This is a genomic window from Allobosea sp. LjRoot9 (assembly GCF_964252745.1).
Taxonomy (GTDB): Bacteria; Pseudomonadota; Alphaproteobacteria; order Rhizobiales; family Beijerinckiaceae; genus Allobosea.
Genome location: NZ_CAXUPC020000001.1, coordinates 613,610 through 844,295, shown reverse-complemented (window position 1 = coordinate 844,295; position 230,686 = coordinate 613,610). Strand labels below are relative to the sequence as shown.

The 230,686-nt window shown below is 65.7% G+C and carries 190 protein-coding genes and 3 tRNA genes (1 of these 193 only partly in view); 105 read left to right on the top strand and 88 right to left on the bottom strand.

What is annotated here, in order from left to right; all coding sequences use genetic code 11:
- The 4 genes in view from ACSQ3P_RS04005 to ACSQ3P_RS03990 are tightly spaced (each overlapping or abutting the next) and all read left to right on the top strand, a layout consistent with a single transcriptional unit that may run on beyond the window.
- On the top strand, positions 1–1,425 hold the 3' portion of the coding sequence (locus ACSQ3P_RS04005) for a TonB-dependent siderophore receptor (RefSeq protein ID WP_436164336.1). 705 nt of this gene lie to the left of the window's left edge; the window shows 1,425 of its 2,130 coding nt (coding positions 706–2,130); its start codon lies beyond the left edge, outside the window; the stop codon is at positions 1,423–1,425.
- On the top strand, positions 1,425–2,501 hold the full coding sequence (locus tag ACSQ3P_RS04000) for an ABC transporter substrate-binding protein (protein WP_436164335.1): 1,077 nt from the start codon (positions 1,425–1,427) through the stop codon (positions 2,499–2,501). The genes ACSQ3P_RS04005 and ACSQ3P_RS04000 overlap by 1 nt, the downstream gene beginning before the upstream one ends.
- Positions 2,498–3,544 (top strand): FecCD family ABC transporter permease, encoded by a 1,047-nt coding sequence (locus ACSQ3P_RS03995; protein WP_436164334.1) that lies wholly within the window; start codon positions 2,498–2,500, stop codon positions 3,542–3,544. Before ACSQ3P_RS04000 ends, ACSQ3P_RS03995 begins: the two co-directional genes overlap by 4 nt.
- On the top strand, positions 3,541–4,278 hold the full coding sequence (locus ACSQ3P_RS03990) for an ABC transporter ATP-binding protein (RefSeq protein ID WP_436164333.1): 738 nt from the start codon (positions 3,541–3,543) through the stop codon (positions 4,276–4,278). The genes ACSQ3P_RS03995 and ACSQ3P_RS03990 overlap by 4 nt, the downstream gene beginning before the upstream one ends.
- A gap of 260 nt (positions 4,279–4,538) precedes the next feature.
- On the opposite strand, the gene ACSQ3P_RS03985 is transcribed toward ACSQ3P_RS03990, so the two are convergent.
- The 6 genes from ACSQ3P_RS03985 to ACSQ3P_RS03960 all read right to left on the bottom strand — a co-directional run bounded on the left by ACSQ3P_RS03985 (position 4,539) and on the right by ACSQ3P_RS03960 (position 11,025).
- On the bottom strand, positions 4,539–5,678 hold the full coding sequence (locus ACSQ3P_RS03985; protein WP_436164332.1) for a hypothetical protein: 1,140 nt from the start codon (positions 5,676–5,678) through the stop codon (positions 4,539–4,541).
- Positions 5,675–6,271, bottom strand: a complete 597-nt coding sequence (locus ACSQ3P_RS03980; protein WP_436164331.1) for a hypothetical protein — start codon at positions 6,269–6,271, stop codon at positions 5,675–5,677. The genes ACSQ3P_RS03985 and ACSQ3P_RS03980 overlap by 4 nt, the downstream gene beginning before the upstream one ends.
- Before the next feature lie 466 nt (positions 6,272–6,737).
- Positions 6,738–7,580: a sn-glycerol-3-phosphate ABC transporter permease UgpE gene (gene ugpE, locus ACSQ3P_RS03975; protein ID WP_436164330.1), complete on the bottom strand. Its 843-nt coding sequence runs from the start codon at positions 7,578–7,580 to the stop codon at positions 6,738–6,740.
- Positions 7,581–7,587: 7 nt separating this feature from the next.
- Positions 7,588–8,472 carry a sn-glycerol-3-phosphate ABC transporter permease UgpA gene (gene ugpA, locus ACSQ3P_RS03970; protein ID WP_436164329.1) on the bottom strand — a complete coding sequence of 295 codons (885 nt, stop codon included), beginning with the start codon at positions 8,470–8,472 and terminating at the stop codon, positions 7,588–7,590.
- Positions 8,473–8,526: 54 nt separating this feature from the next.
- Positions 8,527–9,837 (bottom strand): sn-glycerol-3-phosphate ABC transporter substrate-binding protein UgpB, encoded by a 1,311-nt coding sequence (ugpB, locus tag ACSQ3P_RS03965; protein WP_436164328.1) that lies wholly within the window; start codon positions 9,835–9,837, stop codon positions 8,527–8,529.
- 42 nt (positions 9,838–9,879) lie between these two features.
- Complete coding sequence (locus ACSQ3P_RS03960) at positions 9,880–11,025, bottom strand: mandelate racemase/muconate lactonizing enzyme family protein (protein WP_436164327.1); 1,146 nt, start codon at positions 11,023–11,025, stop codon at positions 9,880–9,882.
- A gap of 106 nt (positions 11,026–11,131) precedes the next feature.
- Between ACSQ3P_RS03960 and ACSQ3P_RS03955 the strand changes: the two genes are divergently transcribed.
- Positions 11,132–12,040 (top strand): LysR family transcriptional regulator, encoded by a 909-nt coding sequence (locus tag ACSQ3P_RS03955; RefSeq protein ID WP_436164326.1) that lies wholly within the window; start codon positions 11,132–11,134, stop codon positions 12,038–12,040.
- Positions 12,041–12,062: 22 nt separating this feature from the next.
- Here the strand turns inward: ACSQ3P_RS03955 and ACSQ3P_RS03950 are convergent, their stop codons facing one another.
- The gene (locus ACSQ3P_RS03950; protein WP_436164325.1) at positions 12,063–12,965 is read right to left on the bottom strand and encodes a LysR family transcriptional regulator; all 903 of its coding nucleotides are present in this window, start codon (positions 12,963–12,965) and stop codon (positions 12,063–12,065) included.
- 139 nt (positions 12,966–13,104) lie between these two features.
- Between ACSQ3P_RS03950 and ACSQ3P_RS03945 the strand changes: the two genes are divergently transcribed.
- Together ACSQ3P_RS03945 and ACSQ3P_RS03940 are read left to right on the top strand one after the other, a co-directional pair.
- On the top strand, positions 13,105–14,385 hold the full coding sequence (locus ACSQ3P_RS03945) for an MFS transporter (RefSeq protein WP_436164324.1): 1,281 nt from the start codon (positions 13,105–13,107) through the stop codon (positions 14,383–14,385).
- Between the two features lie 34 nt (positions 14,386–14,419).
- Entirely contained in the window at positions 14,420–15,079 is a 660-nt protein-coding gene (locus ACSQ3P_RS03940) for an HD domain-containing protein (RefSeq protein WP_436164323.1), read from the top strand.
- A gap of 127 nt (positions 15,080–15,206) precedes the next feature.
- Here ACSQ3P_RS03940 and ACSQ3P_RS03935 read toward each other — a convergent pair whose 3' ends face one another.
- Positions 15,207–16,133: a LysR substrate-binding domain-containing protein gene (locus ACSQ3P_RS03935; RefSeq protein ID WP_436164322.1), complete on the bottom strand. Its 927-nt coding sequence runs from the start codon at positions 16,131–16,133 to the stop codon at positions 15,207–15,209.
- Between the two features lie 179 nt (positions 16,134–16,312).
- Between ACSQ3P_RS03935 and ACSQ3P_RS03930 the strand changes: the two genes are divergently transcribed.
- From ACSQ3P_RS03930 to ACSQ3P_RS03910, 5 genes are all read left to right on the top strand, one after another.
- Entirely contained in the window at positions 16,313–18,346 is a 2,034-nt protein-coding gene (locus ACSQ3P_RS03930; protein ID WP_436164321.1) for a hydantoinase/oxoprolinase family protein, read from the top strand.
- A 2-nt stretch (positions 18,347–18,348) separates the two neighbouring features.
- The gene (locus tag ACSQ3P_RS03925) at positions 18,349–20,103 is read left to right on the top strand and encodes a hydantoinase B/oxoprolinase family protein (protein ID WP_436164320.1); all 1,755 of its coding nucleotides are present in this window, start codon (positions 18,349–18,351) and stop codon (positions 20,101–20,103) included.
- Between the two features lie 73 nt (positions 20,104–20,176).
- The gene (locus ACSQ3P_RS03920; RefSeq protein WP_436164319.1) at positions 20,177–21,718 is read left to right on the top strand and encodes an ABC transporter substrate-binding protein; all 1,542 of its coding nucleotides are present in this window, start codon (positions 20,177–20,179) and stop codon (positions 21,716–21,718) included.
- A 236-nt stretch (positions 21,719–21,954) separates the two neighbouring features.
- Complete coding sequence (locus ACSQ3P_RS03915) at positions 21,955–22,623, top strand: DUF1345 domain-containing protein (protein ID WP_436164318.1); 669 nt, start codon at positions 21,955–21,957, stop codon at positions 22,621–22,623.
- A gap of 119 nt (positions 22,624–22,742) precedes the next feature.
- Positions 22,743–24,287: a GMC family oxidoreductase gene (locus ACSQ3P_RS03910; RefSeq protein WP_436164317.1), complete on the top strand. Its 1,545-nt coding sequence runs from the start codon at positions 22,743–22,745 to the stop codon at positions 24,285–24,287.
- Between the two features lie 25 nt (positions 24,288–24,312).
- Here the strand turns inward: ACSQ3P_RS03910 and ACSQ3P_RS03905 are convergent, their stop codons facing one another.
- The gene (locus ACSQ3P_RS03905; RefSeq protein WP_436164316.1) at positions 24,313–25,689 is read right to left on the bottom strand and encodes a M20/M25/M40 family metallo-hydrolase; all 1,377 of its coding nucleotides are present in this window, start codon (positions 25,687–25,689) and stop codon (positions 24,313–24,315) included.
- Between the two features lie 363 nt (positions 25,690–26,052).
- Between ACSQ3P_RS03905 and ACSQ3P_RS03900 the strand changes: the two genes are divergently transcribed.
- From ACSQ3P_RS03900 to ACSQ3P_RS03860, 9 genes are all read left to right on the top strand, one after another.
- A complete protein-coding gene (locus tag ACSQ3P_RS03900; RefSeq protein WP_436164315.1) occupies positions 26,053–26,847 on the top strand; it encodes an IclR family transcriptional regulator in 795 nt (264 codons plus the stop codon).
- Between the two features lie 4 nt (positions 26,848–26,851).
- Complete coding sequence (locus ACSQ3P_RS03895; protein ID WP_436164314.1) at positions 26,852–28,915, top strand: hydantoinase/oxoprolinase family protein; 2,064 nt, start codon at positions 26,852–26,854, stop codon at positions 28,913–28,915.
- 5 nt (positions 28,916–28,920) lie between these two features.
- Positions 28,921–30,471 (top strand): hydantoinase B/oxoprolinase family protein, encoded by a 1,551-nt coding sequence (locus tag ACSQ3P_RS03890; RefSeq protein ID WP_436164313.1) that lies wholly within the window; start codon positions 28,921–28,923, stop codon positions 30,469–30,471.
- A gap of 90 nt (positions 30,472–30,561) precedes the next feature.
- Positions 30,562–31,701, top strand: a complete 1,140-nt coding sequence (locus ACSQ3P_RS03885; RefSeq protein WP_436164312.1) for an ABC transporter substrate-binding protein — start codon at positions 30,562–30,564, stop codon at positions 31,699–31,701.
- Positions 31,698–32,438, top strand: coding sequence for an ABC transporter ATP-binding protein (locus tag ACSQ3P_RS03880; protein WP_436164311.1), 741 nt, complete (start codon positions 31,698–31,700; stop codon positions 32,436–32,438). The genes ACSQ3P_RS03885 and ACSQ3P_RS03880 overlap by 4 nt, the downstream gene beginning before the upstream one ends.
- On the top strand, positions 32,407–33,372 hold the full coding sequence (locus ACSQ3P_RS03875) for a branched-chain amino acid ABC transporter permease (protein ID WP_436164310.1): 966 nt from the start codon (positions 32,407–32,409) through the stop codon (positions 33,370–33,372). Before ACSQ3P_RS03880 ends, ACSQ3P_RS03875 begins: the two co-directional genes overlap by 32 nt.
- Entirely contained in the window at positions 33,369–34,154 is a 786-nt protein-coding gene (locus tag ACSQ3P_RS03870) for an ABC transporter ATP-binding protein (RefSeq protein WP_436164309.1), read from the top strand. The genes ACSQ3P_RS03875 and ACSQ3P_RS03870 overlap by 4 nt, the downstream gene beginning before the upstream one ends.
- Positions 34,147–35,025, top strand: a complete 879-nt coding sequence (locus tag ACSQ3P_RS03865) for a branched-chain amino acid ABC transporter permease (protein ID WP_069691811.1) — start codon at positions 34,147–34,149, stop codon at positions 35,023–35,025. Before ACSQ3P_RS03870 ends, ACSQ3P_RS03865 begins: the two co-directional genes overlap by 8 nt.
- A gap of 28 nt (positions 35,026–35,053) precedes the next feature.
- Positions 35,054–35,386: a cupin domain-containing protein gene (locus ACSQ3P_RS03860; RefSeq protein WP_092166171.1), complete on the top strand. Its 333-nt coding sequence runs from the start codon at positions 35,054–35,056 to the stop codon at positions 35,384–35,386.
- Positions 35,387–35,613: 227 nt separating this feature from the next.
- Here the strand turns inward: ACSQ3P_RS03860 and ACSQ3P_RS03855 are convergent, their stop codons facing one another.
- The 8 genes from ACSQ3P_RS03855 to ACSQ3P_RS03820 all read right to left on the bottom strand — a co-directional run bounded on the left by ACSQ3P_RS03855 (position 35,614) and on the right by ACSQ3P_RS03820 (position 44,137).
- Complete coding sequence (locus ACSQ3P_RS03855) at positions 35,614–36,765, bottom strand: Gfo/Idh/MocA family protein (RefSeq protein WP_436164308.1); 1,152 nt, start codon at positions 36,763–36,765, stop codon at positions 35,614–35,616.
- A gap of 16 nt (positions 36,766–36,781) precedes the next feature.
- Entirely contained in the window at positions 36,782–37,840 is a 1,059-nt protein-coding gene (locus tag ACSQ3P_RS03850) for a sugar phosphate isomerase/epimerase family protein (RefSeq protein ID WP_436164307.1), read from the bottom strand.
- Between the two features lie 117 nt (positions 37,841–37,957).
- Entirely contained in the window at positions 37,958–39,118 is a 1,161-nt protein-coding gene (locus ACSQ3P_RS03845; protein ID WP_436164306.1) for a Gfo/Idh/MocA family protein, read from the bottom strand.
- Between the two features lie 10 nt (positions 39,119–39,128).
- Positions 39,129–39,887: a sugar phosphate isomerase/epimerase family protein gene (locus ACSQ3P_RS03840; RefSeq protein ID WP_436164305.1), complete on the bottom strand. Its 759-nt coding sequence runs from the start codon at positions 39,885–39,887 to the stop codon at positions 39,129–39,131.
- A gap of 27 nt (positions 39,888–39,914) precedes the next feature.
- On the bottom strand, positions 39,915–40,991 hold the full coding sequence (locus ACSQ3P_RS03835; protein WP_436164304.1) for an ABC transporter ATP-binding protein: 1,077 nt from the start codon (positions 40,989–40,991) through the stop codon (positions 39,915–39,917).
- Positions 40,992–40,993: 2 nt separating this feature from the next.
- A complete protein-coding gene (locus tag ACSQ3P_RS03830; protein ID WP_436164303.1) occupies positions 40,994–41,887 on the bottom strand; it encodes a carbohydrate ABC transporter permease in 894 nt (297 codons plus the stop codon).
- Positions 41,884–42,777 (bottom strand): carbohydrate ABC transporter permease, encoded by an 894-nt coding sequence (locus ACSQ3P_RS03825; RefSeq protein ID WP_310149784.1) that lies wholly within the window; start codon positions 42,775–42,777, stop codon positions 41,884–41,886. The genes ACSQ3P_RS03830 and ACSQ3P_RS03825 overlap by 4 nt, the downstream gene beginning before the upstream one ends.
- A gap of 118 nt (positions 42,778–42,895) precedes the next feature.
- Complete coding sequence (locus tag ACSQ3P_RS03820; protein ID WP_436164302.1) at positions 42,896–44,137, bottom strand: ABC transporter substrate-binding protein; 1,242 nt, start codon at positions 44,135–44,137, stop codon at positions 42,896–42,898.
- Between the two features lie 299 nt (positions 44,138–44,436).
- On the opposite strand from ACSQ3P_RS03820, the gene ACSQ3P_RS03815 reads away from it, so the two are divergent.
- Positions 44,437–45,453, top strand: coding sequence for a LacI family DNA-binding transcriptional regulator (locus ACSQ3P_RS03815; protein ID WP_436164301.1), 1,017 nt, complete (start codon positions 44,437–44,439; stop codon positions 45,451–45,453).
- Between the two features lie 227 nt (positions 45,454–45,680).
- On the opposite strand, the gene ACSQ3P_RS03810 is transcribed toward ACSQ3P_RS03815, so the two are convergent.
- Positions 45,681–46,427, bottom strand: a complete 747-nt coding sequence (locus ACSQ3P_RS03810) for a FadR/GntR family transcriptional regulator (RefSeq protein ID WP_436164300.1) — start codon at positions 46,425–46,427, stop codon at positions 45,681–45,683.
- Positions 46,428–46,661: 234 nt separating this feature from the next.
- Here ACSQ3P_RS03810 and ACSQ3P_RS03805 point away from each other — a divergent pair, with 234 nt between their 5' ends.
- The 12 genes from ACSQ3P_RS03805 to ACSQ3P_RS03750 all read left to right on the top strand — a co-directional run bounded on the left by ACSQ3P_RS03805 (position 46,662) and on the right by ACSQ3P_RS03750 (position 59,444).
- Entirely contained in the window at positions 46,662–47,429 is a 768-nt protein-coding gene (locus ACSQ3P_RS03805; RefSeq protein ID WP_210188211.1) for an HpcH/HpaI aldolase family protein, read from the top strand.
- Position 47,430: 1 nt separating this feature from the next.
- Positions 47,431–48,537, top strand: a complete 1,107-nt coding sequence (locus tag ACSQ3P_RS03800; RefSeq protein ID WP_436164299.1) for a four-carbon acid sugar kinase family protein — start codon at positions 47,431–47,433, stop codon at positions 48,535–48,537.
- Positions 48,534–49,574 carry a 4-hydroxythreonine-4-phosphate dehydrogenase PdxA gene (pdxA, locus tag ACSQ3P_RS03795; protein ID WP_436164298.1) on the top strand — a complete coding sequence of 347 codons (1,041 nt, stop codon included), beginning with the start codon at positions 48,534–48,536 and terminating at the stop codon, positions 49,572–49,574. Before ACSQ3P_RS03800 ends, pdxA begins: the two co-directional genes overlap by 4 nt.
- Positions 49,575–49,655: 81 nt before the next feature.
- Entirely contained in the window at positions 49,656–50,786 is a 1,131-nt protein-coding gene (locus tag ACSQ3P_RS03790; RefSeq protein ID WP_436165158.1) for an iron-containing alcohol dehydrogenase, read from the top strand.
- Positions 50,787–50,821: 35 nt separating this feature from the next.
- On the top strand, positions 50,822–52,255 hold the full coding sequence (locus ACSQ3P_RS03785) for an FAD-binding oxidoreductase (protein WP_436164297.1): 1,434 nt from the start codon (positions 50,822–50,824) through the stop codon (positions 52,253–52,255).
- A 72-nt stretch (positions 52,256–52,327) separates the two neighbouring features.
- Complete coding sequence (locus ACSQ3P_RS03780; RefSeq protein ID WP_436164296.1) at positions 52,328–53,302, top strand: Bug family tripartite tricarboxylate transporter substrate binding protein; 975 nt, start codon at positions 52,328–52,330, stop codon at positions 53,300–53,302.
- Between the two features lie 68 nt (positions 53,303–53,370).
- Positions 53,371–54,582 (top strand): sialidase family protein, encoded by a 1,212-nt coding sequence (locus ACSQ3P_RS03775; protein ID WP_436164295.1) that lies wholly within the window; start codon positions 53,371–53,373, stop codon positions 54,580–54,582.
- A 42-nt stretch (positions 54,583–54,624) separates the two neighbouring features.
- Positions 54,625–55,434, top strand: a complete 810-nt coding sequence (locus ACSQ3P_RS03770; protein WP_436164294.1) for an ABC transporter ATP-binding protein — start codon at positions 54,625–54,627, stop codon at positions 55,432–55,434.
- Positions 55,434–56,297: an ABC transporter permease gene (locus ACSQ3P_RS03765; RefSeq protein ID WP_436164293.1), complete on the top strand. Its 864-nt coding sequence runs from the start codon at positions 55,434–55,436 to the stop codon at positions 56,295–56,297. The genes ACSQ3P_RS03770 and ACSQ3P_RS03765 overlap by 1 nt, the downstream gene beginning before the upstream one ends.
- 36 nt (positions 56,298–56,333) lie before the next feature.
- Positions 56,334–57,404, top strand: coding sequence for an ABC transporter substrate-binding protein (locus ACSQ3P_RS03760; protein WP_436164292.1), 1,071 nt, complete (start codon positions 56,334–56,336; stop codon positions 57,402–57,404).
- Entirely contained in the window at positions 57,401–58,108 is a 708-nt protein-coding gene (locus tag ACSQ3P_RS03755) for an SDR family NAD(P)-dependent oxidoreductase (RefSeq protein ID WP_436164291.1), read from the top strand. Before ACSQ3P_RS03760 ends, ACSQ3P_RS03755 begins: the two co-directional genes overlap by 4 nt.
- Positions 58,109–58,211: 103 nt before the next feature.
- Positions 58,212–59,444 (top strand): MFS transporter, encoded by a 1,233-nt coding sequence (locus tag ACSQ3P_RS03750; protein WP_436164290.1) that lies wholly within the window; start codon positions 58,212–58,214, stop codon positions 59,442–59,444.
- Positions 59,445–59,614: 170 nt separating this feature from the next.
- Here the strand turns inward: ACSQ3P_RS03750 and ACSQ3P_RS03745 are convergent, their stop codons facing one another.
- From ACSQ3P_RS03745 to ACSQ3P_RS03695, 11 genes are all read right to left on the bottom strand, one after another.
- Positions 59,615–60,484, bottom strand: a complete 870-nt coding sequence (locus ACSQ3P_RS03745) for an amino acid ABC transporter substrate-binding protein (protein WP_436164289.1) — start codon at positions 60,482–60,484, stop codon at positions 59,615–59,617.
- Positions 60,485–60,560: 76 nt separating this feature from the next.
- A complete protein-coding gene (locus ACSQ3P_RS03740) occupies positions 60,561–61,631 on the bottom strand; it encodes an NAD/NADP octopine/nopaline dehydrogenase family protein (RefSeq protein WP_436164288.1) in 1,071 nt (356 codons plus the stop codon).
- Positions 61,632–61,755: 124 nt separating this feature from the next.
- On the bottom strand, positions 61,756–62,349 hold the full coding sequence (locus tag ACSQ3P_RS03735) for a helix-turn-helix domain-containing protein (protein ID WP_436164287.1): 594 nt from the start codon (positions 62,347–62,349) through the stop codon (positions 61,756–61,758).
- Between the two features lie 9 nt (positions 62,350–62,358).
- Complete coding sequence (locus ACSQ3P_RS03730; RefSeq protein WP_436164286.1) at positions 62,359–63,087, bottom strand: amino acid ABC transporter ATP-binding protein; 729 nt, start codon at positions 63,085–63,087, stop codon at positions 62,359–62,361.
- Positions 63,084–63,740, bottom strand: a complete 657-nt coding sequence (locus ACSQ3P_RS03725; RefSeq protein ID WP_436164285.1) for an amino acid ABC transporter permease — start codon at positions 63,738–63,740, stop codon at positions 63,084–63,086. The genes ACSQ3P_RS03730 and ACSQ3P_RS03725 overlap by 4 nt, the downstream gene beginning before the upstream one ends.
- Complete coding sequence (locus ACSQ3P_RS03720; RefSeq protein WP_436164284.1) at positions 63,737–64,456, bottom strand: amino acid ABC transporter permease; 720 nt, start codon at positions 64,454–64,456, stop codon at positions 63,737–63,739. The genes ACSQ3P_RS03725 and ACSQ3P_RS03720 overlap by 4 nt, the downstream gene beginning before the upstream one ends.
- A 183-nt stretch (positions 64,457–64,639) precedes the next feature.
- Positions 64,640–65,857: an MFS transporter gene (locus tag ACSQ3P_RS03715; protein ID WP_436164283.1), complete on the bottom strand. Its 1,218-nt coding sequence runs from the start codon at positions 65,855–65,857 to the stop codon at positions 64,640–64,642.
- A 190-nt stretch (positions 65,858–66,047) separates the two neighbouring features.
- The gene (locus ACSQ3P_RS03710; protein WP_436164282.1) at positions 66,048–66,407 is read right to left on the bottom strand and encodes a TfoX/Sxy family protein; all 360 of its coding nucleotides are present in this window, start codon (positions 66,405–66,407) and stop codon (positions 66,048–66,050) included.
- A gap of 80 nt (positions 66,408–66,487) precedes the next feature.
- Complete coding sequence (locus ACSQ3P_RS03705) at positions 66,488–67,351, bottom strand: sugar phosphate isomerase/epimerase family protein (protein WP_436164281.1); 864 nt, start codon at positions 67,349–67,351, stop codon at positions 66,488–66,490.
- Positions 67,352–67,603: 252 nt separating this feature from the next.
- Positions 67,604–68,389: an enoyl-CoA hydratase/isomerase family protein gene (locus ACSQ3P_RS03700; RefSeq protein ID WP_436164280.1), complete on the bottom strand. Its 786-nt coding sequence runs from the start codon at positions 68,387–68,389 to the stop codon at positions 67,604–67,606.
- Between the two features lie 10 nt (positions 68,390–68,399).
- Positions 68,400–70,022, bottom strand: a complete 1,623-nt coding sequence (locus ACSQ3P_RS03695; RefSeq protein ID WP_436165157.1) for an acyl CoA:acetate/3-ketoacid CoA transferase — start codon at positions 70,020–70,022, stop codon at positions 68,400–68,402.
- Between the two features lie 264 nt (positions 70,023–70,286).
- On the opposite strand from ACSQ3P_RS03695, the gene ACSQ3P_RS03690 reads away from it, so the two are divergent.
- From ACSQ3P_RS03690 to ACSQ3P_RS03675, 4 genes are all read left to right on the top strand, one after another.
- Positions 70,287–71,060, top strand: coding sequence for a 3-ketoacyl-ACP reductase (locus tag ACSQ3P_RS03690; RefSeq protein ID WP_436164279.1), 774 nt, complete (start codon positions 70,287–70,289; stop codon positions 71,058–71,060).
- Between the two features lie 5 nt (positions 71,061–71,065).
- Complete coding sequence (locus tag ACSQ3P_RS03685; protein ID WP_436164278.1) at positions 71,066–71,548, top strand: MaoC family dehydratase; 483 nt, start codon at positions 71,066–71,068, stop codon at positions 71,546–71,548.
- Positions 71,545–72,708, top strand: coding sequence for a dihydrodipicolinate synthase family protein (locus tag ACSQ3P_RS03680; RefSeq protein ID WP_436164277.1), 1,164 nt, complete (start codon positions 71,545–71,547; stop codon positions 72,706–72,708). Before ACSQ3P_RS03685 ends, ACSQ3P_RS03680 begins: the two co-directional genes overlap by 4 nt.
- Before the next feature lie 68 nt (positions 72,709–72,776).
- Entirely contained in the window at positions 72,777–73,838 is a 1,062-nt protein-coding gene (locus tag ACSQ3P_RS03675) for a LacI family DNA-binding transcriptional regulator (protein WP_436164276.1), read from the top strand.
- On the opposite strand, the gene ACSQ3P_RS03670 is transcribed toward ACSQ3P_RS03675, so the two are convergent.
- Positions 73,835–75,340, bottom strand: a complete 1,506-nt coding sequence (locus tag ACSQ3P_RS03670) for an FAD-dependent oxidoreductase (RefSeq protein ID WP_436164275.1) — start codon at positions 75,338–75,340, stop codon at positions 73,835–73,837. The two genes, ACSQ3P_RS03675 and ACSQ3P_RS03670, sit on opposite strands and share 4 nt — an antisense overlap.
- A 44-nt stretch (positions 75,341–75,384) precedes the next feature.
- On the opposite strand from ACSQ3P_RS03670, the gene ACSQ3P_RS03665 reads away from it, so the two are divergent.
- The 4 genes from ACSQ3P_RS03665 to ACSQ3P_RS03650 all read left to right on the top strand — a co-directional run bounded on the left by ACSQ3P_RS03665 (position 75,385) and on the right by ACSQ3P_RS03650 (position 78,674).
- Positions 75,385–75,894, top strand: coding sequence for a MarR family winged helix-turn-helix transcriptional regulator (locus ACSQ3P_RS03665; protein WP_436164274.1), 510 nt, complete (start codon positions 75,385–75,387; stop codon positions 75,892–75,894).
- Between the two features lie 62 nt (positions 75,895–75,956).
- Positions 75,957–76,928, top strand: a complete 972-nt coding sequence (locus tag ACSQ3P_RS03660) for a Gfo/Idh/MocA family protein (protein ID WP_436164273.1) — start codon at positions 75,957–75,959, stop codon at positions 76,926–76,928.
- A gap of 200 nt (positions 76,929–77,128) precedes the next feature.
- A complete protein-coding gene (locus ACSQ3P_RS03655; protein ID WP_436164272.1) occupies positions 77,129–78,166 on the top strand; it encodes an OmpA family protein in 1,038 nt (345 codons plus the stop codon).
- A gap of 205 nt (positions 78,167–78,371) precedes the next feature.
- Positions 78,372–78,674, top strand: a complete 303-nt coding sequence (locus ACSQ3P_RS03650) for a hypothetical protein (protein WP_436164271.1) — start codon at positions 78,372–78,374, stop codon at positions 78,672–78,674.
- 134 nt (positions 78,675–78,808) lie between these two features.
- On the opposite strand, the gene ACSQ3P_RS03645 is transcribed toward ACSQ3P_RS03650, so the two are convergent.
- Positions 78,809–79,450: a ceramidase domain-containing protein gene (locus tag ACSQ3P_RS03645; protein WP_436164270.1), complete on the bottom strand. Its 642-nt coding sequence runs from the start codon at positions 79,448–79,450 to the stop codon at positions 78,809–78,811.
- Positions 79,451–79,672: 222 nt separating this feature from the next.
- On the opposite strand from ACSQ3P_RS03645, the gene ACSQ3P_RS03640 reads away from it, so the two are divergent.
- The 4 genes from ACSQ3P_RS03640 to ACSQ3P_RS03625 all read left to right on the top strand — a co-directional run bounded on the left by ACSQ3P_RS03640 (position 79,673) and on the right by ACSQ3P_RS03625 (position 83,526).
- A complete protein-coding gene (locus tag ACSQ3P_RS03640) occupies positions 79,673–80,971 on the top strand; it encodes a diguanylate cyclase domain-containing protein (protein WP_436164269.1) in 1,299 nt (432 codons plus the stop codon).
- A gap of 16 nt (positions 80,972–80,987) precedes the next feature.
- Entirely contained in the window at positions 80,988–81,269 is a 282-nt protein-coding gene (locus ACSQ3P_RS03635) for a YARHG domain-containing protein (RefSeq protein WP_436164268.1), read from the top strand.
- A 114-nt stretch (positions 81,270–81,383) separates the two neighbouring features.
- Entirely contained in the window at positions 81,384–82,895 is a 1,512-nt protein-coding gene (locus ACSQ3P_RS03630) for a helicase HerA domain-containing protein (protein WP_436164267.1), read from the top strand.
- Positions 82,896–82,902: 7 nt separating this feature from the next.
- Positions 82,903–83,526 (top strand): HAD-IA family hydrolase, encoded by a 624-nt coding sequence (locus ACSQ3P_RS03625; protein WP_436164266.1) that lies wholly within the window; start codon positions 82,903–82,905, stop codon positions 83,524–83,526.
- 106 nt (positions 83,527–83,632) lie between these two features.
- Here ACSQ3P_RS03625 and ACSQ3P_RS03620 read toward each other — a convergent pair whose 3' ends face one another.
- Positions 83,633–84,199, bottom strand: coding sequence for a TIGR00645 family protein (locus ACSQ3P_RS03620; RefSeq protein WP_436164265.1), 567 nt, complete (start codon positions 84,197–84,199; stop codon positions 83,633–83,635).
- A 254-nt stretch (positions 84,200–84,453) separates the two neighbouring features.
- Between ACSQ3P_RS03620 and ACSQ3P_RS03615 the strand changes: the two genes are divergently transcribed.
- Together ACSQ3P_RS03615 and xth are read left to right on the top strand one after the other, a co-directional pair.
- Complete coding sequence (locus tag ACSQ3P_RS03615) at positions 84,454–84,912, top strand: BA14K family protein (RefSeq protein WP_436164264.1); 459 nt, start codon at positions 84,454–84,456, stop codon at positions 84,910–84,912.
- A 194-nt stretch (positions 84,913–85,106) separates the two neighbouring features.
- Positions 85,107–85,892 carry an exodeoxyribonuclease III gene (gene xth / locus ACSQ3P_RS03610; protein WP_436164263.1) on the top strand — a complete coding sequence of 262 codons (786 nt, stop codon included), beginning with the start codon at positions 85,107–85,109 and terminating at the stop codon, positions 85,890–85,892.
- 27 nt (positions 85,893–85,919) lie between these two features.
- On the opposite strand, the gene ACSQ3P_RS03605 is transcribed toward xth, so the two are convergent.
- The 7 genes from ACSQ3P_RS03605 to dps form a co-directional block, all read right to left on the bottom strand.
- A complete protein-coding gene (locus ACSQ3P_RS03605) occupies positions 85,920–86,282 on the bottom strand; it encodes a hypothetical protein (RefSeq protein WP_436164262.1) in 363 nt (120 codons plus the stop codon).
- 67 nt (positions 86,283–86,349) lie between these two features.
- Positions 86,350–87,219, bottom strand: coding sequence for a tetratricopeptide repeat protein (locus ACSQ3P_RS03600; protein WP_436164261.1), 870 nt, complete (start codon positions 87,217–87,219; stop codon positions 86,350–86,352).
- A gap of 70 nt (positions 87,220–87,289) precedes the next feature.
- On the bottom strand, positions 87,290–89,020 hold the full coding sequence (ilvD, locus tag ACSQ3P_RS03595) for a dihydroxy-acid dehydratase (protein WP_069691866.1): 1,731 nt from the start codon (positions 89,018–89,020) through the stop codon (positions 87,290–87,292).
- Between the two features lie 448 nt (positions 89,021–89,468).
- Positions 89,469–90,050: a YqaA family protein gene (locus ACSQ3P_RS03590; protein ID WP_436164260.1), complete on the bottom strand. Its 582-nt coding sequence runs from the start codon at positions 90,048–90,050 to the stop codon at positions 89,469–89,471.
- 161 nt (positions 90,051–90,211) lie between these two features.
- Complete coding sequence (locus tag ACSQ3P_RS03585) at positions 90,212–91,843, bottom strand: alkaline phosphatase D family protein (protein WP_436164259.1); 1,632 nt, start codon at positions 91,841–91,843, stop codon at positions 90,212–90,214.
- A gap of 51 nt (positions 91,844–91,894) precedes the next feature.
- Positions 91,895–94,714 (bottom strand): valine--tRNA ligase, encoded by a 2,820-nt coding sequence (locus tag ACSQ3P_RS03580; protein ID WP_436164258.1) that lies wholly within the window; start codon positions 94,712–94,714, stop codon positions 91,895–91,897.
- 148 nt (positions 94,715–94,862) lie between these two features.
- The gene (gene dps / locus ACSQ3P_RS03575; protein ID WP_436164257.1) at positions 94,863–95,345 is read right to left on the bottom strand and encodes a DNA starvation/stationary phase protection protein Dps; all 483 of its coding nucleotides are present in this window, start codon (positions 95,343–95,345) and stop codon (positions 94,863–94,865) included.
- Positions 95,346–95,584: 239 nt separating this feature from the next.
- On the opposite strand from dps, the gene ACSQ3P_RS03570 reads away from it, so the two are divergent.
- A complete protein-coding gene (locus ACSQ3P_RS03570) occupies positions 95,585–96,070 on the top strand; it encodes a pyridoxamine 5'-phosphate oxidase family protein (protein WP_436164256.1) in 486 nt (161 codons plus the stop codon).
- 25 nt (positions 96,071–96,095) lie between these two features.
- Positions 96,096–96,323, top strand: a complete 228-nt coding sequence (locus ACSQ3P_RS03565; RefSeq protein WP_436164255.1) for a hypothetical protein — start codon at positions 96,096–96,098, stop codon at positions 96,321–96,323.
- A 240-nt stretch (positions 96,324–96,563) separates the two neighbouring features.
- Here ACSQ3P_RS03565 and ACSQ3P_RS03560 read toward each other — a convergent pair whose 3' ends face one another.
- The 4 genes from ACSQ3P_RS03560 to ACSQ3P_RS03545 form a co-directional block, all read right to left on the bottom strand.
- Positions 96,564–96,785, bottom strand: coding sequence for a PopZ family protein (locus ACSQ3P_RS03560; RefSeq protein ID WP_436165156.1), 222 nt, complete (start codon positions 96,783–96,785; stop codon positions 96,564–96,566).
- Between the two features lie 543 nt (positions 96,786–97,328).
- The gene (locus ACSQ3P_RS03555; RefSeq protein ID WP_436164254.1) at positions 97,329–98,762 is read right to left on the bottom strand and encodes a TolC family outer membrane protein; all 1,434 of its coding nucleotides are present in this window, start codon (positions 98,760–98,762) and stop codon (positions 97,329–97,331) included.
- Positions 98,763–98,912: 150 nt separating this feature from the next.
- Positions 98,913–99,554 (bottom strand): protein-L-isoaspartate O-methyltransferase family protein, encoded by a 642-nt coding sequence (locus ACSQ3P_RS03550; protein WP_436164253.1) that lies wholly within the window; start codon positions 99,552–99,554, stop codon positions 98,913–98,915.
- Between the two features lie 242 nt (positions 99,555–99,796).
- Positions 99,797–99,870, bottom strand: a tRNA-Cys gene (locus tag ACSQ3P_RS03545).
- Between the two features lie 188 nt (positions 99,871–100,058).
- Between ACSQ3P_RS03545 and ACSQ3P_RS03540 the strand changes: the two genes are divergently transcribed.
- The 3 genes from ACSQ3P_RS03540 (at position 100,059) to ACSQ3P_RS03530 (ending at position 101,309) form a co-directional block, all read left to right on the top strand.
- Positions 100,059–100,133, top strand: a tRNA-Asn gene (locus tag ACSQ3P_RS03540).
- 206 nt (positions 100,134–100,339) lie between these two features.
- Entirely contained in the window at positions 100,340–100,714 is a 375-nt protein-coding gene (locus ACSQ3P_RS03535; protein ID WP_436164252.1) for a hypothetical protein, read from the top strand.
- Between the two features lie 313 nt (positions 100,715–101,027).
- Positions 101,028–101,309, top strand: coding sequence for a hypothetical protein (locus ACSQ3P_RS03530; protein WP_436164251.1), 282 nt, complete (start codon positions 101,028–101,030; stop codon positions 101,307–101,309).
- Positions 101,310–101,417: 108 nt separating this feature from the next.
- Here the strand turns inward: ACSQ3P_RS03530 and ACSQ3P_RS03525 are convergent, their stop codons facing one another.
- Positions 101,418–102,791, bottom strand: coding sequence for a methyl-accepting chemotaxis protein (locus tag ACSQ3P_RS03525; RefSeq protein WP_436164250.1), 1,374 nt, complete (start codon positions 102,789–102,791; stop codon positions 101,418–101,420).
- A 192-nt stretch (positions 102,792–102,983) separates the two neighbouring features.
- A complete protein-coding gene (locus tag ACSQ3P_RS03520) occupies positions 102,984–103,790 on the bottom strand; it encodes an SDR family NAD(P)-dependent oxidoreductase (RefSeq protein ID WP_436164249.1) in 807 nt (268 codons plus the stop codon).
- Positions 103,791–103,985: 195 nt separating this feature from the next.
- Here ACSQ3P_RS03520 and ACSQ3P_RS03515 point away from each other — a divergent pair, with 195 nt between their 5' ends.
- The 4 genes from ACSQ3P_RS03515 to ACSQ3P_RS03500 all read left to right on the top strand — a co-directional run bounded on the left by ACSQ3P_RS03515 (position 103,986) and on the right by ACSQ3P_RS03500 (position 107,773).
- A complete protein-coding gene (locus ACSQ3P_RS03515; protein ID WP_436164248.1) occupies positions 103,986–104,702 on the top strand; it encodes an alanyl-tRNA editing protein in 717 nt (238 codons plus the stop codon).
- Between the two features lie 135 nt (positions 104,703–104,837).
- Positions 104,838–105,695 carry a 3-mercaptopyruvate sulfurtransferase gene (gene sseA / locus ACSQ3P_RS03510; protein ID WP_436164247.1) on the top strand — a complete coding sequence of 286 codons (858 nt, stop codon included), beginning with the start codon at positions 104,838–104,840 and terminating at the stop codon, positions 105,693–105,695.
- Between the two features lie 4 nt (positions 105,696–105,699).
- On the top strand, positions 105,700–106,215 hold the full coding sequence (locus ACSQ3P_RS03505) for a cupin domain-containing protein (RefSeq protein WP_436164246.1): 516 nt from the start codon (positions 105,700–105,702) through the stop codon (positions 106,213–106,215).
- Positions 106,216–106,351: 136 nt separating this feature from the next.
- On the top strand, positions 106,352–107,773 hold the full coding sequence (locus ACSQ3P_RS03500; protein ID WP_436164245.1) for a M20 family metallopeptidase: 1,422 nt from the start codon (positions 106,352–106,354) through the stop codon (positions 107,771–107,773).
- A 108-nt stretch (positions 107,774–107,881) separates the two neighbouring features.
- Here the strand turns inward: ACSQ3P_RS03500 and ACSQ3P_RS03495 are convergent, their stop codons facing one another.
- Both ACSQ3P_RS03495 and ACSQ3P_RS03490 read right to left on the bottom strand, forming a co-directional pair.
- Entirely contained in the window at positions 107,882–108,076 is a 195-nt protein-coding gene (locus ACSQ3P_RS03495; protein WP_436164244.1) for a hypothetical protein, read from the bottom strand.
- Positions 108,077–108,101: 25 nt separating this feature from the next.
- Entirely contained in the window at positions 108,102–108,689 is a 588-nt protein-coding gene (locus tag ACSQ3P_RS03490; RefSeq protein ID WP_436164243.1) for a helix-turn-helix domain-containing protein, read from the bottom strand.
- A 154-nt stretch (positions 108,690–108,843) separates the two neighbouring features.
- On the opposite strand from ACSQ3P_RS03490, the gene ACSQ3P_RS03485 reads away from it, so the two are divergent.
- The 4 genes from ACSQ3P_RS03485 (at position 108,844) to ACSQ3P_RS03470 (ending at position 112,638) form a co-directional block, all read left to right on the top strand.
- A complete protein-coding gene (locus ACSQ3P_RS03485) occupies positions 108,844–109,596 on the top strand; it encodes an ABC transporter substrate-binding protein (RefSeq protein ID WP_436165155.1) in 753 nt (250 codons plus the stop codon).
- Between the two features lie 268 nt (positions 109,597–109,864).
- The gene (locus ACSQ3P_RS03480; RefSeq protein WP_436164242.1) at positions 109,865–110,527 is read left to right on the top strand and encodes an amino acid ABC transporter permease; all 663 of its coding nucleotides are present in this window, start codon (positions 109,865–109,867) and stop codon (positions 110,525–110,527) included.
- Positions 110,528–110,535: 8 nt separating this feature from the next.
- Positions 110,536–111,267: an amino acid ABC transporter ATP-binding protein gene (locus tag ACSQ3P_RS03475; protein ID WP_436165154.1), complete on the top strand. Its 732-nt coding sequence runs from the start codon at positions 110,536–110,538 to the stop codon at positions 111,265–111,267.
- A gap of 69 nt (positions 111,268–111,336) precedes the next feature.
- Positions 111,337–112,638: an NAD(P)/FAD-dependent oxidoreductase gene (locus ACSQ3P_RS03470; RefSeq protein ID WP_436164241.1), complete on the top strand. Its 1,302-nt coding sequence runs from the start codon at positions 111,337–111,339 to the stop codon at positions 112,636–112,638.
- Positions 112,639–112,892: 254 nt separating this feature from the next.
- Here ACSQ3P_RS03470 and ACSQ3P_RS03465 read toward each other — a convergent pair whose 3' ends face one another.
- The 3 genes from ACSQ3P_RS03465 to ACSQ3P_RS03455 all read right to left on the bottom strand — a co-directional run bounded on the left by ACSQ3P_RS03465 (position 112,893) and on the right by ACSQ3P_RS03455 (position 115,427).
- Entirely contained in the window at positions 112,893–113,477 is a 585-nt protein-coding gene (locus ACSQ3P_RS03465; RefSeq protein WP_436164240.1) for an amino acid synthesis family protein, read from the bottom strand.
- A 157-nt stretch (positions 113,478–113,634) separates the two neighbouring features.
- On the bottom strand, positions 113,635–114,222 hold the full coding sequence (locus tag ACSQ3P_RS03460) for an amino acid synthesis family protein (protein ID WP_436164239.1): 588 nt from the start codon (positions 114,220–114,222) through the stop codon (positions 113,635–113,637).
- 8 nt (positions 114,223–114,230) lie between these two features.
- Complete coding sequence (locus ACSQ3P_RS03455) at positions 114,231–115,427, bottom strand: amidohydrolase family protein (protein ID WP_436164238.1); 1,197 nt, start codon at positions 115,425–115,427, stop codon at positions 114,231–114,233.
- Between the two features lie 277 nt (positions 115,428–115,704).
- Here ACSQ3P_RS03455 and ACSQ3P_RS03450 point away from each other — a divergent pair, with 277 nt between their 5' ends.
- The 7 genes from ACSQ3P_RS03450 to ACSQ3P_RS03420 all read left to right on the top strand — a co-directional run bounded on the left by ACSQ3P_RS03450 (position 115,705) and on the right by ACSQ3P_RS03420 (position 124,041).
- Positions 115,705–116,205 carry a MarR family winged helix-turn-helix transcriptional regulator gene (locus tag ACSQ3P_RS03450; RefSeq protein ID WP_436164237.1) on the top strand — a complete coding sequence of 167 codons (501 nt, stop codon included), beginning with the start codon at positions 115,705–115,707 and terminating at the stop codon, positions 116,203–116,205.
- A 147-nt stretch (positions 116,206–116,352) separates the two neighbouring features.
- A complete protein-coding gene (locus ACSQ3P_RS03445) occupies positions 116,353–117,414 on the top strand; it encodes an NAD(P)/FAD-dependent oxidoreductase (protein ID WP_436165153.1) in 1,062 nt (353 codons plus the stop codon).
- Positions 117,414–117,728 carry a 2Fe-2S iron-sulfur cluster-binding protein gene (locus ACSQ3P_RS03440; protein WP_436164236.1) on the top strand — a complete coding sequence of 105 codons (315 nt, stop codon included), beginning with the start codon at positions 117,414–117,416 and terminating at the stop codon, positions 117,726–117,728. Before ACSQ3P_RS03445 ends, ACSQ3P_RS03440 begins: the two co-directional genes overlap by 1 nt.
- 29 nt (positions 117,729–117,757) lie before the next feature.
- Positions 117,758–118,633, top strand: coding sequence for an FAD binding domain-containing protein (locus ACSQ3P_RS03435; RefSeq protein ID WP_436164235.1), 876 nt, complete (start codon positions 117,758–117,760; stop codon positions 118,631–118,633).
- On the top strand, positions 118,630–121,461 hold the full coding sequence (locus tag ACSQ3P_RS03430; protein WP_436164234.1) for a molybdopterin-dependent oxidoreductase: 2,832 nt from the start codon (positions 118,630–118,632) through the stop codon (positions 121,459–121,461). The genes ACSQ3P_RS03435 and ACSQ3P_RS03430 overlap by 4 nt, the downstream gene beginning before the upstream one ends.
- On the top strand, positions 121,458–122,990 hold the full coding sequence (locus tag ACSQ3P_RS03425; RefSeq protein ID WP_436164233.1) for a 6-hydroxynicotinate reductase: 1,533 nt from the start codon (positions 121,458–121,460) through the stop codon (positions 122,988–122,990). The genes ACSQ3P_RS03430 and ACSQ3P_RS03425 overlap by 4 nt, the downstream gene beginning before the upstream one ends.
- Before the next feature lie 193 nt (positions 122,991–123,183).
- Positions 123,184–124,041: a UPF0280 family protein gene (locus tag ACSQ3P_RS03420; RefSeq protein WP_436164232.1), complete on the top strand. Its 858-nt coding sequence runs from the start codon at positions 123,184–123,186 to the stop codon at positions 124,039–124,041.
- A gap of 66 nt (positions 124,042–124,107) precedes the next feature.
- Here the strand turns inward: ACSQ3P_RS03420 and ACSQ3P_RS03415 are convergent, their stop codons facing one another.
- From ACSQ3P_RS03415 to ACSQ3P_RS03395, 5 genes are all read right to left on the bottom strand, one after another.
- The gene (locus tag ACSQ3P_RS03415; RefSeq protein WP_436164231.1) at positions 124,108–124,818 is read right to left on the bottom strand and encodes an ABC transporter ATP-binding protein; all 711 of its coding nucleotides are present in this window, start codon (positions 124,816–124,818) and stop codon (positions 124,108–124,110) included.
- Between the two features lies 1 nt (position 124,819).
- Complete coding sequence (locus ACSQ3P_RS03410; protein WP_436164230.1) at positions 124,820–125,626, bottom strand: ABC transporter ATP-binding protein; 807 nt, start codon at positions 125,624–125,626, stop codon at positions 124,820–124,822.
- The gene (locus tag ACSQ3P_RS03405) at positions 125,623–127,509 is read right to left on the bottom strand and encodes an ABC transporter permease (RefSeq protein ID WP_436165152.1); all 1,887 of its coding nucleotides are present in this window, start codon (positions 127,507–127,509) and stop codon (positions 125,623–125,625) included. The genes ACSQ3P_RS03410 and ACSQ3P_RS03405 overlap by 4 nt, the downstream gene beginning before the upstream one ends.
- A 171-nt stretch (positions 127,510–127,680) precedes the next feature.
- Positions 127,681–128,898 (bottom strand): ABC transporter substrate-binding protein, encoded by a 1,218-nt coding sequence (locus ACSQ3P_RS03400; protein WP_436164229.1) that lies wholly within the window; start codon positions 128,896–128,898, stop codon positions 127,681–127,683.
- A gap of 221 nt (positions 128,899–129,119) precedes the next feature.
- The gene (locus tag ACSQ3P_RS03395; RefSeq protein ID WP_436164228.1) at positions 129,120–130,862 is read right to left on the bottom strand and encodes an ABC transporter ATP-binding protein; all 1,743 of its coding nucleotides are present in this window, start codon (positions 130,860–130,862) and stop codon (positions 129,120–129,122) included.
- Positions 130,863–131,313: 451 nt separating this feature from the next.
- Here ACSQ3P_RS03395 and ACSQ3P_RS03390 point away from each other — a divergent pair.
- Positions 131,314–131,387: transfer RNA gene (locus ACSQ3P_RS03390), tRNA-Gln, on the top strand.
- A 57-nt stretch (positions 131,388–131,444) separates the two neighbouring features.
- Here the strand turns inward: ACSQ3P_RS03390 and ACSQ3P_RS03385 are convergent.
- From ACSQ3P_RS03385 to ACSQ3P_RS03375, 3 genes are read right to left on the bottom strand one after another with little or no spacing between them, the layout of a single operon-like run.
- Positions 131,445–132,950 (bottom strand): hypothetical protein, encoded by a 1,506-nt coding sequence (locus ACSQ3P_RS03385; RefSeq protein ID WP_436164227.1) that lies wholly within the window; start codon positions 132,948–132,950, stop codon positions 131,445–131,447.
- Entirely contained in the window at positions 132,947–136,966 is a 4,020-nt protein-coding gene (locus ACSQ3P_RS03380) for an Eco57I restriction-modification methylase domain-containing protein (protein ID WP_436164226.1), read from the bottom strand. The genes ACSQ3P_RS03385 and ACSQ3P_RS03380 overlap by 4 nt, the downstream gene beginning before the upstream one ends.
- Positions 136,963–140,205, bottom strand: coding sequence for an SNF2-related protein (locus ACSQ3P_RS03375; protein WP_436165151.1), 3,243 nt, complete (start codon positions 140,203–140,205; stop codon positions 136,963–136,965). Before ACSQ3P_RS03375 ends, ACSQ3P_RS03380 begins: the two co-directional genes overlap by 4 nt.
- Positions 140,206–140,563: 358 nt before the next feature.
- Between ACSQ3P_RS03375 and ACSQ3P_RS03370 the strand changes: the two genes are divergently transcribed.
- Positions 140,564–142,372, top strand: coding sequence for a DUF262 domain-containing protein (locus tag ACSQ3P_RS03370; RefSeq protein WP_436164225.1), 1,809 nt, complete (start codon positions 140,564–140,566; stop codon positions 142,370–142,372).
- 101 nt (positions 142,373–142,473) lie between these two features.
- Positions 142,474–142,725: a hypothetical protein gene (locus ACSQ3P_RS03365; protein WP_436164224.1), complete on the top strand. Its 252-nt coding sequence runs from the start codon at positions 142,474–142,476 to the stop codon at positions 142,723–142,725.
- Positions 142,726–142,918: 193 nt separating this feature from the next.
- Here the strand turns inward: ACSQ3P_RS03365 and ACSQ3P_RS03360 are convergent, their stop codons facing one another.
- The 13 genes from ACSQ3P_RS03360 to ACSQ3P_RS03300 all read right to left on the bottom strand — a co-directional run bounded on the left by ACSQ3P_RS03360 (position 142,919) and on the right by ACSQ3P_RS03300 (position 160,855).
- Positions 142,919–143,956, bottom strand: a complete 1,038-nt coding sequence (locus tag ACSQ3P_RS03360) for a GSCFA domain-containing protein (RefSeq protein ID WP_436164223.1) — start codon at positions 143,954–143,956, stop codon at positions 142,919–142,921.
- A 104-nt stretch (positions 143,957–144,060) separates the two neighbouring features.
- A complete protein-coding gene (locus tag ACSQ3P_RS03355) occupies positions 144,061–145,521 on the bottom strand; it encodes a polysaccharide pyruvyl transferase family protein (RefSeq protein WP_436164222.1) in 1,461 nt (486 codons plus the stop codon).
- Positions 145,518–146,702 carry a hypothetical protein gene (locus ACSQ3P_RS03350; protein WP_436164221.1) on the bottom strand — a complete coding sequence of 395 codons (1,185 nt, stop codon included), beginning with the start codon at positions 146,700–146,702 and terminating at the stop codon, positions 145,518–145,520. Before ACSQ3P_RS03350 ends, ACSQ3P_RS03355 begins: the two co-directional genes overlap by 4 nt.
- Positions 146,699–147,886 carry a polysaccharide pyruvyl transferase family protein gene (locus tag ACSQ3P_RS03345; protein WP_436164220.1) on the bottom strand — a complete coding sequence of 396 codons (1,188 nt, stop codon included), beginning with the start codon at positions 147,884–147,886 and terminating at the stop codon, positions 146,699–146,701. The genes ACSQ3P_RS03350 and ACSQ3P_RS03345 overlap by 4 nt, the downstream gene beginning before the upstream one ends.
- A gap of 32 nt (positions 147,887–147,918) precedes the next feature.
- Positions 147,919–149,229, bottom strand: a complete 1,311-nt coding sequence (locus tag ACSQ3P_RS03340) for a glycosyltransferase family 4 protein (RefSeq protein WP_436164219.1) — start codon at positions 149,227–149,229, stop codon at positions 147,919–147,921.
- Complete coding sequence (locus ACSQ3P_RS03335; RefSeq protein WP_436164218.1) at positions 149,226–151,409, bottom strand: glycosyltransferase family 2 protein; 2,184 nt, start codon at positions 151,407–151,409, stop codon at positions 149,226–149,228. Before ACSQ3P_RS03335 ends, ACSQ3P_RS03340 begins: the two co-directional genes overlap by 4 nt.
- Positions 151,410–151,414: 5 nt before the next feature.
- Positions 151,415–152,161, bottom strand: coding sequence for a hypothetical protein (locus ACSQ3P_RS03330; protein ID WP_436164217.1), 747 nt, complete (start codon positions 152,159–152,161; stop codon positions 151,415–151,417).
- 2 nt (positions 152,162–152,163) lie between these two features.
- Positions 152,164–153,417 carry a glycosyltransferase family 4 protein gene (locus tag ACSQ3P_RS03325; protein WP_436164216.1) on the bottom strand — a complete coding sequence of 418 codons (1,254 nt, stop codon included), beginning with the start codon at positions 153,415–153,417 and terminating at the stop codon, positions 152,164–152,166.
- Positions 153,414–154,259: a class I SAM-dependent methyltransferase gene (locus ACSQ3P_RS03320; RefSeq protein ID WP_436164215.1), complete on the bottom strand. Its 846-nt coding sequence runs from the start codon at positions 154,257–154,259 to the stop codon at positions 153,414–153,416. The genes ACSQ3P_RS03325 and ACSQ3P_RS03320 overlap by 4 nt, the downstream gene beginning before the upstream one ends.
- Positions 154,256–156,538 carry a glycosyltransferase gene (locus ACSQ3P_RS03315; RefSeq protein WP_436164214.1) on the bottom strand — a complete coding sequence of 761 codons (2,283 nt, stop codon included), beginning with the start codon at positions 156,536–156,538 and terminating at the stop codon, positions 154,256–154,258. The genes ACSQ3P_RS03320 and ACSQ3P_RS03315 overlap by 4 nt, the downstream gene beginning before the upstream one ends.
- A 61-nt stretch (positions 156,539–156,599) precedes the next feature.
- Positions 156,600–157,358, bottom strand: a complete 759-nt coding sequence (locus tag ACSQ3P_RS03310) for a calcium-binding protein (RefSeq protein WP_436165150.1) — start codon at positions 157,356–157,358, stop codon at positions 156,600–156,602.
- Between the two features lie 390 nt (positions 157,359–157,748).
- Complete coding sequence (locus tag ACSQ3P_RS03305; RefSeq protein WP_436164213.1) at positions 157,749–159,107, bottom strand: HlyD family type I secretion periplasmic adaptor subunit; 1,359 nt, start codon at positions 159,105–159,107, stop codon at positions 157,749–157,751.
- Positions 159,104–160,855: a type I secretion system permease/ATPase gene (locus tag ACSQ3P_RS03300; RefSeq protein ID WP_436164212.1), complete on the bottom strand. Its 1,752-nt coding sequence runs from the start codon at positions 160,853–160,855 to the stop codon at positions 159,104–159,106. Before ACSQ3P_RS03300 ends, ACSQ3P_RS03305 begins: the two co-directional genes overlap by 4 nt.
- A 426-nt stretch (positions 160,856–161,281) precedes the next feature.
- On the opposite strand from ACSQ3P_RS03300, the gene ACSQ3P_RS03295 reads away from it, so the two are divergent.
- Together ACSQ3P_RS03295 and ACSQ3P_RS03290 are read left to right on the top strand one after the other, a co-directional pair.
- On the top strand, positions 161,282–161,803 hold the full coding sequence (locus ACSQ3P_RS03295; protein ID WP_069691928.1) for a MarR family transcriptional regulator: 522 nt from the start codon (positions 161,282–161,284) through the stop codon (positions 161,801–161,803).
- Positions 161,752–162,966 (top strand): glycosyltransferase, encoded by a 1,215-nt coding sequence (locus tag ACSQ3P_RS03290; protein ID WP_436164211.1) that lies wholly within the window; start codon positions 161,752–161,754, stop codon positions 162,964–162,966. The genes ACSQ3P_RS03295 and ACSQ3P_RS03290 overlap by 52 nt, the downstream gene beginning before the upstream one ends.
- Before the next feature lie 26 nt (positions 162,967–162,992).
- Here ACSQ3P_RS03290 and ACSQ3P_RS03285 read toward each other — a convergent pair whose 3' ends face one another.
- Positions 162,993–163,235, bottom strand: a complete 243-nt coding sequence (locus ACSQ3P_RS03285) for a hypothetical protein (RefSeq protein WP_139221378.1) — start codon at positions 163,233–163,235, stop codon at positions 162,993–162,995.
- 506 nt (positions 163,236–163,741) lie between these two features.
- Between ACSQ3P_RS03285 and ACSQ3P_RS03280 the strand changes: the two genes are divergently transcribed.
- The 4 genes from ACSQ3P_RS03280 (at position 163,742) to ACSQ3P_RS03265 (ending at position 168,116) form a co-directional block, all read left to right on the top strand.
- On the top strand, positions 163,742–165,415 hold the full coding sequence (locus ACSQ3P_RS03280; protein ID WP_436164210.1) for an acyl-CoA dehydrogenase family protein: 1,674 nt from the start codon (positions 163,742–163,744) through the stop codon (positions 165,413–165,415).
- Positions 165,416–165,481: 66 nt separating this feature from the next.
- The gene (locus ACSQ3P_RS03275) at positions 165,482–166,312 is read left to right on the top strand and encodes a helix-turn-helix domain-containing protein (RefSeq protein WP_436164209.1); all 831 of its coding nucleotides are present in this window, start codon (positions 165,482–165,484) and stop codon (positions 166,310–166,312) included.
- 122 nt (positions 166,313–166,434) lie between these two features.
- Positions 166,435–167,160 carry an alanyl-tRNA editing protein gene (locus tag ACSQ3P_RS03270; protein WP_436164208.1) on the top strand — a complete coding sequence of 242 codons (726 nt, stop codon included), beginning with the start codon at positions 166,435–166,437 and terminating at the stop codon, positions 167,158–167,160.
- Positions 167,157–168,116, top strand: a complete 960-nt coding sequence (locus ACSQ3P_RS03265) for a DMT family transporter (RefSeq protein ID WP_436164207.1) — start codon at positions 167,157–167,159, stop codon at positions 168,114–168,116. Before ACSQ3P_RS03270 ends, ACSQ3P_RS03265 begins: the two co-directional genes overlap by 4 nt.
- Positions 168,117–168,128: 12 nt before the next feature.
- Here the strand turns inward: ACSQ3P_RS03265 and ACSQ3P_RS03260 are convergent, their stop codons facing one another.
- Positions 168,129–169,022 carry a TonB family protein gene (locus ACSQ3P_RS03260; RefSeq protein WP_436164206.1) on the bottom strand — a complete coding sequence of 298 codons (894 nt, stop codon included), beginning with the start codon at positions 169,020–169,022 and terminating at the stop codon, positions 168,129–168,131.
- An 833-nt stretch (positions 169,023–169,855) separates the two neighbouring features.
- On the opposite strand from ACSQ3P_RS03260, the gene ACSQ3P_RS03255 reads away from it, so the two are divergent.
- Positions 169,856–170,527: a helix-turn-helix domain-containing protein gene (locus ACSQ3P_RS03255; RefSeq protein ID WP_436164205.1), complete on the top strand. Its 672-nt coding sequence runs from the start codon at positions 169,856–169,858 to the stop codon at positions 170,525–170,527.
- Between the two features lie 9 nt (positions 170,528–170,536).
- On the opposite strand, the gene glpK is transcribed toward ACSQ3P_RS03255, so the two are convergent.
- Positions 170,537–172,039, bottom strand: coding sequence for a glycerol kinase GlpK (gene glpK, locus ACSQ3P_RS03250; RefSeq protein WP_436164204.1), 1,503 nt, complete (start codon positions 172,037–172,039; stop codon positions 170,537–170,539).
- Positions 172,040–172,375: 336 nt separating this feature from the next.
- Here glpK and ACSQ3P_RS03245 point away from each other — a divergent pair, with 336 nt between their 5' ends.
- From ACSQ3P_RS03245 to ACSQ3P_RS03235, 3 genes are read left to right on the top strand one after another with little or no spacing between them, the layout of a single operon-like run.
- A complete protein-coding gene (locus ACSQ3P_RS03245; protein WP_436165149.1) occupies positions 172,376–173,413 on the top strand; it encodes a Ppx/GppA phosphatase family protein in 1,038 nt (345 codons plus the stop codon).
- Between the two features lie 58 nt (positions 173,414–173,471).
- Positions 173,472–174,206 carry an RlmE family RNA methyltransferase gene (locus ACSQ3P_RS03240; RefSeq protein ID WP_092177913.1) on the top strand — a complete coding sequence of 245 codons (735 nt, stop codon included), beginning with the start codon at positions 173,472–173,474 and terminating at the stop codon, positions 174,204–174,206.
- A gap of 1 nt (position 174,207) precedes the next feature.
- A complete protein-coding gene (locus ACSQ3P_RS03235; RefSeq protein WP_436164203.1) occupies positions 174,208–175,167 on the top strand; it encodes an aminoglycoside phosphotransferase family protein in 960 nt (319 codons plus the stop codon).
- Positions 175,168–175,197: 30 nt separating this feature from the next.
- Here ACSQ3P_RS03235 and ACSQ3P_RS03230 read toward each other — a convergent pair whose 3' ends face one another.
- On the bottom strand, positions 175,198–176,610 hold the full coding sequence (locus ACSQ3P_RS03230) for a PLP-dependent aminotransferase family protein (protein WP_436164202.1): 1,413 nt from the start codon (positions 176,608–176,610) through the stop codon (positions 175,198–175,200).
- 70 nt (positions 176,611–176,680) lie between these two features.
- On the opposite strand from ACSQ3P_RS03230, the gene ACSQ3P_RS03225 reads away from it, so the two are divergent.
- Positions 176,681–177,412, top strand: a complete 732-nt coding sequence (locus ACSQ3P_RS03225; protein WP_436164201.1) for a pyridoxamine 5'-phosphate oxidase family protein — start codon at positions 176,681–176,683, stop codon at positions 177,410–177,412.
- Positions 177,413–177,590: 178 nt separating this feature from the next.
- Entirely contained in the window at positions 177,591–178,505 is a 915-nt protein-coding gene (locus ACSQ3P_RS03220; protein ID WP_436164200.1) for a DMT family transporter, read from the top strand.
- A 42-nt stretch (positions 178,506–178,547) separates the two neighbouring features.
- Here ACSQ3P_RS03220 and ACSQ3P_RS03215 read toward each other — a convergent pair whose 3' ends face one another.
- Positions 178,548–179,987: an MFS transporter gene (locus tag ACSQ3P_RS03215; RefSeq protein WP_436165148.1), complete on the bottom strand. Its 1,440-nt coding sequence runs from the start codon at positions 179,985–179,987 to the stop codon at positions 178,548–178,550.
- Positions 179,988–180,307: 320 nt separating this feature from the next.
- On the opposite strand from ACSQ3P_RS03215, the gene guaB reads away from it, so the two are divergent.
- The 9 genes from guaB (at position 180,308) to ACSQ3P_RS03170 (ending at position 194,392) form a co-directional block, all read left to right on the top strand.
- Positions 180,308–181,801, top strand: a complete 1,494-nt coding sequence (gene guaB, locus ACSQ3P_RS03210; protein WP_436164199.1) for an IMP dehydrogenase — start codon at positions 180,308–180,310, stop codon at positions 181,799–181,801.
- 179 nt (positions 181,802–181,980) lie between these two features.
- The gene (locus ACSQ3P_RS03205; protein WP_436164198.1) at positions 181,981–182,391 is read left to right on the top strand and encodes an MAPEG family protein; all 411 of its coding nucleotides are present in this window, start codon (positions 181,981–181,983) and stop codon (positions 182,389–182,391) included.
- A gap of 207 nt (positions 182,392–182,598) precedes the next feature.
- Complete coding sequence (locus tag ACSQ3P_RS03200) at positions 182,599–183,840, top strand: efflux RND transporter periplasmic adaptor subunit (RefSeq protein WP_436164197.1); 1,242 nt, start codon at positions 182,599–182,601, stop codon at positions 183,838–183,840.
- Positions 183,840–186,983: an efflux RND transporter permease subunit gene (locus ACSQ3P_RS03195; RefSeq protein ID WP_436164196.1), complete on the top strand. Its 3,144-nt coding sequence runs from the start codon at positions 183,840–183,842 to the stop codon at positions 186,981–186,983. Before ACSQ3P_RS03200 ends, ACSQ3P_RS03195 begins: the two co-directional genes overlap by 1 nt.
- 296 nt (positions 186,984–187,279) lie before the next feature.
- Positions 187,280–188,320 (top strand): DUF2865 domain-containing protein, encoded by a 1,041-nt coding sequence (locus ACSQ3P_RS03190; protein ID WP_436164195.1) that lies wholly within the window; start codon positions 187,280–187,282, stop codon positions 188,318–188,320.
- A gap of 194 nt (positions 188,321–188,514) precedes the next feature.
- The gene (locus tag ACSQ3P_RS03185; RefSeq protein ID WP_436164194.1) at positions 188,515–189,528 is read left to right on the top strand and encodes an extracellular solute-binding protein; all 1,014 of its coding nucleotides are present in this window, start codon (positions 188,515–188,517) and stop codon (positions 189,526–189,528) included.
- Positions 189,525–191,204: an ABC transporter permease gene (locus ACSQ3P_RS03180; RefSeq protein WP_436164193.1), complete on the top strand. Its 1,680-nt coding sequence runs from the start codon at positions 189,525–189,527 to the stop codon at positions 191,202–191,204. The genes ACSQ3P_RS03185 and ACSQ3P_RS03180 overlap by 4 nt, the downstream gene beginning before the upstream one ends.
- A 136-nt stretch (positions 191,205–191,340) precedes the next feature.
- A complete protein-coding gene (locus ACSQ3P_RS03175) occupies positions 191,341–193,095 on the top strand; it encodes an AsmA family protein (protein WP_436164192.1) in 1,755 nt (584 codons plus the stop codon).
- Between the two features lie 103 nt (positions 193,096–193,198).
- Positions 193,199–194,392 carry an E22 family MetX-like putative esterase gene (locus tag ACSQ3P_RS03170; RefSeq protein ID WP_436164191.1) on the top strand — a complete coding sequence of 398 codons (1,194 nt, stop codon included), beginning with the start codon at positions 193,199–193,201 and terminating at the stop codon, positions 194,390–194,392.
- Positions 194,393–194,725: 333 nt separating this feature from the next.
- Here the strand turns inward: ACSQ3P_RS03170 and ACSQ3P_RS03165 are convergent, their stop codons facing one another.
- On the bottom strand, positions 194,726–194,926 hold the full coding sequence (locus ACSQ3P_RS03165) for a hypothetical protein (RefSeq protein ID WP_436164190.1): 201 nt from the start codon (positions 194,924–194,926) through the stop codon (positions 194,726–194,728).
- Positions 194,927–195,218: 292 nt separating this feature from the next.
- Between ACSQ3P_RS03165 and ACSQ3P_RS03160 the strand changes: the two genes are divergently transcribed.
- Entirely contained in the window at positions 195,219–197,006 is a 1,788-nt protein-coding gene (locus ACSQ3P_RS03160) for a peptide ABC transporter substrate-binding protein (protein WP_436164189.1), read from the top strand.
- Between the two features lie 124 nt (positions 197,007–197,130).
- On the opposite strand, the gene ACSQ3P_RS03155 is transcribed toward ACSQ3P_RS03160, so the two are convergent.
- Complete coding sequence (locus ACSQ3P_RS03155; RefSeq protein ID WP_436164188.1) at positions 197,131–197,763, bottom strand: MarC family protein; 633 nt, start codon at positions 197,761–197,763, stop codon at positions 197,131–197,133.
- Between the two features lie 258 nt (positions 197,764–198,021).
- On the opposite strand from ACSQ3P_RS03155, the gene gyrA reads away from it, so the two are divergent.
- Entirely contained in the window at positions 198,022–200,787 is a 2,766-nt protein-coding gene (gene gyrA, locus ACSQ3P_RS03150; protein ID WP_436164187.1) for a DNA gyrase subunit A, read from the top strand.
- A gap of 183 nt (positions 200,788–200,970) precedes the next feature.
- On the opposite strand, the gene ACSQ3P_RS03145 is transcribed toward gyrA, so the two are convergent.
- Positions 200,971–202,086, bottom strand: coding sequence for a M20 family metallopeptidase (locus tag ACSQ3P_RS03145; protein ID WP_436164186.1), 1,116 nt, complete (start codon positions 202,084–202,086; stop codon positions 200,971–200,973).
- Between the two features lie 188 nt (positions 202,087–202,274).
- Between ACSQ3P_RS03145 and ACSQ3P_RS03140 the strand changes: the two genes are divergently transcribed.
- Positions 202,275–202,745 (top strand): VOC family protein, encoded by a 471-nt coding sequence (locus ACSQ3P_RS03140; RefSeq protein WP_436165147.1) that lies wholly within the window; start codon positions 202,275–202,277, stop codon positions 202,743–202,745.
- A gap of 180 nt (positions 202,746–202,925) precedes the next feature.
- Here ACSQ3P_RS03140 and ACSQ3P_RS03135 read toward each other — a convergent pair whose 3' ends face one another.
- Entirely contained in the window at positions 202,926–204,512 is a 1,587-nt protein-coding gene (locus ACSQ3P_RS03135; protein WP_436164185.1) for an ABC transporter substrate-binding protein, read from the bottom strand.
- Positions 204,513–204,875: 363 nt separating this feature from the next.
- Here ACSQ3P_RS03135 and motA point away from each other — a divergent pair, with 363 nt between their 5' ends.
- Together motA and ACSQ3P_RS03125 are read left to right on the top strand one after the other, a co-directional pair.
- The gene (motA, locus tag ACSQ3P_RS03130) at positions 204,876–205,733 is read left to right on the top strand and encodes a flagellar motor stator protein MotA (RefSeq protein ID WP_436164184.1); all 858 of its coding nucleotides are present in this window, start codon (positions 204,876–204,878) and stop codon (positions 205,731–205,733) included.
- Positions 205,734–205,761: 28 nt separating this feature from the next.
- A complete protein-coding gene (locus tag ACSQ3P_RS03125; protein ID WP_436164183.1) occupies positions 205,762–206,631 on the top strand; it encodes a flagellar motor protein MotB in 870 nt (289 codons plus the stop codon).
- 395 nt (positions 206,632–207,026) lie between these two features.
- Here ACSQ3P_RS03125 and ssb read toward each other — a convergent pair whose 3' ends face one another.
- Complete coding sequence (gene ssb, locus ACSQ3P_RS03120; protein ID WP_310150211.1) at positions 207,027–207,563, bottom strand: single-stranded DNA-binding protein; 537 nt, start codon at positions 207,561–207,563, stop codon at positions 207,027–207,029.
- 167 nt (positions 207,564–207,730) lie between these two features.
- Positions 207,731–209,212: an FAD-binding oxidoreductase gene (locus tag ACSQ3P_RS03115; protein ID WP_436164182.1), complete on the bottom strand. Its 1,482-nt coding sequence runs from the start codon at positions 209,210–209,212 to the stop codon at positions 207,731–207,733.
- Positions 209,213–209,355: 143 nt separating this feature from the next.
- Here ACSQ3P_RS03115 and ACSQ3P_RS03110 point away from each other — a divergent pair, with 143 nt between their 5' ends.
- The 3 genes from ACSQ3P_RS03110 to ACSQ3P_RS03100 all read left to right on the top strand — a co-directional run bounded on the left by ACSQ3P_RS03110 (position 209,356) and on the right by ACSQ3P_RS03100 (position 212,246).
- Positions 209,356–210,192, top strand: coding sequence for an isocitrate lyase/PEP mutase family protein (locus ACSQ3P_RS03110; protein ID WP_436164181.1), 837 nt, complete (start codon positions 209,356–209,358; stop codon positions 210,190–210,192).
- Positions 210,193–210,231: 39 nt separating this feature from the next.
- Positions 210,232–210,915, top strand: a complete 684-nt coding sequence (locus ACSQ3P_RS03105) for a GntR family transcriptional regulator (RefSeq protein WP_436165146.1) — start codon at positions 210,232–210,234, stop codon at positions 210,913–210,915.
- Between the two features lie 191 nt (positions 210,916–211,106).
- The gene (locus tag ACSQ3P_RS03100) at positions 211,107–212,246 is read left to right on the top strand and encodes an ABC transporter substrate-binding protein (protein WP_436164180.1); all 1,140 of its coding nucleotides are present in this window, start codon (positions 211,107–211,109) and stop codon (positions 212,244–212,246) included.
- 51 nt (positions 212,247–212,297) lie between these two features.
- On the opposite strand, the gene ACSQ3P_RS03095 is transcribed toward ACSQ3P_RS03100, so the two are convergent.
- The gene (locus tag ACSQ3P_RS03095; RefSeq protein WP_436164179.1) at positions 212,298–215,579 is read right to left on the bottom strand and encodes an autotransporter outer membrane beta-barrel domain-containing protein; all 3,282 of its coding nucleotides are present in this window, start codon (positions 215,577–215,579) and stop codon (positions 212,298–212,300) included.
- A 521-nt stretch (positions 215,580–216,100) separates the two neighbouring features.
- On the opposite strand from ACSQ3P_RS03095, the gene ACSQ3P_RS03090 reads away from it, so the two are divergent.
- On the top strand, positions 216,101–217,282 hold the full coding sequence (locus ACSQ3P_RS03090) for a pyridoxal-phosphate-dependent aminotransferase family protein (RefSeq protein WP_436164178.1): 1,182 nt from the start codon (positions 216,101–216,103) through the stop codon (positions 217,280–217,282).
- A gap of 202 nt (positions 217,283–217,484) precedes the next feature.
- Here ACSQ3P_RS03090 and ACSQ3P_RS03085 read toward each other — a convergent pair whose 3' ends face one another.
- The 4 genes from ACSQ3P_RS03085 to ACSQ3P_RS03070 form a co-directional block, all read right to left on the bottom strand.
- Entirely contained in the window at positions 217,485–218,405 is a 921-nt protein-coding gene (locus ACSQ3P_RS03085; protein WP_436165145.1) for an amidohydrolase family protein, read from the bottom strand.
- Entirely contained in the window at positions 218,398–219,684 is a 1,287-nt protein-coding gene (locus ACSQ3P_RS03080) for an MFS transporter (protein WP_436164177.1), read from the bottom strand. The genes ACSQ3P_RS03085 and ACSQ3P_RS03080 overlap by 8 nt, the downstream gene beginning before the upstream one ends.
- A gap of 126 nt (positions 219,685–219,810) precedes the next feature.
- On the bottom strand, positions 219,811–220,680 hold the full coding sequence (locus ACSQ3P_RS03075; protein WP_436164176.1) for a helix-turn-helix domain-containing protein: 870 nt from the start codon (positions 220,678–220,680) through the stop codon (positions 219,811–219,813).
- Positions 220,681–220,809: 129 nt separating this feature from the next.
- Complete coding sequence (locus ACSQ3P_RS03070) at positions 220,810–221,757, bottom strand: LysR family transcriptional regulator (protein WP_436164175.1); 948 nt, start codon at positions 221,755–221,757, stop codon at positions 220,810–220,812.
- A 463-nt stretch (positions 221,758–222,220) separates the two neighbouring features.
- Here ACSQ3P_RS03070 and ACSQ3P_RS03065 point away from each other — a divergent pair, with 463 nt between their 5' ends.
- Together ACSQ3P_RS03065 and ACSQ3P_RS03060 are read left to right on the top strand one after the other, a co-directional pair.
- Positions 222,221–222,811 carry an N-acetyltransferase family protein gene (locus tag ACSQ3P_RS03065; protein ID WP_436164174.1) on the top strand — a complete coding sequence of 197 codons (591 nt, stop codon included), beginning with the start codon at positions 222,221–222,223 and terminating at the stop codon, positions 222,809–222,811.
- Entirely contained in the window at positions 222,808–223,992 is a 1,185-nt protein-coding gene (locus ACSQ3P_RS03060; protein WP_436164173.1) for an MFS transporter, read from the top strand. The genes ACSQ3P_RS03065 and ACSQ3P_RS03060 overlap by 4 nt, the downstream gene beginning before the upstream one ends.
- Here the strand turns inward: ACSQ3P_RS03060 and ACSQ3P_RS03055 are convergent.
- On the bottom strand, positions 223,985–225,337 hold the full coding sequence (locus ACSQ3P_RS03055; RefSeq protein ID WP_436164172.1) for a methyl-accepting chemotaxis protein: 1,353 nt from the start codon (positions 225,335–225,337) through the stop codon (positions 223,985–223,987). The two genes, ACSQ3P_RS03060 and ACSQ3P_RS03055, sit on opposite strands and share 8 nt — an antisense overlap.
- A gap of 283 nt (positions 225,338–225,620) precedes the next feature.
- On the opposite strand from ACSQ3P_RS03055, the gene uvrA reads away from it, so the two are divergent.
- Together uvrA and ACSQ3P_RS03045 are read left to right on the top strand one after the other, a co-directional pair.
- Positions 225,621–228,575: an excinuclease ABC subunit UvrA gene (gene uvrA / locus ACSQ3P_RS03050; RefSeq protein ID WP_436164171.1), complete on the top strand. Its 2,955-nt coding sequence runs from the start codon at positions 225,621–225,623 to the stop codon at positions 228,573–228,575.
- A gap of 719 nt (positions 228,576–229,294) precedes the next feature.
- Entirely contained in the window at positions 229,295–230,428 is a 1,134-nt protein-coding gene (locus ACSQ3P_RS03045) for a reverse transcriptase domain-containing protein (RefSeq protein ID WP_436164170.1), read from the top strand.
- Positions 230,429–230,686 lie beyond the last annotated feature (258 nt).

Sequence of the window (230,686 nt, the reverse complement as noted above, 5' to 3'; positions counted from 1 at the left end):
CTGACCTATTTCGGGCCCGACACGACGATCCGCGTCTATGCGCAATACTCGCAGTACAAGGTGCCGTTCGACCGCGGCACGATCTTCGATCCCGCTACGGGGCGGGCGGTGCGCGTCTCGTCGCGGCACCGTTTCGACGAGCGCTACAACGTCACCGAGGGTGAGAACCAGCTCGCCGGAATCGAGATCGACCACCGCTTCAACGCGAACTGGTCGCTGAAGGCGCACTACGCCTACAGCCACAACTGGTACAACGACAATCAGGCGCGCGTGATCGCCTATAATTCCGCGACGGGCTCCGTGACCCGCCGCGCCGACGCGACCCAGGACTCCAATCTCGACGTCCACGCCCTGCGCGTCGATCTGACCGGGCGCGAGAAGCTGTTCGGCTTCACCAACGAGTTCCTGATCGGCGCCTCCTACGACTACAGCAAGGTCATTCGCACCGACCTGATCCGCAGCGCCAACGCGACCGGGTTCAACATCTACCGCCCGGTGCACGGGCGCCTGGCCGCAAGCCGGAGCGTCGTCGCCTCGGACAGCGACCAGACCGAGCGCCTGGAGACGGCCTCGGCCTATATCCAGGACACGCTCTGGCTGACCGATCAGCTCAGCCTCGTCGGCGGCGCGCGCATCCAGGCCTTCGACCAATATGCCGGGCGCGGCCGGCCGTTCTCGGTCAATACCGACATCAGCGGCAACAAGGTGATCCCGCGCGCCGGCATCCTCTACAAGCTCACCCCGGCGGTCTCGGTCTATGCGAGCTACACCGAATCCTTCAAGCCGAACTCCTCGATCGCACAGGCGATCGGCGCATTGCCGCCCGAGGAGGGCAAGTCCTACGAAGTCGGCGCCAAGGCGGAGCTGCCCTTCGGCCTGACCGCCACGGCGGCAATCTTCGACATCGACAAGCGCAACGTGCTCTACACTGAGACGGTGGGCGGCACGACGATCGCCCGCACCGCCGGGCGGGTGCGCTCGCGCGGCGCCGAGTTCGAGCTCGCCGGCAATCTGACCGAGCAGCTCTCGATCGCCGCCAACTACGCCTATACGGACCTCAAGGTCTCGGATGATCCGACGCTGGCGCCGGGCTCCAGCCTGCCCAACGTGGCGCGCAACAGCGGCGCCCTGTTCCTGACCTATGATTTCGGCCAGATCGGGCCAGGGCGGCTGCGCGCCGGCGCCGGCGCGCGCTATGTCGGCCGTCGCCCGGGCGACGCGGCAAACTCGTTCTACCTGCCGGAATACACCGTCGCCGATCTCTTCGTGTCCTATGAGACCAGGCTCAACGGCCACCCGCTCGACCTGCAGCTCAACGTCAAGAACCTGTTCGACAAGGTCTACTACCCCTCTGCGGTCAACAATCTCAATGTCGCGGTCGGCGAGCCCTTCCAGGCGGTATTGACGGCGCGGCTCGGCTTCTGATGCGCAGGTTCGTCCTCGGGGCGTTGCTCGCCGGATTAATGGCGGGGCTGGCCGAGGCCCAGCCCGTCGCTTTTGATGATCTCGCCGGCCGGTCGGTCTCGTTGAAGGCCCCGGCCTCGCGCATCATCGCGTTGCCGATCCCGGCCGCGCCGACCCTGATGGCGCTGGACCGTTCGCCCGCGCGGCTGCTCGGCATGCATCCGATCGTGCGCTCGATCGCGCGCGAGAGCCTGCTTGCGCGCATCTTCCCCGGCATCGCCAAGGTCGAGACCAACTTCGTCATGCCGGGCGCGACGGCCTTCATGCCGAATGTCGAGGCCATCGCGGCAACCCGGCCGGACCTCGTCCTGCAACGGGGCGAGCGCGGCACCGACATCATCGGCCCGCTGATCAATGCCGGCCTGACCACCGCATTGGTGATCTATGGCGATGAAGAGATCAGCCGCCGCAACATCGCGATGCTGGGCGCCGCAATCGGCGCCGATACCCGCGCCGAGGCCATTATCAACTGGCGCAAGGCGGTGGCGGAACGGCTCGCACCCTTGCGGACGCCCGAACTCCGCGCAAAGGCACCGCGCATCCTCTTCCTCTCCCGCTCGGCCGGGCGCTTCGTCGCCACGGGCGAGGAGAGCATCATGGGGTACGCGATCTCGCTCGCGGGCGGGCGCAATGCTGCCGATGGGCTGACAGGCTCCAAGACGGCTTCGGCCGAGCAGATGATGATCTGGGATCCCGACGTCATCCTGCTCAACAGCGCCATCCCTGACCTGACACCGCAGACCGTCCTCGACGATCCGATCCTGTCGGGCACACGGGCGGCCAAGGACAAGCGCGTCTACAAGATCCCGACCGGTGCGTATCGCTGGGAGCCGCCGACGCAGGAGAACCCCTTCCTCTGGCTCTGGCTGGCGGCCCTTTTGCACGAGACCGGCCCGGCCATCGATCTGCGCCACGAATTGCGCGAGGGACTGCGCGATCTCTATGGTTTCGCAGCCTCGGAAAGTGATCTCGACCAGGTCCTGCGGCTCGATGTGAACGGCTCGTCCCGGGCCTATTCGCGCTTCGCCCGGCCATGACCATCGCGGTGGGCGGATCGGTGTCGTATTACCGTGGCGCGACCTTGGTCATGGTGGCTCTCGCGGTCGGGCTCGGCCTGGTCATGGTCGCCGCCCTCTGCGCCGGCCGGCTTTCGCTTTCGCCCGGCACCGTGCTCGGCATCGTCCTGTCCCGCATTGTCCCCGTCGATCCAAGCTGGAGCGAATTGCAGGAGCGCATCGTGCTGCTGGTCCGGCTGCCGCGCGTCCTGCTCACCGCCATCTGCGGTGCCGCACTTGCAGCCGCCGGAGCCGCCATGCAGGGCGTGCTGCGCAACCCGCTGGTTTCCCCTCATATCCTTGGCGTCTCCTCCGGCGCCTCTTTCGGCGGCGCTGTCGCGATCCTGCTCGGCCTGTCCGGCTGGCTGCTGATCGGCTCGGCTTTTCTCGCAGGGGCCGCCGCCTTGCTGCTGGTCGGCGCCATCGCCCGCGTCGATGGTCGCTCGGGCACGGTCACCGTCGTGCTGACCGGCGTCATCGTCGCGGCGCTGTTCAGCGCGCTGGTCAGCCTGACGCAATTCGTCGCCGAGCCCGACAGCTCGCTGCCGGCGATCGTGTTCTGGCTGATGGGCAGCTTCGCCACGGCGAGCTGGCGCCAGCTCGCGGCTGCCGCTCCCGTGCTTGCGCTCGCCCTCATGCTCGTGCTCGGCCTGCGCTTCCGCATAAATGTGCTCTCCCTCGGCGAGGACGATGCGCGCGCACTCGGCCTGCCGGTCGAGCGCGACCGTTGGCTCGTCTTCCTGGCTGTCGCGCTGATGGAGGCGACCGTCGTCGCCTTCGCCGGCGTCATCGGCTGGGTCGGGCTCGTCGTACCGCATGCCGCGCGCATGGTGGCCGGCGAGGATCATCGCCTGCTGATCCCGGCATCAGCCCTGCTCGGCGCATCCTATCTGGTGCTGGTCGACACCATCGCCCGCACGGCGGTGGCCGCAGAGATCCCACTCGGCGTTCTGACCGCGATCGTCGGTGCTCCGGTTTTTGCCCTGCTGCTGCGCCAGCGTCAGCGCCGGGAGTTGGCGGCATGATCGCGTTGAAAGGCGCGGGCATCCGCCGCGGCGAGCGCTGGATCTTCCGCGGGCTCGATCTATCGCTGGCGCCGGGGTGCTGCGTCGCCGTACTCGGCCCGAACGGGCGCGGCAAGACCACGCTGATCAAGGCCGTCACGGGGCTCGACAAGCTCAATGAGGGCACGCGCGAGGCGCCGCCGCTCGTCGCCTATGTGCCGCAGGTGATCGCGCCCCTGCCCTATCGTGCGCTCGATGTCGTGGTGATGGCGCGCGCCCGGTCGCTCGGCCTGTTCGGCACGCCGCGCCGCGCCGACTACGACATCGCGCGCGCGGCACTGGTGCGCATCGGCGCCGAGGCTTTCGCCGAGCAGCGGCTCGACCGGCTCTCTGGCGGCGAGCGCCAGCTCGTGCTGCTGGCGCGCGCCTTGGCGACGCAATCGCCCGTCCTGGTACTCGACGAGCCGGCCTCGGCGCTCGATCTCGCCAATCAGAGCCGCCTCGTCGCCGTGCTGCGCGACCTGCGCACCGCCGGCGAGCACGCGATCCTGTTCAGCACGCATCTGCCGACCCATGCGCTTGAGGTCGCTGACGAAGCCCTGCTGCTGATGGGGCCGGAGGATCAGCGCCAGGGCCCCGTCGACACGGTGATGAGCGAGAGCAATCTGAGCGCCCTCTACGGCACGCCGCTGCGCCGCCGCCAGGTCGCGATCGAAGGCCATGGCCTGGTCGAGACGATCATCCCGCTGCATTGACGGGACCGGTCCGGCCCAGGGTCTCGACTGTCCATGTCATGGAGCGCCCAAGATCGTGCGAGCCAACCCGCGCAGGCGGAATTTATCAGGTTTATTATGGCATTATTGCTATAATTCTCAACCCGCCTAGCCGTCGAATGATCCCGGGCCCTGGGCGATCTGATAGCTAATCGCCGAATAGCCTGCGGCGCGCTTGGCCGCCATACGGCGAGCACCGGCACCTCTCGGTCGACTGGAGGCTCCGTCGTCGGCCCTACCGATCAGGCCACTTTTGCGTCATTGCCGCGTCCGATTCTGCTCAGGCGCTCGATGAATTTCGGCTTTCTCTCGTGCGTTGTCCGGATCGAGGCCAGGCGGCGGTTGAATTCGTCCTGTCTTCCCGCCTCCGTGGCCAGCGCCTGAAGGTCGAAGAGCAGACCTGCCGCCCGGTCATACCCAGAGGCGTTGCGGCGCTCGATTTCTTGGTCGATCTCCCGCCAGACATCGGCGCCGCGCTGCCTGAGGGCGTTGAGCCGCGTACGCCGCGTCTTTTCGGCCTCTTCGGCCTGCCGGCGCCGCTCCGCCTCGCGACGTTTGGCGTCCGCCCGCTCGCGCACCTCGGCTAGCTCCCGCGCCCGAATTCTCAGCTCGCCGGCGGTGCGGCATGTCGTGGAGGCCGAATGGACCTCGCGTGCCCTGCTCCTGAGCTCGGCGGCCACGTGGGGATCGCCATCGACGATACGCAGCAGCAACTCGGTCTTCTCATCATCGGAGATGGCTGCAAGGATTTCCCGCAGATCATCCTTCGAAGGGATCGCGACCTCGCCACCCTGCTCGGCCGCTGCCAGCATGAGGTCCGGGTCCACGCCGAAAAAGGCCGCGAAAGCTTCGAGCGGGCCGGTTACCGGAGCAATGCCTGGCAGCGGCTCGGCGTCGTCGTCCGCGACCAGTTCCTGCTGCACGGCCATCAGCCACAACAGGTAGAACAGCCTGAGATCGCCCGAGAGCACGTCACTGCGCAGCGGCGCAAGACCGGCGAGCCAACCGGACCCGTCGTCCCAGTCGTCCTGCGCCTCGGTCTCGTCTGGAAAAATATCGACTATGAGGCTGTCGCCGGACGCCCACACCTTGACCCAGTCCGTCTCGGACAGAAATGGCGCGAGCCTCGCACGTTTCAGAAGGCGCTTGGGCAGCCGCATCATCAGCCGTCGCGAGCCCCAATTCGTGAGATAGAGATGCAGGTCGAACCACTGTTCCACGAACTTGCGCGGATCGCCCCTGAGGTCGCCCCACTCGTAGTGATTGGTGAAGCTCGTCGCGGTGATCCGCGCCCGAGACGAAATCGATCGCAACGCCTTCTGGGCCGCGCGATCGAGGGGGCGATCGATCGCCTGAAATTCGTAATACAGATACTCGCTCATGGGAGGAGGCCTTCGTCGATCACGGGAAGGTCAAGGGCGGAGCGCAAGCGGCCGGCATCCCGTCGATACAGCATGGCATGGGCGGCTGGCGCCAGAAGGTCGGCGCGCGGTTTGAAGTCCGCGATGCGCTTGTTGAAGGGTGTTTCGCCACAGCCAGGGACAAGGCAGTCGCGCTTTCCCTTGGGGCACTGGTTGAAGGAGCAAAGCCGTCCGAGATAGCGGTCGCTTGCAGGCTCGATCAGGAACACGTCCAGCTCATGACCGACGACGCTCATGCCGGCACCGGCCTCGTACGCTTGCCGCAGCGCGCGGACACCAGCCTGTCGCAATTCACCGAGGCGGCCCTGCGACTCGATCCAAACAGCGAGATCAAGGTCGCCACATTCATGCCAGACCTCGACACTCTCACGGCGGAATTCCCTGAAGCGGGGAACCTCTTTCCATAGCGGCCGAGCCACCGAGCCGATCACCGCGATCGCCCAGACCTCCGGAAAAGCCGTCCAGGCGTCGGTAACGATGTCGGCCGCCAAGCGGAACTGGCGCTGGCGCTCCAGAAGGTAGCGGTTCTGTTTCTCGATCTCGGCGCGCCGCATGTCCTATCCTAGGCGCCTCGTCAGGTCGCGTTTGTGGGCGAAACGGGCGGGAAGATCTGCGTTGGTCAACCGGCAGCCAAGCACCGCCGCCTTCCCACCCCGCGAGTTCACCCAACTTTCGCGGCTCTGTCGAGCGCCTTGTCCCGCACTCTGATTGTCACGCTGTGCCGGTGGCAGAGGCCCTTCGGCGTCGACCTTGTCCTAGCTGGGCTTGGTGTCGGTTGTCGCTGGGTTGCGCGGAGGGGCAGGCTGCGATGTCACGTATGGCTCTGAGCCTTCTTCGCCCTTCGGTCTGAGAGCAGGATCAATGCGAAAAACCGGTTCCCACTTTTTCGCGTCCTGCTCTAGCGTCCGCGGCAAGACACCGGAGCGATATCGGCTTAGACAGTGATGTGACGAGCCATCAGGGGTGCTCCGCTTGCCTGGAAGCGTCGCCAGGCCCTGAATGCCGGAGCATGAAACCGCGCTATTTCTCGGTTTCGAACAAGCCCTTGACGAACTGCTTCTGCATCGCCGCCACCACGATCACCGGCGGCAGCAGGGCCAGGATCACAGCCGCCATGACGAGGTGCCATTGCGGCTGGAAGTCGGAGGCGCGGGCCATGCGCTGAATACCCATGATGACGGTGTAATAGGACACGTCCTTGGTCATCAGCAGCGGCCAGAGATACTGGTTCCAGCCATAGATGAAGGTGATCACGAAGAGCGCTGCGATGTTGGTGCGCGACATCGGGATCAGGATCCACCAGAGGAAACGCCAGGGTCCCGCCCCGTCGATGCGCGCAGCCTCCGTCAATTCGTCCGGCACGGTCATGAAGACCTGGCGGAACAGGAAGGTCGCGGTAGCGCTCGCGATCAGCGGCAGCGAGAGGCCGGTATAGCTGTCGAGCAAACCGAAACCGGCGACGACCTCGTAAGTCGGCAGGATGCGCACCTCGACCGGCAGCATCATCGTCGCGAAAATGATCCAGAATGCCAGCACCCGCAGCGGAAACTGGAAATAGGTGATAGCGAAGCCCGATAGGATCGAGACCGCGATCTTGCCGAAGGTGATGGCGAGCGCGACGACGAAGCTGTTGAACAGCATCGGGCCGATCGGCGGCAGGCCATAGGAGCGCATGCCTTCGCCCAGCACCTGCCCGTAATTCTCCAGCAGATGCGGTCCCGGCCAGAGCGGCAACCCGGTCAGGCTGCGCGACAGATCATGCGTCGAGGCGACGAACGCCATGTAGACCGGCAGGACCATCAAGGCCGTGCCGAGAATGAGCACGGCATGGCTGGCGATGATGCGGAAACGGGTGCTGCTCATCGCCGGCTCAGTAATGGATGTTCCGCTCGATATAGCGGAACTGGATGATGGTCAGCGTGCCGACCAGGAGCATGAGGATGACCGACTGCGCGGCCGAGCCGCCGAGGTCGAGCGACTCGAAGCCATCGCGGTAGATCTTGAAGATCAGGGTCGTCGTGGCCGTCCCCGGTCCGCCGCCTGTGGTCGCGTGGATGACCGCGAAGGTGTCGCAGAAGGCGTAGACGAGATTGGTCACGATCAGGAAGAAGGTCGTCGGCATCAGCAGCGGCAGCACGATCTTCCGGAAGCGTACGAAGCCATCCGCGCCATCGAGCGAGGCCGCCTCGAGCAGCGATTTCGGGATCGTCTGCAAGCCGGCAAGGAAGAACAGGAAATTATAGCTCAGCTGTTTCCAGGCCGAGGCGATGATCACCAATGTGAGCGCCTGCCCCGAATTGAGGTGGTGGTTCCAGTCAATGCCGATGGCGGCCAGGCCGCGCGCGAAGATGCCAATGGTGGGGTTGAACAGGAACCACCACAGCACGCCGGCAATGGCCGGGGCCACGGCATAGGGCCAGGTCAGCAGCGACTTGTAGATGGAAGCGCCCTTGACCACGCCGTCGGCGAGAACCGCGAAGAGCAGGGCAAGCCCCATCGAGAGGAGCGTTGTCGCCAGCGCGAAGAACAGCGTCAGGCCAAAGGCATGGGCATAGTCGGGCTCGGCGAAGAGCTTGATGAAGTTGTCGAAGGCGACGAACTCCTCCGATAGGCCGAAGGCATCCTGACGGAACAGCGCGCTGCGGAGCGACTGGATCGCGGGCCAGACGAAGAAGACGAAGGTGATCGCCAGCTGGGGGGCGAGCAGGATGGCCGGCACGACCATGCCGGGGAAGGTAACGCGCTTGCCGCGCATGGGCGTGAAACCTCGATGATGAAGGGCAGCCGCGATGCAGCTGCGCCTCGGCGATCAGGAATTGGACTTCTGGAACTGGCGCAGCAATTCGTTGCCGCGCGTGACGGCGGCGTCGAGCGCCTGCTGCGGCGTCTTCTTGCCTTGCAGCGCATTCTCGATCTCCTCCTCGATCACCGCGCGGATCTGGACGAAGTTGCCCAGCCGCAGGCCCTTGGAGTTGTCGGTCGGCGGGTTGAGGTTGATTTCTTTCACCGCGACATCGGTGCCGGGGTTCTTGTCGTAGAAACCCTGCTTGCGCGAGAGATCGTAGGCGGCGGTGGTGATCGGCAGATAGCCGGTCTCCTGGTGCCACCAGGCCTGCACCTCCGGCTTCGAGAGATAGGCAAAGAACTGCGCCACGCCCTTGTAGTCGGCCGGCTTCTGGCCGCGCAGCACCCACAGGCTCGCGCCACCGATGATCGAGTTCTGCGGCGCGCCCTTGACGTCGGCGTAATAGGGCAAGAGCGCCATGCCGACATCGGCCTTCATATTGGTGACGATGCCCAGCCGTGCGGCGGCCGACGAGACCGTCATCGCGCATTCGCCGGAGAAGAATTTCGGCTTCGAGCTGTCGCCGCGCCCGCCATAGTCGAAGACCTTGGTCTTCTGCCAGTCGACCAGGTTCTGCAGATGCTTGACCTGCACCGGGCCGTTCAGCTTCAGCTCGGCATCGAGGCCCGCCAGCCCGTTCTCTTTCGTCGAGATCGGCTGGTTGTGATAGGCGGAGAGGTTCTCGAACTGCATGTAGGACGGCCACTCGGTGGTGAACCCGCATGGCACGCCCGCAGCCTGGAGCTTCTTCGCGTAAGCCTCGACATCGGCGAAGGTTTTCGGCGGCGCTTCCGGGTCGAGCCCGGCCTTCTTGAACAGGTCCTTGTTGTAATACAGGATCGGCGTAGAGGAGTTGAAGGGGAAGGACAGCATGTTGCCCTTCGTGTCGGAATAGTAGCCGGAGACGGCCGGCAGATAGGCGCTGGCGTCGAATGGCGCGCCCTGCTCCTTCATCAATTCATGGACCGGATAGATCGCGCCCTTGGCCGCCATCATCGTCGCCGTGCCGACCTCGAAGACCTGCACGATATGCGGCGGTTGCTTGGCCCGGAAGGCGGCGATCGCGCCCGTCATCACCTCGGGATAGGTGCCCTTGTAGACGGCGACGATCTTGAAATCCTTCTGGGTGGCGTTGAAGTCGTTGGCGAGCTTCTCGACGCGCTGTCCCATCTCGCCGGCCATGGCGTGCCAGAACTGGACTTCCGTCTGGCCGAAGGCCGGCGACATCGCCAGGATGCCGGCGGCTATAACAGTATGTCTCAACAGGGCCTTCATTTTTCTCTCCCTTGGCTGTTGTTTTGTTGATTTTGGCCGCGCTTAGCGCAGCTCTTGCCTCGCACTCAGGAACGGAGCGAGTTGGTCTTCACGGATGTCGAGGCCGAGACCCGGCCTCGTCGGCACGCCCACAAGCCCGTCATCGCCGATCGGGCAATCGGCGAAGGCGCTGCGCAGCGGGTTGAACGACGCGTCGTATTCGAAGAACGGGAAACGGCTGCCTGGCCGCGTGCGATGGGGCAGCGTCGCGGCAAAGTGGAGCGACGCGTTGAAATTGACCGCGCCGCCCCAGACATGCGGCGCGACCGGCACATTGAAGGCTTCCGCCAGCGTGGCGATGCGCAGCCCTTCGGTCAGCCCGCCGCAGAGGGCGAGGTCCGGCTGGGCTATGGCGAAAAGGCCCGAGCACAGGAAATCCCGAAATCCGGCGAGCCCGTAGAGGGATTCACCTCCCGCGAGCGCCAGGCTCGTCCCGGCCGCAACGCGCTTCCAGCCCGGCATGTCGTCATGCAGGATAGGCTCTTCCAGCCAGATCAGATCGGCGTCCGCGACGCGCCGGGAGAAATCCAGCGCCTGAGCGACGTCGCCGGCCTCGTTCAGATCAACCATCAGCCCGATATCGTCGCCGATCCCGCCGCGGACATCGGCGACGAGCGCCGCATCCGCGGGCGCACCGATGCCCGCGCGGATCTTGATGTTGCGGAAGCCCTGAGCCAGGTAGCCGTCGATATCGTCGCGATAATGAGCGTAGGGCGCGGCGCCGGGCTTCAGAAATGGCCCGCTGACATAGCAGGAGAGCCTGTCTCGCATCGCGCCGCCCAGCCTGGCGGAGAGCGGAACGCCCTCGCTGCGGGCGCAGGCATCCCAGACCGCGATATCGAGCGCGCTGATCGCCATATGGGTGAGCCCACGGCGATCATTGACGATGAAGCGGGCGAGCTTGCGCCAGATCTTTTGCGGATAACGCACATCCTCGCCCAGCAGGGCAGGACCCAGCACAGTCTGGATCAGCGCCGCAGCCGGGGCCGGCATCGCCCAGGTCTCGCCCCAGCCGACGGCGCCTCCCCGTGTCGTCACTCGGACGAACAGCGTTTCGCGCCGATCGAAGGAGCGGACCGCATTGCCGATCGTCTCAGGCAGCTTGCAGGACAGGACGAAGAGTTCGATGCGATCGACGGCGGTTTCCAAGGCGCTTCCCAAATGACGGCTTCTTAGGAGTTGCCGGACGCTATTATCTTTTACAAACCAAATCTAATTTGTTTAATTGAGCCATATACATTTGGAAACCTGATCTATGCGCTTCACGATCGCTCAGCTCGAGGCATTTTTCTGGACTGCGCAGCTCGGCTCGCTGAACAAGGCGGCCGGCCATCTCCACATGGCGCAGCCGACGATTTCATTGCGCCTGCGTGATCTCGAAAGAGCCCTCGACGTCACGCTGTTCCAGAAGAATGGGCGCAGCCTTGCGCTGACGGCCGAGGGCTTCGCCCTGGTGCCGCGTGCTGCAGCCCTGCTGGAGGAAGCCGACAGGATCAGGCTTCAGACCGATCCCGCCGCCGTCAGCGGCAGCATCCGCGTGGGCTTTGCCGAAGGCTTCGCGATGACCTGCCTGCCGAAGCTGCTGGAGACGGTGCGCGAGGACTATCCGCTGCTGAAGCCGGAATATGTCGTCTCGATCAGCTACGAGCTCGAACGCGAACTGAACGACCGCCATCTCGACCTTGCGGTTCTGGTCAATCCGACCGGCCGGCACGGCATGAGATTGTTCCCGCTCGGGGTTCAGGACACCGCCTGGGTCGCCTCGGTCGATTGGGGGCTCGGCCCCGAGGTCAGGCCGGCAGATCTCTACCGCCTGCCGATCGTCAGCAACCAGCCGCGCTCGGCGATGTTTCGCCAGATCAAGGACTGGTTTGCGACCGCGGGCCTCGAACCGCAGCGCCTCGACCTGTGCAGCAGCGTCGCGGTCATCGGCCATCTCGTCTCGTCGGGAGCGGCGCTCGGTGTCCTGCCCGCCAAGATGATGGAGGCGGATGTGCTGGCTGGACGGGTTCAGGTCCTGCGACCGGTTCCCGACCTCAATCACGGCAGGGTCTATGCGAGCTATCCCGATGGCGGATTGACCGCGCCGGTAAGCGCCATGCTGAAATCGATCCAGAAGGCGCTCGCTTCCATGGACTATCTGCGCGTCGACAAATCCGGTTGATGGTCGCCGGGAATGGCTGTCCTCAGGGGTCCGAGAAGTAGTCCATCTCCCGCGTCACCGTCTCCAGGACCCGAATGACCGCCGCAGTCCGGGCGTGATCGGAATCCGCCCTGTCGGCCACATAGACGCGGCCGGCCTGAAGCGGTGGGTCGGACTGGAACGTCGTGATGGTTCCCCCCGACGGAAAGGCCTCCACCATTCTTGCGGGAAAGGCGCCGATCCCGATTCCGGCGGAGACCAGCTGAAGCGACGCATTCAGGCTCGAACAGATGCAAAGCGGGCCGGGCTGTTCCTGCCCATCGGCGAACCAGCTCGTGGTGAGCCTGTACATCGGCGTGGGCGGAGGCGTCGTTATGATGGTCAGCCGGGCAAGTTCGCCCGGCGTCTCCCCACCCCGCAGCCCCGAGCCGGCAGCGGCAGCCCAGACATTTCCCTGAATCCCGAGCGAGGACAGGCGAATGTCGCGCTGGCCGATGGGATCGACCAGAATGGCGATATCGAGCCGCCCGTCGATCAGGTTTTGCTCCAGCCCCGTGCTGGTTCCCACGGTCCATTCCGGCCTCAATAGCGGAAATGCCTCGCGCAGGGCCGGGATGATCCGCGGCAGGCACGCCACGGCAAATCCCTCCGCGACGCCAAAGCGAAGGGCGCCGCTGACCTCGGCGACCAGCGAGGAGGCCTGAAGCTCGCGATGGGCAGCCAGCACCAGCTGGGTATGCCTGAGAAATGTATGTCCCTCTCGCGTCAGCCGAATGCCACGCCCGGCACGCTCCAACACCGGCGACGACAAGTCCGACTCGAGCTGGCGCAGGCGCAGCGACAGCGTCGGCTGCGCGATGTTGAGCTTCTCCGCCGCTTTCTGCACGGAGCCGAGCTCAGCGGTCCAGTAGAACGCCTCGAGCTGCGCGATGGAGAAACGACTCATCAGAAAACCCTATGAATTACAGCTCAATTATCCAATTAGACCCGATCTCCCTATGAATATAGCCCTGAGGACCGGCGGGCCCAAAGACCCGCGCTCAATCCGTCGCCGGTCGACGGGGTTCGTTCGGGGGAGACATCTCATGACCTATCGCCGCGCCTGGATCGCGCTGCTGATCTTCACGGCCGTCATCATCAACTACATCGACCGCATCGCGCTGTCGGTCGCCTCCAAGCCGATCGCGGCCGAGTTCGGTCTGTCGCCGATTCAGATGGGCTATCTGTTCTCCGGATTTCTCTGGACCTATGTGATCTGCCTGATCCCGCTTGGCCTTCTCGTCGAACGCATCGGTGCCAAGCAGATGGTCGGCGGTGGCATCGCGATCTGGTCGGCAGCCACGGCGCTGACCGCTGCGACCACCGGCCTGTACTCGATCTTTGCTGCGCGCCTCGTGATGGGAGCGAGCGAAGCGACGACATTCCCGGCTTGCGGACGTGTGATCCGGGACTGGTTTCCCGAGAAGGAACGAGGCCTCGTCACGACGCTGTTCAATGGCGGCTCGTCCGCAGGGCCGGCGCTGGGGGCGATTCTCGTTGCAGCGCTCGTCAGCACCTTCGACTGGCGCACGGCCTTCGTGGTCCTCGGCGTGATCGGCTTCGTCTGGCTGGCGTTCTGGTGGACATGGTACGGGACGCCCGAAAAGGTTTCGTGGCTTCCCGATGCCGAGCGCCAGAAGATCCTTGCCGAACGCAATGGTGAGAGCGCGAGCGATGCGGCAAACGACCCTGCCCCTTCATCGCTGGGCTATCTCCTGTCGCAAGCCAGCGTCTGGGGCTTGATCATCACCCAGGCCTGCCTCGTCTACACCGCCTATCTCTTCCTGACCTGGCTACCGACCTATCTGCAGTCGACCCGCGAACTGTCGACGATGAACACGGGCTATCTCACCGCGATCCCCTATCTCGTCACGATGGTGCTCGGCCTGATCATCGCCCGCATCAGCGACCGCAGCCTGTCATCGGAGGGCATACGGGCCGGCCGGCGCCGCTACTTCATCGCCGCGATGGCTTTGCTGGCGACCACGATCCTGCTGGCTCCGGTCGTTGGCGAACTCTGGCAGCTGCTGGCCGTTTTGACCGTGGTTCTGACCGGTTGCACGACAGGGGCTGGCCTCAATTTCACGCTCGCCAGCGACCTTTTGCGCAATCCGCGCGACGTATCCCGCGTGATCGCGATCACGGCCTTCGGCGGCAACTCCTTTGGCCTGATCGCCCCGATCATCACGGGCTATGTCGTCTCGGGAACGGGCGGCTACAGCTGGGCCTTCCGCATCGCGGCAGCGCTGCTGGTTTGCGGAGCGATCGCAACGCTGACGCTGGCCCGCAAGCCGATCGTGCCGCAACACGCGCCGGTCGCAGCTTGAGGCCTCTCTCCAATCCCGCGAAAGCGAGACAGACATGATCCAGCACTATTCGCGGCCGCGCCGCCCCGTGACAGACCTGCTTCGTCAAAACATCATGGAGGATTTCCCGGAGATCGCCAGGATCCCCGACGAAGCGTTGCGGGAGAAGGTCGTCGATGCCTGGGCCTATTCGCTATGCTGCTCGGACTTCACGCGCATCACCGAAATCCCGCCCGACGGCAATCCGGGAGCCCCTGTGCTTCGGCAGGGGACGCAAGCCGATCATCTGCGCGGCGTGTTCCGCTACGCGAAGGTCATCGCGTTGGAATTCGAGCAGGCCTATCCGGAAACGCAGATCGACTGGAACATCCTCCTCGCGGGCGCCGCCTGTCACGACGTCGGCAAGCCCTATGAGTTCGACCCCAGCAATAGGCAGCGCTGGGCGGCGGCACCGGCCGATAGCGGCTTTCCGACCTTCCGGCACTCCGTCTTCGGCATGCATGTCTGCCTGACCGTAGGATTGCCCGATGAGGTCGCTCACATCGCCGTGGGGCATTCCTTCGAAGGGCAACATATGGGCGTCAGTGCGGAATGCACCATTGTGCGCCAGGCCGACCATGGCTGGTGGCATGTCGCCGGAGCGCTCGGGCTCATCAAACCGGAAACGATGACCGGCCTCGCAGCGAATCTGACCGCCAGGAAGCCCGCAGTCTGATGCCCCTAGAGCATTTCCGCGTTTCTCCGAATCGCGGAAATGCTCTACCTCTTTGTTTTATCGCATTTTCTTCACGCGAACCGGTGTCCACTTCGCTCGAAAATGCTCCAGACGCGCGGCCTCGGCTTTACGCCGTCAGCGCGTCCATCTCCTGATCGACATAGCGCGACATTTGTTCATCGCAGATCTCCATGAACAGCGCCTCGGCGCTCGTCACGGGAGCATCGAGCCGGCGCACCATGCCGAGCTCCAGCCTGACCAGTGGCTCGAAGCGGCGGGAGATGCCGCCAAGCCGCTCGTGATGCGCGGCCGTGATCGCATCGACGATCGCGACGCCTGCCCCTTCGAGCACGAGCAGCGAGGCCAGCGGCAGCAACGGCGTCTCGACCGGCATCGCAGGCGAGACGCCATGCCGGTCGAGCAGCGCCTGGACCTGTGTGTCCATCAGCGTGCGCCGCGAGGCGCTGACCAGGCTTTCGCCCTCCAGGTCAGCGGGGCCGAGAACCTCCCTCGCCGCCAATCGATGGCCAGGCGGCAGGATGCAGCGGCAGGGCAATGAATAGCGCCGCATCGTATGCAGATTGGCGAGCGGCACCGAGATGCTGATGAAGCCGATATCGTATTGGCCGGTCATGACCTGCTGGGTCACGGTCTGCGACCCCGCCGAGTCGAGCCGCACCGCGACGCCCGGCGCCCGCCGCAGGAATTCCCCGACCATCTTCGGCAAAAGCGAACTGGCCAATATGGGCAGCGAGGAAATCGACAGCGTGCCGCGCCGCCCCTTGCGGATTTCTGCCACCGCCGAGGAGATCCGGTCGAGCCCGACGAAGGAGCGCTGAACCTCGTCGAGCAGCAGTCCAGCCTCGGCGGTAGGCACCAGCCTGCCCTTGGTTCGGTCGAACAGGCGCAGGCTTGTATCGAGCTCCAGCTCCTTGAGGAGGCGGCTGACGGCCGGCTGGGACAGGTTCATCGTCGCCGCCGCCGCGGAAACGCTGCCGGTCAGCATCATCAGGCGGAAGGCCTGCAGGCCGCGATGGCTCAACTGGCGAGGCATGGCAGGACTATCAGCTTTTCGCATACGAGGTGACGAGAATTCTATTTGAGCGCATGCGGCGGGAGATGCAACCGTCGCATCTGCCCGCAAACAGCCTGCTGAATGCTCCAAGACCCATCGATGGAGCCATAAGGAAAGAGAATGCGGCAGCCGTTCACCAGCAAGGAACCGACGATCTCATGTACAGGGTTGGTTTTGACGTTGGCGGCACCTTCACCGATTTCACCATTCACGACGGAGCCAGCGGCGCGATACGCCACTTCAAGGTCGCCTCGACCCCGTCCGACCCGTCCGAGGCGATCGCGACCGGGTTGTCGGCGCTGATCGCAGAGCTCGGCATCGCCGCCAGCGACATCGGCTTCGTCGGCCATGGCACCACGGTCGCGACCAATATGGTGATCGAGCGACGCGGCGTGCGCACCGGGCTGATCACCACCAAGGGTTTCCGTGACGTGCTCGAGATCGGCCGCCAGGTCAGGCCGCATCTGTTCGACTACTCCGTCGGCAAGCCCGAGCCGCTGGTGCCGCGCCAGCACCGCATCGAGGTCGCCGGCCGGATCGATGTCGAGGGCAACACGCTGACAGAGCTCGACGAAGCCGCGATCCGCATTGCTGCCGAGGCGCTGCTCGCCGCGCGCGTCGAGGCGATCGCGATCTGCTTCCTGCACAGCTATCTCAGCGGCGAGCATGAGCGGCGCGCGGCTGAGATCGTGCGTCAGGTCGCACCCGACCTTTATGTCTCGACCTCCTCGGAGGTACTGCCCGAATTCCGCGAATATGAGCGCTTCTCGACGACGGCGATCAACAGCTATGTCGGCCCGAAGATGGACCGCTATCTCAACCGGTTCCTCGGCCGGCTGACGAATCTCGGCATCGTGGCACAGCCTTATACGATCCATTCCAATGGTGGGCTGATGTCGGTCGAGACGGTTCGCGCCTACCCGGTGCGTACCTGCCTTTCGGGACCGGCTGCAGGCGTCGTCGGCGCAGCCGAGGTCGGCAAGGAAGCAGGCTTTCCCGATCTCATCACCTTCGATGTCGGCGGCACCTCGACCGACGTTTCCCTTGTCGAGGCGGGCGCCCCAGCCTTCGCCGCGAGCCGCATGGTCGCCGACCACCCGGTGCGCACACCGATGGTCGACATCCATGTCATCGGTGCGGGCGGCGGCTCGATCGCCTGGATCGACGATGCCGGTGCGCTCAAGGTCGGCCCCCACAGCGCCGGCGCCGATCCAGGCCCTGTCGCCTATGGCCGCGGCGGCACCGAACCGACCCTGACCGACGCCAACATCATCCTGCACCGGCTCAACCCAGTGACGCTGCTCGGCGGCCGGATGAAGGTCGATGAGGAAGCGGCACGCCGGGCCGTCGAGGATCGCATAGCCAGGCCGCTGGGCCTCACCGTCGAGGAGGCAGCGCTCGGCATCATCCGTATCGCGGTTGCCAATATGAGCCGGGCAATCCGGGCGGTCTCGACCGAGAAGGGCCACGACCTCGCGAATTTCGCGCTCTTTCCCTATGGCGGGGCCGGGCCGCTCCATGCGGTCGCGGTGGCCGAGGAATGCGACATCAAGCGCGTTCTGGTGCCGCAGGAGCCGGGCACGATGTGCGCGCGCGGCATCCTGATGTCCGATCTCAGCCTCGATTTCGTGAAGAGCGAGATCATCATCGCGAATGACGCGAGCTGGCCGCGCATCGCCGCGCAGTTCGACGGCATGCAGGAGCGCGGTCTCGCCTGGCTCGACAATGAGGCCGTAGAGCCCGGGCGCCGCAGCTTTCTGCGGGTGATCGAGGCCCGCTACAAAGGCCAGAACCATGAGGTCCAGGTCCGCCTCGACAAGGTGCCGTCCAGGGTCGCCTTCGCCGAGCTCGTTGCCGGCTTCCGCGAGGCGCATCGCCGCGAATATGGCTATGATGTCGAGGATCTCGCGATCGAGGTGGTGAATTGCCGTCTCAAGGTCGTCGGCGCGATCGACCGCCCCAGGACGAAACCACCCGGCGCACAGGCTGCATCCCCGCTCGCGCGCGAAAATCGCCTCGTCCACTTCTCCGCTGGCTGGGTCGATACGCCGGTCCATGACCGCGCCAGCCTCGGCGCAGGCGCACGGCTCGAAGGTCCGGCCGTGATCGAGGAGATGAGCTCCACCACCGTCGTCGGGCCGGGCCAGCATGTCCGCATTGATGCCATCGGCAACCTGATCGTGGAGCTGTGACCATGACCGCCTCCCTCCAGACCAGTCTCGCCGCGCTGCGCAGCGATGACGAAGCCCGCCTCGCCGATCCGATCGCGATGGAAGTCTTCTCCAACCGGCTGCTCTCGATCACCGAGGACATGGGCAACACGCTCGTCCGCTCCTCCTTCTCGACCAATATCAAGGAGCGCAAGGACTGTTCGGTCGCGCTCTTCGACGGCGCCGGCCGGCTCGTCTGCCAGGCCTCGCATGTGCCGCTGCATCTGGGTTCGCTGATGGGCAGCGTCACCGCCGTGCTCAAGGCCTGCCCGGTGGCGCGCATGCGCGATGGCGACGCCTTCATCTGCAACGATCCCTACCTCGCCGGCGGCACCCATATGCCGGACATCTCGATCGTCACGCCGGTCTTCATCGACGGGGCGTTACGTTTCTTCGCGGCGAATATCGGCCACCATTCCGATGTCGGCGGCTCGGTGCCGGGCTCGATCTCGGGCACGGCGCGCTCGATCTTCGAGGAGGGCCTGCGCATCCCGGTGATCCGGATCGTGCGCGCCGGCGAGCTCGACGACGATCTGCTCAATCTCGTCTCGCAGAATTCGCGCGAAGCCGAGGAACGCTCGCTCGATCTCAAGGTCCAGATCGCGACGAACGAACGCGGCAAGCGCCTGTTGCTGGCTCTCTCGCTCCAGATGGGGTTAGCCGCGATGACGGGCGCGATCGACGACCTGCTCGCCTATACCGCGCGACGCCTGCGCAACCGCATCCGCGACATGCAGGACGGCCAGGCGAGCTGCATCGCCTGGCTCGACGATGACGGGCTCGGTGGCGATCCCGTGCCGATCCAGGCCAATGTCACCGTGCAAGGCGAGAGGCTGATCCTCGATTTCAGCGGCAGCGCTCCCCAGGCGCGCGGCGCGATGAATGTCGCCGAAAGCGCGCTGCTGGCGACCTGCTACTACGCGGTCAAGACGCTGCTCGACCCCGAGCTCCTGCCCAATAGCGGCATGTTCGCCTGCGTCGAGGTTTCCGCTCCGCCAGGCAGCATCGTCAACCCCGCCTACCCGGCTCCGGTCGGGGCGCGCTCGATCACCTGCAACAAGGTGGCGCGCGCCCTGTTCGGCGCCTTCGCCCAATTGCTCCCGCCCGAACGCGCGATGGCCTCTTCGCAGGACGTCGTGCCGGTCATCATCTTTTCCGGCCAGCGCCGGCGCGACGACGGCACCTTCGTCTACTTGGAATCGATGGGCGGTGGCGTCGGCGCGCGCCATGATGGCGACGGCATGGACGGCGTCCATGTCCATATCACCAACACCTCGAACTTGCCGGCCGAGGCGCTGGAGAACGAATACGCCCTGCTGGTCGATGAATATGCCCTGGTCGAGGATTCCGGCGGCGCGGGGCGCCATCGCGGCGGGCTCGGCATCGCTCGCCAGATCTCGGCGACGCGCGACGGCATCGTCTTCTCCGCCCGCTCCGACGGTCACCGCGCCGGCGCTCCTGCCTTGTTCGGCGGGTGCGACGGCCGCACCGCCCGGCTGCTGCGCAATCCGGGTACGGCGCATGAGGACGAGCTCTCCTCGAAGATCTCCAACCTCGTACTCAAGGCGGGGGATTCGGTGCGATTGGAGACGCCGGGCGGCGGCGGCTTCGGCTTGCCGGCCGAGCGCGAGCTCAAGGCCCTGGCCCAGGACATCCGTTCCGGCAAATGCTCGCGGAGCGCCGCCGAGCGCGACTATGGTGCTGAGCGCGTGACGCAGGCGCTCGCCCTGGCGGATTGATCATCAAGAACACGGTGCGCGTGGCTGGGCCTTGCGCCCTTCCCGGCTCCGAACACAACAAAGGAGCGGGATGATGAACGAGATCACGATGCGGCCAAGCCGCCGGGCTTTCCTGGCGGGCGCAGCGGCCTTCGCCGGCAACCTTGCCGGCCCCGGCGCGATCAGGGCGGCGCGCGCGCAGGGCAAGGACATGCTGCGCTTTGCCCTGTCGAGCTATCCGTCGAGCCTGCGGCCGTTCCAGCACGCCGGCACCAGCGCCGGCGCCGTCAAGCTGATGATCCATCGCGGGCTCGTCGGCTACGACGCCACCGGCAAGCTGCGCGGCGAGATCGCCGAAAGCTTCCGCGCCGATGGCGAGCGCGCCTATGTCTTCGAATTGCGCGAGAACGCCAGATTTCACAATGGCGATCCCGTTACCGGCGAGGATGTGAAGTTCACGATCGAGCAGATCGCCGGCGCGAAATCGACCGCCTATCTCAAGGCCGCCTACGAGATCGTCGAGCAGGTCGAGGTCGAGGGACGCAGCGTTCGCATCCTGCTGAAGGCCCCCTCCGCCACATTCCCCTTCCACCTCGCCAGCTTCAACGCGCCGATCATCTCGGCGAAATCGAGCGATGCGGAGGCGATCGGCTGCGGCCCCTATCGCATCACCGAGATCGAGCGCGGCACCCGGATGGATCTCGCCGCTTTCGACGGCTATTTCCGGCCGGGCTTTCCGAAGACGCCAAAGCTGCGCTGCATCGCCTATGCCGACGAGAACCTGCGCGTCGCGGCGCTCCAGGCCGGCGATGTCGACCTGATCGAATATGTGCCCTGGCAGAGCATGGCAGCGATCGGCGCCAATCCGGCCCTGAAGCTCGACGCGACGGACGGCCCCTTCATGGGCCTCGTCTTCAACACCAGGCAGGGCCCCTTCGCCAATCCCAAATTGCGCCAGGCCGTGGCCTATGCGGTCAACCGCGCCGATGTGGTCAGGGCCGCCTTCTTCGGCCATGGCACGCCGATGGAAGGGCTGCCGATCGTCCCGAATTCGCCCTTCTACGATGCGGCGCGCGAGGCGCATTGGAAACAGGACATCGCCAGGGCAAAGCAGCTTCTGGCCGAGGCCGGCATGCCCGACGGCTTCCAGACCACCCTGCTCTCCTCGGCGCAATACGGCATGCACAAGGACACCGCCGAGGTCGTGCAGCAAAGCCTCGCGGCGGTCGGCATCCGTGCCACCCTGCAATTGCCCGACTACTCGACGCGCCTCCAGCTCGGCAATCGCGGCCAGTACGAGCTCGCCGTCGTCGGCTATGCGCTCGACTATGAGGACCCCGACGCGATGTCGAGCTTCCTCGCCGGCAGCTCGCCCTCCTATCAGCGTTCCCATGGCTTCGAGAACAAGGCCATCACCGACCTTCTCGCCAAGGGCCGCGCCGAACTCGATCTCGCTGCGCGCAAGGCGACCTATGACGAGATGATCCGGCTTGCGCTCGCGGAGGCGCCCATGGTCGGGCTCGCCTGGCGCTCGCAGGGCTACGCCTTCCGCCGCGAGGTCTCAGGCTTTCGCAGCCTGCCCGGCTCGCTCTCCTTCTATTCGCCGGTCACCATCGAGGAGACGAGCCTGGTCTGAGCCACCGCCATGGCCGCCAATGCCCGTCCTTTATCGGCTGCTTGCATGGAAGAGCTCGCAGATCCTCATTGCGAGAAGCAAAGCGACGAAGCAATTTAGGAGGTTCCGCTCGACGATCCCTGGGTTGCTTTGCCGCGCTCGAAATGACGCAGCAGCTTGAACGGAAAACGCGCTAAGGCTTGGCAAAAGGATCGACCGTGGACAGCTCAGCGCTTGACCGACATCGCCGGCGCTGGTTGCCGATCCGCTATGTGCGGGCGAGACCGCGCCTGTTTCTCTGCACGGCCCTGGGCGTTCTGGTCAGTCTGGTCCTGCCCGACATCTGGCGCCCGACAACGCGTGCGCTGGTGGCCTGGAATGCGGCAACGATCGCCTTCCTCGTCAGCATCGTCGTGATGATGCTACGCGCGACGCATCACACGATACGTCGCAAAGCCGCCATTCAGGACGAAGGTCAATTCCTGATCCTGTCGCTGGTGATCCTGGCGGCCATTGCGAGCATTGGCGCCATCGTGGCCGAACTGGGCTCGGTCAAGGACGTCACTGGGATCGCGAAAGGGCTTCACCTCGGCCTGGCCTTTCTGACGATCGTCTCGGCCTGGGGCTTTGTCCATGTGATGTTTGCGCTGCACTACGCGCATGAATATTACGACGAATGGCGGTCCCATCCGGAAGCAGTGCCGCAATTGCGTGGCGGCCTCGACATTCCCGGGAATGAAGATTGCCCCGACTATTTGGACTTTCTCTATTTTTCTTTCGTGATCGGCGTCGCCTCGGCAACGGCCGATATCAACATCGCCTCCCGCTCGATCCGCCGGCTAGCGCTGGTCCACTGCGTCCTGGCCTTCTTCTTCAATCTGGCCATTCTCGGCCTGACCATCAACATTGCCGCCAGCCTGATCTGACATCAGCCCGGCAGGCTGCCGAAGCCCGCCACGGCGAGCGGCCCGGCTCCGCGCCAACCGCATGGCGCGTGGTGTCCGGCCATGTCAGAACGCGGTGTGGACAGGGAGAATCTGAGCGTATGTACGACGTGATCGTGGTGGGCGCCGGCTCAGCCGGGGCGCCGCTGGCCGCCCGGCTTTCGGAGGATCCGAACCGCCGTGTTCTGCTGCTGGAGGCCGGGCGCGACTGGCGCGCCGCCGAGGCGCCGCACGCGCTGCGCAGCGCCAACATCATCCCGTTCATGCATGATCCGGCGCACCAGGCGGAATGGCAGTGGCCGGAGCTGATGACCCGCCGGACCGCGGTGCAGGAGCCGCGTTTCTACTGGCGCGGCCGGGCGCTCGGCGGCTCCTCCACGGTGAATGCGCAGATCGCCATTCGCGGCGTCGCGGAAGCCTTCGACACCTGGGCTGAGTATGGCTGCGAAGGCTGGTCCTCGGAGGACGTTCTGCCGGTCTTCGACGCCATTGAGGGCGATCCGCAGGCCGGCACCGCCGGCCCTTTGCCGGTGTACCGCGCGCCGGAAAGCAGCTGGGGCCATGTCGACCTCGCCTTCCGCGATGCGGCGCTGGCTGCCGGCTACCCCTGGCTTGGCAACCTCAACGCGCTGCAAGGCGAAGGGATTGCGACCAACCCGATCAACTCCCGCGACGGCGCGCGCATCTCCACCAACGACGCCTATCTGGAACCGGTGCGGGGACGCGCGAATCTGGAGATCCGTGGTGGCGCCATGGTCGACAAGATCCTGTTCGACGGACACCGCGCCCGTGCGGTGCGGGTGCGCTTCACTGGCACGGAGTGGACGGAGATCGAGGGCCGCGAGATCGTGCTCTGCGCCGGCGCGATCCACAGCCCCACCATCCTGATGCGCTCGGGGCTAGGCCCTGCCGCGCAACTGGCGGCGCTGGGAATTCCCGTGCTGCGCGACCAGCCTTTTGTGGGGCGCAACCTGATGGACCATCCGGTCCTGCGCCTCAGCCTGGCCCTCAAGCCCGGCTTCGTCGCGCATGATCCCGATGCCCGCCACACCAATTGCTGCCTGACCTATAGCAGCGGCCTCGGCGGCGGCGGCCGGCGCGACATGATCATGGTCTCCTACAACCATCGCGGCTTCGTCGGCGCCACGCCCGGCCCGGGCGGAGGGGTGGGCGTATCGCTCTACGATGCGTTCTCGCGCGGCGAGTTGCGCCTGAGCTCGGCCGACCCCGACGCCAATCCCGTCGTGGACGAGAACATGCTGGCCGACCCGCGCGACCGGCTGCGCATGCGCGACGCGGTGCGGCGGCTGGCCGCGCTCGCCCAGCAGCCGGCCCTGCGCGCGGTCTGCGACGATATCCGCTTCTGCGAGACCCCGCTCAGCCCGGCCGAGGCGGCAGCCTTGCCGGAGGCCGAGCTCGATGCGCTGATGCTGCAGGAGGCCAGCGACATCCAGCACGCCGCCGGCACCTGCCACATGACCGCCTATCACGACCCGCGCGGCGTGGTGGACCCGGATCTGCGGGTGCGCGGCGTCGAGGGGCTAAGGGTCGCCGACGCCTCGATCATGCCGACAGATTGCCGGGCGAACCTGCACTTCACCTGCGTGATGATCGGCGAGGCCCTGGCGCGGCGGATGCGCGCCTAGAAAAGGGCCTGCGCTGCCCCACCGCTCAGGGCGCCCGCGATTGGCCGAGTTCGTGCAGCAGCGCGGCCCCGGTGCGTAGCCCGCTATAGAAGCAATCGAGCGTCAGGTTCTCGTTGGGCGCATGGTTCGCCTCGTCGGGGTTCGCATAGGGCGTGACGAAAGCGGGAATGCCGAGGATCTTGGTGAAGACATAGCCCGGAAGGCTGCCGAAGCCGGCCGGGATCAGCAGCGGCTCCACGCCTTGCGCGGCGACGAAGGCCCGGCGCAGCATCGGGGTGAAGGGCGAGGCGATCGGCGTCTTGGAGGGCTGCATGCCCTTCTCGGCCGCGATGAACTCGACCTCCGGCGCATGCTTGGCGACATGAGCCGCTATCTTGCGCAGGACGTCTTCCGGATCCTGCGCGCCCACCAGCCTGACGTCGCATTTCACGAAGGCCTCATTGGGCAGCACCGTCTTGGAGCCGGGCCCGCCATAGCCGCCGTGGAAGCCGTTGATGGTCAAGGTCGGGCGGAAGCAGAGGCGATCGTAGAAGGGCCGCTCCGCCGGCGCGTCGAGCCGTGCGAGCCCGAGGCTGTGCTTGAATGCCTCGACATCGAGCGGCAGGCGCTCGACCGCGGCGAGCTCCTCCGGCGAAGGTGGCTCGACACCGTCATGGAAGCCTTCGATGGTGATCTCGCCAGCCTCGTTCTTCATGGTGCCGAGCAGATGCACCAGCGTCCAGATCGGGTTGGGCACGACGCCGCCGAAATTGCCGGAATGCACGTCGCGGCTGGCATGGTGGCAGCGCAGCTCGAAGGAGGCCACGCCGCGCGAGCCGAACTTGATAGAAGCCGCCCCGCTGGCATGGCGCGGACCGTCGGCGGTCACCGCGAGATCGGCCTTCAGCACGTCCTTATTGGCGCGCACGAAGCCGGCGATGTTCGGGCTGCCGATCTCCTCCTCGCCTTCCAGCATCAGGATGACGTTGCAGGGCAGCACGCCATGCACCTTGAGATGGGATTCGATCGCCAGGATCTGCGCGAAATGCTGGCCCTTATTGTCGCCGACGCCGCGCGCATAGAGACGGCCGTCGCGGATCGTGGGCTCGAAGGGCGGCGAGAGCCATTTCTCGAGCGGGTCCGGCGGCTGCACGTCGTAATGGCCGTAGAGCAGCACGGTCGGCTTGCCCGGCGCCTTCTCCCAGCGCGCGACGACCATGGGATGCCCCGCGGTCGGCATCAGGCTGGTCTCGAGCCCGATATCGCTCAACATCTCCACCAGCAGAGCCCCGACTTCGGCGATGCCGATATTTTCGGCGCTGATGCTGGGATGTCGAAGATAGGCGATCAGACGATCGAGGAAACTAGCTCGGTTCGTTTCGATATACTCGAAAACAGCAGCCAGCGCATCGGAGGAAGGCATGACTTTGTCCCTGACAGAGGAAGGGTAGGTTGAGGGCGTAGAACGCCTCATGACCTGTTTCTAGATAGTTGAGCCGAATGCTTGATGAAACGGTTTATCGGGATGCCGGCATCTTCGCATGGCTTTCTTCGGCTTTCCGAAAGCCTCCCGGGCCTCACTGGCGCGGCCTGAGCCGTAACCAATTCGCCAGCCCTTTCTGACAGCACCGGATGATTTAGGGCTGCGTGCGCCGCAATCCGGGCATCAGACGAAAACTGATCAAAGCCGCGAACGGAGGCATTGACCTCCTCGCAGCTTTCGTCATAGCGTATCAAATAACAAAATGATGTTTCATTATATGAAATGAAACACAGAGGAACGCCCTTGTCGACGAAACCCGATCCAGATGCGGCCAAAGCCGCACCGGCCGGCACCAGCACACTCGATCTCGCCTTGCGGGCAGTCGAGTATCTGGTGCAGCAGAGCCGTCCGGCCGCGCTGGCGCAGATCGCCGGCGCGCTGGGAGCATCGAAAGCCACGATCTACCGGCATCTGGTGACGCTGCAGCGCCACGGCTTCGTCCGGCAGGATGCCGAGACCGGTCGTTACGAAGCCGGCATCAAGCTGATGGTGCTGGGCGAGTCGCTGCGGCAGCGCTTCGACATCGTCAGCGCCGCCCGCGAGGAGCTGATGACGCTGCGCGATCGCACCGGCCAGGCCGTCACGGTCTGCGCCGCGATCGACGCCGAGCTGATCGTCCTCGAACTGATCCAGGGCCGCACGCTCATCGAATTCGCCACGCGCCCCGGCACGCGGCTCGCCTTCCATGCCAGCGCGCATGGCAAGATCTGGCTCGCCTTCGGCTCGCAGAAGCGCACGGCCGCCATCGCCAATGGCGAGCTCGAGGCCTGGACGCCAGCGACGATCGTCACGCGGGATGCCCTGCTCGCCGATCTCGACGCCGTCCGCGAGCGCGGCTGGGCCACCGCCCCCGACGAGGTCATCACCGGCGTCAACACGCTCGCCGCCCCCGTCTTCGACCATCGCCAGATTCTCGTCGGCTCGATCGCCATCGTCGGCGCGACACAGTTCATCCCTCCCGTCCCCGATCCCGAACAGATCCGCGAAGTCGTCGGCAGCGCCGCACGCATCTCGCGGGGATTGACCTGGAAAGACTGAAGCCATGAGCTATTCGCTGGCCGTCGATATCGGCGGCACCTTCACCGATATCGTCCTGCGCGACTCCAAGGGCGGCCTCAGCGTCGACAAGACGCTGACCACGCATCACGACCTGCTCGAAGGCTTCTTCCGGGGCGTCGATTCCGTACTCGGCAAGGCCGGCGTCGCAGCCGGCGCCGTCGATGGTCTGGTGGTCCACGCCACCACCGTCGTCACCAATGCTCTGATCGAGCGGAAGGGCCTGCCGACGGCGCTCGTCGTGACCGAGGGCTTCCGCGATGTGCTCTCGATCCGCAACGAGCACCGCTACGACATGTACGATCCCCAGATCGAGTTCCCCGAGCCGCTGGTGACGCGCGAGCTTACCTTCGGCCTGAAGGAACGTGTCCTGGCCGACGGCACGATCGCGATCGCGCCCGATCCGCAGGATATCGCGCAATTGGTGCGCGATATCCGCGCCAGCGGCGCGCGCGCGCTGGCGATCTGCTTTCTCAACAGCTTCGCCAATCCCGCCAACGAGGCCCTGGTCGCCGCAGCGCTGGCGCGCGAGCTCAACGACGTCTTCATCTGCACCTCCTCGGAGGTCGCCCCGCAGATCCGCGAATATCAGCGCGCCTCCACCGCGACGGTGAACGCCTATGCGATGCCGATCTCGCAGCCTTATCTCAAGCGCTTGAGCGACAGGCTGCGCGTCGAGGGTTTCGCCAACACGCCCTTGATCATGCTGTCCTCGGGCGGCGTCGTCGGCGCGGAAACCGCCGGGAAGAACCCGGTGCGCATGATCGAGAGTGGCCCCGCCGCCGGCGCGCTCGCGGCCTGCCATTATGCCGAACTGCTCGGCATCGACCGTTTGATGTCCTTCGACATGGGCGGCACCACCGCCAAGGCCTGCCTGATCGAGAACCGCACCCCGCTGGTCACCGGCCTGTTCGAGGTCGACCGGCGCTATCGCTTCAAGGAGGGCAGCGGCCTGCCCGTCACCGTACCCTCGATCGACCTGATCGAGATCGGCGCCGGCGGCGGCAGCATCGCCCATGTCGACGATCTCGGCCTGCTCAAGGTCGGCCCGGAAAGCGCCGGCTCCAATCCCGGCCCCGCCTGCTATGGCCGTGGCGGCCAGAGCGCGACCGTGACCGACGCCGACCTCGTACTCGGCCTGATCGACGCCGAAAACTTCCTCGGCGGCGACATGTCGCTGGACAAGCCGGCCTGCGAGGCCGCAATGGCGCGGCTCGGCCAGGCGCTCGCTGTCTCCTCCGTCCAGGCGGCGCGCGGCATCTACCGGATCGTGACCGAGGCGATGGCCTCGGCCGCGCGCACCCATGCCACCGATCGCGGCGTCGACTATCGCGGGCTGCCGCTGTTCGCCTTCGGCGGCGCGGGTCCCTTGCATGCCTGCGGCGTCGCCGACCTGCTGCAGAGCACCTGCGTGATCGTGCCGCCGCAATCGAGCGTGCTGTCGGCCTTCGGCACGCTGGTGACGCCGGTCCGGCTCGATCTCGTGCGCAGCGACCTGACCTTGGTCGCCCATCTCGACTGGGCCCGCGTCGACCGCGTGCTCGGCGACCTCGAAAGCGAGGGCATGGCTGCACTCGGCCAATCCGGCTGCGCGCCCAAGGACGTCACGATCCTGGTCGGCGCCGATATGCGCTATGTCGGCCAGCAGCACGAGGTCACCGTCATCTTCGAGACCGACCCGCGCCAAAGCCGCGATGCCGGCGCCCTCGCCCAGCAATTCGAGGCGGCCTATCGCACGCTCTACGGCGTCAACCCCTCGCATGTCCCCATCGAGATCGTCACCTGGCGCGTCGTGGCGCGTGGCCCCTCGCCGCATTTCGACGGCCAGGCCCGTCCGCAGATTGCGCAGGGGCAGGCCAAGCGGCATCGCCCGGTCCATACCTGGCAGGATGACCAGCCGGTCCCGGTCTATGAGCGCGCCGCGCTCGCTGAGGGCCAGACCATCACAGGCCCCGCCATCATCGAGGAGCGCGAGACCACGACCGCGCTTCCCCCCGGCTGGAACGCCACGATCGACAGTCTCGGCTGCATCATCGCCAGGAAAGGCTGAATCCAATGGATGGCGTTGAACTCGAAATCCTCTGGTCGAACCTGATCGGCATCGTCAACGAGCGGGCCAAGGCGCTGCAGCGCATCGCCTTCAGCCCGATCGTGCGCGAGGCAGGCGACCTCGCCTGCGCGCTCTTCGACCAGCGCGGCCGGATGGTGGCGCAGGCCAATACCGGCACGCCCGGCCATATCAACTCGCTCGCCTTCGCCGGCGCGCATCTCGTGCGCATCTTCGAGGGGCGCTGCGAGCCCGGCGACGTGCTGATCACCAATGATCCCTGGCTTTCGGCCGGGCATTTCTTCGACATCACGGTGCTGACGCCGATTTTCGACGGGCAAAACCTCATCGCCTATATCGGCTCGACCATCCACCACACAGATATCGGCGGCTACGGCATCGGCGCCGGCGCGCGCGACGTGCATGAGGAGGGGCTGTGGATTCCCCCGCTCAAGCTCTATGAGCGCGGCAAGCCCAACGAGGTCCTCCACGACATCATCCGGCGCAATGTGCGCACGCCGGACGCCGTCTTCGGCGACCTCTCCGCCCAGGTCTCCAGCGGCGAGGCGGCGGCCGAATACCTGATCATGCTGTGCCGGCGCTATGGCGTCGCCGATATCGAAACCCTGTCGGACGAGATCATCAACCGATCGGAAGAGGCGACACGCAACGCCATCCGCAAGCTGAAGCCCGGCACCTATCACGGAGAAACCAGCTTCGACGTGCCCGGCGGCGAGATCATCACGCTCAAGACCGCCGTGACGGTCGATGTCGAGGCCGGCGCGATCATCGTCGACTTCGCCGGCTCGTCGCCCCAGACCGCCACCGGCATCAATGTCGTGCTGAATTACACCCACGCCTATTCGACCTTCGCCATCCGCTCCTGCCTCAACCCCGATCTGCCCAACAACACCGGCTCGCTCGCGCCCATCGAAGTGCGCGCGCCGGAGGGCTCGATCATCAACTGTGCCTATCCGGCGCCGGTGAACGCCCGCCATGTGGTTGGCATGTATGTGCCGATGCCGATCCTGAAGGCGCTGCATCAGGTCATGCCCGAGCGCGTGCTGGCCGAGGGCTCGGGCGCGGTCTGGACCATGCAGATCCAGGGCAAGCGGCAGGACGGCCAGGCCTTCACCTCCTCCATGTTCAACTATTCCGGCGGCATGGGCGCCCGCGCCAACAAGCCAGGCCCCAGCGCGACCTGCTATCCGACCGGCGTCGCGGCGGTGCCGATCGAGATTCTGGAGGCGACGATGCCGATCGTGTTCGACCGCAAGGAGCTGCGGCGCGGTTCGGGCGGCAAGGGGCGCATGCAGGGCGGCGACGGCCAGAGCATCCAGTTCCATATGCGCACCGATGCGCCCTGGCTGTTGAACGCAGTGCCGAGCCGGCTGAACCGCGGCCCCGACGGCATCGACGGTGGGCTGCCCGGCGCATCCGGCCACTTCCTCGTCAACGGCAAGCCGGTCAGCGAAGCCAAGAAGCTGACGATGCAGCCTGGCGACGTCGTGCTCCTCGAAACGCCTGGCGGCGGCGGCTACGGAAAACCAGCAGCCTGAGCGAGGCGTGATGCCTCGCCACCAAGACCATAAAGGGCGCGCCGCAGCTTGCGGCGAACGACCCGAAAACAAGGGAAACGGGAGGAACCCATGAAGACATCCAATGCCGTGGTGGCCGCGCTCGCCGCCTGCCTCGCATCGGCTCTGCCGCAGATGGCGGGCGCACAGGACTACAAGATCGGCGTCTCAGCCGGGCTCACCGGCTATGCCGCAACCGTCGACCGCGCCTGGCGCGACGGCGTCGAGCTCGCGGCGGCAGCCGTCAACGCCAAGGGCGGCGTGATGGGCCGCAAGATCCAGGTGATCGTCGAGGACAACCGCTCCGAGCCGCAGGAATCCGTGACCGTCTACCGAAAGATGCTCAGCTCCGACAAGGTCGACGTCTTCGTCAGCGGCTGCGTCTCGGCCGGCAATTTCGCCGCCGCCGGCCTGCTGCTGCGCGCCAAGGTGCCGATGATGCTGTGCTCGATCCTGCCGCAACTGGCCGAGCATCTGCCCTGGGCTTTCACGACGCTGCCGCCGGCCGGTTTCGAGGTCGACAAGCGCCTCGAATTCCTCAAGGAGAAGACGCAAATCCGCAAGATCGCGGTGCTGCATGACCCCACGCCCTACGCCAATCTCCAGAAGACCGTGGCCGAGCGCAACGCCGCGAAATACGGGCTCGAAATCGTCTCCATCGAGCAATACAAGCAGGATGACGCCGATCTCAGCGTCCAGATCAGCAAGGCGCGTTCGGCCGGGGCCGGCGCCATCCTGAAGATCGGGCTCGGCGGCACCACGCTGACCGCCGCCAAGAACATCAAGCAGCTCGGCGCCGACATGCTGCTCTTGACGAGCCTCGAGGATCTCGCCGTGTTCGGCCCCGTCGCCGAAGTGCTGGGCGACAAGTTCTTCTTCGTCGCCTCGCCCTCGCAGGTCTATGAGGCGCTGCCGGACGGCCCGCTCAAGACCAGCATCAAGGCGTTCCTCGATCCCTGGCGCGAGAAGTACCGGGATCGCGACCCGAACTGGGCCTCGCGCGGCTGGGACGGCGTGATGCTCACCGTCGCCGCGGTCGAGCAGGCCAAGTCCTTCGAGGGCGAGAAGCTCCGCGCGGCCTATGAGGAGCTGAAGGGCTTCCAGGGCACGACCGGCGTCTATAATTTCCGGCCCGACCTGCATCAGGGCATCACCGAAAACCCCTTCGTGCTGGCGACGATCCAGAACGGCGCAGTCAAGGTGGTGCAATGAACCTGGCCACGGCGCCGGGCGTCGCGGCTCCCGCGCCCATATTGGCGGCGACAGGGCTCTCGGCCCGCTATGGCCATGTCCAGGCGCTGCATCCGCTCGATATCCGGATCGGCGAAGGCGAGCTCGTCGCCGTGCTCGGTCCCAACGGCGCCGGCAAATCGACCTTGCTGCGGGCGCTGATGGGGCTGGTCTCGAATGCGGGCGAGGTCCGCTTCCGGGGCGCGCCGCTGCCGCGCCAGGATGTCGTCGCGGTCGCCTCGCGCGGCATCGTCCTGGTGCCGGAGGGGCGCGGCATCTTCGGGCCGATGAGCGTGGCCGACAATCTCGAGCTCGGCGCCTATCGCCTGCGCGACAAGCCCGAATTCGCCCGCCGGCGCGAGCGCGTGCTGACGCTCTTCCCGCGCCTGAAGGAGCGGCTGGGGCAGATGGCGGGTTCGATGTCGGGCGGCGAGCAGCAGATGCTCGCCATCGGCCGGGCGCTGATGGCCGGTCCCAAGGTCCTGCTCCTGGACGAGCCTTCGCTTGGTCTGGCGCCCCGCGTCACCGACGAAATCCTGGAGACGCTCGGCCTCCTGAACCGCGAGGGCCTCGCGATCGTGCTGGTCGAGCAGAAGGCGCCGCTGGCGCTGAAGCTCGCAGCGCGAGTCTACCTGCTTTCCCTGGGGCGCATCGTCGCCGAACTCGATCCGCGTGACATCACATCCCATGACGATCTCGCCCAGCATTACCTCTCCTGACCGGCGCCGCCTGCGGCTCGTCGGCCTGCTGCCCTGGCTCTTCGCCGGCGCGGTCGTCGGCTATGCCATCCTTGTCGGCGGCTATGCGGCCACCGTCGTCTCCTTCGCGCTGATCTATGCCGTCTTCGTCACCGGCCTGAACCTGTTCATGGGCTTCGCCGCCCAGGTCTCCTTCGGCCAAAACGCCTTCGCCGCGATCGGCGGCTATGTCTCCGCCGTGCTCACTGCGAGCCATGGCTGGAGCCCCCTGCCCGCCATGGCGCTGGGCATGGCAGCTGCTGTCCTGGCTGCCGCCATCATCGGCTTTCCGACCTTGCGCCTAAAGGGCCATTACCTCGCCATGGGCACGCTCGCCATCGGCCTGATCGCCTATGAGATCACGGTCGAATGGCAGTCGGTGACGCAAGGCTATATGGGCATTTCCGGCATCCCGCCGCTTAGCCTGGCGGGCTACGAGGTCTCCTCGGATCGCGGCCAGCTCGTCATGCTGGCACTCGTCGTCGCTGGCGGCGCTTTCGCCACGGCGCGCATCCGCCGCTCGCGCTTCGGCCGCGCCTTGTCGGCCGTGGCGGGCAGCGAGGAAGCAGCCCAAGCGCTGGGCATCGATGTCGCGCGCTACAAGTTGATGGCCTTCCTGCTCTCGGCGGGCTTTGCCGCGCTGGCAGGCTCGCTCTTCGTCCATGTCGTCGGCTTCGTCAGCCCGGAGGTGTTCGGGCTGCACATGGTCATCGTCACCTTCACCATGCTCTATGTCGGCGGCATCGGCACCGTCGCCGGGCCGTTGATCGGCGCGCTCATCGTCAGCCTGCTGCCCGAGACCTTCCGCGCCTTCAAGGACTATCAGGACCTCGCCTATGGCGCGGCGCTGATCCTGCTCCTGATCTACGCGCCGCGCGGTCTCGCCAGCCTGTTCTCGACGCGAGGCCGCTCATGACCCGCCGCCTGCGCCTCGAAGGCGTGACGCGCCGCTTCGGCGGCCTCATTGCCGTCGACGATGTCAGCTTTTCCGTGCCGGCCCAGGGCGTGACGGCCGTGATCGGCCCCAATGGCGCCGGCAAGACCACGCTGTTCAACCTGATCTCGGGCTTCCTACCGCCGAGTTCAGGACAGATCATCTTCGAGGAGCAGGACATCACCGGCCTGCCGCCTGTCAGGATCGCGGCGCGCGGGCTGGTGCGCACCTTCCAGCTCGTCAGGCTGTTCGAGGATCTGAGTGTGCTCGACAACGTCAAGGTCGGTTGCCATCTGCATGGCAAGGCCGGCCTGTTTTCGGCCCTGCTGCGCCCGGCCTCGGCCCGGCGCGAGGAAGCCGAGGTCGAAAGCCGCGCCCGCGAGCTGCTGGCTTTCACCGGCCTTGCCGCGCTGGCCGGCGAACCCGCCTCCAGCCTGCCCTATGGCCGGCAGCGCCTGCTGGAACTGGCCCGCGCCATGGCCGCGGGTCCGCGCCTGATCCTGCTCGACGAGCCGGCGGCGGGACTGAACGCCGAGGAATCGGCCGCCCTGTCGCGGATCATCAGGCGCATCGCTGAGACCGGCACGACGGTGCTGCTGGTCGAGCACGACATGACCCTGGTGATGAACACGGCCGACCGGATCGTCGCGGTCGATTTCGGCCGCAAGATCGCCGAGGGCACGCCGGCGCAGATCCGCTCCGACCCGGCCGTGATCGCGGCCTATCTCGGCGCCCCCGCCAGCAAGGAAGCGGCCCATGGCTGACTGGTCCTATATCCCCCAGGTCCTCGTCAGCGGGCTCGGCATCGGCTGCGTCTACGGGCTGATCGGCATCGGTTTCTGCGTGATCTACAATGCCAGCGGCATCGTGAACTTCGCCCAAGGCGCCTTCGTGATGCTCGGCGGCATGATCACCCAGACATTGTTCAGCCGCCACGGCCTGCCCTTGCCGGTGGCGGCGCTGGTCGCGGTCGCAGCGGTCGCTGCGCTCGGCGTCGCGATCGAGCGGATCGTCGTCAGGCCGCTCTGGAACCGCAAGGCAACGATGTTCGTGATGATCCTGGCGACGCTCGCAGCCCAGATCGTTATCGAGCGCTTGACGCTGATCGCGGTCGGCGACCAGCCCAAGACGCTGCCGGTCTTCACCGACCTGCCGCCCCTCATGATCGGCAGCGTCGCGATCGGCACGCAATTCCTCTGGATTGTCGGCGGCTCGCTCGCGATCGTCGCGCTGCTTGCCGCCTTCTTCGCCCTGACGCGGACCGGCAAGGCGATGCGGGCCTGCTCAATCAACCGCGAGGCGGCAGCGCTGCAAGGCATCCCGGTCTCGCGCATGCTGGCGCTGGCCTTCGCGCTCAGTGCGGCATTGGGTGCCATCGCCGGCATATTGATCACGCCGACACAGTACACCGCCTTCAATGTCGGCGTGCCCTTCGCCATCAGCGGCTTCATCGCCGCGATCGTCGGCGGCTTCGGGCGTCCCTTCGGGGCCTTTCTCGGCGGGCTGCTGCTCGGCCTGATGCAGGCGCTCGCCATCGTCGTCTTCGGCGCCGGCCTCAAGACCGTCGCGGCCTTGTCGGTGCTGCTGCTGTTCCTCTTCATCCGCCCATCGGGAATTCTCGGCGCGGCCAAGTGAGCGCGCCTGCCACGACTGGAGACAAGCCATGGACATCCACAAGATCGACTGGAGCCAGCTCCCCTGGACGCCGGTGCGCCCGGGCGTCGAGCGCAAGGCCTTTTCGGGCAGCGCCGCGACGCTGGCACTGCACCGATTGATGCCGGGCCATGAGCCAAAACCCCACAGCCATCCCCATGAGCAGATCGCCTATATCGTCAGCGGCACGATCCGCTTCGTCGTCGGCGGCGAGGAACACCTCCTGGGACCGGGCTCGCTCCTTGTCGTGCCGGCCAATGTCGAGCATTGGGGCGAGGTCGTCGGCGACGAACCCGTGATCAATCTCGACGTTTTCACACCGCGCAGGCCTGAATACGCCTGATGAGAGAAATCGCCCATCCTCTTGAATTGATTCGCGAACCTTTTTGCCCACCAGTTTCAACGGAAACGGCGCCATCTCGGCCAGTGGCACATTCCTCGATTCTCGCGTCGAGACTGCGCCATCAAAGCCCGGGTTCAAACATCCAGGGCGTCTTCGAGGGAAGTGGACACAGGTTCGCGTGAAGAAAGCACGTCAAAATAGATGACTTTAGAATGGCGCGGCAGCCTTCACGCCTCCGCCGTCACCCAGAGCCCGCCCGCAGCGTGGGAGCGCAGCGCGGCCTCGACCATGGCGACGCCGGCGAAGCCATCCTCGATCGTCGGGAAGGTGACCATCGGATCGAGCGGCGCGCCCTTGCGCCGGGCTTGGATCGCCTCAGCCACCTCCGCATAGATCGTAGCGAAGGCCTCCAGATAGCCTTCCGGATGGCCCGAGGGAATGCGGCTGACGCGCTGCCCGGCAGCGTTCACTGCCGCCGTGCCCCGGCGGATGAGACGTGGCGCCTCCCCGAGCGGCGACCAGACGAGCTGGTTTGGCTCCTCCTGAGACCAGTCGAGGCCGCCTTTCTCGCCAAAAACCCGCAGCCGCAGGCCGTTGTCGCAGCCCGGCGCGACCTGGCTCGCCCAGAGCGCGCCGCGTGCGCCATTGCCGTAGCGCAGCAGGATCTGGGCGTTGTCGTCGAGCCGGCGTCCCGGCACGAAGCTGGTCAACTCGGCCAGGATCTGCTCGGGAGCCATGCCGGTGACGAAATGCGCGAGCTGATAGGCATGGGTGCCGATATCGCCGATGCAGCCGCCCGCGCCCGAACGCGCCGGGTCGGTGCGCCATTCCGCCTGCTTCTGGCCGGTAGCCTCGAGCGGCCCGGCGAGCCAGTCCTGCGGATATTCCACCTGCACGACCCGGATCGCCCCGAGCTCGCCTGCCTGCACCATGGCGCGGGCATGGCGGACCAGCGCATAGCCCGAATAGTTGTAGGTGACCGCGAAGATCAAACCGCTTGCCCGCACCTTGTCGCGCAGCCGGCGCGCCTCCGCCAATGTCGCGGTCAGCGGCTTATCGCAGATCACATGCAGGCCGGCTTCGAGAAAGGCTTCGGCCACCGATGCATGCATATGGTTGGGCGTGACGATCGCGACCGCCTCCACGCCGTCGCCGCGCGCGGCCTCGGCTCGGGCCATGCTGCGATAGTCGGGATAGGAGCGCTCCAGCGGAAGCCCGATCGCCTCAGCCGAACGTCGCGCCTTGTCAGGCGAGGCAGAGAGCGCGCCTGCGACCAATTCGTAACGGTCGTCGAGGCGGGCGGCGATGCGGTGGACGGCGCCGATGAACGCGCCTTCGCCGCCCCCTACCATCCCCAGTCGAATGCGTGGCTCGGCCATCGCGGCATCTCCTCGTTCAGGTCAGGCCCAGCATGCGGCGCAGCTGCGCATCGTCGCTGCCGGCGCCGGCGAAATCGTCGAACGCCTTGTCGGTGACGCGGATGATCTGGTCGGCGATGAAGGCCGCGCCCTCGCGTGCGCCATCCTCGGGATGCTTCAGGCAGCACTCCCATTCCAGCACCGCCCAGCGATCATAGCCGATGGCGGCGAGCCTGGAGAAGATCGCCTTGAAATCGACCTGCCCATCGCCCAGCGAACGGAAACGGCCGGCGCGGTTGAGCCAGGGCTGGAAGCCGGAATAGACGCCTTGCCGGCCGCTCGGATTGAACTCCGCATCCTTGACGTGGAAGGCCCGGATGCGCTCGGCATAGATGTCGATGAAGGCGAGATAGTCGAGCTGCTGCAGCAGGAAATGCGACGGATCGTAATTGATCGCGCAACGCGGATGATTGCCGACGCGCTCCAGGAACATCTCGAAGGTCGCGCCGTCGAAGACATCCTCGCCGGGATGGATCTCGTAGCAGAGATCGACACCAGCCTCCTCATAGGCGTCGAGAATCGGCCGCCAGCGCCGGCCAAGTTCATCGAAGGCGGTCTCGATCAGCCCCGGCGCGCGCTGCGGCCAGGGATAGAGGAAGGGCCAGGCCAGCGCCCCGGTGAAGCTGACGCTGCCGCTGAGCCCAAGGCGGCGCGAGGCTTGCGCGGCCTTCATGAGCTGGTCGACGGCCCAGGCCTGGCGAGCCTGCGGCTTGCCCCTGAGGGCCACTGGGGCGAAGGCGTCGAAGGCCTCGTCATAGGCGGGGTGGACGGCGACGAGCTGGCCCTGGAGATGGGTCGAGAGCTCGGTGATCACGAGGCCATGGCTTGCCGCGATGCCGGCAACCTCGTCGCAATAGCTCTGCGAGCCCGCCGCCTTGTCGAGATCGAACAGGCGGGCATCGAAGGTCGGGATCTGGACGCCTTTGTAGCCGAGCCCGGAAGCCCAGCCGCAAATCCCGTCGAAACTGTTGAACGGCGCAGCGTCGCCGGCGAACTGCGCCAGGAAGAGCGCCGGTCCTTTCATCGTAGCGGGCATCGATCTCTCCTGCGTCCAGCGTCTCTGGTTGATGCTGCGGACCAGCTTTCCAGCCGGTCCGAATTGGCCTCCAGAGCGTCTGCCCCGGAGGAATAGGCAGCAAATTGCCGGCCCTGTTCAGCTCGCCGCAGCGCGCCAATAGGACGCCGCCTCCGCATCGGAGAGCGGCGCAGGCCGCTCCATGCGCGACTCCACCGCGATCGTGCCGCCATGCTCCCCGGCCCGCAGGATCGCATGCATGGCTTCCAGCACATGTGCCGCGAAAGCGCCCGACGCGCGATGCGGAGTTCCGTGCAGGACAGAGCTTGCCAGCTCGGCGATGCCGAGGCAGCGGTAATTCGCCCGGTCGGGTGCGCTGGCGGGCCAGTTCGGCGAGCGCCAATTCGGCTTGCCATAGAGCCGGTCTGCGGAATCGAGCACCTGCCAATCCTCGCCGCGCGCGGTGATCTCGACCGTGCCGCCGAAGAAATTCGGATCGGGCGCGCGCAGCGAGCCCTCGGTGCCGTAAAGCTCGATCGGCGGATGGCCGTGCTTCCACACATCCCAGCTCATCGACAGCACGATGTCGGCGCCTCCCACGAAATGCAGCAGCGCCATCACGGTCGTCGGTGTCTCGACCGTGATGCGGTCGCCTTTGCGCGCTCCTTCGGCTGTGACCATCCGCTCCGCGAAGCCAACGGAAGCGCGCGCCTGCACGCTCTCGATCGGCCCGAGCAGGTTGCACAGCGCACCGAGATAATAGGGCCCGATATCGAGGATCGGTCCGCCGCCAGGCTTGAAGAAGAACTCCGGGTTCGGGTGCCAATGCTCCATGCCGTGGGACATCAGGAAGCAGGAACCGGCCAGGACGCGCCCGACCTTGCCGCTGTCGATCGTCTCCCGGGCGAGCCGCCCACCCGCGCCGAGAAAGGTGTCGGGCGCGCAGCCGAGCTTCAGTCCGCGGCGATCAGCCTCCCGCACCAGCCGCAAGCCATCCTCGGCCGAGACGCAGAGCGGCTTTTCCGAGAAGACATGCTTGCCTGCCGTGAGCGCGGCATGGCTGACGGCGAAGTGGGCGTTCGGCGTCGTCAGATTGACGACGATATCGACCTCCGGATCACGCAGCAATTCGTCGATCGTAAGCGCCCGGATGCCGAATTTTTCAGCCCGGGCGCGCGCGCTTTCCGCCAGAAGATCGGCGCAGGCGACGAGGCGCACGCCTCGAAACAGCGCGAGGTTCTGCATGTAGATGGTTGAAATGACTCCGCAACCGACGATTCCGACACCAAGTTCGGTCATGCCCTGCTCCTCAGCGCCAGGATGAGACGGTAGCGAAGGCGCGCCGGGCAAAGCGGGCGACATCGTTGGGCTTGTCGTGCTCGGCGACGAACAGAGTCACGCCGATCTCCTGCAGCACCGGCAGAAGCTTTCCCCAATCGAGCACGCCATGGCCGGGATCGGCCCAGCCGTCCTCGTCCAGGCATTGGCCAACTGGGGCAATGTCCTTGACATGGACGGCTTTGACACGGCCGGCATAGCGCCTGACCTCGGCCGCAGGATCGGCCCCGCCGCGCACGATCCAGGCGAGGTCCGCCTCCCACAAAATGTCGGGCGCCTCCTGCAGCATGATGTCGAGGAAGCGCCGGCCATCCGCCGCCCTGCCATATTCCCAATGATGGTTGTGCCAGCCGAAGGTCAGCCCCTCGCCGGTGACGACCCTGCCGATCCGGTTGAGCTCCTGACCGATGGCCTTCCATTCGGCCTCGCCGCCCTCGCGCTCGCCGAGCGGCGGAGCAGGTGCGTAGATCGTGCCGACGCCGAGATCGCGGCAGAGCTTGACCGTCGCCACCGGGTCCGCCCGCAAGCGGTCCAGGCCGACATGCGATGTCGGCGCCGCGATGCCGTGATGCTCGAGCAACCCCTTCAGCCTGTCCGGTTCGTTCAGAAGCCCGCCGAAGGGCTCGACCTTGCGATAGCCGAGGCCCGCCAGCAGCTCGAACTGCGTCTCCAGCGGTTCGAGCATCCTGGCCGAGTAGAGCTGGAACGAAAGACCATCGAGCGGCGTCATGAAGTGTCCTTTCGGTTATGCGGAGGGTCAGAGACGCCGGCCAGTGGCGGCATCGAACAGGTTGAGCTTGTCGGCCGGCAGCCTGAGCTGCATCGCCTCGCCCGCGACGGTGCAGGTCTCCGCCGGCAGGCGCATCGAGAGCGGATGGCCGCCGACCCGCAGCCAGGCGAGCTGATCGCTGCCCATCGGTTCGACCATCTCGATTTTAGCCGGGACCCCGCCGCCGGTTTCGACATGCTCGGGGCGGATGCCGAGCTCGACAGGCGCGCCGTCTTGCGGCGGGGCCTCGAAAGCGTAGCCGTTCAGCGGGATGGCGATGCCCTCGGTCAGGAAGCAGGGCGCGCCCTCCTTCACTGCGAAGACGCCGGGCAGGAAGTTCATCGCCGGCGAGCCGACGAAGGAGGCCACAAACCGGTTCGCCGGCCGGCGGTAGATCTCGTTCGGCGTGCCAAGCTGCTGGATCACCCGGTCCTTCATCACCGCGATGCGGTCGGCCAGCGTCAGCGCCTCGATCTGGTCATGGGTGACGTAGATCATCGTCGCCGCCAGACGCTGATGCAGGCGCTTGATCTCGACCCGCAATTCGGCGCGAAGCTGGGCGTCGAGATTGGAGAGCGGCTCGTCGAACAGATAGACCCCGGCATCGCGCACCAGGGCACGGCCAATGGCGACGCGCTGGCGCTGGCCGCCCGAGAGCTCGGCCGGGCGGCGATCGAGCAATTCGGTGATCTGCAGCGTCGCGGCGGCAGCGTTGACCCGCCGCTCGATCTCGGGCTTCGGCATGCCGGCGACCTTGAGGCCGAAGGACATGTTGCCGCGCACGGTCATGCGCGGATAGAGCGCATAGGACTGGAACACCATGGCGATGCCACGGTCCTTCGGCTCCTCCCAGGTGACGTTCTTGCCGCCGATCCAGATCTGCCCGGCCTGCACGTCGATGAGGCCTGCGACCGCGTTCAGCAGCGTCGACTTCCCGCAGCCGGAGGGGCCGAGCAGGACGATGAACTCCGATTGCGCCACATCGAGATCGAGCTTCTCCAGCACGCGCACCGCGCCGAAGGAGATCTCGACCCCGCGGATGGAGACGTCGCAAAGCTTGCCCATGGTCAGCCTTTCACCGCGCCGGCGGCGATGCCGCGCACGAACCAGCGCCCGGAGGCGAAATAGACGGCGAGCGGGACGAGCGCCGTGAGGATGGTGGCGGCCATGTCGACGTTGTAGGCCCGCTCGCCCTGGGTGGAGTTGACGATGTTGTTGAGCTGCACCGTCATCGGCAGGTTCTCGCGGCCGGCGAAGATCAGCCCGAGAATGAAGTCGTTCCAGATGCCGGTGACCTGCAGGATGACGGCGACGATCAGCATCGGCGTCGCCATCGGCAGCATCACCGACCAGAAGATGCGGAAGAAGCCCGCCCCGTCGACACGCGCCGCCTTGAACAATTCCTGCGGCAGCGAGGCGAAGTAGTTGCGGAACAAGAGCGTCATCGTCGGCAAGCCGAAGATGGTGTGGATCAGCACGATGCCGAGGATCGAGTTGTTGATCCCGGCAAAGGCGAAGACGCGCACCAGCGGGTAGATGAAGATCTGGTAGGGCACGAAGGCCACGATCATCAGGGCGCCGAAGAGCAGGCCGGCCCCGCGCACCTTCCAGAAGGACAGAGCGTAGCCGGTGAGCGAACCCACCGCGATCGAGGCGACGACGGACGGCACCAGGATCTTCACCGAATTGAGGAAGCCGACGCTGATGCCGTCGCATCTCAACCCGGTGCAGGCCGCCGACCAGGCCTTGACCCAGGGCTCCAGGGTCGGCGCGCGCGGCAGGGCCAGGATCGCTCCGAGACGGATCTCCTCCATCGGCTTGAGCGAGGTCACGAGCATCACATAGAGCGGCGTCAGGAAGAACAGCGCCGTCACGATCAGGAAGGCGTAGATGCCGATGCGGGCGGGCGTCAGCCGGCGCGGCCGCATGCCGGCGGGTTGGGTCACGGCGATCGCGCTCATGCGTGCGCCCTCCGCGTCCGGCGGCTCTGCCAGACCAGCCAGGGCGCGACCACGGCCGCAACCGTGATCAGCATCGAGGTCGCCGCCGCTGTGGCGAGGCCGAGATTGCCGCGCTCGAACAGGTGGTCCATGACGAATTTGGCCGGCACCTCCGAGGCGACGCCGGGGCCGCCATTGGTCATCGCGACGGAAAGGTCGTAGAGGCGCACCACGCTGGTCGCGAGCAGGACGGCGGCGGTGGCGAAACTCGCGCCGAGCATCGGGATCACGATCGAGAGATAGACCCGCCAGGGCGGCAGGCCGTCGATCCTGGTCGCCTTCCAGATATCCTCGTCGATGCCGCGCAGGCCCGCCAGCATGATCGCCATGACCAGGCCCGCCGCATGCCAGACGGCGGCGAAGACCAGCGTGTAGATCACCATGTCCTGGCGCACGATCCAGTCGAAGCGGAAGGACGGGAAGCCGAAATCCCGGACCATCTTCTCAATGCCGAAGCTCGGGTTCAGCAGCCACTGCCAGACCAGGCCGGTGACGATGAACGACATCGAATAGGGGTAGAGGAAGATCGAGCGCAGCGTGTTCTCGGCCCGCACGCGCTGGTCGATCGCCACCGCCAGCAGGAAGCCCAGCGCCAGGCTCGCGATCAGGAACAGCGAGCCGAACACGGCGAGATTGGCGACCGAGACCTGCCAGCGTTCATTGCCCATCAGGGAGGCGTATTGGCGCAATCCGACAAAGGTGGAATTCGGCAGCATCCGCGACGATGTCAGCGAGATCCACACGGTCCAGGCCGTGCAGCCGAGATAGACCACGACGAGGACCAGCAGCGCCGGCGACAAGGCGAGGCCCGCTGCGAGCCGGGACGCGGTTCGGTGTCTCACGAGGGGCATGGCAAAGCTCCGCCGCCGAGCGACCTAAGGGGAATGAGTGATGCTCCGGGGAGCCCCTGGAGCCGCCCTCGCCTGTCAAGGCGAAGGCGATGAGGCAAGCGAGGGTCCGAATGGGCCTTCAGAAAGGCTGCTTCAGCACGTCGGCAACCTTCGCCATGAAGGCGTCGGCGCTCATCGCCGGCGTGTTCCAATATTGCGAGATCACATCCTCCATCGCGCCGGTCAGGGCGGGAGGCGAGAGCATCTCCTGGGAGGCGACCTGATGCTTCTTGTCCGCCAGGAGCTTCACCGCCTTCTGGGCGCAGGCGTCCAGGGTGCTGACATCGAGATCGAGTCGAACCGGGATCGAGCCCTTCTTCTGGGCAAAGCGGATCTGCGTTTCCGGCTCGAGCATCACCTTGGCGAGCGCCAATTGCGCCTTCTGCTGGGCAGGGTCCTTGAGCTTGGGAAAGGCGAAGACGTCGCCTCCCATCACATAGCCGCCCTCGTTCGAGAGAATGGCGCAGCCGAACTCCTTGCCCGCCGTCTGGCCGGCCGCGGCGAACTCGCCCTTGGCCCAGTCGCCCATGATCTGCATCCCGGCCTTGCCCTGGATCACCAGATTGGTGGCGTCGTTCCAGTTCCGTCCGGGTGCGCCTGGGTCGATATAGCCGCGCAGCTTGCCATAGGTCTCGGCGACCGCCCTGAATTCGGGGCTCCTGGCCGCGGCCGGGTCGCGCTTGCCATGGATCGACGCCCACAGGGCGGCGCCGCCCTTGCCGACCAGCACGGCGTTGAAGAGGCCGCGTTCCCAGACCTTCTGGCCGCTGAAGGCCAGTGGAATCAGGCCCGCAGCCTTGAGCTTCTCGAGTGCGACGAGTGCCTCGTCCCAGTTCGCCGGCTCGGAGGCTCCGGCCTTCTCGAGCGCGGCCTTGGACAGCCACAACCAGTTCTGCCCGTGGATATTGACCGGCACCGCATACATCTTGCCGTTGCGGCTGGTGGCGTCGATGATCGCCTGAGGCATGAAGCTCTTCCACTTCTGCTCGGTCGCGATCTGGTCGACATCGCGCAGCAGATCGTTCTCGACCAGCTCGTCGAACTGCTTGCCGGTGTTGAACTGCATGGCGGTGGGCGGCGTGCCGCCGACGACGCGGTTGATGGCGGCGGTGCGGGCGTTGACGCCCCCGGCGATCGCCGTGTCGACCCAGGTTCCGCCCGCTTTCGCGAATTGTTCGGCGAAGACCTTCACCGCCGCCGACTCGCCGCCTGAGGTCCACCAATGGATGACCTCAGCCTTCATCTCCTGCGCATTCGCCTGGAACGCGGCGCCTGCCGCGCACGCCAAGGCGAGAGCCGTCAAGCAAGGCTTGAGTTTCATGGTCCTGTCCTCCCTGTGTTCGCATCGTCGTTGAACCCGTGTCCGGGCGCGCTGCGATTTCGATTTGTAATCGATTACATTTTTTTCCATACTGCCACAGGAACGACGCCTGTCAAGCCGTTCCGAGACGGTGTCTTGGCAGGCCGCCGGGATAACGATAGGGCAGATCGAGGCTAGAGCATTGTGCGAAAAAGTGGGCACCGGTTTTTCGCGTGAGCAATGCTCTAAACTTTTAGAATCGATCACGTTTTTCGCACTCGGACGGTTCCGTCCGAATGCGACGTGATCTAGGAACGATAATGGACGAACGGCTGCGCAAACCAAGGATCGACGACGTCGCCAGGCGGGCGGGCGTCTCCACAGCCACCGTGAGCCGCGCCCTCGCCACTCCCGACCAGGTCAAGCCGAAGACGCGCGAAGCCGTGGAAAAGGCGGTGCTGGAGACGGGTTATGTGCTCAATGTCGCGGCTCGCAATCTGCGCACCAACCGCACCCATGCCGTGCTCGCCGTGGTGCCCGACGTCGCCAACATCTTCTTCTCGCAGGTGCTGCGCGGCATCTCCGACACCTTGCACGAGCATGGCTACAGGCTGGTGATCGCCGATACCGGCAACGATCCCGAGCGCGAGCGCGACCATGCCGAATTCGCCCAGGCCGGCTGGGTCGACGGCCTGCTGCTGCTGAACGGGCGTCTTCTACCCACCCCGGCGGGAGGGCGTCGCCGCCTGGCCGTGCCGACAGTCAGCCTGTGCGAGCGCATCCCGGGCTCCGACATCCCCTATGTCGAGACCGCCAACCGCGAGGCAGCGCGAGCGATGACAGAGCGCCTGCTGCAATTGGGGCATCGCCGCATCGGCTATGTCTCCGGCCCGCCCAACAACATCCTGGAGCATGACCGTTTCGCTGGTTATCGAGATGCGCTGGCGGCGCGGGGCCTCGCACCTGACCCCACGCTGGTGTGCCCGGGCGACTATACGCTGGCCACTGGCGAGGCCGCAGCGAGCGCCTATCTGGCGCTTGCCGAGCTTCCCGACGCGGTTTTCGCCAGCAACGACGCCATGGCGATGGGCCTGATCCGGGGCTTCACCGCCGCCGGCCTCTCGGTGCCGGAGGCGATCTCGATCGCCGGCTTCGACGACATCGAATTCGCCGGCGCCTACAACCCCGCCCTCACCACCGTGCACCAGGCCCGCAGCGAGATTGGCGCGCGTGCGACCACGATGCTGATCGATCTGATCGAAGGCCGCCAACCGGCCAGCCGCGAGGTCCATCTGCCGGCCGAGATCGTCATGAGGGACAGCACGCGCGAGCGCTGAGCCAGAGCAGGATGCGAAAAAGTGGGCACCGGTTTTTCGCATTGATCCTGCTCTCACTCCCGGGATGAGAGACGGATTCAGATTTCAGCTGGGATCACCAAGTGATCCCAGCTGAAATCATCCGGCTCTCGGCGTTTTCGAGCGAAGTGGCCACCGGTTCGCATGAAGAAAACGCGTCAAAACAAAGAGCTAGAGCAATGTCCGATCCAATTGGGTAGGACATTGCTCTAAAGGGCAAGATCCAGGACCCGCCCTTCGAACAAGCGATCATAGGATCCCTTGATGTGCATGCGCATCGCGTCCCGCGCCGCCTCGGCGTCGCGGGCGCTGATCGCCGCGAAGATGCGCCCATGCTCGTCCAGCACGCCGGCAAGGCCGCCCGCCGGTCCCAGCAGCGAAAGCCCGTGCAGCTTCATGCCGACATTGATGTGGTCCTTCAGCGCCTGCATCGACGACAGGAAGAAGTAGTTGTTCGCCGCCTCGGCGATGGCGATGTGGAAGGCGTAATCGGCGTCCTCGCGATGGCGATGCGCATGGGTGGTGTCGCGCAATAGCTCGAAGGCGCTGCCGATGGCCTCCAGCGCCGCTGCGTTATGGCGCTTGGCGGCATAGAAGGCATTGGCCGGCTCGACCTCGAGCCGGAACTCGTAGCAGCGCTGCACATCCGCGATCGTGCCGACCGGCGCGAAGGCCAGCGCCCTGCCCTGCTCCGCCTCGGTCCCGCGCACGAAGGTGCCCGCGCCCTGGCGGGAAAAGATCAGCCCGTCCTCGCGCAAGCGGCGCAGCGCCTCGCGCACCACCGGCCGCGATACGCCGTAGATCGCCGACAGGTCGTGCTCGCCGGGCAGCCGCGAATGGCTGGCGTACTCGCCCGAGGCGATGCGGGCGCGCAATTGATGATGCACGCGCTGCACCAATGGCGAGGGCGGGGTGACGTCCGCAGAACGCGCCGGCTTGCCTGAGCTCTGATCCATGGCCGCATGCTTACAACTATTTACAAATCAGTCAATCGCCCGGCCAAAGCGCCGATAAAAGCCCATATCGGCATACAAATTACAACATGTTGACATATCCAGTCGGATGATGTTCAACCCCGTCAAGGCCCGAAGAGGCCGGCTCATGGAGGCATACCAAGGACCGTGCGCTACGGCGCAACCGCCCGCTTCCATGATCCGCCGCCCCGATGGGTGTCTTTCAGCAGGTGGATGATGGCTGACGTCAGGACGAACGGTTTCAAGCGCGATCTCGGCAAGCGGCAGATGCTCGGCATCTTCTCGACGCTGGCCAGCCCCACCCTCACCGAGCTCTTCGCGCAGGTCGGCTTCGACTGGATCCTGATCGACACCGAGCACAGCCCCAATGAGCCCGGCGATGTCGTTGCCCAGTTGCAGGCAATGTCGGCCTTGCCCGCCGAAGCGATCATCCGCCCGGCCTGGAACGACATGGTGCTGGTCAAGCGCGTGCTCGATCTCGGCGCCCAGACCCTGCTCTTCCCTTATGTCCAGAATGCCGAGGAAGCGGCCCGCGCCGTCAGCTACACCCGCTATCCGCCCCATGGCGTGCGCGGCGTCTCCGGCAGTTCGCGCGCGGCGGCCTATGGCCTGATTCCGGATTATTTCGCCAAGGTGCAGCAGGAGATCTGCGTCATCGTGCAGATCGAGACGATCGAGGCGCTGGCCGATATCGAGAAGATCGCGGCGGTCGATGGCGTCGACGCCGTCTTCATCGGCCCTGCCGACCTCGCCGCCTCGATGGGCCATCTCGGCAACACGCAACATCCCGAGGTCCAGGCCGCGATCGATGACGGCTTCCGCCGCCTGAAGGCCATCGGCAAGCCGGCCGGCTACCTCACCAATAACGAGGCCGAGGCCGTGCGGCGCGTCGCGCAAGGCATCGATTTCGTCGGCGTCGCCAACGACACCACGATCGTGGTGCGCGGCTCCAAGGCGCTGCTCTCGGCGGTGAAGGCGAGCTGAGATGGCGCCGCTCCGGCTCCTGGCTGACGACCTGACCGGCGCGCTCGACAGCGCGGCCGCGTTCGGCTCGCCCGCCGAGCCGGTCGCGGTGTGCTGGCGTGGCGAGGCTCCCGCAAAGGGCGCCATCGCCATGGACAGCCGCAGCCGCGAGATCTCGGCGGAGGAAGCCCGCAGGGCCGTCGCCGCGATTGCTCCCGCCTTGTGGGCGCGCGGCTCGGGCCTCGCCTATAAGAAGATCGACAGCCTGTTGCGCGGCCAAGAGGTCGCCGAGATCGCCACGATCATCGGCCTGCTGCGCCCGGCCCATTGCATCATCGCCCCGGCCTTCCCGGCGCAGCGCCGGGTCACGCGCGCCGGGCGGCAATGCGCCTGGGTGAATGGTGACTGGCGCCCGGTGCCCGCCGATCTCGCCGCCGGGCTTGCCGTGGCAGGGCATGCCGTCACGCAAGCGGTTCCAGGAGATGCCCTGCCCCCGGGCATCAGCTTCTGGGATGTCGAGACCGACGTCGATCTTGACGCCATCATCGCGGCCGCCTCCGGACTCGACGACGTGCTCTGGGTCGGAAGTGCGGGGCTGGCGGCGGCGCTCGCGCGGGCAGCCGGCATCATCCGTCGGATCGATGACCGCCCGCTCGCAGGCAAGGTTCTCGGGCTCGTCGGCTCGGACCATGCAGCGATCGGCCAGCAACTCGACCGGCTCGGCCCGCTTCACATCGTTCTGGGTCCTGCCAGCAATGCCGAAATCGCCCGGCGCCTCACCAGTGACGGCATCGTCTTCGCAAGCGTCGCGTTGCCGGACGGCACCTCGCGCCGCGACGCCGCCGCGCTGATCGACGCGCGGCTGGCCGCCCTCCTGCAGGACCTCGACCGTCCGGACACGCTCTTCGCCGCCGGCGGTGAGACATTGCGCGGCATCTGCGAAAGCCTCGGCACTGAGCGCCTCGACGTCACCGGCGAGATCATGCCGGGTGTGCCGCGCTCGATCATGCGCGGCGGCCGCTGGGACGGCGTCGCCGTGATCTCGAAATCGGGAGCCTTCGGCGCTCCGGACCTTCTTCAACAGCTCGCCGCGACCCGGATCGCGGCCTTTGCCGGAGCGGCAGCATGAAACCTCACCTTGCCATCACCATGGGCGATCCCGCCGGCGTCGGCCCCGAGATCATCGTCAAGGCCTGCCTCGCCCTGAAGGACAGGCTGGCGAGCGGCGATCTGCGCCTGCTCGTCATCGGCAGCAATCCCGCACTTGCCGAGGCGCGCCGCCTGCTCGGCGCCGACATCGCCATTCCCGAGGTCTCCGAGAGCGAGGCCTGGCCGCATCTCGCCTGTCTGCAGGCGGGGCCTGAGGGCGAACCGATCCGCCCGGGCGTGCTCTCCTCCGATGGCGGCCGCTTCGCCTATCTCGCGGTCGAGAAGGGCGTCAAGCTCGCCCAGGCCGGCCGCATCGGCGGCATCGTCACGGCGCCGCTGAACAAGGAGGCGCTGAACAAGGCCGGCTACAAATTCGCCGGCCATACCGACATGCTGGCGACGCTGACCGGCGCCAAAGGCTCGGTGATGATGCTCGCCCATGGCGGCATGCGGGTGAGCCATGTCACCACCCATGTCGCGCTCAAGGACGTGCCCGCCAAGCTGACGCCGGAGCGGCTGCGCTATGTGCTCGACCGCACCGACGAGGCGCTCTCCGCGCTCGATCTCGGCCGGCGCAAGATCGCCGTCGCGGCGCTCAACCCCCATGCTGGTGAAGGCGGATTATTCGGCCGCGAGGATGACGAGGTCTCCGCGCCGACGATCGCCAAGGCGGTCGCTGATGGCCTCGACGTCGTCGGGCCGGTGCCGGGCGACACGGTCTTTGTCAAGCTGCGCGCCGGCCAATACGACGCCGTCGTCGCGATGTATCACGACCAGGGCCACATCCCGGTGAAGCTCCTGGGCTTCAACGTGAATCCAGAAACCGGCACCTGGGATTCGCTCTCGGGCGTCAACATCACGCTCGGCCTGCCGATCGTGCGGACCTCTGTCGATCACGGCACCGCCTTCGACATCGCCGGCAAGGGCATCGCCAACGAGCTCAGCCTGATCGAGGCGATCGAATACGCCGAAAAACTGGCGGCAGCGCGCGGCCTCAGTGCCGACCGCGCGGCCTGATAGCGCCAAAGCTGAAAGCGCCAAAAGCCAAAAGCACAAAGGGAGGCGACCATGAACATCCACGCGCCCAGCCAGATCGCCATCGCGAGCCTCGCCACGCCGATCGCGATCACCCGGCCGAAGATCATCGAGTTCGGCTCCGGCACGGCGTCGCTCGCCGGGCGTTGGGCTGCGGCCCAGGGGCTCTCGCGCATCCTCGTCGTGGCAGATGCCTTCAACGCCGCCCGCGTCGATCTGCTCGGCCTGACCGGCGAGGTCACGATCTTCGGCGAGGTCCGCCCCGAGCCGGACGTTCCCAATCTCGAAGCGGTGCTTGCCGTCGCCGAGCGGGTGAAGCCTGACCTCGTCATCGGCTTCGGCGGCGGCAGCGCCATGGATCTCGCCAAGCTCGTCGCTGTCCTGCCGGGCTCCGGCCAGTCTCTCCAAGAGGTCGTCGGCCCCGAGAAGGTCGCCGGCAAGCGCTCGGCCCTGATGCAGGTTCCTACCACTGCCGGCACCGGCAGCGAGGCGGGAACGCGCGCGCTGGTCACCGACCCCAAGACGCAGAACAAGCTCGCCGTGCAGAGCCTGCACATGCTCGCCGACATCGCGGTGATCGATCCCGACCTGACGCTGAGCCTGCCGCCGGCGGTCACCGCCGCGACCGGCGTCGATGCCATGGCCCATTGCGTCGAGGCCTTCACCAGCCTGAAGGCGCATCCGCTGATCGACATGTATGCGCTTGAGGGCGTGCGCCTGGTCGGCCGCTTCCTCGGCCGTGCCATCGCCGACGGTTCCGACATCGAGGCCCGCGCCGGCCTGTCGCTCGCCTCGCTTTATGGCGGCTACTGCCTTGGCCCGGTCAACACGGCCGCCGGCCACGCCGTCGCCTATCCGCTCGGCACGCGCCACCACATCGCCCATGGCGCCGCCAACGCGCTGATCTTCCCGCATACGCTCGCCTTCAACGCGCCGGCCGTGCCGGAAAAGACCGCCGCGATCCTCGCCGCGCTCGGGCTGAAGGCCTCGGCTCGGCAGGAAGAGGTCTTCGAGGGCGCCCATCGCTACTGCGCCGAGCTCGGCTGCGAGATGAAGCTGTCGCGTCTCTCCGTGCCACGCGACGATCTGCCGGCCATGGCGAGCGAGGCTCACGCCATTCGCCGTCTGCTCGACAACAACCCGCGCGACATCAGCCGCGACGAGATCCTGGCCCTCTACGAAGCCGCCTACTGAGCGCCGCTCGCCAGACTGAAACAGGGAGAGACGCGATGACTGTCCATGCCACGCCGATGATCGTCGAGCGCCTCGCGGCAATCGTCGGGGCGCGGCATGTCATCGGCCCCGATGGCGACCAGGAGCCTTATCTCGTCGACTGGCGCGGGCGCTATCGCGGTACGGCCGAGGCGATCGTGAAGCCGGCAAGCACCGCCGAGGTCGCGGCCGTGGTCAAGCTCTGCGCCGAACTCGGCTTCGCCATCGTCCCGCAGGGCGGCAATACCGGCATGTGCGGCGCGGCGACCCCGCTCAGTGAGCGCCCGAGCGTGGTGCTGCGGCTCGACCGCATGAACACGATCCGCGCCATCAGCCGGCTCGGCGATTCGATCGCGGTCGATGCCGGCTGTATCCTCGCTGATGTCCAGAAGGCGGCCGAGACGGCCGACCGCCTGTTCCCCTTGAGCCTCGGCGCCGAGGGCTCCTGCCAGATCGGCGGCAACCTCTCGACCAATGCCGGCGGCACGGCCGTGCTGCGCTACGGCACGACGCGCGAGCTCACGCTGGGGATCGAAGCCGTGCTGCCGGACGGTTCCGTGCTCGATCTGATGACGAGCCTGCGCAAGGATTCCACCGGCGTCGATCTCAAACAGCTCTTCATCGGCGCCGAGGGCACGCTCGGCATCATCACCGGCGCGGTGCTGAAACTGTTCCCCCGCCCGCGCCAGCGCAGCGTCGCGCTGGCCAAGGCCGAGAATATCGAGGCGGTGCTCGATCTCCTGGCGTTGGCCCGCACCGAACTCGGCGACCGGCTCGGCGCCTTCGAGGTGATGTCGCGCGGTCAGGTCCAGGTCATCGCCGAGAACGTGCCTCATATCGCGATCCCCTTCGCAGCGGACGCGCCCTGGTTCGTGCTGATCGAGCTCGTCGACACGCTGCGCGGCATCGACCTCGCCGCCGAGATGGAGACGATGCTAGCCTCGGCCTTCGAGCGCGGGCTGATCGGCGACGCCCTCGTCGCTTCGAGCGAGGCCCAGGCCGCCGCGCTCTGGGCCATCCGCCACAGCGTTTCGGAAGGCTCCAAGCGCGCCGGCTACGTAGTCTCGCATGACAGCGCCGTGCCGCTCGAACATCAGGCCGAGTTCGTGCGCCGGGTCGAGGCGCGCATCGCGGCGCTCCGGCCCGAGGCGCGCATCGTCATGCATGGCCATCTCGGCGACGGCAACATCCATGTGCTCGCCATCCTGCCCGGCGTCGCCGCCGACCAGCGCGAGACGCTCGCCCCTATCGTCAGCGCGATCAACCGCGCCGTCGACGAGGAGACAGCGGCGCTCGGCGGCAGCATCAGCGCCGAGCACGGCATCGGCATCGCCAACAAAGAGCGCCTCAACCATGTAACGGCGCCGCGCGAAATGGCCCTGCTGCGGCAGGTCAAGGCGCTGCTCGATCCGCAGGGGCTGATGAATCCGGGCAAGGTCCTCAGCGACTGACGAGATCTTGGGTGTCGATCTTGGGCGACCCAACAACGCGATACGAAAAAAACGATGCAAGGGAGAACAGAGATGAACCGCCGCGATGTCCTGGCTGCACTGAGCCTCCTGCTCGGCCCGGCTCCCGCCTTCGCGCAAGGCGCTGGCTACCCGTCGAAGCCGGTCAGCATGATCGTGCCGTTCTCGGCAGGCGGCACCGCCGACATCTTCGCCCGCATGGTCGGCGAGCATCTGCAGAAGAGCTGGGGCCAGCCCTTCGTGACCGAGAATGTCGGCGGTGCCGGCTCGATCGTCGGGATCACGCGGATCGCGCGTGGGACGCCGGACGGCAGCATCCTCGGCCTCGCCTCGACCTCGGGCCTCTCGATCAACCCGACGCTCTACGGGGCGAAGCTGTCCTATCGCCCGGCGCAGGACCTCTTGCCCATCGCCCAGATCAGCATGGTTCCGAACGTGCTCGTGGTGAACCCCGACAAGATCAAGGCCCGCACCGTCCCGGAGCTGATCGCCCATCTCAAGGCCAATCCGGACAAGGTCTCCTTCGGCTCGGCCGGCGTCGGCACCTCGCAGCATCTGGCCGCCGAATTGTTCAAGCAGATGACCGGCACGCAGATGACGCATGTGCCCTATCGCGGCTCGAGCCAGATGGTCACGGACCTCATCAGCGGCAATATCGACCTCGCCTTCGACAATGTGCCGCTGCTGCTGCCGCAGGCAGCGGGCGGCAAGCTTGCCCTGATCGCGACCGCGACCGCCAAGCGCGCGGCCTTCGATCCCAACCTGCCGGCGCTGTCGGAATACCTGCCTGGCTTCGAGGCTGTCGCCTGGCACGGCTTCGTCGCTCCCGCGGGGACGCCCAAGCCCGTGATCGACAAGCTCTCTGCCGAGATCCGCAGCTTCATGCAGAAGCCGGAGACGGCCAGGAAGATGGACGAGGTCGGCGCCATCGCGGTTGCGCTCGGCCCCGACGAATTCGCCGCCTACATCGCCTCCGAGACCACCCGCTGGAAGGCGGTCATCGAAGCGGCTGCCATCAAGATCGACTGAACCGCATCGACAGCGGCGCCCGGCCACGGGGCGTGACGCCCGCGCAGACCAGAAGGAGGCCTTCCGAAATGGGAGCCCATTCGACCGATATCGCACCCGCCGGCCTCTCCGAGCGCAGCGGCATCCTGCATCCGCGCGAGGGCGATGCGCAGCGCATCGAGGCCTATCTGCCCTCGCCTTGCGTCCAGAACCACGCGGCCAACATCGCCATGCTCGGCAATGGCGATCTCGCCATCGTCTGGTTCGGCGGCACGCAGGAAGGCATCCCGGACATCTCGGCCTATTTCTCGCGATTACCCAAGGGCGGCGAGCGCTGGTCGGCCCCGGTCAAGCTCTCCGACGATCCGGCGCGCTCCGAGCAGAACCCGGTGCTGTTCACCACGCCCGGTGGCGAGCTCTGGCTGATCTGGACCGCCCAGATCTCCGGCAACCAGGACACGGCGCTGGTGCGCAAGCGCGTCTCGCATGATCACGGCCTGAGTTGGGGGCCGATCGAGACCTTGTTCGAGGCGCCAAAGGGCCATGGCCTGTTCGTGCGCCAGCCCCCCGTCGTGCTCGATAATGGCGATTGGGTGATTCCGGTCTTCCATTGCGTCAGCGTGCCCGACGCCAAATGGGTCGGCGACCACGACATCAGCGCGGTGCGTGTCTCCTCCGACGCCGGCAAGAGCTGGGTGGAGCATGCCGTGCCCGGCTCGACCGGCTGCGTGCATATGAACATACTCAAGACGAAGGACGGGCTCGTCGCGTTCTATCGCAGCCGCTGGGCCGATTTCATCTATGCCAGCCGCTCGATCGACGGCCGCAACTGGACGGCGCCCGAGCCGACCGCACTGCCCAACAACAACTCCTCGATCCAGGCGACTGCGCTGGCCGATGGCCGCATCGCGCTCGTCTTCAACCACTCCAGCGCGGCCGACGCGACCGACCGGCGCACCGGCCTCTATGACGACATCGAGGACGACGAGGCCACTACTCCGCAGGCCGAGGCCGCTCCTGCCCCGGCCGAGCCGCATCGCACCGCCTTCTGGGGCGCGCCGCGCGCGCCGATGACGCTGGCGCTCTCCTCCGATGGCGGCCGGAGCTGGCCGGTGATGCGCGACCTCGAGACCGGCGACGGCTTCTGCATGACCAACAACTCCAAGGACCAGCTCAACCGCGAGTTCTCCTATCCCTCGATCACGCAGACGCCGGACGGGGCGCTGCACATCGCCTTCACCTATTTCCGCCGCGCCATCAAATACGTCCGCGTTGCGCCCGATTGGGCAGCCCAAGCCTGAACAAGACCAAGAACGGCAAGACCAAGAACAGGGAGACCGCAGATGCCTGCACTCGCTCAAGTCCACCCGCTGAACCCGGCGTCAGCGTCGCAGCGCGACCTCATCCACATCCGCGGCCTCGACAAGACCTATGCCGGTGGCAGCGTGCATGCGCTGTCGGCGATCGATCTCGACATCAAGGATGGCGAGTTCGTCTGCGTCGTCGGCCCCTCGGGCTGTGGCAAGTCGACCTTGCTGCGCATCCTCGCCGGGCTCGACGATTACGACACCGGTACGGCGGCGCTTGATGGCAAGACGATCTCAGGCCCCTCGCGGGATGTCGGCGTCGTCTTCCAGGCAGCAAACCTTCTGCCCTGGCTGACCGTGCGCGAGAACATCGCCTTGCCGCTGCGCGTCGGCGGCAAGCAGGTCGGGCAGGCAGAGGACATCGACCGGTTGCTTGATGTCGCCGGCCTCAAGGATTTCGGCGAGCGCTTCCCCTATGAGCTCTCCGGCGGAATGCAGCAGCGCGCCGGCATCTGCCGCGCCCTGGTGCGCTCACCCCGCGTCCTGCTGATGGACGAGCCTTTCGGCGCGCTCGACGCATTGACCCGCGAGCGCATGAACCTCGAACTGCAGCGGATCTGGCAGGCCAGCCGCAAGACCGTGATGCTGATCACGCATTCGATCTCGGAGGCGATCTTCCTCGCCGACCGCGTCGTCGTGATGTCGGCGCGGCCGGGCCGCGTCATCCGCGAGCTCGAAGTGCCGATCCCGCGCCCGCGCAGCAACGACACCATCATCAGCCATCCCGCCTATCCGGCGCTGGCCAAGGAAATCCGCGGATTGCTCAACGCGCAGGGAGACGAGTGATGAGCCAGGCGCAAACCACCATCATTGCAGACAGCGTCGCGATCGAGCGCGCGCCCCCGAAGCCCAAGGCCAAAGCCAAGGACGGCACGGGCGTCAACGGCACCGCGATCACACTGATCGGCCTCGTCGTCCTGTTCGGCGGCTGGGCGCTCGCGGTGAAGTATCTCGAAGTGCCCTCCTACATCCTGCCGACGCCATTGGCGGTGTGGAAGGCGCTGTGGTCGGGCATCGCGGTCAGCCCATCGAGCCCGCTCGGCTATTACCTGCCGCTTTGGGGCACGCTGAAGAACGCCGCGATCGGACTGGCGATCGGCTCGGGGCTTGGCCTGACCCTCGGCTCGCTGATGGCCGAGAGCCGCCTGATCGAGAAGTTGATCATGCCCTATGCCTTCGCGCTGCAGAGCCTGCCCAAGGTCGCAATCGCGCCCTTGATCGTGATCTGGTTCGGCTTCGGTGACGGCTCCAAGATCGCGATCTCGGCATTGCTCGCCTTCTTCCCGATGCTGATCAACAGCTTCACCGGCCTGCGCGCCGTCGAACCCGAGCGCGTCGACCTGATGCGCTCGCTCTCGGCCACGCGCTTCGAGACCTATCGCATCGTCAAGCTGCCCAATGCCGCGCCCTATATCTTCGCCGGGCTCGACATGGCGGTGGTCTACGCCCTGCTCGGCACCATCGTCGCGGAATTCCTCGGCGCCCAGCAGGGCATGGGCGTCGTCATCACTCAGGCGCAGGCGGTGACCGATGTGGCAGGCGTCTTCGCCGCCCTCGTCATCCTCGGCGCCATGGGAATCCTGCTCCACGGCATCGTCCGCGGACTGGAAAAAAGAATCGTCCACTGGGGCGATCGCGGCCGGAAATAACCAAGCAAAACCAACAACCAACCCTGGGAGAACGTCATGATCAATCGCAGGCAATGGCTTCAGGCCAGCAGCGTCTTCGCTGCGGCCCTCGCGCTGGGACCGCGCTCGTCCTTCGCGCAGGCGACGCGGACCGTAAAGGTCGGTGTCGGGCTGAAATCGCTCAACTCCAGCGTCATCAATCTGCTGATCGGCGAGGCGCTCGGCTACAATGCCGAGGAAGGCTTCAAGGTCCAGGGGTTGGCGCTCGGCGGCAACGCCAACGTCCAGGTCGCGACCGATAAGGGCGACGTCGATGTCGGCATCGGCGTGCCCTCCTACGCCCTACCGATCCTGGCCCGCAATGAGTGGGGCAACTCGCAATGGTTCTACCAGTACACCTACCCCTATAAATGGGACATCGCGGTCAAGCCCGGCTCGACCGCCAAGGCCTATACCGACCTCAAGGGCAAGAACATTGGCGTCTCCGATTTCGGTGGCACCGAATATCCGGTCACCCGCAACGTGCTGAAATCGCTCGGCGTCGATCCTGACAAGGATGTGAAATGGACGGCCGTCGGCGCGGGCGTTCCAGCCGGCGTCGCCCTGCAGCGCGGCGCCATCGACGCCCTTGCCTATTACGACACCGGCTTTGGCATCATCGACGGCGCCGGCATCCCGCTGGATCTGCTGCCGCGCCCCAGCAACCTGCCGATGATCGGCGGCCAGTTCCTGATGGGCCTGCGCCAGAGGATCCAGGCCGAGCGCGATCTCTTCATCGGCTTCGGCCGCTCGACCGCCAAGGCCTCGCGCTTCATCCTGGAGAACCCCTCGGCCGGCGCGAAAGCCTTCCTCAAGCTCTATCCCGAGACCGCCCCGCGCGGCTCCAGCGAGGAGCAGGCGGTGAAATCGGTGCTGGAGGCGATCAGCCGGCGCATCAAGCTCTATGAGCCGCCCTATGCCGGCGCCAAGATGGGCAGCATCCGGGTCGACGAATTCGTCACCGAGGCGAAGATGAACGACTGGACCATCGCTGATTTCACAAAGATCTACACCAATGACCTGATCGATAAGATCAACGACTTCGACGTCGAGAAGATCAAGGCGCAGGCGCGGTCCTTCACCGGATGACGCCGGCGCTTTCGACACAGGACGGGCGCGCGAAATGCGCGCTCGTCACCGGCGCCAGCTCCGGCATCGGCGCGGCGACCGTGCGCCATCTGCTCGATCTCGGCTGGAGCGTCATCGGCTTCAGCCGCAGCGCGCCCGATCTGAGGCATGAACGCTTTTCGGCCGTCTCCGTCGATATCACCGACAGGGCAGCGCTCGACGCCGCCCTCGCGTGCCTTGGTCCGGTCGATGCGCTGGTCCATGCCGCCGGCATCCTGCGCGTCGGCACGCTCGGCCAGCTCGACCCCGAAAACGGCCGAGCGATGTGGCGATTGCACGTCGATGCGGCCGAACAGATGATCGAGCATCTCGTACCGCGCCTCCCCGATGGCGGCCGCATCGTCCTGATCGGCAGCCGCACGGCGGCGGGCTCGGCCGGACGGGCGCAATATGCCGCGACCAAGGCCGCGCTCGTCGGCATGGCGCGTTCCTTCGCGATCGAACTCGCGCCACGCCGGATCACAGTCAATGTCGTAGCACCTGGCGCGACCGATACGCCGATGCTGAAGGACCCCAAGCGCGCCTCCGTCGCACCCAAGATGCCGCCCATGGGCCGCCTGGTGAAGCCCGAGGAGGTCGCGGCCCTGACCGGCTTCCTGCTCTCGGACCCGGCAGCGAGCATCACCGGACAGCAGATCGTCGTCTGCGGCGGCGCCTCGCTTTAATGCAGTCGGCTCGCATCTGTGCGAGCAAGGATATTTCGTCTGGCTTTTCCCCGGGAAGCCGGGCAGATGGTTTCTGGAGGAAGCGTCCTGGATATCCGGAGCCGTGACAGAAAAGGCCCATAGCGGTTCGGTCGCCGCGCTCGGCGCGATCGTCGCGGGAGCGTTGATCCTGCAGGTGGCCGGCACGATCGTGAACACGGTCGTGCCTTTGCGGATGGCGATAGCAGGCCAGCCGCCGCTCCTGATCGGTCTGGTCGGCTCGGCCTATTCTATCGGCTTTCTCGTCGGCTGCTTCGCGATTCCCACGCTCGTGCGCCGCATCGGCCATATTCGCGGCTTCGCCGTCTTCGCCGCGCTTCAGGCCGCCTCGACCTTGAGCTTTCCGATGATTCCCGAGGCCTTGTGGGGCGTGTCGCGGCTCGTCATGGGCCTGTCGGCGGCCGGCCACGGCATCTGCATCGAGAGCTGGATCAGCGGCCAGGCCAAGGGCAGCAATCGCGGCCGCATCTTCGGCATCTACCAGATCCTCAACCGCCTCGCCTTGATCGGCTCCCAGATCGGCGTCGGCTATGTCGCGATCCAGGCGCATGACGTCTTTCTCTACGCCAGCATGGCGTTCTCCTTCGCGCTGATTCCCGTGGCGCTCACCCGGGCTCGCGGCCCCGAATCGAGCGAGGTCGTCTCGGTCAGGCTGAAGACCTTGTGGCGGCACGCGCCGGCAGCCGTCGTCGGCTGCCTCTATGTCGGCCTGATCGGCGGCCCCTTGACCAATGTCGCGCCTGCCTACGGCATCCTGATCGGCCTCGACCAGCGAGCGACGATCCTGCTGACCGCCGCGATCCAGATCGGCGCGCTCCTGCTGCAATGGCCGATGAGCCTGCTCGCAGACCGCATCGCCAGCCGCGTCATCATGCTGACCGCCGCGAGCGCGGTCACCCTGGCGGCAACCCTGCTCGGGGTGCTGCTATATCTCGGTTCGACGCATGACCGGCTCTGGCTCTTCGGCCTGTTCATGCTGATCGGCGGCTGCAGCATCCCGCTCTATACGGTCGCCGTCACCCATGCCTATTTTCGCCTGGGGCAGGAGCAGGCGGTCGGGCTTTCGGCCCGGCTGCTCTTTCTCTGGGGCGTGGGCTCGGCCATCGGACCGCTCGCGGCGACGCTGTTCATGCAGCTTCTGGGCCCGCAGGGTTTGCTCGCCTATCTCGTCGTGCTGTCGATCGCGACGGCCGCCTATCTCGCCCTGCGCATGTCGCGCAACCCTTCGCCGGCCATCGTCGAAAGCGAGCGCCGCACGCCGCCGACCATGCCCGACATCGAGATGGGCAAGCGCTAGGGGCTCATGATTTGAATGGGAACCACAGCGTCATTCCGGGGCGACCCGCAGGGTCGAGCCCGGAATGACACGCGGTTCCAAGAAAGAGCCTCATGCTGTAACGGCGCCAATCGTGCCCGGACCGGCGGGAGAGGCGCTGGAACGCCACCTCTCCCACCGGTCCGTGGTCCTCATTCAGCGTAGGATTGCGTCGCCCAGGCCGCCCGCAGCCTCGGCCCGACCTTGGCGCCGAACGGCCCGAACCATTTGTCGAACAGGGCCTCGGCCTCACCGGATTTGAACATCTTGCCCATGGCGTGGTTGACGATCCACAGGATCGTCGGATTGAGCTTGGGCACCATGAAGCCTTGCGGCGCATAGCCGTATTCCTCGCCCACGATGGTCAAGGCGTCAGGGTTCTTCGACTGCCGGATCAGGCTGTAGAACGCCCCGTTGTCGCTGAAATAGGCGTCCGCGCGCCGGGTCTCGACCGAGATCAGCGCAGCCGCATGATCGTCGACGTTCTGGATGCGGATATTGAGCTTCTTGTCGGCAATGAGCTTCTTCAGGTCCGGTTCGCTGCTGCCGCCGGTGGCGACGGCCACGACCTTGCCGTTCAGATCCTCGTATTTGGTGATGCCCGAGGCCTTGAGAACCAGAAGCTGGCTCGTCGAGACATAGGAGACGGAGGAGAAATCGACTTGCTTGTTGCGGCCGAAGGTATTGACCGTGCCGCCGCATTCGAGGTCGACCGTGCCGTTGGCGACCAGCGCCTGACGGTTCTGGATGTTGACCGGCACGTATTTGACCTGGATCTCCGGCAGCTTCAGCTCGGCCTTGATCTCCTCGATGATGCGCTGGCAGAACTCGACCGCGTAGCCGGCCGGCTTCTTGTCATTGTCGAGATAGCCGTAAGGGTAGAGCGTCTCGCGGATGCCCATGGTGATCGTCTTGGTGTCGCGCAACTTCTTGACGATCGCATCGACCTCTTGCGCCTGGGCGGAGGCCGCCATGCCGAGCGCCAACAGCGCGCTTGTGACGGTGACAAGGTTCAGTCGCATGGTTTTCTCCCGCATGGTCTTCTCCCGTTTGCCGTGATCGTTCAGTTTGTCGCCCCGCCCGCCCGGCGGGGAGCCGTCAAAATCCAAGGCGCGCCCGTTCTTGCAGCTCCTCGCGCGTCATCTGCGCGAAATCGAGAGACGGCAGCAGGTCGTTGTCATCAGCAAAATCACGGCCATAGGCGCCCGAAAGCATGGTCAACCCGGCCTCATGCAGCACCGCCGGGCGGCCCACAAGCCGGCCGAGCAGAACCGTCGGCAACAGGCCGAAGGGCGCGTCCTCCAGCACATAGCGGCTCTCCAGCGTCGTCGGGCCGAAGCCGCCGCGCCCCTGGCCATGAAGATCGGCGTTCATCTCCGCGATGCTGGCGACGGGCAATTGATAGGAGAAGGCATAGTGCTCCTTGATCGTGCGCACCGAAAGCCCGAAGGCTTCGGCGATCGCCAGCCGCTCGGCGTCGAGCGCCTCCATCACGCGGCCCACCGCGGGAGTGACATTCTCGGCCTGGCCCCAGCTCTCGCCGCGCTCCATCCGCGTCAGGTTGAACAGCGCAATCGCAAGATGGTTCTGCGGATTGAGGTTGCTGAGCGCGATCGCCAGGAGCCCGTCGCGCTTGACGAAACGCTCGCCGAACAGGGCCGTGCAAAGCGCATGGCCCTCATCGAGGCCCGCTTCGGGCACGGTCGCGATATCGATCTTGGAGCGCAGCGAATTGACGCCGACCTTGGTTGGGCTGGTCTTGCGGCCGGTCGTCAGCGTCGTGCCCCAGGCGATGATCGGCGCGCGCACGCCGCGAGCAGCGAGCAGCTGCGAGAGATAGAGCGCGCCGAACGAGGCATGCGAGCTGATGATGACCGGCTGCCCCTCGCGCAGATGCGCGGCCGTGGCCTCCAGCGCCATCTTATGGGCATTGCCCGGCATCACCAGCATCACCACGTCCGACTCGGTCACCGCCTCCTTGGCGCTGGATGCGATCCGGGGCTGAAAGCTTGTCTCGATCGCGGTCGTCGCAAGCAGCGGGGCGCCGGCCGCTAGCTCGCGCGTGCTCTGGCCCGACGGCGACCACAGCATGGGGTCGTGACCGCCGACGAAGAGCTGGGCGGCGGCGCCATAGGCCGCGCCGCCAGCGCCAAGAATGCTTACGCGCATGGGAAAGATGCCTTTGCTCGATCCTGAGGGGAAGAACGGCCGCAACGAAGCTGCGCGGCCGTGAATAGTTTGGGCAGTGCGGGCATCTCCGGTTGAAGAGATGATCCGTTATAGCGGAAATGAGTCAAGCTGGCCTGCCCTGCCCGGTTTTGCCGTAGAGCAGCACCATCAGGCCGCGGGCCGGCCGGTGCGAGGCATTGCTGATGGAATGGGCAACGTCGACGGGATAGCGCGCCGTCTCGCCCGCCTTGACCGGATAGGTCGATGCGCCGCTCGTGATCAGGAACTGCCCCGACAGCGCCGTGAAGTGCTCGCAGGCACCCGCTGCATGTGGCGCGCTGTCGAGCCTGCCGCCACCGGCGATCTCGACATCGTACCATTCGGTCGTGCCCGCCAGGCTTGGAGGGCTGAGGATGCGCAGCCGGCAGGAGCCGTCGGCGCTGCGGATCTCCGGCGTGTGCTCGGACGGAACGATCTCGATCGTCGTATCGCTCGGCACCGCCTGCCCGCCTTGCAGCAGCGCCGCGAAATCGATCTTCAGCCCCTGCGTCAGGCTCCACAGCACGGCGAAGGTCGGATTGGCCTGCCCGCGCTCAATCTGCGACAGCATCGACTTCGACACGCCCGATAGGCCTGAAAGCTGCTGCAGCGTCAGCCCGCGCGCCTTGCGCTGGCGCTGGATGATCGGGCCGATCTGCGGGGCGCTGAGCTCGGTCATGGCGATGCGCTAATGCGTCAGGACCTTGGTCAGGAACTGCTTGGCGCGCTCCGTCGCAGGGTCGGTGAAGAACTGCGCCTTGGGCGTGTCCTCGAGGATCTCGCCGCCATCCATGAACAGCACCCGGTCGGCGACGCGCTGGGCGAAGCCCATCTCATGCGTCACCACCATCATGGTCATGCCTTCCAGCGCCAGCGCCTGCATAACCTCCAGCACCTCGTTGATCATCTCGGGGTCGAGCGCGGAGGTCGGCTCGTCAAACAGCATCGCCTTGGGGTCCATCGCCAGAGCGCGCGCGATCGAGACACGCTGCTGCTGGCCGCCCGAGAGCTGGCTTGGGCGGCTCGCCAGCTTGCCGCCGAGCCCGACCCGCGCGAGGAGCTTCTCCGAGCGGGCGTCGGCCTCGGCCCGCGAGCGCTTCAGCACATGGATCTGCGCCAGGCTGACATTCTCGAGCGCGGTCATATGCGGGTAGAGCTCGAAATTCTGGAAGACCATGCCGATCCGCGCACGCAGCATCGGCAGATCGGTCTTCTTGTCCGAGACCGAGACGCCATCGACCGTGATCGAGCCCTGCTCGAACGGCACGAGACCGTTGACGCATTTGATCAGCGTGCTCTTGCCGGAGCCCGACGGGCCGCAGACCACCACGACCTCGCCGAGCTTCACCGAAGCCGAGCAGCCGCGCAGGATCTTCTGCTTGCCATAGGATTTGTGCACGTCCTCGAGAAGGATCATCCCGCGCGGCCTTTCCGGTAGAATTCCAGCGCCTTGGTCGATGACAGGCAGATGATCAGGTAGACCACGGCGACGAGCGTATACATTTCCGTCGGCCGCCCATCGCGTGCGGCCACGATGCTCGCCGTCGTCAGGAAGTCGTGCAGCGCCACGACATAGACGAGCGAGGTGTCCTGAAAGACGATGATGATCTGGTTCAGCACCAGCGGCGTCATCGCCTTCAGCGCCTGCGGCATGACGATATGGCGCATCACCTGCGAGCGCCGCAGGCCCGTCGCCAGCCCGGCCTCGGTCTGGCCCTGGCGGACATTGTTGATGCCGGCGCGGATGATCTCGCAGTAGAACGCCGCCTCGAACATCACGAAGGCGATCAGCGCCGAGGCGAGCGAGCCGATCGGCCGGCCGATCGCCAGCGGTACCAGGAAATAAAACCAGAACAGCACCAAGACGAGCGGCAGCGAGCGCATCACCGTGACATAAGCCGCGGCCGGCCCTGCAATCAGCCGGTTCGATGACAGTCGCATCAAGGCAAGGCCAAAGCCGATGACCAATCCGCCGATGGTCGCGACCGCGACCAGCAAGGCGCTGAGCGCCATGCCCTCGGCCAGGAAGCTCCATGATCTTGCGATGACGCCCCAGTCGAAATCGCTCATGAGCCTGCCTTGCGCAGGGCGGCGCCGCCGACCCTGTCGTCGATCAGTCGCATCAGGCCGGTGACGCAGAGCCCAATCAGGAGATAGCCGATGGTGGCCACGGTGAACGCTTCCAGGCCCTGGAAGGTGTAGTTCTCGATATGGCGGCTCTGCGCCGTCAGCTCGAGCACGCCGATCGTCAGGCTCAGCGACGACAATTTGACCGTGACCAGGAACTCCGAGGTCAGCGGTCCGACGATGGCGCGCAGGCCCAGCGGCACCACGACCAACCGGAATGCCTGCATCGGACGCAAGCCCGTCGCCAGCGCCGCCGGCATCAGATGATTGCCGACGGCCTCGATGCCCGCACGGACCTGTTCGGCGACGCGCGAACCAGCAAACAGCCCGATCGCGACCACGGCGGTGACGAATTCAGGATAGGGCAGATCCCGCTTGATCCAGAGTCCGATGGTCTCGGGCACGATCTCGGGCAGGACGAAATACCACAGGAAGAGCTGGACCAGCGGCGGGATGTTGCGGAAGACGTCGATATAGATCCCGGCAATCACCCGAAGAATGCCGCTCGGCAGGCTGCGGACCACGCCGACGACGAGGCCGACCGAGAGCGCCAGAGCCCAGCTGGCGAGGCTGATCGCAACGGTCCATTGCAAGCCGCTCCAGAGCCACTCCGTATAGGGCTCCTGCAGCAGGATGGACCAGTTCCAGCGATAGTTCATGCCGTCGCAGCGGCGTGGCGTGGAACCCTGGCAGCGCCGGGCCGGTCTCGGATGTTCATCAAGCCCCCCGGAATTCCGCTATAGTGGAATAATTCGAGTGTGAGGACTGTTTGTCAACAGGCTTTGCCGTTTCGGTCGTGCCTGCCGGCGCGGCCGCGCGCCAATCCCGACGGAGCAGCGGGCTTATCGCGCCGGATGCTCCGTCATCTTCGGCAGGAACCAGGCCAGCAGGCCGATCGCCGGCAGGAACGCGCAGACCCGGTAGACGGTCTCGATGCCGACCCAGTCGGCGAGTTCGCCCAGCATGGCGGCGGCGACCCCGCCGAGACCGAAGGACAGCCCGTAGAACAGGCCGCCGATCAATCCGACGCGGCCGGGCAAAAGCTCCATCGCGTAGATCAGGATCGCAGCAAAGGCGCTCGACATGATCAGGTTGATCACCACCGTCAGCGCGCCGGTCCAGAACAGGTTGGCGAAAGGCAGCATCAGCGTGAAGGGCAGCGCCCCCAGGATCGAGAACCAGATGATCTTGTTGCGGCCGATCTTGTCGCCCAGGATGCCGCCGCCGACCGCCCCGGCCGCCGAGGCCACCAGGAAGAGGAACAGCATCACCTGGGAGGTCTGCACGGAAACGCCGAATTTCCCGATCAGGTAGAAAGTGTAGAACGAGCTGAAGCTCTGCGAATAGGCGTTCTTGGAAAACAGCAGGATGACCAGGATCGCGATCGGCAGGACGACGCTCGCGACGCGGCGGGTCGGCGACCGGGCCACCGACGCCAGCTTGACCGCGACCGGAGCGGCCGCCTGCTGGCGCCGCAACTGAGCATGGCGCCCGGCGGTCCAGGTCATCAGAATCATCGCGAGGAGCGCCGCGGCCGAGAACCAGGCGAGGCTGGTCTGGCCGCGCGGCACGATCACGAACGCCGCCAGCAGCGGCCCGAGCGCGCCTCCCGTCTGCCCGCCGAGCTGGAAGATGCCCTGCGCCAGCCCGTGCTGCCCGCCGGACGCGCTGCGCGCCATCCGCGTCGCCTCAGGATGGAAGATCGACGAGCCGATGCCGACGCAGGCCGCCGCCAGCAAAAGCAGCGGATAGCTGCCGGCATAGGCGAGCCCGATCAGCCCGGCGAGCGTGAAGCCCATGCCGACGACCATCGAATAGGGCATCGGGTGCTTGTCGGTATAGGATCCGACGAGCGGCTGCAGCAGCGACGCCGCGATCTGGAAGGTCAGGGTGATCATCCCGATCTGCCCGAAATCCAGCGCATAGGCGGCCTTGATGATCGGGTAGATCGCCGGGATCAGCGACTGCATCATGTCGTTGAGCAGATGGGTCGTGCTGAGCGCGATCAGCACGGGCATGGCGGCGCGCTGCGAGACGCCGACCGGACTATTGAGATTCATCGCCGTGTTCTCATGTCGTTGCCGGGGCGTTTTGTCGCAACGGCCCGGACGTGTTCGTCATGGTGGATGTCACGACATGAAACAAGCCGGCAAAATCACGACACCGACCTGCGCGGAACGCGCGGCGCCGAGCCTGTCACGGGGGGCTCGCGCAAGGGCAACGGGACGCTTGACGGCGGTCGATCCAGGGTCACGCCCGTTGCAGCGACACACGCTTCACTGCGACCCGGCGTGCCGCTGCCAGCGCCGACCGCGCCCAGGTGACGAGCTCGTCTGGCTCATCCAGCAGCCGCTCGGGCGCGCGCCAGAAGGAGAGGTCTATGACCTGCCCCTGCTTCTCATAGCTCAGCGGCGGAAAGGCTTCGGCTTCCTTGAACTCCGCCCGGTTGTGATCGTCGACCCGGAAAAAGAGCGTGTCCTCCGCCACCACCGCGAACATCACCTGGTCGCAGAACACACCGGTCTTGCCGAACATGCGCCGCAGCGTGACGCGGCCGAGCGGCGCAAGCTGCTCGCGCAGGAATTCAGCGAAGCCTCGGCTGGCAACCATCTGGCGCGTTTTCCGTTCAGCTTGCCCATCGCAATGACGATCCGATGGACGAGAGTTATGCCCTCACCCGCGCCCTGATGTCAGCAGCAGCGCGTCAATCGTTCCACGCAAATGGCCAGGATCTCGCTCTCGGGCCGCCCCCACCAGTCCCGCGAAAAGATCTCGGTCTCGACAGGGCCGCGATATCCCGCCTGCTCCACCAGCCCCCGGATCCTTGCGATGTCGATCACGCCGTCGCCCATCATGCCGCGATCGAGCAGGAGATCGCGCGTCGGCACCAGCCAGTCGCAGACATGGAAGGCGCTGATCCGGCCCGCCTCCCCGGCCTTGCGAATTCCCTCGGCCAGCAGCGCATCCCACCAGACGTGATAGACGTCGATGGCGATCCCGATGCCGCCGCGCCGCTCGGGATCGAGCGCCTCGCAGATGGCGAGCGCTTCCGCCAGGCTCGTCACGCAGGAGCGGTCGCCGGCATACATCGGATGCAGCGGCTCCAGCGCCAGGGCGACACCGCAAGTGCGGGCCTGTTCGAGGAGCAGCGCCAGCCCTTCGGTGACCTGTGCGCGAGCAGCATCGAGATCCCGCTCGCCGGCTGGAAGGCTGCCGACCACGAGCACGAAACAGGGCGCTCCGAGCAGGGCCGCATCGTTCAGCGCGCGCAGATTATCCTCGACATTCGCCTTGAACAGCGCCGGCGTCACCGCCGGGACATAGGTGCTGCGGCAATAGCCGCTGAGCACAAGGCCGGCCTCTCGGATACGCCTTGCAATGGCGGAAATATTGCGCCCGTCGAGATCACGCCGCCAGGGCGCGATCGCCCCGAAGCCGAAGCGCGCAACGAGATCGACGACCTCCTCGATCGGCAGGCGATGCCCGAGCGTCGCCGTGTTGATCGCGCAGCGATCGAGGGACAAGGGCGCAAGGCCGTGGCGTTCCGTCATCATGCCGTCATCGGAAAAGGAGGGGCGCAGCCAATCCAGGAGCGGCCAATCCAAGAGACGGCTTGCCGACCTCGGCCCTCATCCTGAGAGGCCGACCTGAAATGCATCGAGCGATATCAAGGACCTCCGATCGCTCGCCATCACCCGCATCGTCATTCCGGACGCAACGAAGCGGAGATCCGGAATGACGGTGCATAGGTGATCAAATCAGAGCCCTCGAAATCGCAAGGTTCATTTCCCGCTAGGCTCCCTGCCCTAAACGAAGCGCGGCGGCCGCTTCTCGATGAAGGCGGCCTTGCCTTCAATGGCATCGTTGGAGAGTCCGAGCGGCACGGTGATCTCCTCCTCCATCAGAAGTCCGGCCTGATAGCCGTTGCGCAGGCCGACAGAGACGCTGCGCCTGGAAGCCGCGACCGCCTTGGGCGACTGGCTGGCGATCAGCCCCGCAACCGCGAGCGCCCGGGCTTCAAGCTCATCATCCCCAACGAGCTCCTCGACCAGCCCGATCCGATAGGCCTCTTCCGCGCCGATCGTCTGCCCCGTCAGCATCAGGCGCAGCGCCTGGCCACGCCCGACCAGCATCGGCAGACGCTGCGTCCCCGTCGCGGTCGCCATCGCGCCGAGCTTGACCTCGGGAACGCCGAAGCTGGCGCTGCGACCGGCGATGCGGAAATCGCAGGCCAGCGCCAGGACCATGCCGCCGCCCAGCGTATGCCCGTTGCAGGCGGCGATCACCGGCACCGGGCCGCGCTCGATGGTCTCGTTCAGCTTCGTCTCCACCAGTCGCGCCTCTTCGATCCAGGCGGCCGTAGCCTCGAATTCGCGGATATTGGAACCGACGGAGAAGGCCTGCCCGCTGCCTATCAGCACGACGCAGCGCGCGCCATGATCACGCTGCGCGCTTTCCAGAAAGGCAGTCAACGCTCGCCGCGCCGCGATGGTGAACACACCGAGCGGCTTGGAGATGATGCGGATCAGCACGACGCCGGGCGCAGCCAGCACCGCGTCGAAAACGTCGTTCTTCAGGAGGCTGTCAGTCATCATTCGACCCTCACGCTGCCTGAAGGCCGGCACGAATCGCCGGGGCCGGCTTGCGGGCCAGGCTGAGTCCGATCGGCTCCGGCCGGAACAATCGCGCATCCATCAGCTTGAGATCGCTCGCCACCTGCAGCGGCGTGCCCGCCCGGGCGAGAACGTCGCGTTCGAGATCGACGCCCGGCGCGACCTCCACCACGGTCAAGCCCTCGCGCCGCAGCTTGAGGACGCAGCGCTCAGTGACATAGGTGATGTCCTGCCCCCTTGCGACGGCATTGCGGCCGCTGAAGGTGACATGGCCGACCTCAGGCACGAATTTGGAAATCTTGCCGTCCCGCCGGATGCGCAAACCGCCATCCTCGGCCGCCACCTGCAAGCCGCCCGCCGTGAAATAGCCGCTGAAGACGATCTTGCGCGCCCGCGTCGTGATGTCGACGAAGCCGCCGCAGCCGGCGGTGAGATAAGGCCGTGACGGCAATCGCGAGACATTCACGCTGCCGAAGGCGTCGACCTCGAGGAAGGAGAGCAGTGAGCAGTCAAAGCCGCCGCCCTGGAAATAGGTGAATTGCTGCGGCGTCGGGAAGATCGCCTGCGCATTGGCGGCGCAACCGAAGGCGAAGCCGGTCAAGGGAATGCCGCCGACGGCACCCTGCTCGATCACCCAGGTCACGGCCTCGGCCTGGCCCTCCTCGATCAGGATCTGCGGCACCAGCGCCGAGATCCCGAAGCCGAGATTGACCGCCCCGTCATCCGTCAGCTCCATCGCGGCGCGGCGCGCGATCACCTTGTCGACGCTGAAGGGCTCTGGCTTGAAGCTGCTGATCGGGCGGCGGACTTCGCCGCTGATCGCGGGATCGTAGAGGATCTCCGTCGCTTGAGCCTGGTCGGGGTCGACGACAACGTAGTCGACCAGCGTCGAGGGAATATGGACCTTATGGGCCGGGATCGTTCCTGCGGCGGTGGTCCGCTTCACCTGGCAGATGACGATCCCGCCCGAATTGCGCGCGGCGAGTGCGAGGTCGACCATGCCGAGCACGGCCCCCTCCTGCTCCATCGAGATGTTGCCGCGCTCATCGGCCGTCGTCCCGCGAATGATCGCGACCTGCGGGAAATGATTGGGGAAATGCAGCCAGGTTTCGCCAGCGAACTCGACGACCTGCACCACCTCGCCGCGCTTCGCCGCGGCCGCGTTCATCTTGCCGCCGTTGAGGCGCGGATCGACGAAGGTGTCGAGGCCGACCTTGGTCAGCACGCCCGGACGCTTGGCCGCCGCGTCGCGGGCCATGTCGTACATCACGCCTGACGGCAGATTATAGGCAGCAACCTCGTCGCGCTCGATCATCTCCCAGATCGCCGGCGACGGCAGCGAGGACGGCCCGCTCGGAAAGGAGCCGGCGAGGATGGTGTCGAGCAGGCCCTGGCGCGCGAGATGGTCGATACCCTTGACGCCATACATGTCGCCGGCCGCGATCGGCGAGAACACCGTCAGGTTCCGCGGATGCCCCTCCCCGGCGAAGCGTTCGCCGACCGCCTTCAGCATGTGGTCGGGGCAGTTGAGTCCCGCCGACGAGCCGATCGCCAGAACCGCTCCGTCGGGAATGAACCGCGCTGCCTCGGCCGCGGAGATGATCTTGTTCATCATGGCGTTCTCATCGGGTCGGAGCCGGCTATGTCCGCGCCTCGCCGGGCGGAGTGCTGTCCTGCGCAATTGAGGATGGCTCGACGAAGCCAGGGCAGCGCAGAGCCGCCCCAACCATCGAAGGTACAGCGCTTCACCGTGAGCCTCATCGTTTCACTCCCATGGGCGCAGTTTAAAAACTGACTTGATCGTTCTAGTAGATCGATTTACTAACGAGCTCAACAAGGCCATGCAACTGAAAAAATGAAGCCGGGAAACGCTGGGATGGATCGACCACAGCTCGGAAGCGCCCTGGTCACGGGCGCAGGTCGCGGCATCGGCCGCGCCATCGCGCTCGCCTTGTCGGATGCCGGTTTCAACATCATCGCCAATGACTTGGCCGAATCCGATGATCTGCCGGCCACCATCGCGGCAATCGAGGAGCGCGGCGGCCAGGCGGTGGCGCTGCCCGGCGACATCAGCGACCTCTCCAGCCAGCAAGCCCTGGTCGATGAGGCCTGGGCCGCCTTCGGCGGCCTGCATTGCCTCGTCAACAATGCCGGCATCTCCGTCGCCAGGCGCGACGACATCCTGAAGGTCACGCCCGAGAGCTATGACCACCTGATGGAGGTCAATCTGAGGGGCCCATTCTTCCTGACGCAAGCCGTGGCGCGGAAGATGGTGCAAGCGCCGTCCGAGCATTTCCGCAGCATCGTCACGATCTCCTCGATCAATGTCGAGTTCGCCTCGGCCGACCGGGCCGAGTACTGCATTTCCAAGACGGGGCTCGCGATGATGTCGCAGCTCTTCGCGGCGCGCCTGGCCGGAGACGGCATCAATGCCTACGAGATCCGTCCCGGAATCATCCGCACCAACATGACTGCCGTGGCGAAGGAGCGCTACGACGCGCTTTTCGCAGCTGGCCTCACCCCGCTCGCCCGCTGGGGCGAGCCCGAGGATATCGGCAAGGCCGCCGCGATGCTGGCCTGCGGCTCCCTGCCCTATTCGACCGGCGAGGTCGTGCGGGTCGATGGCGGCCTGGCGGTTCGCAGGCTGTGACGATCATGAGCGGCAGAGAACTTCCCCCGGGCGAATACTGGTTCGAGGATCTTGAGGAGGGTGATCGCTACCAGACCGGCTTCCTGGTCGTGACCGAGGCCCATATCGTCTCCTTCGCCGGCCTCTCCGGCGATTTCTTCGACATCCACATGGATGACGACTTCGCCCGCTCGCAGGGCTTTCCGGCCAGGGTCGCCCATGGCCTGCTCGGCCTGGCGCTGACGGACGGGCTGAAGAACCGGGCCTCGGTGCGCATCATGGCCGTCGCCTCGCTCGGCTGGAACTGGCGCTTCAAGGGCCCGATCTTCGCGGGCGATCGCATCGGCGCGCAGATCCGCGTCGCCGGCAAACGCCTCTCCAGCAAGGGCCAAGGCATAGTCACGCTCGCTTTCGAAGTCGTGAAACGCGGCGGCGAGATCGCCCAGGAGGGCGAAACCACGCTTCTCACCCGCCTGCGCCCTCAAGCCCCGGAACGGACGCCCGCATGATCACGCTCGCTCTTCCCCGCGCAGACCGCTCGCTGGAACGCTTCGCCTTGCCCGAGCCTGTCCGCTGGGACACCGCCCGCCCTGGCGAAACGCTGGCGCGCGCGGTCCTCTCGGCCGCCCATGTCGTTGCCGATCCGCTCGCCGATATCGCGCCGATGCGCGAGATCGCGATCGATTTCGACGCCACACAGCGCTTCCGTGAGCATCTCTGGGATCTCGGCCTCGGCGTCGCCGAGGCGATGGATACCGCCCAGCGCGGCATGGGGCTGGATTGGCCTTCCGCGAAAATCCTGATCCGCAACACCCTCGCCAGCGCCCGCCATCGGCCCGGCGCGGTGGTGTTCTCAGGCGTTGGCACCGAACAGCTCGCCCCCGAGGACGCGACGATCGAGAGCGTCATCGCCGCCTATCTCGAGCAGTTGTCCTATGTCCAGGGGCTCGGTGGGCGCGTCATCCTGATGGCGAGCCGGGCTCTCGCCCGGGCGGCACGATCCCCCGCCGATTATGCCCGCGTCTATGCCCGCGTCCTCGCCGAGGCCGACCAGCCGGTGATTCTGCACTGGCTCGGCGAGATGTTCGATCCGGCGCTCGCCGGCTATTGGGGCGGCCGCAACGTCGATGCCGCGATGGATTCCTGCCTCGGCATGATCGCCGACAATGCCGGCAGGATCGCCGGCATCAAGATCTCGCTCCTCGACAAGGAGCTCGAGATCGCGATGCGCCGCCGCCTTCCCGAGGGCGTCGCGATGTATACCGGCGACGATTTCAACTACCCCGAACTGATCGCCGGCGACATCAAGGGCTTCAGCCACGCCTTGCTCGGCATCTTCGATCCGATCGCACCCATCGCGTCGGCCGCCCTCAAGGCCTTGACGCAAGACGGCGTCGCGCCCTTCCGGGACATCCTCGACCCAACCGTGGAACTCTCGCGCGAATTGTTCCAGGCGCCGACGCAGTACTACAAGACCGGCGTCGTCCTGCTCGCCTATCTCGGCGGCTATCAGGAGCATTTCACCATGCTCGGCGCCCAGCAGGGCGCCCGCTCGGTGCTGCATCTCGCCCGCGTCTTCCGTCACGCCGCGACGCTCGGCCTGTTCCCAGACCCCGACCGGGCGGCGCAGCGGATGCGGCATGTCCTCGCCCTCCACGGCATCGCCTGAGCCCGCAGCTTGACGGGCCGCCCCACCACGATCAGATCATCCATCCAGAGGCAGAAACAGACGAATCCGTGGCAGATTTCGAGCATCGCAAGGCGCAATCGCAAGTGAACCCGCGGCCCACTCTGGTGGATATCGCGAATGCGACCGGCGTCTCGAAGGCCACCGTCTCGCTCGTGCTGCGCAACAGCCCGACGATCCCCAAACGCACCCATGAGCGCGTGCTCGAGGCGGCGAAAAACCTCGGCTATGTCTATAACCGCGGCGCTGCGGGCCTGCGCTCGACGGAGTCCCGCTTGATCGCCATGGCGGTCAATGATCTGATCAACCCCTATTTCGCCGAAATCGTCGCGGCGATGGAAGACGCGCTGACGGAGCAGAACCGCATCGTCTTGATGTCGAACACCGCCGAATCCGTCGCGCGCCAGAGCGCCTTCGTCTCGGCCGTGCGCGAATATAATGTCGCTGGCCTGCTTGTCGTGCCCGCCATGGGCACGGACGCCGCCTTCGTCGACCAGCTCCGGTCCTGGCGGCTGCCTTGCGTGATGGTCTCGCGCTCGGTTCCGGGAGCGGAGGTCGATCTCGTCCAGGCCAATCACCGCGCCGGCATGATCGAGGCCACAAGGCACCTGATCGAGCTCGGCCATCGCAGGATCGGCATGATCGGCCTCAACCAGAACATCTCGACCGGCCGCGAGCGGTTCGAGGGCTATCGGCAAGCCCTGTTCGATGCCGGGATCGCGCTCGAACCGCGCCTCGTGCTCTCAGGCCCGGCGACGCGCGACACCGGCATGGCGCATGTTCTGACCGTGCTCGATCTGCCCGAGCCGCCCACGGCGGTCGTCTGCTTCAACGATGTCATCGCCTTTGGCGCCATGCTCGGCCTGCGCTCGCGCGAATTGACGCCGGGGCGGGATTTCTCCGTCATCGGCTTCGACGACATCGCCGAGGCGACCCTGTGGCGTCCCGCGCTCACCACCGTCGCCGTGGCGCGGCAGACCGTGGGCAGGACCGCCGCCCAGTTGCTGCTGCGCCGGATCGAGGCTTTTGATGCGCCCGTCGAAACCGTCCTGCTGCCCACCAAACTGGTCATCAGGGACACGACCGGTGCACCGCCCGCCAGGCTGCGCTAAAACCCGCCGCGCTCGAGACCCATACTCCGAAGATAGGTCTCCAGCCCGCTGATCTCGCTGGACGAGACGATCGCCCCGACATAGCCGTCGGGACGCACAAGCACCCAATCGCCAGGTGTCAAAGCATAAGCGTCGCGCAGGTGGTCGCCCTCATCGAGAATATCGCCGCGCGGACCGAGCGTATGGATGCCGAGCCCGGGACGCGGCGCCACTGCATCGCGCTCGACCTCATAGCCCAACAACGTCCAATCCGCGCCCTTGAACAGTTCGAACAGACGCGTCGCTTGTCCGGCAGCGCCGCGGATCGGTGCATCGGGCGCGCGGTCTCCGGCGAGCAGGCCGCCGCCGCGTTCCGGCTTTTCCAGCGCGAGCGACGACCCCGCATAACCAAGGTCGAGCTGGTGGACTTCGCGGCCACGCCGCATCTCGCCACGCTTGGCCGCATCGAGCAGTTTGGTGGCAAGGCCGAGCATACCCGCTGCGATCGGTCGACGTTCCTCCTCATAGCTGTCGAGCAAGGCGTCAGGAGCACCGGCCGCGACCGCCGCCAGTTTCCAGCCGAGATTATAAGCGTCCTGGACACTGGTATTGAGCCCCTGGCCGCCCGTCGGCGGATGAACATGAGCGGCGTCGCCGACCAGGAACACGCGACCGACACGGTAACGATCGGCCAGCCGCGCATTCATGGCGAAGGCCGATGCCCAGGACACCGATTGGATACGAATATCGTCGCGGCCGGTGCGCCCGGCCACCATTGCGGAGAGGCCCTCAGTGGAAAGGTCAACATCGCCTTCAAGCGGGATCGGCGCCTGCAGCTGGAACAGCTCGGTCCCGGTAAGCGGGCATAGCGACATCTGCCGCTCCATCGAACCTTCGCTGAAGCGGTGCCAGGCATCGCGTCCCAGGCCTGTCAGGACGACATCGGCGACAACGGCCCGAACGCCAAGCGTCTTGCCCGGGAAGCCGATATCGAGCGCGTGGCGCACGAAGCTACGGCCGCCATCCGTGCCAATGAGATAGCGCACGCGCATGACCTCCTCGCCGGCTCCGGAGACGAGCCGCGCCGTCACGCCAGCCTCGTCCTGCTCCAATCCGACCAGTTCGCAGCCGAACTCCGGCCGATGCCCGAGCTCGACGAGGCGCTCGCGCATCACGCCCTCGGTCAGGAATTGCGGCACCATGAGCGGGAGGTGGTAGGGCTCGGCAGGCGTCGGATCCTCATGCGCCATGACATCGGATTCTGTGTAGCTGCCGTCGTCGCGATATTCCCATTGCGGCGGATAGAGGCCTCCGGCCGCGACGACGCGGTCGAGAATGCCGAGATCCTCGAAGACCTCCTGTGTTCGCGGCTGGATGCCCTTGCCGCGCGAGCCACGGAAAGGCCCGTCCATCTTCTCGATCAAGCGGAAGGATAGACCGCGACGTGCAAGCTCTATCGCGAGTGTGAGGCCGGCCGCACCCGCGCCGCAAATCAACACGTCGGCCGTGAAATCCTCTGTCATCGCCGTCTCCTTATGTGTAATATGCACATAATTGGAGAGTCGGCATGTCGTCAAGAAAAAATGTGCAAAATACACATATATCTGAGCAGCTCAGGGTTCTGCACGGGGCGCTGATCGACATCGTCAGCATCATGAACCGCCCCCAGCGTGACGAGATGATGGTCCGGGAGGCCGGCATTTCGCTCGATCGCGCCCTGTTCCCGCTGCTCGTCGGCATCGAGCGGCGCGGGCCGATCGGAGTCGTCGATCTCGCCGACCGGGTCGGGCGCGACTACACCACCGTCAGCCGGCAGGTCGCCAAACTGGAAAGCCTCGGCCTCGTCGAGCGCCAGGCCGGAGCCGCTGACCGTCGCGTTCGGGAAGCGATCGTGACGCCCAAGGGCAAGGCCATGACCGACGCCGTGGACAAGGCACGCGAACGGATCGGCCGCGCCATTTTCGCCAGTTGGGATGAGCGTGATGTCGCGGAGCTGGTACGGCTCATGCGCAAATTCGCCGACGCTGTGAACGATGACGCCCCCGGCCATCCGGCGCCCCCACACACCGGACAGTGACCCGCCTCCGCGAATCCTGCTATCCCGCCTTCCCTCCCTCACAGCTTGAGACCTTGACCGCCATGCCGCAGGCCACACTCTCGATCGGGATCATCGGCGCCGGAATCATGGGCGAGCGCCTGCTACGCGCGATCCTCGAACAGGCGCCCGACAGCCTGGGGGTCAGCGGCATCTGGGACCCGGCGCCCGCCGCCATGGCGCGCATCGCCGCCGCCTTCCCCACCCTTCCACAATTGACCGACGCCGCCGCGGTCATCGCGGCCAGCGACTGCGTCTACATCGCCTCGCCGCCGGCCTCGCATCTCGACCATGCCCGCGCCGCGCTGGCTGCCGGCAAAAGCGTCTTCGCGGAGAAGCCGCTTGCGGTCGATGTCACTGATGCGCGCGCCTTCGTCGCCAGCGCCGGCGAGCGCGGCGCGGTCAACTTCCCCTTCGCCTCCTCGCTCGCGGTCGCGACCCTGCAGGACTGGGTCGCGCAGGGGGAGATCGGCACGGTCTCGCGCATCACGATCGAGGTCGCCTTCGCGACCTGGCCGCGCTCCTGGCAGGCCGACGCCGCAGCCTGGCTCGACAAGCCGGCCCAGGGTGGCTTCACCCGCGAGGTCGTGTCGCATTTCCTGTTCCTCAGCCGCCGGCTGCTCGGCCCGCTGCATGGGCTTTCAGCCAGCGTGAGCTTCCCGGAAGCCGGCAAGGCGGAACGCGCGATCGAGGCCCGGCTTTTCGCCGGCGAGGTGCCGGTCGTGCTCAAGGGCAGCGTCGGCACGACCACGAAGGATGATCACAACATCTGGATGCTGGAAGGCGACAAGGGCGCGGTCCGGCTCTGCGACTGGTCGATCGCCGAACGCCGCCTGCCCGATGGCAGCTGGCAGCGCGCGCCGGGCGCGATGTCGAACGAGCAGGCCCGCCCGCTCGCCCTGAAGCGCCAGCTCGAAGGCGTCGTGCGCCTCACCCAGGGCCAGCCGCATCATCTGGCGACGCTGGCCGAGGCGCTGAACGTCCAGGAGATCGTCGAGGGCATTTTGGCGAGCTAGTGGGCGCGGACGCGGGTTCCCCGCGCCTGCTGGACTTCGGGCTGCGCAACCTTCTCTCGCGGAGAAGGAAAGCGACCTGCCCCAACGCGAACCCGAGATTGAGTCACCCCGGAAAGGTCGATACGGTCCCGCTCCCAAAGATCCGAACGGGAGAAACGGCGATGGCCTGGGCTCGACTGGCTAGTGTAGCGATGGCCCTGATGGCCTTGTCTGGCGCGGCCCATGCGGATGCGACGATCCCGACCAAGGACATCGCCGGCGTGAAGGATAATCCCATGCTGAAGCGCTATGAGGGCTCCTTCATCGTCAGCGGCTCGAGCTCGGCCTTCACCGATTTCAAGGTTCCGCTCTCCAGGCTGGAGCAGACCGACAAGCGCGACGCGATGAACAATATCCTGTTCGTGCCCAAGCAGGAGCAGGAGGTCGAAGGCGCCTTCACCCGACTGGTCTATGTCACGCCCGCCAATCGCTCGCCATTGGAGGTGTTGCGCAACTACCAGGACGAGATCGAGGCGGCCGGCGGCTCGGTGCTGTTTGCCTGCAAGACCGAGGGCTGCGGCGGCGAGCACACCCGCTCGTCGAGCGGCGGCGGCGGCGAATCCAGCCTGATGATGTATTTCTTCCGCGAGGCGGACATCAAGGATGCGAGCTTCTCGAACGGCGCCTGCGCCGTCACCGGCACGATCAGCGACCAGCGCTTCTTTGCGGCCAAGCTGCCGCGCCCCGGCGGTGAGGCTTATGTCACGGTCCAGACCTATCAGCTCGGCGACAACAGCTACTGCACGGCGCTGACTGGCCGCACGGTCGCGGTGGTCCATATCGTCGAGCCGAGATCGCGCGAGAAGAAGATGACCGAGGTGAAGGCGCAGGAGATGGCGCGCTCCCTGGGCTCGACCGGCAAGATTGCGCTCTACGGCATCCTGTTCGACACTAACAAGACCGAGATCAAGCCGGAATCGGCCGCGACCCTGCAGGAGATCGCCACGCTGATGAAATCGGATGCGAGGCTCGCTGTCATCGTCGTCGGCCACACCGACAATCAGGGCGGCTACGACTACAATGTCGATCTCTCGCGTCGCCGCGCCGACGCCGTGATCAAGGCGCTCGCCGCCGACTACAAGCTCGACGCCAAGCGCTTCCGCGCGGCGGGCGTCGGCATGGTCGCTCCCGTCGCCAGCAACGACGCCGAGGAGGGCCGCAGCCAGAATCGCCGCGTCGAGCTGGTGAAACTGAACTGAGGTCCGGAGCGTTTTCAAGCGAAGTGGGCACCGGTTCGCGTGAAGAAAACACGTTGCTACAATGGGCTACAGCAATGTCCGATCGAATTGGATCAGACATTGCTGTAGTCTTGCGCCGCAAGGCTGCTCTTCGCGCAGAGCATGGAACGACGCCTGCACGCCACGCGTTCAATGAGCGGGGCGTGGTTTCGCAGAGGTTCATGCCATGATCATCGCCGGTCTCGTCGCAATCTCGCTGTCGTCTGGCATGGTGCTGCCGGTCGCCGACAGCCCGCCCCGCTTCAGCATCGAACAGGCCTGCCGCCATGCCGGCGAGCCCGTCACCGGCGTCGGCCGCCCCAACCAGGCCTGCCGCGACGACGAGAGCAAGGCAGCGGCCGATCTGCAGCAGCAATGGACGAAATACCCGCCGGTACAGCGCGCCACCTGCGTCGAGGGCGCGGGTCTGGGCGGCCCGCCGAGCTATGTCCAGGTGCTGACCTGCCTGGAGATGGCCGCGCATAAATGAGCTCGGCCGCCCCGTCACGGGGCTCCCCGTCACTACAGCATCAGACCGAATATCGTATTCGGTCTGATGCTGTAGTGTTTTGATCTTGCATCGGCTTGTTCCGAAAACCGGTTCCCACTTTTCGGGCCGATGCTCTAGCGCAGGATCGCCGCCCTCAGCAGCAGATAGAGCACGGCCGCATTGAGCAGATGCCAGAGCCAGTGCGTGCCCATGCTCCAGCCGTTGCAGAGCGCTCCGTCCAGCGTGCGAAGGGCCAGCGATAGGGCAAACACCAACCCCGCCAAACCGACCAGCCGCGCCGTATCCCGGCCGCCCGGCCGGCGCAGCAAGGCGCCGGCAACGCCGGCAAGCCCCAGCAGGAAGGCGGCATAGCCGGCCGAGCCGCGCGCCGGCTGCGGCAGCAACGAACCGATCCCGCTGGAGAGCAACAGCGCAAAGGTGAAGAAGGCGAACGTCCCCAGCACTGCAGCCTGCCAGGGCAAGCCGCAGAAGCGCATCAACGCCAGGCCGAAATAGGAGAAGGCGAAGAGCTGGATCGGCACGACATCGGCGGCCAGCGTCCAGCCCTGCGGCATGGTGTGGTAGAGGAAGGAACCGATGCCGATCACGAAGACCAGCAGGGTGAGCGCCAGAGCCGGTCGGTCCGGACCGCCGCTGCGCCGCCAGAGCTGAAAAGCCGCGACAGCCGCCAGCAGGAAGGCTCCGTTCGTCAGAGCATTCCAGGGCTCGGCCCAGAACGCGCCGCTCAGCCGCTCGCAATAGCCGTAGCTCAGCACCGTTCGATTCTCCTGAAGGTCCTCTTGCCTCCCGAACGCCCGTCTTGCCAGAACTCCACGACATTGGTGTTGCGCGCCCCGCGATGGGTTGGCAGCAAGCCTTCCCTCGGCCACCCTGCACGGGGCCGATCACGCCGGATTTGGCGAATATCATGAGGAAACCTTAAACCGAAGCCGACAAATCCACCGCATGTCCAAACGGAGTTTTAGATAGTCGGCGGCATGGTCGCGCCCATGCACGCCCCGGGACCGGTCATCGACGTCGCCGCAACAGCTGCGCCGACTCCGGCGCAGGCTGGCCTCTATGCCGAGCAGCGGACGAAGGGTTTCGGACGTCTGCGCTTCTCCCCCTCCTTGGAGCGCGAATACCGCCGGCATATGCGCCAGGATCAGCGCATCAGCGCGCTGATCTGCTCGGCGACCGCGCTCGCGATCTGGCTCGCCTTCATGGCGCTCGATCTCTGGCGGCTCGACCTGCCGCATGAGCTCGCCGAGCGGCATTACGATGTCTGGATCACAGTGACCCTGCGCCTGATCGTGCTGGCGATCCTGCTGCTGCTGGTCCAGCGCCTGGCGAGCCGGGGCCGCAATGAGGCCAGGCCTCCATCGCCCAGTTATCCCTGGCTATCGTTCCTGGCCTTGGTCCTGATCGGCACCTCCAGCGCCATCAGCGCCAATGTCATGAAGCTGCGCGACCTACCCCATGCCGACATGGCGCAGTTCGTCATCATCATCGCGGTCTTCCTGCCGGTTGGGATGACCTTCCGCCAAAGCCTCGGCGCTGCGACGTTGATCGCCGTCGCGACCGCCCTGCTCGGCGGCGTGATGCTCGATCCGAGCCATATGCGCGAGCATATCCGGCTCTCGACCCTGGTGTTCTTCGCCGTCTTCGTCGGCGCCGTCGGGGCCTATCTCCGCGAATACGCTCAGCGCGACCAGTTCCTGCTGCGCCGCCTGCTGCATCACTACGCCATGTTCGACGCGCTGACCGGCATCGGCAATCGCCGCTTCTTCGAGCAGCACGCCGCGACCGCGCTGCTGCAGGCGCAGCGCGAGGGCTCGGGCGTGGTGCTCGCCATCCTCGATGTCGATCATTTCAAGAAATTCAACGACCGCTACGGCCATCAGACCGGAGATCTTGCACTCAGCCTAGTCGCGCGCAGCCTCAAGACCGGCCTGCGCCGGCCGATGGACCTCGCCGCCCGGCTCGGCGGAGAGGAATTCGGCCTGCTGCTCTACGGAACCGGGCCGGAGCAGGCCCAGGTCCTGCTCGACAGCATCGTCGCCGCCATCGTCGAGCTTGCCATTCCTCATGACGCCTCGGCGACGGCGCCGCATCTCACCGTCAGCATCGGCGCGGCCTGCTTCGACGGGCGCGAGACGCTGGAGAGCCTCTACCGGCGAGCAGACGCGGTTTTATACGAGAGCAAGACCGGCGGCCGGAATCGGGCGGGATTGGACTGGCCGAGATCAGTGGTTGCCCTGGCCAGCCGCAGACCGCAAACTCGGCGCCGCAAATGAATCAAGGGAACGGGCAATGCCGCGCCAGACGCTGACGATGCTGGGCCTGCTGGGCTTTGGCCTCATGGCCGCCTCCACTGCTCCCGCTCGCGCCGAGACCTGCGACGACCTCTGGTATGCCCGCAACGAGATCTACAAGGCGCAGGGCTATTGCTTCCGCACCGCGCGCGGCATCAGCGCCTTCGGCAATGCCGGCTGCCAATACGATGCCGTCGAGGATGTGCCGCTCTCCAACAGCCAGCGCCGCACCGTCGCCGATATCGCCCGCGAGGAGCGGGCCCGGCGCTGCCCGCGCTGAGCGATCGATGCACGACCTTTGCTGTGGAAGGCGCGCTGCGGCGCAGCGAGCCCGGCGCTGCGCTGTGCTAAAGGCACCGGTCCGACAGGCACATCAAGGCGACGCAACCACGGCATGACGACGGCCATCGACATGGGGACCGCCCGGAGCGGCGAGCCGGCCTTGCTCGATCTCGCCGAATTGCTGGCGACGCGTCTGCTTGTCCAAGGCAATTCCGGTTCGGGCAAATCGCATCTGCTGCGCCGCCTGCTCGAACAGAGCGCCCCGCTCGTGCAGCAGGCGGTGATCGATCCCGAGGGCGATTTCGTCTCGCTCGCCGACCAGTTCGGCCATGTCGTGGTCGATGCGCAATGCGGCGAGGCCGAGCTCCAGCGCGTCGCGCTCAGGGTCCGGCAGCATCGCGTCTCGGTGGTGCTGAACCTGGAGAACCTCGAGGCCGACGAGCAGTTGCGCGCGGTCGCTGCCTTCCTCGGCGGCCTGTTCGATGTCGATCGCAGCCTCTGGTTCCCGATGCTGATCGTCGTCGACGAGGCGCAGCTCTTCGCACCGGTGATGGCGGGCGAGGCCTCCGACGAGGCACGCCGGCTCTCGCTCGGCGCCATGACCAACCTGATGTGCCGGGGCCGCAAGCGCGGGCTGGCCGGCGTCATCGCCACCCAGCGCCTGGCAAAACTCGCCAAGAACGTCGCGGCGGAAGCCTCGAACTTCCTGATGGGCCGCACCTTCCTCGACATCGACATGGCCCGCGCCGCCGACCTCCTCGGCATGGACCGCAAGCAGGCCGAAATGTTCCGCGATCTCGAACGCGGCCAGTTCGTCGCGCTCGGTCCCGCATTGTCGAAGCGCCCGCTGCCGCTGCGGATCGGGCCGGCGACCTCGCTCGATCGCGGCGGCGCGCCCGGCCTGATGCCATTGCCGGAACAGGCGCCCGAAGAGGCGGGAAAGCTGATCTTCACCGCCGGCGCCGACGAGCTTCCGGTCACCAACTGGCCGCCGCGCCCGGCGCCGCGGCCGCGCCCCGCCGCCAATGACGTGCTGCGCCAGATCGAGACCTATCGGCCCTCGCCCGCACCTGAGCCCGAACCGGACATTCCGATGGAGCCGGAAGAGCGCGAGGCGATCATGGTCGAGATCCTGCGTGAATTGATGGCCGACCCCGAGACGCGCACGCGCCAGATCGCGGTGCTTTATCAGGATTTCACCGTGCGCTGCCGCATGCGCCGGCTCGGCCGCCAGAGCCTGAGCCTCGACGATTTCCGCCGCAGGCTCGCCGTGGCGCGCGCCGGCGCGAGCGAGGAGGTCACCGCCTCCGGGGCCTGGCAGGCCGCGATCGAGGCCTCCGCCGCGCTGCCCGACGATCTCCAGAGCCTGTTCCTGTTCATCGCCCGGGCCGGCATCGAGCGCACGCCCTGCCCCACCGACGCCGAGCTTGCCGCCGTCTATGGCAGCCATTCGCCGAGCCGAGCGCGCCGCCTGATCGGCTATATCGAGGAGCGCGGGCTTCTCGTCTGCCATGTCGATTTTCGCGGCCAGCGTACGCTCGCTTTGCCGACGCTCGGGCTGGAAACCGCACCGGGCCTCGCCCAACCACGCGCCGCGGGTCTGCCGCGCGGAGCGCGGAGCTAGAGGCCTGGTGCGCCGGGCACTGCTCGTCGATGTCGACGGCGTCCTCGTCCGAGGCAGGCCTTGCGATGGCCGCCCTTGGACGAGTGAGCTAAGGCAGGATTTGGGCCTCGACCCGGATTTGCTGCATCAGCACTTCTTCGCCAGGCACTGGCCAGACATCGTCATCGGCCGTACCGCTCTGGAAGAGAAGCTCGCTCCCGTGCTGGCCCAGATCGCGCCGCATCTGACGTATCAGGACTTCACGGCTTACTGGTTCGCCAACGACGCTCGGCTTGATCTCGAACTGCTCGCCGCGCTCGACCTGCTGCGCTCATCGGGCATCATCATCGCTCTCGCGACGAACCAGGAGCATATGCGCGCCCGGCACCTGCTCGGCTCGCTCGGGCTGTCCCGGCACGTCGATGACATCTTCTATTCGGCAGCGATCGGGGCCCGGAAACCCGAGCCTGCCTTCTTCCGGGCCGTACAGGACAAGCTCAGTCTCACGGGGCAGGCCCTGCTGCTGCTCGACGACAGCCTCGAGAATGTCAAGGCTGCGCGCCGCCTCGGCTGGCAGGCAATCCACTGGACGCATGACAGCCGGCTGGACCGGGAGATGGCCCGGCTGATCGGAGCCGACAGCCTGCGCTAGAGCAATTTCCGATCTGATTGGATCGTTCAATTGCTCTAGATCATTGTTTTAACGCGTTTTCTTCACGGGAACCGGTACCCACTTCGCTCGAAAACACTCTAGGCTCTCAATGCGCCTTGCCGACCGGGGGCATCGTCATCCTGTCGACCCAGGCGATGCCGATGGCCGACAGGATGAAGACGGTGTGGATCGCGGTCTGCAGGATGACGCCGGTCGCGGTGTAGTTCGTCGCGGTCGTGCTGCCGATATTGCCGGCCTCGATGAAGGTCCGCAGCAGGTGGATCGACGAGATGCCGATGATCGCCATGGCGAGCTTGATCTTGAGCACGCTGGCGTTGACGTGGCTCAGCCATTCCGGCTGGTCGGGATGGTCTTGCAGGCCCAGGCGCGAGACGAAGGTCTCGTAACCGCCGACGATGACCATGATCAGCAGGTTCGAGATCATCACCACGTCGATCAGGCCCAGCACCACCAGCATGATCTGCTGCTCGCCGAACTCGGTCGCATGGGTGACGAGGTGCCAGAGTTCCTTCAGGAACAGGAAGACGTAGACGCACTGTGCCACGATCAACCCGAGATAGAGCGGCAATTGCAGCCAGCGCGAACTGAAGATGATCGTTGGCAAGAGCTTCACGGCCACGGGGACGCGCGGGGGTTCGCCAGAATGCGACATGAAGGAGTTTCCAGGCTTTCTCGAACGGATGTTGCAATGCAAAAGGATGCAGCCGCTAGATGGTGCAAGAGCATCGGCCCTGCAAGCGGCCTTCGCCGGGGCGCGGCAAAAGTTCCCGCAAGCAGTCCGATCGATGAAAATTCGGGCTTCTTTACGATCAGTGCTTCCATGACGACACGGCAACGACTAAGTTTAGCGACAATCGGGGGAACAAATGACGTTCCTCTCGCGTTGGAGAGGAAAGGAGTTTTGTCATGATCAAGACCTTGACCATCGCGGCCGCGCTCGTTGGAGGCGCCCTCATCGCCGCCCCGGCCTCCGCCGCCCCGCTCAGCGCAACGGCAGGCTCGGCCCTGGCGCTAGCCGATAGCGGCAAGGGTCTCGTCGAGACCGTGCAGTATCGCCGCTATGGCGGTTATCGTGGCGGACGCTATGGCTACCGCGGTGGTTATTACCGTGGTGGACGCGGCGCGGCCGTCGGCGCCGGCATCGCGGCAGGCGCCATCGGCGCACTGGCCGCAGGCGCGCTGCTCGCGCCCGGCCCGGTCTATGCCGAGCCGGCTCCGATCTATGGCGGCCCGGTCTATGCAGCACCGGTCTATGGCGCTGCGGGGCCTGATGCGATCGCCTATTGCTCGCGCCGTTTCCGCAGCTACGACCCAGAGACCGGCACCTATATCGGCACGGGCGGCGTCGTCCGCTCCTGCCCCTGATAGCGCCTGCCCCTGACATCGCCTGACGGGTGAATACGACAACCTCCGCGCAGCCATGCGCGGAGGTTTTTCATGTCCGGAGCCAGGCAGGCCATTCACGCCGTCAGACTGAACAGACTTGCCCGTTGAACAGACTTGCCAGCGCGGCGCGCCTGCCGCTTATCCTCACGCTCTTCTGAGTCGGAGTTCGGTTCGTGCGCATCGCCACCTGGAACGTCAATTCGGTCCGCCAGCGGCTGGGCCATCTGCTCGACTTCCTGAAGGAGGCGCAGCCTGACGCGCTGTGCCTGCAGGAGATCAAATGTCTCGATGCAGATTTCCCGCGCGCCGAGATCGAGGAGGCCGGCTGGCAGGTCGAGACCCATGGCCAGAAGACCTTCAACGGCGTCGCCATCATCAGCCGCAGCAAGCTCGAGGATATCCGACGCGGCCTGCCGGGCGACGCGAGCGACGAGCAGGCGCGCTATCTCGAAGGCGTCCTGCCCATGGGCAGTGGCGTGGTGCGCCTGGCCACCATCTACCTGCCCAACGGCAATCCGCCCAACACCGAGAAATACCCCTACAAGCTCGACTGGATGAAGCGCCTCACCAACCATGCCCGGATGCTGCTGGAGCAGGAGGAGCCGCTGGTCTTCGCCGGCGACTACAACGTCATCCCCGAACCGCGCGACGCCCGCGAGCCCGCCGCCTGGGTCAGTGACGCGCTCTTCCTGCCGCCGACGCGCACCGCCTTTCGCAGCCTGGTCAATCTCGGCCTGACCGAGGCACTGCGCGCGACCACGGATGCGCCGGGCCTCTACACCTTCTGGGACTATCAGGCCGGCGCCTGGCAGCGGAACAACGGCATCCGCATCGACCACCTCCTGCTCTCGCCGCAGGCGGCCGACCGGCTCGCGGCTGTGTCGATCGCCAAGCATGTCCGCGGCTGGGAGAAGCCGTCGGACCATGTGCCGGTGATGCTGGAGTTGCGCGCCGCGTGAGCGTCAGTGCGAGCACAGCGATAGGGTTCACTCCGCCGAGCCCCGCTTCACGCCGCCCTTGATGAACACCTGAAACGGCGTCGTGCCGGTCGCTGCGCCATCAAGCGACCGCCAGCTGCCGTTGGTGCAGAGCACGCCGCCTTGCGTCTCCACCGCCTCGAAGGTGATCGCATTGCGATAGACCGTGCCATTGGGCTCGATCGCCCGGAAATTCGTGGTGCATTTGCCGTCCGCGACGACCGGGTCGTAGTCGTGGATCATGATGCCGCCGCCACCCGTGCTCGGGAACGGGTCTTTGAGCGGAGCCCAGCGCTCGAAATCATCCCGCGCAGCAGCGCCGGCGGCCGTGAACATGATCGCGATGAGGCTGAAGGGCACGGCATGATGCATGGCGCAGGCTCCCTGTGGGTCTGCTCCAATTACGCCGGGATCGTGATGTCGGATGCAGTCGCTGGGCTCAGCGCTGTGACGTGCCGCGACTTGCGAATTGCTGGCGCTCGACCATGGCGAGCGCCGCACTGCGATCCGCAGGCGAGGCGGCAGCGAAAGCAGTCTCGCAGCGCTCGATGATCCAGGCCTCGCGCGCGGCATCGGCGCTGTCGCGCGCCAGCGAGAGCCACATCAACCCCACCACCGGCGCGCGCGGCACGCCGTCGGCGCCACGGATCAGCATGTCGCCGAAGACGGCGCGGGCCGGGGCATGGCCCTTCTCGGCGGCGAGCTTCATCCAGCGTGCGGCCTGGCGTGCATCGCGATTGGTGCCCTGCCCGTTCATGTAGAGCCGGGCGAGGTTGTACTGGCCTTCCGGGTCGCCGAAATAGGAGGCGGCATAGTGGAACATGTCGAAGGCGCGATCGGCATTGGGCTTCACATAGCTGCCCTTGATGCCGTCGACGAAGTAGCCGCCGAGCGCCACAAAAGCGCCGCTGACGATGCGACCGTCGGCCGTGCCGGGAATAGCATCGGCATTCTCGTCCGCGATCTTCGAGAAATACTCGAACGCCTTGAGATCATTGGCCGGCACGCCATCGCCGCCGGCATACATCCGGCCGAGCTTGAACTGCGCCGTGAGATGGCCCTGGGAGGCGGCGTATTCGAGCGCGCGCACGGCGCCGACCTGGTCGCCGGCGGTCGAGTCACGCATCCAGGCCCGGATCGCGTCACGGGCGTTGCTGAAGGGGGCGATCGGCAGGGCCGTATGTGCTGCCGGGCCGCTCGGCGCGGGCGCGATCGGCCGCACGCTGGGAGCAGGCGGTGCGGGCGGAGCAAGATCGGGCTCGGGCAGCATCACGCCCGGAATCGGACGCGGCGGAATCGGCCCGCGCATAGGCGCGAGATCCTGCGCCCAGGCGGCCTGTTGGCCACCCAGGATCAGGAACAATGCTGCAAATGTCGCGTCAAATATCCGCATAGCAATGGGTCTCGGCCGCCCCTCCCGGGTGGGTGACGGCCCCACCCTTCGCAGAGCCGACCGTCTGGGCGTATTTCCACAGCGCGCCCGATGCGTAGTCGGTCTTGCGCGGTGTCCAAGCCTTACGACGCGACTCAAGTTCGGCATCAGAAAGGCGGCAAGCGAGCTTTCCTGTGACTGCGTCGAGCTCGATGATGTCGCCATCGCGGATGAGCGCGATCGGGCCGCCGACAGCTGCCTCCGGACCGACATGGCCGACGCAGAAACCACGCGTCGCGCCGGAGAAACGGCCATCCGTGATCAGCGCGACCTTGTCGCCCATGCCCTGGCCATAGAGCGCCGCCGTGGTCGCCAGCATCTCGCGCATGCCGGGGCCGCCCTTGGGCCCTTCGTAGCGGATGACCAGCACGTCGCCGACCTTGTAGTCGCGGTTGGTGACGGCGGCGAAAGCGTCTTCCTCGCGGTCGAAGCAGCGCGCCGGGCCGGTGAAGGTCAATTGCTCGGTCGTCATGCCGGCGATCTTCACGATCGCACCCTCGGGAGCGAGGTTGCCCTGGAGGCCGACCACGCCACCATTGGGCGAAAGCGGCTTGTTCGCAGCGCGCACGACGTCCTGCTCGTCGTTCCATTTCACCGAGGCGAGGTTCTCGGCGATGGTGCGGCCGGTCACGGTCATGCAGTCGCCATGCAGATAGCCATGGTCGAGCAGGGTCTTCATCAGGAGCGGGATGCCGCCGACCTCGAACATATCTTTCGCGACGTATTTTCCGCCGGGCTTCAGATCGGCAATATAGGGCGTCTTCTTGAAGATCTCGGCCACGGCGAAGAGATCGAAATCGATGCCGCATTCATGCGCGATCGCCGGCAGGTGGAGCGCGCCATTGGTCGAGCCGCCCGAAGCCGCGACGACGGTCGCGGCGTTCTCCAGCGCCTTGCGGGTGACGATGTCGCGCGGGCGGATGTTGCGGGCGATCAGCTCCATCACCATCTCGCCGGCGGTGTAGCAGAAGCTGTCGCGCATGTCGTAGGGCGCCGGCGCGCCGCAGGAATAGGGCAGCGCCAGGCCGATCGCTTCGGCGACGGTCGCCATGGTGTTGGCGGTGAACTGTGCGCCGCAGGAGCCCGAGGACGGACAGGCGACCTCCTCCAGCTCCTTCAGATCCTCGTCCGACATCGCACCAACCGAATGCTTGCCGACGGCCTCGAACACGTCCTGCACCGTGACCGGCTTGCCCTTGAAGACGCCGGGCATGATCGAGCCGCCATAGATGAAGATCGAGGGCACGTTCAGGCGCACCATCGCCATCATCATGCCCGGCAGCGACTTGTCGCAACCGGCCAGGCCGACGAGCGCGTCATAGCAATGGCCGCGCATGGTCAGCTCGACCGAGTCGGCGATGCATTCGCGCGAGGCGAGCGAGGACTTCATGCCCTGGTGGCCCATGGCGATGCCGTCGGTGACGCTGATGGTGCAGAACTCGCGCGGCGTGCCATTGGCCGAGGCGACGCCCTTCTTGACGGCCTGAGCCTGGCGCATCAGCGAGATGTTGCAGGGCGCAGCTTCGTTCCAGCAGGAGGCGACACCGACGAAGGGCTGGGCGATCTGGCGGGCCGTCATGCCCATGGCGTAGTAATAGGAGCGATGCGGCGCACGAGCCGGGCCGACGCTGACGTGGCGGCTGGGGAGTTTCGATTTATCGAACACACGCACGTCCATGGTCTTTTTTCCTCGTTCCACCCTGCGCTTTAGGCGCGTGGCAGATGTGCCACGCAGCCCGAGCGGGGTGCAACGTTGTCCTGCCTGCGTACCGTAAGGGCGAAAGCCTCTCTCGGCCGTGCAGATCGCACTTTAATTCTTCTATATCTCAGTGACTTATCGGAGACCTCTGCTGAGCGCGCTTTGTGGCGGCTTCGCGGCAATTGGGCCAGTCCGGGGCCGTCGTCACGCGATGCGGGAGCAGTGTTGCAGCGGCGCCACAAATTCACGGCCAACTCTCGAAGGCGGGAACCTTTTGCGCTGTCGCGATTCATGCCTCGATCACGTCGCCTTCGGACGGAAACGTCCGAAGGCGACGTGATCGATCCTAAAAGTTCAGAGCATTGCTCATGCGAAAAACCGGTGCCCACTTTTTCGCATCCTGCTCTGGCGGGCCGGTCCCGCCGCCTCAGAGCACCAGCGGCAGGACGAAGAAACCGCCGACCACGATGACGAGCAGCGACAGCGCCACCAGCGGCAGGTGCTTCTCGATGAAGATACGGATGTCGTCGCCATAGAAGCGCAGCGCCAGCGCGATCATCATGAAGAAGGTGACGCGCGAGACCACCATGCCGATGGTGAACTTCCAGATGTCGAAATGCAGGAAGCCCGACATGATCGTGACGATCTTGAACGGGATCGGAGTCAGCCCCTTGGTGACCAGCACCCAGAACCAGTAGTCCTGCGAGGTCGAGATCAACTGGGCGGCCTTGTCCTGCAGGCCGTAGATGCCGATCAGCCAGGAACCGACGGAATCGTAGAGCAGCGCGCCGATGGCGTAGCCGAGATAGCCGCCCAGCACCGCGCCGAGCGAACAGACGCCGGCATAGAACCAGGCGCGATCGGGCCTGGCGATGCACATTGGCAGCAAGAGCGGGATCGGCGGCAGCGGGCTGACGGAACTTTCGACGAAAGTCAGCGCGAAGAGGAGCCAGGGAGCGGCGGGGTGGGACGCATAGGAAACGCACCAGTCATAGGCTCGTTTGAGCATGGCGTAAGAGCAACCGGTCCTGGGTTAATGACGGCATCGAGCGCATGGCGGGCTTGCGCCCGGCGCGCATCTAAGCCTGTCCGCGGAAGATTGCCAGAGTTGTCTTGCGGTAACGTCAATTTGAAGACGGCTTCATGACCGCGCGGCGGCAGCTGTCGCTCTCACGCCGGCTTCAGCCCGGGCTTTCCCGCCTCGACCACGAAACTCGCCGCCGTCGTGACGGGCGCGCCAGCAGTCGTCACCCTGTCGAGCACACGGTAGTCGGCCTGCCAGCGCTCATTCGTGACGGAATGGCGCATATAGCCGCGCTGGTTGTTGAAATAGCGCAGATGCGGGTTCTTCCTGAGCCTGGTCTCGCCGCTCCTGTTCATCACCGCACCGTCACCGCCCGAGCTGATCGAAGTCGCGACGAATTCGACACCGACCGCTTTCGAAGCCGGATCGTCGAAATTCGCCTTGAGCTCACCGGCCCAGTTCTGGTGAATGTCGCCGGTCAGCACCACGGCATTGGCGATGCGGGCCTCGCTCAGGCTGTCGAACACACGCTGGCGGGCCGCTACTGCGCCATCCCATTTGTCCATATGGACGCTTGAAGCGCCAGGATCGGCCTCGCGATCGAGACGCATCATCATGACCTGCTGCGCCAGCACGTTCCAGCGAGCGCGGGAGGCTCGCAGGCCTTCACCCAGCCAGGCCTCCTGCGCAGCCCCCAGCATCGTGTTCTCGGGCCTCCGTGCATCCGCGCAATGGCTCTGCCAGCCATCGCCACAGGGCTGGTCGGAGCGGAACTGGCGGGTGTCGAGCACCTCGATCTGGGCGAGGTCGCCATAGCGAAAACGGCGATAAGCCTGGATGTTGGGCCCATTGGGAATGGCCGAGCGGCGCAGCGGCATGTGCTCATACCAGGCCTGGAAGGCGGCGGCACGGCGCAAGGCGAAGATCTCGGGCGGAACACCCTGCTCCTCGGAGACGAGGCCGGCCCAATTATTGTCGACCTCATGGTCGTCGAAGGAGACGAGCCAAGGCGCCGAGGCATGTGCCGCCTGGAGGTCGGCGTCGAGCTTGTAGAGCGCATAGCGGCGGCGGTAGTCGCCGAGCGCGTAGATCTCATCGGGCTCGCCGGGCATCATGCGCGCTACGGGCAACTGGCGGTCGCCCGGGCGGATGGTCCGATATTCGTAGATGTAGTCGCCGTAGTGGAAGATGAAATCGAAGCGCTCCGCCGCGGCATGGCGGAAGGCGGTGAAGAAGCCGTCCTCATAGCGCTGGCAGCCGAGCACGCCGAAATCCATGCGCGCCACGGCAGAGCCCGCAGGAGGAAAGGTCCGGCCGCGTCCGACCGCGCTTCGCACCCCACCACAGCTGAAGCGGTAGAAATAAGCTCTGTCCGGCACAAGCCCCACGACCTCGACATGGACGGCATGGCCGAGTTCCGGCCGCGCCAGGCCTGTGCCGTGCTGAATGACCTGTGCGAAGGCCTCGTCGGCGGCAACCTCCCAGGCTACCTCGACGGCGCTCATCGGCATGCCGCCATGCTCGGCCAATGGCTCGGGCGCGAGCCGGGTCCAGATCACGAAGCCGTCCGCAGCGGGATCACCCGACGCGATGCCGAGCGAAAACGGATCGGCCTTGAAGACAGGATTGGTCCAGAGGCGCTGCGCAAGCACAGGCTCGCTCGCCAGCAACAGGCCGGACGCCGCCAACCCCTTCAGCAGCAGCCGGCGCGAGGGCGTGCCGGCGGCCGTGACGAAGTCGTCTGGGTCGAGCCGACCGAAAGAATCGAGACGAAACATGGCTGCCCCCGGAGAATCGCGCCGGAGACTACCCGCCCCTTCGCGGCAAGCCTATGACAGCCGCGTCAGCGCCTCGGCGATCTTGAGCTTGCGTGCTTCGGCAGCGGCCTTGCGCTCGCGGTTCTCCTCGACGACCTCCTCGGGCGCGCGGGCCATGAAGTCGGGATTACCGAGCTTCTTGTCGACCACTGCGATGTCCTGGTCGAGCTTGGCCATCTCCTTGCTCAGGCGCACCCGCTCGACATCGAGATCGATGATGCCGGCAAGCGGCAGCGCCGCGACCTCGCCGCGCACGATGATCTGCGCCGATTGCGCCGGCGCGGTCTCCGCGAAGGCGATCTCGGAAATGCGCGCCAAGCGCTCGATCATCGGCCGCCAGCTCTCGATCGTCGCCCGCGTCGCGGCGGAGGCCTTGACCAGCACGAGCGGCGCCTGCGTGCCCGCCGGCACATTGACCTCCGAGCGCACCGAGCGGATGTCCGAGATCAGATCGACGACGAAGCCGATCTCGGCCTCGGCCGCCGCATCGCGCAGCGCCGCGAGATCGGGCCAATGCGTCAGGCAGACCAGCGCGTCGTCACCCGAAGCGAGTTTGCGCGGAGCGCCCTCGCCCGCCTTCTGCGCCCAGAGCTCCTCGGTGAGGAAGGGCATGAAGGGGTGCAGCAACTGGCAGATCAGGTCGATGACATGCGCGACAGTCGCTTGCGTCTCGGCCTTCTCGGCGGGATCGACGCCCTCGCCCTGCAGCACAGGCTTGGCGAGTTCGAGATACCAGTCGCAGAACTGGCCCCAGGTGAAGCGATAGGCCGCAGCCGCCGCTTCGTTGAACTTGAAGCTTGGAATGCCGGCCGCGATCTCATCGGCAGCGCGCGCCGCCTCGCTCAGGATCCAGCGGTTGAGCGGCTGCTTCACCTTGGCCGGGTCGAAACCCTCCGCCCGGGCGCAGCCGTTCAATTCGGCGAAGCGCGCCGCATTCCAGATCTTCGTCGCGAAGTTGCGGTAGCCCTCGACACGCGCGGTCGAAAGCTTGATGTCGCGCCCCTGCGCCGCCATCGCGGCCAAGGTGAAGCGCAAGGCATCTGCCCCGTACTGATCGACGATCGTCAGCGGGTCGATGACGTTGCCCTTCGACTTCGACATCTTCGCGCCCTTCTCGTCGCGAACGATGGCGTGGATGTAGACGTCCTTGAACGGCACCTCATCCATGAAGTTGAGGCCCATCATCATCATCCGGGCGACCCAGAAGAAGATGATGTCGAAGGCGGTGACGAGCGTCGCGGTCGGGTAATAGCGCTTGAGCTCGGCGGTGTCCTCGGGCCAACCCAGGGTCGAGAACGGCCACAGCGCCGAAGAGAACCAGGTGTCGAGCACGTCCTCGTCACGGGTGAGCTCGACCGTGCCGCCATAATGGCCGAGCGCCAGCGCTTGCGCCTCGACCTCCGATTCCGCCACGAAAACCTCACCATCGGGCCCGTACCAGACCGGAATCTGATGGCCCCACCAGAGCTGGCGCGAGACGCACCAGGGCTCGATGTTCTCCAGCCAGTCGTAATAGACCTTGGTCCAGCTTTCCGGCGTGAACTTGGTGCGCCCGTCGCGGACCGCCTTCAGCGAGCGCTGCGCCAATGGCTTGACGTCGACATACCATTGGTCGGTCAGCCAGGGCTCGATCACGACATCCGAGCGGTCGCCATGCGGCACGGTGTGGCCATGTGGCTCGATCTTGGCGAGAAAGCCGCGTTCGGCCATCAGCGCGACGACGCGCTTGCGCGCGGCGAAGCGGTCGAGGCCGTGCAGCGCCAGCGTCTCGCCCTCCGGCACTGAGCCGGCGAGGAAATCGGCATTGTCGGCAAGCAGGATCCTGGCCTCGCCATCGAGGATGTTGACGACGTCGAGCTTGTGGCGCTTGCCGACCTCGAAATCGTTGAAGTCATGCGCCGGGGTGATCTTGACCGCGCCCGTGCCCTTCTCCGGATCGGCGTAGTCGTCCCCGAAGATCGGGATGATGCGCCCAACCAGCGGCAGCACCACATTCTTGCCGATCAAATGGCCGAGCTTTTCGTTCTCGGGATGAACCGCGACGCCGGTGTCGCCCAGCATGGTCTCGGGCCGCGTCGTCGCCACCGTGATGAAGGTCGAGGCGTCGTCAGCATCGTAAGTCACACTTTCGAGCGGGTAGTTGAAATAGTAGAGATGCCCGCCCGGATCGCGGTTCAGCACCTTCTCCAGCTTGGTGGAATCGAAGGCCTCCTCCCCGCCCCGCTCCCATTTGAACGACCCGGATTTCTCGACCTGGACGACCTCGAGATCGGAGATCGCGGTCTGGAACTTCGGATCCCAGTTCACCAGGCGCTTGGCGCGATAGATCAGGCCCTGCTTGTGCAAGGCCACAAAAACCTTGAGCACGGCCTGGCTCAGGCCCTCATCCATGGTGAAACGCTCGCGTGACCAGTCGCAGGAAGCGCCCAGGCGCTTCAGCTGGTTGACGATCGTGCCGCCGGATTCGGCCTTCCAGGCCCAGACCTCGTTCAGGAAGTCCTCGCGGGTCATGTCGCGGCGGGAGATATTGCGCTCGGCTGACAGCTTGCGCTCGACCACCATCTGCGTGGCGATGCCGGCATGGTCGGTGCCCGGCTGCCAGAGCACGTCCTTGCCGCGCATGCGCTCGAAACGGCAGAGGGCATCCTGCAGCGTGTTGTTGAGCGCATGGCCCATATGCAAGGAGCCGGTGACGTTGGGCGGCGGAATCACGATGCAATAGGGCTCGGCGCCGGGCGCAGCTCCGCGCCCGGCCTTGAAGGCGTCGGCCTTCTCCCATGCCGCGCTGACGCGCGCCTCGACGGTCGCCGGCTCGAATGTCTTGTCCATCATCGCTTCGCTCGAACGCAAAAAGGCCGGGGAGCACGCCCCGGCCGTGAAAATCAAAGGCCAAAAAGGTCGAAGGACTTAAGAGCCCAAGCAAGGCCTACGCGTCAAGCAAGGCCTGCGCGTCAGTATCTTCGATCGATCACGAGCCGCATCAGCCCGCAGCATTAGATTGCAGGAACCATAAAGCCTTGTCGAGCATACGCGAATAGGCGGTCAGCAGATCGGCGGTGCCGGCGTCGCCCGCCTCGTCGGTCTTATCGACAGCCGCGCGTACCAGATTGGCGGTCGCGGCATAGCGCTCGATCAGCGCGGCGAGATGATCGCCGACCGCGATGATGTCGGTCGGATAGGCTTTCAGCGTGGTGGCCGAGGTGGTCGTCTGCGTGGTGCCCAGCGCAATGCCGCCGAGCTGGGCGATGCGCTCGGCGACCGTGTCGACATGTTCGTCGAGATCCTTGCGGAAGCCGTCGAGCATCAAATGGATGCCGATGAAACCCGGCCCTTTCAGGTTCCAATGCGCCTGCTTCGTCACGAGCGCGAGGTCGATTCCATCGGCGAGACGCTCATTCAGCAGGCTGATCACCTCGGTCTTGGTGTTCGAGGTCAGGTCGATCCTGGAGGCGGGCTTCTTCATGGCGATATCCTCAATGCGGTCATCTGCGGCAGGTCTGCCAGAGGAAATTGTCTGCCAGAGGAAAGACCTGGCAGAGGAAAGGATCTGGTCGGGGCCTTGGCTCAAGATACGCACGAGGGCGCTTCGCGTTCCCCAGGTTCTCGTTCCCAGGATGGAGACGGCAGGGCATCGCGAAAAGGCGCGGAAGGAACTGTTGCAGCGTCCACCCGTTGAGAACGTGAACGACAGGAGAATCCTCCATGAGCCATCAAACCGACCAGGATCGCGCCTGGACGCTGATCGACGATATCGGGCTGTGCATGCTGGTGACGCATGACGGTTCGAGCGACGAGTTGCGCTCCCGGCCGATGAGCGCCCTTGCCGCTCGCGACGAGGATGCGATCTATTTTCTGACCGACGCCCGCAATCACAAGGACGACGAGGTCGAGATCAACGACAATGTCTGCCTGACCTTTGCCGACAATGCCGGCTATCGCTATGTCTCTGTGACCGGCACGGCCAACATGCTCGACGACCGCCGCAAGATCGGCGAACTCCGGTCAACCGCTGCGAGGGCGTTCTGGGAGAGCAAGGACGATCCCAATATCCGCGTCCTGCGCGTCAGGCCCGCCATGGCTGAGTTCTGGGACAGTCCCGGCAAGATCGTCACGACAGTGAAGATGGCGGCGGCCGCGATCACGGGCTCGAAGCCCCATCTCGGCGACAATCGCAAAGTGGTCCTGTGACCATTGCAGCAAGGGAACGATTGCGATGAAGTTTTTCGTCCACGCGCTCGGCGCCTGGTTCGCGGCCGGAGCGGCATCAGGCCGCTATTCTCGCCCCGTCACCATCGGCATCGCGATGCTGGCCGCGCGGCTCGGCACGCCGACGCTGGCCCTGATGCTCGGCAGCCTCATCTATAAGAAGCTGCGCTCGGAAGGCGCTTTCGAGCGGTTGCAGACCGTGCCCGCCAGGAAGCCCCGAGCCACGCGGAGCTGAGAGCGCTCAATTTGGAAATGCCAGCCCTCGTCCTGAGCAGCCGCGAAGCGGCGTCTCGAAGGATGCTCCGGAGGGTTCGGGAGCCTCCTGAACCATCCCCCTGCACCGTCATTCCGGACCTCCGCTTCGCTGCGTCCGGAATGACGGCGCGGAGGTGGCCTGGACAGAGCCATTGAACTCTTTGGTTCATTTCGGGCCAGCCCCTCAGGATGAGGGCTCGCGGAATTTCCAAAACGTGCTTTAGTTGCGGCCGCCGCGCGCTACGCGCTCGATCTCGGCGCGCACCAGCCGCTCGACCATGGTCGGCAGGTTGTCGTCGAGCCAGCTCTTCAGCATCGGCTTCAGCATATCCTTCACCAGATCCTCCAACGTGCGGGCGTTGTTGGACAAAACTGTATGGGCAAGCTGACCGAAGGCGCTGGTGACCGCCGAACTCGTCTGGTCGGAGAGCAACTGAGCCATGTCGAAGGACGGCGCGGAAACAGCAGGCGGCGGAGCCGGAGGCGGCACGGAAGCCTGCGGCAAGATGGGTTCCGGCTCGGCTGTCGCGGCCGGTTCCGCGGCTTCGAGGAAGTCGATATCGCTGGACTCCGCCAGCGCCTGGGCCTCGGCCGGCGGCTCAGGCTCTGGTTCGGGCGCGGCGATCAGGTTGGCTTCGGCCCCGAGATCGAGCACGTCGTCATCGGCCGCCGACACGGCGCTCGCGCCAGCGAGCAGCGCCTTCAGTTCATCGTCCCCGTCCGTTACGGCAGGAGGCGGCGCTTCTGCAGGCTTGGCTTCGTCATCCGAGATGATCCGGCGAATGGAGGCAAGGATTTCCTCCATCGACGGTTCGCTGGGCTTCGGTTGCGCGCTCATCTTGGGTCCGGACCACTCGACACCAGGCGCGTCGATAGAATCAACGCCGCTCCAACCTTGAGTATTTCACGGAGAGCAGCCCGGGCAAGGCGGCTTTTCAGCCGCCCACAAGAGAAATGCCCGCTGTTGCGCGAATGCTATTCTACTTCAGCGCCCGTCAGGCGTCTGGGTGCCCCAGAGCAAGCCCTTGACCTGATCATAATGCTTGCGCGCATCATAGGTCTCGGTCTTGAGTTTCAGCGTTTCGGACGAAAGTCGGCCGACCGCCGAAAGCACCGAATAGGAGGCGACGACGCGGTCGCGCTGCGCCGTGACCAGGGTCGAGCGGGCGCTGACGAGCTCCTGCTGCGCATTGAGCACGTCAAGCGTAGTGCGCTGGCCGACCTTGGCCTCCTCGCGCACGCCAGACAGCGCAGTCTCGGCCGCCTGCACCTGCGCCTGGGCCGCAATGATCTGCGCCTTGGCCGCCTCAAGCCCGCCCCAGGCCGAAACCACCGCCGCACGCACCGTGTCGCGCTGTGTATCGACATCGATCCGGCGCTGACCGGCCGTCTCCTTGGCCTGCCGCGTCCGCGAATAGACCTGGCCGCCCTCATAGATCGGGACGGTCAGCGTACCGACGACGCTGGCGCTGGTCCGGTTGTCGCCGAAATAGGTCGAATCATAACGCTGCTGGACGACGCCGCGCACGCCGAAGGTCGGGTAGAGGTCCGCTTCCGTGACCTTGACCTGCAATTCGGCGGCATCGACGCCATGCAGCGAGGCGATGATCGAGGGATGCCCGGTCAGCGCGGTGTTGAGCGCCGCAGGCAGCGTTTTCGGCAGCAGATTCTCGATCGGCCGTCCCGGCGCGAGCTGCTTGGGCTCGATGCCGACATTTTGGCGGAAGCGCGCGATCGAGGTCTTGAGGTTCGATTCGGCGAGAATCGCCTGCGACTGCGCCGCCGACAGGCGCGCCTCGGCCTGAGCGACGTCGGTACGCGTCACCTCGCCGACCTGAAAGCGGTCGCGGGTCTGGCGCAACTGCTCCTCCAGAACCTCGACGTTGTTGCGGTTGAGATTCAGGATCGCGGTGTCGCGCAGCACGTTCATATAGGAGGTTGCGGCATCGAGCAGGACGTTCTGCTCGGTGTTGCGCAGCGTCGCGCGGGCGCCCAGCACCAGCGATTCAGCCTGGCTGACAGAGCTGCGCGTCTTGCCGCTGTCGAAGATGTTCTGGTCGATCTGCACGCCGCCGCCACGCGGACCGAGCCGGCTGAGCGTGCTGTTGTGAATGCCGCTCGTCGTGTTCTTGGCGGGAATGTCGCCCTCGGTAATGCTCGCGCCGATATCCGCGGAGGCCGTGATCCTCGGCCGATAGCCGGAGAGCGCCTGCGGCACGTTCTCGTTCGTCGCCCGCAGCGAAGCGCGCTGCGAATTCAGCGTCGGGTTGCCCGAATAGGCCCGCGACAACGCGGCATCCATAGTCTGAGCGCTGGCGCCGGCAACGCCTCCAAACAGCAAGGCGACGGCGATCAACGCCGCGGCACCGAACTCAACCGACTTCTTATCGAACTTCTGTCTTGTCACCGGACGCCTCATGTGCGGACTGCTGTCACGCCCAGGCATCGCCCCAGCCTCGGCATAAATTTAAGGATCCTACATAGCCTCAACCGGGGCACGCGCCAACGCCGGCTTGGTTGCAGAGCGGGTTTCCGCTTCGCACTGCCGCAAAAATGCGACACCTGTCGTTCAGAAAACAAAAGCTGGCACCTTGCGGAATTCTGCCAGAATCGGCGCCGCAGCGTCGAAAACCGGCCGCCCCGAGACGGTTTTTCCTGATTTCTGATAGAGTTTTACCCGTGCGGCGCGCCCGAGCCCCTCGACCGCGATGAGCCGACCGCCATCGCGCAACAACGAGAAAAGTTCGTCGGGCCCGGTCTCGCAGGCGCCGCCGACCAGAATCACGTCGAAGCTGTAGTCAGCGGGGCGCTTGGCCGCCAGCGCAACAGTGCCGGCATCGGCCCGCTTCAGGGCCGGTCCGGCCAGGGCGGCAGCCTCTGCATCCGGCTCCCAGAGCGTCGCGACCGCACCCATGCTCGCCATCACGGCTGCGCCATAGCCCGTGCCGCCGCCATATTCGAGCGCGGCCTCGCCGGGCTGCAAGGCGAGCGTCTGGATCATGCGGATCACGACCATCGGCGTCATCAGCGCCCTCCCCGTACCGGGCAACGGTACGGATTGGTCGAGATAGGCCAAGTATGACAGCGTATCGGGCAGGAAGGCCTCGCGCGGCACCGTATCGGCCGCCGCCAGGACGCTCCGGTCGGTGATGTCATAGGTGCGCAATTGGCAATCGACCATCATGCGGCGCAGCGCGGCGAAACTGTCCATGTCCCGAAATCTCCGTCTGCGATCAGGCCGGCGACTCGCGGCCGGCACCATCGAAAGCGGGTCGATACGCCATGGCCCGGGGCCCGAGCCAAGCCTATCGACCGATCCGACAGCTTTTGTTCGAGGCCGCGCCAAAAGGCAAGACGCGAGGAGGATATGACGCCATCACGGCGTGACGCCACGAGGACACCGCGCCCGCCGGAGCGGACCGCATCTCATGACATCGATATGATCGGGGAAATTGGAGGCCTCGCCCGGAATCGAACCGGGGTGCAAGGATTTGCAGTCCTCTGCGTAACCACTCCGCCACGAGGCCTTCCCGATGTCCGCGCTGGCGAGACATCTTGCACGGCGTATAACCACATGCCGGGCCGGCCCGCAACCCATCCTCGCCGCGCCGCGCTGGATGACCCCAAGGCAAATTGCTGAGCCGACGTTTTCCCGCCAACTTCGTCGCAAAGGGCTTGCGCGCTCCCGGTGGCATGGGTATACGGCGGCCACTGATCCCGGATAGCTCAGCGGTAGAGCAATCGACTGTTAATCGATTGGTCGCAGGTTCGAATCCTGCTCCGGGAGCCACCAATTTCGAGGGCCTGGGCGATTTTCGCCCAGGCCCTTTTTGCTGTCGCACTGCGTGATGGGTGCAGGCTGCCAGCAGCCCCAGACACCATCAATGTGATGCCTTCGCCACGACATCGTCACGAAATGGTCAGCTGCCGTTCAGCATCCGACCGCATTTGCGGTGTCGGTTAGGCCGTTCATCCGCAACTGATGGAGGAACGTCCATGCGCATGATCACAACCTTGGCCACCGGAGCCGCTCTCGCATTGTCCATGGCCGCCAACGCGCAGACCCCCTCGGACCCGCCCAAGCCCAGCCGCCCATCGACATCCGCACCTCAAAGCCCATCGGCCCCGCCGACGATTCAATCGGTCAACGTGGTCGACATCAGTGAATTGCCGGCGGCGACTCAATCGCAGGTCACCGAGATCGTTGCCCAACGCGGGGACGGCGAGCTTCAAAAGCTCCGGAGTTCGGTCGACTCCACGCCAACCATCAAATCGGCTCTGGAAGCCAAGGGACTATCGTCAACCCATGTCCTTTTCGCGCAGATGAGCGAGAACGGGCTGCTCACGATCGTCACCAAGAAGGCAGGCTGAAAGAAGGCAGGCTGAGCCTGTGGACAGCCCGGCGCTCGCTTGCGCCGGGCTTGTGATTCCCTGGTGCCGCCACTGGCAGCCCTCGAACAGCGTCCGGGTCATCGCCCGGCCTTCCCCAACACATCGCAGGCCCTCGGTGACCACCTGTTCCGGCGCGATCGCTGGAGCTGTCTCCGCAATCATCCGTTTCAGGTCCTTGCCGCCCCTTGCGACCCCGTCGCTCCCTGAACGTAGGTGAACTTTTCCGTTCACCGGCAGTTCCGCGGCACCGAGGTAGATCGGACCTATGCCGATTCATCGGAAGGAGAATTCAATGCGTAAACTGATCCTCGCCGCGACCCTGGCGCTTGGTGCTGCGGCATTCCTGCCCGCGATCGCCGAGGCCGCGCCGGCCTTCGCCTCCAGCCGGGAGGTCCAAGTTCCAGCAAGCAAAGCTCCGGCCGGCGACATCCAGCAGGTCCAGTATCGCGACTGGCGCTATGATCGCCCGCGCCGCTACGGCCCTCCGGCCTATGGACGTCGTTATGGCGGCCCGCCGCCCTATTATGCGCGTCACCACCACCGCCGTTATTACGACCGGCCCTATTACCGCTGATCGTCCAAGTCACTGATCGCCGAAATCAGCGATCGTCCAAGCCAGGCCGTGCCGCAGCGCCACGCTGCGGCACGGTTTTTTACATGCAAGAGCAGGATGCGAAACGCATCAGGCGGCGGCGACTGTCGCGCCGAGCTCGCCGACCAGGGCGCGCAACGTCTCCGCGCTTCTGGCGAGGCCGAGAGCCGTCATCTCCACCCGGTCGATCGCCGCGATGGTTTCCGTCATGGCCTGGCTCGAGAGCCGCGCGCCGCTGACCACATCGGAAGACTGCGTCGAGATCAGGCGCGCGGCCTCCGAAATCCGGCCGGCCAGGCCGAATTGCGAGGCGAAGGTGGCGACCGCGTCGTTGCTGAGGCGCGAAATCGTCTGGACGCTGTCGGTGATGGCGTCGACGCTGCCGACGCAGCGCCGCGCCGCGGTCTCGATCTTCTCGATCTGCCCGGCGACGGCCTGGGTCGCGGTCCCGGTCTGCGCGGCCAGGTTCTTGACCTCATGGGCGACGACCGCGAAGCCCCTGCCGGCGTCCCCGGCGCGCGCGGCCTCGATCGTCGCGTTCAGCGCCAGCAGGTTGGTCTGGTCCGAGATCTGCTTGATGACGGCCACGATCGAGCCGACCTGTTCGATGACCCCGGCCAGATCGGCCATCGAATCCTTGATGTCGGAGGCATGCGCCACGCTGGTCGCCGTCGCCTCTGCCGCGCCGGACAAGCGCGCGCCCATATCGCTGGTGAGCTGGTGCAATTGGCTGGTGGTATCGGCGCTCTCGGCTGCCAGGCGATAGGCCTTGGTCGAGGCGACCTCGGCCTCGGTCGACTGCTCCAGCGTCGCTTGCGCCTTCTCCAGCATCTGCCGCGCCGCCACGGTCAATTCGCGGGCGCTGCTTTCGAATGTCGTGCCGAGCGCTTCCGTCCGCTGGCTGAAGGTCTTGAGCGCCCCATCGAGAGAGATATGCCGCTCGACGACGGCGCGGCGCGTCTCATGCTGCTCGACGGCGATGGCGCAGACCAGATCGAAATAGAGAAGCCGCATCAGCAGGTCGGCATCGCGCGGCGACACGGCCTGTCCGAGCAGGCGCCGCATGCCGCGCCCGGCGCGCGCCTGCAGCAGCGGAAGCACCAGTTTCTGGCCGACCTGCAGCCGCGCCCTGGCGCCGATCATCGAATCGAACTCGACCTTCAGCATCTGTTCGAGGGAGACCAGATAGCTCTCGTCGAAACGCGCCTGGAACAGCACGTTGAAATGCGAAACGACCGCGCGCGTCAGCGCCTCGCCATGAATATCGAGCGAAGCCCGGCTCGATTTCAGATGGTCCTTGGTGATGCTGATATTGTGCCGGATCACGCGCTCGATGATACGGCCGACTTCAGGCGCGAGCTGCCGCGCCAGTTCGCGACACTCATCGTCGATTCCGTAGAGTCGCAGGCGCGGCTCGATTTCATCGACCGTCGGAATCTGGATGTTACGCGAATCGAGACGCATTCAGTGCAGATCTCTCCGGAGCGCAGGAGAAAAAACGGGCGTTCAAAGCGCACCATATCAGCGTCACGCTGGTTAAAATGCGATGAAATAGCCAGCCGGCGCACGGCGTTCCGCAGCCATGGCCGGCAGCGGATTCGGCTAGTCCCGCAAGGGGGCAGGCCAAGGGTCAGGCCAAAGGGTCAGGCCAAGGAGTCAGGTTCTCTCGCGCCTCGTTGACTTGCCACGGGGCACCAATCGCGCCACGAGCCAGAAATAGGCGGGATAGGGCAGACAATTCACCGCCTTGGCGAACCAGGCCAGGCGCCGCGGGAAGGCAATCTCGAAACCGCCGCGCGCAAAACCGTCGACGATGCGCCGGGCCGCCTCCTCGAGCGGCATCAGCAAGGGCATCGGGTAGCCGTTCCCACGGGTCAGCGGCGTGTCGACAAAGCCCGGATTGACCAGTTGCAGCCGGATGCCGAGCCTGTCGCAGTCGAATTTCAGCGCCTCGCAGAGATGGATCACTGCTGCCTTGGACGCGCCATAGGCTGCTCCGCGCGGCATGCCGCCATAGCCCGCGATCGAGGCGTTGACGGCGATCTGCCCCCGGCCGCGCCGCGTCATGCTCTCCAGCACGGCCGCCAGTCCTTTGGCCACGCCGAACAGGTTGACGGCGAAAGCCTGCTCGAAGGCCGCAAGATCGAACGCGCCGGAATGGACGTGAGGGGCAATGCCGGCATTGAGGAACGCGAGCGCGATCGGGCCGTGCACGCTCTCGATTCCATCCACCACCGCCTGCATCGCGGCGGTCTCGGTCACGTCGCCGGCATGGGCGACGATGCGGCCGGGCAGTCCTTCCGCGCGCCGGGCAATATCCTCGAGCTGCTCGAGCCGACGCGCGGTGATCGCGACGGTCCAGCCCCGCCGCGCCAGTTCGAGCGAAACCGCCTCGCCGATGCCCGAACTCGCGCCCGTGACCCAGGCGACACCGTCCTTCGGCTGCATGCGCGGCAATGACATCGAGGCTCCCGAGCGCTACCGACGGATCATCGCGCTATTCACCGCGCTATCTAGTCTCTGCCGTCCTGCGACGGAAGGGCCAGGCGGAATAGCTACGCGGTCCCCCCAAGAGAAAGTGCTGTGGCGCGGCCAGCCCAATCCGTGCAATCTCCGCAACCCGCGCCGACGAGACGCGTCCCAGGGACGACCAGACCAATGCCGACCGAGTTGCTGTTTCGCCAGGACGCCTATCTGAAGGAGACGTCAGCGCGCGTTGAGGCCGTAAATGAGCGCGGCGGCGTGATCCTCGACAGGACGGTGTTCTATGCGACCGGCGGCGGGCAGCCGGGTGACGCCGGCAAGCTCGTTCGCGCCGACGGCAGCGAGATTACGATCGGCACGGCGATCTACGATCCCGACGACAAGAGCCGCGTGATCCATGTTCCCCTCGAAGGACAGGCGGCCCCGCACCCCGGCGAGACCGTAACAGTCGTGCTCGACTGGGAGCGTCGGCTGAAGCGCATGCGCATCCACACTGCGCTGCATCTGCTCAGTGTCGTATTATCTTATCCGGTGACGGGCGGGGCGATCGGCGAAGGCGACGGGCGGCTCGATTTCGACATTCCCGAAGGCGGCCTCGACAAGGCCGAGATCTCCGACAAGCTCAACGTCCTGATCGCCCGAAACGCCGATGTCTCCGAAAGCTGGATCACGGATGAGGAGCTCGACGCCAATCCGGGCCTGGTCAAGACGATGTCGGTGAAGCCGCCGCGCGGCTCGGGCCGTGTCCGATTGGTGGCCATCGGCGACATCGATCTGCAGCCCTGTGGCGGCACCCATGTCCGCAACACCGCCGAGATCGGCCTTGTCGCGGTCACGGATATCGAGAAGAAGGGCAAGCAGAACCGGCGTGTCCGCATCGCGCTCGCCTAGAGCATTTTCGAGCGAAGTGGACACCGGTTCGCGTGAAGAAAATGCGATAAAACAAAAATCTAAAAGTTGAGAGCATTGCTCTGAAGCCAGGTCCAGCCGCCGATAAGCGGCCGCAACGTCAAGGAAATGCCGATCATGGCCAGCGACAACGTCTTCGTCTCCACGGAATGGCTCGCCGAGCGCCTGAACGCGCCCGATGTCGTCGTGGTCGACGGCTCCTGGTACCTGCCCGTCCATGGCCGCGACCCGCATGCCGAATATGCGCAGCGCCGCATCCCGGGCGCGCTGCGCTTCGACATCGACACCATCAAGGATACCAGCTCCAACCTGCCCCATATGCTGCCGCGGCCGGAGGCCTTCGCGGCAGCCGTCGGCGCGATGGGCATCGGCGACGGCATGCGCATCGTCGTCTATGATGGGCTCGGCCTGTTCTCGGCCCCCCGCGTGCGCTGGACCTTCAAGACCTTCGGCGCCAAGGACGTGGTCATCCTCGAAGGCGGCTTCCCGAAATGGCAGGCGGAAGGCCGCCCGATCGAGGAAGGCCCGCCGCGCTCCCGCTCGGCCCGCAGCTTCACCGCACGCCTCGACCATTCCGCCATCGCCGACGCCGACGACGTCGAGCGTGCGCTCGGCAGCGACACGATCCAGGTCGTCGATGCGCGTCCCGCCGACCGCTTCCGCGGCGAGGCGCCCGAGCCGCGCGCGGGTGTGCGGTCCGGCCATATGCCGGGCGCGCTCAACCTGCCCTTCCCCGCCATCATGCAGGACGGCAGGCTGAAATCGCCCGACGCGATCGCGGCCGCCTTCGCGGAGGCCGGCGTCGATCTCGACAAGCCCCTGATCACAAGCTGCGGCTCGGGCGTTTCGGCAGCGATCCTCTCGGCCGCGCTGGAGACGATCGGCAAGCCGGCGCGCGCCATCTATGACGGCTCCTGGGCGGAATGGGGCTCGAGCGAGCGCCCGATCGCCACCGGCCCGGCGAAGAAGGGCTGAGATCATGTCCGGACACGATCATTCCCACGATCACAACCATCCGCACGACCATCCCCACGATGAGCCGCGCTGGAAACATGACGGCGTGCGCGTCATCACCGGTGACAAGCTCGACCCGAACACGGCGCAGACGCCGGGCATGTTCCGGCAGGCGGCAATCAACCACGCCCGCGTCGGCGCCCAGAAGATCTGGGCCGGCACGGTCTCGATCCAGCCCAACGCCAAGACCGGCGTGCATCACCATGGCGAGCTGGAGAGCGTGATCTATGTCGTGCGCGGCAAGGCCCGCATGCGCTGGGGCGAGCGGCTCGAATTCGTCGCCGAGGCCGGCCCGGGCGACTTCATCTACGTGCCGCCCTTCGTGCCGCATCAGGAGATCAACGCCAATCCCGATGAGGCGCTGGAATGCGTGCTGGTGCGCTCAGACAACGAGGCCGTGGTCGTCAACATCACCGATGTCGATCCGGTCGAGGCGCCGGAGGCGGTCTACTGGGTCGACCCGATCCACAAGCACCCCTGAGGACATCGGGCCGGCGCCGGCAACATCCGCCGACACGATGACGTTGCGTCGGCTGGCATCGGCCATGCTTTCAGCAACTGGACGGGCGGCGGCCGCCCGGCTCATATATCGCGACCTCATCAAGGCGAAAACGATCATGGACAACCGAAACGATCTCTGGCGGCATGTGGATGCGAGCAAGCAGCGCTTCATCGAACTCAGCGACCGCGTCTGGGGCATGCCCGAGGTCTGCTATACCGAACAGCGCTCGGTCGCCGAGCATGTCGCCGAGCTGAAGCACCAGGGCTTCAAGATTACCGAGAACATCGCCGAGATCCCGACCGCGGTGATGGGCGAGGCCGGAGAAGGCGGCCCCGTCATCGCCTTCCTCGGCGAATATGACGCCCTGCCCGGCCTGAGCCAGGAAGCCGGCCTCGCCGAGCACCGCGAGGTCGAAGCGGCCGGGCATGGCCATGGCTGCGGCCACAACCTGCTCGGCTCGGCCGCGTTGCTGGCTGCGACCGCGATGAAGAACTGGCTCGCCGAGAACAAGATCCCCGGCCGCGTGCGCTATTATGGCTGCCCGGCCGAGGAAGGTGGCGCTGCGAAAGCCTTCATGGTCCGCGCCGGCGCCTTTGACGATGCCGATGTCGCCATCACCTGGCACCCGTCGAGCTGGTGGGAGGTCGCCCCGCCGCTGGCGCTCGCCAACACCCGCGCCGATTTCATCTTCACCGGCCGCGCGGCGCATGCCGCCGCCAGCCCGCATCTCGGCCGCAGCGCTCTCGACGCCGTCGAACTGATGAATGTCGGCGTCAACTACATGCGCGAGCACATGCCCAGCGATGCGCGCGTGCATTACGCCTTGCTCGATACCGGCGGCATCGCGCCAAACGTCGTCCAGGCCCATGCCCGCGTGCGCTATTCGATCCGCGCGCGCGATCTGCGCGGCATGCTCGAACTCGTCCAGCGCGTGAAGAAGATCGCCGAAGGCGCTGCCTTGATGACGGAAACCAAGATGGAGATGCGCATCATCAGCGCCGTCTCCGATCTGCTCGCCAACCCGCCGCTCGAACAGGCGCTGCACGGGATCATGGAAGAGCTCGGCCCGCCGCATTTCGACGACGCCGACAAGGCCTTCGCCGAGGAGATCCGCAAGACGCTGTCGCCGCAGGAGATCGCCTCGATCTGGCGCACCATCGGCATGGACGATTCGGGCGCGCCGCTGGCCGATTTCCTCGTTCCGATGGACGCCAAGCGCAACCCCGCCATCGGCTCGACCGATGTCGGCGATGTCAGCTGGGCCGTGCCAACCGTGCAGGCGCATGCGCCCACCGTCGCTGTCGGCACGCCGTTCCACACCTGGCAGGTGGTCTCGCAGGGCAAGCAGCCGGCTGCCCACAAGGCGATGATCCATGTCGCCAAGGCGATGGCGGCAACCGGCGCGGCCGTGCTCTCCGACCCCTCTCTGATGGCGGCCGCCAAGGCCGACCACAAGAAGCGCCTGGGCAAGGAAGGCTACACCTCGCCGCTGCCGGCCGAGGTCAAGCCGCCGCTGAAGATGTCGCTCGGCGGCTGAACACAGCCCTCTCCAATCGCAACGTCATCCCGGATCTCCGCCTCGCAGCATCCGGGATGACCTGCAAAATGGGGTGCTGCGACCGACCAGGCCTCTCCGGGCTCAGCCCTACGGCCGCGCCTTTGAGCGCCCAGCGATGGCCGCGATTGCCGCCGCTATGATGAAGACGAAGCCCAGCCCGCCATTGAGCAGATCGGCCCAGCCGGGACCATAGGAATCGCCGAGCGGCGTCAGCGGCTTGGCCAGCCCTGTGAAGACGCCGAGCAGAATGAGGAGCAGCGGCAGAATCGCGCTTTTCGCCATGGGCTTCAGCTCCGATCGTTGCATGCTACAGGCTGGTAACCCAGAGCACCCGCGTCTCGCCCTCCGCCGCATTGGCGAAGCAATGCGGGCGCGAGGACAGGAAGCGGAAGCTGTCGCCCTCCAGCAAGGTCCAGCTCTCGCTTTCGACCTTGAGCAGCATGGCGCCTTGCATGACGAGCCCGGCCTCCTCGCCCTGATGCGTATAGGGTTCGTCGCCGGTGTTCGCGCCCGGCTCCAGCTCGACCATATAGAGGTTGAGCTTCGAGCTCTCCGAAAGCGGGGTCAGCAAATGCTTGCGGATGCCCGAGCGCCAGAGCTGCAATTCGCTTCGGTCGGCGCCGCGGACGATGGTCGCGGACTGCTCAGGCGGCGGCGTGGCATTGGGAAAAAGATCGGCTAGCCCGACGCCGAACGCATCCGCCATGCCGACGAGCACGCGCAGGGTCGGCGAGGACAGGCCGCGCTCGATCTGGCTGAGGAACCCGATCGACAGATTGGTGCGGGCGGCAAGATCGACCAGCGAAAGTCCGCGCGCACGCCGCAATCTGCGCAGGCCGGCGCCGATCTCCTGGTCGACCGGCTGGCTGGCTCCACTGGCGGCAGGGGCGCTCATGAACTCTCCATCTCCGCCTCTATTTCATGCACATGAAATTGCTTGCGGGCAAGTTTGTCCTATGCTCGTATCTTCACGCACATGAAAATCATGGCCGGACGCGCAGCAAGCGCGCCGTAAGCGAGGGGATATCGCGATGGAACGTCGGACCTTCCTGTCCATGCTGGCCGGCAGCGCGATGGCTGCGGGCGTCTTGCCCTCCGGAATCGTGCCCGCCCAGGCGCAATCCGTGCTGAAGGTCGGCTCGACCCCGACAGGCATGCCCTTCACCTTCCTCGACACCAAGACCAACACGATCGAGGGCGTGATGGTCGACCTGATCAAGGCGATCGCCGCAGCCGCCGACTTCAAGGTCGAGGTCGAGGGCATGCAGTTCTCGACGCTGATCGCCTCGCTGACCAGCAACAAGATCGATATGGTCGCCGCCGCGATGTACATCACGGCCCCGCGCAAGGAGGTGATCGACTTCTCCGATCCGATCTACACCTATGGCGAAGGCCTGCTGGTCCCGACCTCCGACACCAAGGACTATGTCTCCTTCGCCGACATGAAGGGCTACACGGTCGGCGCCCAGATCGGCACCGCCTATGTCGATGTCCTGCAGAAGACCGGCCTTTTCGGCGAAGTGAAGCTTTACAAGACCTCGCCCGATATCCTGGCGGATGTGAACGCCGGCCGCGTCCAGGCTGCCTTCGCCGACGCACCGATCATGGCCTACACGCTCAAGCAGGGGCAGTTCCCGAATGTTCGGCTGGTGAAATCCTACAAGCCGACGATCACGGGTTCGGTCGGCATCGGCATCCGCAAGACCGACGGCGAACTGCTGAAGAAGGTCAATACGGCGCTGGCGAAGCTCAAGGCCGACGGCTCGGTCGACAAGATTTTGGCGAAGTGGGGCCTGGAGTAAGCGGCATCGCCGTTTTCTTCACGAGGACCGCGCCGTCATTCCTGGCGCAGCCCTCGGGTCCGATCTTCGATCCGCCCAAGGATAAACTCCGCGAAGATCTGGGATCTGAGGCACGTCATGGTCGGGCTTGACCCGGCCATCTCGTAAACCAGAGCGTTCTGGTCATGAGATTCTCAGGGCACAAGCCCGAGAATGACGCTCTAGATGGATTCCGGGCGGCCCGAAATTCGCAAGACCCTTCCAGATTCACTCCGACACTCAGAACCCTATGCAGATATTCCTGCGGGATGCCGCCCAGTTCCTGCCTCTCCTGCTCCAGGGCGTGAAATTCACGCTGATCGTGGCGCTGGGCTCGCTTGCGCTCTCGACGGTGCTCGGCCTCGTCTGGGCCTTGATGCGGGTGTCAGGCATCGGTTGGCTCGGGACCATCGCGAAGGTGATCGTCAACACGCTGCGCGGCATCCCCATCCTGGTGCAGCTCTTCTACATCTACTTCGTCTTGCCCGAATTCGGCATCGCGCTCTCGGCCTTGCAGGCCGCGATCATCGGCCTCGGCATCGCGTACTCGGCCTATCAGTCCGAGAATTTCCGCGCCGGCATCGAGGCTATCGACCATGGTCAGGTCGAGGCCGCGCAATCGATTGGCATGGGCTGGGGCCTGACCATGCGCCGCGTGATCCTGCCGCAAGCGATCCGGCTCGTCCTGCCGCCCTACGGCAACATCATGGTGATGATGCTGAAGGATTCGTCCCAGGCCTCGACCATCACGGTCGCCGAACTGACCTTGCAGGGCACTTTGATCGCCTCTTCGACCTTCAAGAACATGACCGTCTATTCGCTCGTCGCCCTGCTCTATCTGGCGATGTGCCTGCCGCTGATGGGCTTCGTCAGCTGGCTCGAACGACGCTTCGGCAAGGGGACGCGGCGATGAGCGCTCCGATGATCGAGATCGCTGGCGTCACCAAGAGCTTCGGCGCCTTCCCGGTGCTCAAGGGCATCACGGCCAGCGTCGACAAAGGCGAAGTCGTCTGCCTGATTGGGCCGTCGGGCTCTGGCAAATCGACCATCCTGCGCTGCATCAACGGGCTCGAATCCTATGATGACGGCACGATCAGCATCGACGGCGCCCGCGTCGAGCGCGACAAGCCCTCGATCATCGGCATCCGCACCGCGATGGCGATGGTGTTCCAGCGCTTCAACCTGTTCCCGCATCGCACGGCGCTGGAAAACGTCGTCGAGGGCCCGATTTTCGTGAAAAAGGAGCCGCCGGCACAGGCGATGGCGCGGGGCCGCGAACTGCTCGCCCGCGTCGGCCTTGCCGACAAGGTTGATGCCTATCCCGGCCAGCTCTCGGGCGGCCAGATGCAGCGTGTCGCCATTGCGCGCGCACTCGCCATGCAGCCCAAGGCGATCCTGTTCGACGAGCCGACCTCGGCGCTCGATCCCGAACTCGTCGGCGAGGTTCTGCAGGTGATGAAGAGCCTCGCCGAGGACGGCATGACCATGCTCGTCGTCACCCATGAGATGGGCTTTGCCCGCGAGGTCGCCAACCGCGTGCTCTTCCTCGATGGCGGCGTCATCGTCGAGCAGGGCCCGGCCCGCGATGTGTTGGGCGCGCCGAGCCATCCGCGCACCCAGGATTTCCTGCGGCGCGTGCTCAAGCCGATCTGAAGCATGGCGCGAAAACGGGGGTACCGGTTTTTCGCATGAGCCATGCTTCCAACGCCCAAGGAGGCCGTCATGGCCGAACCGTTCCCGCTCGCCCCCTCGCTCTGGCATGCGACGGCGCCCGCGGCCGTGCCGACACCGCCGCTTGCCACTGATGCCAGCGCCGATGTCTGCGTGATCGGCGCCGGCTATGCCGGGCTCTCCACTGCGCTCCATCTCGCCGAGGCCGGCGTCCCCGTCATCGTGCTGGAGGCGCATGAGCCAGGCTGGGGCGGCTCGGGCCGCAATGGCGGGCAGGTCATTCCCGGCATCAAATATGATCCCAGCGAGATCGCCGCGAAATTCGGCCCCGCCGCGGGCGAGGCACTGACGCGCTTCGTCGCCTCGACCGCCGATCTCGTCTTCGATCTGATCGCCAGGCATGGCATGGACGTGCCGCATAAGCGCACCGGCTGGATCCAGGGCGCGCATACGCCGGCCATGCTCGAGACGGTGAAGCGCCGCGCCGGCGAGTGGCGGACGCGCGGCGTCGATGCGGAGTATCTCGACAGCGACAGCGTCGCGCGCCTGCTCGGCACGGAGCGCTATCTCGGCGGCTGGATCGACCGGCGCGCCGGCGGCGTGCAGCCACTCGCCTATGCGCGCGGGTTAGCCAAAGCCGCGCTCAAGGCCGGCGCCACGATCCATGGCGAGAGCCCCGTCGTCTCGCTGAAGCGCAGCGGCGCGAGCTGGGTTGTCCGCACCGCCCAGGGCGCGAGCGTCACCGCGCCGCGCGTCGTCATCGCGACCAATGGCTATACCGGCGACCTGATCCCGAAACTGCGCCAGACCGTGATCCGGCCGAACACCTTCATCGTCGCGACCGAGCCGCTCTCGGACAACATCGCCGGCACGATCCTGCCCGAGGGCCAGGTCACCTCGGATACGCGGCAATTGCTGCTCTATTTCCGCAAGGACCACACCAATCGCCTCCTGATGGGCGGCCGCGGCCCCTTCCGGGAGCCGAAGGACGCCTCCGACTGGGCCCATCTCGAACGCGTCATCGGCAAGATGTATCCGCAGGCCAAGGGTATCGGCTTCGATTTCCGCTGGTGCGGCCGGGTGGCGCTGACGCGCGATTTCCTGCCGCATCTGCACGAGCCCGAGCCCGGGCTGCTGGTCGATATCGGCTGCATGGGCCGCGGCGTCGGCCTGCAGAGCGCGATGGGCAAGGCGATGGCGGAGTATCTCGCCAGCGGCGACAAGAGCCGCCTGCCCTTCCCCGTGGTGCCGATCAAGCCGCTGCCGCTGCACGCGCTCAACGAGCTCTACGTCTCGGCGATCATCAGCTGGTACCGGCTGACCGATGGCGGCATGAAAGACAAGGCGGCCTGACAGCGCGCCGTTTGGCTCCAAATGCGCAACGTCATCCTGAGCGCCCGAAGGGCGTTTCGGGATCCAAAGCGCGTCATGGTCGGGCTTGACCCGACCATCTCTGATTTCAGCCAGTTGGTCATGAGATTCTCGGGGCGCAAGCCCGAGAATGACGCTCTACGATGGATTCCGGGTCTCCGCGGAGTTTATCCTTGGGCCGATCGAAGATCGGACCCGAGGGCTGCGCCCGGAATGACGGCGCGGGTGGATTTCCCCTAGCGCAGCCCGTCCTCGCCCTTGATCTCATGCTTCTGCAACCCGCCTATGCGCGGCAGCGGGCGGCCGGAATCAGTGATCGCAATCGCCACCAAAATCTCTCCGGCGCGCGGCGCGTCGGTGATCCGGACCTCGACCGCATCGAAATGCGAGCGCACGAAGGCTGCGTCCTTGTGGCCGAGCGGCACGTCGATCGGCGTGCCGAGCCCGCCGCGCTTCTTGGCCGAGGGGATCAGCGCCGGCCCCTTGCCGAGTGCCGCACGCACCGGCGTGCCCAGCTTGGGGTGCAGGATGGCGGCTGCATGCTCGAGTTCGCCGCCCTCGCCGACGATCGCCGCCTTGCCGAAACTCTCGGCCTGATCGGGCGCGATGTTCAGCGCCGCAAGGCAGCGCTTGGTCAGGAGATCGCCGAGCTCGACGCCGATCTCGGTCAGCTCCGAAAGGTCTTCCTGATAGCGCCCCGCGAACGGGTTGGCGATCACGGCGCAGGCCACGGCGCGCCGCGTCGGCGGGCTGATCGCCTTGCCCATTTCGAGATGGATTTCATCGACTTGCGTGAGAATCTTACGGATGTTTGCGGGCATGACGGAAGGGCTCCAGGCAAGCTGCTAATGAGGTTTCCGCGTCATGGTCGGGCTTGTCCCGACCATCCACGTCTTCCTTCGGCGAGGGCTGTGTTCGAGACGTGGATGCTCGGCACAAGGCCGAGCATGACGGCTTGGGTCGCGGCGCAACTGTCCATCACCGCTGCCCGTCGCCAACGCTGATCTGGTCGGCACGCAGGCCGCCGACGCGCTCATGGATGCGCGCGCCCGTCGTCATCACCAGGACGAAGACGAGTTCGTCGGCTTGCGGCGAGCCCGGCACGCCGATCTCGACCGCGCCGAAATGGCTGCGGACATATGAGGCGTTGATATGGGTAACGGGAATGTCGATGCGCGCGCCCGGCCCCGCCACCTTCTTGGTCGAGGGCACGATCGCTTTCGCATTGCCGAGGATCTCGCGCATGGCGTAGCCGCCCGGCACATGCCAGAGCGCGCCATGCTCCAGTTCCCCGGCGGAGCCGACGATTGCGCCCTTGCCATAGCCCTCGACGGTTTTCGGATCGCCGCCGAGCGCGTTGAGGCAACGCGTCGCCATGTCGAGGCCCGCAGCCTTCAGCGCCTCCATCATCGGCAGGATGTCGGGCTCGTAGCGCCCGGCATAGGGGTTGGTCAGCACGGCGCAGACGCAAGCGATGCGCTCGGTGCGGCCGGGGCGCGGGCCGAACTCGTGGAAAATCTCCTCCACGCTGGTCTGGACCCGACGGATATCGATGAGATCGGTCATGATGCGCCTCAATGCCCGACCAGAACGGGCGCGGTGTGTGATGGCGGCGTGTTGCGCGAGCGGCCAGTGCGGATGATGCCGTCGATCACCACCATGCCGATACCCGGAATGTCGCCGAGCGAGACGGCATCGAGCAGATGCTTTCCGGCCGAATGCTGCGGCTTGTCGAGAAAGACGAGGTCCGCCGGCATGCCGACCGCGATGAAGCCGGCATCGAGCTTGCGCACCCGCGCCGTGTTGCCCGTCGCCATGCAGAAGGCGACCTCGGGCGGCACATCCCCCAGGCTCGACAGGAAGGCGATCATCCTGAGGATGCCGAGCGGCTGCACACCGGAGCCCGCCGGCGCGTCCGTGCCGAGGATGACCTTATAGGTCAGGTTGAGTTCGGTCGCGGTCTTGATGGCTTCGAGCGCAGCGCGCTCATTGCCGTTATGGACGATCTCGATCGCGCCCCTCGCCTGCTCGCAGAGCCGGCAGATGCCGGAAAAGCGGATCGAGGTATGGCCGCCATTGATATGGCTGATCACATCGGGCTGGGCCTCCAGCACGATATCCTCGCTGATCAGGCTGGAGCCTGCAATCGACGGACCGCCGGTATGGATGATCGTCTCCATCCCGTATTTGCGGGCCCAATCGACATGCTTCTTCGCTTCCGGCCCGGTGTTGACGGTGCCGAGCCCGATCTCGCCAATCATCTTGACCCCGGCGCGGGCCATCTCGGCATAATCCTCCTCGACCATGCTGGTCTCGGCGATCGGCGCGCCCGCATGGATCTTCGCCCCCGTCGGCCGGAAATTCGCGAAGGTGCGTTGCGCCGTGATGGCGAGCGCCTTGACGCCGATGGGATCCTTCGGCCGGCCGGGCAGATGCACCTCGCCGGCCGAGACGAAGGTGGTGACGCCGCCATTGACGCAGGAATCGATCCAGCCCATCTGCCCCTGCCGCGGCGTCCAGTCGCCGAAGACCGGGTGGCAATGGCTGTCGATCAGCCCCGGCGCGACCGGCGAGCCCTGCGCATCGATGATGCTGTCGGCGCGCTCGCAATCGAGATCGGCAGCCCGGCCGATGGCCGTGATGCGGCCATCGACCGCGATGATCGTATCGGCATCAAGGATCGGCTGGTTGAGATCGCCCGAAAGCACCAGGCCGAGATTGCGGATGACGAGCTTGCCCTTGGCCGAGCCTGCCGCGACGTCGTGAGCCATCTGGTCCTCCGCTGCGAACCTAGAGCCGGATGATTTCAGATGGGATCACAAAGTGGTTCCATCTGAAATCATCCGGCTCTCATCTAAAAGTGAGAGCAGGATCAATGCGAAAAACCGGTTCCCACTTTTTCGCATCCTGCTCTGGCGCAATCATGCCTGCGAGACAGGCGATGTTTGAATGTGTAATAACAATCATGGACAGCGTTTCGGCGGCTGGCAAGAGGCGATGCGACGGGACCGGAGGCGCGGTCCGCACAGCGACAATCAGGGGACGGGGATGAGCAGGCAGGACAGCGTGGCGGACACAGCCGCCAAGCCGACCGCAAGGCAGCGCAAGCCGTCCTCGGCCAGCACTGCCGCACCGATGGATTATATTCTCGACGAGCAGGTCGGCTTCCTGATGCGCCGCGCCCAGCAGCGCCATATCGCAATCTTCCAGCGCATCATGGGCGATGACGGCCCGACGCCGACGCAATTTGCTGCCATGTCGAGACTGAGCGCCGGCGAGGAGATTTCGCAGAATTTGCTCGGCCGCATGACGGCGATGGACCCTGCCACCATCAAGGGCGTGATCGCGCGGTTGGAAGAGCGCGGGCTGGTCGAGCGCCTGCCCGACCCCGACGATCAGCGCCGCGTTCGCGTCCGGCTCAGCGCCAAGGGGCGCGAGGCGATTCCGGGCCTGCTCGATAAGGCGAAGGCGATCACCGCCGCGACGCTGGCGCCGCTTTCGCGCGAAGAGGCCGAGCGCCTGCTCGCGCTGCTGGCGCGCCTCGATTGAGCAAGGCCTGCCTGCAAATGAGTACGGCTTGCCTGCAAAATCCGCTTGCGCAATTTCATTTGTACACTAACAATAATTGGCACTGGATTTGATGATGCCCTGTGCTGGCTCACCGGCGCTTGGCGCGGTGCGATGGAAGGCATGGCGATGACCCAAGACGCGGCGATGACCAATGACAACATCATCACCACGGATGTCGTGATAGTTGGCGCGGGTCCGTGCGGGTTGTTTGCGGTGTTCGAGCTGGGGTTGCTCGACATCAAGGCGCATCTGGTCGACATCCTGCCCAAGGTTGGCGGGCAATGCGCCGAGCTCTATCCGGAGAAGCCGATCTACGACATTCCGGGCTTCCCGATCGTCACCGGCCAGGGCCTGGTCGACAATCTGGTCGAGCAGATCCGCCCCTTCGGTCCGACCTTCCACTTGAACCAGATGATCGAGGCGCTGGAGCCGATCGGCACGACGGACGCCCCGCGCTTCCGCGTCACCACCGATGCCGGCACGGTGTTCGAGACCAAGACCGTCATCGTCGCCGCCGGCGGCGGCTCGTTCCAGCCCAAGAAGCCGCCGATCCCCGGCATCGAGGCCTATGAGGGCAACTCGGTGTTCTACGCCGTGCGCAAGATGGAGGCCTTCCGCGGCCGTGACATCCTGATCGTCGGCGGCGGTGACTCGGCACTCGACTGGACGCTCAACCTGCAGCCGATCGCCAAACGCGTCACGCTGATGCATCGCCGCGATGATTTCCGCGCCGCGCCCCATTCGGTCGAGCAGATGCGCGCGCTCGTCGCATCCGGCCAGATGGACATGAAGCTCGGCCAGGTCACCGGCCTCAAGGGCGAAGGCTCGGCGCTCCAGGCTGCGATCTGCCGCGACAGCGAAGGCCAGACCTTCGAGATCGCCTGCGATACGCTCTTGCCCTTCTTCGGCTTGACGATGAAGCTCGGGCCGATCGCCGATTGGGGCCTCAATCTCAACGAGAACCTGATCCCCGCCGACACCGAGAAGTTCGAGACCTCGACGCCAGGCATCTTCGCCATCGGCGACATCAACACCTATCCCGGCAAGCTCAAGCTCATCCTCTCAGGCTTCCACGAGGCCGCGCTGGCAGCCCAGAAGGTCCATCGCTACGTCTATCCCGACAAGCGACTGACCTTCCAGTACACGACCTCCTCGACATCCCTCCAGAAAAAGCTCGGAGTCGCGTGATGCATGTCCGTGTCACCGATCGCGACGGCGAGCAGCGCGAACTCGAGGCGCTCGAAGGCTGGCGATTGATGGAAATCATCCGCGACTGGGGCCTGCCGATCAAAGCCGAATGCGGCGGCGCCTGCGCTTGCGCCACCTGCCATGTCTATGTCGCGGCGGACTGGGTCGATAGATTGCATCCGCCGCGCGAGGAGGAGCTGGAGCGCCTCGACGAGGCCTTCGACGTGCGCCCGAACTCACGCCTTGCCTGCCAGATCCTGTTCTCGCCCGAGCTCGACGGGCTGACGGTCGTGCTGGCGCCGGAACTGGACTGAGAGAGCACGCTGACGAGGAGCAGACGGTCATGACGCGCTATCTTCGCCCCCGGACACTCAATGAGGCTCTGGCGCTCAGAGCCGGCGACGGCCCGCTGACGGTCCTGGCGGGCGGCACCGATGTCTACCCCGTCCGCACCCAGCGCGCCGCCTGGTTCGAGCCCCATAATCGCGATCTGCTCGACCTCAGCCTCATCCCGGAGCTCGCCGGCATCGATCACGGCCCAGACGGCATCCGTATCGGTGCGATGGCGACATGGAGCGCCATCGCCGAGGCCGATGTCCCGCCGGCCTTCGACGCCCTGAAACAGGCAAGCCGGCAGGTCGGCGGCGTCCAGATCCAGAACCGGGCTACGATCGGCGGCAATCTCTGCAACGCTTCGCCGGCCGCTGATGGGGTGCCGCCGCTGCTCGCATTGGAGGCCGACGTCGAGCTCGCCGGACCCGACGGAAGCCGGCGATTGCCGCTCGCCTCATTCGTCCTAGGCAACCGCAAGACCGCACTCGCGCCTGGTGAACTGCTCGTCGCCATCCATGTGCCGGCACAGCCGGCGCAAGCGCGCTCGACTTTCAAAAAACTCGGCGCGCGCGCCTATCTGGTGATCTCGATCGCCTCCGTCGCCATCAATCTCGCCTTGGATGAGCAGGGACGCATCGCTTCGCTGCGGATCGCCGTCGGAGCCTGCGCGGCCGCGCCGCAGCGATTGAGCGGGCTCGAAGCCCGGTTGCTCGGCCAGGTGCCCTCGCCTGCGCTGGCCGGGAGCGTCAGCGCCTCCGATCTCGCTGTGCTGTCGCCGATCGACGATGTCCGCGCCAGCGCCGCCTATCGCCGCGATGCCGCGCTCGTCCTGGTGCGGCGCGCGCTCGCCGGTTTGCTGTCTTCGCCGCTGGAGGTCGCCGCGTGAACGTCCATGATCGCTCCACCCTCAGCGCCTCGGCTCCGGCCACCGAGGGCATCGCCTTCCGGCTCAACGGCGCGAACGTCCATCTGGGCGACGCGCCCGACACCCGGTTGAGCGAAGCGCTGCGCGGGAGCCTCAGCGCCACCGGCACCAAGATCGGCTGCGATGCCGGCGATTGCGGCGCCTGCACGGTCCTGATCGACGGCGCACAGGCCTGCGCCTGCCTGACGCCGATCGGACAGGTGGAAGGCCGCGAGATCATCACCGTCGAAGGCCTGGCGAAGGACGCGCTCGGCTCAGCCCTGCAGAAGGCGTTCCACGCGCATGGCGCGGCCCAATGCGGCATCTGTACGCCCGGCATGCTGATGGCGGGCTATGATCTGCTCAAGCGCCGCCCGCAGCCCAATGAGGCCGAGACGCAGGACGCGCTTGGCGGCGTGCTCTGCCGCTGCACCGGCTATCTCAAGATCGTCGAGGCCGTGCGCGACGCCCATCTTTTCATCGAGCCCGCTCCGATCGCACCTGCCGCGAGCGGTGCCTCCGTCGGCGCGCGCATGACCCGCCTTGACGGAGAGCCCAAGGTCGCCGGCACCGAGATCTATGGCGCCGATGCCGCGCCGGTCGACGCGCTCTGGCTGCGCGCCGTGCGAAGCCCCCACCCCCGCGCGCGTTTCACCCTGGGCGATCTCGACGCCTTCGTCGCAAGCCACCCGGGCCTCGTGCGCATCTTCACCGCGAAGGACGTGCCGGGCGAGAACTCCTTCGGCATCTACCCGCATCTCAAGGACCAGCCGGTCTTCTCCGCAGGCGAAACGCGCTATCGCGGCGAATGCGTGCTCGCCATCGTCGGCGAGAAGGATGCAGTCGAGGCGATCCGGCTGAACGAGTTCCCGATTGCCTGGGAGGCGCTGCCGCCGATGGTCGGCGTCAAGGCGGCGCTGGGCGAGAGCGCCTTCATCCTGCACGACTTCGCCCCCGACAATGTGCTGACACGCGGCCGCGTCGAGCGCGGCGATGTCGAGGCCGGCTTCGCGCAGGCCGCCCATCTCGCCGCAGGCAGCTTCGAGACCGGCTTCGTCGAGCATGCCTATATCGAGCCCGAGGCCGGCTATGCCCGGCGCGTCGGCGACACGATCGAGGTTTTCGCCTGCACCCAGGCGCCCTATATGGACCGCGACGAGGTCGCCCGCGTGCTCGGCCTGAAGCTCGAGGATGTCCGCATCATCCCCTCGGCTTGCGGCGGCGGCTTCGGCGGCAAGCTCGACGTCTCGCTGCAGCCGATGCTGGCGGTCGCGGCCTGGGTCCTCGACCGGCCGGTGCGTTGCGTCTTCGGCCGCATCGAATCGATGATCTCCTCGACCAAGCGCCACCCCTCCTCGATCGAGGCCCGGGCGGCCTGCGACGCACAAGGCCATCTCGTCGCCTTCGCCATGGAAGGCGATTTCGACACCGGCGCCTATTCCTCCTGGGGCCCGACGGTGGCAGGCCGCGTGCCGGTGCATGCGACCGGTCCCTACAAGGTGCCCAATGTCTGCAACCTGTCGCGCGCGGTCTACACCAACGGCCCGCCAGCAGGCGCCTTTCGCGGCTTCGGCGTGCCGCAGGCTGCGATCGCGCAGGAGAGCCTGTTCGACGATCTCGCGACTGCTGCCAGCCTCGATCGGCTGGAGTTCCGCCTGATCAACGCGATCCGCGCCGGCGATACGACACCGACCGGCCAGGTCCTGCAGGCCAGCGCCGGCCTGGCCGAATGCCTGGAGAAGCTCAAACCCCATTGGCAGGCCCTGCTCGCGGATGCGGCGGCCTTCAATGCCAGCGAAGGCCGCACGCGCCGCGGCGTCGGCATCGGCTGCATGTGGTACGGCATCGGCAATACCGGCATGTCGAACCCTTCGACCATGCGGATCACCCTCGACAGGACGGGCCGGCTCACCTTCTGGAATGGCGCGGTCGATATCGGCCAGGGCTCGACCACGGTGCTGACCCAGATCGCGGCCGACGCGCTTGGTCTGCCGGTCGAGGCCTTCACGCTGGTCATCGGCGACACCTTCAAAACCTTCGACGCCGGCAAGACCTCGGCCTCGCGCCAGACCTTCGTCTCAGGCCGTGCCTCTGAGGCCGCCGCCGCCGCGCTGCGCGCCGAGATCCTCCGCCTGACCAATGCGGGTCCGACCGCCGCCCTTAAGCTCGCGGGCACGCAATTGCTGGCCGAGGAGAACGGCGTTATCGCGCGCATCGACCTCGCCGCCCTCCCCGCCAGGGCCGATGGCATCGTCCTGGAGGGCATCGGGAGCTTCGACCCGCCGACCGTGCCCTTGGACGAAAAAGGCCAGGGCATCCCCTACGCCACCTATGGTTTTGCGGCGCAGATCGCCTCGCTCGACGTCGATCTCGATCTCGGCACGATCAAGCTCAACCGCATCGTCGCGGCCCATGATGTCGGCCGCGCGATCAACCCGATGCTGGTCGAGGGCCAGATCCATGGCGGCATCGCCCAGGGCATCGGGCTGGCGCTGCTGGAGGAATACCTGCCCGGCCGCACCGAGAATCTGCACGATTACCTGATCCCGACCGCCGGCGACGTGCCGCCGATCGACATCATCCTGGTCGAGGATGCCGAGCCGCTCGGCCCCTCCGGCGCCAAGGGCATCGGCGAGCCGGCTTTGGTGCCGACCGCACCGGCGATCCTCGGCGCAATCCGCCACGCCACCGGCGTGACGCCCCGGCAGGTGCCGGTGCTGCCGCATCGCTTGTGGGAATTGCTGCGGGCCCAAGACATTGGCGACATGGCTATGGGCGACATGGATATTGGCGAGGAGACTCAGCCATGAACGAACTCAACCCCGTTCCCGCAGTGGATGCGGCGCTCGCCGAACGCTCGCGCAAATTCGGCGCATCAGAGGGCAATGAAGGCATCGTCCGCTGCGACGCCTGCCCGGTCTTGTGCCGGATCAGGCCTGGCCGCTCGGGCGCCTGCTCGCGCTACGCCAATGACAACGGGCTGCTGATCCGCACCGACCCGGTCGTGTTGTTGGCCGAGGCTGTCGAGGTCGGCGGCCCTGTCGTGCCTTTCGCTGAAAACGCTGAGGATTGGGACGGCGGGATCCTGCCGGCGAACCGCGCCTTCGTCACCGGCATCGGCTCGGGCACGACCTATCCCGACTACAAGCCCGCCCCCTTCATCGTCTCCTCGCAGCATGAGGGGGTCGACACCGTCACGGTCGTGACCGAGGGCATCTTTTCGTATTGCGGCGTCAAGGTGAAGATCGACACCGACCGTCATCTCGGCCCGGAGACGGCGGCCGTACGCGCCAATGGCGAGCAGGTCGGCCATGTCACCACGGCCGAATACGGCTCGCAGATGCTCTCGCTCGGCGGCGTGCGCCACCTCACCGGCGGTTCCAAGAAGGAAGGCAACGCCACCTGCGAGGCGATGCTGAAGCTCAGCAATGGCGAGGCGGTCGAACTGACCATCGATGGCGGCCATGGCGTGATCGTGCAGGCCGGCCACGCGCCGATCGTCGACGGCAAGCCGGAGACGCGCATGCGCGTCGGCTGCGGCTCGGCCACCGTCGGCATCTTCGCCAAGCAGTGGCAGGGCCATGTCGACGAGGTCATCGTCGTCGACGACCACATCACCGGCGTGCTGACCGAGCATCAGGCCGGCCGCGTGCTCGACATGAAACCCGCCGGCATTCGCGTGCGCGGGCGCAAATCGACGCCCGGTCGCTATTTCCAGGTCGCCCAGCCCGGCCTCGGCTGGGGCGGCACCGACATCACCGAGCCGCTCTCGATCATCCAGAAGATCGACGCGGGCCTAGCCTGGCCCGGCATGCGCCTGCTGATGACCTCCACGACGGGCGAGGATTCGCTCTATTGCGTGCTCGACGAGAACTTGCTGCCGGTCGAGGCCGAGATGCCGGCGGCAGTGCGGCAGGTCGTCGAGCGCATCGGCGAGAATTGCGAGCCCTCGCTCTGCACCGTGACCTTCATGGCCGGCGCCGGCGGCAGCTTGCGGGCGGGTGTGACTGAGAATCCCGTACTGCTGACGCGCTCGGTTCAATCAGGCACGACGCGGGTCACGATGGGCGGAGCGCCGGTCTATGTTTGGCCCGGCGGCGGCATCACCGTGATGGTCGATGTCCTGCGCATGCCCAAAAACGCCTTCGGCTATGTGCCGACGCCGGCGATCGTCGCGCCGATCGAATTCACCCTGTCGCGCGAACTCTACCTGGCCTCGGGCGGGCATGCCGACGAGATCGTCTCGATGGAAGAGATTTTGCGCGCCCATGGCGGGCAGGCCCGGATCGAGAGCGCGGTGGCGGAGAATCCCTGGCCGCTCCGGCGGGATGTGGGGTAGCACTTCGCGTCATAAGCGCGAGGCTTCCACCTCCGCCACGTCATCCTGGCCGAAGCGAAGCGGAGCGCCGGGATCCATCGTAGAGCCAGGCCCTTTAAAGGATTGGCCCTCCGATGGATCCCAGAGCTGCGCCGCTTACGCGGCTTGTCCAGGATGACGTTGTGTTGACGTAAGAACACATCATGCTCTCATCATGAAAACCCACCGCATCGCCCGCCTGCCCGGCAACCGGCTGCATCTGCAGGAGGGGCCGAGCGACCTCGTCATCGCGGCCTTCGGTCCCAAGCCACGGATCGAGCGGGCCTATGTCGCGGCCGAGGCGCGCTTCGATGGGCTTTTGACCGAGCTCGCCGGCGAATTGCGCCTGCTGCGCCAGCCGCTCGACCATCAGCCGCCCTCACTGAAAGGTGCGACGGCGCAACGCATGGCGCGCGCCTGCTGGGCTTTCCGGTCGCAATACATCACGCCGATGGCGGCGGTCGCCGGTGCGGTGGCGGATACAATCCTCAGCACGATGCTCGCAGCCGAACCCCGGCTCGAGCGCGCCTATGTCAATAATGGCGGCGATATCGCGCTGCATGTCACGCCCGGCCACCCGCTCGACATCGGCGTCGTGCCCTCGCTCGCCCGCGCCCGGCCGGAAGGTTTCCTGCGGCTCGATGCGGCAAGCCACGCGCGGGGCGTCGCGACCAGCGGCTGGCGCGGGCGCTCATTCTCGCTCGGCATCGCCGACGCCGTCACGGTGCTGGCGCGCTCGGCGGCCGAGGCCGACGCAGCCGCGACCGTCATCGCCAATGCGGTCGATGTGAAGGATGTCGCGATTCTCCGCCGGCCGGCGCGTGAACTCGATCCCGACAACGATCTCAGGGAGTTGGCGGTGACGGTTGAAGTGGGGCCGTTGACTCCCACAGCCGTGGCAACGGCGCTGGAGAACGGCGTCAGGGTTGCTGAGACGCTGCTGCGCGAAGGGCTGATCGAGGGCGCCCTGCTGGCACTGGCAGATGAGTGGCGCAGCGTGGGTGGGGCGACCCATCCGTCATTGCGAGCGTAGCGAAGCAATCCAGGAGCCGCCGCGCTCCACGTCCCCCTGGATTGCTTCGCTGTCCTCGCAATGACGTTACACCGACAGATACTGCGTCCTGACCGCCTCGTTGCCCTTCAGCTCGTCCATCGTGCCGGTGAAGCGGATCATGCCCTTTTCGATGATCGCGGCGCGGTCGGCGACATTGCCGGCGAAATGCAGGTTCTGCTCCGAGATCAGCACGGAAAGCCCCTCGGCCTTCAGGGCCAGGATGGTCTTGGCCATCTCCTCGACGATGACCGGCGCCAGCCCCTCTGACGGCTCGTCGAGCAGCACGAGCTTGGGGTTGCCCATCAGGGTCCGCGCGATCGTCAGCATCTGCTGCTCGCCACCCGACATCGCCCCGCCCGGCCGGTCGCGCATGCGGCCGAGATTGGGGAAGAGCGCAAACAGCCGCTCCGGCGTCCAGTGCGGCGCGTCAGAGCGCGCCGGACGCTGCGCGACCGAAAGGTTCTCCATCACGCTGAGTTCGGAGAAGACGCGCCGGTCTTCCGGCACATAGCCGATGCCGAGCCGCGCGATCTCGAAGGGCTCGCGTCCCTGAACCGCCCGACCCTCGAAGACCACGGTCCCCCCAGTTGGAGGCACCAGGCCCATGATCGCCTTCATCGTGGTCGATTTGCCGGCGCCGTTGCGGCCCATCAGCGCCAGCACCTCGCCGCGGTTCATCGTGAAGCCGAGGCCCTGCAGGATATGGGCACGGCCGTAATAGGCGTCGAGACCGACGATTTCGAGTAGCGCACTCACCTTAATGCCCTCCCGAAGTCGCGCCGGAGCCGAGATAGACGGCGCGGACATTGGGGTCGCGCCGCACCTCCTCGGCCGTGCCATGGGCGATCAGCCGGCCGCGATCGAGCACGATGACGCTGTCGGAATGGGTGAAGACGACATCCATGTCGTGCTCGGTGAACAGCACGGCAATGCCCTTGGCAGCAGCGATATCGGCGGTCAGCGCCATCAATGCGATGCGCTCGCGCGGCGCCATGCCGGCGGTCGGCTCGTCCATCAGCAGGAGTTTCGGCTGGTTGGCCAGCGCGACCGCAAGCTCGACGCGCTTGAGATCGCCATAGGCGAGCACGCCGCAGGCTCGGCTCCCTTGTTCCAGCATGCCGACCTGCGCGAGCAGCGCGTCGGCGGCCTCGGCATGGCGGTCGCGGGCGCGCCCGAACGGGCTCCAGATCCCGCCGGCATGGGAGATCAGCGCCATCTGGACGTTCTCGCGCACTGTCATCGAGGTGAAGGTCGCGGTGATCTGGAAGGTGCGGCCGACGCCCATGCGCCAGACCACGCGCGGCTTCATGCCGGTGATCGACCTGCCCGCCAGCAAAACCTCGCCGCCATCGGGCCTGAGCTGGCCGTTGAGCATGTTGAAGCAGGTCGTCTTGCCCGCGCCATTGGGGCCGATCAGCGCCAGCATCGTACCGGCCTGGACGGAGAAGGAGACGCCGTCGACCGCGCGCACACCGCCGAAGGATTTCTGCAGATCGCGCACGACCAGGACCGGATCAAGTGTCGCGGCGGGGATCGCCGCCTGCAATTGCGGGATCGCGTTCATCGTCCGCCCTCCGCTGCGAGCCGGGCAGCAGGCTCAGGCTGCCTTGTCCAGCGCTCGCGCAGCAGCAACGATGCGCCGACCAGCCCGCGCGGGAACAGGATGACGAGCAGCACGATCGAGAGCCCGAGCCCGAAGCGCCAATACATCGTCGCCTTCATCAATTGTTCGCTCAAGCCGGCATAGGCGAAGGCGCCGATGACCGGGCCCGCCACCGTCTGCACGCCGCCGAGCAGCACCATCAGCAGCGCATCGACCGAGCGCGGGATCGCCATATAGGTCGGGAAGACCGAGCCCTTGAAGAAGGCGAAGAGCGCGCCCGCAATGCCCGCGGCAAAAGCCGCGACCGCGAAGGCGACCCATTGGATGCGCATCACGTCGAGGCCGATGGCCTCGGCCCTCAGCGGGTTGTCGCGCCCGGCCCGCAAGGCATAGCCGAGCGGCGAGAAGATCGTCAGGCGCAAGGCGAGGATCGAGAGCACGCAGACGCCGAGCGTGAGATAGTAGAAATTCAGCTTTGAGACGGCCCAGGCCGAGGGCCAGACACCGAGAATGCCGTTGTCGCCGCCGGTCAGCTCGACCCATTGGAAGGCGGTCGCCCAGGCGATCTGCGCGAAGGCGAGCGTCAGCATGGCGAGATAGACGCCCGACAGGCGCACGCAGAACCAGCCGAAGACGACGCCGGCGATACCCGCCAGGAACGGTGCGAAGATCAAAGCGGGCTCCATCGAGGCGCCGAGCCATTTCACCGCCAGCGCCGCGCCATAGGCGCCGAGCCCGAAATAGGCGGCGTGGCCGAAGGAGGCCATGCCGCCCGGCCCCATCATGAAATGCAGCGAGGCCGCAAAGAGCGCGAAGATCACCAGCTCGGTCAGCGTCAGCAGGATGTGGTCTGGTGCAACCAGCGGCGCGAGCACGAGCAGCAGGAGCGCGATCAGCCCGGCAAGCTTGGTCAGCTTGTCGGCCGGCAGCAGTAGCGGCTCGGCCGGGCCATGGCCGCGCGCCCCGCCGATCGGCGCCTTGCCCATCAAACCATAGGGCTTGACCACCAGGACCACCGCCATCACCAGGAAGACCAGCACCAGCGTGATCTTGGGGAAGATCAGGATGCCGAAGGCGTGCAGGATGCCGATCAGCACGGCGGCGAGATAGGCCCCGGTCACGCTGCCCAGGCCGCCTACGACCACGACCACGAAGACCTCGGAGATCATCGATAGGTCCATATGCAGGTTGACCGCCTCGCGCGGCAGCTGCAGCGCGCCGCCAAGGCCTGCCAGCATCGAGCCGAAGGCGAAGACCGAGGTGAAGAGCAGGCGCTGGTTGACGCCGAGCGCGCCGACCATCTCGCGGTCCTGCGTCGCAGCCCGCACCAGCGTGCCCCAGCGCGTCTTCTGGAACAGCAGCCAGAGGATGAGCAGCACCAGCGGCCCAACCGCGATCAGGAAGAGCTCATAAGTCGGGAAGCGGTTATCGAACAGGATGACGAAGCTCTTGAGGCCCGGCGCACGCGGCCCAAGCTTGTCCTCCGGCCCCCAGGTCGCAAGCGCCAGATCCTGCAGCATCAGCACGACGCCGAAGGTTGCGAGCAATTGGAAAAGCTCCGGCGCCTGGTAGATCCGGCGCAAAACCAAGACCTCGATCACGACGCCGAGGAGCCCGACGAGCAGCGCCGCCAGCACGACGCTGCCCCAGAAGCCGAGCGGCTCCGCCGCGCCGAAATAGCTTACGAGCGTCCAGGCGAGATAGGCGCCCAGCATGTAGAGCGAGCCATGCGCGAAATTCACGATGCGCGTGACGCCGAAGATGATCGACAGCCCCGACGCAACGAGAAAGAGCGAGGAGGCCGAGGCCAACCCGTTCAGCGTCTGGGTGAGGATGAGGTCGATCATGCTGAATCCACCTTGAGCCAAAGCTCCGCCGTCATCCCGGACGCAGCGAAGCGGAGATCCGGGATCCATCCTAGAGCTCCGGAGCCTTCCGACGGATCCCGGATCTGCGCCGCTACGCGGCTTGTCCGGGATGACGGAGGTTCATGAGCCAGTTAACCAGAGGTCGCCTCACCCCGCCGGGCGCAGCGTCTTCACCTCGGCGTCACCAGGCAGGTATTTCGCGCCGTCGGCATAGCGCCAATCGACCATCACACCCTTGCCGTCCTTGATCGCGGTCTTGCCGACAAAGGCGCCCAGCGTCGACTGATGGTCGATGGCGCGGTATTCGGCCTGGCCGAAGGCGGAGGCGAATTTCAGGCCTTTCAGCGCATCGACCAGCTTCTCGGTGTCGGTCGAGCCGGCCTTGGCGAGCCCGGCCGCGATCGAGTTCATCGTGTCGAAGCCGACGACAGAGCCGAGACGCGGATAGTCGTTGAACTTGGCCTTGTAGGCGTCGCGGAACTTCACATGTTCCGGCGTCTGGATGTCGGCATGGGGATAGCCGGTGACGATCCAGCCGACAGGCGCTTCCGCGCCGAGCGGATCGAGATATTCAGGCTCGCCGGTCAGCATCGAGACGACCGCCCTGCCCTCGAACAATCCGCGCGTATTGCCCTGGCGGACGAAGTTCGAGAGATCGGCGCCGAAGGTGACGTTGAAGATCGCCTCGGGCTTGGAGGCCTCCAGCGCCTGCACGGTCGCACCCGCATCGATGCGGCCGAGCGCCGGGAACTGCTCGGCGACGAACTCGACATCGGGCTTGGCCTTCTTCAGCAGTTCCTTGAACCACTTCACGCCGGACTGGCCATATTCGTAGTTCGGCGCGACCAGCGCCCATTTCTTGGCCGGGAGCTTGGCGGCTTCCTCGACCAGCATCGCCGCCTGCATGTAGGTGGAGGGGCGCAGGCGGAAGGTGTAGCGGTTGCCCTTGGCCCAGACGATCGCGTCCGAAAGCGGCTCGGAAGCGACATAGAGCCGCTTGTTCTGGGCGGCGAAGTCGGCGATCGCGAGCCCGACATTGGAGAGGAAGCCGCCCGAGAGCAGATCGACCTTCTCGGCGTTGATCAGGTCGCCGGCATGGCGCACCGCGTCTTCCGGCTTGCCGCCATCGTCGCGGAAGATCGTCTCGATCTTGCGCCCGAGCGCACCGCCCGCCGCATTGATCTGCTCCAGCGCCAGCTCCCAGCCCTGGCGATAGGGCTTCAGGAAGGCGGGTTGCGCCGTGTAGCTGTTGATCTCGCCCACCTTGATGGGCCCTGCCCCTTGTGCCCGCACCAGGGCCGGCGCAGCGATCAAGGCAGCGCCGGCGGAGGCGCCGGCTAGAAGTGACCGACGGTCGATCGTCATCGCTGTTCCCCGTTCTGGCCCGGTGGCGAAACGCCCCGATGCTCGTTGACAGATGTCGCATGCCGACGCCGCTGCGTCAGCCTGCATAATCATTTGTGTACCTATGAATTTGAAGAGCCCTAAATCGCTTGTCAACGCCTAAAAAACGTCAGCCTCTGCGCAAGCCGGAGGCAGGTTTCAGAGTCTGTTTCACGCTCCGGACAGGCCGCTCCGGCTGAGCTTCACTCGGTCGCGCCGAGCGACAGGCGCAGCGGCGAGACCTGCGCCTCGTGCAGGGCCTGGTAGGGGCCGCCGGCGCGCACGAGATCCTCATGCCTGCCCTGTTCGGCGATGCCGTCCTCGGTCACCACCACGATGCGGTGAGCATGACGGATGGTGGCGAGCCGATGCGCGATGACCAATGTCGTGCGGCCGCGCGCCAGTTCGCTGAGCGAGGCCTGGATCGCCTGTTCGGTCTCGGTGTCGAGCGCCGAGGTCGCCTCGTCCAGGATCAGGATCGGCGGGTTCTTGAGGAAGATGCGGGCGATGGCGAGGCGCTGCTTCTGCCCGCCCGAGAGCTTGACGCCGCGCTCGCCGACCACGGTGTCGAGCCCGGCGGGCAGATCGGCGATCATCGCGTCGAGCCTGGCGCGGCGCGCAGCCTCGGTGATCTCGGCCTCGGTGGCGTCGAGCCGGCCATAGGCGATGTTCTCGCGGATCGTACCCGCGAACAGGAAGACATCCTGCTGCACGATGCCGATCTGCCTGCGCAAGCCGGCCAGCGTCATCTCGCGGATGTCGATGCCGTCGATACTGATGGCTCCGGAATCGACCTCGTAGAAGCGCGGCAGCAGCGAGAGCAAGGTCGTCTTGCCGGCGCCGGACGGGCCGACGAAGGCGACCGTCTCGCCAGGCGCAATGGCGAGATCGACGCCCGCCAGCACGGGCCGGCCCTTGGCATAGCCGAAGCCGACGCTGGTGAAGCGGATATCGCCTTCGAGCGCCACGGGCACGATCGCGCCCGGCTTGTCCTCGATATCGGGTTGCGTCGCGAGCAGCTCCTGATAGCGCCGGAAACCGGCAATGCCCTTGGGATAGGTCTCGATCACGGCGGCGATCTTGTCGAGCGGGCGGTAGAACACGCCGACCAGCAGCAGGAAGCCGACGAAGCCGCCGATCGTCAGCGAGCCCTGCACGACATACCAGGTGCCTGCCAGCATCACCGCGAGCTGCACCAGCCGCATGCCGAGATAGTTCAGCGCCTGGCTCGCCGCCATGATGCGGTAGGCGTCGAGCTTGGTCGCGCGGTAGAGCTGGTTGTCGCCGGCGAAGAGCGCGCGTTCATGCGCCTCGTTGGCAAAAGCCTGCACCACGCGGATGCCGCCGATATTCTCCTCCAGCCGGGCATTGAACGCGCCGACGCGGCCATATTGCGCCTGCCAGTTGCGTGTCATGCGCCCGCCATAGCGCGCCACGATGAAGCCGGCGAGCGGCACCACCAGCGCCGTCATCAAGGCCAGCTCGACATGGATATAGGCCATCAGCACGAAGGCGCCGAGGAAGGTCATCACCGCGATGAACAGGTCTTCCGGCCCGTGATGGGCAACCTCGCCGATCTCCTCCAGATCCTTGGTGACGCGGGCGACGAGATGGCCGGTCTTCTGCTCGTCATAGAAGCGGAAGGAAAGCTTCTGCAGATGGTCGAAGGCCTGCCGGCGCATCTCGGTCTCGATATTGATGCCGAGCCGGTGCCCCCAATAGGTTACGATCGCCATCAGCCCGGAATTGACCGTGTAGATCAGCAGGAGCCCCGCCCCCGCCATGAGAATCAAGGGCCAGTCGCCACGCGGCAGCAGAATGTCGACGAATCCCCTCACCGCCAGCGGAAAGCACAGTTCGAGCAGGCCGGAGATCACGGCGCAGCCAAAATCGACGAGGAACAGCGTCCGATGCGGGCGATAATAGGTCAGGAAGGCGCGTAGCATGGCGCTCTCATAGCAGTTTGCGCCCGGCTTGTGCCCGGTTTTTCCAGCCGGGCCGGCATGCCGGAACAAAGGTCATGGCCTGCTTGAACTGCCTCTTTAGCGCCCAGCCCATTCCGAATATGACAGAATGGCGCATTTATAGGCAGGAAGATTAAATTAGGGACAGCCATGCTGTCCCTTTCCGCTTGTGCAGGGCCAAGGGAAGCCCTATCTCTTGTGCACCGCAGCAGAGATGCTGTGTCGCCCTCCTTGGGCGTTTCCTCCCTAGACTTCGGGCTGCGCTTCGGCGTAGCCCTTTTTTCTTTTGGGGCTATACGCGGCGCATTCAGCTGCGCGAAGGCCACGACAATCTGTCGTCGCCGCGGATCATCCACAACCTCGCATTCTGCACTTGCCATCCGGGCTCGGTTTGATTAGACCCCGGCTCACCAACGCGAACGCACCGCGCCGTTGGGGGATCGTCTAACGGTAGGACCCCAGACTCTGACTCTGGTTGTCTAGGTTCGAATCCTAGTCCCCCAGCCACTTTTCGGTGGCTACGTTACTTAAGTCCCTGAGATTGGTCCGGCACCAGTTAGACGATTAGGGATAGATCTTGCCGCAGGCTCGCCCAACTTCGCGTACAGCTGCGATCGCTGCGTGAACGTCCGCTGCTGGGATGGGGTTTGCGGGATCGTGCGAGAGCGGGTTCAAGACGAAGCGCTTATGCGCACCCAAATCTGCCAGTGCCTTCAGTCTGGGTGCGTCGTTTGCAACATGCGCCTTCGCGGCGGCAAGCAACGTGTTCAGATCGGGTCTTCTATCATCCTCGAAGTATGGAAATTTGACGGATCTCTTGGCGCAGAATTTTTTCAGAATTAGCTCGCAAGCGGAGCGGGCATAGTTGCAGGCGGCTGCCGGGTGGTTGTCCGCGATAAACGCCTCAGCCTGAACAAGTGTTGCCTCTGCCATGTCGACGGCTACGCCGCGAATGTATGGCGTCATTAGGCCGTCGCCGTCGAATCGTTCGTAGATCTCTGCCGCTTTCCAGCCGTTCGTGAGCTGTTCGCGTGCAAGTTGGAACCAGTAGCGGTCATGGGTCAGCAAGATGATCTGCCAGTCGGCGAAAAGGTCCAGGATTAAATCGAGGACCGGCCTCCGGTGGGTGGCATCTAGGCTGATCAGCAGGTCATCCATGACCAAGAGTTTCAGCCGGTCGCGTCCCGGCGGCACACAGACCAGCCGCGCAGCCAGATAGACGGCGATGGCCAACGCTGTCTGGCGGCCCTCGTTCAAGAAATTCTGCGGCGCTTTCGGCTGGTGCGTGCGGACGCGGACGGAGGCGGTTAACGGCTGGCGGTCGATCGCACGATCAGGCACGCGGTAGGTCATCGGCGGGAACACAAAACCGATAAATTCCATGGGATCGGCGCCCAGCACGTCAAGCAGGCGGCGGAGCAGCGTCCGCACCTCAGGCTCCAGCCGGTCCAGAGCCTGGCGCATCCCCTCGTTGAAGCGAGCGCAGGCCGCTTCCATGGTCCTGACGTAGTTTTTCGCTCGGCGCGAGCCGCTCCCCGTCGTCACGCGCGCAGTGAAGGCGGTGTTGACGTCCGCCCACAGCTCGCCGACCGAACGACGGATGCCGCCATCCATGGTGGCGTCGAAGTCGCTGATCAGGCTTTCCAGCATGGTCTGGAATAGGTCCAGTGGTTCGTCCCGCTTGCCGGGATTGTAAACCAGCTCTCGCAGCGCCGTATGCGTCAGGAAGCACGAGCGGCGCGCGATATCAGTCACCTCGGCGGTGGGATGGCCGCCCTCCGACCAGGTCAGCACTACGTCATCGGTCAGCGTGATACAGACGCTTGGCGCCGGCGGGGCTGAGAAGACGTTGTGCAGATCGGCGATGGGCGGCGGCGATACCGAGAACAAATCTCGCAGCGCCCGATACAGCGACGATTTGCCAGCGCCGTTCTCGCCGAACACAAGCAGGCTGCAGCCATCCTCGCCTAGGTCGAGCACGCCGGGATGGCCCTTGGGAAAAGCACGGATATCGGTGACCACGATCCGCTTGAGGCGCGGCGCAATGGGCGGCGCGGCGGGATCGTTCATGTGCGTCCTTCGATGATGCGGACGGGTTCGAGCGACTGAAGGGCGAAGAGGGTACGGTGGAGCGCGCTTTCGGGGTCGGAGAGGGTGCTAGACCAATCCTCAGCGGCGCGGGCGAGAGTCGGGCCGGTCCGAGTTGAGAGGGCCGGTAGTCCGGCATCGCGGGCGGCGGCAAAGGGAGAGCCGGCGGCAGCGACCTCAACAGGGAAAAACAGTTCGTAGACGAAGGCGTTGAGTAGCGATTCCAGCGACGCGCGCGGCTGCGCTCCAGCGAGGATGGCGTCGACGACTGTGGTGATCAGGGCTTCCTGTTCGGGAGTGGGGTTTGGGATCGGGATCGTACCTGAGTAGCGAGGCTCGAAGTCGAGGAAGCCGCCCTGTTTGGCAGCAAATGTCTGTCGCGCAAACCAGTCCGCCACCGAGGAGTTTACGACCGCAGCCGCGAGGCTCACCGAGGGCGGGATGTAGATCGTCGACTTGTTGTTGCTGAAGTAACCTTCAAGGTCAGGCGCAGACTCGGAGCGACCGACGATAGCCGCCACGACAATCTTAGGCTCCTCGAAGGCAGCCCAGTACGCGCAGCTTCGGAGTTCCCAGAAATAGTGGCCTTGGTCGGAGCGGGCCATCAGCGGCGCCCGCATCCCTTCTGCGATCCACCAGGCGTAGATCGCCGGATGATGGGCAGCGAAGATGCGCTCCGCGTCGGCATCAGGCTTGCCCTTCCACGGGTGATCGGCGTTCTCCGATGAGGGAATCTTGATCAGCCACTTGTCAGCTGGCTCCACCGCCCAGCGCTTCACGTCTCGTCCTCGCAAGAAAGGTTTGATGATCTCATCGCACATCGGATCGGCGGCGATCAGTGCGGCGCGTTTGGTGCCGTCAATGACAAAGGCTTCATTTAACCCGGTCAGGATGCCGCGATAAAACCGGCCGTTGCACCAGTCTCCCAGTGGGCGGCCTGCGCCACGGAGACGGGCGAGAAGTTCGCGCTTGCCCTGGGGTTCCAGCTGCCACCCGGACGGTAGCAGCGTCGTCTGCGGCATGGCGAAAGCCTCCGCCGCGAACCGGGCAGGGAAGCCGTCAGGCGCTTCGCCTGGCGTCCAGTTTAGCGCGCGGAACGTCTCGTTAGACCCGGGCGCGCGCCGCATCGTACGCTTCTGCGCCACCACGATGGTCGGATAGGCAATGGCTTCGAACACCTCGGCGTCGCCGAAGTCGATCACCGCAAGCAGCCGCGTCTCTGCGCTCAGCCAAGCCCGTAGCTTCGCCCCATACCCGGCACGATACCATTTGTTGGATGTGATGAAGGCGATCACCCCGCCTGGCTTTAGCAGCCTCACGCTGCGCTCATAAAAATAGACGTAGAGGTCAGCCGTGCCCCCGAACGTAGCGTAGTCGGCCCGCAGCTTCGCCTTGGGATTGGCAGGTAGATCGTCCACCCGATAATCCTCGATCTTCTCCTGCCGGACGTATGGCGGATTGGCGAGGACGATGTCGAAGCCCGCGCCCTGATGATCGCCCAGCCCGAACATCCACTCTGGGTCGAAGAAACGCGCAGCTGCGTTGGCATCGAATGGATCCCAGGCCGCCAAAGCACGCGCGTCCTCCGCCGGGAAGCCGGAGGCGGCGAGCAGCGTCCCCAGCGCCTCGCGGATTTCCAGGATGCGCTTCCTCGCCGCCCGCTTGGAGCGGCGGTTGCGGGCCGAGAAGAAGGCTGCGTTCACCTCCTGCCGCTCCGCCTCCAGCGCCCCGATGGCCGGATCGCGCAACTGGCCCTGGCCAGAGGCAACCAACCCCAATGCGTTGGCGGCGACGAATTTCATCTCGAGGTTCGGCAAGGGCGTGACGCCGCGGTTGGGCTTGGTGTCGTCTACCGCCTGCTCCACCGCCAGCGCGATGAAGCAGCGCAGCTTGGCGATTTGGACGGCGATGGGCTGAATATCGACGCCGTGCAGGCACCCCTCGATCAGGTAGAGCTTGCGGGCATAATCGGCGGCACCGGTATCGAAGCTCGCGTCGAAGGTGGAAAGCTTCTCGTGGGCGTCACGCACCCGGTCAGCCCGCTCGTGCAAGGCGGGCGTGCGTTCGGCGGCGGCTAGCGCCTGTTCCAGCGGCTCGCGGTTACGAGCACACCACTTGGCGCCGGTTGGGTCGAGCCGGCTCAGCACGTGGACCAGCTTCTGAAGTAGGCCCAGTGGAAACGCGCCCGAGCCAACCGCTGGGTCGATGGCGCGGCATCGCTCGATTGCCGCTACCAGCTCGTCGACCTCCGCGTCGGTGAATACGGGCGCCGTCTTCGCATAGCTCAGCAGATCGCGCAGGCGCTCGTCGGTCTCGCTCTCGCCAGTCAAGGTGGAGACCGACGTTGCGGGACGCTCCAGGTCCAGTTCGCCGGGAGCGGGGCCAAAATCGAGGCCCGGAGTGCGGGGGAGCAGGCCGCTCGCCGGTATGGGCTTCAGCACCGGAGCCAGATAGGCGACCAGCGCCTCATCGACCATGAAGTCGACCACTTCGCGCGGCGTGTAGAAGCTCCCCGATTTGTTGCGCGCCGTGGTCTTGGTGTCCTCGTTGTAGGAGGCGAGCAGGTTCTCGAAGACCTTGCCCAAGAGCTCGGGGTCGAGCGCCGCCTCCTCCTCCAGAGGCGTATTCTCCTCGACAGTGAATTTGTAGCGCTCGAACAGGTCGATAAGGCCGGGGACGCTGCGGGTAGTGCGCTTGCCGTAATAGGCCGACAGGTCGGCGTCTGGCTGGCCGCCGAAGAACAGCCGGTTTGGAAGGCGAGGCTGGCGCACTGGCTCCTCTGAGAAGCCATCCACGCGCAGCACGCGGCCGCGTCCTTCCATCGTGGCCCGGTCAGCGCGTGGATCGCCGGACTTGATCTCCACGTCCAGGCAGTCGAATAGGCCCCCGTTCAGGAAGGGCACACGGGCGAACTGCGCCAGCGCCGCATCGGCGTCAGCGAACATCGCGCGCTGACGCAGCTTGCTGTGGACGAGATAGGCGGTGGTCCCACCCGAGCTGTCACGCGGCAGCCAGCCCCGTTCGTCCATCTCGGTGTTCAGGCAGGCGAAGAACAGGTTTTGCAGCACGGCGAGGTAATAGCCGTTGGCGTCAGGGTGGGTGTGCGGTGGCTCGACCAAGAGGTCGCGAAGTGCCTGCTCTTCGAAGAGCTCAGCGGGGACGAGGTCCTTTTGCTTGACGAACCAGACGAACATCAGCCGGGTCAGCAGACGGATCAGGCCGATTTGGCGCTCGCCGTCCCCATTTCCCTGGCCAGGCGGGAAGACAACCACGCCCTCGCCGCTGGCCCAAGCGAACCAGTCGGCCAGATCCCGATAGAAGCGCTTGTTCAGCTCCGAGGCTGACAGCACGGTCAACCAGCGGTCATAGAGGCTGCGGAAGTCTGCGGGAGCTGGACGCAGGCTCGCCAGCGTTAGATCGGCGAGGATATCGAGATGGGCGCGATGCGGCCTCGCGAGGTCGATGTCCTTGACCAGACTGATCCGTCCGCCGACTACGTCACGCGTTGCGTCGCGTCGGTTGCGCCGTCGGTCGATGACCGCCAGCGTGGCGTGGTTGCCATGGCGGAACAGGATGATCGCGGGCATGGCGAAGCCGCGGTTCAGCTCGCGCGTGATCCCGACAAGTTCTCGTCGCGTCCAAGTACGGTCCTGGAGGTCGAGAGCGAGGAAGACAAAGCTGTCGATGTCGCGGTCACGGTATTCGCCCGACGTGGCCGGAGCGCTGCCCCGTGCCAGCGCCGGCAACTCGTCGCCTGTGACCTGGAAGACGACATCCAGAGCGCGCCACGCGGCGATGCCACCGAACGAGGTGAATCGGGCCGGATCGACGCCGACCGCCTCCAGCAGCGCGGCTGGCGCGCCCCCGGTGTCCAGAGTCTTGGGACTGTGATAGCCGAGCGCGCGCAATAACTCGCAGGTGCCCTCGACATATCCGGAGGTCTTCAGCGCGGACAGGGCAACGCCTATCTGGGCGCGGCGTTGGGCAGTGTGGCTCATACTGCGTTCCCATCGCCCGGCCGCACGATCAGCCATGTGATTAGCTCGTACTCCGAGTCGGTGCGCGCCTGAGCCGCGCCATCCGCCAGCCTCGCGCCCCGTCCGGCCGCCAGGCCCGCGGCCGCCCGGGCCGCGTAGGCCAGTCCGATGTCAGCAACGGCGGCAGCGGCCAAGGCATTGTAGCGCTCCATGACCTCGCCGTGTCGCGTCTCGGCGTCGAATGCATGGCACAGCGCCTCGAACGGCTCGGCTCGGCCGGCGCATAACGCCGCCATCGCTCTCAGCACCGATTTTGGCTGCGAGAAGCCGTGCCGCACGAGGCCGTCATCGCCGAGGTAAACGAGGTAGAAGGGCTCTAGGGGGTTGACCATCGCCTCGGCCGGCGGCCCTTTGCGACGCAGGCAGAAGATGATGCCGGGATCGAGGACGCCGGACTCAGTCACAGCGGGCGCTAGTCCGTGCAAGCCCAGGGGGGCGTCCCGGAGAGCGTCGGCGTTGGTGCGGGCGAAGTTCAGCAGATCGGCGCGGAATTCGTCGAGTGTGAACTCCGCCAGACCGACGCCTTCGCGAACCTCTTCGAGGTCGAAAACCTCGGTCTGGAGCCGACGAAGCTGCTCGTCACGCCAGTGCGTTTCGCCCTCTGCCGCGTCGCGCGCATCGGCAAGCAGATTATCGTCGCCAGTGGCCGAGAGGTCGACCAACGCCATGCGCGATTCCACGCGATCCTTGAGGTTCAGATATCGATTCAGGTCGTCGGTGGGCCAGAAGTTGACCATCCGCACCGTCTCCGCCTGGGCACCGATCCGGTCAATGCGCCCGAACCGCTGGATCAGACGCACAGGATTCCAATGGATGTCGACATTCACGAGCATGTCGGCGTCCTGCAGGTTCTGCCCCTCCGAGATGCAGTCCGTGGCGATCAGGAGATCGATCTCCTCGCTAGGCATGCCTCGCATTGCGGCCCGCTTCTTCGATCGCGGTGCGAAGTTGGCGAGGACGTCTTGAAAGCGTGCCCGGCCGATTGATGCAGCGCTTCCGTCGCCAGTGACCAGTCCAACATGCAGGCCTTTGGACCGCGCGACGGGCTCCAGTTCGCGGTGCAAATAACGGGCTGTGTCGGAGAACGCGGTGAACAGGATGATTTTGCGGTTGGGCGAGCCGTCGCGGTTACGCGAAGGCGATCCTGCTTTTTCCAGCACCAGCGCCTTGATGCGCTCAAGCTTCGCGTCGCGTGCCGGGATAACGGCGGCGGCGGCAGCGGCAAGGCCCGCCACGCGATCGCGATCCCTGCGCAGGGCGGTCTCCCAATCACCGATGTTCACGTGGCGCAGATCATATTTCAGTCTGCCGCCGACCTCGAATGCTGCTGCAAGGTCATCGTCGCCGTCTATTTCATCGTCGAGCGAAACGCTCGCCGTGGCGGCCACTGACGCATGGTTGGCTTGAAAGGCGGTCAATTCCGCCAAGCGAGCGTCAATGCGGTCGACCATTCGGCCCATCGTCAACCCGAACGAATTGACCGAACTCTCCAGCCGCTTAAGGAAACCGACCTTCATCATCGCGATGAGGTACCGTTCCCGGTTGTCTTGGTCGAAACCGACGGTGCGTCGATCCCGTTCGTCGTATCGTGCGCGGTGCTCGCGACGCACGAACGCGAAAGGATTGTAGAGAGCGAGGTTCAACCCGCTGATTTCCGCATCGATGGCTTCGAACGACGGAAACTCGCTGGCGAGGTCGATTCCAGGCGCGAGCGACATCGGACGCTCGCGCGCAGGGAAACGGCCGATCACATCCAACGCATCGGCATAGTGGCGTTCGATATGGCGGCGGGATCGCGCGATTGAGACGCCATCGAGCAGGCTAGTGAATGCGGGAGGCAGCGATTGCATCAGCGCCGCCGTATCCCGCCCGCCTGCCTTGCTCCAGGCCTTGAAGCGCTGCCGCGCTTGACCGATCAGCGCAGCAAGGTTCGGAGCTCCGAGCGATTGAAAAGCATCGGGCCGATCTTTGGCGATCAGGTCAAGCTGAGCCTTAAGGTCAACGAGATCGTTGTTCACGGGCGTCGCGGACAGCATGAGAACCTTTGTGGGGTTTCCCGCGCTGATCACGTCGTCGAGCAGCCGCTTGTAGCGTCCCCCTGCGGCGTTCCGGAAGGTATGCGACTCGTCAATGACCACCAGATCAAAACTGCCCCAGTTGATGCGCGACAGATCGATGTCGCCGACCCGCCCCGCGTCTCGGCCCAGGTCTGTATGCGACAAGACGATATAGGCGAGACGGTCGCTATGAAGGGGATTGAGGTCAGAGTTGTTGCCAGCGAGATATTCGGTCCAATTTTCCCGAAGTTTCTTAGGGCAGAGCACCAAGACGCGCTGGTTGCGCAGCTCATACCACTTGATGACGGCCAGCGCGGTGAGTGTCTTGCCCAGGCCAACCGAGTCCGCCAAGACGCATCCGCCGTAACGGTTCAGCTTGCTAAGTACGGCTCGAACGCCATCCCGCTGGAACGCGTACAGCATTTTCCAAACTGCCGTTTCGGTGAAGGCCAACTTTCCAAGGCGATCCTCCTCGGCGGCCTGATCCGAAAGGTAGTCCTGGAACAGGTGAAATAGGGTCTTGTGGTAGATAAATTCGGGGCTGTTATGGGCTCCAAGCTGTTCAAGACGTTGAATAACTTCGTTTTTTACATCAGCGGTCAGCGTGTCGTCATTCCATAGTTCGTTGAACCAGATCAGCAGATCGTGGCGATCCCGGTCGCTATCGACGACCAAGTTTAGCTCTATATTTGGCCGTCGGGCAAAGCCCAGCCCTTTCACCGTGAAGTTCGAACTTCCAACGAGAGCGTGCTCGCGAGCGCCATCGTGCACATGGATCATCTTGCCGTGCATGAGTCCCGCTTGACGGATCGAACGCACCTCGCCGCACCGCCGAATCCATTCCGCACACTGCCTGGCCGTGGCGCGCTGTCGGAGTTGATCTACAAGCGCCAACCCGGTTTCGGTCAGCGCGAAGGCGGGGGGGACAAGCGACTTAGCGTCGACGCTCGATAGGAAGCGAGGCTCTCCGAAAAGTAGCCGGACCGCGCCAGCTTGGTCCAAAACGGGCTTGAGACATCCGTATGCTGAGCTGGTGAAATATGCGGAGACAATGCTCAGTTTGCTGTCGGCAAGAACCCGATCTTTGATGAACTCTGAGGCTGAACCCCGTTCGCGATTGTCGCGGATGCTGGTGATAGGCATCGTCACTGGCGCTTTTCTCCCCTCGGCGCCAACGCGCAGGAATCATATCATACGGGTTGAGTAGGTGTCGGCAAAGCGGTCACGGAGAACGCGATGTGCACCGCGAATGAAGACGCGGCGTCCGCTCGATTGCCCTGGATGCCGTCGGAGAGTTTCAGAATATCAGGCGGAGGACTGGTATCTGCCGCCGATTGGCAACGATAGAGACCAATTGCAGGCTTTGGGCTGACAACCCTATCTCTCTTTTCGAAGCGAGCGCGAGAAGCCCGCAGGCCAATAGCCTGACTATTTGCGCACTTTCTAGTTGCAGGAGGCTGGTGGTAAGCCGGGGACGTACTGGGCAAATCCGGAGGTCGAATTGTCATATGCTTCGTCGACGGTTGGGCGTGTTCTCGACCAGATCAATCGTTCGTTCTTCCTGCCCGCGATCCAGCGCCCTTATGTCTGGCAGCCGGACCAGATCATCGCGCTTTTCGACTCGCTGCTGAAGGGCTACCCGATCTCATCCTTCCTGTTTTGGGAAATCCGCCCTGAAAAGCGTAGTGATTGGGAGATCTATCGCTTCATCGAGAATTTCCGGTTCGGTGACATCCACAACGAGATGGCCGAGCCCGATGGCCGCGACGTCGTACTCGTCCTCGACGGACAGCAGCGGCTCACCTCGCTGCTGATCGGCCTGCGGGGCACCTACACCGTCAAGGAGAAATACCGTAGGCGGCACAACCCCGACGCCTGGAGCAAGCAGCGCCTTTATCTCGATCTGCTCAAAGATCCCTCAACGGAGGGTGACGACGAGGACCGGGAGGAACTCGGAGTCACTTACGGCCTTCGCTTCTTCGAGCAGGAACCGAAGAGCGATGGCGACCATCTCTGGTTCAAGGTCGGCCGGATCCTCGATTGCACGAGCGATGACGCTTTCGACAAGCTGCGCGACGAGATGACAGATCGCCTGCCGGATACGGCCACGCGGGGTCAGGAACGGATCCTGACGCGCAACCTGGATCGGCTTTACCGGACCGTCTGGAAGGACGGCGTCATCGCCTACTACACCGAGAAGGACCAGTCCTACGACAGGGTCCTGGACATCTTCATCCGAGCCAATGACGGCGGCACGAAGCTCAGCAAGTCGGATTTGCTGCTGTCGATGATTACGTCGAAATGGGAAGGTATCAGCGCGAGGCAGGAGATCTATGACTTCGTCGACCACCTGAACGATGGGCTCGACCGGCGAAACGAGATCGACAAGGACTTCGTGATGAAGTCGTGCCTGGTGCTGTCCGACCTCGACCAGCGCTACAAGGTCGGCAACTTTACGACGGGCAACCTCAAACTGATCGAGGGCAACTGGAGGCGCATCAAGGCGAGCCTTGAGGCGACAATGCGGCTGGTGAACCGCTTCGGTATCGACCAGGAGACGCTGACATCGCTGAATGCCCTGCTCCCGATAGCCTACTATCTCTTCCGTATCGACCGGGGCAGTCTGGATGGGTCGACGCCATTTGAAGCGGCTAACGCCAAGCGCATCCATCATTGGCTGCTTGGCAGCCTGCTGAATGGGGTGTTTGGCGGCAGCTCGGACCGCACGATCGGCACTGCGCGGGCCGTCGTCCAAGAGTCGTTACGCTCCGGCGAGGACTTTCCGTATAGGTCGCTCGTGACGGGCCTTGCGACACGGGGGCGGGCGACAGACTTCGACGACAACAACATCGAGGGCGTGCTCGAAACGGCCTACGGCAAAAGAACCTGCTTCCTGGCTCTGTCCCTCCTCTACGACGCCCATTCCTGGGGCACGACGCCTCATCATATCGATCATATTATCCCCCGTTCCCTGGCTGACCGTAAGGCGCTGATGGCGCGCAACCTGCCGGAATCGCTTATCCAGAAGATCCTGGGCAGCGTGAATCGCCTGGGGAATCTCCAGATTCTGCTTGGGCGTGAAAATCTGGAAAAGAGCAACATCCCTTTCAGCGACTGGATTGGAACGCGCGATCGCGAGTTCCTAGACCGTCACCTGATCCCTAGGAATCCCGTGCTTTGGGACGTGACGAAGCTGCCTGAGTTTGTCGAGGCGCGCGAGGAGCTGATCCGGCAGCGCTTGCGGCGGCTGGACATCGACCCTGCCGGGGTGGCAATGGAACATCCATTGGAGCTAGCCGTGGGAAACTGATTGGCGGTGGCGCGGCGCCTTCTGGAGCCGTCGCCACCGCTGCCCAAAAGGCGCCGAGACCCGCCGTTCCCGCCAACACGGACGGCGTCCCTGGAGTGCGGTTGGTTCGCGTCGCGCCGGACGGCGAGCGGTTCTGGCCTCACTGCTTCGCAGACGGTCTCTATCGCGTCGCGGATCCGAGCCTCGGTCGCGTCAAACATCATGCGGCCAACCAGATCGGCGTCACCGAACAGGAGATAGCCGATTATCTGCGCCGCGGTTATCTGCTGCGGATGCGTGGCGAGGCCAGCAAGCAGGTCAACCTGATCGCGGCGGCCGAGATCGTCCAAGCGGGCGCGTCGAGCCAAGAATGAGTCCGTGGGTCGCTCGGAACCACCGCCGTCATACTGGACAAGTCGCCCTCGAATCCGGCCTTCGGCCTGCTCAAGGACAGGCTCAACCCCGCGAATTCGGGATCCATCCTCGAGCGCCGAGCCCTCGGGACGGATCCCGGAGTTTCGCAGCGCCCCCCAATGACGGCGCAGTTCCGAGTATACCCGGCAGCCCCTAAGCCGCTTCCGAGCGCGCCGCCTCGCCGCTGAGGTAGCTGCGCTCGAAATGGCTCATCACGCAGGAGACCATGTCGCGGGCGACATGGAGCTGGTCTTCCTGGAAGGCGAGCGCACGTGGCGAGTTGAGCACGATCTCGTAGCTCGGGAAGTAGTCGACGTAGTCGAAGCGCCGGAAGAGCTCCTCGGCGACCGCCCGCAGCACCGATTTCGAGCCGCTATTGGCGACGATGACGTCGGCGTCCTTGAAGGTCGCGCCCAGCGGCACCGGCGAGACGGTGACGACGAAGCGCATCTCCGGATGGCAATGCTCGCGGATCATCGCAATGATCTGCAGCATGTCGGCGAGCGTCGCCTCATAGCCGTAATCGATGAAGCGGAAGCGCTCCGGCATGCGGGCGAGCCAAGCCGGCCCGGGATGGGCGTTCATCGCAAGCCCTGTTTCCGCATCGAGCCAGGTCTCGGTCAGGCCCAGGGTGAAGAAGCAGATGCGCGCCTGCTTGATCGTCGCGGTCGCGGCGCTCAGGCGCTTGCGGTTGGCGAAGGCGGTCTCGCGGTCGAGCAGGCGCAGGCCGCTCGCATGCGGATCGAACCACTGGTCCGGCGCGAGCTCGATCAGGCCGTCATGCGGGTAGCTCTCGTCGAGCAGCACGCGCTTCAATTCATGCGTCATCGAGCGCACGGAGTATTTGTTCAGCGCGCCCCGGCTCAACTCGCCGCCTGCGGCCCCGCCGCCGCGTCCGGTCGTGGCGTCCCAGGTCTCGAAATGCTCGGCCGGCACGCCATGGCCCCTCGTGACCAGCGACAAACCGCGCATCATCAGGACATTCTCGACCTCGCGCGCGAAGCAGGAGCCCATGGTGAAGATCGGCCAGGACGGATCGATCTGGAATTTCGGCTTGTGCTCGATCTGGACGAAATCGCCGGTGGTCAGCCGGGATTTCGCCATCCGCTCGGCCTTGCCCGAGGTCCAGCCGCGAACCGGGTTGCCGCGCATGATCGAGAGCGCGGTACCTGCGTCGTATTCGATCTTCATCGGTATGCTCCTGCCGCTACTGGCCGCCGGCGTCGCCGCCGCGGACCCCCTCTAGAAAAAAACTGATCGGCAGGGCGCCGGCACGAGCCGGCCGCCCTGCCCGCTCACATCCGGTGCGGCACGCCGTTCGCCACCAGGAAATTCCGCATGCGGTCATAGGACTGGGCATAGGATTTCGAGAGCGCGTTCAGCGCCGCCTCCTGATAGACGGCGCGCCAGCCGCCCTCCGCCAGCGCCGCTTCCGGCACAACCGGGATCTTCAGCGTCTCGGCCAGTTCCAGGCTGCGCGTGTCATAGGCAACGAGCACGCCGGGCACGCCATGCGCCACCGCCGGCAGCACGCCATGGACGCGGTAGCCGACCGCGAGGTCGAGGCCGCGGGCGAACTCGTCGTAGCGCTCGACATCGAAGAAGCTGAACAGCTTCTTCTCGTAGATCTCGCGCATGCGCGCATCGTCGGGCCCATCCCACCAGCCGGAATGGACGAACTCGGCGACGGCTTTGGCCTTGGCGGCATCGTCGCGCAGGAAGAAGGCCTTCTCCTCCTGTTCGCCATGCGAGGACATCACCATGTCGCTCTGGCTGTCGACCTTGAGCAGGGCCTGGCGCTGGTTGCGGATATAGGTCTCGGGATTGGCCGTGTAGCTGCTGTCGAACTCGCGGCGCAGGCTGAAGGCGACCTTGCGGATCTCGCGCTGGTCGGGGATCTTGATGGCGAGGTCGCGGTTGCGGGTGCGGAAGATCGAGGGGCAGCCGACGACCTCGACATTCTTGACGCCGTTATGCCGCAGGGTCTCGGCGCTGAAGGCGCCGCGCACGCCGATGGCGGCGCAGCGATCCCCGACGATGCTCCAGAACCGCTTCGAGCCCTCGGAGAGCTCGATGGCGCGGTTCAGGCTCGCCTGCGCGCCGACGCCGATGGCGTAGACCGGCAGCTTGACGCGTTCCAGCACCTCGACGGCACGGAACCACTCCATCTTCTCATGGATGAAGTTCGAGCCGCGCACGAAGACATAGTCGAACTCGCTGGCGTAGCGCTCGATATCGGCCTCGGTCGGGTTCATGATCTTCATCGGCTCGAGATGCGCGTAGCGCAGGAGCTTCAGCGTCGAATCGTAGACGATCATGTCGCCGATGTTGAAATAGTCGGAGAGCAGCTTCTCCATCGGCGCGCGATACCAGCGCACCTTGTCATGGTCGTAAACTTCGCCCGCCGGGTAGATCACCAGCGCCCTGAGCGCCTTCGTGGTCGCGACAGGCCTCAGATACGAGCCCGGGGCGAGCGCTCCCGTCGCCGCATCCATGACCGCGACCGAATGCGGGCGCCCATCGGGCAGGCGCGGCAGCGGTATGGTGAGCTCGGCGACAGTCGCATCGCCGGGGACCAGGGAGCCTGGATGGATCGTGGCGTAGTCCTGCCCATCGAGCAGAAGCCGCAAATCCGGCCAGCCGCCCTCCGGCCGGCGGGCGGCCGAGACGACGATCTCGTTCGTCGTTGCGCGCAGGATCTTCACGGCCTGCCCTGTCGAGCTGGCGGTGGCGAGGTTGAGGACGGGCGCGTTCATGGTGTCTCCTTCACGATCCGGACCTTGATCCGGACGAGATCGCGATCCGGCCCGATCTTGCAGTCTTTGACATGTAGCTTCGTCATGAACAGGAAGGCCTCGTCGCCGGTCGTTTCGAAATTGCGTGAGGGCGAGGCCGGGTCGGCGATCGCGCCATAGGCGTAGCGCTGCTGGTCGCTACAATCCTTGCTCCACATCGTCGGATGCGTGGTGAGCGTCTGCAGCGGCGTCCACTGCAGCAGGTCGCTCGACCAGCTATAGGCGACGCGCCCGCCGACGACGCCCTTGGACGGGTCGGGGCCGAGATGGAAGATCGCGAGCCAGCGCCCGCTGGCCTCGTGCCGCGTCACCGAGCCGACCGTCGTCGGCAATTCCTTCAAGGGCTGGCAGGGTTTCGCCTGCGACAGATCCCCGCGATAGGGATCGACCGCGCGCAGGGTGAAATCCGCGCCGTCGAAGGCCCGCCAGCTGGTCGCATCCTCGATATTCGTCGTCTTGAACAGGCAGACGCCGGGCTTCTGCCCCTCGCCGCCCGTCGTCGCGATCAGCGCGTACCAGGCACCGTCACGCTGGACGATATTGGAGGGGTTGAAGAAGCCGCGATGGCGCCCCTGCCCGACATCCTGCCGGAAGGTCGGGGCCGCCACCACCGTCGGCGGCTGATCGGGGGTGAAGCTGCGCCCGCCATCGCGCGAGCGCGCCGCGGTCACGACATTGTACCAGCAGCTCATCGCCTCCTTGAAGCGACAGGCGCCGGGATGCTCATTGGCGTGGTACTCGTCATGCATCAGCGCGAAGACGTCACGGCCATTGCCGGTCCAGGTCGCGCCGATCCAGCTGAAATCGCTGAAATCGCCGGGGTTGGCGCTACGCTTGGCCTGGAAGGAGATGGCGCAGGACGAAGCGACCCGGTCGAGCCCGCGGCCGATCATGGCGCGGCTGCGATGGTGGCTCGCAAAGGCCACGACTTCGCCGCGGTCGTCGCGATAGGCCCGCAGCGGCGCGTCGGGGATATCCCATTGCTCGCAGCGCTGCCGGGCCCAGTCGAAGACGATCTCCTCCTGCGCGCCAGGCGCGATCTCGACGCGGTAGCCGGGCGCCTGCGCGGACAAGGCGGAGGGAGCCACAAGCAGCAACGCCGCCAGCGGACCCGCAAGCTCGGCGCGACATCGCCTCATCATGCGACCTTGCGCTCCGGCTCGGCGGCGGTTGCCGCCTGCCCGAGCATCTTGTTGTCGACGCGGTTCTCGACCAGGAAGTCGCGCATCGCGCCATAGACCTGGGTGTAGTTGGCGTTGAAGCGGTCGAAGCGTGCCTGCTCCCAATACTCTTCCAGGCGGAACTCCTGCCCGGAGAAAACGTCGAAGCTCGGGATCTTGAAGGTTTCCGCGAATTCGACGGTGCGGCTGTCATAGGTGAAGTAGATCGACGGCGTACCGTTGGCGAGCGCCATCAGATTGCCGTGCAGGCGATAGCCGAGCACGAGGTCGAGCCCGCGCACGAGCTGCTGATACTCGGCGACCACGTCGGAATAGAACATCCGGCTGCGGTAGAGCCGCTCCATCTCCTCATCGAGGAACCATTCATTCGCCCAGCCATTCTCACGCAGGGCGGCGATCGCCTCCTCCTTCTGCTCGGGCGTGCCGAGCGCGAGCTTCTTCTCCTCGACCTCGCCCTGGGCCATCAGGGTCACGTCGAAGCGGCCCGCCATCGTCTTCACCAGATCGCGATGGAAGGTGAGGTAGCGCTGGATGTCCTGGGCATAGTCCCTGGAGACCTCGCGCCGCATCGTCACACCGACCGTCTTGACCTGGTCGAGCGCCGGCAGGCGGATCGCGAGATTGGGATTGTTGGCGCGAAACGCCGTCGGGCAACCGATGATGCGGACATTCTTGATGCCGAGTTCGTTGAGCACCTCGGCGGAATAGGTGCCGCGCACGCCAAGCGAGGCGGTGGAATCCGCGATCAAGCGCAGCACGGTCTTGGTATCCTGGCTCAATTCGAGCTTGCCGCTGACGGGCGCCTGCGCGCCGATGCCGAAGGCGATCACCGGGATCTTGAGCCGGCGCAGAACATCGACCGTCCGTTCCCAGTCCATTTCGGCATGGACATAGTTGGAGCCGCGCAGGAAGACGTAGTCGTATTCGGCGTTCAGGCGGTCGATCTCCGCCGGGTCGACATGGCTGATCGGCAACGCGTCGAGCTGCTCGAAGTTCAACAGCTTGAGCGAGGAATCGAAGACGAAGGCGTCGCCGATGTTGTGATAGTGGTTGATGTGGCTGGCGAGCTGACTGTGGTCGTACCAGCGCACATTATCGTGGTCGTAAACCTCCCCGGATGGGCTGATAACGAGGATGCGGGCCATCTTTGCTTTTCCCTTTTTATGTCCGCTTGGCATCAGGCGATCATTGGCGTCGCCGTGCGGCTTGCTGGTATCGGCATGCCTCGCTCCGCGATCAGGCGCTGGTAGAGCGAGACATGGGTCGCGGCGCATTCGACATGGTTGAGCGGCGGGGTGATGCCTCCGCGCAGCCGTGACCACAGATCCGGCTCGGTCAGCGCTCGGGTCATGCAGTCGACGAGATCCTCCGGGCTGCCGGAGCGGAAATGCAGGCCGCTGACCTCATCGGTGATCTTCTCGGCCATGCCGCCGAGATTGCTGGAGAGGATCGGCCGGCCGTGGAAGAAGGCTTCCTGGATGACGATCGGCGAGTTCTCCCACCAGATCGAGGGCATCACCACCCAATCGACCGAGCGCATCAGGTTCGGCATCTCATGGTTCTGGAAGGCGCCGCAGAAGCGCACGCGCCGGCCGGCGCTCTCGACGAGCTTGGCGAACTTGTCCTGATAGGCCTGCGGCTGGCGCTCGAGATTGCCGCCATAGACCAGAAGGATCGAATCCTCGCCCCAGACCGCATCGGGAATGCGCGTCACGGCGTCGATCAGCACATCGGCGCCCTTATAGGGCGTGAGCTGTCCGAAATAGGCAAAGCGCGAGCGCCGCGCCGTCGGCTCCGGCAGCGGACGCGGCGGAGCGACCTCGGGGACGTCGATCCCGTTCTCGATCACCGAGAAGCGCTCCTTCGGCAATCCCCAGGCCTGGTAGCGCTCGGCGAGGAAGTGGCTCGGCGAGATGTAATGGTCGGCGAGGCCGAGCACGCCCTTGATGAAGGTTTCCCGCGCCAGGAAGCGAGCCGGCGAGATATCGGGGAAACAGGCGTTGCAATCCGTCGGCGAGGCCCGGTAGCAGAGCTTGAAGGCGCCGGTCTTCACCATCTGGCCGTGATGGTTGCAGATCGCGAGATATTCGTGGAACGTCACCACGATCAGCGCGTCGGGCAGCGTGTCGCGCACGGCGAAGATGCATTCGAGCCCAAGCCCGATGAAATGGTGGAAATGCACCACATCGGGCTTGAGGTCGCGCAGGGCCCGGACGAAATCGCGCTCGATCTCCTCCGTGGCACGGTTCGAGATCAGGAAGTGGTCGTAATCCTCGGCATAATAAAGCAGTTCGCCGCCCTGCTGGCGCAGGCTCATCAGCGCGGTCCCGGCATGGCGCGGCGTGGGCGCGCCGACGCGGGCGAGATAATTCGTATCGACGCCCTCATGGGCCTGCAGGCCCTTATGCAGGTTGTAGGAAGCGATCTCCGCGCCGCCGAGCGAAAACGACGGATGCGCATGGGACACAACAAGAACCCGCATCTTCATCCTCTCATGTTCGAGATTGCGAGCGCCCAGCGGCGGTCGAAACTGGTCCGGTCCGCGAGCTGCGCCAGCGCCCCGATATGGGGCCGCGCCATCTCGCCGTCGTCGACGACATAGACCTCGACCTCGGGCACCCAGAGCGAGGGTGCGCCGCCCATCCTGAGCTTGAGGCAGAGATCGAGTCCCTTCTCGCCGGTGGTGAAGTAGTTTCGCGCGAAGCCGCCGGCCTCGATGAAGGCGGCGCGCGACATGACACAGCATTCGGTCGCCCCGGCCGCGACCTCCATCGGCCCGAGATTGCCGATGGCCTCCAAGGGATAGCCGACATAGCGGTTTGAGACGCGCCGGTTCGCCCCCTCGCCATCGAGCCAGGCTCCGGCCCAGCGGATCGAATTATCCTCGAACAGCAGGGTCGGGCTGGCGACGCATTGGCCCCCTCGCCCGCGGAAGGCGCGCTCGAGCCGGCCGAGCCAGCCCGGCATCCTGATCTGCGCGGCGCCCGAGAGCAGAGCCACGGTCTGGAAACGGCAGGCGCGCACGCCGGCCTCCAGCGCGTCGCAGGCATCCTCGACGCCCTCGACCAGGACGAGCCTGACGGAGAGCCCGTAGAACCGCGCCAGGCGGCGCGCCTCCGCGCCGATCTTGTCAAAACTCTCGCCCGGCGCCGCCAGCACGATCGGGATGGGGCGGACCTCGGGATCGATCGCGAGCAGCGCGAACAAGGCGGAGAGTTCACGGTGGCGATGATCAAGCCCGATCACCAGGCCAAGCGGCGCCTCCGGGTCGAAGGCGCCGACATCGAAGGTCTCGACCACGCGCGGCGGCGCGATCTCGGCCGCCTGCAAGGCCGGGGCGACCTGGCGCTCGACCACGAGGTTCGCCGTCGAGGAGCGCGGATCGAGCAGGCCGAAGATGCGCTCCAGCGTCGGGCGCGCCTGGCCGCGGCCTGGCTCCAGCGGCAGGAAGGCCGGGCCGGAACCTTCGATCTCGAACTCCAGATAGAGCGGCTGTCCGGGCTCGGGTATCAGTTTCGGCGCAAACACGATGAAGCCGTGGCTGCTGCGGCGCGCGGCGAGAGCAGGACCGAAACGCGGATCCTCCATGAAGGCCGCCGAGACGTCGGGCCGCGTCACACGCGTCCAGAGCCGGTCGATGACGCAGGATTGCGCGCCGCTGCGCAAGGTGACCGCACTGACCTTGCGCTCGGGATCGAAAAGCCAGCCGATGATCAAGACGCCGGCGCTCTCGATGATGGTGGCGTTGTCGATGCCCGCGCGCACGGGTACGTCCAGCAGGCAGACCGTGTCGCGGCCGTCGAAGCGCTGCGAAGCACGGCGCAGCTTGTCAGTCGTCGCCTGCGGGGCCGTGCCGCGCTGCAGGCCATCGCGCAGATGGCCTGGAACGGTGATCGGCTCGAGCAGGACATAGCGCTCATAGACTTCGAGCGCACGCCAGCCATCGGTGCCGCGGAAGAACAGGCGCTCGATCTCGCTGGGGTGGCGGATGGCGCAATCCTCCAGCATGCCGAAGAAACCGCGCGCGCCCTCGCCCAGATCGTCGCGCTCGAAGGTGCCGGCCTCCAGCGCCGCCGGCGCGAGTCCGCCACTGGCGATCAGCAGCTTGGTGCGTCCGGCCGCGAAATTCGAACTCCAGCCCTGAAGGAAGACGCCTTCGTCGAGCGCGCCCATCACCTCGACGAAACCACCGGGCTTGGCGACCGACTGCAGCAGCATCCCGACCGCGCGCAGGCGGCGCGGATTGGATTTGCCGGCCAGCAATATCTCGAGCAAGCCATCGACCACGGTCGGGAAGGCCTGGCCCGCCTCCTCCGCCAGCGCGGCCAGGAAGGCCTGCAGCGGCAGCGGCTTCGGCGACAGGATCAGGCGCAGCGGCCGGCCCGGTCGGCCAAGCAGGATGGCGCCTGAATCGGCGCGGTCGGCCGATGGCGCAGGCGCCAGGCACAGGAAGCCCACCGCCATGGCGGGCTCGGCCTGAGGCCGGCGCCAGGTCAGCGCCATGGTCTCGACCTTGTTGCGTGGATTGCCGTCGACCGCGACCGGAACCTTGCCCGGTATAGCGTCGCAGGCGCTCATGATCAGGATCGCGTTCTCGCCCAGCGGCGTCCAGGCGACGGTTGGAGCGGGACTGAGGCGGGTTCGTTCGGGAACGATGACTTCGCTCATGGACATCACCGATCAACCAGCGTCACGGCGAGCGTGACAAAGGACAGGAGGGCGGCAAGCCCCGACAGAAAGCCGAGAATGACGGTGACCTGCCGCAGCGGAGCACGCGCCTCCTTGCGGATGGCGACCAGCCGCTCGTCGAAGCTCGCCAAGGTTGCGTCGAAGCGCAGCTGGAAGATGTCGAGCTCGGCGAGGCGCCGGCTGATATGATCCTCCCGCGCCGCCTCCGCCTCAGTATCCCGCGCCGGAGCGCGGTCCTCGTTCAGGCGCAGCGCAATCTGGTCGAGCTTTTCGCCAAGCTCCTTCTGAGCAATCTGCGTGCGCCGGTTCAGCGCGATCAAAGCCTCGACGCGATCGAAGAAACGGGCCAGCGGCACAGCGATCGCCGCCTCGGCCGCAAGCTCCGCCGGCGGCGGCAGCCTGAGTTCGAGCTCCGCGCCCGTGCTCGGCGAGACGCCGACAATGGTCAGGTGGTCGCGCGCCGCGGCAACGGCATCGTCGAGTTCCATGGCGAAGGCGTGCTTGCCGTCGCCGATGCCGTTGCGGCGCAGATCGATCCGGCTCTGATCGGCCGTCGCCTCCTGGACCGGCGCGCCATCGCGCAGCAGCCTGACCGTCAGACGCTCCTCGGGGCGCGCCTCGTCCCAGATCCAGCCATGCAGCCGGTTGCCGTCGAGCGCATCGACGCGACCGTTCAGGCGGGCCGGGGTGACATTGGGCATGCGGATCGTGTCGTCCTGATTCTGCGCCATCGTCATGCCGCCACCGCGAGCTTGAGCCTGTCGAACAGGCCGAGATGCGTCACCGCGCAATCGGCCATGCCGGACTGCGGCGCGATGCCGTCGACGAGGCGCTGCCAGAGCCCGTCTTCCTCGATCGCGCGGCGCAAGACGCGGGCAAGATGCGCCGGATCGCCCGGCCGCGCATGCAGGCCGTCGACGCCGTCGCGCACCATCTCGGCCATGCCGCCGATGCCGCTGGCGATCACCGGGCGACGATGCTGGAACGCCTCCTGAATGACGAGCGGCGCGTTCTCCCACCAGATCGAGGGCATCACCACCCAGTCGATCTCGCTCATCAGGGCCGGCACGTCCTCGCGGCGATAGGGGCCGCAATGGGTCACCACGCCGCCGGCCGCCGTGAGGGCCTGGCCGAAAGCGGTGGTGAAGGCTTCGGTCTGGAACGGCGCGCCGCCATGGATGCGCAGTTCGAAGCCGGTCTCGCCAGCGGCCTTCATCAGCTTGGCCGCCTGCAGCAGGGGCAAGGCCCCCTTCCAGGGGTTGATGTTGCCGAAATAGCCGAAGCTCGTCCTGCGCCCCTCGGTCGGGCGATGCGCGACGGCGTCCTGCGCCGGCCGGGCATTGGCGATGACCTCGATCTTCTCGCCGGGCAGTCCCCAGTCGAGATAGCGCTGGCGCAGGAAGTGGCTCGGCGCGACGAAGCGGTCGACCGCGGCCAGATGCGTCTTCAGGAAGCGCTCGCGCAGCAGGAAGCGATCCGAGCCGATCTCGGGGAAGCAGCCATGGCAGGCCGTCGGCGAGGCGCCGGAACAGCGCTGCTTGTCGGTCGGCCGCACCATCAGCCCGTCATGGTGGCAGATCGAATAATAGTCGTGCAGCGTCATCACGATCGCCGCGTTCGGGAGCAGCCGGCGCGCCAGCGGCAGGAACTCCGCGCCGATCAGGACGAGGTGATGGATGTGGATGACGTCCGGCCTGAACTCCTGCAGCAGCGTCGCGAGGTCCTGCAGCGTGCCGTAATGGTCGATCTGGCTGAGATGGAAGCGGTCGAAATGGCCGCTCCAGAGCAGCACGTCGCCGTTCTCGCCGGTCGCCTGGAGGGCGGTGCCGGGATGGGGCTGCCGGTGGATGCTGTTGGTGGCGCCCAGGAACAGCACCTCGCAGCCCTGCTCGCGATAGCTCTGGGCGAGATCATGGGCGAAGATCTCGGTCCCGCCGGGATGCAGGTCCGGGTGATTATGCGCGACGACGAGGATGCGGCGCGTCATAGGCTACGCTCCGGGCCGCGCTCCGGCTTGATGGCGATCAGCAGGTCCTGGTAATGCGCCGCGCTGATCCCGCGCCAATGGCCGCGGCTCAGGCTGGAGACGGCCAGGCCGGCATTCTGCGTCGTCTCGAGGAGGAAGCCCGCGTCGATGCCGGCAGCCGCCAGCGGCGCCTCCTCGATTGCATACCAGCCCGGCCCGTCCTGCCAGCGCTTGAACTTCAGGCGCTCCTGCCCCGTGCTCTGGCCGTCGATCGCGAAGGCGGTCAGGAAGAGCCGGCCGCCGGGAGCCAGCAGGCGCGAGGCCTCGTTGACATAGACCACGAGCTCGTCGGGCGGCAGATGGGTGGCGACCGACACCATCGTGATGAAATCGAAGCTGCCATTGGCAAAGCCGAACTGCACCTCCGTGCCCGGCAGCGAGCCTTGCGGATTGTAGAGCGGATGGGCGATATCGAGCCGCTGGAAGTGGAAGCGCGGATAGGCCGGCGTGATCGTCTGCGCGCACCACAGGATGCCGTCCATGACGGGGTCGACACCGTCATAGCTGCCGCGCTCAGGATCGAGATACTGCGTCAGCGGCACTGCCATGCGGCCGATGCCGCAGCCGATGTCGAAGACGCGCTCCGTCGGCGACAACCGGCCCAGACGGACGAAATGGCCGAGGAATTCCGCGCCGATCGCACGATAATCGCCATCGCCGACAAAAATGCTGTCCGGCGGCGGATGCGGCAGGAAGCGGTTGGTCTGGACCGAGGCCAGCAGCCAGTCGAACTCCGGCCCGACCGGGCAGCTGGGAAGCGCCGGTTCGGGCGCGATGGGTCTCAAGGCCAGTGTCGCCATCATGCTGCTGTCGCTCTCCTGAGATTGGCGCGGGGAAGGATGTCGGGCTCGCGCAGGGACGGCTTGCGCACCGAGGCCGGGGCGTCGATCTCGCCCATCAGCAATTCGATCTGCGCGTCCCAGCGTCGGGTCTGGAGCCAGGAATTATGCTGCGAGGCGACGCCGCGCGTGTAATCGAGACTCTTCGAGATCGACTGCCGCTCGAGATGGTAGAGCGCCACGCTGGGCGCATAGACGATGTTGAAGCCGGCGCGCCGGATCTTCAGGCACAGATCGCTGTCCTCGTAATCGCCGATGACATAGGCGTCGTCGAAGCCGCCGATCTCGGTGAACAGCGCCCGGGGCATGACGATACAGGCACCGGTGACGCCCGGCACCGGCCGCTCGACATTCGCCGGAGCGTAATGGCCCGGCATGCCCTTGAAGTAATGATGGTTGAGCCAGCAGCCTTTGCTGTCGCGCTTGAAGTAAAGCCCCGCATGTTGCAGCGAGCCGTCGTCATAAAGCAGCTTGGGCCCCACGGCGCCGACGCGATTGCGCCGGTCGAGCTTGCGGATGAGTGCCGGCAGCCAGCCGTCGCTGGCCGGGATCACATCGGAATTGACCAGCGCCAGCGCCTCGCCGCGCGCCAGGTTCGCCCCCGCATTGCAGGCGGCCGAGAAGCCGCCATTGCGGCCCATGACGACGAGCTGCATCGGCAGCCCATAAGCCAGGTGAAGCCCGCCCAGCAGATGCGCGACCTCGGCTTCATGCTCGGGCGAGTCGAGCACATAGATCAGCTCGGCCTTGTCAGCGAACCAGGAATCGCCGGCGAAGGCCGGAATCTGGACGCGCAGGAACTCGTAGGCGCGATAGAGCGGAATCACGACCGAGGCGGCTGGGCGCGCCGGCGTCTTGCCGAAACGCTTGATGCGCGGCTCCGGCCGATCCTCGCGCAGCTGCGCCTGGCAGGCGGCCAGCATCGGGGCCAGCGTCCTCTCCATGATCTCGGCCGTCAGGTGCTGAGGCGGGATCGCGGCGAGCGCCCGGGCGCGAACGGAAACCGCATCGGCCGGCTGGAGGGCCGGACGCAGGAACAAAGAAGTGCCGGATTTCAGCTTCAGTTCGCAGCGCGGTTGCAGAACCGGCGCCCCGGCCGCATAGCCGGGAACGAGAGCGGCAAACCCCGTCGCGGGACGAGGCTCATTGCCGGGACCTCCCGGCAACAGCGCCGGAAAGCGCTCCAGGCGGTCAAGGATCGGGGTCGCAGCGCCCTCGCCGCGATGAAGCAGCATCTGATCAAGCAGGCCGTCGGGATCGCGGAACCAGCCGCCCAGCAGCAGGCCGCCCGCATTGCACAGCGCGATATCGAGCTCCGCCGAAGGCAGATCGTCGCTGCGGCGGACATTCTGCACCGCGAGCGGCGAGCGCCGCTGCATCTCGATCGCAAGCAGCCTGCCCTGCTCCGATAGTCCCGACAGCTGTTCGACGATCCAGTTGCGCAATCCGTCGCGCGTGCTGGACTTGCCGGCCCACCAGCGGCCGAGCGACGGGGCCGCCTGGCGTGTCGGCAAGGCACGAATGACGAAACCGGTCTCGCCCTGGAGAAGGAGCAGGCCGGCGCTGCGCGCCGGCGCCTCATCCAGGATGAAATGCAAGGCACGCTGCCCCGCCCGGTCGATTGCTCCCAGGCGCGGCCGGGCGTCGAGGCGGCTGAGGCCCGCACTGTCGAGCCGGTGGATGGATTTGATCGGGCTGAGCCCGCCTTGCACCGAGGTTTCGACAAGGACCTTGCCCTCGACCAGGGAGGCCACGGGCAAGGCCGGCGCGGGCTTGGGCGAAAGGCAGAGCAGGAATTGGCGCAGAAACGAGAGATAGCTCGCCGTCGCGGACAGGCCGAACAATGACGGCCAGGGACCGACAAGCGCGCTTGCAAGGGCCAGCCTCGCCTTCGGCGTCAAGTCGCGCAGAATCTCTGCAGGCTCGGTCATGCCATGGACCAGAGCCGGATCGAACCGCGCGGTGATGTCGCCGGCCGTGCCTTGATCGGAGAGCGTCGCGACGATGCCGTCATGCCCGCCATGGCGGAAAGCGACGACGACGCGCTCGCGGCCGTCACTCAAGCCGAGCGTGACCGCAGCCGAGGCCAGGCGCCTGCCGCCACCGACCAGCGCGACGGCGGGACGGCCGAAAGACGGCGCATCGAGCGTCCACGACAACAGGAAGACCGATCCGCTGAGCCGGAACAGGTCGAGATGCGTTGATCCAGTGTCCACCGCTTGGGCGGGCGCAAGTGTAAGCATGAGGCGACATCCGGCTGAGCAGGGAGCGACGCCGGCCGGAGAGGCCGGCGTCGCAGTTTCATCAGGCGACCGAGAAGTAGGAATGCGGATCGCTCTGGATGTCTTCGGCCGTGACGCCGACCAGGGTCAGCGTATCGCCATGGCCGAGATCGATGATGGCGTTGCCGCCAACCGTCGTCGCGCGCGCCGCCACATCCTCGGCGGAGTGGACGCCCGTGCCGTTGATGTCCGAGGCGATCTGCAGCATGTCCGAGCCGGCCTGGAAATCGAGCACGACATCGTTGCCGCCGCCACCGGCGAAGACGAAGACGTCATGGCCAGCGCCACCCGAAAGGATGTCGTCCCCCGCGCCGCCGAACAGCAGGTCATCACCCGCCCCACCTTGCAGGATGTCGTTGCCGGCACCGGCAATGAGCACGTCACTGCCCGCACCGCCCTGCAGAAGGTCGTTACCTGCACCACCGAGGAGCAGGTCGTTGCCGGCGCCACCTTGCAGGATATCGTCCCCGGCGCCGCCGAGCAGGATGTCATTGCCGGCGCCGCCCTGCAGGATGTCGTCCCCGGCACCACCGTCCAGGACGTCGTTGCCGGCTCCACCGGTCAGGAAATCGGAACCGTCATCGCCGAACAGGGCGTCATTGCCCGCATCGCCGGTCAGGAAGTCGTCGCCGTGTCCCCCGAAAAGGACATCGTCGCCGCTGCCGCCAAAGACGGCGTCATCGCCGGTATCGCCGAAGACCACGTCATTGCCGCTGTCGCCGAAGAGAAAATCATCTCCGCCGCCACCGTGAATGACGTCATGCCCTGCGGCGCCATGAATGACGTCGCTGAATCGGCTACCGATCAAAAAGTCGTCGAATGCACTTCCCTCTATCGTGGCCATATAGTCACCTCCTAGGCGATCTGAAAGCACCGCCAGGTCTACGGAACCGAGCCGCAGCGCCCCCTGGATTTCGGTGCCGTTCCGATGACGCTAAAGAAGCACGCCATCGCTCGACAGGCCAAAGAGTAGCCAATATGTGCAGCGCAGCAAGCTTTTTATTGTGACCATTTTGCGATGCAGCAAGATTTATACTTTAAGTATCGCGGTTTAATCTGGAAAACGCTCCAAAATAATCTCGAAATTCGAAACGATAAATCCGGAGCAATCTTCTAAAATTAACGCAATATCCAACGAATACCACTCAACCTATTGATTTCACAGATGAAATCAATCTTCGCGGAAGGCTCGATGGAAGCTGTCCGTGATAGGCGAAAGCAGATAGTCCACCGCGCGGCGCGAGCCGTTGACGATCAGCACCTCGGCCGCCATGCCGGCCTGCAGCGATATTTTATTTTCGACGAGGCTCGCCGGCTTGATCTCGGCTCGCACGATGAAGTAGGCCGCGCCGGTCTTGTCGTCGACGAGCTGATCGGCGGCGACATAGTTGACTGTCGCCTGCAAGGGCGGCAGCAGCCGGGCGTTGAAGGCCGTGAGCCGGATACGGGTTTCTGCCCCCATCCGCACGACATCGATGTCGCGCGGATCGACCTTGGCCTCGACGATCAGCGGCTCATGCTCGGGCACGATGTCGAGAATCGCCTCGCCCGCGGCGATGGCGCTGCCGGCGGTGCGCATCCGGATATTGGCGACGATGCCCTCTTGCGGCGAGAGGACGACGAGACGCCGCAGGATATCCTCGGCCTGGATGATCCGCTCGACCACTTCCGACAGCGATAATTGAGTATCCTGCAGATCCTTGGCGATCTCGCTCTGGCGATCGAGCCCAATCGAGAGAATCTCGAGATTGGCACCAGCGACCGCCTGCTCAGCCTTGGCCTTGCGCGCCGCCATCTCGCCGGCACGCCCGGTCAACTCGCTCTGCTTGGTCTGGAGATCGACGAGCTGGGTGCGCTTGGCGTAGCGCTTCTCGTAGAGCTCACCGACGACGCGCGTCTCTTCGTCGATCAGCGTGCGTTGATAGCGTGTCGCGTCGATCTGAGCCTGGAGCGCCTCGGATTCGGCCTGATACTGCTCGATGACGCGCTGCTGGATGCGAATCTTTCCGTCATAGACCTGCGCGCGAGCACGAAACAGCGTGCGCTCGGCCACCATGACCTCGCGCGCGATCGGCGTCTGTGCCCTGTCGATATCGTCGGGAAAATCGATTTCGGCGGCACTGGTCTGCTCCGCCTTGAGCCGGGCGAGCTTGGCTTCGAAACCGACCCGCTTGCCCTGGAGCTGCTGCAGCTCGGCCTTGGCGCGGGCATCCTCCAGACGCAGCAGCGGCTCGCCCTGGGTGACGCGATCGCCTTCGCCCTTGAGCAGCATCTTGAGGACGCCGCCCTCGAGATGGCTCACCGTCTTGCGCTTGCTGTCGACGATGACGGTGCCGGCCGCGACCGCTGCGTTGTCGAGATGGGCGGTCAGCGCCCATGCGCCGAAACCGCCGAAGCCGACAGCAATTGCCGTCACCCCGGCCAGGATGAGGCTGCGCAGCGTCGGCACGCGCTCATCGTCCGGCTCCTCCGCCTGCGAAAACGGGACGAGCGACCGGCCAGGCTCTTTCAGCATCGGAAGCCCGCTCATGCCGTCACCTCGCGCACTGGCTTGGGCTGCTCGGCTTGCTTGGCCGGCTCCATCTCGACCAGGCCGCCGGGCGTGATCATGCCGGCGATCGCGGAACGCGGACCGAACTGGTTGATGCGGCCCTCGCGCAACACCAGGATCTTGTCGACCACCTGCATGATCGAGGGCCGGTGCGCGATCAGCACCACGATCGCGCCGCTCTCGCGCGCTGCATTGACCGCGCGGATCAGGCTCTGCTCGCCCTCGGCGTCGAGATTGGCGTTGGGCTCGTCGAGCACGATCAGGCGCGGCGAGCCGTAGAGCGCACGCGCCAGCCCGATGCGCTGGCGCTGGCCGCCCGAAAGCTTGAAGTCGCCGTCATTGACATTGGTGTCGTAGCCGAGCGGCATGCGACCGATCAGCTCGTGCACGCCGGCGATGCGCGCCGCCTCCAGGATGGCGTGCGGATCGGGATTGCGCATGCGCGCTATGTTCTCGGCGATGGTGCCGTTGAGCAGCGAGACCGATTGCGGGAGATAGCCGACCATGTCGCCGAAGGAGCTGCGCTCCCAGAGAAAGACATTGTGGCCGTCGAGATAGACGCCGCCGACATTCGGCTTGAGCACGCCGACGAGCAATCGCGCCAGGGTCGACTTGCCGGCGCCCGACGGCCCGACGATGCCCAGGACCTCACCCGGCTCGAGCGTGAAGGAGACGCTCTTAATCACGGTCTGCTCGGAGCCCTGCGGCGCGAACACGACGCGGTCGATGACGAGATCGCCCTGCGTCCGCGGCGTCGGCACGGTCTGACGTTGCGAGACGCGCGACTGCACCAGATCGCGCACCCGCTTCCAGGCGGAGGCCGCCAGCACCCATTGCCGCCAGTCCCCGATCATCGAATCGAAGGGCGCGAGCAGCCGGCCGAGCAGGATGCTCGCCGCCATCAGCGTGCCTGCCGAGACCTCGTTGCGGATGATCAGCACGGCTCCCGTGGCGTAGATCGCCAGCTGCATCGTCATGCGCGAGGAGCGCGTCAGCGCGGCGATGAACTTGCCGCGCCTTGTGCCGAGGTCGAGATGCTCGATCATGGCCAGTTGCTGGCCGCGCCAGCGCTTGGCCAGCGCCGGCAGCATGCCCATCGCCTCGATCGTCTCGGCGTGCCGCAGGCTGGCGCCGACCTCGTTGATGCTGGCAACGCCCGCCTCATTGGCCTCCTTCAGGATGCGCCGCGTCAGCAGGTCGGAGAGCACACCGAGAATGAGCAGGATCAGGAGCGATACGGCGCCGACGAGCCCGTAGATCGGGTGGAAGATGAACAGCACCGCCAGGAAGATCGGCGACCAGGCCGCCTCCAGCGGCGTCGCGATCGCCGAGCTCGCAATAAAATAGCGGATGTCGTTGAGATCGCGGATCGCTTGCGTGGACTGGCCGGAGCCCTGCTCGAGCGAGGCCGAGACCGCGGCCTGCAGCGCCGGCAGGTTGAGCCGGCGCGCGAAGATGCTCGCCATCGCCTGGAACGTCAGGGAGCGGATGAACTCGATCGTGCCATAGAGTGCGAGCGCCCCCACCGCGATCACCAGGAGCATGGTCAGCGTGTCCAGGCTGCGGCTGACCACGACGCGTTCCTGCACCTGGATCATGAACAGCGGAACGGTCAGCAGCAGGATATTGACGCAGAAGCTCAGGAAGCCGGCATAGGCCAAGCCCCCCGCAAAGGAGCGCTGCAAATCTCGAATCAAGGCGTCGGGCGCCTGGGTTGCAGCCTTCATTCACGTCTCCGGATGAAAATCTGCGACGGCCGGACGTTAGCCCTGGGACCGAAGCGACAGTTTGCATGCGCAATTAACAGCATGCCCTTCAACTCGTGTCGAGAGTATGACAGAATAGGTTGTCATAACAATTGAACAAAGCGGACAATTAAGTCAAAAAGATGCGATATTTTGAATTTCGAAACAGTTCAGATCTATCCACAGGTTGCTAAAATCTTACGCCTGCGACATCTTGGGTGGCATGTGCTTTGCGTGTAGGCTATTCGGTGGGGGTACGGGATTCTTCGGGGGACGGATTGCACATTTTGAAATCAGGCGGAGTAGGGAATGCATTCCAAACCGCACAGCGGCGATCAATTCCTAGGCACGGCCTTCAACGGCGATCACAGGAGTCCGACCAGACGAAGCGACGCAGACACTAATCCGATGCGCGGCTTCGTCTCCCAGCTCGACCTCGCTCGCATGATAGAGCGGGTCAGCCGGCGCTTCCTCGACTATTTGCGGCTCGAATTGACCAAGCTCGGGGTCGACGACATCTCACCGTCACAGGTGATGGTGCTGCTGACGATCGGCGCGGGCGAGATCGCGGTGCGCGATCTGCTCGACCGGGGCCACTATGTCGGGTCGAACGCGTCCTACAATCTCAAGCAGCTGGTCGAGAGCGGGTATCTCGATCGCGGCGCCTCGCCGCGCGACCGACGCCTTGCCCGAATCTCGCTCTCGCCCAAGGGGCAGCTTCTCTGCGAGCGGCTGCGCCTGCTCGACGAGACCAGCCAGTTCGGCCAGAATCCGGAGATCGACATCGAAACCGATCTTCAGACCACCCACGACACGCTGCGCCGCCTGGAACAATGGTGGAGCGATGCGTTGCGCTATGGAGGGGTCCTGCTCGCCTCATGCACATCTTATTCGTTCATCGTTCAGGATCAGGTCAATTTGCTCACCTGATCGCGCGCCTCGTCGCCGAAGGCGCCGAGGTCACGCTCATCACCGAACGGGCCGAGCAGGAGCGGCCGGGCCTCAGGCAGGTGATCTATTCCGTCGGCGAGCCGTCGACGGCCCATGCCACCCTAGCGGCGACCGACTACCATGTCCGGACCGGAGAGGCCGTGGCAGCCGAACTCGCACGGCTGCGGCGCCACGATCCGCCTGACGCCGTCATCGGCCATATCGGCTGGGGCGGCCTGCTCTTCGCGAAGGATGCGATGCCGGGCGTGCCGCTGATCGGCTATTGCGAATATTACTACAACGGAGCCGGCTCGGATCTCGATTTCGATCCGTCTTCGCCGGTCTCCGATGCGGAGCGCCGGCGCATCCGCATGCGCAACGCGGCCCAGCTCATCACGCTGGAGACGCTCGACGCCGCCTATGCGCCGACGCGCTGGCAACAGCTGCAATATCCCCGCAGCCTGCGTTCGCGCATCGCCATCTGCCATGACGGCATCGACATGACGGCGTGCCATCCCAATCCGGATGCCAGCTTCACCTTGCCCGACGGCCGCAGGCTGCGGCGCGGCGATCCGGTCGTAACGTTCGCGGCGCGCGATCTCGACCCCTACCGCGGTTATCCACAGTTCATGCGAGCAGCAGCTCTCGTCGCGCGCAAACGACCTGACACGATCTTCGTTGCGGTGGGCGGTGACGGACCCGGCTACGGCCGGCCGCGCCCGGATGGGCGGCCTTGGCGCGAAGCCATGCTGAATGAGACGGGGCTGGGCGCACAGATCGTCCATATCCCCTGGCTCGCCTATGAGGCGCTGATCCGGCTGTTCCAGGTCTCGGCCGCCCATGTCTATCTGAGCACGCCCTTCGTGCTGTCCTGGTCGGTCCTTGAGGCGATGGCTTGTGGCAGCCTCGTTGTCGGCTCGCGCACGCCGCCGGTCCAGGAGGTGATCACGGATCGGGTCAACGGCCTGCTGGTGCCGTTCTTCGATGAAGCGGCGCTGGCCGGAACCATCGATGAGGCGCTGGAGAAGCAGGCCTCCTTCGCGGGGCTGCGCCAGGCGGCCCGCAACTCGGTCGTGGCGAAATACGATCTCCAGACCTGCCTCGACCGGCAGCGCGGCCTGATCGGGCGCCTCGTCGCGCAGGACGACCTGCTCCTGGCCTGACAGGCTCCCAGGCCCTCTCAATCGAGCTACTGCAGCCGACCGAACCCCGCCCGGCGGAACGTCATCGCCTCGGTGATGAAGCGCCCGCTGCGCACCGGCCTGAAACCGGCCTCTTCCCAGCCATTGGCAGCCATGAGGCGCGCCACCATCTCATGCAGCCGCCGCAAGTGATCTTCACGATCATCGTCCAGCCATTGACCCCACCACTCTTCAATCAATCCGATCAAAGGCTCAAGTGAAGGAGCGCCCCCTTCCGCTGCGTATTGCAACGCAGCATTCCCGGCGGGGGAGGATATGATTTCCCAAATCTGGAGAGGTTCAGTTCCTCTCAACATCAATACAGACCCCTAATCGTGCCAGCCCCGCCTGCTGGCGTCCTACCCCTGAAGGCAATACTAATTGAGGCCGAGGTTGGATGCAAAGCGGGAAGCCATCGCCATCGCTAGATTAGGTTACAGAACACGAAACCGAATACAACACCGGCGGGCCGTTATCATATAGTCTGACAGCTTGATCGGCTGCCGATCCACATCATGGATCGCCAGCGATTGTTCATATTTCGCCGGTCAATGCGACGATGATAGAACTGAATTAATTCAGATTTTATTCGAATTCGTCACCTTTTCGGAGAAAACAAATCTTTGCGATCTTCCGGGAAGCCCCTGCCCGAAGGCCGCGCAGCTCCGGCCAGAGCGGCCTTTTTGCAAATTTAGCCAATAACCGTGCTCGCACGGGCCTATACTCCCCCGATCCATAATGAAGGTGAGGATTGGGCATGCCGTCGATGATCGATGCGCGGATTTATCCGGCGACGACACATGAGGTCACGAACCAGTCCGGCGCCCTGACCGGCGTCAACCTCTTCGATATGGACCAGATCCTGCGCGAGGCGATCGAACGCGAAGGAGCGGGATGGGTCGCAGACCGCGCCTCGAGGCTCGGCGCCGCCGCCGGCGACCCGGAGATCCAGGAACATGCCCATCTCGCGAACAAGCACGGCCCCGCGCTGAAGAGCCATGACCGCTTCGGGCACCGGATCGATGCCGTCGAGTTTCACCCGAGCTACCACGCCTTGATGGAGCTCGCCTTCGGGTCGGGCGTGCATTCCCTCGCCTGGACCGCGAACCGGCCCGGCGCCCATGCCGCCAGAGCCGCGCTCAGCTATCTCTGGAACGAAATCGAGAATGGCGTCGGCTGCCCCACCGGAATGGCCTATTCGGCGATACCAAGCCTGCGCCTCGTGCCCGCCATTCGCACGCTGTGGGAAGGCAAGGCTCTCGCGGAAGCCTATGATCCGCGCGCCATTGCCGCGACGGACAAGACCGCTGTCACCATCGGAATGGCCCTGACCGAGAAGCAGGGCGGCTCGGATCTACGGGCCAACACGACACGCGCCATACCGGTCGATGGCGGCGGAACCGGCGGCGAATACCGGCTGACGGGCCATAAATGGTTCTGTTCGGCACCGATGAGCGACGCCTTCCTGACGCTTGCCCAAACCGAGAAGGGGCCATCCTGCTTCTTCGTGCCGCGCTCATTGCCCGACGGGACGCGCAACCGCTTCTTCATCCAGCGGCTCAAGGACAAATGCGGCAACCGCTCCAACGCTTCGAGCGAGATCGAATACGACGACACCTATGCCATCCTGCTGAGCGAGGAAGGGCGTGGCGTCCGGGCCGCGATCGAAATGGCCCATCTGACCCGGCTCGACTTCGCCATCGGCTCGGCCGGGCTGATGCGCTGGGCCTTGAACCTGACGCTGCACCATGCGCATGGCCGCCGGGTCTTTCAGCGCGTGCTCGCCGACCAGCCCTTGATGCGCAATGTGCTGGCTGATCTCTGCCTCGAATCGGAAGCTGCAACCGTGATCGCCTTCCGCCTCGCCCGCGCCGTGGACGAGAGCGCGGCCGGCTCCGAACAGGCCCGCCTCCTGGAGCGGATCCTCACACCGGTCGCGAAATTCTGGAACTGCAAGCGTGTGCCGGCCTTCATCGCCGAAGCCCTCGAATGCCATGGCGGCAACGGCTTCATCGAGGAGCAGCCGATGGCGCGGCTCTATCGCGAGGCGCCGCTGAACGGGATCTGGGAGGGTACGGGCAATGTCATCTGCCTCGATGTCCTGCGCGCCCTGCAGCGCGAGCCCGATTCGGTTGCGGCGTTGCTCGACGAGCTCGCCTTGGCGCGGGGCGTCGACCATCGTCTCGACACCGCGATCGACGCCCTGGAAGTGGAACTCTCCGACCCGCTCGAACTGGAGCACCGCGCCCGCCATGTCACCGCGATGATCGCAACCGTCATGGAAGCCTCGCTGTTGCTGCGCCACTCGATCCCCGCCGTCGCCGACGCCTATATCGCCTCGCGGCTGGAGGGTTTGTCGAACCGGGCTTTCGGCAGCCTGCCGCGCGGGGGCGATGCTGCGGCGATCATCGCGCGGTCCCGGCTGCAATAGGCTACGGAACGAAAGGTCGCGGCGGCGGCCGGCTTTGGTTATGCTGTGATCTGGGAGATTGGCGGTTTGGCTCGCATCGATACGCGTAACAGTTCGCGCTACTGGCGGGATCCCCATGTTCCCGGCCTGAGCTGCCTTGCGGCCGATTTCACCAGCCACGAATACGCGCCGCATAGCCATGACGCCTTCGTCGTCGCGGTCACCGAGGCCGGCGGCTCGGAATTCAAGAGCCGGGGTTCGACCGAGGAGGCAAGCGCTGCCACGCTTCTGGTGTTCAACCCGGCCGAGCCCCATTCGGGACGCATGGGCTGGAGCAAGCGCTGGCGCTATCGCGGGCTCTATCTGAGCAAGCCCGCCATTGAGGCGGTGGGCCGTTCGCTCGGCATTGGGGCAACGCCCTATTTCACAGCCAATGCCTTCAAAGATGAAGTCCTCGTCGCCTCCTTCCTGGCGCTGCACCAGGCGCTCGACGACGGCCGCGATGCGCTGGAGGAGCATGAACTGCTCGTGAGCAGCTTCGGCGTGCTGTTCCGCCGCCATGGCAGCGGCGGCGAGCCCATTCCCGCCGCGCCGCGCGACCGGGAGCTCGCGGGCCTGGTCCAGGCGCTGATGAACGAGCGCTACACTGAAGAGCTCACGCTCGACGAAATGGGCACGGTCGTCGGCCTGACTCCGTTCCAGCTCATCGGACTGTTCAAGCGGGCGACGGGCCTGACGCCTCACGCCTATCTGACGCAGGTCCGGCTCAAGGCCGCTTTCCGCGAGCTCAAGGCCGGCACGCCGATCGTCGAAGCCGCCCTCGCCGCCGGATTCTGCGACCAGAGCGCGCTCAACAAGCACTTCAAGCGCTGCTTCGGCATCACGCCGCTGCAGTGGCTACGCGCGGCGCGGGGCTGAACGCCGCCGCGCAATTCCAGCCAATAGCGCCCGCCGCGATTCTGCCAATCTGCCCTGAACACCGGGCCGGCGGCTGCCGTTATGGAGCGGCAGCCGCCGGCTCAAGCCTCAGGACATCCGGCATGGCCCGCCATTACTGCCTCGACAACCCGGACACGCTCACCCTCGCCGCCGCGGTAACGGAAACAGCGCCCGGGCGTTTGCTCCTCGATGAGAGCCCGTTCTACCCGGGTGGCGGCGGGCAACTGCCCGATCGCGGCGTCCTGCACTGGGCTGGCGGCGAAAGCCGCATCGTCGGCTTCGAAGTGCAGGGAGGCAAGCTCTGGCATCTCCTGGAGGAGCCTGTCGAACTGCCCCCGGGCCCGATCGAGGCCGTCGTGGATCCGGTCTTCCGGCAACTCATGCGCGAGCTCCATACCAGCCTCCATATCGTCAACGCGCTGGTCTACCAGTCGTTCAACGGCGCGCTCGTCACCGGCGTCCAGATGAACGAGGACGGCAGCGCCCGGATCGATTTCGACCTGCCGGAGGCCGATAATGACCGCCTGCGCGCACTGGAGCCGGCGATCAACGACGTCATCAGGCAAAACCTGCCCGTCCGCGACGGCTACATCACTGAGAGCGCAGCCTTCGACGAACCGGGCCTGATCCGCTCGCGCTCGGTTGCGCCACCGCCGGCCCCTGACGGCACGATCCGCATCGTCGAAATCGTGGGGCTCGACCGCCAGGCCTGCGGCGGGACGCATCTCGCCGCGACCGGGGCGTCACGCCCGATCCGCATCCTCAAGATCGACAACAAGGGTCGCCACAACCGCCGCCTGCGCATCGGCCTCGATGGTGCGGCATGACACATCCCGTCCCGGGGCTCGCCGCTCGCCTCTGGGCGCGCCCCGCGCTTCTGCTCTGGCTGCCGCCTTTGTTCTGGGCCGGCAACCTCGTGCTCGGCCGCGCTCTCGGGCCGACCTTCCCGCCGGTCTCGCTCGCCGTCGGGCGCTGGATCGTGGCGTTCGTCGTGCTCGCCCCCTTTGTGGCGCGACGTGCCTATGAGCAGCGGCAGCTCCTGCGTCAGCACGCTCTCCTGATCCTCGCCTGTGGAGCCTTCGGCGTCGCCGGCTACAACGCACTTGGCTACCTCGCCCTCCAGACCGTGCCGGCAGCCAGCGTTGCCTTCCTGAACTCGACCTTGCCGCTGATGGTGCCGCTTGCCGCCTTCGCGCTCGGCGTCGAGCCCGTGCGGCCCAAAACCCTGTTCGGTATCGCGCTCTCCTTCCTGGGCGTCACCTGGATCGTGTCGCGCGGCGATCTCGGCAGCCTCGGGCATCTCTCGCTCGGCGGCGGCGAGATCCTCGTCCTGATCGCGGTCGCGAACTACGCGCTCTACTCGGTCCTGATCCGGCGCAAGCCCGCAGCACTGGACCCGCTCGTCTTCCTCGCCGCGACGATGGTGACGGGCCTGCTCGTGCTGATGCCGTTCTGGGTGACCGAACTTGCCCGCGGCGCGACAATTCCGCTCGATGCCGGCTCGATCGCCGCCGTGCTCTATATCGGCGTCTTCGCCTCACTCCTGGCCTTCGTGCTCTGGAACCGTTGCGTCGCCCTGCTGGGAGCGACCGTCACCGGCGCGTCCTTCCACCTCGTCGCGCTGTTCACGGCGACGCTCGCCTTCCTGCTGCTGGGCGAGCCCGTCCGCTCGTTCCATCTCATCGGGATCGCGCTGATCCTGGCGGGCTTTGCCGTCGCGACCGCCAGCAGGCGGGCGCCAGCCCCTCGGCTCGACCAGGCCGACAGCCCCTCCCCGCCCTGACCCTCAACAAGCTCAGCGCGAGAACCTGACCGGCACGGCCAGCGCGATCGTCCCGCCACCGACGCCTTGCGGCGGGGCCGGCACCGGGCTCGCCCGCCGGACCATCGCCACGGCCTCCTCATCGAGGATCGCATCGCCCGAGGAACCCGCCAGGCGCGCCGAGAGCACGCGACCGCCGCGATCGATGCTGAAGGCGACCTGCACCGTGCCGGGGCTCGCCCCGCCGGGGAAGCGCTTGTAGCGATTGAGATGGGCGATCAGCGTGCCGCGCCAGCTCGCCGGCGACACTGACGGCGCGGAGGCAGCCCCGACCGAGGGCGCGGCCATGCTGAGCGCCGTCTGGGCCTGCGCGCTCGGCGGCGCGGATGTCTGGCGCATCTGCGGGCGGTCGGGCTCGATCGGCTTGCGCCTCTCGGCCACGCGCGGCTTCAGCGGAGGCGGCTTGCGCTGCACCACCGGGCGCGGCGGCGGCGGAGGCGGCGGCAGCACCACCGGCGCATCGGCGATCTGCGGCATGTCGGGCAGCTTGATCTCGGGCTCGGGGTGCGCCACCGGCAGCGGAACCTCCGGCTGTGGCTCGACCGGCTTCACCATCGGCTGAGGCTCGGGCGGCGTCTCCTCGGGCGGCTTCTCGACGACCTGTTCAGGCGCAGGTTCTGGCTGGGCCTCGACCATTTCGGGACCGGGAGCGACCTCCTGCGGCGGCGCCTCGGGGGCAACCGCGATCGGCGCGAGTTCGATCATCACGGCCGCCGGCGGCTCACCCACCGCGGCCTCGGCCTGCTGCCAGTTCAGGATCATCCAACCGGCCCCGACATGGGCGCCGGCGACGACGAGCGCCGCCACGCTCCAACGCAGGGCGCCCGGCCAGAAGCGCGAAGCACTCACATCGCGCCCCATGCTCATGGCCGCCGCATCGACGCTGCGCCGCGATCGAGATCGCAACGTACCTGCTGGCAACGGCCGGGCTTGCCCTGCCGGCTCGTTTCCAGGCGGATGACACGCTTCCTACGATCCATCGCGGAGTCTGGTCCCAATCGTCAGCGCCCCGGGCCCTTGCGGTCCCGTTGCGGCTTAAATCCGACACGGCCGAGCGGGGCGCATATCCAAGAAACGTCTGGCTCACCCCAAAAACGGGCAGGCTGTGAAGGCTCGGACATCGCCGAACCACGCTCAATTCCGCGTGGTCACGGCAACTCGTCGACACTGCGACGTGCCATAGCAAATCGAAATTTCTTCTGCAACAACAGTAGTTTATATCGATTCTAGACAAGGCCGGAATCCCGAACCGGATACTGCACGGGCCTGCGCGCAACGCAGCCCTGCACCCGCTCGATGCAGGGGGCGGTCGCGCACCGTTGCGAGGCCATCAACCACGGCCCTTGCCAAGTTTCCTCCTCGGCACGATGGGGCGGACAGGCAAGCCATGGAGCGCTCCGAAAGGAGAGTGCCGTCATCCCTGCAAAATAGGCCTGCGCCCAATGCTGCAACGCATGACTAAACGCGACGCTGCAACCACGGTGAGGTAGCGCAACGCAGGATTGATATTATACCTGCATAAATGAATCGCGGGCTTCCCGAACAGGCTCGAAATCTTCGAAAAGTGAAGATGTCTTCTCCATATAACCAATTTCCGACTACTGATCCGACAAATCGACCGCGCTGGCTGCGGCAGCACCATTGCGGCCCGTCGCAGCCTGCGGTCTGGACCAGCACAGCAAAACGTCACGAGCATGATGATGCCTGACATCGCCATATCGGCGCTGAGGACATTCGCGATGTTCTCCGGCGCACAGGAAAGCACGCTGCGCGAACTCGCGCCGAGTTGCATCTTCCAGTCCTTCTCGGCCGGCATCGAGATCAACAGGGTCGGCCAGGTTCCGCGCTACATCTACTGCCTGCGCTCCGGCTCCACCGAAGCCTGGGCCCGGTTGAACGATGCCGAAACCATCCTCGCCACGACAACGGCACCGATGGTGTTCGAGGTGGCCGCGACCATGCGAAATCAACCCGCCGCGTTGTCGATCGTCACGCGCGAGGCTTGCGAAGCCATCGCCATCGAAACGGGGGCCTTCCTGAAGGCGGTGCGCGACGACCAGGCCGTCTGCAACGCCGCGCTGCTTCATGTCTCAGGGACCTATCTGGCGATGACGCACCGGCTTCTCGATCAGAAGCTGCGGACGGCGGAACAGCGGCTTTCGCAATGGATTCTGGCCAAGATGGACCCGAGCGGTCGCTCCGCGACCGTCGAGATCGTCTTCTCGAAACGTGCTTTGGCCTATGAACTCGGCATGTCGCCGGCCAATCTGTCGCGGCTGTTCAATGTCCTGCGCGAGCACGGCATCGCGGTCGACGGCAAGACCATGACCATCACCGACCTCAAAAAGCTCGAGGCATTGGCTCAAGGCTGAGAGTGGTGCTCACGCCCCGCTCAAGGTCCGGCGCACGCTGTCGCGCCAGCCTGCGACCTTGCGCTCCCGCTCGCTCCCGGCCATCGTCGGCGAGAAGCGCCGGTCGAGCCGCCAGAGATCGGCGAAACGATCAGGCTCCGGCAGCAGCCCCGCATCCAGCCCGGCGAGGTAGGCCGCGCCCAGCGCGGTGGTCTCCAGCACCGAGGGGCGGTCGACGGCGAGGTCGAGAATGTCGGCCAGCCTCTGCATCGTCCAGTCCGAGGCCACCATGCCGCCATCGACCCGCAGCACCGACTGGCCCTGCCCCGCCGCCGGCCAGTCGGCCCGCATCGCCTCGATCAGGTCGAGCGTCTGGTAGCAGACGCTTTCGAGCGCAGCCCGGGCGAATTCGCGCGGACCACTGTTACGCGTCAGTCCGAACATCGCGCCGCGCGCCTGCGCATCCCAATGCGGCGCGCCAAGGCCGACGAAGGCCGGCACCAGATAAACCTCCTGCGCCGGATCGGCCGCTTGCGCCAGAGGGCCGGTCTCGCTCGCCTTTTCGATGATGCCGAGCCCGTCACGCAGCCATTGCACCGCTGCGCCCGCAATGAAGATCGAGCCCTCCAGCGCATAGGTTCGTTCGCCGCCGAACTGGTAGGCGATGGTGCTGAGCAGCCGATGCTTCGAGGCGACCGGCGCAGCCCCCGTATTGAGCAAGGCGAAGCAGCCCGTGCCATAGGTCGACTTCACCATGCCGGGCGAGAAGCAGGCCTGCCCGATCGTCGCCGCCTGCTGGTCCCCGGCGATGCCACGCACCGGGATCGGCTTGCCGAAATGCTCCGGCGCACTCTCGCCAAACAGCGTGGCGCAATCCTTGACCTCGGGCAGGAGCGCGACTGGGACCCCGAACAGTGCCAGCAACTCCGCATCCCAGACGCCGCGCTTGATGTCGAACAGCATGGTGCGCGCCGCATTGGTCGCGTCGGTCGCATGCACAGCCCCGCCGGTCAGCCGCCAGAGCAGGAATGAATCGACCGTCCCGAAGGCGAGTTCCCCGGCCTCCGCCCGGCGGCGGGCGCCTGGCACATTGTCGAGAAGCCAGGCGATCTTGGTCGCGGAGAAATAGGGGTCGATCCGCAAGCCCGTCCGCTCGGCAACGAGCCCCTCATGCCCTGCCTCGACCAGCTTCGTACAAGCCTCCGCCGTGCGCCGGTCCTGCCAGACGATGGCGCGATGGATCGCACGGCCCGTGCTGCGGTCCCAGATCAGCGTGGTCTCGCGCTGATTGGTGATTCCGATCGCCGCGACGTCGCCCGCACCGAGGCCGGCCTTCGCAATCGCCGCGCGGCAGGTCGCCAGCACACTCTCCCACAGATCTTCAGGCTCGTGCTCGACCCAACCCGAGGCGGGGAAATGCTGCGTGAATTCCTTCTGGGCGCTGGCGACGGCGCGCAGCCCCTCATCGAACAGAATCGCGCGGGAGGAGGTCGTTCCCTGGTCGATCGCGAGGATATGGCGTGCTGCGCCCATGAGGCTTTCGTCCCTGCCTAACCGATGATCGACTTACCGCGACCTGCCCGCAGACTGGCCGAAACCGGGAGTGCGCGGCAAGAGCATGTGGCAAGAGCTTGATGACCGCCATCGGCTGCGGCGAAAGGTTCCGCTTGGCACTGCCATCGTGCTGTTGTTACGCTCGCTTCCGAAGCAAGCGGCCGGGCGTATTGTCCGGCTCCCGTCGCAGCGTGAAAGCGCCTGCAGGCGGCCAGGGGATTAGAAGCGGTGGCGGTGGAGGACCGGCAGGAGCAAGGCGTCGCAACCATGGCGCCGGTGCAGGCCCATAGCGTCGATTCGCTCATGATCGGCGCAATGCCCCATGACGCGGTCGCTCCTTTGCCCGTGCACGCCTATGCTCAGCGTCCGCCCGCCGCCACCTATGCCGCGCTCGACCTCGGCACCAATAACTGCCGCCTGCTGATCGCCAGGCCCGCGCAGCACGGCTTTCGCGTCGTCGACGCCTTTTCGCGCATCGTCCGGCTCGGCGAGGGCCTGGCCGCGAGCGGCAAGCTTGGCGAGGCGGCGATGGATCGCGCCGTCGAGGCGTTGAAGGTCTGCCAGACCAAGATGACGAATCGCGGCGTCACCCGCGCCCGGTTGGTGACGACGGAAGCTTGCCGCGCCGCGACTAACGGGCTCGAATTCGTCCGCCGCGTCGCTGACGAAGCCGAGCTCGAACTCGAGATCGTCGACCAGCGTACCGAGGCCTCGCTCGCAGTCTCGGGCTGCGCCGCGCTCGCCGACCCGGCCGCCGAAGGCGTCATCGTCTTCGACATCGGCGGCGGCTCCACCGAGATCGTCTGGATGGGAGGGCGCAACGAGGCGCGTGATCCAGCCGCGCGTATCCGCGAATGGGCGTCGCTGCCGATCGGCGTCGTCACAGTCGCCGAGCGCTATGGCGGTGTCGATGTCGATCGCGCCCTCTTCGAGCGTATGGTCGAGGATTGCACGCAGGCGCTGGAGCCCTTCGCGAAGAAGGCCTCGGCAGTGCGCTGCGCCAAGAGCTTCCATCTGCTCGGCACCTCGGGCACCGTGACCACCGTCGCCGGCATCCATCTCGGCCTGCCGCGTTATGATCGCCGCGTCGTCGATGGTTTATGGATGCGGCAGGAAGATATCCTGACGGTCATCGACCAATTGGTCGAGATGGACTATGCCGCTCGGGCGGCGAATGCCTGCATCGGCCGTGAACGCGCCGATCTGGTGCTCGCGGGCTGCGCCATCTTCGAGGCGATCCGCCGGGCCTTCCCGAGCGACCGTGTCCGCATCGCCGATCGCGGCCTGCGCGAGGGCATCCTGCTCAGGATGATGCACGAGGATCGCGCCTGGTGGCGGCGCAGGCAGGCATGAGGCCGGCACGACGATGAAAGCTGGCTGAGCGCCGGCAAAAGGATATGGGCGAACAGCCATGAGTGTCGGCAAACTGGGCGGCAAATCGAATGTCGCCGGAGCCCGCGACCTGCGGGTCAAGGTCAAGAAGGCAGGGAAGCTCAAGCATTCCTCGCAGCTCTGGCTCGAGCGTCAGCTCAACGACCCCTATGTCAAGCGGGCCCGCGAACTCGGCCATCGCTCGCGCGCCGCCTTCAAGATCGAGGAGATGGACGACCGCTACAAGTTCCTCAAGACGGGACAGAAGCTGATCGACCTCGGTTGCGCGCCCGGCGGCTGGTGCCAGATCGCAGCCAAGCGTATCGGCCTCGAACAGGGCAAGGGCCGCATCGTCGGCATCGATCTGCTTCATGTCGATCCGATCCCCGGCGTCGATCTGATCGAGATGGACTTCATGGCAGAGGAGGCCCCCGCCCTCCTGACCGAACGCCTTGGCGGGCGTGCCGACGGCGTGATGTCCGACATGGCGGCCAACACCACCGGCCACAAGAAGACCGACCATCTCAAGATCATCGCGCTGGCCGAGGCTGCGCTCGAATTCGCCAACGGTATCCTGGCGCCGGGCGGCTTCTTCCTGGCAAAGCTCTTCCAGGGCGGCGACAGCGCCGAATTGCTCAAGCAGCTCAAGCGCGATTTCACATTGGTGCGCAACGTCAAGCCAGCGGCAAGTCGTCCGGATTCCTCGGAGCTCTATGTGCTGGCGACGGGATTTCGGCGCAAGCCCGAACCCAGCGACGCAGCGCCGACCGGCTGAGATGACGGGCCTTCCGTTGCTGGAGACCGGCCAGGCCTTCGCGGCCTGGCGTACGGACACGGCACGCTGGTTGCCGGCAGCGCTCGACATCGCGCGCAGCCATGGCTTGCCTGCGGGCAATCCTCATATCTTTGCCACGGGCACCAATCTCGTCCTGGGTCTCGGCCCGGATCTGGTCTTGAAGATCTTTCCGCCGGCCCTCAGGAGCCAGTTCGTCTCGGAACGTGCAACGCTGAAGCAATTGCGCGGGCGGCTCGATATTCCCACGCCCGAGATCGTCCTGGAGGGCGAGCGGGATCAGTGGCCCTATCTCGCAATGACCCGCCTCAGCGGCACGCTTGGCTCGGAAATCTGGCCATTTTTGACGGAAAGCTGGAAGGAAACCGTTCTCCGCCAGATCGGGGAGACCATCGCCCAGGTCCAGCGAGCGCCGATCGGCGAGCTCGCGCTCATCGAACCCGGCTGGGCCGAGTTCATGTCCCGGCAGATCGCGGGCTGCCGGGCGCGCCAGATCCGCTTGGGATTGCCGGAGAAATACTGGGACGAGCTCGATGCCCTGATCGCTGCCACCCCGGCCCTGATCCCGATGAATGCTGCCCCCGTCATCCTGACCGGCGAATATATCCCCGAGAATTTCCTGCTTGAGCCCGCGGGTGATGGCTGGCGGCTCGCCGGCCTCTTCGATTTCGGAGACGTCCTCGCCGGTTGGGGCGAATATGATCTTCTGGGCCCCAGCGCCTTCATGACCGAAGGACGACCAGGCCGCGTGCGCAACCTGCTGCAGGGTTTCGGCTATTCGCCCGCCGAGATCGATCCGGCCCTGACGCGGCGATTATTGACGCTGACCTTCCTGCATCGCGCCAGCGATCCCATGAGCAAGATCGCCATCCCGGATTGGCACGAAAAGGCGGCGACGCTGGCCGAGCTCGAAGGCATGCTGTGGCCGCTCGACGCGATCTAGGCGCGCCCGACGTTTCCAGCCAGGGCCACGTCACCCGAGGATCGCGTCAAGCCTGGCCGCCGCGGCGCGCAGTTCGTCATCCGCAAACCCCGAAAATCCCAGGACCAGCCCCTGCTGCGGTTGAGCCGTCACGAACATCGATGACAGCGCCCGCGCGCCGACGCCTGCCGCCTTCGCGGCCGCGACGATCTCGACATCGCAGCGCGCGGATGTGAGCTTCGCCACCAGATGCAGCCCCTGCTCCGGCGCGGTCACATCCAGAACGCCGGCGCGGCAAGCCTGAAGTCCCGCCACCAGCGCATCGCGTGCCGCATGGACCCGCCGGCGACTGCGGCGCAGATGCCCGGCGAAATGGCCCTCGTTCAGCAGATCCGTAAGCGCGCCCTCAGCTAGGCTCGGCGGATGCCTGTCCGTGCGAGCACGCAGCTCGAGCACAGCATCGAGCAGCGGCTCCGGCACGACGGCGTAGCCGACCCTCAACCCTGGAAACAGCACTTTTGAGAAGGTGCCGAGATAGGCGACGCGGCCCGAGGCATCCATGCCCTGCAAGGCGGTGAGAGGCGGCCCGGCATAGCGGAACTCGCTGTCGTAGTCGTCCTCGATGATCCAGGCCTCGTTGCGCCGCGCCCAGTCGATCAGGGCCAGGCGGCGGCGCATCGTCATCGTGATGCCAAGCGGAAACTGGTGCGAGGGCGTGACGTAGACGGCCCGCGCCCGTGGGCAGAGCGCCTCGCCGAGGGCAGGATCCAGCCCCTCGGAATCGACGGGGACGCCGACGACATGGCCGCCGGAATTGGCGAGCGCCGCATGCGCCATCGGATAGCAGGGATCCTCGATCCAGACGGCATCGCCTGGGCGGATCGCGGCGCGGATCAGCAGATCGAGCCCCTGCTGGGAGCCCGAGGTCACGATGATCTGCCCCGCATCGCAGCGGACGCCCCGCGCCGAGCGGAGATAGGCGGCGATGGCTTGGCGAAGCGCGAGTCCGCCGCGCGGATCGCCATAGTGGAAATGCTCCGGCCCCGGCCGAGCCAGACGTCTGGCGAGGAGGCTCCGGAACACCCGCAGCGTCCGCGCATCGGGTGTGGCTACGCCGAGCGCGCAAGGCAGAGGCGGCGAGACCTCAAGATCCGGCCCGCGCTCCTTGACGGCCGCCACCGGCAAATGCGGGACCTGCGCCGCGACGAAGGTTCCCGCGCCGACCCTGGCCTCGGCGAAACCATCAGCCGTCAGCATCTCGAAGGCCGCGACGGCCGAAGCACGCGAGAGGCCAAAACGCCGGGCGAGGTCACGCGTCGTCGGCAGCTTGGCCCCTGCCGGCACAACCCCGGCTTCGATCAATCGCCTGATCGCCGCGTAGAGCTCCCTGGTGCGAGGCCCCTCGCCTGGCAGCACGGGCATGAGCGCCGACCAATCCGGCAGATTGGTTGTCTTTTTATGCACAAGATTGGTTCTTCTGTGAGCCAATGTCATGCCGCAGATTGCACAGGCACGACAGAAGGATGCAAGCGCGGTGACCGACGCTCAGATCGACGAAGCCTTCCCCATCACGAGCCGCAACCGGGTGAAGCGCCTGCATGAACGCGGTCGCTACGACCGGGCCGCCGTCTTCGCCATCCTCGATGCGGGCCTGCTGTGCCACGTCGCCTATGTGCTCGACGGCCAGCCCTATTGCACCCCGACGATTCACTGGCGCGAGGACGATGTCCTCTACTGGCATGGCTCCTCGGCCAGCCGCATGCTGCGCCATCTGCGCGCGGGAACGCCGGCCTGCCTGACCGTTTCCCATCTCGACGGGCTCGTGCTGGCCCGCTCGGGTTTCAATCATTCCGCCAATTATCGCTCGGCGATGTGCTTCGGCACGGCCCGGATCATCGACGATCCCGAGGAGAAGGCGCGCGCGCTCCTGGGCGTCGTCAACCGCTTCTATCCCGACCGGGCCGAGACGCTGCGTCAGACCAGCACGCAGGAGAGCAAGGCCACGATGGTCATCGGCATGCGCATCGAGGAGGCCTCGGCAAAAACCCGCGCCAAGGGCGTCGGCGACGATGAAGAGGACTATGGTCACCCCGTCTGGGCGGGCGTGATCCCGGTCAGAACGGTTGTCGGCGCCGAAGAGCCCTGCCCGCGATTGCTGCCGGGCCTCGCGCGGCCGGAGAGCCTGTCAGCCTACCGCGAAGGCGCGCGGCTGGACGAAGCGCTCACGCAGACCCAGCGCCTCTATGAGCGCGAGCCCGAGCATTAGAGCGTTTTCGTGCGGAGTGGACACCGGTCCGTGTGAAGAAAACGCGCTAGAACAAGGGTCTGGAGCAATGTCTTGAGGCATGCGATCGGCGCGACGCATTGTTCGCCGCCTCGAAACACCACCCCTGACAGAACGGCGCCAGGAGCCTGCTAGAACTTTCCCCGGCAGGGGGAAGGCGATGCATCCAGACAAGGACAAATGGCTCGGCACGCTGCTGATCGTGGCTTCGGCGATCGCCTACAGCTTGTCGGGCTATTTCACCCGCCTGGTCGATCACGATGTATGGACCATATTGTTCTGGCGCGGAATCTTCGGCGGCGTGTTCTTGGGTGCCTATATCGCATGGCGTCATCGGCCTGATTTGCTGGGTTCTGTCCGTGCGATGGGATGGGCCGGGCTGTGGGTCATGCTGCTGTCAGCGGCTGCCACGATCTGCTTCATCAATGCTCTGCGGCTGACTCCAGTCGCGGATGTCATGACGATCCACGCCGCGATCCCCTTCATGACCGCCGTTCTCGCGCTCGTCATTGCCGGCGAGAAGGAGGATTGGATGACATGGGCGGCGAGCATTGCAGCGCTTGCCGGGGTTGCGATCATCGTGAACCCTCAGGCATCGGCCGGTCATCTCACGGGCTACGCCTTGGCGATGGGGATGGCGCTGTCATACGCCGCGGTGATGGTGGTCATTCGCAAGAACCGGCATGTTTCCATGCTGCCGGCGGCCTGCCTATCGGCCTTCCTCTGCACGCTCATCGCCTTGCCCTTCGCGAGCCCCTCTCACGTCACGGCAGCAAGTCTGTTCGATCTGTTTTTGTTTGGCACCGTCCAATTCGGCCTGGGCCTGCTGCTCATGACGACCGGCACACGCCTGATTTCGGCGACACGTTCCGCACTGATCGGCAGCATGGAAAACCCTCTCGCGCCGCTATGGGTTTGGCTGGCATTCAGCGAACGGCCGTCCCTGTCCGCCTGGATCGGCGGCTGCATCGTCATGGCCGCCGTCATCGTCGATGGTCTCGTCAAATCGACGCGAAAGCGAGATCTCGCTGGAGAAGCCGAACACATGCCTCCCTCACCGCGGCTTTCGCGGTGATCCCCTGGCTTGGAAAGCGACGCCGACCTTTTTTAAAACCACTCACTCCAGCGGCTTCTGATCCGCGATCGCCTCCGCCGTCGCCTTGCGAGCGCTGAACGGGGCGTGGCCCGAGACCTCCGCACCGGCGTCGGGCGCGAGCCGCACCATCCAGAACACCGACGAGGCCGAAACCAGCCCGACCAGCGCGAAGGCCGGCCAGAAATCGCCCGCCCCCAGCGCCTTGCCGCCATTGAAGGCGTTGGCCGTCTCCAGCGCGAAGGCGCCGATGGTGACGCCGACGCTCAATGACAATTGCTGGGCGACACTGGAGAAGCTGGTCGCGCTCGACATCTCGCGATTGGAGACGTCGGCATAGCTCAGAGCGTTGATGCCGGTGAATTGCAGCGAACGGAAGCAGCCGCCGATCAGCAGGACCGAGAGCATCAGCCAATGCGGCGTCAGCGGCGTGAACAGGCCCGATGCCGCCAGGAAGGCCGCGCCGAACAGCGCGTTGACCGCCAGCACGTTGCGGAAGCCGAAGCGCGCCAGGATGGTCTTGGCGAGCGTCTTCATGATCAGCGCGCCAGCGGCCGAGGCGAAGGTGATCAGCCCCGATTGCAAGGCGTCGAGACCGAAGCCGAGCTGCAGCATCAGCGGCAGCAGGAAGGGAATCGCGCCGATGCCGGTGCGGAAGATCGAGCCGCCGACCACGCCGATGCGGAAGGTCGGAATCCGCAGCAGCGACAGGTTGAGCACGGGATAGGCGACGTTGCGCGCATGGAACCAGTAGGCGGTCAGCGCCGCGACACCGGCTGCAACGCAGGCATAAGAGACCGCCTCCGGCACCAGATGGCGCCCGCCCGTGGCCAGGCCCAGCATCAGGCTGGCGAAGCCGAAGGAGGACAGGATGAAGCCGCGAATGTCGAGCGGCGCGACATCCTCCTCGCGTATATCCTCGAAGAACAGGCTCGACAGCACGATGCCGATGAGACCGATCGGAATGTTGATGAAGAAGATCCAGCGCCAGTCGAAATAGGTGGTGATGAAGCCACCCAGCGGCGGCCCGACGACGGGACCGACCAGCGCCGGCACGGTAAGATAGGCAAGCGCGCTGACGAGCTCCGATTTCTCGACGCTGCGCAAGATCACGAGCCGGCCGACCGGCACCATCATCGCCCCGCCCATGCCCTGGATGAAGCGCGCCCCGACGAAGGCCCCGAGCGAATTCGACAAGGCGCACAGCACCGAGCCGACCATGAAGACGCAAAGCGCTGCCCGGAAGACCGTGCGCGCACCATAGCGGTCCGCCATCCAGCCCGAGATCGGGATGAAGACGGCGAGGCTGACGAGATAGGAGGTCAGCGCCAGCTTCAGCGCGATCGGATCCTCGCCCAGCGATTGCGCGATCACCGGCAGCGAGGTCGCGATCACCGTGGAGTCGGTGTTCTCCATGAACAGCGCGCAAGCGACTATCAAGGGCAGGAGCTTGGCACGCTGCATCAAGACGGAAGACTCTCGACAAGAGGCCGGACGATTTGGGGGAACCATATGGAGCAGAACGCAACGGAAACATAGCTCCCGCGGAGCCGGATAGGTGGGAAGCCGAATTGCTTTCAGGGCATAACGGCGGGCTCGGCCACGGCTGCGGCAGAGCCCCCACTGACGGCGACGCATCGCTGCCTTGCGTCGCCGTCCGGGCATTTTTCAACAACAGCCCTAGCGGCAGCGTCACACGCATGATAACGGGCCTCGTCAACCCGATCACGGCTCCCCCGCCAGATCTTGAAAACAGGCCGCTCGAACCGGCCCCGGAGTTGACGATGGCATTCCCGACTGACGGCCTCATTCGCGACGGTTTGACCTTCGACGACGTGCTGCTTGAACCCGGTCCGTCCGAGGTCATGCCGGCCGATGTCGATATCTCGACCAAGCTCACCAAGACGATCTCGCTGAACCTGCCGATCATCGCCTCGGCTATGGACACGGTGACGGAAGCCAGGATGGCGATCGCGATGGCGCAGGCAGGCGGCCTCGGCGTCATCCATCGCAATCTGGAGGCCGACCAGCAGGCCGCCCAGGTCCGCCTCGTCAAGAAGTTCGAATCGGGGATGATCGCCAATCCGATCACCATCTATCCCGACGAAACGCTCGCCGACGCGCTCGGATTGATGAAGCAGAACGGCATCTCCGGCATTCCGGTGGTCGAGCGCGGGCCGCAGGGCCACAAGGGCAAGCTTGTCGGCATCCTGACCAACCGCGATGTCCGCTTCGCCGCCAATCCGGAGCAACCCGTCGCCGAACTGATGACCAAGGACCGGCTGATCACGGTGCGCGAGGGCGTCGATCAGGACGAAGCGCGCCGCCTCCTCCACCAGTTCCGCATCGAGAAGCTCCTGGTCGTCGACGACCATTATCGCTGCATCGGCCTGATCACCGTCAAGGACATGGAGAAGCAGGTCGCCCACCCCAACGCCGCCAAGGATTCGCATGGCCGGCTCCTGGTCGCGGCCGCGACGACGACCGGAGATCTCGGCTTCGAACGCTCGGAGCTGCTGATCGACGCAGGCGTCGACATCATCGTCGTCGACACCGCCCATGGCCATTCCGCCAAGGTGCTACAGGCGGTGACGCGGGTGAAAAAGCTCTCCAACGCCGTGCAGATCATCGCCGGCAACGTCGCCACCGCCGGCGGCGCCCAGGCGCTGATCGACGCTGGCGCGGATGCGATCAAGGTCGGCATCGGCCCAGGCTCGATCTGCACCACCCGCATCGTCGCCGGCGTCGGCGTGCCCCAGCTCACTGCCGTGATGGACGCAGCCTCCGCCGCGCAGAAGCTGGGCATCCCGGTGATCGCCGATGGCGGAATCAAATACTCAGGCGATCTCGCCAAGGCATTGGCGGCAGGGGCTTCCTGCGCCATGGTCGGCTCGCTGCTGGCGGGCACGGACGAGACGCCGGGCGAGGCCTTCCTCTATCAGGGCCGCTCCTATAAATCCTATCGCGGCATGGGCTCGGTCGGCGCGATGGCGCGCGGCTCGGCCGACCGCTACTTCCAGCAGGACATCAAGGACGCACTCAAGCTTGTGCCCGAGGGCATTGAGGGCCAGGTCGCCTATAAGGGCCCGGTCTCCAGTGTCCTGCACCAGCTCGCCGGGGGCCTGCGCGCCGCCATGGGCTATGTCGGCGGCAAGGATCTCGCCGATTACCAGGCCAAGGCCCGCTTCATCCGCATCACCAGCGCGGGCCTGCGCGAGAGCCATGTCCACGACGTCACGATCGTGCGCGAGAGCCCGAACTACCCGACCCGTTCTTGAGAGCAAGAGCAGGATGCGAAGAAGTCGGAGCCGGTTTTTCGCACTGATCCTGCTCGCACTCCTAGGTGAGAGACGGATTCAGATTTCAGCTGGGATCACTGTGTGATCCCAGCTGAAATCGTCCGGCTCTGGCACAACCTGTGCCGTAGTCTCAAGAAAACAGGGAACGGGAGCGCGCGATGACGTTGAAACTGGTCTACCCGACATTGGCGATGATCCTGTGGATCTTCGTGGTGCTCGTCATCGTCTTCCTGCGCCGCCAGGCCGCCTTCAAGAGCAAGCAGGTGCGCCTGGCCGATGTCGCCGTCTCCGCCGAGGGCTATCCGGAGCCCGCCCGGTTGGCGGCGGCGAATTTCTCGAACCAGTTCGAGACGCCGGTCATCTTCTTCGCGCTGATCATGCTGGCGATGGAGGTCGGCGCCAGCGGCTATGCGATGGCGGGGCTGGCCTGGGCCTTCGTCGCCACCCGCGTCATCCACACACTGATCCATGTCGGCTCGAACGCGATGAAGCCGCGCGCCATCGTGTACGCGCTCGGCGTGCTGATCCTGTTCCTGATGTGGATCGGGGTGGTCCTCGCGGTCATCTGAGACGACGCACGCCAGAGGCGATTCGAGAGCCTGATATATCCTGTCTGGACGCCTGTCACATCCTCGCTACATGCCGCGATAAACCGTGTTTATAGCTTGCGCCCCTGACCCAGCGTCGGCATGCTAAATGCTTGCGGCGGTAACGGTTTGGGGACAACCGTTTGGTTGGGATCAGAGGCTCGTCCTCCCTCTGGCGCAAGGCTTGACATGGCAGTTCTGACTTTTGGGCGCGTGGCTCTTTTGGCCGTCGTCGGCGCGGTAGGCGCAGGCGCGGGTTTTCATTATGCCGGCAAGCCGGTGCCATGGCCTCTCGACAAGATACCTTACGGCAAGGTCATACCACCGCTGACGGAAGCCGCGCAGCCCGCGCAGCGCGCAGCAGCCCCGCAACGCCCGCCGGTGACGATCGTCACCGGCAAGGCCGAGCGCATGCCGATGCCGGTGCGGCTCGACGCCATCGGCACGGTGCAGACGCTGTCGGCCGTCACGGTGCGCTCCCGCGTCGAAAGCCAGATCATGGAAGTCGGCTTCAAGGACGGCGATTACGTCAAGAAGGGTGACCTGCTCTTCCGGCTCGATTCCCGCCAGCTCGAAACGCAGCTCAGGCAGGCCGAGGCGAACGTCGTGCGCGACAAGGCCTCCCTGGTCTCGGCCGAGGCCGATCTGCGCCGCGCCGAGGAACTCGCCAAACGCGACTTCGCCACCGACCAGCGGCTTGAGACGGCGCGCGCCGCGGCTGCGACCTTGCGGGCCTCGATCCGCGGCGGCGAAGCAGCGGTCGACGGGCTGAAGGTCCAGCTCAGCTACTACACCATCGTCTCGCCGGTTTCGGGCCGCATCGGCGTCGCAGCGCTGAAGGAAGGCAACATCGCCAAGGTCGGCGATACCTCCGGCGCCTTGGCGACGATCAACCAGATCGACCCGATCTATGCCAGCTTCGCCCTGCCCCAGCGCCATCTGCCGGCGATCCGCGCCGCGATGAACGCCGACACCGCCACGGTCCTGGCAACGCAACAGGGCGTGGCCAAGGGCGTCGAGGGTAAGATCGCGGTCGTCGACAACATTGTCGACGCAACCACCGGTACGATCCAGCTGCGCGCCATCTTCGACAATGCAGCCGAGACGCTCTGGCCGGGCGCGCTCTGCCAGGTCCGCGTCACCTTGCGCGTCGAGCCCGAGGCACTGACCGTGCCGCGCGAGGCCGTCCAGAACGGCCAGAACGGCCCCTTCGTCTTCGTCATCGAAGACAATATCGCCAAAGCGCGCACCGTCGTGCTCGACCGCACCGTAGATGGGCGCGTCGTGCTCGCCTCGGGCCTGAAGGGCGGCGAGGCTATCGTCGTCGACGGCGCGCTGCTGCTGACCGACGGCGCCCGCACGATCGAGCGCAGTCGCGGCGGCCAGCAAGTGCCGAGCAACCAGACCTCTCAGCGCGGGAGTGCCGGCTGATGAACCTGCCCGAGGCCTGCATTCGTCGTCCGGTGATGACGACGTTGATCATGGCGACCTTCCTGATCTTCGGCTTTTTCGCCTTCAAGCAATTGCCGGTCGCGGCGCTGCCGCGCGTCGATTTCCCGACCATCAATGTCAGCGCCCGCATGCCGGGCGCGTCGCCAGAGACAATGGCCTCCTCGATCGCGGCGCCGCTCGAGCGCGAATTCGCCTCGATCTCCGGCATCACCTCGATGTCCTCGGTCTCGCAGCAGGGCTCGACCTCGATCACGCTGCAATTCGACCTCAACCGCAATATCGACGGCGCTGCGCTCGACGTGCAGGCGGCGCTGAGCGCGACCGCCCGGCGACTGCCGCCGGAGTTGCCGACGCCGCCGAGCTTCAGGAAGGTCAATCCAGCCGATACGCCGATCCTGTTCATGGTGCTGACCTCGGCGACCAAGCCGCTCTACGAGGTCCATGAATTCGGCGAGAACGTGCTGCAGCAGCAGATTTCGCAGCTCAACGGCGTTGCCCAGGTCAACATCTTCGGCGCGCAGAAATATGCCGTGCGCGTCAAGATCAATCCCGATGCGGTCTCCTCGCGCGGTCTTGCGCTCTCGGATGTGCGCACCGCCATCGCCGCCGCAAATTCGAATTCGCCGGTCGGCACGCTGAACGGCGAAAACCAGCGCCTGACGCTGGGCGCAACCGGCCAGATGGAGCGCGCCGCCGAATACGGCAATCTGATCGTCGCCCAGAAGAACGGCGTGCCGATCCGGCTCGAGGACCTCGCCACCGTCTATGACTCGGTCGAGAACGACCAGACCGCGAGCTGGTACAACGGCCAGCGCTCGATCCTGCTCGCCGTCTATCGCCAATCCGACGCCAATACCGTCGATGTCGTCGACAGCATCAAGGCCCGGATCGAGAGCTATCGCTCACAGCTGCCCGCCGCGATCGAGCTGCACGCGCTGAACGACCGCTCGATCCCGATCCGCGAGGCGGTCGAGGACGTCGAGTTCTCGCTCGTCGTCGCGATCGCGCTCGTCATCATGGTGATCTTCCTCTTCCTGAAGAGCCTGGCTGCAACCGTGATCCCGACGCTAGCGCTGCCGATCTCGCTGATCGGCACCTTCGCGATCATGTACGCGCTCGGCTATTCGCTCGACAACATCTCGCTGCTGGCGCTGACGCTGGCGGTAGGCTTCGTCGTCGACGATGCCATCGTCATGCTGGAAAACATCATCCGGCATATCGAGATGGGCAAGAAGCCGTTCCAGGCGGCGCTCGACGGCTCGCGCGAGATCGGCTTCACCATCCTGTCCATCACCATCTCGCTGGTGGCGGTGTTCATCCCGGTCTTCTTCATGGGCGGTGTCGTCGGCAAGGTCTTCGCCGAGTTCGCCGGCACGATCGCCGCCTCGATCATCGTCTCGGGCTTCGTCTCGCTGACGCTGACGCCGATGCTGTGTGCGCGCTTCCTCAAGGCGCATGACCATCACAAGAAGCCCAACATCGTCGAGCGGGTCTTCGAGGCCGGCTTCCAGGCGATGCTCGACGCCTATCGCTGGACGCTGGACTGGGTCCTCAAGGCTCGCGTCCTGATGCTGATCTTCACGCTCGCCACAGTCTGGGTCTCGGCGTCGCTCTACACCTCGATCCCGAAGGGTTTCTTCCCCACCGAGGACACCGGCCTGCTACGTGCCTCGACCGAAGGGCCACCCGACACCTCCTTCGAGGCCATGGCCGAGCGCCAGCAGCGGGTCTCGGCCATCGTTAAGGCCGATCCCGCAGTCGATTATCTGAACGCCAATATCGGCGGCTTCAACGCCACCAGCAACGGCTTCATGTTCATCTCGCTGAAGCCGAAGGAGCAGCGCGACAAGGCCGAGGTGGTCATCGCCAGGCTCAGGCGCGCGACCGCCGAGGTGCCCGGCATCACCGCCGTGTTCCAGCAGGTCCAGAACATCAACCTGAACGCGGGGCGCTCCTCGCGCGCGCAGTACCTCTATTCGCTGCAGGGGCCGGACCTGAATCAGATCTTCACCTATGCGCCGATGATGCAGCAGCGGCTCGCCCAGATCCCGCAATTGCGCGACGCCAATATCGACCTGCAATTGCGCAATCCGCAGCTCTCGATCGACATCGACCGCGAGCGCGCCGCCAGCCTCGGCATCACCAGCGACCAGATCCGGCAGGCGCTGGGCAATGCCTTCGGCTCGCGCCAGATCGCGACGATCTTCACCCCGGCGACCGACTATCAGGTCATCATGGAGGCCGACCGCATCTACCAGCAGGACCCAGGCGTGCTCTCGCGCCTGCAGCTCAAGGCCGCGAACGGCCTCAACGTGCCGCTGGAATCGGTCGCGACGATCAAGCCGAGCGTCGGGCCGCTGGCGGTCAACCGCATCTCGCAGCAGCCGGCGGTGACGATCTCGTTCAACACCGCGCCGGGCATCTCGCTTGGCGACGCGGTCAACGCCATCCGGGCGGCCGAGCGCGACGTCAACCTGCCCCCCACCATCGTGACCAGCTTCGCCGGCTCCGCCCAGCTCTTCCAGGATGCGCTGAAGGGCCAGGGCCTGCTGATCTTCGCCGCGATCCTGGTGATCTACATCATCCTCGGGATCCTCTACGAGAGCTTCATCCACCCGATCACGATCCTGTCCGGCCTGCCCTCGGCCGGCCTCGGCGCCCTGCTCGCGCTCGAATATTTCAGCATGGACCTCTCGGTGATCGCGATCATCGGCATCCTGATGCTCGTCGGCATCGTCAAGAAGAACGCGATCATGATGGTCGACTTCGCGATCGAGCGGCGCAAGATGGGCGACGACGCGCTCAGCGCCATCCGCGAGGCGGCGCTGGTGCGCTTCCGGCCGATCATGATGACGAGCTTCGCTGCGATCTTCGGTGTGCTGCCGATCGCGCTGGGCCATGGCGCCGGCGCCGAATTGCGCCAGCCGCTCGGCATCGCCGTCGTCGGCGGCCTGATGGTCTCGCAATTGCTGACGCTCTACATCACACCTGTCGTCTATTTCTATCTCGACAAGGTCGACAGTTGGCTCTCGGGCCGCAACCGGCGGGAGAGCCAGCAGGACATGCTCGTACCAGGCGTCCCCGTGGCGGTACCCCAGGCCGTCCACAAGCCGGATCTCTGAGGCAAAAGGGCGATATAGCCGCCCCTGTTTGCCTGCCCCGCGATCCAAAGGGCGCGCTGCGTTAAGCATCGCGCCCTTTTTTCGTGTGCTGCGCCGCAGCGGCGTTGAAGCTTAACAAAAAGTAAACTACACCCATTCGGCGGCGGACGAGTGAACAAGCGTAGGGTGGAGTCGACGCGATGTTACGTGTCCGTGAAGTTCCGGCGGGAGGTTTTTCCCGCAGCGAAAGTCTTGTCGCCGCAAGCACCGCCGCGCCATCTGCGTCACGGGGCCACCGTGCGACCAGGCTCATCGCGATGACGGGGCTGGGCCTGGCGCTCGGCGCGGGCGGCGCGATCTTCACCATCTCTCTCGTCCAGGCCGAGGACGATGCCGGCGCCCGCACTTTTCTGCTGCAGGAAGGCGCCAATCGCCGCGCCGCGCAGCAGGCTGCCTCAGCACCCGCCGCACCGACCGCCTACGCGCCGTCTCGCGGCCGCTGGGAATTGCCGCTCTGGCGCACGCAGGCCGATGGCCGCATCGCCCACCCCACGGTCAGCCTCAATCCGTTCCGACCGCATGATGCGCCCGCCGGCGTGGCGGAGCGCCAGCACGCCAAAACACAGCAGGCCAAAACACAGCAGGCCAGGACACAGCAGGCCAAGACTTGGCAGGCCATGACGCGGCAAGCGGTCCGGCTCGATACGGTCTCCGGCGCGGCCGATGTCGCCCGCACCATCTGCGTACGTATGTGCGACGGCTTTCACGCGCCCATCGGTTATCTGCGCAACCAGTCCGACATGAAGGCCCATGAGGCGCTCTGCCAGGCAATGAATCCGGGCATACCCGTCAAGGTCTTCCGGGTTGCCGCCGGCGCAGCGACCATCGAAGAAGCCCAGGCCGCCGACGGCAAGCGCTACTCCGCCCTGCCCGTCGCCCATGGCCATGAGACCTCAGCCGATCCCGCTTGCCGGCCCGCTATCGTCCAGGCCGGAGAGCGCCGGGTCTCGCTCTTGCGCGATTTCACCCTGCGTCCCGGCGACAGCGTCGTGCTTGACGGCAAGGTCCGCACCTTCATGGGCGGCTCGCGCTGGCCTTACAGCACCAGCGACTTCCGCGATTTCCGCAAGGCCTCCGAGCTCAGCAAGGGCCAGCGCCAGCAGATCGACGAGCGCGTCGGCATCTCGCGCATGGAGGCACAGGCGCGCGGCCTGCGCCGGCAGATGCTCCTGCGCGAGGCCAGCCTGCATGACGACAGCGTCGTCAGCGACGCGGTCCCATTGCGCGGCACGCTCGATCCCACCGCGCGTGGACAGGCCCGCATTATCCCGATCGCCACATCCTCGACGCAGCCCTGATGCTGGTCTCCCCGCCGAAAAACGGCAGATTGGGCAGCCTCGCATTCTTTAGAATTATGCTAAAGTGATGCTAGATTAGAATGCATTCAAGCCTCTGATCTTGCTCCATTTTCTGTTGACGCAACGCCAACCTGCCACTACCCCTCCCGGCCTCAAGCCCCAGAAGCGGGCCTTTAATCGAGAGGGAGCGCCCCATGATCCACTCCACCCATCTGTCCGCCCTGGCGCTGGCCACCGGCCTGCTGGCGACACCGGTCATGGCCCAAAGCGTCAACCTCTACACCACGCGTGAGCCCGGCCTGCTCAATCCGGTGCTCGCCGCCTTCACCCAGGACACCGGCATCAAGGTCAACGCCGTGTTCCTGAAGGACGGCTTGCAGGAGCGCATCAAGGCGGAAGGCGCCAACAGCCCTGCCGACGTGATGCTGGTGGTCGATGTCGGCGAGATCAACGCGGCCGTGGACGCCGGCATCACCCAGCCGGTCAAGTCGGCAGCTGTCGACAAGATTGTGCCGGCGCAATTGCGCGGCCCCGACGACAGCTGGGTCACCCTGACCAAGCGCGCCCGCATCGTCATCGTCTCGAAGGACCGGGTACAGCAGGACGCGATCACCTATGAGGATCTCGCCGACCCGAAATGGAAGGGCAGGTTCTGCATCCGCGCCGGCCAGCACCCCTATAACAACGCCTTCTTCGCTGCTTACCTCGCCCGCAACGGCGCCGAGAAGACGGAAGGCTATCTCAAGGCGTTGAAGGCCAACACCGCCCGCAAGCCCGGCGGCGGCGACCGCGATGTCGCCCGCGACATCCTCTCGGGCCAGTGCGACATCGCCTTGATCAACACCTATTACATCGGCCTGATGAGCCAGGCGAAGAATGAGCAGAAGGGCTGGTACGACGCGATCAAGCCACTGAAGACCAGCTTCGCCGACGGCGGTACGCATGTGAACGTCTCAGCCGCCGCGATCGCCAAGAACGCGCCCAACAAGGACAATGCGGTCAAGCTGATCGAATACATGCTCACCCCGAAGGCGCAGGAGCTCTATGGCGACGGCAACTTCGAATTCCCGGTCAATGCCGATGTCAAGGAGAGCGCCGCCGTCAAGCTGCTCGGCGCGATCACCCCCGACAAGACGCCGCTGACCGACATCGCCAGGAACCGCAAGGCCGCGGCCGACCTCGTCGACAAGGTCGGCTTCGACAATTGAGCCTGGGCGCTCCCACCAGATCGCGGCGACGGCCGTCATTCCCATGGCGGCCGTCGACGCGCTTTGCCTGGGCGTCGCTGCTCGGAGCAGGGCTTGTCGCCGCTCCTCTCATCGCGCTGGCACTGACCGCGCTCTCGCCGGAGGCCGCGCAGATCTGGCCGCATCTCGCCACCAACGTCATTCCTCGGGCGCTCGGTGACACCTTGCGGCTGCTGCTCGGCGTCGGCGCCCTCTGCGCGGTGATCGGCGTCGCAACCGCCTGGCTCGTCACGCAATATGACTTTCCGGGTCGGCGCGCCTTCGAATGGCTGCTGGTCCTGCCGCTGGCGATGCCGACCTACATCACCGCCTATATCTACGTGGAATTCCTAGGCTTCCAGGGGCCGTTCCAAACGGGCCTGCGGGCGCTCACCGGCTGGCGCTCGCTGCGCGATTACTGGTTTCCCGACCCTCGCAATCTCGTCGGCGCGATCATCATCATGGCGCTCGTGCTCTATCCTTACGTCTATCTCAGCGTGCGGGCGCTTTTCGGCCTGCAGGGTGCGGCGATGGTCGAGGCGGCGCGCACCTTAGGCGCCTCGCGACGGCGCCTGTTCTGGCATATCGGCCTGCCGATGGCGCGCCCGGCCCTGGCGGCCGGCCTGACGCTCGCCTTGCTGGAAACCCTGAACGATGTCGGCGCCACCGAATATCTCGGCGTGCACTCGTTGACGCTGTCGATCTACACGACCTGGGTCAATCGCGGCTCGCTACCCGGAGCGGCCCAGATCGCCTGCGTCATGCTGGTGATGGTTGTAGGGCTGATCCTTATCGAGAAACATCTGCGCGGCCAGCGCCGCTTCGCGCTCTCGGTGCGCCAGCCGCGCCCCGTTGGGCGCATCCGGCTCACCGGGCGCGCAGCCTTCAGTGCCGCGCTCGTCTGCGCCCTGCCCGTCCTGTTCGGCGCGCTCCTGCCGATCGGCTTCCTGCTCGGCGAGGTGCTGTCACGCGGTCTGCTGGAGCAGGTCGACGCCGCCTTGCTGCGAAATCTCGCCAATGCGCTGCTGCTCGCAAGCCTCGCCTCGGGCCTCGTCGTCGCGCTCGGCCTCGCCATCGCGGCGGCCAGCCGGCTTGGGCGCGAGGCCTGGCTCCCGGCTCTGGCGCGCATAGCCTCGCTCGGCTACGCCGTGCCCGGCACGGTGCTGGCGCTGGGCTTGCTGGTACCGCTCGCGGCACTGGACAACAGGCTCGCCGACGCCGCCCAGACCTGGCTCGGCGTCAATCCGGGCCTCCTTCTGATCGGCTCCGGCGCTGCGCTCGTCATCGCCTATACCGTGCGCTTCCTCTCCATCGCGATTGTCGGCATCGAAAGCGGGCTCGCGCGGGTTTCGCCGCGCATCGACGACGCCGCCCGGCTGCTCGGCGCCGGGGCGCCCGAATTGCTGCGGCGCGTGCATTGGCCGTTGATGCGCCCGGCGATCGCCGCCGCGGCCTTGCTCGTCTTCGTCGATTGCCTGAAGGAGCTGCCGGCGACGCTGCTGCTGCGGCCACTTAATCTCGACACCCTGGCGACGATCGTCTACGGCCACGCCTCGCGCGGCAGCTTCGAAGACGGTGCGCTCGCCAGCCTGTTGATCGTGCTGGCCGGCCTCTATCCCGCCATCATCCTGGCGCGGGCTGGCGGCAAGCCCGCCTGAATCACGACAAAACCGGTTCTCGACAAGGCCGGTTGTCTCGACAAGATCGGTCATCTCGACAAGGTCTTGGCATCGTCATAAACCGGTCACCGGCCGAAAACCGGCTTCAGGCCGGATTCCCGCCACGCAAAGGCTCATGACAAGACGCGCTTCCATTCTCGCCTACGGCCTCGTCATCGCCGTCGTGCTGCTCGGATTGCAATCCTGGAGCATCGCGGTCGGGCGGGTGGAGCAGCGTGTAATCGCGGCCATCGAGTTGCGCACCGGGCTCGAGGTCACCGGGCTCGAACGCGCCGAGATCGCGCTTCTGCCCTTGCCGCGCATCAGCCTGTCCAAGGTCACCTTCCGGCAGCGCGACGACCTCCTGACGGGCTCAGCCTTGCGGATCAAGGCTCGCGCGCGCATTTTGCCTCTGCTCATCGGGCAGTTCAGGTTCGACCGCATCGAATTGGTCGTGCCGCAGATCGACGTCGCGGTCGCAGGCACGGATGACGGGCTCGGCGACTGGCTCACGCCGCCCCTGGCCTATCTCGAGAGGCTGAAAGTCCAGAGCCGTATCATCATCACCGCCGGCTCGGTCTTCATGCGGGCGCAGGGCGTGATCCGCACCATCCTGCGCGACGTCAACCTCGTCCTCCAGGACCGCGACGCCAGCGAGCCCCTGAGCCTGTCGGGTTCACTGACCTGGCGCGGCGTGCCAACGCAGGTCAGCCTGCTCTGGCCGATGGCCGGCGCGAATGCGCGGCTGGCGCTGACGGCGGCCTCGCCCGTGCTGAACCTGCAATTCGAGGGCATTCGCAGCGGCCTGAACGACCCCGTCGTCAACGGCCGGCTCTCGCTTGCGACCAAGGCCTTGCCCGAACTGCTCGGCTGGTTCGGCGAAACGCCGCGTCTGGCCTCCGCGATCGGCCCGCTGCACCTGACCGCCGACGCGCAGATCAAGCCGCATGAGGCCTCGCTGAGCAACGCCGTCGTCAGCCTCGAAGGCGAGCGGCTCGAAGGCGCGATCAAGCTCGGCGACGCCGGCGGGCGGCTGGCCCTGTCCGGCACGCTGGCTGGCGCGACGCTCGATCTCGGCCGGCTCTATGGTCGCCTCGGCGTGCTGCCCGCCACCGCGCCGGAGAATGAGAGCGCCCCGCTCGATTTCGACGCCTGGACCGCCCATGACATCGACCTGCGCATCTCCGTCGATGCGGCCAGGGTCAACGGCGCGCGGCTCGATGATGTCGCGACCTATCTCCTGGTCAAAAAGGGGCGCTTCGAGGCAGGGCTGCTGCGCGCCGGCGCTTATGGTGGCAGCGTGAAGGGCCGGCTCCTGGCGCTGGCAGCGCCGGGCGGCGTCGACGTCAAGCTCCAGGGCGGCTTCGACAAGGTCAATCTCGGCAAGGCTGCTGGCGATGTGCCGGATCTGGCGAAGCTCAGCGGCACCGGCACGCTACAAATCGCGCTGGACGGTCTCGGCGCCTCCTTCGAAGAGGTCGTCGCCTCGCTCGGTGGCAAGGCCGGCCTGAGCCTGCGCCAGGGCGAGCTCGGCGGCGTTGCCTTCGGCGAATTGCTGCGCCGGATGGAGCGCAATCCAAGCCTCGTGCTGCGCGACTGGCGGCAGGGCAAGACCCCGTTCGAGACAGCGGCAGTCAATCTCAGCATCGCCAATGGCGTCGCGATGGTGACCGATGCGCAGATGATCGGACCCGGCTATCAATTGACGCTCGCCGGCCAGGTCTCGCTGCCTGGGCGCGCCTATGAAATGGGCCTCCTGCTCACGCCCAGCAATGGCCCGCTGCGCCTGCCCTTCACCTTCAAGGGTCCGCTCGAAAACCCTACGCTCGAGCTCGACACCGAGGCGCTGTCGCGCGGAGCCACGGCTTTTCCGACACAGCTGCTACGCTGAACAGAGCCCGGAACGCCGCTTTTTACGGCTTTCATTGCGGGGCGAATTCCGCTCTCATGCCTCCCAAGGTCGCCTGACGGCCGTTCAAGGGGAGGATATCGGCATGAAGCACTGGATTGCGGGCGCGGTCGGCGTCGTGGGATTGATGATGACGGGCATGATCACGACGGGCGCGGCCGAAGCGCAAGAGCTGATCGTCGAGAAGAAGATCTTCGAACTTCCGAGCTACACCACGCAAGGCGGCCGAACCCTGAAGAACGTCAAGGTCGGCTGGGAGAGCTACGGCACGCTCAACGCCGACAAATCGAACGCGATCCTGATCTGCCATTTCTTCTCCGGCAATTCGCACGCCGCCGGCAAATATGCGGCCGCAGACGCCGCGCCCGGCTATTGGGACGCCATCGTCGGTCCCGGCAAGGCGATCGACACCAACAAATATTTCGTCCTCTCCTCCGATACGCTGGTGAACCTCAACACCGGCGACCCCAAGACCACGACGACCGGCCCCGCCTCGATCGATCCCGACACCGGAAAGCCCTATGCGCTCGACTTCCCGGTCGTGACCGTCGGCGACTTCGTCAATGTCCAAAAGGCCTTGGTGGAAAGTCTCGGCATCAAGAAGCTCGCCTTGGTCGCCGGCCCCTCGATGGGCGCGCTCCAGACTTATGAATGGGCGGCGAGCTATCCCGAGATGGTCGCCAAGGCGATGCCGGTGATCGGCGCGGCCGAGGCTGACGCACAGCTCATCGCCTGGCTCGACGTCTGGGCCGCGCCCATCCTGGTCGACCAGAACTGGAACAAGGGTGATTACTACGGCAAGACCCCGCCCAATGCCGGCCTCGCCAAGGCGCTGGCCGTGGTCACGCTCCAGGCCAATCACGGCGACTGGACCAACGGTACCTTCGGCCGCCGTCCCGCCAAGGAGGGCGACGCTCCAGCCAAGGCGCTCGCCAACAAGTTCCAGGTCCAGAGCATTTTGGACAATGCTGGCGAGGCCCGCGCAAAAGTCTCGGACGCCAACCATTTCCTCTATCTGGTCAAGGCCAACCAACTCTATGCCGCCGGCGGCATCTCGCTGGCGGACGCGGCCAGCAAGATCAAGGCGCCCATGCTGCTGATCAGCCAGCCCAAGGACCTCGTCTTCACCGCGGACGCAATCGAGCGCACCGCCGAGACGCTCAAGAAGGGCGGCGTCAACCTCACCCAGGCCTTCATCCAAGGCACGCGTGGCCATCTCGACGGCGTCATCTCAATGAAGCAGGCAGAGGGCGCGATCCGGGCGTTTCTGGAGAAATAGCTCTCGTCTCTTTTCGACCAATCGTGCGGTCATTCCGGACAATAAGTGAGGACGTTATCCCCGTTTCTGGAAGGCTGCGTCGCCCTTTTCCCTTCTCCCCTCGCGGGAGAAGGTGCCCTGGCAGGGGCGGATGAGGGGGCGCCGTGCCCTGTCCGGTTGGCGTCGTGTTCGGCTAGATGGAAAGCTCACAGCGCCCCCTCATCCGTCTCGGCTTCGCCGATCCACCTTCTCCCACGAGGGGAGAAGGGAGAAGGCGCCACTTTCTGAAGCATGCGGGTTCTGAAGCATGCGGGAGCGGGGTTCCTCCGCCCCGCCAGAGCCACAGGTACGCCCCTATCGGCCGCGGCGGCTGTCTTGCTCCCGGCGCCAGGCGATCAGGGAAATGAATAGCGGCCCTGCGGTTACGGCGATGATGGCTCCGCCTACCATCCATCCCAGCGCGCCTCCGCCGATCAATTCGTCGCCCACAAACGCCGCAGCGAACACTCCCACGAGCGCAAGCAAAACCTTGGCAATCCAACCGCCCTTGGTCATCGAGAGCTCCGTCCAGTTTCCGTTCACATGAAATTCGTGCGTCTTGGGGGGGCTCCTCCGGAGCCGACCGACAGTCCCCGATAAGTGGTAGCGATTTAAGGAATGTCCGCAATGACGGGCAAGCGGGTCTCAACGCCCTGCCCCCTCAGCCGCCTTAAGCCGGGCTTAAGGTTGTGGCTCTTACGAGAAGAGCCGCAACCAAAGCATAGCCATGCTTTGGATTTAATAAAACAAGACTAGATCAGATCAATTTCTTGATCTGCATCTTGTCTATGCGATGCGAAGGCAAGTTATGAATAGTCAACATATCCAGGGTATGGTGCAAAATCTGAAAGAAGGACGCCTATCGCGGCGCTCTTTCATGCAGAAGATGGCGGCATTTGGCATCGGTGCTCCGATCGCAAGCCAGATTCTCGCCTGGAACAACGTCGCGATGGCGAACGCCACGCTCGAATACAAGCCGGCCAAGGCCGGCGGCGGCGGGCCGCTGAAGCTCCTGCTCTGGCAGGCGCCGACCCTGCTGAACCCCCATTTCGCCTCCGGCACCAAGGACCAGATCGCTTCGCGCATCTTCTATGAGCCGCTGGCCGGCTGGGACAAGGAAGGCAACCTCGTCCCGCAGCTTGCCGCCGCGGTTCCGAGCAAGGAAAATGGCGGCCTCTCGGAAGACGGCACGAGCGTCACCTGGAAGCTGAAGCCGGGCGTGAAGTGGCATGACGGCAAGCCGCTCACCGCCGACGACGTCGTCTTCACCTGGGAATACGCCGCCGACCCGGCGACCGCCGCCTACACCACCGGTGCCTATAAGGACATCAAGGTCGAGAAGGTCGATGATCTGACCGTCAAGGTGATCTTCAGCAAGCCGACGCCGTTCTGGGCCGACCCCTTCGTCGGCGTCGCCGGCATGATCATCCCGAAGCATCATTTCGCCGAATACAAGGGCGCCAAATCGCGCGAGGCCCCGGCCAATCTGAAGCCTGTCGGCACCGGACCCTACAAGTTCGCCGACTTCAAGCCGGGCGACATCCTCGCCGGAACGCGCAACGAGGACTATCACGTCAAGAACCAGCCGCATTTCGACACGCTCGAAGTCAAGGGCGGCGGTGACGCGGTCTCGGCGGCACGCGCCGTGCTGCAGACCGGCGAGTACGACTATGCCTGGGATACGCTGGTCGAGGACGAAGTGCTCAAGCGCCTGGAGACCGGCGGCCGCGGCAAGATCAGCGCGGCGCCCGCAGGCGACGTCGAGTTCATCACCCTGAACACCACCGATCCGTGGACCGAGGTCGATGGCGAGCGCTCAAGCGTCAAGACCAAGCACCCGACGCTGTCCGACCCGGCCGTTCGCCAGGCGATCAACCTGCTGATCGACCGCGACTCGATCCAGAAGTTCATCTATGGCCGCGGCGGCACCGCGACGGCGAGCTTCGTCAACGAGCCGAAGATGTTCAAGTCGAGCAAGCTGAAATACGAGTTCAGCATCGAGAAGGCCAACAAGGTCCTCGATGAGGCGGGCTGGAAGAAGGGCGCCGACGGCATCCGCGAGAAGGATGGCAAGAAGCTCAAATTCGTCTTCCAGACCTCGATCAACGCCCCGCGCCAGAAGGTCCAGGCCATCGTCAAGCAGGCTTGCCAGCGCGCCGGCATCGACCTCGAGCTCAAGTCGGTCACGGCCTCGGTGTTCTTCTCCTCCGACGTCGCCAATCCCGACACCTACACCAAGCTCTATGTCGACATGGAGATGTACACCACGACGCAGCCGCAGCCCGATCCGGAACGCTTCCTCAACCAGTTCACCTCCTGGGAGATCGCCAACAAGGAGAACAAGTGGCTGGGCCGCAACGTCTCGCGCTATTCCGACCCGGCTGCCGACGAGGCCTATAAGGCGGCGCAGAAGGAGCTCGATCCGGCCAAGCGCGCTGCGCTGCTGATCAAGGTCAACGAGATCTTCTGCGAGGCCAACGTCATCCTCCCGGTCCTTTCAAGGACCAAGGTCGTGGCGGCGGCGCAAAGCCTTTCGCATGACCACAGCGGCTGGGACGTCGACACCTGGAACCTCGCAGCCTGGTATCGCAGCTAAGCGCCAGCGGCCCCTCGCTAAGACACCATCTTGGCGAGGGGTTGCTTCGCAAGGCCAGAGCCCGGCGGGTTTGATCCGCCGGGCTTTTCCATATTCAGGCAGCGTCGGGACGGAACGAACCACCCTAGCCCGCCGTGATCACCGCCTTCACGCCATCGATCACGAATTGCACCGCGAGCGCCGCCAGGATCACGCCGAGCAGGCGCGTCAGCACGACATTGCCGGTGACGCCGAGCAGTCGCGCCATCGGCACCGCCAGCAGGAAGACGACGAGGCAGGACAGGATCACCAGGCCGCAGATCACGGCGAGCGAGGCCAGCATCAGCGGGTTGCCCTCGGCCCTGCCGGCCAGCAGCATCATCGCCGTCAGCGCGCCCGGCCCCGCCATCAGCGGGATCGCCAGTGGGAAGGCTGCGACATTGCGGATATGATCCTGCGTGATCGCGATCTCGGCGGTCTGCGCCTTGCGCTCGTTGCGGCGCTCGAACACCATCTCGAACGAAATCCAGAACAGCAGCAAGCCGCCGGCGATGCGGAAAGCCGGCAGCGAGACGCCGAGCGCCTTCAGCACGATGTCCCCCGCCACGCCGAAGAAGGCCATGATGCCGAACGCGATGATACAGGCGCGAACCGCGACCTGCCTGCGCTCGTCGCCCGTCATGCCGCGCGTCAGCGACAGGAAGATCGGCGCGAGGCCCGGAGGGTCGAGCGTGACGAGAAGCGTCACCAGCGCGGAGGTGAGGAAATCGATGTTCATCGCGGGCAGTAAGCCATGCCGCAGGCGCGACCGCCAGCGCCAAGGTGGAACGGGTTAGACAGGGCTCCGAAAGGCCGCTTCCGGCACCAATCAAGGCAGCATTGTGGAACGGGCGACGCCGTCACATCTCGGAGCCCCGCAACCATTTGATTTAAATGGCTTATTTTTCCCTTGAAAAGCCAGCCGCCGCACTGGCTTCCCCGGCCGGAATCGGGTAGCCAGAAGCCTGAAAAATAGCAGGAATCGGGACCCAATCCCTTGAGCGACGACACAGACGACAAGCGCCCGGACGAGCCGCATTTCGGCGGCGACATCAAGCCGATCGCGATCACCGACGAGATGAAGAAGAGCTATCTCGATTACGCCATGAGCGTGATCGTGAGCCGCGCTCTGCCCGACGTCCGCGACGGCCTGAAGCCCGTGCACCGGCGCATCCTGTTCTCGATGCACGAGAACAAGAACACGCCCGACCGGTCCTACACCAAATGCGCCCGCATCGTCGGCGACACGATGGGTAAATACCATCCGCACGGCAATCTCGCGGTCTATGACGCGCTGGTGCGCATGGCGCAGGATTTCTCGCTGCGCCTGCCGCTGATCGACGGCCAGGGCAATTTCGGCTCGATGGACGGCGATAGCGCCGCGGCCGATCGTTATACCGAAGCCAGGCTCGACAAGGCGGCGATGTCGCTGCTGGAGGACCTCGACCTCGACACGGTCGAGTTCCAGCCGAACTATGACGGCAAGGAGCTCGAGCCGAAGGTCCTGCCGGCGCGCTTCCCCAATCTGCTCGTCAACGGCGCCGGCGGCATCGCGGTCGGCATGGCGACCAACATCCCGCCGCATAATCTCGGCGAGGTTATCGATGCCTGCATTGCCTTGATCGAGAACCCCGAGATCTCGATCGACGAATTGATCGAGATCGTGCCCGGCCCGGATTTCCCGACCGGCGCCTCGATCATGGGCAGGAGCGGCATCCACTCCGCCTATCATACCGGCCGCGGCTCGATCGTGATGCGTTCGAAGACGCATATCGAGGAGCTGCGTAAGGAGCGCGAGGCGATCATCGTCACCGAGGTTCCCTATCAGGTGAACAAGGCCTCGATGGTCGAGAAGATCGCCGATCTGGTGCGCGAGAAGCGCATCGAGGGCATCTCGGACCTGCGCGACGAATCCAGCCGCGAGGGCGTCCGCGTCGTCATCGAGATCAAGCGCGACGCGGTCGCCGATGTCGTGCTGAACCAGCTCTACCGCTTCACCCCGCTGCAGACCTCGTTTGGCGCCAATATGGTGGCCCTGACCGGCGGCCGGCCGGAGGTTCTGAACCTCAAGGACTTCATCGCGGCCTTCGTCGAGTTTCGCGAGGAGGTCGTCTCGCGGCGCACCCGCTTCCTGCTGAACAAGGCCCGCGAGCGCGCCCATGTTCTCTGCGGCCTCGCCACGGCGGTTGCTAATATCGACGAGGTCATCCGCCTGATCCGGACCGCGCCGACGCCGGCCGCCGCCCATGCTTCATTGATGGAACGCAACTGGCCGGCAGAAGACATCGCGCCGCTGATCGCGCTGGTCGACGATCCGCGCCATCCGATGAATGCCGACGGCACCTACAAGCTGTCGGACGCCCAGGCCAAGGCGATCCTCGAACTGCGCCTCGCGCGCCTGACGGCTCTGGGCCGCGACGAAATCGGCGAGGAGCTGTCGAAGCTCGCCACCGAGATCGCCGATTATCTCGAGATCCTGCGCTCGCGCGTCCGCATTCAGACGATCATCAAGAACGAGCTCGTCGAGGTGAAGGCCGCCTTCGCCACGCCGCGCCGCACGGTGATCCAGGATTGGGGTTCCGACCTCGACGACGAGGATCTGATCGCGCGCGAGGACATGGTCGTCACCGTCTCTCATGCCGGTTACATCAAGCGCGTGCCGCTCTCGACCTACCGGGCGCAGAAGCGCGGCGGCAAGGGCCGTTCCGGCATGGCGACCCGTGACGAGGATTTCGTCGCGCGTCTCTTCGTTGCCAGCACACACACGCCGGTGCTGTTCTTCTCCTCGCATGGCCAGGTCTACAAGGAGAAGGTCTGGCGGCTGCCGCTGGCGGCGCCGAACGCGCGCGGCAAGGCGCTGGTCAACATGCTGCCGCTCGACCAGAGCGAGCGCATCACCACGATCATGCCGCTGCCGGAGGACGAGGAGAGCTGGGAGAAGCTCGACGTGATGTTCGCCACCGCCTCGGGCGGCGTCAGGCGCAACAAGCTGTCGGACTTCGTCAACGTCAACCGCGCCGGCAAGATCGCGATGAAGCTCGACGAGGGCGACGCCATCGTCGACGTGCAGATCTGCACCGAGGACAACGACGTGCTGCTGACCACGGCGCTGGGCCAGTGCATCCGCTTCCCGGTGCCGGAGGTGCGCGTCTTCAAGGGCCGCGATTCCACCGGCGTGCGCGGCATCAACCTGGCTTCGGGCGACATCGTCATCTCGATGGCGATCCTGCGCCATGTCGAGGCCGACGGCGAGACCCGCCAGGCCTATCTCAAGCTGCGCCGCGCCATCGCCGGTGAGATCGGCGAGGACACCACGGCGAGCGACGGCGAGGAGGCGACCGGCAATGCCGAGATCAGCCAGGAGCGTTATGTCGAGCTCTCCGAGGCCGAGGAGGTCATCCTGACCCTCTCGGTGAACGGCTATGGCAAGCGCACCTCGGCTTATGAGTACCGGATCACCGGGCGCGGCGGCAAAGGCATCGTCGCCATGGCTACCACCGAGCGCAACGGCAATCTGATCGCCTCCTTCCCGGTGGAGGAGAGCGACCAGATCATGCTGGTGACCGATGGCGGCCAGCTCATCCGCTGCCCGGTCGACCAGATCGGCGTCAAGGGCCGCTCGACGCAGGGCGTCACCGTCTTCAACACCGCCGACGGCGAGAAGGTCGTCTCGGTCGAGCGCGTCAGCGATGATGGTGGGGATGATGAGGGCGAAGGCGAGGCCGAGGCCGGCCCGGCGCCGGAGGAGAGCAGCGGGGAGTGATCTCCTCGCCGAGGCGACGAAACAGGAAGGGGCTGCATCGCTGCAGCCCCTTTTTTCTCGGCTCTCCATTAGCCCTCGACACTACACCCGGATCTCGCGGAGCCTGCCATCGGGCCGGCTGAAAGCCGGACCCGGTGGGTCCCCCCGGGATGACTCGCGCTTCTCCGGGCAGACGGAAATGCCTCAAATCGTCTCCAGCAGACCCTTGATCAGCGCCCGGCGCGGGGCGATCGAGGAGACCAGCCCGAATTCGGCGAGCGTATGGGCGCCGCCGCCATCGATGCCGAGGCCGTCCAGCGTGGGGATGCCCAGCGCTGCGGTGAAATTGCCGTCCGAGCCGCCGCCGGTCATCGGCACATCCTGCAGGTCGAAGCCGATCCCCGCCGCGATGCCGCGCGCGGTCTCGAACAGCCCGGCCACAGCGGTCGACTTCTCGTAAGGCGGCCGGTTCATCCCGCCCGTGACCTTGATCACGACATCGGGATCGCGCGGCGTCAGGCCGATGATGCGGTTCTCCATCATCACGCCATCGGCGAGGCTGGTGACGCGGCAATCGACGGAAAACCAGGCGTGCTGCGGAATCACATTGGCCGCGGTGCCGCCGCCGACCAGCGCGACCGAGGTCGTGATGCCGCGCGCATAATCGGTCATGCCCTCGATCGCCAGGATCTGGTGCGCCGCCTCGCGGATGGCGCTGCGGCCATCGGCATGGCGCGTGCCGGAATGGGCGGGCCTGCCCTCGAGCTTGACGTCGAAGCGGCCGACGCCCTTGCGCGCGGTGACGATCCGGCCGCCGTCGCGTGCCGGCTCCGTCACCAGAACGGCCGCCGATTTGCGCCCGATCTCCTCGATCACGCCGCGCGTCGTCGGCGAGCCGATCTCCTCATCGGGCGTGAACAGGAAGACCATCGGCCGCTTGGCCGAGCCCGCAATCGCGACCTCCTTGAAGGCTTGCAGCGCAAGCCAGGCCCCGCCCTTCATGTCGCAGGCGCCCGGCCCATAGAGCTTGTCGCCCTCGACGCGCACAGGCAGATCCTTGGCGCTCGTGCCGACCGGATGGACCGTATCGAGATGCGACATCACCGCGACGGCAAGCTCGCCATTATTGGGACCGGCCCGCAGGATCAGGCTGTCGCCAAGCCCATCGCGGCCCGGCAGGCGCTCGACCGCGATCGGCAGCCCTTCGACCTCCTTGGCGACGAGGTCCATCATCCCGTTCACGCCGGGCGCATGATGGGTCGGGCTCTCCAGGGCAAGCCAGACGGACAGGGCGGAGATAGTGGGATCGACGGTGCTCATGCCGCGAGCTTCGCCAAGAAGCATGGCGCAAGCAAGGACGCGGCCTGGCGCGGCACCCCTGCCCTCACCGCATGGCGAGCTGCGATTGCGGGTTGACATGGCGCGCCGTCTCTACTTAACCATATGGTTAAGTAGAGACGGCGACAAACCCCGCCGCGACAGCCCCGATGGAGGACAACATGCCCAGCATCCAGAAGATCACGCCCTTCCTGTGGTTCGACAATCAGGCCGAGGAGGCGGTCGCCTTCTATCTTTCGGTCTTCAAGAACGCGAAGCCCGGCCCGGTGATGCGCTGCGGCGATGGGGGCCCCGGCCCCAAGGGCAGCGTGCTCTGCGCATCCTTCGAGCTCGAAGGCATGCAGTTCACCGCGCTGAACGGCGGGCCGCATTTCAAGTTCACCGAAGCGATCTCGCTCCTGATCCATTGCGGCTCGCAGGAGGAGGTCGATTATTTCTGGGAGAAGCTCGGCGAAGGCGGCCAGACCAGCCAATGCGGCTGGCTCAAGGACAGATACGGCCTGTCCTGGCAGGTTACGCCCGACCGGCTGCTGGAACTCAACATGGACCCCGACCCCGCTAGGGCCGGTCGGGTCATGCAGGCCATGATGCAGATGACCAAGATCGACATCGCCGCGCTGGAGCGCGCCGCGGCAGGGTGAGCGATCGTCACGTAAACTGGCGAAACGCGCCGTCATCCCGGACAAGCCGCGCAGCGGCGCCGATCCGGGATCCATCGTAGAGTTCCGGAGCCCTCCGATGGATCCCGGATCTCCGCTTCGCTACGTCCGGGATGACGGCGCGTTTTTTTCGGCGAGCCGTCCCCGGTCAGGTCTCTCCCCTCACACCCGCTTGACGTTCCAGAAGGTCGGGAAGCTCGCCAGCACGCCGGTCAGCGTCTTACGATAGGCCGTCGGCTGGAAATACTGGCCGAGCGGCGCATAGGGCACGTCCTCGAAGACCTGTTTCTGGATATCGGCCGCGATCGCCTTCTGCGCGGCGAGGTCTGGCGCCTCGATCCAGGCATCGCGCAGCGCCTCGATCTTGGGCGCCACCGGCCAGCCCGGCCAGGCATTGGCGCCATTGCCGCGCAGCGAGAGATGGCCGACGGGGTCGAACATGTCGAGCCCGGCCCAGCCGGTGAAGAAGCAGTTCCAGCCACCCTGCGCCGGCGGCTCCTTCTTGGCGCGCCGCGCGACGACGGTGCCCCAATCCATGGCCTGATAATCGACATTCATGCCGATGCGCAGCAGCATCTCGTTGGCGACTTCGCATTCGGCCTTGAGATTGGCGAGGTCGGTGACACCGAGCAGCACGACCTTTTCGCCATTATAGCCGGCCGCCGCCAGCGCCTGCTTGACTTTGCCGACATCGCGCGGGCCGTTGAGCACCTCCATGCCGGCATCGCTCGCCAATGGCGTGCCCGGCGGGAACACGCCGACGCCGGGGCGCCACAGGCTCTTATCGGGCCCGCCGACCGCCTCCATGAACTCGGACTGGTCGATCGCCAGCAGGATCGCGCGGCGGATCGCCGGATTGTCGAAGGGCGGATGCAGGTGGTTCATCCGCATGATCGCAACCGCGCCCGTGGTCTCCTTGATCACGACCTCGATCGCGGGATTCTTCGCCAGCATCGGCAGCAGATCGGGCAAGGGCTGCTCGACCCAGTCCATCTCGCCGCTCTGCAGCGCGGCCGCCGCCGTCGCGGGGTCGGGCAGAGTGTGCCATTCGACCCGGTCGAAATTCACGATCTTGGGTCCGGCGGTGCGGCCGGGCACACCACCGCTGCGCGGAACATAGCCGGCGAATTTCTCATAGACGGCGCGGCTGCCGGATTGGCGCTCGGCCGCGACGAAACGGAACGGGCCGCTGCCGACGACTTCGGTGACCTGGGTGAAGGCGTCCGTATTCGCCAGCCGCTCGGGCATGATCACCGGCATGAAGGCGGTCATCTTGGCGAGCGCATCGGGCAGGAGCGGGAACGGCTTCTTCAATCGGAACTGCAGCGTCCTGTCGTCGACGGCCGTGAGCTCGTCGGTCAAACCCAGCAGCGTCTGGCCGAAGGAATCGCGCTTGCCCCAGCGCTTCAGGCTCGCCACGCAGTCGCGGGCCAGCACGCGCGCGCCGTCATGAAAGACGAGGCCGTCGCGCAGCTTGATCGTCCAGACCTTGCCGTCGGCATCGGCGACCGCGCCCTCGGCCATCTGCGGCTGGGCCTTGTAGGTCTCGTCCTGCCCAAACAGCGTATCGTAGACCATGAAGGCGTGGTTGCGCGTCACCGTCGCCGTCGTCCAGATCGGATCGACCACGGCGAGATCGGCCTGCGGCACGAATTTCAGCACGCTCTTATCGGCCGCACGCCCGATATTCGGAGCGGGCAAGGCCAGCGCCGCGGCGCCAAGCTGAATAAACCTACGCCGTGTCGGCATGATCGACCTCCTCTCGCTGAACCGGAAGCGCAGCACAAGCGAGAGCCTATCCTGCAGCTGGAATCAGGCAAGCGGCATGCCAATGCGCGGCGGCCGCGCCGGGGAGAGACGATCAAAAAAACGGACGGCCCGGACCTCGTCCTGAACGCCGATCACCGGGATTGGGGGAGACTCATTGCTCGCCGATTTCTTCCCCTGGGCCTGCTCTGCCGCCCCAAGCCTCAAAGCCGTGGCCGGCGGAAGACGCTTACAAACCTGCGGCCTCATGGCTCTGAACTCGCCGTTAACCTTGATCGTTTATTTCGCCAGACCAGTAGTGGCTTCGCGCGGGCTGTATTTGCTGCGGCGCAAGGATGGCAAATCATGCGACTGATCGTCGGCGCAATCATCGTCTTCGTCTGCGTCTTCGGCAGCTACTCGGCTATGGGCGGCCACCTCGAGGTCCTTTGGCAGCCGTTCGAGTTTGTTATCATCCTCGGTGCAGCGATGGGCGCCTTCGTCATCGGCAACACCGGCCCGGTGCTCAAGGCCGTGCCCGCCATGCTCGGCACGCTCGTGAAGGGCCCCAAATACAAGCAGGAAAGCTATGTCGAACTGCTGGGGATGCAGTATTCCTTGTACAAGCTCGTGAGGCAGAAGGGCATGCTCGCGGTCGAGCAGCACATTGAAAATCCGAGCGAGTCGACGCTGTTCAACGCCTTCCCGACTTTTGCAGCGAACCATCATGCGGTCGAGTTCGTCTGCGACTACATGCGCATGTTGACGCAGGGCGCCAACAACGTCCACGAGATAGACGCTCTCATGGACGAGGAATTGGAGACGCACCACCAGGAGCAGGAGCGTATCGTTGCGGCCATGCAGTCGCTCGCCGACGGAACACCGGCGCTCGGCATCGTCGCCGCCGTGCTCGGCGTGATCAAGACGATGGGGGCGATCAAAGAGCCGCCGGAGGTGCTGGGACATCTGATCGGCGGCGCGCTCGTAGGCACCTTCTTCGGCGTCTTCGTCGCCTACGGCTTCTTCGGGCCCATGGCGCAGTCGCTTAGGAGCCTCTTCGAGGCGGAATCCAAATACTACCTTTCACTCAAGGCGGGTCTCCTCGCCCATATCGGCGGCCAGCCGCCGGTGATGGCGGTAGAATTTGCCCGCAAGGCTCTGTTCAGCGACGTCCGCCCGAGCTTCAGCGAAGTGGAAGCGGCAACCGCCGGTCTGCCCGCCTAGATCTGACCCAATCTCCAGCAGGGACTCGATGACCAACCCCACCCAGACGATTATCATCAAGAAGGTCAAGAAGGCCGCTCATGCGCACCATGGCGGGGCCTGGAAGATCGCCTATGCGGACTTCGTGACCGCCATGATGGCGTTCTTTCTGCTGATGTGGCTGATTAGCATGACGACGCAGGAGCAGAAGATCGGCCTGGCGGAGTACTTCGCGCCGACGGCTGTGAGTCCTAGCACCAGTGGCGCTGGCGGCATGCTGTGGGGCACCGCCCTAGACACGTCAGGCAGCAAGTCGTCGGCGCCTCGCGACGCGACGATGGGCCCCACCAAGGAGGACGGAACGCGTCGGGCCGACCCGGGCCGCACCAGCGACCGCGAGGTCAACCGCCCTACCACCAGCGTGCAGGACAACCAAAGCGCCATGACCAGCCTCCGGCAGGCGCTCCAGAACATGCCCGAAATTGCCGAGCTCTCGCGCAACATCATGATCGAGCCGACCAAGGACGGGGTGAACGTTTCCCTCATGGACCAGGACGGCCGCTCCATGTTCGCCGAGGGCTCGGTCCAGCCCCACGAGCGCACCCGTCGCGTGCTGGCGGCGATCGCGCCCACCCTGCGCCGGCTGCCCAACCGCCTGTCTGTCACCGGCCACACGGCCGCGGCGCGCCCAGGCTCGGAGCGGGGCGTCGATCCATGGAGCCTTACCGCCGGGCGTGCGCTCGCCGTGCGCGAGATCCTGTCGGTTGCCGGGCTCCCCCACGACCGCTTCACCTCCGTGGTGGGACGCGCCGACACCGAGCCGGTCTTCCCCGACAATCCCTACCTCTCGCCGAACCGACGGGTGGCGATCACGCTGCTCAATGAGGCGCCGGCGCTGCCCCCGAGCGCCTTTCGCTGACGGCGAAGCGCCTCGGCCGGTTCAGAGTCCGTTTGAGATTGAGCTCATTGGCTGACACGACGAGGCTGACCATTGCGACGTGGATCATGGCCTCGGAGACGTCGATGTGCTGCCCGAAGTCACGGCCCCGCCTATGCAAAACTCCCAACCGGCGAAGCAAACTTCAAGCGCGCCATGATCCCGCTGCGCGCCGTGAACCGGCTCTAGAGCGTTTTCGAGCGAAGTGGACACCGGTTCGCGTGAAGAAAACGCGTTAAAACAAGAATCTAGAGCATTTCCGCGTCTCGGAGAAACGCGGAAATGCTCTAACCGACAGACGTTGGCAGAAAAGCAAAAAGGCGTTGTAAAACAACGCCTTAATGCCTTGCTCCCTACATAGTCGTCATAGGTATTTGCTAGAACGGAATATCGTCGTCGAGATGGGTCGAGGATGAACGGCCGCCACCGCCGCCCGCCATGGCGGGCTGGCGCGGTGCAGTGCCGCCGCCCATCGGGCTCGACCGGCCAAAGGAGCTGCCGCCGCCCGAGCGATCCTCCATCGCGCCGCCGCCTTCGCCATATTCGTCCGAACCGCCCTGCCCCCGGCTGTCGAGGATGGTCAGTTCGCCACGGAAGCGCTGCAGCACGATCTCGGTGGTGTATTTCTCGACACCCGACTGATCCTGCCATTTGCGGGTCTGGAGCTGGCCCTCGATATAGATCTTCGAGCCCTTCTTCAGATATTGCTCGGCGACCTTGGCGAGGTTCTCGTTGAAGATCACCACCGAGTGCCACTCGGTGCGCTCCTTCTTCTCGCCCGACTGCTTGTCGCGCCAGGTTTCGGAGGTCGCGATCCGCAGATTGACCACGGGCTCGCCGCTGCCGAGACGCCGCACCTCGGGATCGCGCCCGAGATTGCCGACCAGAATGACCTTGTTGACGCTACCAGCCATGAGAGGCTCCATTTCCTGCGCACATCGAAACCGGCCATCGACCGGAGCCGGACCCTACCGATCCGTGACGCCACTATCAACGATGTTCTTGCTTTGTTCAAGCGCTTTCACTAGGGTTGTCCCCGGAATTCGTGACTCGATTTTGCCGGGGCCAGCAGCGGCCGCGATCAGCCCCGCGGCGCGGCCGGCAAAACCTTGCCGGGCAGGAGCTTGCCGGTCAGTGTCTTGCCGGGCAAGACCTTGCCAGGGTTGAGGATGCCGAGCGGGTCGAGCGCCTGCTTGATCGCGCGCATGACGTCGACCGCCTCGCCATGCTCGCGCTCCATGAACTGCGCCTTGCCATAGCCGATCCCGTGCTCGCCGGTGCAGGTGCCATCGCAGGCGATGGCGCGCTCGATCAGGCGCTCGTTCAAGCGCTTCGCCTCGGCCAGCTCGGCCGGTGAATTCGGGTCGATCACTAGGCCGAGATGGAAATTGCCGTCGCCGACATGGCCGACCGTGCCGATATAGAAACTCGCCGCCTCGATATCGGCTTGCGTCGCCGCAAGGCATGGCGCGAGCTGCGAGATCGGCACGCAGACATCGGTGCTCCAGATCCGGGCGTCGGGGCGCATCGCCTGCAGCGCGTAATGGATGTTGTGTCGGGCGCGCCAGAGCCGGCGCCGCTCTTCCGCGTCGGTCGCCCAGGCGAGATGCGTCGCGCCATGCTCGCCGACGATCCCCTCCACCGTCCTGGCCTGCTGCTCGACCTCGGCGGGGCTGCCATGCAGTTCGAAGAACAGGGTCGGCGTCTCCGCAAGCTCCAGCTTCGAATGCCGGTTCACCGCCGCGATCGCCCGCGCATCGGCCAGTTCCACCCGCGCCACCGGCACAGCGCACTGGATCACCGCCGTGACGGCCTCGACCGCGCCCGCCACCGTGGCGAAGGAGCAGACCAGCGCCGAGACCGCCTCGGGCAGCGGGTGCAGGCGCAGCGTCACCTCGGTGATGATCCCGAGCGTTCCCTCCGAGCCGACGAACAACCGGGTCAGATCGTAGCCGGCGGAGGATTTGCGCGCCCGCCCACCGGTCCTGATGATGCGCCCATCGGCCATCACCACGGTGAGCGTCACCACATTCTCGCGCATCGTGCCGTAGCGCACCGCATTGGTGCCCGAGGCGCGCGTCGCCGCCATGCCGCCCAGCGTGCATTCGGCTCCGGGATCGACCGGGAAGAACAGCCCGACATCGCGCAGCGCCGCATCGAGCTGCTGGCGGGTGACCCCGGCCTCGACCGTCGCGTCGAAATCCTCCGGCCGGATCGCCAGGATGCGCGTCATGCCGGAGAGATCGAGGCTCACCCCGCCCTGCAAGGCCGCGATATGGCCCTCCAACGAGGTGCCCGCGCCGAAGGCGATCACCGGGGTCTCGTGCTGCGCGCAAAGCCGCACGATCGCAGCCACTTCTTCAGTCGTCTGCGCCCTGCAGACAGCGTCGGGCGGGCGGCTGACATGGTAGGATTCGCCGCGGCCATGATGCTCGCGCTCGGCCAGCGAGGTCGAGAAGCGGGGGCCGAGCAGCGCGCGCAGCGCCTCCGCCAGCGCCGGGACGAGCCCGCCCGCCGCGGGAGCCGTATCGAGGGAGCGTGAGGCTGGCAGGACGGCTGTCACGGCGGCGTCTCCGATCGAAACGGGCTTGGGTCGAAACGGGCTCAGGACAGCGCGGTTGCGCGCCGCCCCGGCATCACCGAGGACTGGCATACAAGCCCGTCTCATGCAAGGTTCTGTATCTTGCATACAGGACGGAGATTGCCGTGAGCCCTCGCCATTCCCTCGCCGACAGGCTGCGCCAGCCCGGCCTCGTCGTCGCCCCCGGCTGCCATGATGCGATCGGCGCGCGAGCCATCGCGCAGGCCGGCTTCGAGGCGGTCTACATGACCGGCAACGGCCTCTCCGCCAGCCTGATCGGCGCGCCCGATATCGGCCTACTGACCATGACCGAGATGGTGGCGCGCGGCCGCGCCTTGGCTGCCGCCGTTTCGGTTCCGGTCATCGCCGATGCCGACACCGGCTATGGCAACCTCAACAACGTCGCCCGCACGGTCGCCGAATACGAGGCCGCCGGCGTCGCCGCGATCCATCTCGAGGACCAGGTCACGCCCAAGCGCTGCGGCGCCATGGCCGGCCTTGCCCTGGTCTCGCGCGAGGAGCACGCCGAAAAGATCCGCATCGCGGTCGCGACGCGGCGCGATCCCGATTTCCTGATCATCGGCCGCTCGGATGCGCGCCTGCCCTTGGGCCTCGACGAGGCGATCGCGCGCGGGAAGGCCTATGCGCAGGCCGGGGCCGATCTCGTCCTGCTGGAGATGCTGCAATCCGAAGACGAGATGCGCCAGGCCCTGCGCGAGATCGAAGCGCCCCTGATGTTCAACTATGTCGAGGGCCGCGTGCCTTCACTCACCGCCGAAGAATTCGGCCGCATCGGATTCAAGCTGCTCAGCTATCCCGTCTCGTCCACGCTCGCCTACGCCCATATGATGACGGCCTTCGCCCGCGAATTGAAGCGCAGCGGCACCACGCGCGGCCTGGAGGCCAATATGCTCGACCTGCCGAGCTATGAAGCCTTTCTCGGCCGCGAGCATTATGCCTGATACCGGCGTCGAATCGCGGAGGGCCGAAACGTGACGAGCATGAAGGCGATCAGGCGTTTCAAGGTCCAGCAGCCGAAATCGCTGGTCACCATCGTCGAGGAACGCCTGCGCAAGGCGATCATCGACGCCGAGATGCGCTTCGGCGAGGCGCTTTCGGAGGATGCGCTGAGCAGCGCGCTCGGCGTCAGCCGCACGCCGGTGCGCGAGGCGCTGGCCCGCCTCCAGCTCCAGGGCCTCGTCACCATCGTGCCGAAGAAGGGCACCTTCGTCTTTGCGCCGACGGCAGAGGACGTCGCCGAGCTTTGCACCTTCCGCTTCATGCTGGAAACCAACGCGCTGCGCGAATGCCTCGCGTCTGCGCGAGAGGCAACGCTGGACGGCATGGCGGGTGCGATCGCGGTGATGGATGCGGCCCAGGCCAGCGGCACGCGCCATGACTATGCCCGCGCCGATACCGGCTTCCACGAGGTCTTCTTCCTGCATTGCGGCAACCGCTATCTCGGCAATGCCTATCGCAGCGTCTCGGGCCGGGTCGCGGCGCTGCGCACGCATCTCTCGGTGCCGCTTGAAGGCGAGCAGGCCCGCTCGATGAGCGAGCATCGCCTGATGGTCGAGGCCTTCGCCAATGGCCGTATGGCGGATCTCGACGGCCTCCTGCGCCAGCACATCCTGCGCGCCCGGGACGCCTATGGCGATGTCCTGCGTCGCGCGAGCGCCGGCTGAGGGCACGCGGCCCCAGACACAGCGCCTCCCTGCAATCGCCCTGCCCCGTTCGGCAAGCGAGACGATCCGGGCTAGCCCAATCGCACCACCAACGACATCAACTGTACGCAAATCCATCTTGCATACAGTGTCCTACCGATTATGATCGCGACCAGAGCCATTCAAGGCCGCTGTGATCTCGGGAGGATCCAATGAAGTTCATGCTGAAGGCGGCCGCATTGGCGGCTGTGCTCGCCGCCGCGTCGCCGGCGCTCGCCCAGGACAAGGTCAAGCTCGTCACCATCGCCGAGCTCTCCGGCCCCGGCGCCACGGCCGGCGTCAACTGGAAGAGCGGGATCGAACTCGCCGTCGAGGAGATCAACGCCAAGGGCGGCATTCTCGGCCGCAAGATCGACTTCGTCGCCTACGACACCCAGACCAATCCGGCCAATGCGCGCGCCGCCGTGCAACGCGCCATCGACGAGGGCACCCATGCCGTGCTCGGCCCGGTCTATACCGGCTCGATCCTGGCCTCGATGCAGGTGGCGCAGCGCGCCGAGATCGCCCAACTCGCGGCCGGCGACGGCGCGGCCTACACCCAGCAGGGCAACCCCTTCATCTTCCGCACCTCGCTCAGCCAGACGGCGGCGATGCCCAAGATCGCGGCCTATCTCAAGGACGTGGTCAAGGTGAAGTCGGTCGCCGTGGTCTGGGTCAATAACGACTTCGGCAAGGGCGGCCATGACGCCATCGTCAAGGAGCTTGCGAGCCGCGACATCAAGGTCGCTGCCGACCTTTCGACCGAGCAAGGCCAGGCCGATTTCACCAATGACGCGATCAAGATCAAGAACGTCCAGGCCGACGCCGTCTTCGTCTATCTGAACGAGGAGGAGAGCGCCCGGCTGCTCGTCGCCCTGAACGACCAGAAGGTCGGCAAGCCGATCATCGGCGAGACCACGATCCTGAGCTCCAAGGTGATCGAGCTCGCCGGCAAGGCGGCCGAGGGCGTGCGCGGCCATGTCGGCCAGACGATCGACGCCCCCATCCCGGCCCTGCAGGAGTTCGGCAAGCGCTTCCAGGCACGCTTCAACTTCCTGCCCGACCATAACGGCATCAAGGGCTATATGGCGGTCCATGCCGTGAAATGGGCGACCGAGAAGCAGGGCAAGTTCGAGCCGACCAAGCTCGCCGCGACGCTGCACGGCGCCACCATCACGCCCGCCGAGGAGCCCGGCATCCTGATGGAGACCACTTTCGACAAAAATGGCGACGTCCAGCGCGAGAGCTTCCTCGCCGAAGTCGTCGATGGCCGCCAGAAGATCATCGGCCGCCTGCCGAAGATCAGCAACTGAGGCAGCACGGCCGGACCGGTCGCATGACCGGCCCGCCGAAGTTCCTAACGCTCAGAAAGCGTAGCGCAGCCTGAGCGAGCCGGCATAGCTGGTCGTGCTCGACGACAATTCGCTGTCGAGGCGCGCGCCCAGGCTCATCTGCGAGCTGAGCTTCACATCCGCGCCGACGCTCAGCAACGCCGCGTCGCGCGCGGGCTTTGCTCCCTCGGTGACGAAGCTCGCGCCGCTCAGGCCGACAAGGCTCGCCGAGAAGCCAGCATCGCGCACATAGTAATGCGCCCAGGCGGCCTTGGCGTAGAGATTGACCTGCGCGCCTGCCAGCATGGTGTCGATGCCGAGCTTCGCGCCCAGTTCGCTGCGCACCGTGCTGTTTGTGCGCCCGAGCGAGGTCACACCGAAGGCCGCCCCGGTGAAGCCGTTCGTCTCGGTGAAGCCCGGCGTCCTGACGCTCTGCGCCTGGATCGCGGCGATGGGCGACAGGGTGACGCCGGCGAAGCTCGCGGCGGCCCAAGCCGCTTCCAGCCGCCCGCTCCAGCTTTCCGCCCGGTACGAGCCCTTAACCGAATTGACGCCGAGCACCGGAACCGCCCGCTTGGTTTCGACCTGCAGGGACGAGTAGGCACCCGATGCCCCGAGGCTGAACGCCCCGAACCGGGTCATGCCGTAGAGACCGGCCTGATAGACGTCAGCGTTGGCCGAGCCCATGCCGTTGCCGAGCGTCGCATCCGACTGGCCGCCCGAGACGGCAATGCCCGCGATCGTGCCGGGCAGGATCGCGACATCGACGCCAACAGCGACATGCCCGTCGGAGGTCTTGTTGCGGGCCGAGCCCGCCACAGTGTCGCCGTCGAGACGGGCCGAGCCGCCAGCCACCGCGCCCCAGACGCGATAGGTCCTGGGCGCCTCGCTCAGGACAGGCCGCGGCCCCTTGCCGCTCGGCAGCTCGACTGCGCTGCGGCTGGCGGAGAAGGCCGCCGCGCCGAGCCCGGCCTCGGCGGCCGAGACCAGCGTGCCGTCGCGGCCATTGGCGAAGGGGTCGAGCATCATGCCCAGGAACTGGCCGGATGCCTGGACCGCCATGGCGTTGGCGCTGGTGTGGACCTCGCCCGACAACGAATTCAACGCCGCCGGAAGGGCGCCGGCCTGGGTGTTGTAGAGGTTGAAATAGGCCGACGGATCGGCCCCTCCAGCGACGGCCCGGTCGAAGGCCGCGGCGACGCCGAGCGCGTTGCGGCTGAGCGGCGTGCTGCCGACCACCGAGAGGATGGCGTTGGGATCGAGGCTCAGCAGCACATCCGTGCCGGTATAGGTCACGTTCGTCCGGATCGCCGGGCCGAAGGAGCCCTGCGTGTCCACCGTGGCAAAGCTGCCGGAGCGGCCACCCTGTGCCGAGATCAGCGTATAACTCGTCCTGAAGGCATAGGGGCCGGCCAGCGGCACGAGCCGCAGCGTACCGGCAAGCGCGGCGGTTCCGCTGACGTTGATGCGGTCGGCCGCCGCGCCCTGGATTTCCATCACCGTGGTCGAGCCCGCGCTCAGCGTCAGATTGCCATTGATCGTGATGGTGCCGATCGAGTTGCCGGGCGAGATCGTGCCGCCATTGGCGATGGTGACGCTCGGCAAGGTGGAGTTGCCGCCCAGAATGCCGCCCGCGCCGACGCTCAGGCCCGACGAGCCGCTGATCGTGCCGTTGACATGCACTTCGCCCGACTGGATCACCGTCGTCGCGAACCCGCTGATATTGCCGTTGATGGTGAAAACCCCACCCTGGCCCAGCGCGAAGTTCAGTGTGTTGCTGCCGCTGCCGGCCGTCAGATTGCCGGTGATGCTGCCGCCCTGGATGGTGACGCTGTTGTTGCCGTTGCCGAACAGCACCGCCGTACCGGTCGCGCTCGCGGCCGTGATCTTGCCTGAGCTGGTCAGGCTGTTGTTGCCGTCGCCGAACTGGATGGCGGGACCCGTGCCGCTCGCCGAGATCGTGCCGGTATTGACGACGGTGTTGTTGCCATTGCCGTTGAAGAACAGCGCCGGCTCCGAACCCGTCCCCGAGATCAGGCCGGAATTGGTGACCGAATTGGCGAAATTGCCGACGATCGTCACGCCCGAGCCGGCAAGGCCCTGGATCGTGCCGGCATTGTTGATCGTGATCGCGCCATAGGCCGAGCCATTGGCGCCGTCATCGATGAGGATGCCTCTGCTCGCGCCGGAGATCAGCGCGCCATAAGCGTTCTCGATCAGGCCCCCGCCCATCGCGATGCCTTCGGAGCCGTTGGTGCGGCCGCCGGAATCGACGCCGCCGGCGCCGATGCCCTGGATGATCCCGTAATTGCGGACCGTGCCGATCAGGTCGATGTCGACACCGTCGCCATCGCCGTTCACCGAGGCAGCGCCATCCGAGTTGAAGATGTTGCCGACCCCGGCATAGGCCCCGGTGATGGTGCCGTAATTCGTCACCGTGCCGGTGCCGTCCGAGCCGACGCCGGAACCATTGCGCCCGATGATCGTGCCGCCGGCCAGGTTGAACACCGTGATGTCGGTATCGGCGGTGATGCCGTGGCGCGCGCCCGAGATCAGCCCGGTCGCAGTGTTGGTGACCACGATGCCGGTGCGTGCGCCCGCATCGATGCCATCAGCCGTGCCGTTGGCGCCGCCGGAGGTGTTGGCCCCGAAGCTGCGGATGATCCCGGAATTGCTGATCGAGGTCGCCTGGCCCGGCCTGACCGCGTCATCGGTCAGGGATTCGATGATGCCGGTCGTGCGGTTGACGATGCTGATGCTGTTGCCCGAGGTCGCGGTGATCGCGCGCAAATCGAGCGCCTGCCCGAGCCCGGCATAGCCGGTCCCGCCTGCCTGGATCAGCCCGGCATTGTCGATCAGGATGGTGCTGCCGGTCACCGCCGTGTTGATGCGGAAGGCGTCGTTCTGGGTCGAGCGCAGGATCGCGCCCGCCTCGTTGGTGAAGGTGAGGTTGCGCGGCGTCAGGGTGCCGCCCGAGGAATCGAAGGCGCGCCCGGTGCCGGTCTGCTCGATGGTGCCCCGGTTCGTCAGGATCACACTGGGAGAGACGGTGTTGTTCCAGGTCACCGCCACGGTCGAGCCCGAGGTGCTCAGGGTGCCGCCGGCCTCGACGGTTCCGGTCTGCGTCCCGTTCAGTGTCTTGGCGGTGTTGTCGGTCGTTCCCGTGGTGACCGTGAAGGTCTGGGCTATTGCCGCCGGCACCTCGAACATCGCCAGCGCGGCCGCAACCAGAGCCGTGCTGCACAACAGCACGCGGCGACGCGATGTCAGGGAAACGCGCGCATCGCGGGCAGCACAGATCGCGGCAGAACTCATCGCAGAGGCTCCAGATCGAATTGAGAGAGCGGCTCTTCGGACGAGCAAACAGCGCGGCTCTTCGGGACGAACCTGATCGGAAATTCCGATAGGTCAGTCCGGTACAAGACCGAGCCCAGACATGAGTTTTATGACAAACAGACACAAACCGCTGCGAACCCCGGGCACGCTCATCTTGGGATAGCCAATTGTTACCCCCTGTTGCATTTGCAACACGCGGCAACAGCTGGTTCCCTTGCCTCCATGCATCCTCACCGGCTCACGAGCAGGGCGCAAAAACGTGGGACGATCCTGCTCTCGCGCTTTGATGAGAGCGGCGCCCCTGCCATCCCGGCATTCCAGCCCTGCGTGACGCGGCCAATTGCGCTGTTGCGCCCGTGCGCAATCCGGCTCTCATCACAAAAAGAGAGCAAATCGATGCAAAAAACCGGTTTCCCCTTTTTCGCATCCTGCTCTAAGGCCATCGCCAATCATCGGCCCTGCGCGCCAGGACCGCCGGGCAAGATATTGGGGATTTCGAGATGAGCGTCGCAAACGGCCGGGCTTTCCTGGCGACACCAGGCCCGACCAATATTCCCGACCGGGTTCTCCAGGCGATGATGCGCCCGGCCGAGGAGCTCAGCTCGGCCACGATCGTCAACCTCACCGAGTCGGTGCTCGACGACCTCAAGCAGATCTTCCGCACCACCGGCGAAACCTTCGTCTACACCGCCAACGGCCATGGCGGCTGGGAGGCGGCCCTGACCAATGTACTCTCGCGCGGCGACAAGGTGCTGGTGCTGGCGAGCGGGCGTTTCGCCGTCGGCTGGGGCGAGATGGCGCGCTTCATGGGCGCCGAGGTCGAGGTTCTCGCCGGGACCTGGCGCCGGGCGGTCGATCCCGCCGCCGTCGAGGAGCGTCTGCGGCAGGACATCCGGCATGAGATCAAGGCCGTGCTGATGGTCCAGATCGACACCGCCTCGGGCGTCGTCAACGACGTGCCCGCGGTGCGCAAGGCACTGGACGCCGCCGGCCACCCGGCCTTGTTCATGGTCGACGGCGTCGCTTCGGTCGGCTGCATGCCCTTCGAGATGGACGCCTGGGGCATCGACGTCGCGATGTCGGCCTCGCAGAAGGGGCTGATGTCCTCGCCCGGCCTCGCCTTCGTCGCCGCCAATGAAAAGGCGATGCAGGCCCATCGGAGCGCCACGATGAAGACGCTCTACTGGGACTGGTCGTCCCGCATGAACACGCTGGCCTATATGAAGCATTGCGGCACGGCCCCGGAGCATCTGCTCTTCGGCCAGCGCGCCGCGCTCGACATGATCCTGAGCGAGGGGCTGGAGGCGGTCTGGAAGCGCCATGAGCTGCTCGCCGGCGCGACCCATGCGGCGGTGTCGAAATGGATCGAGGGCCAGGCGCTGGCCTTCAACATCCCGGAGCCCGCGCAGCGCGCGCCCTCGGTGACGACGATCCTGACGCAAGGCGTCGAGGCCGCGACGATCACCGACCATGCCCGCGACATCTGCGGCGTGACGCTGGGTCTCGGCATCGGCGACCTGACCGGAAAAGCCTTCCGCATCGCCCATATGGGCCATGTCAACGCGCCGATGGTGCTGGGCGCGCTCGGCGCCGTCGAGATGACGCTGCAGGCCAAGGGCATCCCCCATGGCAGCGGCGGCGTTGCGGCGGCAGTGGCATTTCTGGCGGAAGGCGTGCGCTGAGCGGGGTCGTGCTCCCGTTGGAGCGGGCTCCATTCGCGTTGCCTCGTCATTGCGAGCACCCGGGTCTTGCCTTCGGCAAGCCCGAGTACAGGCTCCGCGAAGCAACCCGGGGGCCGTCGAACAAGCCTTCCTGGATTGGCTCATTGCTGACGCTACTCGCAATGACGATCAAGCCCTGAGGCAAACGATCTGGCCCGGCGATTCAGCCCCCAGCAGACCCGGCCGGAACGACGCCCTCAAAACCATAAAGCCTGTGCGCGTTGTCGACGAAGACGCGCTTACGCGCCGCCTCGTCAGGCACCCAATCGGCCAGCAGGTCGAGCAGGTCGCCGACATTCATCATCGCCTGCCAATGCGCGACATGGGGCCAGTCCGAGCCCCAGACGCAGCGCTCGGGCGCCGCCTCGTGCAGCAGCCGGGCGAAGGGAATGGTGTCCGCATAGGGCGGCCCCGCGACGGTGTTGCGATAGGCGCCGGAGAGCTTGACCCAACCGCCATCGCGCAGGAGCGAGAGCAGCGTCTGGAAGCCCGGATCGGCGAGGCCGCGCGAGACCGGGAAATGGCCCCAATGGTCGACCACGAAGGGAACCGGCAGGTTCCCCAGCTTTGGTGCGAGCGGGACGAGATCGCGCGCATCGATCAGGAATTGCAGATGCCAGCCCATCTCCCGGGCCAGCGCCGCATAGGCGTCGAGCTGCTCGAAGCCGATGCCGCCGCCATAGAGGATATTCAGCCTGAGGCCGACGATGCCGGCCTCCTTCAGCTCTGCAAGCTCCCGGTCGCGCAGGCCGAGCGGGATGACGGCGATGCCGCGCAGCCTGTCGCGATGGGCCTTCAGGGTCTCGACGGTCAATCGGTTGTCCGTGCCATGCACGCTGACCTGGACGAGCACGCCATGGCTCATGCCGGTGGCGTCGAGCATGGCAAGATAGCGTTCCACCGTCGCCTCCGGCGGGGTGTAGCTGCGGCTGTCCACGAAGGGATAGGCCGGCGGCAGGCCGATGACATGGGCGTGGCTGTCGACCGCGCCTGGCGGCACGCGATAACGCGTCGGCCCGTGCGGGCGCGGATCGGGGCCCGGACATGCCGGAGCCCGATCCTGATTGGAGCCCGCCTCACGCATCGGCATGGAGCACCTTGCCGCGGGTTTCGGGCAAGGCGTAGGCCGCCGCGAAGAACACCACATAGGCGATGACGGCAAAGATGCAGATCGCATTGGCGAGCGTCGTAGTCTGCGAGAGATAGCCGACAAGGAAGGGGAAGAGCGCACCCATGCCGCGTCCGAAATTATAGCAGAAGCCCTGGCCCGAGCCGCGCAGCCTTGTGGGATAGAGCTCGGTCAGGAACGCGCCCATGCCGGAGAAATAGCCGGAGGCGAAGAAGCCGAGCGGGAAGCCGAGCACCCACAGCACCTCGTTCGACAGCGGCAATTGCGTATAGGCTGCGACGACCGCGATCGCGCCGAGCGAGAAGACGAGGAAGAGGTTCCTGCGGCCGAATCTGTCGGCATACCAGGCCCCGACGAGATAACCGGCGAAGGAGCCGACGATCAGCGCCGCGAGATAACCGGTCGAGCTGACGATCGATAGCTTGCGCTCGGTCGTCAGGAAGCGCGGCACCCAGAAGGTGATGGCGTAATAGCCGCCCTGGCAGCCCATCGAGACGAGAGAGGCGAGAACCGTGACCTTCAGGATCGGGCCCTGGAAGATTTCAAGGATGGAGGGGCTCTCCCCCTTGGCCGCGACCTTGGCGCGCGTTTGCGCCGCAACCTCGGGCTCCTTCACATAGGCACGCAGATAGAGCACCAGCAGCGCCGGCAGCGCACCGATCGCGAACATCCAGCGCCAGGCCTGTTCGGGCGGCAGATAGGAGAACAGGGCAGCCTGCGCCAGCACGGCGAGCCCCCAGCCGACGGCCCAGCCCGATTGCACGGAACCCACGGCGCGGCCGCGATATTGCGCCCGGATGGTCTCGCCCATCAGCACGGCGCCTGCCGCCCATTCGCCGCCGAAGCCCAGGCCGAGCAAGGCGCGGCAGATCAGGAGCTGGTCGAAATTCTGCGCGAAGGCGCAAAGCAGCGAGAAGAACGAGAACCAGATGATCGTGAGCTGGAGCGTCCGCACCCGGCCGATCCTGTCGGCGAGATAGCCCGCGCCCCAGCCGCCGAGCGCCGAGGCCAGCAAGGTCACCGTGCCGGCGAGCCCCGCAGTCCCGGGATCGACCTTCCAGAGCTGGATGATCGTGCCGATCACCAGCGGGTAGATCATGAAATCCATGCCATCGAGGGCCCAGCCGGTGGCGCAGGCCCAGAAGGTGCGCTTCTCCGGGACGGTCATGTCCTTGTAGAAGCCGGTCAGGCTCGTATCCTCGATCGGAGCGATCGTTGCTGGTGTCGTCGACATTCCTGCCTCCCTGGCCTCGCCTTCGGTCGGGCGAGCGCTGAAGCGGCACGATGTTGCGATGCCACCGGGAATGTCTGCCGGAAAACAGGCGCGGGGCGCGCGGAAACCGGCGTTTCTGTCAGAAAATCACTCTTCGCCGCGCTTGAGGCGCCGAAAGCGCGCCGGGCTCAAGCCGGTGATCGTCCGGAACGCCGTCCCGAGATGGGATTGCGAGGAGAAGCCGACGGCGAGCGCGATCTCGGCGATCGTCATCCCGGAATCGCAGAGAAGGTCTCCGGCCGCCTCGACCCGTTGCTCGACGACGAAACGATGCGGCGTCTGGCCGGTGGAGCGCTTGAAGCTGCGGATGAAGGCGGAGGGGCTGAGACCCGACAGCTTCGCCATGTCGGAGAGCGTGATGTCCCGCCCCGGATCGGCGCGGACGAAATCCGCGATCCGCGCGCGCATGCCGGCGTCGAGATCGCGGGGGTGCTCGCCTGATGCGCTGCTCGGGGCGGCGTAGCGATCCGACAGATGCAGCGCCAGCGTATAGGCGAGCTGCTCGGCCAGAAGTGATTGGCCGGAATGGGCGGCCTCACTGGCCTCGACCAGCCGCTGCGCGGCTAGGGACAGAAACGGGTCGTCGACGTCCCAGGCCTTGTCCATCAATTCGATCGGCGTCGACCTGCCCTGGCCCGCCCCGACATCCCGGAGCAAAGCATCGCCCAGATAAAGCAGCAGCAGCTTTCCGGATGGGACATCGGGAACCGCATCGACGAAGACCTTCCGTCCCGGCTGGCCGATGCGGAACCGCCCGGCCGCGACGCGGCCGTCGCGACGGACCCGGCCGTCTTCGATCAGCACATGACGGCGCACGTCATAGAGGGTGATCGCGACGGTCGCGACGGGCAGCTCGCCATAGTCGTAGAGATGCGGGCCGGTAACCTCACTCAGCGCCGCGGCAAACCCCGTCTTCGACCACAGGTCGACGAGTGCCGACTGCCTGCGGCCGGTCACGAACTCCGCGTGCCGAACTGGATCTAGCCTCATGGGAAACAAACCGGATTCAGACAATCGACGACTTTCCGCACACAAGCGCCGCAACCGCAAGAGAGCGCTGCGAAGACCGCCGCGGCGCCCCCGCTTCTACAGCTTTTCCCCCGAACGGGCGCTCCCATCCCCTGCGAGGCCATCCTCCACGCCTTGAGCCCCCTCCGACAGCGCCTTCAGCGCCTTGACCGTCTCCCTGAGGCCGCGATGCAAGAGCTTGTCGCGGCGGATCACCACCGCAAGCGTGCGATGCAGTCGCGGCGAGAGCGGGCGGATCACAAAACTGTCTCGGTTCCTGTCTTTGCTCACGGCCATGCCCGGCAGCACGGCGCAGCCGAGCCCCGCGCCGACCATCTCCTTGATCGCCTCGACGCTGCCCAGCGACATCACCGGTTTCAGGCTCACGCCGCCGCGCGCGAACCATTCATCGGCGATCCGCCTCGTATTGCCGCCGGGCTCGTAGAGCAGCACCGGCAGGCCAGACAGCCCTGCCGCGGTGACGCGCGCGGGCAAGCGCATCTCGAGCGGCGCGATCACGACGAATTCGTCCTCCAGCACCGGCGTGATCTCGAGGATGCGACCGGAGACCGGCAGCGAGACTAGGCCGACATCGAGCAGGTTCTCGTCGATCGCCTTGACCATATCCGAGGTGTTGCCGGTGCTGACCGTGATCTCGAGCGTCGGAAAACGCCGGCGCAATTCGCGCAGGATCGGCGGCAGCAGGAAGGTGCAGGCGGTCGCGCCGGTGCCGAGCCGCACCCGCCCCATCGCCCCTGTGGCGTGCCGGGCCATGCCGTCGAGCGCAGCCGACACCACGGCCTCGATCTGGCCGGCATGGCCGAGCAACTCTACGCCGGCCACGGTGGGCCGCGCCCGCCTTCCAACGCGCTCGATCAGCACCACGCCGAGGCGCCGTTCGAGCTGGCGGATCTGCAGGCTCACCGCCGGCTGGCTCAGATTCAGCTTTTCGGCGGCGGCGGTGAAACTGCCGAGCGCGATGACGTCACAGAAGGTCTGAAGCTGGTCGAGATTGAAGTCGCGCATGGCCAAGAACGTCCTTTGCCCAAGAACGCTTCTTACCAAAGAATTTCTCATGCTTTGCATAATTGGCAAAAGCTTCTTTTATCGGACGCGCTCCGGCAATGTCATCCGGCCGCTCGGAGACGAACCGGGCTCGTTCAGGCCGCTATCCCATGCCGACAGATGCTGACAGACTTGCCCATGCCGACAGACTTGCTCGCGATCGGACGCATCCTGCGCGAGTTCGGCCACCACCTCGCCAGCTCGCCGCTGTCGCGCCATCACGAGGTGCTGGCGCTGTATGAGCTGGATGATCGTTTGCTAGAGCGTTTTCAAGCGAAGTGGACACCGGTTCGCGTGAAGAAAACGCGTCAAAATAGAAATCCTGGCCGATCTCGGCATCTCGCGTCTCGAAGCCGAGCATGGCAGGCCCCTGACGCCATCCCTTACCCCACAAGATCGGCCGCGCCCGGCCGGAGGAAAATCCGTGAGAAACCTGGAATTGCATGAAGCCGAGGCCAGCCGGCCGGCGATCCTCGTTCGGGATGCGGTCGAGGCCGATATGGCCGCCGTGCAGGCGATCTACGCCCATCACGTCCTGCACGGGCTGGCGAGCTTCGAGGAGACACCGCCCGGCATCGACGAATTACTGGCGCGCCGCGCCGCCGTGCTGGAGCTTGGCCTGCCCTATCTCGTCGCCGAGCTCGACGGCAAGGTCGCCGGCTATTGCTACGCCACGGCCTATCGCCCGCGGGCGGCCTATCGGCACACCATCGAGGATTCCGTCTATGTCACTGAGGGGCTCAGCGGGCACGGTATCGGCACGGCGCTGCTCGCAGCCTTGATCGCCCGCTGCGATGCCGGCCCCTGGCGGCAGATGCTCGCCAATATCGGCAATAGCAGCAATGCTGGTTCGATCGCGCTGCACCGGCGCTTCGGATTCGAGCCTGCCGGCACCTTGCGCTCCGTCGGCTTCAAACTCGGTCAGTGGGTCGATACCATCCTGATGCAGCGCCCCCTGGCCACCGGCGACAGCACGCTTCCTCCAGTCGGCTTCAGCTCAGAACCCAGCTCTTGATCCCGCGCCGGACCACCCTTTGCCTTGGCTTGTCGCAGCTCGTCTCCTGGGGCATCTCCTATTACCTGATCGGCAGCTTCGGCGAATTGATCGCCAATGATCTCGGCTGGTCGGGCGCTGTCGTCTATGGCGGCTTCTCCGCCGCGCTGCTGGTGATGGGCCTGACCTCGCCCATCGTCGGACGCCTGGTCGACCGTCATGGCGGCCTGCCCGTGATGACGGCGGGCGCGCTGCTCAACGCGGCCGGCTGCGCCGGGCTCGCTCTCGCCGAGACGGTGCCGGCCTATTACGCCGCCTGGATCTGCCTCGGCCTGGCGATGCGCCTGACGCTCTATGACGCCGCCTTCGCGGCGCTGGCCCGGATCGGCGGGCCGCAGGCGCGCGGGCCGATCGCGCAGATCACGCTGCTCGGCGGGCTCGCCTCCACCCTGTTCTGGCCCCTCGGGGCCGAGCTCGCCGCGCATTTCGGCTGGCGTGGCGCGCTCCTGGTCTATGCCGGCATCGCGCTGCTCTCCGCACCGCTCCATCTGGCGATCCCGAACCGCCGCTACCAGAGCCCAGCCCCGCGCGGCACCACGACCGAGCAGCGCCCGCTCGCCACCAGCCCGCGTGACATCGCGATCGCCGGCATGCTTTATGCGGCGATCGCGACGCTGGCCAATTTCCTCAATGCCGGCATGTCCGCCCATATGATCGGCATCCTGGCCGGGCTGGGCCTCGCCGCCTCGGTCTCGGTCTGGATCGCCACGCTGCGCGGCGTCGGCCAGTCGCTGGCGCGCCTCGGCGAGGTTCTGTTCGGCCGACGGATCGAGCCGCTGACCCTCAATCTCATGGCCTGTGCGCTGCTGCCGTTCTGCTTCGTCGCGGGCCTCGCCAGCGGGCACTCCAGCATCGCGGCCTTCGCCTTCGCGTTCTGCTACGGCGCCGGCAACGGCATCCTGACGATCACCCGCGGCACCTTGCCCTTGCTGCTCTTCGACCACCGCAGCTATGGCAGCGTCGTCGGCAGGCTGCTCGCGCCGAGCTTCTTCCTCTCCGCCACCGCGCCGGTCGTCTACGCCTCCGTCATCCGGCATTTCGGCGAGACGGGAGCGCTCTATCTGTCGATCGCCATCGCCGTCCTCATGCTGATCGCGGCGGCTCTGCTCAGGCTGCGTTTCCGGCCGCCGCAGGCTAGGTGACAGCCAGCCAGCCGACGAAATCGCCGATATCGCTGTCGAGCTCCACAGAGGTCGACCTGAGTTGCTTGGCCAGGTCGCGCGCCTGTCCGGTCGTCTCATGCAGGATGCCGACCGCATTTTTGACAATGCCGGCGCTCGTCATGGTTCCTTCCGCGATCGTCGAGACCTCCGCAGCATCGCCATAAATCAGCGCTGTGGCAGCGCTCTGCTTTGAAGCCAGTTCCGAGATCGACCGCATCTCCGTTTCCATCTCGCGAATTGTCGCGGAGATCGATTTCACCTCGAGGATGGAGCCGTTTGCGATCGCCTGCAGTGCGCTGATCTGTGCGGAGATATCCCTGGTCGCCAATTCCGTCTGGCCGGCCAGGGCCTTCACTTCGCCGGCGATCACGGCAAAGCCGCGGCCTGCCGGCCCCGCCCGCGCGGCCTCGATGGCGGCATTGAGCGCCAGGAGATTGGTTTGCGCCGCGATGGCCGCGATCAGGCCGACGACGGAGCCGATCTGGTTTGCACCCGCGCCAAGGCTTTCGACATTGGCGGAGAGCCTGAGCGCATCCGCGACGCCACGGACGGCAATGTCCCGGTTCCGCTCCATCGTGCTGCCGATCTCCGCAGCGGCCATCGAGAGCTCTTCCGTCGCCGAGGCGGTCACGGCTGCGCTTTCCCGGGTTCGGCGCGCCGCCGAGCTGACCTCGGCGGTTTCATGGGCCGCAGCCTCGCTCATCTGCGAGGCGCGATCGGCGCTTTTGAGAAAACGGTCGGATGAATCGTAGACGGCCTGATTCAGCTCGCGCATTTTCGTCTGGAAATCGGCGGCGCCCTCGGCGAGGCGTATTTGTCGCGCGGCGCCATCATCCGAGAGCTTCTGCTGCTCCAGGGCGATGGTCGTATTGATATCCAGCGTGAAGACCCGCCCGACGATCTCCATGTCGCGCGCCATTCCTGCCGGCGAGAAACGGTTTTCTCGGGCCAGCGCCAGCGCGATCGGCTCGAGCAGACGCATCGCGATCGACAGGCGCGAGCGGGCGCCGAGCGACGATTCAATCTCGATATTGCGGAACCTGACGACTGACGCGACGTATTCCTCGTCGAAATTCGCAGCGAACAACACGCTGAAATGGCTCGAAGCACAGGCAACCATTTCGTCCATTCTGGTCGAAATATCCGGCACCTTGTCGGCATGCACGGCCAGAGCCCGTGCGTAATCGAGGTAACACAGCCTCTCGATATTCTTCTCGACAACCGGTTTCAGCCGCCGGAGGAGCGACCGTGTCTTGCTATCGAGCGCAAACATCGGCAGACGTTTGCCGATCTCATGCCTGACGATTTCGATGAGGGCTGTCACAGGACGGCCAGACGGTTGGATACTGAGGCAGAGACTACGCGGCAATTTCGTTAACGGCTCGTTACGGATCGCGCCGATGGCAAAGTCGATCGCCCGAACCCTCAGTCATGCAGTGGCCGGCCAGGTCGCGGCGGGATGACTCGGCACTGCTGACAGGAGCTGTCAGTGGAAGCCGCTCCTGTCGGCCACACTGCGTGATAGACATACCGGCCAGCGCAGGCCGGGGCTGGCATGGCCCGGCTTTTGCCCTATCTCTACGCCTTGCCCCCGAACGGACATCACAATGGCCCGCAAGACCTCGCTCGCCGATCAGGCCGCCGCGCTCGAGGATATGTTCGACGCCAACCGCAAGGTCGATTCGCGCGTGATTTCCGTGCGCGGCGCGCGCGAGCATAACCTCAAGAATGTCGACCTCGCGATCCCGCGCGACAAGCTCGTCGTCTTCACCGGGCTGTCGGGCTCGGGCAAGTCGTCGCTCGCCTTCGACACGATCTATGCCGAGGGCCAGCGCCGCTATGTCGAGAGCCTCTCGGCCTATGCCCGCCAGTTCCTCGAGATGATGCAGAAGCCCGATGTCGACCAGATCGACGGGCTCTCCCCGGCGATCTCGATCGAGCAGAAGACGACCTCGAAGAACCCGCGCTCGACGGTCGGCACCGTCACCGAGATCCACGACTATATGCGCCTGCTCTGGGCCCGGGCCGGCATCCCCTATTCGCCCGCGACCGGCCTGCCGATCGAGAGCCAGACCGTGCAGCAGATGGTCGACCGCCTGACCGAACTGCCGGAGAAGACGCGCGGCTATCTGCTCGCGCCGGTGGTGCGCGGCCGCAAGGGCGAGTTCCGCAAGGAAATGGCCGAGTGGCTGAAGCGCGGCTTCCAGCGCGTCAAGGTCAATGGCGAGTTCTTCGAGATCCCCGACGCCCCCGCGCTCGACAAGAAGTTCAAGCACGACATCGACGTCGTGGTCGATCGCATCGTGATCAGGCCCGATCTCGGCGCCCGCCTCGCCGACTCGCTGGAGCAGGCGCTGGAGCTCGCCGACGGCATCGCCGTCTTCGAATATGCCGATGAGAAGACCGAGAATGGCGAGGCCAAGCGCGTCACCTTCTCCTCGAAATTCGCCTGCCCGGTCTCCGGCTTCACCATCGCCGAGATCGAGCCGCGCCTGTTCTCGTTCAACAACCCCTTCGGTGCCTGCCCGGCCTGCGACGGGCTCGGCCATGAGATGCGCATCGACCCCGAGATGATCGTGCCCGATCACGCGCTCTCCCTGAAGAAGGGTGCGATCGCGCCCTGGGCCAAGTCGACCTCGCCCTATTACGGCCAGACGCTCGACTCGCTCGCCAAGCATTTCGGCTTCTCGATGACGAAGCCCTGGAGCGAATTGCCGGAAAAGGCGAAGACGTCGATCCTGTTCGGCACCGGCACCGAGCCCGTGCGCTTTGCCTATAATGACGGCCTGCGCGCCTATGAGGTGAAGAAGCCCTTCGAGGGCGTGATCACCAATATGGAGCGGCGCTGGAAGGAGACGGAGTCGGACTGGGCCCGCGAGGAGATCGGCCGCTTCATGTCCGAGACGCCGTGCAAGACCTGCGACGGCTTCCGCCTCAAGCCCGAGGCGCTGGCGGTGAAGATCGACATGCGCCATATCGGCGAGATCTCGAGGCTTTCGGTCAAGGACGCGCTCGAATGGGTCAGCGCCCTGCCCTCGCGCCTGTCGAAGAAGCAGAACGAGATCGCCCCACGCATCCTCAAGGAGATCCGCGACCGCCTGACCTTCCTGCTCGATGTCGGGCTGGAATATCTGACGCTCGCACGCGGCTCCGGCACGCTCTCGGGCGGCGAGAGCCAGCGCATTCGCCTCGCCAGCCAGATCGGCTCCGGCCTCACCGGCGTGCTCTATGTGCTGGACGAGCCCTCGATCGGCCTGCATCAGCGCGACAATGAGCGCCTGCTCGGCACGCTTCGTCGTCTCAGGGACCTCGGCAACACCGTCATCGTCGTCGAGCATGACGAGGACGCGATCCTGACCGCCGACTATGTCGTCGATGTCGGCCCCGGCGCCGGCATCCATGGCGGCGAGATCGTCGCCAAGGGCACGCCGCAGGACATTCTCGACAACCCGGATTCGCTCACCGGCCGATATCTCACCGGCGAGCTCTCGGTCGCGGTGCCCGACAAGCGCCGCAAGGCTATGAAAGGCCGCTCGCTCAAGATCGTCGGCGCCCGCGGCAACAATCTCAAGGATGTCACGGTCGAGATCCCGCTCGGGCTGTTCACCTGCATCACCGGCGTCTCGGGCGGCGGCAAGTCGACGCTGGTCATCGACACGCTCTACAAGGCGGTGGCGCGCAAGCTCAACGGCGCGATCGACCACCCTGCACCGCATGAGCGCATCGAGGGCATCGAGCTGCTCGACAAGGTCATCGACATCGACCAGTCGCCGATCGGCCGGACGCCGCGCTCCAACCCGGCGACCTATACCGGCGCCTTCACGCCGATCCGCGAATGGTTCGCCGGCCTGCCCGAGGCGAAAGCGCGCGGCTATCAGCCCGGCCGCTTCTCATTCAACGTGAAGGGAGGCCGCTGCGAGGCCTGCCAGGGCGACGGCGTCATCAAGATCGAGATGCACTTCCTGCCCGATGTCTACGTCACCTGCGACGTCTGCAAGGGCAAGCGCTACGACCGCGAGACGCTCGAGGTGAAATACCGCGAGAAGTCGATCGCCGATGTGCTCGACATGTCGGTCGAGGAGGCAAAAATCCTGTTCAAGGCCGTGCCCTCAATCCGCGAGAAGATGGAGACGCTGCATCGCGTCGGGCTCGACTACGTCAAGGTCGGCCAGCAGGCGACGACCCTGTCAGGCGGCGAAGCCCAGCGCGTCAAACTCTCGAAGGAGCTCTCCAAGCGCGCCACCGGCCGCACCCTCTACATCCTGGACGAGCCGACCACCGGCCTGCATTTCCACGATGTCGCCAAGCTGATGGAGGTGCTGCACGAGCTGGTCGAGCAGGGCAATTCCGTGGTGGTGATCGAGCATAACCTCGAAGTCATCAAGACCGCCGACTGGATCATCGACATGGGCCCCGAAGGCGGCGACGGCGGCGGCGAGGTCGTGGCCCAGGGCACGCCGGAGGATGTCGTCCGCATCGGCAAGGGCCACACCGCACGCTTCCTCAAGGAGGTGCTGGCGCGGCGGCCGATCAAGAAGGCGGCGCGGCAGGCGGCGGAGTAGGCGTTGTCCTCAACATACTGGGGCCTTCCCGAATGTTCACCTTTTCTTCTCTTTCTTAATCAGGTAAGCGTGAAGGGCTGACTTGGCCCTTATTCTCGCTTGGCCCGTATCGGGTGCAGGTCCGAGAGGCGGGGACCATCGCGGGGCGATGAGCTTCGCGGTGCAGGTCGATGCCACGGCGGCTTTCGTTGTCGGGGCTTCGCTTGAAGGACGCCCGCACACCCCGGCTAACATGTGCGAGACTGGTGTTCCGTCGCTGGCGGCCTGCCGATCAGTCTCCGAATTTATGTGTTGGCCAGGGCGGGGAGCCGCGCAAGGACTTGACGCGCCCAAAAAGCTGCTAAGCTGAAGGGGGAAGTCATCTTGAGCGGACGCGGAGTTGGATCGGTGTCGATTACTTTGGCCATGTGCCTCAGGGCGGCAGCCGTTTTGTCACTGGCCCTTATTCTCGCTTGGCCCGTATCGGGTGCAGGTCCGAGAGGCGGGGACCATCGCGGGGCGATGAGCTTCGCGGTGCAGGTCGATGCCACGGCGGCTTTCGTTGTCGGGGCTTCGCTTGAAGGACGCAACTGGCCGGGGGGATAACTTTGTCGGCAGGCCCCACAGCTAGGTCCAAGCAAAAATCTTTATGTCAGCGCGTCCGCTCAATGCGTGTTCTGGTGACGGCCTGGCATGCAATCCGCAGGAATGCCGAGACGTCACAGCAGGAAACGACGAAGTTGAAGGCCCGCAAATTCGGGGAGAATTTGCCGACCAACCTTCGAAAACTCCAAGATCGGCTGCGCGATGGCTATCGCTTTGCGAAGGCATATGGCGCCACGCCTCCCAAAGGTGGCGGCAAGCCCGGCAAGCGCCCGATCGTCGTAGCGCCCTTGGAAGACCGTATTGTCCAGCGAGCGATTCTCGATGTCCTTCAGGACGCAGAAGAAATTGCTGGAGTCCAACGCGTCTTGCAAACTCCGACATCGATTGGCGGTATTCGCGGCCGTGGAGTGGATCACGCAATAACGTTATTCGATGAACGCGTAAAAGCGGGAGATTTGTTTATTGCAGGATCAGACATCGCCGGCTTCTTCACGAAAATTCCGAAACCCCAGGTTATCGAGTTCCTGAAGCGGGAATCCATTGAATCTGAATTTGTTAAACTTATTGAAGATGCTCTTGCGGTCGAACTTACGAATATCGACAAGCTAAGCGAAGAAGATAGAAGACTCTTCCCGACAGGCGATGACGGGGTAGCACAAGGTTGTCCATTGTCGGCCTTGGCAGGAAACATCGTTCTCGAAAATTTTGACCGTGAAATGAATAAAAAAGGCATCACCTGCATTAGATATATCGACGATTTTATAGTCACCGGAAAATCGCTAAAATCTGTAAGAGAGGCGATGGGCTTGGCCCAGAGAATACTGTCTGAATTAAAGATGGACATTTATGATCCAGTTAAGTCTCCGACAAAAGCATTTGTTGGCGTCGTTGGCGATCCGCATATTTTCCTGGGATACAAGCTATTGCCGGGCATTTATCCGCCTTCCGATGCTGCCTCTGACAAACTCATGAGCCAGATCCATGTCTTGATCGCAAATGGCCAACGCGCGATCAGCAAAGCCGTAACCGACCGTCCTTTGACGAGCCAAGATCGGTGTTATGCTCAGACTTTAGTTGCTATTGATCACACTATTCGTGGTTGGCGCGCTTCATTCAAATCCTCAGACTGCCCTGACGTATTTGACGGTCTCGATATGACGATAGACCGACGCTTAAGGGATTTTAGAAGCTTCTTTGTAAGCAAGTTAGCAAGACGCACGCGAACACAACAACGCAGGGCTCTGCGTGTGCAACTTCTATCAGGCTAATGCTGCAGCTTACGCCTACTACAGGCCCAGGAATCTCGGACCGGATGAGGCGCCGGAGCCTCCGCGCCATGACGATACTCGGGACAAATCTGAGCCTAACGGAAAGGGCTGCCCCCTTCTCCCCTCGCGGGAGAAGGTGGCTCGGCGCAGCCGAGACGGATGAGGGGGCGCTGTGAGCTGCCCGCCTAGCCGAAACACGATGCCAACCGGACAGGGCACGGCGCCCCCTCATCCGGCGCTGCGCGCCACCTTCTCCCG

Coding starts and splice junctions, on each gene's coding strand:
- ACSQ3P_RS04000 (WP_436164335.1), top strand. CDS start 1,425: ATGCGCAGGTTCGTCCTCGGGGCGTTGCTCGCCGGATTAATGGCGGGG.
- ACSQ3P_RS03995 (WP_436164334.1), top strand. CDS start 2,498: ATGACCATCGCGGTGGGCGGATCGGTGTCGTATTACCGTGGCGCGACC.
- ACSQ3P_RS03990 (WP_436164333.1), top strand. CDS start 3,541: ATGATCGCGTTGAAAGGCGCGGGCATCCGCCGCGGCGAGCGCTGGATC.
- ACSQ3P_RS03985 (WP_436164332.1), bottom strand. CDS start 5,678: ATGAGCGAGTATCTGTATTACGAATTTCAGGCGATCGATCGCCCCCTC.
- ACSQ3P_RS03980 (WP_436164331.1), bottom strand. CDS start 6,271: ATGCGGCGCGCCGAGATCGAGAAACAGAACCGCTACCTTCTGGAGCGC.
- ugpE (WP_436164330.1), bottom strand. CDS start 7,580: ATGAGCAGCACCCGTTTCCGCATCATCGCCAGCCATGCCGTGCTCATT.
- ugpA (WP_436164329.1), bottom strand. CDS start 8,472: ATGCGCGGCAAGCGCGTTACCTTCCCCGGCATGGTCGTGCCGGCCATC.
- ugpB (WP_436164328.1), bottom strand. CDS start 9,837: ATGAAGGCCCTGTTGAGACATACTGTTATAGCCGCCGGCATCCTGGCG.
- ACSQ3P_RS03955 (WP_436164326.1), top strand. CDS start 11,132: ATGCGCTTCACGATCGCTCAGCTCGAGGCATTTTTCTGGACTGCGCAG.
- ACSQ3P_RS03950 (WP_436164325.1), bottom strand. CDS start 12,965: ATGAGTCGTTTCTCCATCGCGCAGCTCGAGGCGTTCTACTGGACCGCT.
- ACSQ3P_RS03945 (WP_436164324.1), top strand. CDS start 13,105: ATGACCTATCGCCGCGCCTGGATCGCGCTGCTGATCTTCACGGCCGTC.
- ACSQ3P_RS03940 (WP_436164323.1), top strand. CDS start 14,420: ATGATCCAGCACTATTCGCGGCCGCGCCGCCCCGTGACAGACCTGCTT.
- ACSQ3P_RS03935 (WP_436164322.1), bottom strand. CDS start 16,133: ATGCCTCGCCAGTTGAGCCATCGCGGCCTGCAGGCCTTCCGCCTGATG.
- ACSQ3P_RS03930 (WP_436164321.1), top strand. CDS start 16,313: ATGTACAGGGTTGGTTTTGACGTTGGCGGCACCTTCACCGATTTCACC.
- ACSQ3P_RS03925 (WP_436164320.1), top strand. CDS start 18,349: ATGACCGCCTCCCTCCAGACCAGTCTCGCCGCGCTGCGCAGCGATGAC.
- ACSQ3P_RS03920 (WP_436164319.1), top strand. CDS start 20,177: ATGAACGAGATCACGATGCGGCCAAGCCGCCGGGCTTTCCTGGCGGGC.
- ACSQ3P_RS03910 (WP_436164317.1), top strand. CDS start 22,743: ATGTACGACGTGATCGTGGTGGGCGCCGGCTCAGCCGGGGCGCCGCTG.
- ACSQ3P_RS03905 (WP_436164316.1), bottom strand. CDS start 25,689: ATGCCTTCCTCCGATGCGCTGGCTGCTGTTTTCGAGTATATCGAAACG.
- ACSQ3P_RS03895 (WP_436164314.1), top strand. CDS start 26,852: ATGAGCTATTCGCTGGCCGTCGATATCGGCGGCACCTTCACCGATATC.
- ACSQ3P_RS03890 (WP_436164313.1), top strand. CDS start 28,921: ATGGATGGCGTTGAACTCGAAATCCTCTGGTCGAACCTGATCGGCATC.
- ACSQ3P_RS03885 (WP_436164312.1), top strand. CDS start 30,562: ATGAAGACATCCAATGCCGTGGTGGCCGCGCTCGCCGCCTGCCTCGCA.
- ACSQ3P_RS03880 (WP_436164311.1), top strand. CDS start 31,698: ATGAACCTGGCCACGGCGCCGGGCGTCGCGGCTCCCGCGCCCATATTG.
- ACSQ3P_RS03875 (WP_436164310.1), top strand. CDS start 32,407: ATGACGATCTCGCCCAGCATTACCTCTCCTGACCGGCGCCGCCTGCGG.
- ACSQ3P_RS03870 (WP_436164309.1), top strand. CDS start 33,369: ATGACCCGCCGCCTGCGCCTCGAAGGCGTGACGCGCCGCTTCGGCGGC.
- ACSQ3P_RS03865 (WP_069691811.1), top strand. CDS start 34,147: ATGGCTGACTGGTCCTATATCCCCCAGGTCCTCGTCAGCGGGCTCGGC.
- ACSQ3P_RS03860 (WP_092166171.1), top strand. CDS start 35,054: ATGGACATCCACAAGATCGACTGGAGCCAGCTCCCCTGGACGCCGGTG.
- ACSQ3P_RS03855 (WP_436164308.1), bottom strand. CDS start 36,765: ATGGCCGAGCCACGCATTCGACTGGGGATGGTAGGGGGCGGCGAAGGC.
- ACSQ3P_RS03850 (WP_436164307.1), bottom strand. CDS start 37,840: ATGCCCGCTACGATGAAAGGACCGGCGCTCTTCCTGGCGCAGTTCGCC.
- ACSQ3P_RS03845 (WP_436164306.1), bottom strand. CDS start 39,118: ATGACCGAACTTGGTGTCGGAATCGTCGGTTGCGGAGTCATTTCAACC.
- ACSQ3P_RS03840 (WP_436164305.1), bottom strand. CDS start 39,887: ATGACGCCGCTCGATGGTCTTTCGTTCCAGCTCTACTCGGCCAGGATG.
- ACSQ3P_RS03835 (WP_436164304.1), bottom strand. CDS start 40,991: ATGGGCAAGCTTTGCGACGTCTCCATCCGCGGGGTCGAGATCTCCTTC.
- ACSQ3P_RS03830 (WP_436164303.1), bottom strand. CDS start 41,887: ATGAGCGCGATCGCCGTGACCCAACCCGCCGGCATGCGGCCGCGCCGG.
- ACSQ3P_RS03825 (WP_310149784.1), bottom strand. CDS start 42,777: ATGCCCCTCGTGAGACACCGAACCGCGTCCCGGCTCGCAGCGGGCCTC.
- ACSQ3P_RS03820 (WP_436164302.1), bottom strand. CDS start 44,137: ATGAAACTCAAGCCTTGCTTGACGGCTCTCGCCTTGGCGTGCGCGGCA.
- ACSQ3P_RS03815 (WP_436164301.1), top strand. CDS start 44,437: ATGGACGAACGGCTGCGCAAACCAAGGATCGACGACGTCGCCAGGCGG.
- ACSQ3P_RS03810 (WP_436164300.1), bottom strand. CDS start 46,427: ATGGATCAGAGCTCAGGCAAGCCGGCGCGTTCTGCGGACGTCACCCCG.
- ACSQ3P_RS03805 (WP_210188211.1), top strand. CDS start 46,662: ATGGCTGACGTCAGGACGAACGGTTTCAAGCGCGATCTCGGCAAGCGG.
- ACSQ3P_RS03800 (WP_436164299.1), top strand. CDS start 47,431: ATGGCGCCGCTCCGGCTCCTGGCTGACGACCTGACCGGCGCGCTCGAC.
- pdxA (WP_436164298.1), top strand. CDS start 48,534: ATGAAACCTCACCTTGCCATCACCATGGGCGATCCCGCCGGCGTCGGC.
- ACSQ3P_RS03785 (WP_436164297.1), top strand. CDS start 50,822: ATGACTGTCCATGCCACGCCGATGATCGTCGAGCGCCTCGCGGCAATC.
- ACSQ3P_RS03780 (WP_436164296.1), top strand. CDS start 52,328: ATGAACCGCCGCGATGTCCTGGCTGCACTGAGCCTCCTGCTCGGCCCG.
- ACSQ3P_RS03775 (WP_436164295.1), top strand. CDS start 53,371: ATGGGAGCCCATTCGACCGATATCGCACCCGCCGGCCTCTCCGAGCGC.
- ACSQ3P_RS03770 (WP_436164294.1), top strand. CDS start 54,625: ATGCCTGCACTCGCTCAAGTCCACCCGCTGAACCCGGCGTCAGCGTCG.
- ACSQ3P_RS03765 (WP_436164293.1), top strand. CDS start 55,434: ATGAGCCAGGCGCAAACCACCATCATTGCAGACAGCGTCGCGATCGAG.
- ACSQ3P_RS03760 (WP_436164292.1), top strand. CDS start 56,334: ATGATCAATCGCAGGCAATGGCTTCAGGCCAGCAGCGTCTTCGCTGCG.
- ACSQ3P_RS03755 (WP_436164291.1), top strand. CDS start 57,401: ATGACGCCGGCGCTTTCGACACAGGACGGGCGCGCGAAATGCGCGCTC.
- ACSQ3P_RS03745 (WP_436164289.1), bottom strand. CDS start 60,484: ATGCGACTGAACCTTGTCACCGTCACAAGCGCGCTGTTGGCGCTCGGC.
- ACSQ3P_RS03740 (WP_436164288.1), bottom strand. CDS start 61,631: ATGCGCGTAAGCATTCTTGGCGCTGGCGGCGCGGCCTATGGCGCCGCC.
- ACSQ3P_RS03735 (WP_436164287.1), bottom strand. CDS start 62,349: ATGACCGAGCTCAGCGCCCCGCAGATCGGCCCGATCATCCAGCGCCAG.
- ACSQ3P_RS03730 (WP_436164286.1), bottom strand. CDS start 63,087: ATGATCCTTCTCGAGGACGTGCACAAATCCTATGGCAAGCAGAAGATC.
- ACSQ3P_RS03725 (WP_436164285.1), bottom strand. CDS start 63,740: ATGAGCGATTTCGACTGGGGCGTCATCGCAAGATCATGGAGCTTCCTG.
- ACSQ3P_RS03720 (WP_436164284.1), bottom strand. CDS start 64,456: ATGAACTATCGCTGGAACTGGTCCATCCTGCTGCAGGAGCCCTATACG.
- ACSQ3P_RS03715 (WP_436164283.1), bottom strand. CDS start 65,857: ATGAATCTCAATAGTCCGGTCGGCGTCTCGCAGCGCGCCGCCATGCCC.
- ACSQ3P_RS03710 (WP_436164282.1), bottom strand. CDS start 66,407: ATGGTTGCCAGCCGAGGCTTCGCTGAATTCCTGCGCGAGCAGCTTGCG.
- ACSQ3P_RS03705 (WP_436164281.1), bottom strand. CDS start 67,351: ATGATGACGGAACGCCACGGCCTTGCGCCCTTGTCCCTCGATCGCTGC.
- ACSQ3P_RS03700 (WP_436164280.1), bottom strand. CDS start 68,389: ATGACTGACAGCCTCCTGAAGAACGACGTTTTCGACGCGGTGCTGGCT.
- ACSQ3P_RS03695 (WP_436165157.1), bottom strand. CDS start 70,022: ATGAACAAGATCATCTCCGCGGCCGAGGCAGCGCGGTTCATTCCCGAC.
- ACSQ3P_RS03690 (WP_436164279.1), top strand. CDS start 70,287: ATGGATCGACCACAGCTCGGAAGCGCCCTGGTCACGGGCGCAGGTCGC.
- ACSQ3P_RS03685 (WP_436164278.1), top strand. CDS start 71,066: ATGAGCGGCAGAGAACTTCCCCCGGGCGAATACTGGTTCGAGGATCTT.
- ACSQ3P_RS03680 (WP_436164277.1), top strand. CDS start 71,545: ATGATCACGCTCGCTCTTCCCCGCGCAGACCGCTCGCTGGAACGCTTC.
- ACSQ3P_RS03670 (WP_436164275.1), bottom strand. CDS start 75,340: ATGACAGAGGATTTCACGGCCGACGTGTTGATTTGCGGCGCGGGTGCG.
- ACSQ3P_RS03665 (WP_436164274.1), top strand. CDS start 75,385: ATGTCGTCAAGAAAAAATGTGCAAAATACACATATATCTGAGCAGCTC.
- ACSQ3P_RS03660 (WP_436164273.1), top strand. CDS start 75,957: ATGCCGCAGGCCACACTCTCGATCGGGATCATCGGCGCCGGAATCATG.
- ACSQ3P_RS03655 (WP_436164272.1), top strand. CDS start 77,129: ATGGCCTTGTCTGGCGCGGCCCATGCGGATGCGACGATCCCGACCAAG.
- ACSQ3P_RS03650 (WP_436164271.1), top strand. CDS start 78,372: ATGATCATCGCCGGTCTCGTCGCAATCTCGCTGTCGTCTGGCATGGTG.
- ACSQ3P_RS03640 (WP_436164269.1), top strand. CDS start 79,673: ATGGTCGCGCCCATGCACGCCCCGGGACCGGTCATCGACGTCGCCGCA.
- ACSQ3P_RS03635 (WP_436164268.1), top strand. CDS start 80,988: ATGCCGCGCCAGACGCTGACGATGCTGGGCCTGCTGGGCTTTGGCCTC.
- ACSQ3P_RS03630 (WP_436164267.1), top strand. CDS start 81,384: ATGACGACGGCCATCGACATGGGGACCGCCCGGAGCGGCGAGCCGGCC.
- ACSQ3P_RS03620 (WP_436164265.1), bottom strand. CDS start 84,199: ATGTCGCATTCTGGCGAACCCCCGCGCGTCCCCGTGGCCGTGAAGCTC.
- ACSQ3P_RS03615 (WP_436164264.1), top strand. CDS start 84,454: ATGATCAAGACCTTGACCATCGCGGCCGCGCTCGTTGGAGGCGCCCTC.
- ACSQ3P_RS03605 (WP_436164262.1), bottom strand. CDS start 86,282: ATGCATCATGCCGTGCCCTTCAGCCTCATCGCGATCATGTTCACGGCC.
- ACSQ3P_RS03600 (WP_436164261.1), bottom strand. CDS start 87,219: ATGCGCGGGCCGATTCCGCCGCGTCCGATTCCGGGCGTGATGCTGCCC.
- ilvD (WP_069691866.1), bottom strand. CDS start 89,020: ATGGACGTGCGTGTGTTCGATAAATCGAAACTCCCCAGCCGCCACGTC.
- ACSQ3P_RS03590 (WP_436164260.1), bottom strand. CDS start 90,050: ATGCTCAAACGAGCCTATGACTGGTGCGTTTCCTATGCGTCCCACCCC.
- ACSQ3P_RS03585 (WP_436164259.1), bottom strand. CDS start 91,843: ATGTTTCGTCTCGATTCTTTCGGTCGGCTCGACCCAGACGACTTCGTC.
- ACSQ3P_RS03580 (WP_436164258.1), bottom strand. CDS start 94,714: ATGATGGACAAGACATTCGAGCCGGCGACCGTCGAGGCGCGCGTCAGC.
- dps (WP_436164257.1), bottom strand. CDS start 95,345: ATGAAGAAGCCCGCCTCCAGGATCGACCTGACCTCGAACACCAAGACC.
- ACSQ3P_RS03570 (WP_436164256.1), top strand. CDS start 95,585: ATGAGCCATCAAACCGACCAGGATCGCGCCTGGACGCTGATCGACGAT.
- ACSQ3P_RS03565 (WP_436164255.1), top strand. CDS start 96,096: ATGAAGTTTTTCGTCCACGCGCTCGGCGCCTGGTTCGCGGCCGGAGCG.
- ACSQ3P_RS03560 (WP_436165156.1), bottom strand. CDS start 96,785: ATGGCTCAGTTGCTCTCCGACCAGACGAGTTCGGCGGTCACCAGCGCC.
- ACSQ3P_RS03555 (WP_436164254.1), bottom strand. CDS start 98,762: ATGAGGCGTCCGGTGACAAGACAGAAGTTCGATAAGAAGTCGGTTGAG.
- ACSQ3P_RS03550 (WP_436164253.1), bottom strand. CDS start 99,554: ATGGACAGTTTCGCCGCGCTGCGCCGCATGATGGTCGATTGCCAATTG.
- ACSQ3P_RS03535 (WP_436164252.1), top strand. CDS start 100,340: ATGCGCATGATCACAACCTTGGCCACCGGAGCCGCTCTCGCATTGTCC.
- ACSQ3P_RS03530 (WP_436164251.1), top strand. CDS start 101,028: ATGCGTAAACTGATCCTCGCCGCGACCCTGGCGCTTGGTGCTGCGGCA.
- ACSQ3P_RS03525 (WP_436164250.1), bottom strand. CDS start 102,791: ATGCGTCTCGATTCGCGTAACATCCAGATTCCGACGGTCGATGAAATC.
- ACSQ3P_RS03520 (WP_436164249.1), bottom strand. CDS start 103,790: ATGTCATTGCCGCGCATGCAGCCGAAGGACGGTGTCGCCTGGGTCACG.
- ACSQ3P_RS03515 (WP_436164248.1), top strand. CDS start 103,986: ATGCCGACCGAGTTGCTGTTTCGCCAGGACGCCTATCTGAAGGAGACG.
- sseA (WP_436164247.1), top strand. CDS start 104,838: ATGGCCAGCGACAACGTCTTCGTCTCCACGGAATGGCTCGCCGAGCGC.
- ACSQ3P_RS03505 (WP_436164246.1), top strand. CDS start 105,700: ATGTCCGGACACGATCATTCCCACGATCACAACCATCCGCACGACCAT.
- ACSQ3P_RS03500 (WP_436164245.1), top strand. CDS start 106,352: ATGGACAACCGAAACGATCTCTGGCGGCATGTGGATGCGAGCAAGCAG.
- ACSQ3P_RS03495 (WP_436164244.1), bottom strand. CDS start 108,076: ATGGCGAAAAGCGCGATTCTGCCGCTGCTCCTCATTCTGCTCGGCGTC.
- ACSQ3P_RS03490 (WP_436164243.1), bottom strand. CDS start 108,689: ATGAGCGCCCCTGCCGCCAGTGGAGCCAGCCAGCCGGTCGACCAGGAG.
- ACSQ3P_RS03480 (WP_436164242.1), top strand. CDS start 109,865: ATGCAGATATTCCTGCGGGATGCCGCCCAGTTCCTGCCTCTCCTGCTC.
- ACSQ3P_RS03475 (WP_436165154.1), top strand. CDS start 110,536: ATGATCGAGATCGCTGGCGTCACCAAGAGCTTCGGCGCCTTCCCGGTG.
- ACSQ3P_RS03470 (WP_436164241.1), top strand. CDS start 111,337: ATGGCCGAACCGTTCCCGCTCGCCCCCTCGCTCTGGCATGCGACGGCG.
- ACSQ3P_RS03465 (WP_436164240.1), bottom strand. CDS start 113,477: ATGCCCGCAAACATCCGTAAGATTCTCACGCAAGTCGATGAAATCCAT.
- ACSQ3P_RS03460 (WP_436164239.1), bottom strand. CDS start 114,222: ATGACCGATCTCATCGATATCCGTCGGGTCCAGACCAGCGTGGAGGAG.
- ACSQ3P_RS03455 (WP_436164238.1), bottom strand. CDS start 115,427: ATGGCTCACGACGTCGCGGCAGGCTCGGCCAAGGGCAAGCTCGTCATC.
- ACSQ3P_RS03450 (WP_436164237.1), top strand. CDS start 115,705: ATGAGCAGGCAGGACAGCGTGGCGGACACAGCCGCCAAGCCGACCGCA.
- ACSQ3P_RS03445 (WP_436165153.1), top strand. CDS start 116,353: ATGACCCAAGACGCGGCGATGACCAATGACAACATCATCACCACGGAT.
- ACSQ3P_RS03440 (WP_436164236.1), top strand. CDS start 117,414: ATGCATGTCCGTGTCACCGATCGCGACGGCGAGCAGCGCGAACTCGAG.
- ACSQ3P_RS03435 (WP_436164235.1), top strand. CDS start 117,758: ATGACGCGCTATCTTCGCCCCCGGACACTCAATGAGGCTCTGGCGCTC.
- ACSQ3P_RS03425 (WP_436164233.1), top strand. CDS start 121,458: ATGAACGAACTCAACCCCGTTCCCGCAGTGGATGCGGCGCTCGCCGAA.
- ACSQ3P_RS03420 (WP_436164232.1), top strand. CDS start 123,184: ATGAAAACCCACCGCATCGCCCGCCTGCCCGGCAACCGGCTGCATCTG.
- ACSQ3P_RS03410 (WP_436164230.1), bottom strand. CDS start 125,626: ATGAACGCGATCCCGCAATTGCAGGCGGCGATCCCCGCCGCGACACTT.
- ACSQ3P_RS03400 (WP_436164229.1), bottom strand. CDS start 128,898: ATGACGATCGACCGTCGGTCACTTCTAGCCGGCGCCTCCGCCGGCGCT.
- ACSQ3P_RS03395 (WP_436164228.1), bottom strand. CDS start 130,862: ATGCTACGCGCCTTCCTGACCTATTATCGCCCGCATCGGACGCTGTTC.
- ACSQ3P_RS03385 (WP_436164227.1), bottom strand. CDS start 132,950: ATGAACGATCCCGCCGCGCCGCCCATTGCGCCGCGCCTCAAGCGGATC.
- ACSQ3P_RS03380 (WP_436164226.1), bottom strand. CDS start 136,966: ATGAGCCACACTGCCCAACGCCGCGCCCAGATAGGCGTTGCCCTGTCC.
- ACSQ3P_RS03375 (WP_436165151.1), bottom strand. CDS start 140,205: ATGCCTATCACCAGCATCCGCGACAATCGCGAACGGGGTTCAGCCTCA.
- ACSQ3P_RS03360 (WP_436164223.1), bottom strand. CDS start 143,956: ATGAAGATCGAATACGACGCAGGTACCGCGCTCTCGATCATGCGCGGC.
- ACSQ3P_RS03355 (WP_436164222.1), bottom strand. CDS start 145,521: ATGAACGCGCCCGTCCTCAACCTCGCCACCGCCAGCTCGACAGGGCAG.
- ACSQ3P_RS03350 (WP_436164221.1), bottom strand. CDS start 146,702: ATGATGAGGCGATGTCGCGCCGAGCTTGCGGGTCCGCTGGCGGCGTTG.
- ACSQ3P_RS03345 (WP_436164220.1), bottom strand. CDS start 147,886: ATGGCCCGCATCCTCGTTATCAGCCCATCCGGGGAGGTTTACGACCAC.
- ACSQ3P_RS03340 (WP_436164219.1), bottom strand. CDS start 149,229: ATGAAGATGCGGGTTCTTGTTGTGTCCCATGCGCATCCGTCGTTTTCG.
- ACSQ3P_RS03335 (WP_436164218.1), bottom strand. CDS start 151,409: ATGAGCGAAGTCATCGTTCCCGAACGAACCCGCCTCAGTCCCGCTCCA.
- ACSQ3P_RS03330 (WP_436164217.1), bottom strand. CDS start 152,161: ATGGCGCAGAATCAGGACGACACGATCCGCATGCCCAATGTCACCCCG.
- ACSQ3P_RS03325 (WP_436164216.1), bottom strand. CDS start 153,417: ATGACGCGCCGCATCCTCGTCGTCGCGCATAATCACCCGGACCTGCAT.
- ACSQ3P_RS03320 (WP_436164215.1), bottom strand. CDS start 154,259: ATGATGGCGACACTGGCCTTGAGACCCATCGCGCCCGAACCGGCGCTT.
- ACSQ3P_RS03315 (WP_436164214.1), bottom strand. CDS start 156,538: ATGCTTACACTTGCGCCCGCCCAAGCGGTGGACACTGGATCAACGCAT.
- ACSQ3P_RS03305 (WP_436164213.1), bottom strand. CDS start 159,107: ATGAGCGGGCTTCCGATGCTGAAAGAGCCTGGCCGGTCGCTCGTCCCG.
- ACSQ3P_RS03300 (WP_436164212.1), bottom strand. CDS start 160,855: ATGAAGGCTGCAACCCAGGCGCCCGACGCCTTGATTCGAGATTTGCAG.
- ACSQ3P_RS03295 (WP_069691928.1), top strand. CDS start 161,282: ATGCGCGGCTTCGTCTCCCAGCTCGACCTCGCTCGCATGATAGAGCGG.
- ACSQ3P_RS03290 (WP_436164211.1), top strand. CDS start 161,752: ATGCACATCTTATTCGTTCATCGTTCAGGATCAGGTCAATTTGCTCAC.
- ACSQ3P_RS03280 (WP_436164210.1), top strand. CDS start 163,742: ATGCCGTCGATGATCGATGCGCGGATTTATCCGGCGACGACACATGAG.
- ACSQ3P_RS03270 (WP_436164208.1), top strand. CDS start 166,435: ATGGCCCGCCATTACTGCCTCGACAACCCGGACACGCTCACCCTCGCC.
- ACSQ3P_RS03265 (WP_436164207.1), top strand. CDS start 167,157: ATGACACATCCCGTCCCGGGGCTCGCCGCTCGCCTCTGGGCGCGCCCC.
- ACSQ3P_RS03260 (WP_436164206.1), bottom strand. CDS start 169,022: ATGAGCATGGGGCGCGATGTGAGTGCTTCGCGCTTCTGGCCGGGCGCC.
- ACSQ3P_RS03255 (WP_436164205.1), top strand. CDS start 169,856: ATGCCTGACATCGCCATATCGGCGCTGAGGACATTCGCGATGTTCTCC.
- glpK (WP_436164204.1), bottom strand. CDS start 172,039: ATGGGCGCAGCACGCCATATCCTCGCGATCGACCAGGGAACGACCTCC.
- ACSQ3P_RS03245 (WP_436165149.1), top strand. CDS start 172,376: ATGCCCCATGACGCGGTCGCTCCTTTGCCCGTGCACGCCTATGCTCAG.
- ACSQ3P_RS03240 (WP_092177913.1), top strand. CDS start 173,472: ATGAGTGTCGGCAAACTGGGCGGCAAATCGAATGTCGCCGGAGCCCGC.
- ACSQ3P_RS03235 (WP_436164203.1), top strand. CDS start 174,208: ATGACGGGCCTTCCGTTGCTGGAGACCGGCCAGGCCTTCGCGGCCTGG.
- ACSQ3P_RS03220 (WP_436164200.1), top strand. CDS start 177,591: ATGCATCCAGACAAGGACAAATGGCTCGGCACGCTGCTGATCGTGGCT.
- ACSQ3P_RS03215 (WP_436165148.1), bottom strand. CDS start 179,987: ATGCAGCGTGCCAAGCTCCTGCCCTTGATAGTCGCTTGCGCGCTGTTC.
- guaB (WP_436164199.1), top strand. CDS start 180,308: ATGGCATTCCCGACTGACGGCCTCATTCGCGACGGTTTGACCTTCGAC.
- ACSQ3P_RS03205 (WP_436164198.1), top strand. CDS start 181,981: ATGACGTTGAAACTGGTCTACCCGACATTGGCGATGATCCTGTGGATC.
- ACSQ3P_RS03200 (WP_436164197.1), top strand. CDS start 182,599: ATGGCAGTTCTGACTTTTGGGCGCGTGGCTCTTTTGGCCGTCGTCGGC.
- ACSQ3P_RS03195 (WP_436164196.1), top strand. CDS start 183,840: ATGAACCTGCCCGAGGCCTGCATTCGTCGTCCGGTGATGACGACGTTG.
- ACSQ3P_RS03190 (WP_436164195.1), top strand. CDS start 187,280: ATGACGGGGCTGGGCCTGGCGCTCGGCGCGGGCGGCGCGATCTTCACC.
- ACSQ3P_RS03185 (WP_436164194.1), top strand. CDS start 188,515: ATGATCCACTCCACCCATCTGTCCGCCCTGGCGCTGGCCACCGGCCTG.
- ACSQ3P_RS03175 (WP_436164192.1), top strand. CDS start 191,341: ATGACAAGACGCGCTTCCATTCTCGCCTACGGCCTCGTCATCGCCGTC.
- ACSQ3P_RS03170 (WP_436164191.1), top strand. CDS start 193,199: ATGAAGCACTGGATTGCGGGCGCGGTCGGCGTCGTGGGATTGATGATG.
- ACSQ3P_RS03165 (WP_436164190.1), bottom strand. CDS start 194,926: ATGACCAAGGGCGGTTGGATTGCCAAGGTTTTGCTTGCGCTCGTGGGA.
- ACSQ3P_RS03160 (WP_436164189.1), top strand. CDS start 195,219: ATGAATAGTCAACATATCCAGGGTATGGTGCAAAATCTGAAAGAAGGA.
- ACSQ3P_RS03155 (WP_436164188.1), bottom strand. CDS start 197,763: ATGAACATCGATTTCCTCACCTCCGCGCTGGTGACGCTTCTCGTCACG.
- ACSQ3P_RS03145 (WP_436164186.1), bottom strand. CDS start 202,086: ATGAGCACCGTCGATCCCACTATCTCCGCCCTGTCCGTCTGGCTTGCC.
- ACSQ3P_RS03135 (WP_436164185.1), bottom strand. CDS start 204,512: ATGCCGACACGGCGTAGGTTTATTCAGCTTGGCGCCGCGGCGCTGGCC.
- motA (WP_436164184.1), top strand. CDS start 204,876: ATGCGACTGATCGTCGGCGCAATCATCGTCTTCGTCTGCGTCTTCGGC.
- ACSQ3P_RS03125 (WP_436164183.1), top strand. CDS start 205,762: ATGACCAACCCCACCCAGACGATTATCATCAAGAAGGTCAAGAAGGCC.
- ssb (WP_310150211.1), bottom strand. CDS start 207,563: ATGGCTGGTAGCGTCAACAAGGTCATTCTGGTCGGCAATCTCGGGCGC.
- ACSQ3P_RS03105 (WP_436165146.1), top strand. CDS start 210,232: ATGAAGGCGATCAGGCGTTTCAAGGTCCAGCAGCCGAAATCGCTGGTC.
- ACSQ3P_RS03100 (WP_436164180.1), top strand. CDS start 211,107: ATGAAGTTCATGCTGAAGGCGGCCGCATTGGCGGCTGTGCTCGCCGCC.
- ACSQ3P_RS03095 (WP_436164179.1), bottom strand. CDS start 215,579: ATGAGTTCTGCCGCGATCTGTGCTGCCCGCGATGCGCGCGTTTCCCTG.
- ACSQ3P_RS03090 (WP_436164178.1), top strand. CDS start 216,101: ATGAGCGTCGCAAACGGCCGGGCTTTCCTGGCGACACCAGGCCCGACC.
- ACSQ3P_RS03085 (WP_436165145.1), bottom strand. CDS start 218,405: ATGCGTGAGGCGGGCTCCAATCAGGATCGGGCTCCGGCATGTCCGGGC.
- ACSQ3P_RS03080 (WP_436164177.1), bottom strand. CDS start 219,684: ATGTCGACGACACCAGCAACGATCGCTCCGATCGAGGATACGAGCCTG.
- ACSQ3P_RS03070 (WP_436164175.1), bottom strand. CDS start 221,757: ATGCGCGACTTCAATCTCGACCAGCTTCAGACCTTCTGTGACGTCATC.
- uvrA (WP_436164171.1), top strand. CDS start 225,621: ATGGCCCGCAAGACCTCGCTCGCCGATCAGGCCGCCGCGCTCGAGGAT.